The following is a 167,329-nucleotide window of genomic DNA, read 5'->3' as shown; positions in this document are numbered from 1 at the left end:
ACGGTGGATGCCTTGGCGGTCAGAGGCGATGAAGGACGTGGCAGCCTGCGAAAAGTGCGGGGGAGCTGGCAACAAGCATTGATCCCGCAATGTCCGAATGGGGAAACCCACTGCTTCGGCAGTATCCTGCAGTGAATACATAGCTGCTGGAAGCAAACCCGGTGAACTGAAATATCTAAGTAACCGGAGGAAAAGAAATCAACCGAGATTCCCTGAGTAGTGACGAGCGAACGGGGACCAGCCCTTAAGCTGGAAAGGTTTTAGAAGAACAGTCTGGAAAGACTGGCCATAGACGGTGATAGCCCGGTATTCGAAAAGGCCTTTTCAGTGAAGACGAGTAAGGCGGGGCACGAGAAACCCTGTCTGAACATGGGGGGACCATCCTCCAAGGCTAAATACTCCTGACCGACCGATAGTGAACCAGTACCGTGAGGGAAAGGCGAAAAGAACCCCGGAGAGGGGAGTGAAATAGACCCTGAAACCGTGTGCGTACAAGCAGTAGGAGCCCGCAAGGGTGACTGCGTACCTTTTGTATAATGGGTCAGCGACTTACTGTTCGTGGCAAGCTTAACCGTATAGGGGAGGCGAAGGGAAACCGAGTCTGATAAGGGCGCATAGTCGCGGGCAGTAGACCCGAAACCGGGTGATCTAGTCATGCCCAGGGTGAAGGTGCCGTAACAGGTACTGGAGGCCCGAACCCACTCCCGTTGCAAAGGTAGGGGATGAGGTGTGATTAGGAGTGAAAAGCTAATCGAACCCGGAGATAGCTGGTTCTCCTCGAAAGCTATTTAGGTAGCGCCTCATATGTATCCTCTTGGGGGTAGAGCACTGTTATGGCTAGCGGGACATCGCGTCTTAGCAAACCATGGCAAACTCCGAATACCAAGACGGACTGTATGGGAGACACACGGCGGGTGCTAACGTCCGTCGTGAAAAGGGAAACAACCCAGACCCACAGCTAAGGTCCCAAATTTAGTGCTAAGTGGAAAACGATGTGGAAAGGCACAGACAGCCAGGAGGTTGGCTTAGAAGCAGCCACCCTTTAAAGAAAGCGTAATAGCTCACTGGTCGAGTCGGTCTGCGCGGAAGATTTAACGGGGCTAAGCACTAAACCGAAGCTTGGGGTGCACACTTATGTGTGCGCGGTAGAGGAGCGTTCCGTAAGCCTGCGAAGGTGGCTTGAGAAGGCTGCTGGAGGTATCGGAAGTGCGAATGCTGACATGAGTAACGATAATGCGGGTGAAAAGCCCGCACGCCGAAAGCCCAAGGTTTCCTTGCGCAACGTTAATCGACGCAGGGTTAGTCGGTCCCTAAGGCGAGGGCGAAAGCCGTAGTCGATGGGAAGCAGGTTAATATTCCTGCACCTCGCGTGAGTGCGATGGAGGGACGGAGAAGGTTAGGTGTACCGGGCGTTGGTTGTCCCGGGGAAAGGCGGTAGGTGTGGAACTTTGGCAAATCCGGGTTCCTTTAACACCGAGCACCGAGACGAGCTCATTAGAGCGAAGTCACTGATACCACGCTTCCAGGAAAAGCTCCTAAGCTTCAGCTCACGAAGACCGTACCGTAAACCGACACAGGTGGGTAGGATGAGAATTCTCAGGCGCTTGAGAGAACTCGGGTGAAGGAACTAGGCAACATGGCACCGTAACTTCGGGAGAAGGTGCGCCCTTTTTGGTGGCTGCATGCGCAGCTGAGCTGAAGAGGGCCTCAGAAACCAGGCCGCTGCGACTGTTTATCAAAAACACAGCACTCTGCAAACACGAAAGTGGACGTATAGGGTGTGACGCCTGCCCGGTGCTGGAAGGTTAATTGATGGGGTCAGCCGCAAGGCGAAGCTCTTGATCGAAGCCCCAGTAAACGGCGGCCGTAACTATAACGGTCCTAAGGTAGCGAAATTCCTTGTCGGGTAAGTTCCGACCTGCACGAATGGCGTAACGACAGCGGCGCTGTCTCCACCCGAGACTCAGTGAAATTGAAATCGCTGTGAAGATGCAGCGTTCCCGTGGCAAGACGGAAAGACCCCGTGAACCTTTACTATAGCTTTACATTGAACGTTGAGTTCGTCTGTGTAGGATAGGTGGGAGGCTATGAAACCATGGCGCTAGCTGTGGTGGAGCCAACCTTGAAATACCACCCTGATGTGCTTGACGTTCTAACCTAGGCCCGTAATCCGGGTCGGGGACCATGTATGGTGGGTAGTTTGACTGGGGCGGTCTCCTCCCAAAGAGTAACGGAGGAGCTCGAAGGTACGCTCAGCGCGGTCGGACATCGCGCACTGTGTGCAAAGGCATAAGCGTGCTTGACTGCAAGAGCGACGGCTCAAGCAGGTACGAAAGTAGGACTTAGTGATCCGGTGGTTCTGTATGGAAGGGCCATCGCTCAACGGATAAAAGGTACTCCGGGGATAACAGGCTGATACCGCCCAAGAGTTCATATCGACGGCGGTGTTTGGCACCTCGATGTCGGCTCATCACATCCTGGGGCTGTAGTCGGTCCCAAGGGTATGGCTGTTCGCCATTTAAAGTGGTACGCGAGCTGGGTTCAGAACGTCGTGAGACAGTTCGGTCCCTATCTGCCATGGGCGTTGGAAGTTTGAGAGGGGCTGCTCCTAGTACGAGAGGACCGGAGTGGACGAACCTCTGGTGTTCCGGTTGTCACGCCAGTGGCATTGCCGGGTAGCTATGTTCGGAAGCGATAACCGCTGAAAGCATCTAAGCGGGAAGCGCGCCTCAAGATGAGACTTCCCGGGGCACAAGCCCCCTGAAGGAACCATGTAGACTACGTGGTTGATAGGTCAGGTGTGTAAGCGCTGCAAGGCGTTGAGCTAACTGATACTAATGATCCGTGCGGCTTGACCATATAACCTCAAGTGGCCTTGGACTCGACGGCAACGTCGATGAGAATCCAATGCCCGCTACGTCACAAGACCCTATGTGAGACAGGCGCCTCATCCCTTCGGATGGCGACGCTCCAACCGTCTCCCTGGTGAAATTAGCGCTGTGGTCCCACCCGTTCCCATCCCGAACACGGAAGTGAAACGCAGCTGCGCCGATGGTAGTGTGGCCTAAGCCATGCAAGAGTAGGTCATCGCCAGGGGCTTTACCCCTAAACCCCCAGCCAACTGGCTGGGGGTTTTTTCTTGCCCGCTGATCGCCAACAATCGGAGTTTCCTAACACTTCGGGGATCAGGGGAATGAAGCAACGTGTTCTGGCCATCGTCCTAGGCATGTCACTGGCGGCGCCCACATGGGCTGCCGACAAGGCGGGAGCCACTCCGGCGCAGGCGCGCCAGATCCATGAGTCCGCCCTTGTGCTGGATACCCACCTGGACACGCCGGCCAATTTCCAGCGCCCCGGCTGGAGTATCCGGGACCGGCATGACCACGAAGGCGATCAATCACAGGTGGATCTGCCGCGGATGAAGGAAGGCGGGCTGGATGGCGGTTTCTGGGTGATCTACACCGAGCAAGGCGCGCGCGACGAAGCCGGCAATCGGGAGGCACGCGATCACGGTTTGGTGCGCCTGACCGAAATCAGAGAGATGCTCGCGGCCAATGCGGCGGATTTCGAGCTGGCCTTGAGTGCCGCCGATGCAGAGCGCATCGCTGCATCCGGCAAACGAGTTTCCTTCGTCAGCATGGAGAACGCTTCGCCGCTGGCGAGCGATCCGAGCCTGCTGGAGCTCTACCAAAAGCTTGGCCTGCGGATGCTCGGGGTCACCCACGTGAAAAACAATGACTTCGGCGATTCATCCACCGACGCGGCTGGACCGCAGTGGAATGGCCTGAGTCCGAAGGGCAAGGCGTTGGTGGCTGATGCCAATCGACTGGGGCTGATCCTGGACGCGTCGCACGCCAGTGATCTGGTGTTTGACCAACTACTCGAACTCTCAAAGGCGCCTATTGTGCTGTCGCACACCAGCGCCGACGCCGTGTTCGATCACCCGCGCAACATCGATGATGCCCGCATTCGCAAGCTTGCCGCCAAGGGCGGCGTCATCCATGTCAATGCCTACGGTGGTTACCTGATTTCCATTCCGAAGAATCCCAAGCGCGAAGCCGCACTTGAGGCACTCTCTGAGAAATACGGTGATGAAAGCGGTCGGGACGATGCCAGGATTCAGGCCTATCTGAAGGAACGCGCGGAAATTGACCAGCGCTTCCCGGTACCCAAAGCCACATTCGAAGACTACATGCGGCATTTGCTGCATATCCTCAAGGTGGCGGGGCCGGAACATGTGGGAATCGGCGCGGACTGGGATGGCGGCGGTGGCGTGGAGGGATTGGAAGACGTATCGGCCCTGCCCAGGATCACGGAACGCCTCTTGAAGGAGGGCTATACCGAAGCAGACGTCCGTGCCATCTGGGGCGGCAATCTGCTACGGATCATGCGTGCGGTGGAGGCTGCCGCGCAGACAAAGCCCAAGCACTAGGCGCACATCCGGCCGCCACCGCGCTGGATGCCCCGGTGGCGGTCGATGTGTTCCAGCTTGCTGGCAGGAAATGGGAAGCCGGCCGCTCGCCATGATGGCGCGAGGCTCGGGGGGAACGGTCCACCTGATCCGCAGTGAGTCGACGCTCCAGATGAGCAAGCGCGCCCTCCCTGCAGAAGGGCGCGCGACGATTTCAGCGTGTCAACATGGAGCCGACAGATGTACGGCGGCCGACTCTTTCCGCTACCAGATTGGATGACGCGACTCGATGCAGGGCGTTGCAGCTTATTCATCAGCGGGAAAGGCAGCGATGCGTGATGAGCTGGCGTGATGTCTTGAGCGCTCATGGAGCCATCCGGTTGCACAGATAGCGGGCCGTACGGCTAGGTAGCCGTGAACGGTTGTCCTTCTGCGATCCTTTTCAGAAATGTCCGATTCCTGCACGGAATCACTTTGGGCGACATTACCGTCCGCGACATGAGTTCGCGATCGAATCTCTCACGTCCCCGGCCAGCGGCATACCTCCGGTGTGCACCATCGACGTGGGAGTCTCCGCACCAGTCAGGTGCGCGACACAAAGTGGTTCCCTTTCCCGAGTCATGCATGCCTTACGCGCCAAAGTCGAACCGACAGGCCGTCCTCCAGCGGGATGGTGGGGTGGGGTGCATGGCGGGCTCACGGTGGGCCAATGGTGTGCTCGCTGGCATTTCCGACGGCATGCATTCCATGCGGGACTGATCTTGCTGGCGGTCACGGTGCCGTGCTTGCTGGTGCTTCTCTGGTTCCGTGGGGACACCCTGCACGCCGACAACGAGGCACTTCAGGAGCGGCAGCGGGCGCTGATGCAACTGGAAACGATGCTCGATGGCGTTCACGCCGCAGCCGGTGAGGCAATGCCTTTGGCTGACGGTCGCTGCGCGGACGTGATCGATGCCCTGCGTCTCTGGGCGGCGGTGGTACCGCAGGTACGCTCCCTGTTGTTGGCACGCGAAGGAGTGGTGTATTGCAGCACGTTGTCCGGTGACGTGATCGCCAGCCCGGCATCGTTCTGGCCCGACCATGAAACGCTGGCACTGATCGACGGCAATGCGGTCGCCCCTGATCGCCCCCTACTGCTGTATCGGTTGACCCTGGGATCGCAGCAGGTCATCGCGGTCATGGATGCCCTGCATGTCTGGCAGGGCGGTGCATCCGAGGATGCCGCCGGCAGGATGACATGGCGCGTGGCTGACATGCAGATAGGGAGTGATGGACGCCTGCGGCCAGGGATAGCCGGGCAGGTGAACGATGCAAGCGTGACGGCGTCGTCGCGGTATCCAATGGCGCTTGCCTCGACCCCGTTTGCCGGGAAACCGGCGTTGCCCGGATCACTGTTCCGTGCTCCGGTTCTGTGGGCACTTCTCGCCGGCATTCCCGCAGGATATCTGGCTCATCTCTTTCTACGGCGCCGGCATGGCTTGCCCAGGGAATTCGAGCGGGCCATCCAGAAAGGCGAGTTCATTTCCTACTACCAGCCATTGGTGCGCGCGGCCGACATGGAATGGGCCGGCCTGGAAGTACTCGCGCGTTGGGCACACCCGTCCCGTGGATTGCTGACCCCGGACAGTTTCATGCCCAGCCTGGAACAGACCGACCTCATTTTGCCGATGACGGCGCAGTTGATGGAGCAGGCCGCGGGCGAACTCGCTGACATGCTCCCGCTGCTGCCGGCCAGCTTCCATATCTCTTTCAACATCACGCCCGCACACCTCACCGGGCGTTGGTTGCCCGAACAATGCCAGCGCTTCCTGGCAGCGTTTCCGCCGGGCAGAATCGGCCTGGTCCTGGAACTGACCGAGCGCGAAGGGGTGGATGCCGATGCCGCCGTGCACGCCGTGCTGGACGAAGTCCGGCGGATGGGCGTACGGATTGCACTGGATGATTTCGGCGTGGGGCATTCCAATCTTGGCCACCTGCAGGAACTGCGGGCAGACCGGCTGAAGATCGATCGCGGATTCGTCGCCCGGCTGGTGGCGCCTGGGCGGATGACGCCTATCCTGCGGACCATCCTGGATCTGGCCGAGCGCATGGACCTGGATGTGGTGGCCGAAGGGGTGGAAAACTGGACGCAGGCGGATGCGTTAGCCCGGCACGGCGTAACCCTGCTGCAGGGATACCTGTTCGCCCGGCCGTTGGCCGGCGCGGACCTGGCCTCTGTCCTGGCCCGATCGCCTGGTCCGCGCCGGGCACGAAGCAATGGCGTTCTCGCTGAAGTTCAAGTGACTGATTCGACAAGATAAATTCGTGCGTGAGATTACTTTTGGGGCATGTGCCGCACTGTTCCCGTTTGCCGTACGAAAGCTGAACGTCTTCCCTCCATCGTTCCATTGCCGGGATGATGGGGAACTCTTTTACCGGTTAGCAGTCGAACAACCCGACTGCTAAGATGACCCTCATGAGCCAGAACTCCTCCGCCACCGCCCTGGTGGCCAACAGCCTCCCCATCCCCAGCGCCCTCGGTTCGCTCGAGGCCTACATCGGCGCCGTGCACCAGATTCCGGTGCTGACGGTCGATGACGAGCAGACGCTCGCCCGTCGTTACCGCGATGACGAAGACCTGGACGCCGCCCGTGAACTGGTGCATTCGCACCTGCGGTTCGTGGTGCACGTGGCTCGTGGCTACAACGGCTACGGCCTGCCCCTGGGCGATCTGATCCAGGAGGGCAACATCGGCCTGATGAAGGCGGTGAAGCGCTTCGATCCGGACATGGGCGTCCGCCTGGTGAGCTTTGCGGTGCACTGGATCCGGGCGGAAATGCACGAGTTCATCCTGAAGAACTGGCGCATCGTGAAGGTCGCGACCACCAAGGCGCAGCGCAAGCTGTTCTTCAACCTGCGCAAGTCCAAGACCCGCCTGGGTTGGATGAACGCGGAGGAAGTCAGCGCCGTTGCCAAGGACCTCAATGTGTCCGAGCGCGAGGTGCTGGAAATGGAATCGCGCCTGTCCGGTCGTGATATCGGCTTCGACGCGCCGGGTGACGAAGACGACGAACACGCGCCGCCGTCACCGGTGAACTACCTGATGGCAGGAGACGAGGATCCGTCGCAGGCCTATGAGCGTGCCGACAGTGAAGACAACCAGTTGGAACTGCTGCGCGAAGGCCTGGCCGGTCTGGATCAGCGTTCGCGCGACATCGTCAAGCGCCGCTGGCTGGATGCGGACAGCAAGATCACGCTGCAGGAACTGGCGGACGAGTACGGTGTTTCCGCCGAACGCATCCGTCAGATCGAGGCCAATGCGCTCAAGAAGATGAAGGCATTGTTTGCCGCCTGAGCACGGCATTCCTGACGAGGTGTGCGTGACGCGATGAAGACGGCTCCGGAAACGGGGCCGTTTTCTTTTTCGCGCAAGAATCGGATGGCGGCGCCACGCTCTTCCGGAGACTCTGTCCACCCGTTCGCAGGAGTCCTCCATGTCATACCGCATAGCCGGTCTTTCCCCCGATTTGTTCGCCCACCTGTGGCCGTTGGATGACGCAAGCCTGGACATGCAGGCCATCCGGCGCGTGGTCGCGGACAACGATCGCGGTTTCCCGTGCCGTGTCTCGCTGGATAACGCGCGCGCGGGGGAAACCCTGTTGCTGCTGCCCTTCCAGCATCATGACGTGGCCGGGCCTTATCGGGCCGGTGGCCCGATCTTCGTGCGTGAACAAGCCACCCAGGCGGCGGTGTTCGTGGACCGGATTCCCGATACGTTCCTGCGCCGCCTGCTGTCCGTGCGTGCCTACGATGCCAGTGGCTGGATGCAGGGATCCGAAGTCGTGGAGGGTACCCAACTGATCCAGACCATCGAGGCTTTCCTCCAGCGCGAGGAAGTGGATTACCTGCATCTGCACAATGCGCGCCCCGGGTGTTTCGCGGCGCGCGTGGAGCGTCACTGATCCGGTGGGGTTTCTGCGGTGCCGAAGATGATGCGTGCGCCGCGCTGATAGCTCCAGTAGGCCCATGCCCAGTTCAGCAGCACGACCAGCCGGTTGCGGAAGCCGATCAGGAAAAACACGTGTGCGGCCAGCCAGAACCACCACGCGAGCAGGCCGGACAGCTTGAGTCTGCCCAGGTGCACCACCGCGGCCATGCGGCCGATGGTGGCGAGGTTGCCGAAATCCCGGTAGTGGAAAGCAGTCGTGGCCTTGCCGGCCAGGCGCGCGCGAATCATCGCCGCGATATGCCGTCCCATCTGCTTGGCGGCGGGAGCGACGCCGGGCACGGGCCTGCCATCGCTCTGTACGGAAGCCAGGTCGCCGCCGACGAAGATTTCGGGATGCCCGGGTACGCTCAGGTCGGGCTGGACGATCACGCGTCCGGCACGATCCAGCGGGACGTCGAGGGACCGCGCGAGTGGGGAGGCGGCGACGCCCGCCGCCCAGACCACCGTTCTCGCGGGCACGAAAGTATCGCCGAGCTGATAGCCCGCTTCGCTGATGGCGGTGACCGGCACATCCGTGCTGACTTCCACCCCCAGTTTCTCCAACTGGCGGCGGGCGCGCACGGACAGATCTTCCGGGAAGGAGGCCAGAACACGCGGACCGGCCTCGACGAGGCGCACGCGGGCTTCACCCGGATCGATGTTGCGGAACTCGTTCTTCAGCGTATGCCGCGCGATCTCGGCGAGCGTGCCGGCCAATTCCACTCCGGTGGGACCGCCACCGACGATAGCGAAATTGAGCCACGCCGCACGCCGGGCCGGATCCTGCTCGGCCTCGGCCCGTTCGAACGCCAAAAGCAGGTGGCGCCGCAGGTACAGCGCATCGTCCAGGGTCTTCAGCCCAGGCGCGTGTTTCGCCCACTCGTCGTGGCCGAAGTACGCGTGGGTGGCGCCGGTCGCCAGCAGGAGATAGTCGTAGTCCAGGGATCCGCCATCGCCCAGTTGAAGCCGACGTGTCTCCGGGTCCACCCGGGTCACCTCCGCGAGCCGCACTTCCACGTTGGCCTGGCGGCGCAGGATGTGGCGCAGCGGCGCGGCGATGTCGGGCGCGGACAGGCCGGCGGTCGCCACCTGGTAGAGCAGTGGCTGGAACAGGTGATGGTTGCGGCGATCGATCAAGGTGATCCGCACCGGGGCTCTGGCCAGGGCCCGGGCCGCCCATAAGCCGGCAAAGCCGCCGCCGATGATGACCACGTGGGCGCGGGAAGGGCTCATCGAAGCGCTCCGCGAATGAGCGGGACGCCTGATTGACACCCGTTGGGCGTCGACGGGAACGCCGACGTAGGGAGAGCGACGGTATCCATGGAGGGAATTCTGGCATGGACGCGCGCAGACGCAAGATGGAGGCGCTCTTCATTTGATTTGCGCGCGCGCGAGCCATCCATGTCACGTTAGACTTGGTTGCCGGAGCCGCCGAAGGTGCGACGGTGCAGGGGGAATGATGCAGCCACAGCCGATCACACTGGATGCAGTGCTGGTCATCGAAGACGATCCCGTCGTACGCCGTCGGATTGCACGGCTGGTGGCTGGAATCGCGGAACCGGGAGCGCATGTCGCCGACGTCGACTGTCTGGCGGCCGCGCGTTCACGCCTGCAGGAACGGCCCTTCGCGCTGGCGCTGGTGGATGTGCAACTGCCGGATGGCAGCGGCATCGATCTGATCGCCTGGATGCAGCGACACGCGCCAGGTACGCAGGCGGTCATCGTGTCCGCATGGGCGGAGGAGGAAATCATCCTGGCGGGCGTGCGCGCGGGTGCGGTCGGCTATCTGCTGAAGGAACGCGATGACACCGAAATCCTGATGTCATTGAAGAGCCTGCGGGAAGGCGGTGCGCCCATCGATCCCATGATCGCCCGCCGCATCCTGGCACTGCTGCCGGCCGCGATGGCGCCGCCAGCCATCGTTCCCCGGGAAACAGCGCAGGACGTCTATCTGTCGGATCGCGAGCGCGAGATCCTGGGACTGGTGGCGCAGGGGTTCAGCAATCGCGAGATGGCGGATCTGCTGTCGCTGTCCCGGCTCACCATCGAATGCCACACCAAGAACATCTATCGCAAGCTCGCGGTCGGGTCACGTACGGCGGCGGTGTTCGAAGCCCGGGCAATGGGCTTGTTGCCATGATGGTGCGCGGATGGATGCTGCTGTTGTGTCTGCTTTTCTGCCTGCCATGGTCCGGACCGGCGAGCGCGCAGGCTGTCCAGACCGTCACGATTGATCGTGCCGAAGCGGTGCGGTCGGACTGGGAGGCGACCGCGCCCCCGGACCAGGGTTGGGAACCCGTGCAACTGGTGGATTTCTGGGACGCGCGCTGGCCGGACCATGACGGTGTGGTCTGGTATCGCCTGCGATGGGAGCAGCCGGCGACCCGGCAGCCGGTCGGTCTGCTGGTGAACTACATCTGCCTGTCCGGAGCGATCTACGTCAACGGCAATCTGGTGGCACGCGCTCCGAGCCTGGTCGAACCGCTTTCACGCGCATGGGTGGCGCCGTACTACCAGCTGATCCCGGCGACCTTGCTGCGCCAGGGCGAGAACACCCTGCTGGTGCGGGTCTCGGGCCTCTCGGCCTACCAGCCAGGCTTCGGCACGGTGACGATCGGCGAGCCCGCCGCCATACAGGCGGTGTATCGGCAGGAGCGTTTCGCACGCCACGACATCAAGCTGATCAACGTCGCCATGAGCATGGTGATGGGCGGGCTGTTCCTGATGCTGTGGCTGTTCCGTCGCCGGGACTCGGTCTATGGCTGGTTCGCCCTGTCGGAACTGGCGGGATCGCTGTATGGCGCGAACTACATCGTTTCGAGCCCGTGGCCGTTCGGCACCACCGATGGCTGGCAGGCGTTCGTGGCGGCGATGTACCTGGTGACCGGCGCGAGCTACGCGATGTTCCTGTTCCGCTACGCGGAGCGGCGGTTTCCGCGCATCGAGAGACTGATGGCGCTGGCGAGCGTGGTCGCGGTGGCGACGGCCCTGCTGGCGCCGGGCTGGATGGGACCGGCGCGCACACCGTGGATCGTGCTGGGAGGCCTGTTCTTCTATTTCGGCATCGGCTATTTCCTGACGCAGGCGTGGCGGCGTCGCCGGGTCGACTTCCTGGTACTGGCGGCCTGCCTGCTGTTGCCGGTGCTGATCTCTTTCTATGACTTCGCCCTGTTCTTCGGTTGGGTGCACAGCGACACCTATCTGCTCAGCCTCACGTCGGTGTTGACGCTGATCGGCATCGGCTTCGTCCTGTCGCATCGCTTCGTCACCGCGATGCGGCGCATCGAGGGATTCAACGAGGAACTGCAACAGGAAGTAGCGGCGGCGACATCGCGCCTGTCGGACACGCTGTCACAGCAGCACGCGCTGGAACTGGCACATGGCCGGGCCGGGGAACGTCTGCAACTGGTACGCGATCTGCACGATGGTTTCGGCGGCACGCTGGTAGGCGCCATCGCCCAACTGGAGAATGCGCCGGAAGACACGACGAAGGCGCAGATCGTGGGTACGCTGAAGGACATGCGTGACGATCTGCGGCTGGTGATCGACAGCACGGCACGGGAGCATGCGGCACTGGCGGCACAACTGGCGCCGCTGCGACACCGGTTGGGCCGGTTGCTGGAAACCGCCGACATCGACAGCCGTTGGCAGCTGGAAGGCCTGGACGGTGTCGAACTCGGCCCCGCGCGCAGCCTGGATTTGCAGCGGCTATTGCAGGAGGCGCTGACCAACGTGTTCAAGCACAGCCGGGCCCGTCAGGTGAAAGTCCGCCTGGCGAGGGCGGGTGACCGCTTGCAGTTGCACATCGAGGATGACGGACAGGGATTGCCGGGTCAGAGCGAGGAACCGGCCCGCGGCGCCGGGCTGGGCAGCATGCGGGCGCGGGCCCAGCGCCTCGGCGGGCAGCTCCGCATCGACTCGGACACCGGGGGAACCCGGCTGAGGCTGGAGTTTCCGGTACTGGCCTGACGCCCGCTTCCGCCAACGCCCACATCGATGCCCACCACTCCGATACCCACCGGTTTGGCGGATGATTTCGAAGCCTTGTCTGACAGAGAAAAGCTTCGGGGAAGGCCGCCAGGCGGACGTGACCTCGGGGAACCGAGCGCGGACAGGTTCGTGACGACGCGGCCTGACGCGGACCGGCAAGGGTGCGGCCTGCCCCCGTCGCAGCCGGGCCGTACTGGCCGCCGCAATGGAAGAACCCCGTTGATCCCACCATGCAGTACGCCACGCCGAAGAACTTCGCTACCATGCGCGCGACCCCTTTGCCGGGTCGTGATGGAGGGGCGATGGGAGACAACATCACCCGCCTGCTGCAGGGCTGGCGCGCCGGCGATGCGATGGCGCGGGACCGTCTGTTGTCCGACGTCTACGACACCCTGCGCGACATGGCGCGGATGCGCTGGCATCGGCACGGCGCGAGCCACACGCTGCAGCCGACCGCCGTGGTGAATGAAGCCATGTTGCGCCTGCTCGGCAATGAGATCGACTGGCAGGACCGGGCGCATTTTTTCGCGATGGCGGCGCTGAAGATGCGCGCGGTGATGGTCGATCACGCGCGCGCGCAACTGGCCGAGAAGCGTGGTGGCGAGGTGGCAATGCTGACGTTGTCCCATGCCGAATCCGTTGCCGGGAACGAGGCGTTCGACGTGCTGGCGCTGGATCTGGCGCTGCAGCGCCTGGCCCGCCGGGATCCCAGGGCGGCCCAGGGTCTGGAAATGGCTTACTTCGGTGGCATGGAACGTGACGAAATCGCCTGCGTGCTGGGGGTCTCTCCCTCTACCATCGACCGCGACCTGAAGGTGGCCAAGGCCTGGCTGCGCAAGGAACTGGCCTGATCGGCCACGCGGCCCCACGGGGGAGACGATGGAATCCGTGCATTGGGAGTCGTTGCGGCACCTGTTCGAGTCCGTCTGCGATCTGCCGCCCTCGCGATGGCGGGAGGAACTGGAACGCGTCAGCGATGATCCGGCCCTGATCGAAGAGGCGATGGCGATGCTGCGGGCGCGCACCGCAAGTTTCGAACGTGCGCTGGAGCCGTTGCGTGATCTTCTGAACGCATCGCCGGAGCCCGAGCTCAACGTCGGGGATCGCATCGGTCCCTGGCGCTTGATGCGCCGGCTGGCCAGCGGCGGCATGGGTACGGTCTTCGTCGCCGAGCGGGACGATGAATCGTTCCGGCAATGCGTGGCGATCAAACTGCTGCGCAGCGCGGTGGCCGATCCCGCCCTGGTGCAGCGGCTCGTCGCGGAGCGGCAGATTCTGGCCGAGCTCCGGCACGCCAACATCGCGCGCCTGTATGACGGAGGCACCACGCCTGCGGGGCAGCCCTATCTGGTGATGGAGTACGTCGACGGCGTCGCGCTGGATGCGTATTGCGAGGTGCGCAAGCTGGATCTGGATGCGCGCATCACGCTGTTCCTGAAGGTCTGCGACGCGGTGCAGGCGGCGCACCGGCAACTGGTGATCCACTGCGACCTCAAGCCCGGCAATGTGCTGATCCGCGCGGATGGTGAGCCGGTGCTGCTGGACTTCGGTATCGCGCAATGGATGGGTTCGGCCGACGGTGACGATGCGGCGGGGTTCTGCACGCCGGCCTACGCCAGTCCGGAACTGCGCAGCGGCGGCGCATCCGTGAACACCGCCAGTGATGTCTTCAGCCTCGGCGTGTTGCTGGCGGAACTGCTGTCGGGCAGACGGATCGAGCGTGGACTCCATGATGCCTTCCAGCCCATCGCAATGCCCAGTGAAGTCGCAGCGCCGGATTGCGCCTGGCGCCATCGGTTGCGCGGCGATCTCGACGCCATCGTGGCACGCGCCTGCGCGATCGATCCGGCGCGGCGCTACCCGTCGGTGGAAGCATTGGCCGGCGACCTCCAGCGCCACCGCAGCCACCATCCGGTCTCCGCACGCGCCGCGACGTTTCCCTATCGCCTGCGCTGCTGGGGGCGGCGTCACTGGCGCGCGATCGCGCTGGCTGGTACGGCGTCGCTCGCCGCACTGCTGTTCGTCGCCCGCCTGGACGTGGAGCGTGATCGCGCGGAACGCGAAGCCGCCACCACCGAGCAGATCAGCGATTTCCTGGTGGATACGTTCAATGCCGCGGATCCGCGCATGCGTGGCGCGAAGGGCACCGAAGAGCCGACCGCCCGCGATGTGCTGGATGTGGGTGTCGCCAAGGTGGACGCCGAACTGGCGCAGAGCCCCGCGGTGCTGGCGCGCATGCGCCTGGTGCTGGGCCGCGCCTACGCAAACCTGGGCGAGCGCAAGCGCGCCGAAGCCATGCTCCGGCAAGCCGGCGATGCCTTGCAGCAGCCTTCGCTGGGCCGGCCCGACCTGGCGGCCCAGGCCTACAGCCACCTGTCCACGCTGATGAGCAACCAGATGCGCGCCGACGACGCGCTGCTGGCCGCCGAGCGCGCGCTGGCATTGCGGATGGCGCACGACCGCACGCCGGCGGCGCTCGCCGATTCCTACAACGTGCTGGGCCTGGCGAAGAAGACGGCGGTGGACTTCGCCGGCTCGCAGGCGGCCTATGCGCAGGCGTTGAAACTGCATCTGCAGGTGTATGGAGCGGATTCGCTGGAGACCGCGGGTGTGCTGCACAACATGGCGCTGCTGTACCGCACGGAAGGCGATGTCGAAGCCGCCGAATCCCACTATCGCCGCGCGCTGGCGATCAAGACGCGGCAGGCGCCGCGCAGCGTGACCCTGCACAACAGCCGGCAAGGGCTGGCGATGGTGCTCGCGTCACGGGGACGTTTCACCGAAGCGGCGCAGCTGCTGCGCGAGAACGTGGCGCTGGCCGAGGCGTTGATGGGCCGCGAGAGCGAACGCGCGGCCGATACCGAGATGAAACTGGCGATGGTGCTGCAGCAGTCCGGCGACTATCTGGCGGCCGGCAATCACTATCGCGAGGCGCTGGGCATCACCGAACGGGTCCTTGGCCGCGACAGCATCGACTATGCGGTGGTGGCCAGCCAGTTGGCCACGCTGGAAGAACAGCGTGGCGATCTGGCCGCCGCCGAGCCGCTGTACCGCATCGCCACCGAGATACGCCGAGCGCGCCGGCCACCCGGCGATCGCACGCGGGTCCGCAACGAGGTCTATTGGGCGCGCGTGCTGGCGCGGATGGGGCGAATGACGGAGGCCGGCGCATTGATGGAAAGCGCGCTGCCCGTCTGGCGTGGATTCTTCACCGGCGACGACGATTCGCCGGAACGAATCAATACGCAGCTGGTACAGGCCGAGTGGCTGCTCCGCAAGGGGCTGTGGGATGAAGCGCGTGCGTCATTGCCGGAAGTGCCGGCCGACAATCCGGGCGCCGCGCTGGAACGACAATCGCTGCTGGCGGAGATCGCCAGCCGTCGAGGCGCTCCGGGGGCCGTCGCGGAGTGGAAGCGCGCGGTGGCGATGTCGGCCGGCTTCACCGGCGCGGACAGCGCGGTGACCGCGCAATTGCGCGTGCCGTACGCGGAAGCATTGCTGGTTGCCGGTGACAGTGCCAATGCGCGACGCGAACTGGCCAGCGCCGAGGCGCCGCTGCGGCGCCAGCTCAGTCCGCACGCCCAGGAACTGCAACGGATGGAAGCGGCGCGGGCGCGATTGTGACGCGCCCGCATCCGCGATGGCTCCGGGTTGCCGTCCCGGAAACCATCGCGGGCGGCGCGATGCGTGGCACGCGCCGCCCGCATGGCGATCAGAGATCGACGCCGAAACCGATGCCGGCCGATTTCTCGCTGCCGCTGAAAGCACCGCCCAATGAGAACGACGCGCGCTGGCCGATGCGGCGGCCGTAACCAATCGAGAGGGCCTGCTCACCACCCTGGAAGCCGGCACCGACGGCGACGCGTCCGCGCGGACTCTGCGAACCGGCGGCATTGATCGCCATGTTGAGCATGGCGGAACTCATCGCGCCCTGGCGATCGATGCGGCGGTCCTGTTGTTGCAGCCTGCGGTCGAAGTTTTCGAAACGGTCGTTGATCGTGCCCGCATCGAAGCCCACCAATTGCGCGATCCGGCTGTCGGTATAGGCATTGGCGGCCGACAGCGTTTCGGTGTCGCCGGCTTCCATGTCGTCGCGGATGGCGGCTTCGCGGTTGTCGGTGTATGCGTTGGCGGCGGTGCCGCCGGTCGCGACCGCGGTGTCGGTATAGGCGTTCGCTGTCGCCAGGGTCGCCTGCAGCTGCGACAGATTGACGGCGTCGGTGGCGCCGGTGCCGGCGGCCACGTTGACGATACGCCGTTCACTGCCGGCGCTGCCGATCGACACGGTGTTGGCCTGGTCCGCGATCGAGCCGAAACCCAGCGCAACGGCATTGTCGCCCTGGGTGGTGACCATGCTGTGCGCGCCCAGCGCGGTGCCGTGGGTGGCATGGATCGCCGATGCGGCGCCGAAAGCGCTGGTCGATTCGGCATTCGCCTTGGCGCCCGCGCCGAACGCGCTGCTGTCGAGCGCGGCCGCCTCCGTGGATTCATCCGCCTGGCGGATGCCGTCGCCGTTGACGTCCCGCCACCCGCCCACGGCGGTGCCGTTCTCGCCTCCGGCATCGCTGTTCTGGCCGATTGCAATCGCGCCGCGGCCCGTGGCCGATGCGTCGTGGCCAAGGGCGGCGCTGCCAGCCCCTCCGGCCCGGCTGGAATAGCCCACCGCGGTGCTGTCGGCGCCATCGGCGTGACTATGTCCGCCCAGCGCGGTGCTGTCTTCGCCGGCCGATTCCGCATAGCGGCCCATGGCCGTGCTGCCGTTGCCGGAGGACAGGCTGGAATAGCCCACCGCGATGCTGTAGTCGCCGGTCGCCACGCCCATCACGCCGATGCCGGCCTCGCCCGAGGCGTCGCCGGCGATGGCGATGCTGGCCCAGCCGGAGGCGTTGGCGTTGCCACCCAGCGCGGTGGCGAAATCGCTGGTCGCCTGGGCGGCCGCACCCACGGCGGTGGTGCGCTGGGCACTGGCGATGGTGATTTCATCCAGCCCCACCAGGCCGTCATTGTTGAGGTCGCGCCAGCTGCCCATCGCGGTGCTGCCGTTGCCCGTGGCCAGGGCGCTCGTGCCCAGCGCGGTACTCTCGAACGTGGCCACGCTGCTGGCGCCGAGCGCGACGCCGCCCGCGGAAGCGCTGGCGTTGGTACCGCAGGCCAGCGAATTGCTGCCGAATGCGTTGGCGCCTGCGCCATCCTCGCCGGCGGTGGCCAGATCGCAGACGTCGCCAGCCCATGCCGGGGCCGCGATCAGCAAGGACAGGGCCAGCGCCAGGCGGCGAAGGCGCGGGCGGGTGGATGAAGCGGAAACAACTTGTCGGGTGTACATGAACGCATCTCCATGGAGGGGTGGGAAAGCCGCGCGCCCGGGGTTTTCCGGGCGTGTCTGGTTCCCAAACCGCGTTCCGCGGCAGGCGAGCGTCATTTTTTTTGCGAGATTGGCGACGGGCACCCCTGAACCGGCCGACCCGCGCCTCGCTGGGCAGATGGCGGTGGCGTGCGGAAAGACTGCTTCGGGGCCGGGCGCCGGCGACGCGGCCTGTCGGCTCAGTAGAGGTCCAGCGGATCCACGTCCAGCGACCAGCGCACCCGGCGCGCTTCCGGCAATGAGTACAGCTGTGGAATGGCGACATCGAGCAGGCGGTGCAGCGGACGCCGCTCGAGCGAGGACACCACCAGTTGCACGCGGTGATAGCCGGCGCGGCGCGGCATCGGCGCGGGCAAAGGGCCGTGCAGTTCCAGTGCCGGGTCCTGTTCGCGCAACACCTGCCGCGCCGCGAGCAGGAAAGACTGCGCCGCATCGACCTGCTGGGCCTCCGCGCGCAGCAGGGCGAGATGGGCGAACGGGGGGAAGCCGGCCGCCTCGCGCTGCGCCAGTTCGGCCTCGGCGAAGGCGTGGTAGCCGCCCTGGATCAGCGTGTTGAGCAACGGATGATCCGGGTGATGGGTCTGCAGCCAGACTTCGCCGGGCTTGTCGGCGCGACCGGCGCGGCCGGCGACCTGGATCAACTGCTGGGCCAGTCGTTCCCCCGCGCGGAAGTCGGCGGAGAACAGGCCTTCATCGATGCCCACCACCGCGACCAGGGTCAGGTGCGGCAGGTCGTGGCCCTTGGCGAGGATCTGGGTGCCGACCAGGATGCCCGGCTTCTCGCCGAGCGTGTCCAGGTGCCGGGCGAGGGCGTCGCGGCGCTGGGTGGTGCTGCGATCGATGCGCAGCACGGGTACATCGGCGAAGGCCGCGCTCAGATGTTCTTCCAGGCGCTCGGTGCCGATGCCCTGCGGCTGCAACGCCAGTCCGCCACAATCCGGACAGGCCAGCGGCGCCGGCTGGCGCGCGCCGCAGTGGTGGCATTGCAGGCGGCGGCCGCCGGCATGCACCGTCATCGGGGTGTCGCAACGCCTGCAGTGCGCGCTCCAGCCGCAGTCGTGGCACAGCAACACCGGCGCATAGCCGCGCCGGTTCTTGAACACCAGCACCTGTCCACCGGCATCCAGCGACTGGCGGATCGCCTGTTGGAGTTCGCGCGAAAGACCGGCGTCCAGCGGTCGCTTGCGGACATCCAGCACGCGCACGCGCGGCGGTTGCGCCACGCCGGCGCGGCGACGCAGGCGCAGATGGCCATAGCGACCGCTGCGCGCGTTGTGCAGGGTTTCCAGCGAGGGCGTGGCGCTACCGAGGATGATCGGCACGTCCAGCGCCTTGGCCCGCACCAGGGCGAAATCGCGGGCGTGGTAGCGGATGCCGTCCTGCTGCTTGTAGCTGCCGTCGTGCTCTTCATCGACGATGATCAGGCCGGCCTCGGGCAGCGGCGTGAACACCGCCGAACGGGTGCCCACGATCACCCGGGCTTCACCGCGCGCGCAGGCGCCCCAGGTGCGCGCGCGCTCGTTGTCATTGAGGCCGGAGTGCAGCGCGTGGGCGGGAACGCCCAGGCGGGCGCGGAAGCGCGCCAGCGTCTGCGGTGTCAGGCCGATTTCGGGAACCAGCACCAGCGCCTGCCGCCCGCGCGCCAGGCAATCGGCGATGGCGCCCAGATAGACCTCGGTCTTGCCGCTGCCGGTGACGCCATCGAGCAGGAACGGCGCGAAGCCGCGGGCACCGGCCAGCGCATCGGCGGCGTGCCGTTGTTCCTCGTTGAGTTCCGGCCCCGGACGCGGCGTGGCTTCCACGACCCCCGGCGGCGCCGGGATCCGTTCGGCCAGTTGCCGCGCCGCCAGCGCGCGCGCCGCTTCCCGCCAGCGCTCCATGCGGACCGCGAGCTGGTCTTCGGACTGGGGGCCGGCCGACAGGTACTCCGCCAGTTGCCGGGGCCGGCTGCCGGCGCGCAGCTGCGACAGGCCGGCGAGACCGGCTTCGGTCAGTTGCCATTGCCAAGCCTGTTCCGCATCGGGCACCGGTTCTCCCTGGCGCAACGGCGCGGGCAGCGCGGTGGCGAAGGTGTCGCCCAGGGGCGCGTGGGTGTAGCGGGCCAGCCAGCGCAGGGACTCCAGCAGTTCGCCGTGCAGCAGCGGGGAGGCGTCCAGCCATTCCCGGGCGGCCTTCAACTCGACCGCCTCCTCGCCGGCACCCGTTTCGGCCACCCAGCCCACCAGTTCGCGGCCCCCGAACGGCACGCGCACGCGCCGGCCCACGTCGCCGGCCGAGACCACCGAGCCCGCGGGAGGGTGGTAATCGAACAGGCGGAGCAGGGGTACGGGCAGGGCGACGCGAAGGACGGCAGGTGGCGACATCGGCTCCAGTTTAGCGAGCCGGTCAAGCCGTGCGGGCAGGTACCGGGGTTGCGGGATCAATCTGTCAAAAAAATGACGAAGATCACGCAAGTGCAGGTGAGCAAAAGAGATTCCGGTTTATCCACAAAAGTTGTGGATAAATCTGTGCATGTCGCCATTGCTCCACGCGCCGATGACCCATTTTCGGGCCTCGCGTGGTGGTTGGTGAAAAAAACGCCAAAACAATATTTTTATTTAAAATCAAATGGTTAATTGTGAAACCAAGCTGAAATGTGACGGCGGGCCACCCGGGCCGGAACGATCGTGACAGCCGCGTGACCGCTGTGCACAACGTAAATCGGCGAAAGCCTTGTGCCACTTGGGAGAGCAGGATTCCAAGCAGTGTCAAGCGCTGGGAATCACCTTTGCGACCGCTATGATTCGTGCCGATGAGCCCGCGCTTCCATGACTGATCCGTCGCCGTCCGCGCCCCCGGCGCCGCCTGCCCTGACCGCTTTCCTGCGCGGCGTCGAGCGCCGCGGCGCCCTGTTCGCGCAATTGCAGTGTGGCGATGCGGAACATGGCGATGTCGCCCTGGCGACCGCGATGCGGGCCTTCTCGGAGCAGGCGCCCGGCCTGCCGATGGCGGACTGGCCGCGGAGTTTCTGGCAGCGGCTGATGGCATCGCCGGCGCTGCACCGCTCCCCGGCCGCCGCGCGCTGGCCGGTATCGGTGGCCCATCTGGGAACGCTTGCACCGGATGACCGGCGGGCGCTCCTGAGCCGTTTGGCGGCCGGGCTGCCGGAGGATGAAGCGGTCGAGGTCCTGGGAATCGACCTGACGCACTATCGGGCGGCGCTGGCCGCGGCCTGTCCGCAGGATGCCGCGGGCCAGCCCGACGCCGTCGGCTGGCGGGCGCTGGCCGACGCGATCCAGCAGCAGATGCGGGACCTGCCACCGGATCGGATGGCGCGGCTGGCACGCCTGCGCGAGCGTGCGCTGCAGCCGGAACCAACACCCCCGCGCGCGGCGCGCGGCAAACCCGCGCCGGTATCGAGCGAACGCGCGCCGCGTCCTCGGGCCGTCCCGGGGCGCTGGCGGCGCTGGGGAGTGGTGGCCATCGTGCTGGTCTGCGCGGGTGGACTGGCGGCGACGTTCCTGGCCCCGCCCGGATGGCTCGGGCGGATGGGTGGTTCGCTGGAGCAGGTGGAAGAGGCAGGACTGAGCCTGGCCGAAGAGCCGGACATCCGCAGCGAAGCCCTGGGGCCTGCCGACCCGCCGGCGGTCGCGGTGGTGGCGGAGGACGCGCTGCCGCTGCATCCGGATCTGGATCTGCTGCTGGATCCGGAAAGCGAATCACTGTCGGGCGACGCGGCCTTCCTGGCCTGGTACCTGGCGGGTCGCAGCCAGCCGTCGCCGGCGGACCCGGCCACCGCCGCATCCGCCGACGCGGCGGCCACCGGGGAGGAAGGCCGTGACGCGACGTTCTGAATGCCTGGCGCTGGTCCTGGCCGTGTTCGCCGTCTGTGCGGCCTGGTGGGCCCGCGCCCTGCCGTCCGGGGTGGAAACCCTGCTGGCGGACAGTCGCGCGCGCTGGTCCGCGCTTTCCGAACCACAGCGTGCGCAGGTTGCCGCGCGTGCGCGTGCCTGGGATGCGTTGGCGTCGACGGAACGGATGCGCCAACGAAGCCTGTATCAGTCCTGGCGCGCGCTGGAAGAAAGCCAGCGCGTGCAACTGCGCGCCGCCGCGCAGGCGTTCGCCGCCCTGCCGCCGGAAGAGCAGGCACGCCTGCGCACGCTGTACGGCCAGCAGGATGTCTCGCAGCAGCATGGCTGGGAGTTGGGTCCCGAACTGGGAGCGGACTGGCCGCGCCTGCAGCCGTTGTTCGCCTATGTGCCCGCGGACGAACGCGCGATGCTGCTTGCCTTCTTGCGGCAATCGGATGCGAAACAGCGCGATGATCTCGCGGCGCTGGCGCAGCGCATTCCACCGCAGGAGCGCGCCGCGTTCCGGCAGGCCTTGCTGAAAGTGGAGCCTGCGCGCCGGGGCGATTGGCTGCACCAGCGGCGCAGCCAGTAGCCGGCGGAACGGCGTGGCTCAGTAGCGCGCCGCGCTCGCGAGAATCCGCCGGCTGGCGCGAACCTGATCACCGAAGCGGGCGATGCCTTCTGCGCGCATGTGCGGCGCGTGATCGCGCAGATAGGCATCGAGCGCGGCGCGATCGGCCAAGCGGTAGCGAACGCAGCGCGATACCCATCCGGGTTCGGCGGGTGGCTCCAGTCCGTCCAGGATTTCCGCTTCCAGGAACCCCGCGAAGCCCAGCATCTCGCGCACATGCGTGTCCAGCCAGCGCGCATGCGTTTCGGCGATATCCGGACCGATGGCGAGATCGACCTCGTAGATGATGGTCATGCGTTGATGAAGCTGGTGAAGAGGACGAACATCGCCGCGAAGCTCACCAGAAACAGATAGACCATGCCGACAGCCAGATACTTCAGCACGGTCAGCCACCACGCCTGGCCATAGACCCGCTTCTGCATCAGCAGCAGGTAGATCGGCATCCACCACCAGAGCACGAACTGCAGCAGCCCGGTGATGCTGGTGAACCATGCGGCGTGCGGCGTGATCCATTCGTCCAGCGCCATCAGCAGGAAGATGCCGAGCAGCGCCAGGCACAGCCATGCATGGCTGTACAGGGCGACGACCAGGTGCTCCAGGTACAGCCGACCCGAACCCAGGTAGGCAATCTTGAGGAACACCGCGAAGACGGGAACCATGAAGAACAGCGCGGTGGGAATGGCTTTGAGGCCGGCGTTCTTGAACAGCTCCGGATCCTTCTGGAAGCGCACCCAGTTTTCTTCCGCGCGCTGCGCCTTCTTCTTCAGCCAGCGGTTGAGGAATCCCTCGGGTTCGGCCTGCGCGTCCCCGGTCCTGTCCGCGGTTGCGGACGAGGCGGAGGACCCGGGTGTGAGCGTGCTGTCAGGCGGAAGGGGGGACGGCGCTTCGGCGGCCTCCGGCGCCGCCCCGGCGATCGGGCCGGTGGATTCCAGGGGCTGCTGCAGCGACGGGTGCTTCGGATCCAGTTGGGCGATGCGCTCCCGCGCCTGTTTGCGCAGCGCCTTGATGCTGCGATCGAAACCGACGCTGGCGCCCGGGATGTTGCCGACCGCCGCCTTGCCTTCGATCAGGCCGCGGATGGCATCGTCGCGCTGGCGCTCCACTTCGGCGACGGTCGTCGCCTCCTCGAAATTGCCCTTCACCACGGCTTCGGACGAGGGCTCGCCGATATGCACGGCGAACTGGGCGATGAAGAACGTCAGCACGCTGACGATGACGAACAGCCGCAGCGGCGCGACGTAGGGTGCGCGATGGCCGGCCAGGTAGGCGTTGGCCAGGCGGCCCGGCGAGCACAGCGTGCGCAGGGTGCGGAAGATGCGCCCGTCCAGGTGCCAGAACGACTCGAAGACTTCCTCGATCGCGTGTCCGGCATGGCGCAACGGATTGTGCGAGGACTGACCGCAGTGATGGCAGAACTCGCCCTGCAATGGCGTGGCGCAGTTCTCGCACCCGGCGGGCGCATGGTCGTGCGGCAGTACGTCGGTCTGGCTGCTCATCTGCGGTTGTGCTTCCCCTGGCGCGAGCGGGTAAGATACCGGCCTCCCGTGACCCGGTGCCAGCGCGCGACCGCGCGACCGTAGTCCGGCGGTCTCCCCATGTCTTCCATCGTCTCCCATTCGCCGCGTTTCGGCGATGAGGTCCGCGCTTCCGCGAAACTTGCCCTGCCGCTGGTGCTGGGCCATGTCTCCACCGGTCTCATCGGCTTCGTCGACAATGTCATCGCCGGACACCACAGCACCCAGACCCTGGCCTCGGTCACGGTCGGCACCGCCCTGCTGTGGCTGCCGATGATGGTGCCGATCGGCACGCTCATCTCGCTCACCGCTTCGGTCTCGCAGCTGGACGGCGCCAATCGCCGCGACGAGATCGGACCGCTGTTCCGCCAGGCGCTGTGGCTGTCGCTGGGTCTGGGCGTGCTGATGTTCGGCTTCCTGACCGTGGCGCCCTATGCGCTGGGCGCGTTCGGCATCGCCCCCGACATCATTCCCGGCGCGACCGGTTTCCTGCATGCGATCCGCTGGGGCGTGCCGGCGCTGACCTTCTATTTCTGCATGCGCTACCTGAGCGAGGGCATGCACTGGACCCTGCCGACGATGCTGCTGGGATTCGGCGGCCTGCTGGTGCTGGCACCGCTCGGTTACGTGCTGACCTTCGGCAAGTTCGGCCTGCCGGAGATGGGCGCGGCCGGCCTGGGCACGGCTTCGGCGATCACCATGTGGGTGCAGGCGACCTGCTTCGCGCTGTATCTGTGGCATTCGCGCCGCTTCGCTCACCTCAAGCTCTTCAGCCACTTCGAGCCGCCGCGCGGGGAGGCGATCGGACAACTGCTCCGCACCGGCCTGCCGATCGGCATCACGGTGCTGATGGAGGGCAGCCTGTTCATCGTGACCGCGCTGCTGATCGCGCGGCTGGGCGCGGTGTCGGCCGCCGCGCACCAGATCGCCATCAACGTCGCCGCGCTGTGCTTCATGGTGCCGATGGGCGTCGCCGAAGCCACCACCGTGCGCGTGGGCCATGCGCTGGGCTCCGGCGACCCGGCAGGTGTCCGTCGGGCGGCCCATGCGGGCTACGCCATCGTTCTGTGCACCCAGGCCATGTCGGCGCTGGTGCTGCTGTTCGGGCATGACGCGGTGGTGTCCCTGTACACCCAGGATATGGCGGTGGCGGCGCTGGCGGGCACCTTGCTGCTGTATGCCGCGGCGTTCCAGTTCCCCGACGGCATCCAGGTGCTGTCGGCCGGCGCGCTGCGCGGGCTGAAAGACACCCGGGCGCCGATGTGGCTGGCGATGGTCTCCTACTGGGGCCTGGGCATGCCGCTCGGGGCCGGTTTCGGGCTGGGCCTGGGCTGGGGACCGCAGGGCATGTGGCTGGGCCTGATCATGGGCCTCACCGCCGCCGCGGTCAGCCTGGGCTGGCGCTTCAACCGCAGCAGCCAGCGCCTGCTGGCCGCTGCTGCGCCCTGACTGACATTGGCGCACGGTGACTAAAGGGGCATGCCGCCCCCGGGGTCGAACCGTTAAGCTGGCCCCAGGAATACCGGAGTCTCCGTCCCCATGAACCAACCGCCTCCCATCCGCGGACCCGTCGCCACTTTCTTCGTGGGCGCCTGGAACGTGGTGAATTTCGCCCGCAAGCTGTTCCTGAACGTGCTGTTCTTCGGGTTCCTGCTGTTCCTGATCATGTTCATGATCCTGCTCGCCGGAATCAGTTCGAGCAGCGCGGTCAAGCCGGTCATCGATCGCACCACGCTGGTGATCGCGCCGGAAGGGCGCCTGGTGGAGCAATACAGCACCGATCCGGCGACCCGCGCGCTGGCCAAACTGCTCAATGACAAGGACGCCGAGGAAATCCAGCTGCGCGATCTCGTGCGCGCGATTGATGCGGCGCGCGAGGACAAGAAGATCGAGCGGATGATGCTGCGTGTCGATCGGCTGCAGCCGACCGGCTACGCCTCGCTGCGCGAAGTCGCCGCCGCGCTGGAGCGCTTCCGCGCCTCGGGCAAGCAGATCGTGGCATTCGGCGAGAACCTGGGCCAGCACCAGTACCTGCTGGCCGCGCAGGCCAACGAGGTCTATCTGGATCCGATGGGTGGCCTGCTGCTGGAAGGCCTGGGTCGCTATCGGCAGTACTTCCGCCAGGCCCTGCAGGAAAAGCTGGGCGTGGACGTGCACGTGTTCCGGGTGGGCGAATTCAAGTCCGCGGTCGAACCCTATGTGCTGGACGCCGCCTCGGCGGAAGCCAAGGAAGCCGATCTGTTCTGGATGAACGATGTGTGGCAGCGCTACCTGGGCGACGTCGCCAAAGCCCGCAAGCTGACCCCGCAGCAACTCGCCGCCGGCATCGACACGCTGCCGGAGGGCATCGCCGCCACCGGCGGCGATCTGGCCAAGTTCGCCCTGCAGCAGAAGCTGGTGGACGGCTTGAAGACCCGCGAGGACGTGGAGAACCTGTTGATCGAACGCGGCGTGGCCGACGAGGATTCGGACACCGGTTTCCGCCAGGTCACCCTCGACGGTTATCTGGCCCACCTGGACGCGCAGCGCGCGACCACGCTGGACAAGCGCGCGCAGATCGCGGTGGTGGTGGCCGAAGGTGAAATCACCGATGGCGAGCAGCCGGCCGGTCGCATTGGCGGCGAATCGACCTCGGCGTTGCTGCGCGAGGCGCGCGACGACGAGGACGTGAAGGCGGTGGTGCTGCGCGTGGATTCCCCGGGCGGCGGCGTGTTCGCGTCGGAGCAGATCCGCCGCGAAGTGGCCGCGCTGAAGGCTGCCGGCAAGCCGGTGGTCGTATCGATGGGCGATCTGGCCGCCTCCGGTGGCTACTGGATCTCGATGAACGCCGATCGCATCTACGCCGATCCGTCGACCATCACCGGTTCGATCGGGATCTTCGGCATGATTCCGACCGTGCCGCGCACGCTGGAGAAGATCGGCGTGCACACCGACGGCGTGGGCACCACGCGCTTCGCCGGCGCGTTCGATATCACCCGTCCGCTGGATCCGGCGGTCGGCCAGGTGATCCAGTCGATCATCAACAAGGGCTACGCGGACTTCACCGGCAAGGTCGCCGACGCGCGCAAGAAGCCGGTCGAAGCGGTGGACGAAGTCGCGCGCGGCCGCGTCTGGAGCGGCGCGCAGGCGAAGGAGCGCGGCCTGGTCGATGAACTCGGTGGCATGCAGGCGGCGACCGATCATGCCGCGCAGCTGGCCAAGCTGGGCGGCGCCGACAAGTACCGCGTGCGCTACATCGAGCAGAACGCTTCGCCGTTCGCCCAGTTCATGGGTCGGATGGCCGGATCGCGGATTGGCGCGCTGTGGCTCAAGGATTCCGACGTTGCCCGTGCGATGCTGGCGCAGCGTCTGCCGGAAGCCGATACCCAGCTGCGCTTCGTGGAAGAAGCCCTGCAGGATCGCCAGGGCACGCCGGTCAAGGCGCTGGCCTATTGCTTCTGCGGTTTCTGAGCCGGCGCTTCCGTCTCGGCCGGACAGAACGAAAAAGCCCTCCGCAAGGAGGGCTTTTTTTTGCCGGGTTGCCCGCCCCCGGGGCGGGACTACTGCCGTTCGGCCGCGTCGATGGCGGCGCGGGTGTCCTCGGCGGCCTTGCGGGTGGTTTCCTCGACCGACCGGGCCTTGTCCTGCGGTGCCCGGATGGCGTCGCGCAGCTCGGTGGCGCGCGCGGCCTGCGGCTCCGGCGGGCGTTCCGTCGGCGGTGGCGCGGGTCGGCACGCGTACAGCGGCAGCAACAGCAGCAGGCAGGTGATCGGACGCCTTTTCATGCGATGCCCCTCCGGAATGGCTGGCGGTATGCTAACCCCATTCTGACGGAGCGACGCATGGCATCCCATCGGTGGCGACTGGACGGGCAGACCGCATTGATCACCGGCGCGAGCGCCGGCATCGGCCTGGCGATCGCGCGCGAGCTGCTCGGGTTCGGTGCGGATGTGATGCTGGTGGCGCGTGACGAGGATCTGCTGGATGCCGCGCGCGAGGATCTGGGGGAGGAATTCCCCGAACGCGAAGTGGCGACGATGGCCGCCGACGTGGCCGATGACGAGGACCGGCGCGCGATCCTCGACTGGGTGGAAGATCATGCCGATGGCCTCAACCTGCTGATCAACAACGCCGGCGGCAATGTCACCAAGGCCGCGGTGGACTACACCGAGGATGAGTGGCGCGGGATTTTCGAGACCAACCTGTTCTCCGCGTTTGAACTGTCGCGCTACGCACACCCGCTGCTGACCCGGCACGCCAGTTCCGCCATCGTCAACGTAGGCAGCGTGTCCGGCATCACCGCGGTGCGCAGCGGCGCGCCTTACGGCATGACCAAGGCCGCACTGCACCAGATGACCCGCAACCTCGCCGCCGAGTGGGCCGAGGATGGCGTGCGGGTGAACGCGGTGGCGCCCTGGTACATCCGCACACGCCGGACATCCGGTCCGCTGTCGGATGCGGATTACTACGAGGAAGTGATCGCGCGCACGCCGATGCGCCGGATTGGCGAACCGGAGGAAGTGGCCGCGGCGGTGGGCTTCCTGTGCCTGCCGGCGGCGAGCTATGTCACCGGGGAATGCATCGCGGTGGACGGTGGATTCCTGCGCTATGGATTCTGATCCCGCTCCCGCACCGAAACGGCTGCCGCTGGTCAAGCTCGTGTTGGCGGCAGGCGTGGGCTGGGCGCTGTGGCACGCATTCCAGGTCGCGCCGCAGGGGCGCGGCATCTTCGGTGAAATCGCCCTGTTCGGCCTGTGGGGCGCGATGGTCGCGGTGGCACTGTTCCTGATCGCGGTGTTCTTCTACTGCCGTGATCTCGGGCGCACGCTGGCAGCGGTTTCGCCCGCGGCGCGAGCGGCGTCACCCGCTTCGGTGTGGTGGATGTTCGCGCTGCCGTACAACTTCATCGAGGATTTTTTCATCATCCGCAACGTGTCGGTCAGCCTGCGTGCGGAAGCGCGGCGCAATCGCGCGCTGGGCGGATGGCGCCACTTTGGCGAATGGTCCGGGTTGGGCTGGTGCGGCGCGCAAATCGTCTCGCTGGTGCCGAATCTGCTGGGTTCTGCGGCGGGCCTGGTCGCGCTGGTGTTGTGGTTGATCCACTGGCGATTGATCCGGCGCGCCTTGATGGCGCTGCGCAACGCGCCGGCCGTGGCGATCCGGCCCGCGGCATGATCCACGCCAGCGCCGCCGCCGCTGGCTTGGCGAAGCAGGGGTGACGGAGGCGGTTGAGTCCTTGCCACGAGTACCCGCGAGGGGAATTTCCAACCGCTTTCAGCCGCCGCAGGCGCTCTCGGCCAGGATGCGCTGCATGCGTTCGAATTCGGCCTTGTTCTTCTCGCTGGTGTCCGCGCGGGTGAAGCGCCAGGCCACTTCCGCCTCGTCGCGACACTTCTTCCACGCCTCGCAGAGCCCTTCATCGGGAACCCGCGCGCAGGTATCGCGCACCATTTCGCAGGCCTGGCCCGCGCCACCCTGCGGATTGCCATCCAGCCCGGTGGTCTGCAACGGTTCGCAGCGCGAAGCCGGCTCGCTGTCCTCGGTCAGGTAGCCGCCGCCATCGCGGGTGGTGCAGCGGAACAGATTGGGAGGTGGCAGGCGCTCGGCCGTCGCGGTCGACGCGGGTGCGGACGCAGGTGCCGACGTTTCTTCGGACGCCGCGGCCGGCGTCGCAGCGGGCGCCGCCGCGGGTGTGGACGTCGCCGGCGCCATCGGCACGGTCGCCAGTGCCTGCATCCGCTTGACCTGCTGCCGGCTGCCCTTGGGGCAGGGCATGTTCTGCACGGTGAGCGCGCCAGCGGCATCGGTGCAACGGTAGATCACCAGTTCGTCGGCGTGCGCGGCGGCGGGCGCCGCCAGCAGCATCAACCAGGCAAGGCGATAGGGCATCAGGGGTTCCTGCAATCGTTGGCCATGCGCGCATCGATGCCGCGCTGTTCCAGATCCAGCGCGCGGCGCTCGCTGGGCATCGCGCTGCCGTAGCGGCGCAGGATGTCATAGCGGCGATCGGACAGCCGCGCGCAGACTTCCGCCTGCGGAAGTTCATGGCATTCGTCGCGGATCCAGACGCCGCCCGCCGGGACGACGATGTTGCCGGACGGATGTCCGGGCGGACGTGGTGTCGGGGGATGCGGCGTGGGATTCCCGCTCTGGAACGAAATGCTGCCGCCATTGCCGAGATTGACGTGCCCGGAGACGCTGCCGCCGTAGTGACGTGGCCAGACCGGATAGGGATAGCCGCCTGCCCAGTAGGGGACGAAGCGCAGTCGACCCTCGCCGTTCTCGCTGGTGTAGCGCTCGCCCTCGGGAGTGACGCATTCGTACATCGGGCGCGGCGCGTTGCGATAGACCACCCGCTCGGCGGGCGCCGCCGGTGATGCCGGCGTGGCCGGGCGGCTGTCGACCGGCGCCGGCGGCGTGGGCGCAGGATCGCGCGGACGCTGCATGCTGCGGGTCTGCTGGGTTTCGCCGGGCGCGCAGGGCGAGTCGCGCAGGGTCAGCTGGCCCTGCTTGCCGATGCAGCGGTAGATCGTCACGGCCTGCGCGGCCGCGTGCGATGTCACGCAGAACAAACAAGACAGGCAGGCGACGAGGACGATACGCATGCCGGCATCTTGCGCGCGAAGCGGGGCGCCGACAACGCCGGCCGGTTCACGGTCGGAACGACTCGCCGGTGCGCGCATCGCGGATGGACGAAGGGCGTTCCAGGCCACCGGTTTCGCCCTCGCTGACACCGTCCAGGCGTTCCAGCAGCGCGGGATCCAGTCCGGCGCGGTCAAGCGGCGCGGGCTGCCCGCTCAGGTTGGCGCTGGTGGAAACCAGGGGGCCGCCAAACCCGCGGCACAGTGCGATGACCGTGGGATGGGCGGTGACCCGCACGGCGATGCCGTCATGTTCGCCGGTGAGCCAGCGCGGTACCCGAGGACTGGCCGGCATCACCCAAGTGTTCGGACCGGGCCAGCTCGCCAGCACGTCGGCGAGGCGTTCGACCGGCAATGCGTCCAGATCCAGGCAGGCGCGAAGCTGTTCGAGATCGGCGGCGATCAGGATCAGTCCCTTCTCGACCGGACGCTCCTTGATCGCCAGCAGGCGCCGCACGGCGGTTTCATCGAACGGGTCGCACCCCACGCCCCACACGGCTTCGGTCGGATAGGCGATCACGCCGCCGTGCTGGAGCCATTCGATGGCGGCGGACAGGGACAGGGGATCGTTCATGGCGCGATTCTGCCACGGTGCGCGCGCTTCCACCGCGCCCCGCCGGGGCGCGGCTTCCGGCGGGGATCAGAACGGCGCGTCGTCGCTCTGCTTCTTGGCGACGCGCTTCTTGCCCGGCTCCACCTTGGCCGGAGTGAGCAGCGACTTGGCCGGTTCGGTGACCGTCACCGCGGCCTTCTTCGCCGCGGCCTTCTTGGTGGCGGTTTTCCTGGTCGCGGTCTTTTTCGTCGCCGTCTTCTTGGTGGCGGTCTTCTTCGGTGCGGTTTCCTTCTTCACCGCGGCCTTCTTGGCGGTCGCCTTCTTGGCACCGAAACCACGACGGGCCGGCTTGCCGGTTTCCTCCAGCAGCTGCTGGACTTCGGCCAGGGTGAGCGAGGCGGGTTCGCGATCCTTGGGAATCTTGCCGTTGAGCTTGCCATCGCTGATGTACGGGCCGAAGCGTCCGTTCAGCACCTGGATGTCGCTGCCGTCGAACTCCTTGATGATGCGGTTGCGCGCGATTTCTTCCTTTTCGTTGATCAGGAAGACCGCGCGGGCCAGATCGATCGTGTACGGATCGTCTTCCTTCTTCAGCGAGGCATAGGTGCTGCCGCGCTTGGCGAACGGGCCGAAGCGGCCGATGCCGACGCTGACTTCCTCGCCATTGTCCTGGCCGAGCTTGCGCGGCAGCTTGAACAGCTCGATCGCCTCGTCCAGGGTGATGGTGTGCATCGACTGGCCCGGGCGGAGCGAGGCGAACTCGAGTTTCTCGTCGGTGTCCTTGTCGCCGATCTGGGCGTAGGGTCCGAACCGGCCCAGGCGCACGCTGACCGGTTTGCCGGACTTGGGATCGGTGCCGAGTTCGCGCGCGCCGGTGGCCTCGCTGCGATCGACCGATTCCTTCTTCTCTTCGATCAGTTCCTTGAACGGGCCCCAGAACTTCTCCATCAGCGGGACCCATTCCTCCTCGCCGCGCGAGACGGCGTCCAGCTCGTCCTCGAGCCGGGCGGTGAAGTCGTAATCCACGTACCGGGTGAAGTGGCCACTGAGGAACTTGGACACCGCGCGGCCCACGTCGGTGGGCTTGAAGGCGCGGCCTTCCATCTCGGTGTACTTGCGGAACAGCAGGGTCTGGATGATCGAGGCGTAGGTGGAGGGACGGCCGATGCCGTACTCCTCCAGCGCCTTGACCAGCGCCGCTTCGGTGAAGCGCGGCGGCGGCTGGGTGAAATGCTGGTCGGCATGGATGCGATCCAGCGGCACCCGGTCGCCCGGCTTCATTGGCGGCAGTTTGCGGCCTTCGTCGTCGTCTTCCGCGCCCTTCTGGTCCTTGCCTTCCTCGTATACGGCCAGGAAGCCGGGATCGATCACGGTGGTGCCGCTGGCGCGGAAACTGTGCTCGCTGCCGGCGGCCAGGTCGACACTGACGGTGTTGAGGGTGGCCGGCACCATCTGGCAGGCCACCGCGCGCTTCCAGATCAGCTCGTAGAGCTTGCGCTCGTCGTCGCTGAGGAAGCGGGCGACCTGGGCCGGGGTGCGCAGGGCCGAAGTCGGGCGCACGGCTTCGTGCGCTTCCTGGGCGTTCTTGGACTTGGTCTGGTAGGTGTTGGGCTTGTCGGGCAGCGCCTGGGTGCCGTAGTCGCGGGCGATGACGTCGCGGATCTCGTTCAGGGCTTCGATCGACAGGCTGACCGAGTCGGTACGCATGTAGCTGATCAGGCCGACGGTGCCTTCCTCGCCGATCGCCACGCCTTCATACAGCTTCTGCGCGACCTGCATGGTCTTGCGGGTGGTGAAGCCCAGCTTGCGCGCGGCTTCCTGCTGCAGGGTGGAGGTGGTGAAGGGCGGCGCGGGCCGGCGCTTGCGCTCCTTGCTGGTCACGTCGGTGACGTGCAGCGAACCCTGCGCGGCCTGCTGGATGCGCAGGCGCGCGGCTTCGGCGGTGTCACCGTCGGTGACCGTGAACTGCTCGAACTTCTGCCCGTCCAGGCGGGTGAGCTTGGCCGTGAAGGACTGGCGCGGGTGCGCGCACTCGGCCTCGATGGACCAGTATTCGCGTGCGATGAAGGCTTCGATCTCTTCCTCGCGCTCGACGATCATGCGCAGCGCGGGCGACTGCACGCGGCCGGCGGACAGGCCACGCTGGACTTTGCGCCACAGCACCGGCGACAGGTTGAAGCCGACCAGGTAGTCCAGCGCGCGGCGCGCCTGCTGGGCGTCGACCAGTTCGTTGGCGATCTGGCGCGGCTGGTTCATGGCCTCGCGGATGGCCCGCGGGGTGATTTCGGTGAACACCACCCGGTGCAGCGGCTTGTCCTTGAGCAGGCCGCGCTCCTTCAGGATTTCCGCGATGTGCCAGCTGATCGCCTCGCCCTCGCGATCAGGGTCGGTCGCCAGGTAGATGTCTTCGGCCACCTTGGCCGCCTTGGCGATGGCATCGACGTGCTTCTCGTTCTTGTCGATGAGGTCGTAGCGCATCGCGAAGCCGTTGTCCGGATCCACCGCCCCTTCCTTCGGCACCAGGTCGCGCACGTGACCATAGGACGCCAGGACGTGGAAGTCCTTGCCGAGGTATTTGTTGATCGTCTTGGCCTTGGCCGGTGATTCGACGATGAGGAGGTGCTTGGACATGTCCTTCCGATGGGCGGTGGGGGCGGCGCGTGGCCGGCAAGGGTGGCGTAAAAGCGGGCGGCAGAGAAGCCGACGCCCGGAGCCGTGGCCCCGGGCGTTCAGGTTTCGCTATTAATAGTGGAATCACGCCCGGGGGGCGGCTGTCAACCCTGAACGGATTCCGTGAAGGCCATCACCTTCCGAAACCACCGCCCAGCGCCGCGATCAGCGCGCCCGTCGCCAGCAGGCCGAGAAGGGCGAGCAGTCCCCCCAGAATCAGGACGACCCAGGTGACCGTACCCAGTTCGGGCCGTTGGCGTTCCGGGTAGTGGGTGTAGGCCCACTTGTCCACCACCAGCGTGCCGCAGATCAGGTCGTGCAGGGCCTGCTTGCGGCCCGTGAACGCCACCATCAGATAGCCGATCAAGATCAGCAGGGTACTGATGAAGGTGGCGAAGTAACGGCCGATTCCACGCCAGAAGCTGATCGTCGCGCCGTTCCGATCCACCACCTTGATGCCGATCGCCATCTTCCCGGGCGTGGCCTGGTGGGTGGACGCATGGAACCAGGCGAAATAGACCGCCGAGATTCCCAATTGCGCCAGGTAGGAGAGACCCTGCAGGACGAACATGAGCGGTGAGTCGACGTTGTTGCTGTTGCCCAGCACCAGCCCGATCATGGCCATCCCCAGGATCATGCCGACCACGGCATTGATGATGACCAGCAGGAAGTTGTCGATGATGAAGGCCGCCACGCGCTTCCAGAAACCGGCATAGACGATCTCGCCGCCCTGGATCACATGGGGCGCCACCTCGACCGCGGCCTGCGGCGCGGCATAGGGCGAAGTGCCGAAGGATGCCCCCGGAGCGAGTGCGGGAGCGATGATCGCATCGGCGGCCGATGACGGCGAAGTGGCATCGACGTCGCCCGCGGACACGTCCCATGATTCGGTGTGGACGGCCACGGGCGGTGGCGCGACTTCCAGTTCGAGTTCGCCGGCGAAATCGGCCGCGGCCTGCCATTGCGACAGGCCGTCGCGCCAGATCAGCGTGGCGTGCGAAATCCGGCCGCCGGCCAGCAGATCCCGCAGGGTCGCGGCGTCCACCGGTCCCTGGGGCTGCCGCGCTTCATCGGCGTAGTACCAGTGCTTCATCGAGCGCGTGCGATCACTGGCCGCTGCCGGCCATGGCCGCCATGCCGACCGCGAACACGAAGAAGCCGATGTAGGCGATCACGAACAGGCCCGCCAGCACGATGATCGTCCAGGTCACCGCGCCCAGCTCGCGGCGCTGCCGTTCCGGATGGGCGGTGAAGGCCCAGCGATCGACCACCAGCGTGTCGGCGATCATGTCGTGCAGGCTCTGCTTGCGTTCGGTCAGGCCGACGGTGAACGCCGACACCAGCGTGGTGACACCGCAGCTGACCAGGTTGAGGAAGAAGTACGCGCACCAGCGCCCGAAGCTGCGGCCCAGGGTGAGCGCCTGCCCATCGGTCCGTGCGACCTTGATGCCCACCGCCAGCTTGCCGAGCGTCGCCTGCGAGGCGGAGGCATGCATCCAGGTGAAGTAGCCGGCCTGGACGATGATGGGCACGACATAGATCGCCAGGATGAAGGTCAGGCCGAGCGTGCCGCGCATCATGTCGTTGGCGAACGCCTGCGGACTCAGCGCGGCCGCTCCGCCGGTGAGCATGACGCCGACCATGACCATCACCAGGGTCACCACCATCATCACCATGCCATCGATGAACGAGGCCGCGAAACGCTTCCATAAACCCGCCATCACCACGTTGCCACCGAACACCGGCGCGGCCTGCAGCGGGATGTTCGCGGCCGGCGCCGCATACGGCGACGCGGAATCGCTGACCACCGAGGTGGTCGCGGGCGCTGCCGGAATGGCGATATCCAGTTCCAACGCCATCTCGCGCAGTGCGCGCCAGTGCTCCATGCCTTCGCGCCAGATCAGCGTCTCCGGGAGGACCTCGCCACGCTGGAAACGCGCGCCGAGTTCTTCCGTGCTGATCGGGCCGTGGCGCTGCCCGCCGATGGCGAAGTACCAACTGCTCATTGTGTGTACCGCTCCTGTTGCTGTTTCAATTGTTTGCTCAGCCGAACCGTTGCGCGGTCGCGGCGAGGCCGATGACGAAGAAGATCAGGACCACACCGGCCACGAGAATCAGACCATACAGCGCGAGTACCACGATGGCGACCGCGCCGAGCTCGGTGCGCTGGCGCTCCGGTTCCGTGGTATAGGCCCATTTGTCCACCACCACGGTGTCGCATATCACGTCATGCAAGGACTGCTTGCGCGCGGTGAAGGCGGCCATCAGGTAGCCGATGCAGAAGGTCAGCGTACTCAGGATGGTGGCGAAGAACCGGGCCAACGCGCGCAGGAAGGAAATCGGCTCGCCGTGGCTGCGCACCACCTTGATGCCGATCGCCATCTTGCCCGGCGTGGCGTAGTTGAAGGTGGAGTGGAACCAGGCGAAGTACAGCGCGTTGAGGGCGATGGTGCAGAGCGAGGTCGTGATGGCCGTCGCCAGTTCGCCGCCGCCGGCGAGATCGCTGAGGATCATGCCGAACAATTCACCGCACAGGCCCACCACCAGCGACAGGATGAAGCCATCGATGATGGTCGCGGCCACACGCTTCCAGAACCCCGCATAGACGACGTCCTGACTGGCGACGAAGGATGGTTCCGCTTGCAGCGGCGCGCGTGCCGCCAAGTAGGGGTTGCGCGCCACCGTCGATTCGCTGGAAACCGTGGCCGCCATGCGCTGGATGATCTCGGGACGTTCGTATACCGGCGTGGGCGACGGATCGCTGCCCAGGTTGAAAACGGCGCGGCCGCCCGCGGGTGTTGGTGCCTCGTGCGCCGGTTCCGGAGCGGGGGGGAGGGCCGGGCGCGCGTCATCCGTTTCGGGAGGCGTGGCCGCGGGCGGTGACGGCGCGGATGCCGCCATCGGAGGCAGATCGGGACCGGACGCGATGGTCGGCGCGGCGTCGAAAGGCGCCGGACGCGGTACTTCCAGCAGGCCGAGCTGCTGGGCGAGATCCGCCAGTGGACGCCACTGCATCATGCCGTCACGCCAGACCAGCGTGTCCAGCGCGATCCGCTCACTGTGGAAATACTGTTTCAGTTCATCCGTGGACAACGGGCCGAGCGGCTGCCGCTCGACCCCGGCGTAATACCAAGTGGACATGCTGGTTTCCCCAAACCGTTGCGCTGCGAACGTTACCGCAAGCGCTTGTTACCGCCTAGATGATCCGTCGAAGGATGGACCGCGCGTCAGCCGCGGCACCGGACCGGCAGCAGCCGATCCTCGATGTCCGAGGTGCATCCCCAGCGCTGGCTCTGGCCATCGTAGAAAATCCAGATGGCGTGATCGTCCATCTTGGCGTTGCCCGTGCCGCGGACCCGCACTTCCACGCCACAGGTGCCGTCATCGAACTCGCCGACGAGGATGCCGGCGACGTGTTGCGATGCGTAGGCGGCTTCCGGCTGGAACCCCTCGGTTTCGTTGTCGGGGCACTGCCCCGCGGCGAGCTGGCGCTCGATCAGCGGCTTCAATGCATCGCCGGCGGCGATGGGTTCCATCAACTTCGCGCGCGAGGTGTAGTCGTGGTAGGCGGGCAGGGCGATGGCCGCCAGGATGCCGATGATCGCGATGACCGGAACGATCGCGGCGAGGCAGACGATCAGGATGATCATTCCGCGACTCATCTTGCGCGGAGCGGGGGCCGTCGCGAATGCGGCGCGTGGCGGTCCGGGCATCGGCCGGCCAGGCAGTGGCGGCGGCAACGAGGACGAAGCGGCGTTTTCCAGACCCAGCTCGGCCGCCATGCTGCGCAGCGGCTGCCATTGCGTCATGCCTTCGCGCCAGACCTGGGTATCCAGGAACACCTGGCCATGTCGGAACCGTGCGGCGAGTTCTTCCGTCGTGATTGGCCCGACGTTGCGTCCCGGGCCTTCCGCGTAATACCACTGAGCCATGCTTTCCCCCGAAAGCAGGTTGGAATCGGCTCAGTGTACCGGTTCAGGTTCGTCGACGAACATCTGCGTTTCCATCCACGCGTAGGCCGCTTCGGAACCGGGCTGATTGAACAGCACCATCAGCACGACCCATTTCAGGTCGTCCAGATCCAGCTCGTCCTGGTCCAGCGCCATGGCCCGATCCAGGACCAGTTCGCGCTGATCGGCGTCGAGGATGCCGTGTTGTTCCAGGAACATCAGGAATCCACGGCCTTCCACGTCCAGCTTTTCCAGCTCCGGGCCGTGGAAGATGCGGGTCGGCCCGCCCACGCGCGGTTGCGGCGCGCCCGGCCGTTGTTCGGCGAGCGCATCGAGCCAGTCGAAAGCCTTGTTGATTTCGGCGGGGCTGAAGCCGGCCTGGATCAGGCCGTTCTGGAGAGAGTCGCGGTCACGGACGGGGTCCGCGTCCTCGGTGAAGTAATGTTCGAACAGGTACAGCAGTACATCCAGAATGCTCTCTTTCATTGCCCCTCGGCCTGCGCACGGTGGCGCTGTGGAGGAAAGAAACTAGTCTTTGCGGCAGTAACGGCCGTGTTCGACCGATACGCGCCCATCCAGTTCCATGGCGAGCAGCATGGAGGACAGGGCGGCGGTCGTCAATCCGGTCCGTTCGGCCAACCGATCCATACCGGTTGGGTCGTGACCGAGGGCGTCCCACAACTTCTGGTAGTTGGCATGCTCGCCGGGCGTGCCGCGAACCGGTCGGTCGGGCGGGGTCTGTTCAGCTTCGCGGAGCTGCCCGCGCAGCGTCCGGACCAGGCCGGAAAGCTGGGGGGCGAGGGTGTCGAGCACCTCGGCCGCGTGTTCGACCAGGCCGGCGCCGTCGCGGATCAGACGATGGCAGCCGCGCGCCATGGGGTTGTGGATGGATCCGGGCACGGCGAATACGTCGCGGCCGCTGTCGATCGCCTGGCGGGCGGTGATCAGGGCACCGGAGCGCTCGGCGGCCTCGATCACCAGGGTGGCCAGCGACAGGCCGGCGATGATGCGGTTGCGGCGCGGAAAATGGCTGGGATGGGCGCCTGTGCCGGGAGGGTGTTCACTGACCACCGCGCCTTCGGTGGCGATACGTTCGCGCAAGCCGGCGTGCCGGCGGGGATAGGCCTGATCCGGACCGGTGCCGAGGACGGCGATGGTCGCGCCTTGCGGTTGATCGAGGGCCCCCTCGTGCGCGGCGGCGTCGATGCCGGCGGCCATGCCGCTGACCACCACGATGCCCGCCCGGCTCAGCGCGCGGGCGAACGCCGCCGCGTTGTCGCGTCCGCCCGCGCTGGGCGAGCGGCTGCCGACCACCGCCACCGACGGCCGCCACAGCAGCGCGGGGTCGCCATCGACGAACACCCCCACGGGCGGATTCGGACCCTCCCGCAGCAACGGCGGATAGTCCGGAGAGTTCCAGCCCAGCAGATGATGGCGCGTCGAGGCCGCCAACCAATCCCGGCCGGCGGCCAGCGGTACCGGCGCCGGGGTGGAGAGCGCATTGACCTGCTCCGCGTCCATCCCCGCCGCGCGCCACCCGCCGGGACCCGCCGCGAGCGCGGCCTCGGGCGTGCCATGGCGTTCCAGCAGGCGGCGACGCGCGGAGGTGGCGCCGCCGGCCAGGACCAGCCGCAGCAGCGCGTCGGGGACGTCATCACGGCGGGACATGAGGCCAGCCTAGTCCGGAGACGGCGACGGCGCCCTCGGGCGCCGTCGCGATGTTGCGTAGGGTTTGTCCGAACGATCAGTAGGTCGCGTCCGGGTGCTTCAGTTCGTAGCCCACCCGTGCCGCCTTCACCCCTTCCATCACCAGGCCGTAGCTGACCTTGTCGAAGGTGCGGAAAACCATCACGTGGGCGGCGTACTCGTCCGGCAGGCTGACGCGGCCGGCGCCATTGCGCGGGGAATCGTCCATGCGCGAGGAATTGGGCCAGCGCACCTTGTTGGTGACATGGTCGCCCTTGCGCCATACCGACAGCACGGTGCCGTTGTCGATGCCCTCGCGGCTGCCGCCGGAGATGGCGACCACGTCGCGCGGGCCGCCCGAGGTCAGCGCGTTGGCGACCGCGATGATCTGCAGCTTGCCCTCGGCGACGGCGGTCGCCGGGGGATGCGGGAAGAACTGGAGGTCATACGGCTTGGCTTCCACCGGCACCACGCGATCGCCGGCGCGCACTTCCTTGCCGCTGTCTTCCAGGGTCAGGGTGACGGTTTCGCTGCCGGGCACGCGGCCACGGGTGATGGTGCCGACGTTGACCTGCTCCAGTTCGTAGCCCAGCAGCTCGACCGGGCCGCCCTCGGACAGCGCGGAACTGGACCACTGGCGGTTCCAGTCGGCCGGCGCGCCCTTGATCCGGGCACCGCGGAAATCCAGGTCTTCCTTGTAGGTCAGGTACTCGCCGCTCGACTTCACCCGGGTCTGGGTATAGCGCAGGCCCGGGCGGACGACCGCGTAGCGCTGGCCCGGCTGGGCCTGATCCAGGCCGAGCACGTAGACGCTCTGGCCGGCGGTGGCGCGCAGCATGTTCTCTTCCAGGCCGGCGACATACGGCAGCTGCTTGAAGCCGTCCGTGATGCTCAGGTTCTTCAGGAACGGCTCGACGTCGGCCAGCGGGATCGCGTTCAACGGGGCGTCCTGGCGCGGACCGGCCTGGACCGCCACCCGATCCAGATACGCCAGGCTCAGCACGTCGCCAGGGTAGATGAGATGGGGATTCTTGATCTGCGGATTGGCCTGCCAGATCTCGGGCCACAGCCACGGCTTCTTCAGGAAGCGGGCGGAAATGTCCCACAGGGTGTCGCCCCGCTTGACCACATAGGTGTCCGGGTGGTCCCCCGCCATTTCTGCGGCGGCGGCATAGCTGCCCACGGTGATCGCCGCAACGGCGAGAACCGTACGAAAATGTTTAAACATGGCTGTATCTACCTGATTCCCCGACAGGTGGTCCGCACTATAGTCCAGAAAACCCGGCGCAACGCAAGCGCCCGAGTTAGAATCCGTGAGGCCTTGCCGGATTCCACTGGCGCCCCCATCTCGGACACACCATGGCATTGCTTCCCATCCTCGAATTCCCCGATCCCCGGCTCCGCACCAAGGCGGTGCCGGTCGACCCGGAGCGGGTGACCGAGCCGGCCTTCCAGCAGTTGCTGGACGACATGTTCGAGACCATGTACGAGGCCCCGGGCATCGGCCTGGCGGCCAGCCAGGTGGACGTGCACCAGCGCTTCATGGTCATCGACATCAGCGAAGAGAAGAACGAACCCAGGGTGTTCATCAACCCGGAGATCGTCGAACGCGCCGGCGACCAGGTCTACCAGGAAGGTTGCCTGTCGGTCCCGGGCATCTACGCCGACGTGACCCGCGCCAACGAAATCACCGTGCGTTTCGTCGATCGCCGGGGCCAGGCGCAGGAACTGCGCGCCGATGGCCTGCTCGCGGTCTGCGTCCAGCACGAAATGGACCATCTGGACGGCAAGCTGTTCGTCGATTACCTCTCGCCGCTCAAGCGCGAGATGGTGCGCAAGAAGCTGGCGAAACAGCGTCGCCAGGCTGCGGCCTGACCGTTGCGGGATTGGTGATTCGGGATTTGGGATTCGCAAAAGCCAGGTTGCGGGTCGCGCCGACCGCCATCCTCTTTCTTCCTCCCCGGACAACTCATCTCCCATGAGAATCGTTTTTGCCGGCACGCCGGCGTTCGCCGTTCCCAGTCTGCGCGCCGCGCATGCGCGCAATGAAGTGGTGGCGGTCTATACCCAGCCGGATCGTCCGGCCGGCCGTGGTCGCGGGCTGACGCCTTCGCCGGTCAAGCTGGAAGCGATCCAGCGCGGCATCCCGGTGCTGCAACCGGAATCGCTGAGGAAGAAATCCTCGCAGGAAGCACTGCGTGAACTCGCCCCGGACCTGATGATCGTCGTGGCCTATGGCCTGATCCTGCCGCAGGCGGTGCTGGATATCCCCCGCTTCGGCTGCTGGAACGTGCATGCCTCGCTCCTGCCGCGCTGGCGCGGCGCCGCGCCGATCCAGCGCGCGATCGAGGCCGGCGACACGGAAACCGGCATCTGCCTGATGCAGATGGAAGCCGGGCTGGACACTGGTCCGGTATTGCTGTCCCAGCGCACCCCCATCGGCGAGCAGGAGACCGGCGGGCAACTGCACGACCGCCTGTCCGAACTTGGTGCGCGCGTGCTGGCCGACGGTCTGGGCCTGCTGCGTGCGGGCATGCGCCCGATGGCGCAGCCGCAGCCCGAAGCCGGCGCCACCTACGCGCACAAACTGGAAAAGCATGAAGCACGGCTGGACTGGTCGCAGCCGGCGGATGCGCTGGCGCGCAAGGTACGCGCGTTCGAACCCTGGCCGGTGGCCGAGGCGACCGTGGCCGGCGAGCGCCTGCGCATCCATGGCGCGGTCGCGCTGGATTTGGCGCGCCGCGGCGAACCGGGCACGCTGCTCACGGCGGGTCGGCAGGGCCTGGACATCGCCTGTGGCGAAGGCGCGCTGCGTCTGCGGGTGGTCCAGCGTGAAGGCGGCAAGGCGATTACGGCGGCCGACTATCTGAACGCCCGCCGGGATCTGGTGAGCGCGTGAATCCGGGCACCGGCGCCGCCGTGCGTGCGCTGGCCGCGCAGATCCTCGACGCGGTCGCGCATCGCGGCCGTTCGTTGAAAGCGGAACTGGCGGCGGCGCTGCCTGGGCTGGACGATCCGCGCGACCGTGCCCTGACCGAAGCGATCTGTTTCTCCGCGTTGCGCCAGCGCGTGCGCTACGACGAAGCCCTGCGGCGCTGGATGCAGAAACCGCTGGGGCGCCGCGACGGCGAACTGCGCGCGCTGCTGTGGGTGGGCTTCGCCCAGATCGATGCATTGCAGTTGCCGGCGCACGCGGCGCTTTCGGCGACCGTGGAGGCGGCGCGCGTGCTGAAGCGCACGCACCAGGCCGGCATGGTCAACGCCCTCCTGCGCCGCGCGCAGCGCGAGGGCCTGCCCGCCGCCGTCCCCGAACTGGCCTGGCCCGAATGGCTGCGCGCGCGCGTGCGCGAGGACTGGGCCGGCCGGGCCGAAGACATCTTCGCCGCCAGCGCCGAGGCCGCGCCGCTGTGGCTGCGGGTCAACCGCGCGCGGACGCCGGTGTCCGAGTATCTGCAACGGCTGCATGAGGCGTTGCCCGGGCTGTCGGCGCTGGCGACGCCATTGGCCACCGACGCGATCCGCGTCGACACGCCGGTCGCGGTGGCGGCATTGCCCGGCTTCACCGCCGGCGAGGTTTCGATCCAGGACGGTGCCGCGCAACTGGTGGCGGATGCGCTGGCGCCCGCGCCGGGCGCGCGGGTGCTGGACGCGTGCGCCGCGCCGGGTGGCAAGGCCGCGCACCTGCTGGAGCGTGATGCCGGATTGCGCCTGCTCGCGCTGGACGTGGACGGACGGCGACTGCAACGCGTGCGCGACACGCTCGCCCGGGTCGGCGTGCGGGCGCAGTCGCAGGTCGCCGACGCGGCCGAACCATCGATCTGGTGGGACGGACAGCCGTTCGACGCGATCCTGCTGGACGCGCCCTGTTCGGCGACCGGCATCGTCCGTCGCCAGCCCGACGTGCTGCTGCATCGGCGGCCGGAAGACATCGTGGCGCTGCGGACGCTGCAGGCGCGCCTGCTGGATGCGGCCTGGACCCTCCTGCGCCCGGGCGGCGCGCTGTTGTACGCCACCTGCTCGATCCTCAAGGACGAGAACGAACGCCAGATCGACGCCTTCCTGGCGCGCACGCCCGATGCCCGCGCCGAGCCGCTGGACGCGCGTTTCGGCCATGCCTCCGGCGCCGGGCGCCAGCGCCTGCCGGGCGAGGACGGCATGGACGGCTTCTTCTACGCGCGCCTGATCCGCGACGGCGGGGCGTGAGCCAGGCAACATTGGCGCGGCCGCGCAGGCCGGTTCCGACAATTGCCTGACGGATCGCCGGTATCATCGCGCGCCATGATCAAGACCGACGACAAGACTGCGTTCTGGTGGTTCCTGCTGTTCGCGCTGGTGGTGATCGGCGCGGGGCTGGGCCTGCGCGCGCCGTGGCCGGCCGACGAGCCGCGCTTCGTGCTGGTGGCGAAGCAGATGTGGGAGTCCGGTCAGTGGCTGTTCCCGCACCGCGGCCAGGAACTCTATCCGGACAAGCCGCCGCTGTATTTCTGGATGATCGCGTCCACCTACGCGGTCGTGCGCAACTGGAATGTCGCCTTCCTGATTCCCTCGCTGCTGGCGGCGCTGGGCACGCTGGCGCTGACCTACGACTTCACGCGCCGCGCCTGGAACCGCCAGGCCGCGCTGTGGGCGGCCGGCGCGGTGTTGTGCGCGATGCAGTTCGTCTACCAGGGCAAGCGCGCGCAGATCGATCCGACCGTGGTGTTCTTCATCACGCTGGGCATGTACGGCCTCGGCCGGCACCTGTTGTTCGGGTCGAACTGGCGCTGGTACTGGCTGGGCTGTTTCTCCGCCGGCCTGGGGGTGATCAGCAAGGGCGTGGGCTTCCTGCCGTTGCTGGCGCTGATTCCATACGCGCTGATGCGCTGGCGCGGCTGGCGGGGCTTGAGCGAACCGGCGCCGAAGGGCGCGGGGCGCTGGTGGTTGGGCGCGGCCAGTTTCCTGCTGGCGATCGCGCTGTGGTTCGTGCCGATGGTGGTCACCGCGCTGACCAGCGGCGATCCCGAGCACCGTGCCTACCTCAACGAAATCCTGTTCCGGCAGACCGCGACCCGCTACGTCGCCGCGTGGCACCACCAGGCGCCGCCGTGGTACTTCCTGGAAGTCATCGCGTTGTTCTGGCTGCCGTTCTCGATCTTCATTCCGTGGCTGATCAAGCCGTGGCGCGAAGCCTGGCGCCAGCGCGACGCGCGGGTGTGGTGGCCGCTGGCGTGGATGCTGCTGGTGTTGCTGTTCTTCAGCGCCAGCCCCGGCAAGCGCGACATGTACATCCTGCCCGCGTTGCCGGCGTTGGCGTGGGCCGCCGCGCCCTTCCTGCCCGCGCTGGGCGAGCGCCGCGGCGTGCGCGCCGCATTGCTGGCGTTCGCGGTCGTGCTGGGCGGTTTGCTGCTGGTGGCCGGTGGCATGGCGTTGGCCGGCGATCCGCGTTTTGAACTGAAACTGGAAGCCGAACGCGGCCTGGTCGGCGATCCGCATGCGGATCGGCTGTGGCTGGCGCTGGCGATCATGGGAGGACTGATCGCCGCCGCCGCGCTGTGGTTGCGGCGTACGCGCGCCGTGGCGCTGACCCTGGTGACCGTGCTGGTGCTGTGGGTGGGATACGGCATGGTGCTGGCCCCGCTGCTGGACGGCGAGAATTCGGCGCGCGACGTCATGGCCGAAGCGCGCACCCGCGCCGGTCGGAACACGGTCATCGGCCTGGTCGACTGGAAGGAGCAGCAGCTGCTGCAGGCGCAGGGCGAGGTCACCGAATTCGGATTCCGCGCGCCGGTGGAACAGCAATGGCAGCGCGGCCTGGCGTGGTTGCACGAAGCGCCGGCCGGGCGCGTGCTGATGGCGCAGGACGCCACCCTGCCGGCCTGTGTCGATCGCGCGCGTGCGCGCTCATTGGGCGCGGCCAACCGGCGCAGTTGGTGGCTGGTGGACGAAGCGGCGGTCGCGGGCTGCCGCTGACCGTCGCGGGCGATCAGGGTTTCGCCAGCATGGCCTGGTAGATCGCCTCGGTGGCGCCGGCGAATCGTTCGATGCCGAATTCGGCGACCGCATGCGCGTGCGCGGCGGTCCCCATCCCGGCCAGCGCTTCGCGGTGCCGGAGCATTCCGCGCAGGACGCCCGCCATCGCCTCGTGGCCATGCACCGGCACCACCCAGCCATCCTCCCCGGCATGCAGGTTTTCCGGCAGGCCGGCGTAGTCGGTCACCATCACCGGCTTGCCCATCGCCATCATCTCGCGGCAGGCGAAGGAGATCGTCTCGATGTCGTGCGACAGCACGAAGCCGGCGTCGAGCGCGGCGATGATCGGGCGCACGTCTTCCAGCAGTCCGGGGAAATGGAACTGCGCCTCCAGTCCAGCATCGCGCACGATCGCGAGTTGGCGTCCGGAAGGGGGCTGGCCCGCGATCACCACGTGCACGCGACGGCGTTCGTCGGTGGGCAACAGGCCCAGCGCGGCGACCAGATCGGTCCAACCCTTGTACTCCGCGGTGCCGGCGCTGCTGCCGAGCAGGAGCGACCCGGTGTCCGGCGCGAAGCGTTCCCGCTGTGCCCGCGCCTCCGCCGCGGGCCACGGTGCGAAATGCAGGGTATCCACGCCGTTGTAGACGGTCTGCGGGTGACAGACCCGATACGGCGTGGCGTCCAACTGGCGGCGCACGTACTCGCACACCGCGATCGCCTTGTCGGTGTGGAAGCGGGCGCGCCAGACATGCTGCAGGCCGCCCATCGGCTTGGTGTTGTGCTTGGTCAGGACCACGCGCGGTCGCGGCGAGACGCCACGCAGCGCGGCGATGACGATGCGATGATCGGCCGAGCCGTTGACGTGCACGATGTCGAACCGGTGCGCGCGCAGATGGTCGCGCAACTGGCGGATGGCCTGTGTGCGCTCGCGCAACCGGCGCAGGCCATTGGGAAAGGGTTGCGCGAGCGTGCGCACGCCGGGCAGCGCCGCGGCTTCGGCCAGCAGGCGGCTACCGGCGGGCGCGGCGACGTGGACCTCGTGCCGCGGTCCGAGCGCGCGCGCCAGTTCGCGGATATAGGTGGTGTGGCCGCCGCCGCTGCCGCTGTGGAAATTGGTGTAGAGCAGCTTCATCGACGATGCGGGTGCCGTGTTGGGCCGGTCAGGGGACCGCGGGATCCTGCATCAACTCGGCGTGTCCGTCGATGCCGCGTTCGCAGCGGGTGACCTTCTGCGTGCGGGTGGCCTGGAACAGGCGGTTGTTGGGCAGGCTCATGTCGTCCACATCCGGCGGCGCGCGCGAGTTGTGCCACAGGTGCACCGCCAGCGCGGCCCACTTCAGCGCGCGTCGGCGCAGGCCGGTGTTTTCCAGGCGCGCCGCCAGCTCGCGATCCTCGGCGCCGTAGCCTTCCATGCGCTCGTCGAAGCCGTTGACCTTCAGCAGATCCGCGCGCCAGAAGCTCATGTTGCAGCTCATCACCCGGCCGCCGTTGCGTGAGCGCGCCTTCCAGCGCGCCAGCCCGGGTTGGCGGAACGCATACAAGCGGCGCGTGCCGTCGAATTCGGTGAAATCGGCCTTCGCCCAGGGGGCGAACACCGGCCGGCCACCGGCCAGCAGGCGTTTGCTTTCGGCGACGGTGGCCTTGAGCCGGCCGCCTTGCAGAAAGAACCCGGGCTCGGCCAGCGCTTCGTGATCGCCGATGAACTCCGGGTGCAGGATCATGTCGCCGTCGAGCAGGATCACGTAGTCGCCGCGGCTGGCGGCGATGGCGCGGTTGCGGCAACGTGCCGCGCGGAAACCGCGGTCTTCCTGCCACAGATGGCGGACGGGAACCGGCAGTGCCTGCTGCCAGCGCGCCACCACTTCGGCCGTATCGGGGCGCGAACCGTCATCGGCAATCAGTATTTCGTCCGGCATCCGGCGCTGGGTCGCGACGCTTTCCAGCACCCGTTCCAGGGCTTCGGGCCAGTTGTAAGTGAGGATCGCGAGGGAAATCTTCATCGAATGCGCGGTCGGTCGGTGGGGGCGGCCGGCAAGGTCAGACTGAGGGCCAGCGGCAGCCAGATGATCAGCCAACCCGGGCGTGGGCTGTCAATCAGGTGCGGCAGATCAAACTGGACCATCACGCTGGCGAACACCCACAGGCCCAGCACGATCCGTCCAATCACCTCGTCGCGGTGCCGCCAGGCGCGCCAGCCCAGCGCCAGCCAGATGCCCACCCACAGCAACAGGCCCGGCAGGCCGAGTTCGACGGCGATCTGGGTGAACAGGTTGTGGGTATGAACCTGATCCATGCCCATGCCGCCCTGGACCGGAATGGTGAAACGCGCGCCCTGGCCCATGCCCAGCCAGGGGTGCTGCTCGAACAGGGCCCAGGCGTGATGCATGATCTGCGGACGGAACGACCAGCCGCGCTCACTCAGTTCCGGATAGGCCGCGGCCGCCACGCCCAGCCCCACCACGCCGAGACCGAGCAGCCGCTGCCAGGCATGCTCCTTCGCGCGGATGGCGAGCAGCACGAACACCGCGGCGAACAATGCGGCCCACGCGCTGCGGGAATCGGCCAGCACCAGGCAGGCGATCAGCATGGCCATGGCCAGCCGCTTCAACAGGCGTCGTCCCGGTGTCGGGAAGCGCCACGGCCACAGCCACAGGAAGCCGGCGCCCATCGCCGCGGCGATCAGGTTGGCATTGGCCATCACGCCGAACCCGGTCACCCGGCCGTCCGGTGGCGGCTGCACCGCGAACCGGATCATCGCCGCCATGGCGGTCGCCGCCAGCACGCCGGCGCCACCCACCAACAGCCAACGCTGCCGGCGCGGATCCTCGCCGACGCCATGCATCCAGGCGAACAGGAACACCAACACGCTCAGGGTGCGCAGGATCTCGTCCAGCGGCCGCGCCGCATTGGTCCAGGCCAGGCTCAGCGTGGACCAGGCGAACAGCACCATCAGCCAGGGCATCAGCGGTCGCCGCGCCAGTTCGCGCCAGCGTTCGAACCGCGCGAAGCCCAGGATCAGCGCCGGCAGGTACAACGTCAGCACCAGCAGGTACTGGTAGGGCTTGCCGGGATTGAACGATGCGCCGGCCGGCAGCAGGCACATGCCCGCGATCAGCGCCATCAATCCCGTGCACAGCAGGTTGCGCCAGCCGGCGCCGGTTGCGACGCCGGCAGATCTTGCCGGCGTCGCGACGGATGCGGGCCGCTCCTCCGTCATGTCATGCGCGGGCAAAGACGCCTCGGCGGTCGTCTCCGCTGCGGGTGCGTGCGACAGGGAAGGACGGCGCGGTTGCACCGGTGGCATGTCAGGTGCGGGAGAAGAGGGAGAACTTCGGGAGGTCAAACACGGCGTCCGGCAGCGGCGAGGCCAATCCGCCAAGCGTAAGCCAAGCTACGTCACGGAACAAAACCACATTGCGCGGATTGTTTGCATGGCGTGAACGAGGCGATGAATCCATCCCGGCCGGGTGTCGCCTAGTCCGAGCGCTTGCGGCTGCGGACGATGCTCAGGATGCGTTCCAGGCGCTTCCACCATGGCAAACGCGCGCGCCAGCACAGACCGATGTAACGGCGCGCCTCGGCCCAGTCGGGATCCGGCTTGGTCCGGTATTCCAGCTTCGCCAGCTCCAGGCAGGAATCATCCATGCCCGCCGCACGCGCGTAGTGCGCGATCAGGCCGCGCGACTGCAACAGGCCCAGGAACGTGGTGGTCCGGTTCTGCTGCGCCCACCAGCCATTGTTGCCGTGGATGCGATAGCCCACCTGGCCGGTCGGCAGGAAGTACTTGCGCGCGCCGAAGATGCTGGCGCCGAACACCAGGCAATTGTCGGCTGAAATCCGCCAGGTCGCGCTCACCTGCGGCGGCAGATCCATGCACAGGCGCGCATAGCGCAGCCGCAGCGACAGCGCCGAGGTCGGCGCGCCGTACCAGTAGGTCAGCGCGTACGTGCTGATGGCGGTGTAGCCGAGGTCGAGTGCCTTCTTGGCGAAACCGATGCGGCCCTCCTCGTTGCCGAATAGCTCGATGTCCGAAAGCACGAAGCCGACATCCTTGCGCTGGTCGTAGATGGCGCCGATCTTTTCCAGATAATCCGGTTGCCAGCGATCGTCGGCGTCGAGGAAGCAGACCACGTCCACGTCGGCATCCACGGCGGCCACGCCGCGCTGGAAAGCCGCCAGCTGGCCGCCGTTCCCGCCGAACAGCAGGCGCACGCCCGGATGGTTGCCGTAGTGTCCGGTCAGCAGTTCCTGCGAACCGTCGGTGGATCCGTCGTCCACCACCAGGATCTGCGCCGCGCGCCGGCTCTGTGCCAGCACGCCGTCGACCGCCTCGATCACGAAACGGGCGTAGTTGTAGTTGGTGATGATGACCGCGAAGCGGGTCATGCCTGGCCCTCGGCCAGCAGCTTGCGGAAATAGGCGATGGTTTCCTTCAGGCCATCCTCCAGGCCCACCTTCGGCTCCCAGCCCAGCTTCTCGCGCGCGAGCGCGATGTCCGGCTGGCGCTGCTTCGGATCGTCGGAGGGCAGCGGCTGGAACACCAGGCGCGAGCTTCCGCCGACCAGACTGAGCGCCTTCTCGGCCAGTTCCAGCATGGTGAACTCGCCGGGGTTGCCGATGTTGACCGGACCGGTGAAGCCGCGTTCGGTCTCCATCATCCTCACCATCACCTCGATCAGATCGTCCACGTAGCAGAAGCTGCGGGTCTGGCTGCCGTCGCCATAGATGGTGATGTCCTCGCCGCGCAGCGCCTGCACGATGAAGTTGCTGACCACCCGGCCATCGTTGGGATGCATGCGCGGGCCGTAGGTGTTGAAGATGCGCACGACCTTGATGTCCAGCCCGTGCTGGCGGTGATAGTCGAAGAACAGGGTCTCGGCGCAGCGCTTGCCCTCGTCGTAGCAGCTGCGCAGGCCAATCGGATTGACCCGGCCCCAGTAACCTTCCTGCTGCGGATGCACTTCCGGATCGCCGTACACCTCGCTGGTGGACGCCTGCAGGATGCGCGCATCCAGGCGCTTGGCCAGGCCCAGCATGTTGATCGCGCCATGCACGCTGGTCTTGGTGGTCTGCACCGGATCGTGCTGGTAGTGGATCGGCGAGGCCGGGCAGGCGAGGTTGAAGATGCGGTCCACTTCCACGTACAGCGGGAAGGTCACGTCATGCCGCATCAGTTCGAAGTAGGGATGGTTGAGCAGGTGGGCGACGTTGCGCTTGCTGCCGGTGAAGAAGTTGTCCGCGCACAGGACATCGTGTCCGTCCCGGATCAGCCGATCGCACAGGTGGGAACCCAGGAAGCCGGCGCCGCCGGTGATCAGAATGCGCTGCATGAACCACTCTCGAGGAAGGAGGAACGCCACCGGCGGCCACGCGGTGACGCGCCGGGCAGGCGCATATTGTCACGGCTGGCCCGGTGCCGGGGAAGGGTGCGGGTGCGCACCGCCCGGTTCATGCCTGCAGTCGTTCGCGCCACGCCTGGAACATCAGCACGCCCCACAGGTGCGTGTGCCATTTGCGCTGGCCGGCCTGGAATTCGCGCCAGATCGCGCGGATCGGTGCCGGATCGAAATGTCCCTCCTCGCGCAGGCGCCGCTCGTCCAGTTGCGCCTCGGCCCAGTCGCGCAGCGGACCGCGCAGCCAATCGCCGACCGGCGCGCCGAAACCCGACTTCGGCCGATGTACCAGCGAGGCGGGCAGGTAGCGTTCCAGCAGGCGCTTGGGCAGGTGCTTGAGCTGGCCGTCGCGGTATTTCATCGCCTGCGGCAGTGACCAGGCGAACTCGACCACCCGCCAATCCAGTAACGGCGCGCGGGCCTCCAGCGCCACCGCCATGCTGGCGCGGTCGACCTTGGTCAGGATGTCCTCGGGCAGGTAGCAGGCGAAATCCAGCGCCATCAGCCGATCCGCGGGGCCGCCGTTGGTCGGCAGCGCGGCCGGATCGTCGTAGGCGGTGATCGCGCGGCGGGCGCCGCGCACGACCGATTCCGGCCGCCGCCAACGGCTGACCCGCTGCAGGGCGACACCCTGCAGGTCGCCGGTGGCCAGCTCCGCGCGCGCCGCGGCCAGTCCACCCAGCCGCGAACGCTCGCCGGGATTGCCGGCCAGGCGGGCCAGCAGGCGCCGGGGCAGGCGCGCCAGCCGGACGTCGTTGCGCAAGGCGCGCAGGTAGCGGCTGTAGCCGAAGAACAGTTCGTCGCCGCCGTCGCCCGACAGCGCCACCGTGACGTGTTGGCGAGCCAGCCGGCACAGCAACGCGGTCGGCAGTTGCGAGGAATCGGCGAAAGGTTCGTCGAACATCCGCGCCATGTCCGGCACCAGATCCAGCGCGGCGCGGCCGTCGGCGTGCAGTTCGGTGTGAGCGGTGCCCAGATGCCGCGCCACCGCGGTGGCGTACGCGCTCTCGTCATGGTCGGTATTGTCGAAACCGATCGAGAAGCTGCGCACCGGCCGCGTCGACTGCGCCTGCATCAGGGCGGTCACCAGCGAGGAATCGGTACCGCCGGACAGGAACGCGCCCAGCGGCACGTCCGCTTCCATGCGCAGGCCGACCGCGTCGCGGAGCAGGGCGTCCAGCGCGTCCAGCGCGGCGTCCTCGTCGCCGTCGAAGCCTCGCGCGATGGCGGCTTCCTGGCGTTGGCGCGCATTCCACCAGTGCAGCGGAGCGCGCACCGGATCGTGGCCGGCGTCGCCCGCCGCCAGCGCGGCCGGGTCCAGGCGCAGCAGAGTGCCCGCCGGCAGTTTGTGCACGCCAAGCAGGATCGCGTACGGCGCGGGAATGTAGTCCAGCCGCAACAGCAGCGCGAGCGCATCGGGGTTCACGTCCGTGCGCAGCTCCGGATACGTCCGCAGTGCCGACAGTTCGCTGCCGAACACCAGCGTGCCGTCGCCCGCCCAGCCGTAGTAGAGCGGCTTCTTGCCCACCCGGTCGCGCGCCAGCCACAGGGTCCGTTCCCGGCGATCCCAGGCCGCCAGCGCGAGCATGCCGTTGCCGCGCTCCAGCGCCGCCTGCACGCCCCACTGGGCGATGCCCGCCAGCAACACTTCGGTGTCGGAATGCCCGCGGAAATGGTGTCCCAGCGCTTCCAGTTCCGCGCGCAGGGCCGCGTGGTTGTAAATCTCGCCATTGAACGCGATCACCCAGCGGCCATCGGCCGAGACCATAGGCTGGTGGCCTTCCGGGCTCAGATCCAGGATCGACAGGCGCCGGTGTGAAAGCACCACGCCCACCTCCGCGTCCACCCAGGTGCCGCTGTCGTCCGGGCCACGGTGGGCGATGGCCTCGCCCATGCGTCGTCCGAGTGCGTGGAGTTCGTCCGCGCCCGTGCGCGGTTGGGGCGACCAGGCGCCAGCGATGCCGCACATGGTCAGGCCTTGTTCGAGGGATCGGGGGACGCGGGCGTGACCACCGGCTGCCCGGTCTGCAGCAGCCACAGCATGATGGTCTTCTGGCGCACGTAGTTGGCGCGCACATAGGCGTAGACCAGGCCGTGCCAGCCGTCGAGGAAGCCGCCGCGCAGCAGGTAGCCGCGCCAGAAGCGCCAGGCCGGCGACAGCACCAGTTTGGCCAGGGTGGCGCGCTTGCCGCGCGCGAAATCGTGCTCGGCCATCATCCGCGCGTAGCGCTGGGTCTTGAGCAACTGCTGTTCGAGCGAGCGATAGGGATAATGGATCAAGTCCCCGCGCAGGGTCTTCACCGCGCCGTCCACGCTGGCGGCTTCGTGCACCTCGCGCTTGCCGCGCCAGCCGCCGCGACGGCGGTCGAACAGGCGCAGCACCCGGTCCGGATAGGCATTGCCGTGGCGCAGGAAGCGGCCGAAGTAATCCGACAGGCGGGCGAAACGGTAACCGGCCGCGCCCTCGAAGCCCGTCGCGCGCGCCGATTCGATGGCGCCGCGCAGGGTGTCGTCGACGCGCTCGTCCGCGTCCAGGCACAGCACCCAGTCGTGGCTGGCCTGTTCGATCGCGAACTGCTTCTGGCTGCGGAAGCCGTCAAAGGCCCGCTGCAGCACCCGCGCGCCGGCCGCCTGCGCGATCGCCACGGTGGCGTCGCCGGAATACGAATCCACCACCACGATCTCGTCGCAGAACGCCAGCGAGGCCAGGCAGTCGCCGATGCGGTCCGCTTCGTTAAACGCGATAATGCAGGCCGAAATCGGGACCCGGTGGCTCGAGGAGGCGTTGATGGCGGATTACCTGTTGTTTGCGACGGAACGCTATGCGCTGCCCATCTTGCAGCCGCTGGCCGATGCGCTGCAAGCCGCGGGGCATGGCGTGCACGCCTGGTTCGTCGACGGTGCGGCGGGTGCGCGCCTGCCCGCGCCGGTGCGGATGAGCGACACCGCGCGCGAGGCCGTCGCCCTGCGTCCGCGCGCGGTGTTCAGCGCCGCCAACTGGGTGCCCACGTTCGTGTCCGGCGCCAAGGTGCAGCTGTTCCATGGTTTCAACGTGGAGAAGCGCGATGCCGCGCGCGGCCATTTCCGGGTGCGCGGCATGTTCGACCTGTATTGCACGCAGGGGCCGGCGACCACCGCGCCATTCGAGGCGCTGGCCCGTGAGGCCGGTCACTTCAAGGTGGTCGAGACCGGCTGGCCCAAGCTGGATCCGCTGTTCGGGCCGGAAGACGCCTTGTCGCGGCAATGGCGCACGCAGGCCGGCGGACGGCCGATGGTGATGTTCGCCTCGACCTTCACCGAACGCCTGAGCGCGGCACCGCACCTGTACGACGCCATCGCCGCGCAGGTGGCGACCGGTGAACGCTTCTGGCTGCTGACCCTGCACCCCAAGTGCGCGCCGGAACTGTTCGCGCGCTATCGCGCGCTGGCCGGCGCGAATGCCGTATTCGTCGAGACCGAGGATCTGATCAGCGCCGAACGCGCGGCCGACGTGCTGGTCGCCGACACCACCTCGGTGGTCAGCGAATTCGTGGTCCAGCGCAAACCGGTGGTGACCTTCCGCAACCGCGCGCCCAAGCCGCACATGATCGACTTCGACACTCCGGCACGTCTGCCGGACATGCTGGCACGCGCGTTCGCGCCGGACGACGCGCTGCGCACCGCGCTGGCCGACTACGCCACCGCGATCCATCCCTACCACGACGGCCATTCCTCAAAGCGGGTGATGATCGCGACCGAGCGTCTGCTGCGTGGCGAGCTGGGTCCGTTGGCGCGCAAGCCGTTCGGCAGCCTGCTGCGCGGGCTGCAGATCCGCAGGGATCTCGGTTACTGGGGACCCGCCGCGCGCTGAGCGCTCACCAGCGCAGTCGGCGGCGGGCGAGGGCGTCGGCCAGGCGCAGGTAGATGGCCTGCGCCTCCGCCTCGTGCAGGAAGCGCAGCCGCAGCGGCGGACTCAGGCCACGATCCCCGGCGGTATCCAGCCACAGCGTGGCGGTGCCCAGCCAGCGATCCACCGGCGTGCGGCTCAGCCGCAGCGCCTGCAACTTGTCGATCTCGGCGAACCGCCACCAGCGCCACCACCAGCCGCCACGCACCGCGATCAGTTCCTCGCCGGCCGCATAGCCGGAACGGCGCGCGTTCTGCCATGCGGCCCAGCCGGTCAGCGGCCAGAGCAACAGCGCCAGACAGGCCCATGCGCCGAACGGAAACCAGAGCGCGACCGCCAGCAGCGGGACGAGAATCAATCCCGGCAGCCAGAGCCGCCATGCCGCCTGCGCCGGCATCGGTTGCCACTGCGAGGGTGGCCATGCCGAATGCGGCAGCAGGTGGCGGACGAGGGCATCGCAGGCCTCCGGCGTGGCGATGGGCGCCAGCACCTTCAGGGCGCGGCCGTCGTCGTGATCGACGCGGCTGGCCACCGCGGTGTCGATATGCAGGCTGCGCCGCTTCAACCAGCGCTGGACCACGCCTTCGCGCAGCGTCCAGGCCTGGATGCGCCGGCGCGACACGCTGTTGCGCAACCGGGTCAGCAGGCCGCGCTCGACGGTCAGCCGGCGATCGGCCTCGCTCAGGCGGAAGCCGTGGAACTGCACCAGCGCCAGCAGCACCGACAACAGGCGGGTCAGCGCAAGCACCAGCGCAAGGATCGCCAGCGCGGCGAGCAGGCCGCTCTGCCAGGTCCATTCCAGATGGCTCGCATAGCCGAACGCTTCGCGCGAATAGCGCTGCACCAGCCGCGCCATCATCTTGTCGGGCAGGACCTGCCAGGCCAGACCAAACGCCGCCGCGACCACGACCATGCCGCGATTGGACGCCAACCCCAGCCGGATCACTTCCGCCGGCGGCAGCGCCAGCAACGTGTTCGAAGCGGGCATCACCGGGATATCGCCCGACGCTGCCGGCGCGGCCTGGCCGCGATGCCGGATCAGATTCTCCAGCGCGTTGGCCGCCGACAGGCTCAGCACCCGCATTTCCGCTTCGGGCTTCTGTCCGCCGGCCGACTCCAGCCGCACTTCCGCCACCTGGAACAGGCGATGCAGCAATGACTGATGGATGCCCACGTTGTGGATGCGCGCGAACGGGATCTCGCGCAGGCTGCGGTGCAGCCAGCCGCTGCGGATGGTCAGGCCGTCGCGGCCGATCCGGTAGCGATAGGTGAAGTACTGGACCACCGACAGCACCACCAGCACGCCGACCGCGATCACCGGCCCCAGGTTCGCCCACAGGTTGTCCGGATCGCCGCGTCCGCCGAACACCGCCAGCGCGATCAGCGGCAGGATGAACTGCTTGAGCTGCTGCACCAGCACGAACAGCCACGACCACGGATGCAGCCGCTGTTCCACCGCCATCGGCAGATCATCGGCGGAGGGAAGGGGAGGTGGTTCGGAAACGCTCACAGCGCGTCGTCGACGTCGAGCTGCCGGGCCAGTCGATCGCGCAGGCGTTCGGCGTCGGCGGCGTCCAGCGCCTGCACGCTGACCGTGGCCTGGCGGGTGCCGGCGGTGTGCACCACCAGGGTCGCCAGGCCCAGGCCGCGTTCCAGCGGTCCGCGCTTCAGGTCCAGGTGCTGCACGCGTGAAATCGGCACGTGGGTTTCGCTCTGCCACCAGTTGCCGCGCCGCACCGCGAAGCCGGAATCATCCAGCTTCCAGCGCGTGCGCAGATGCCGGCGCACGCTCACCCATGCGCCCAGCACCGCGCCGATCAACAGGGCGGCCGGCGCGATCAGCCACGGCGACATCCAGCCGGACGCCTGGCTGATGAAGGCGGTGCCCACCGCCAGCGGAATGCCCAGCATCACACCGCCCAGCGCGGCCAGCCACGCGCCGCGCGACGGCACCGGCTGCCAGCCGTGCGTGCCGTCCTGCGTCATGGTCGGCGCCGTGCCGGGCGTTTCGACGGGAAGTTCGCTCATCAGCGGCTCTCCGCTTTCGCCTGTTCGTACATGCTGTAGTCGAGCACGTAGTCGCGGCCCTTGCGGTAGTCGGCCAGTCGCCCCTTCATGCGTTTGACGGTGGCGGCCAGCGCCTTGCGATCGGTGTACTCTTCCGGCGCCTTGGCCACGGCTTCGGTCTGGTAGGCCACCGCCTGTTCGAACTTGCCGTTGGCGGCGAAGGCCGCGGCGACGGTGTCCAGTTCGCCCGACGACAGCTTGTCCTTGCGTTCGATCATGAACTGCGCCAATTCCAGCGCGCGTGCGGGATCGCGCTGTCCGGGCACCGGGCAGGTCGCCAGTGTCCACACCTGTTCGTTGCGCGCATGCTCCACGCCCGCTTCTTCCGCGCGCGCCTGCCAGTCGGCCGCCTGCCGGCAGTCCTGTGGCAGGCCGGCCAATCCCTCGGCGTAGAAGTGAGACAACTCCACCATCGCCATGCCGTTGGAGGCGTTGGCCGCGCGTTGCAGGTGCGGCAGCACGCGCCGGTAGAGGGCATCGCCGAACTGCGAAGGGTCCTGCATCAGCAGGCCCGCGGTATACATCGCCGCGCGCGCGTTGCCGTTGTTGCTGGCGCGTTCCAGCCACTCCAGCGCTTTCTTCGGATCGTGCTGCACGTATTGCGGATTCTCGTCCAGCATCATCGAACCCAGCGCCAGCTGGGCCAGGCCGTCGTCGGCCTCGGCCTTGCGCTCCAGCGCCTCCACCCGGAAGCGGAACACCGTGTCGTAATCCGGCCACTGTTCGTTGAGGCGGATGCGCGCGGCGGCATCGTCCACCGGCGCGCGATCCAGTACCGCCAGCCGCGGCGGCTCGGCCTGCAGGATACGGCCGAGCACGAACTCGGTCATCTGGGTGTTGTTGACGCCAGCGCTGGTGGCGGACTGATCGAAGGCCGCCGACGCCGCCAGCGCCGAGGATTCCAGCCGATACTTCCAGCCGTCCTTCTCGCGTACGAAATCCGGACCGAACTGGAAGTTGCTCTCGGTCGGCGGGCCCAGCTCGGACACCGCGTGATCGCCGGACACCGTCACATGGGTCAGCGAAATGGGCGCCTCATCTTCGTCGCTGCGCACCGAGATCCAGCCCTTGCTGGCGAACAGACGCGCCACCGCGACGCCGTCCAGCTTCTTCAGCGCGGCCTCGTCCTGGGTGGCGCGCAGCAGATAGATCTTGACGCGATCGTCGGAGGGCAGGCGCCGCAGCTGTTCGGCCGAGGCGTACAGCGCGGCGTCGCGCAGGAAAGTGAAATGGGTGAAGCTGGAGGCCGCCAGCAGATCCGCGCTCTCCGGCTTGTTCGCGTTCACCAGCTGCGCGTAGCGATCCCACGCGCGGCTGACCGCGTTGATTTCGGCCAGATCGTCGCCCGCCGCCAGCACGGGCGACGCCCACAGCGCCAGCCACAAACCCATTGCACGCATGTCTTCCCCTTGTCGCGTTGAATCGTCCTGCGGGCTCAGAGGTAAGGATTGTCCTCGCCGCTGCCCGGTGGCCGCAGGGTATAGCGTTTGTAGGTCCACTGGTACTGGGCCGGATCGCGACGCGCGATCCGCTCCACGCCGGCATTGAGCGCGGCGACCGCGACCACCGGATCCGGATCGGCGATGGCCGGTTCGGCCGGTTCGATGTGCAGGGCGAAGTCCGGACCGGAGCCGATCCGCTCGCACCACGCGAACAGCACCACCGCGCCGGTGCGCTCGGCCAGCCGCGACAACAGCGTCATGGTCAGCGCCTGCACGCCGAAGAACGGCGCGAACTCGCCGTCGCCGGCCTTGGGCTGCTGATCCGGCAGGATCGCCACCACGCCGCCGTCCTTCAATTGCTTCCACAACTGGCGCACCGCCGGGCCCTCGGCACGGACCTGGGTGATGTTGGCCGCGCCGCGCGCGCGCAGCAGGAAGGCGTCGCCCATCGGCGATTCCGGCACCCGGTACACGAACGCGTAGGGCCCGCGCGAGGCCAGCCACTGGTTCAGCAGTTCCCAGTTGCCGTAGTGGGGCGCGGCGATGATGACGCTGCGGCCGGCGGCGCGGGCCTGGTCGTACAGCTCGGCGCCGTGCAGTTCGCGCAGGCAGGCCAGGTTCCGCGCGTGTGGCTGCGTCCAGAAGCGCAGGGTTTCCATCAGCTGGCGGGTGGTGGCGCGCAGGATGTCCCGGTGCAGCGCCTCGCGCTCGCGGTCGTCCAGGCCGGGGAAGGCCAGCGCCAGATTGCGCCGGGCGACCCGGCACTCGCGGGCGTCGGTGCGCTGCCACAGCCACGCCAGCCGATCCCCCAGCCACCGCAGCAGCGGCCAGGGCAGGCGCATGAACAAGGCGATCGCGTTGTAGAGGAGGTGGGCGGTGGTCTGCGGCTTCATCGCCATCAGTCTAGCGGTTGACCGTGACCGCCCGCGCCGCGAGCATGGCCACATGCTTGCCTTGATACAGCGGGTCACCCGGGCGTCGGTGACCGTGGACGACGAGACCATCGGCGCCATCGGCGGCGGCCTGCTGGCGCTGGTGGCGGTCGAGCCGGGCGATGCGGAGCCGCAGTTCCAGCGCATGGCCGAGCGCCTGTTGGGCTATCGGGTGTTCGCCGACGCCGCCGGAAAGATGAACCGCTCCCTGGTCGATACCGGCGGCGGCCTGCTGCTGGTCAGCCAGTTCACCCTGGCTGCAGACACCCGTTCCGGGATGCGCCCCAGCTTCACCACCGCCGCGCCGCCCGACGAGGCTGAACGGGGATTCAACCGGCTGGTCGAAATCTGCCGGCAAAAACATGCTCAAGGGGTGGAAACCGGGCGTTTCGGTGCCCATATGGTCGTCAGCCTGGTCAATGACGGGCCCGTGACCTTCCTGCTCCGCCCCTGACGTTAAGGGAGGCGGACACAGCGTCCCCATCGTGGTTTTCAGGGACGAGGGGTAGTCCGGGCTGGTATAATACTAGGTTCCTTCCTCCATTCTTGCCGGTGGCGCAACCTCCATGGCCAACGAACGTCCTGCCCAACAATCTGAAATCAAGCTGCTGATCAGCAAGGGTCTTGAGCAGGGCTACCTGACCTATGCCGAAGTCAACGATCACCTGCCGGACGACCTGGTCGACCCGGAACAGATCGAAGACATCATCGGCATGATCAACGGCATGGGCATCGACGTCCATGAAGTCGCCCCCGATGCCGAAACCCTGCTGCTGTCCGACGGCAATACCGGCGGTCGCGAAGTCGACGAGACCGCGGCCGAGGAAGCCGCGGCCGCGCTGACCTCGCTCGACACCGAAGGTGGCCGCACCACCGACCCGGTGCGCATGTACATGCGCGAGATGGGCACCGTCGAGCTGCTGACCCGCGAAGGCGAAATCGCCATCGCCAAGCGCATCGAGGAAGGCCTGGGCCAGGTCCAGGCCTCGCTCGGCAACTTCCCGTGGTCGATCGAACTGCTGCTGGAAGAGTACGAACTGCACAAGACCGGCAAGAAGCGCCTGGCCGAAGTCGTGGTCGGCTTCAACGACGTCGAGGAACCGGCGGAAGAGGTGCCCGAGGCCGCGGAAGCGTCCGACGGCGACGCCGAAACCGAAGACGGGGACGACGACAGCGGCGACGACGCGGCCGAAGAGACCGGCCCCACCGGTCCGGATCCGGAAGAAGTCGCCCGCCGCATGCAGGCGCTGGCCGACGGCTACGCCAAGTTCAAGAAGGCGCACGCCAAGAACGGCCCGGACAACAAGGCCGTCACCAAGATCCGCACCGAGATGGCCGAGGTCTTCGTCACCCTCAAGCTGCCGCTGGCCCTGACCGACACCCTGGTCCGCAAGCTGCGCGACGTGGTCAACGAGATCAAGGACCACGAGCGCCGCGTGATGCACCTGTCGGCCAACATCGCCAAGATGCCGCGCAAGGACTTCCTGCGTGCCTGGGAAGGCAACCAGACCAACCTGGGCTGGGTCGACGAAGTCCTCAAGCGCAAGCAGAAGTGGTCCTCCGGCCTGCGCGAGGTCAAGGATCAGATCATCGCCGAGCAGGAAGCCACCATCGCGGTCGAACAGGCGATGCATCTGCCGCTGGCCGAGATCAAGGAAATCAGCCGCGCCATGGCCTATGGCGAAGCCAAGGCGCGCAAGGCCAAGAAGGAGATGGTCGAGGCCAACCTGCGCCTGGTGATCTCCATCGCCAAGAAGTACACCAACCGCGGCCTGCAGTTCCTCGACCTCATACAGGAAGGCAACATCGGCCTGATGAAGGCCGTGGACAAGTTCGAATACCGCCGCGGCTACAAGTTCTCGACCTACGCCACCTGGTGGATCCGCCAGGCGATCACCCGCTCGATCGCCGACCAGGCGCGCACCATCCGCATCCCGGTGCACATGATCGAGACGATCAACAAGTTGAACCGCATTTCCCGCCAGATGCTCCAGCAGTACGGCCGCGAGGCCACCCCGGAGGAGCTGGCCAAGGAAATGGACATGCCCGAGGACAAGATCCGCAAGGTCATGAAGATCGCCAAGGAGCCGATCTCCATGGAAACCCCGATCGGCGACGACGAGGATTCCCATCTGGGCGACTTCATCGAGGACACCAACGTGGAGTCCCCGATCGACAACACCACCAACATCAACCTGCAGGAAACCGTCCGCGATGTGCTGGCCGGCCTCACCCCGCGGGAAGCCAAGGTGCTGCGCATGCGCTTCGGCATCGACATGAACACCGATCACACCCTGGAAGAAGTAGGCAAGCAGTTCGACGTCACCCGCGAGCGCATCCGCCAGATAGAAGCCAAGGCCTTGCGCAAGCTCCGCCACCCCAGCCGCTCCGAGCAGCTGCGCAGCTTCCTGGATATCGACTGATTCCAGCCGGGCAAACCGAGCAAAGCAAAGAACCCGCCGCAAGGCGGGTTCTTCGTTTCCAGCCCCACCCCCCGCTACAATGGCGCCGCAGCGGGCCTATAGCTCAATGGTTAGAGCAGAGGACTCATAATCCTTTGGTTCCAGGTTCGAGTCCTGGTGGGCCCACCACGTAGCCGTCCACCGACGTCCATTGGGCGTTTCGACATAAGTTGCTCCAAAAGGTCAACTTATGTGAGATTTCCAGCATAAGTTGAAGACAAGACCAACATCGGGCCTTGGGAATCAACGGATTACCCTCTGAGGCGAATTGGGAAGGTCGGAGAGGTTTGAGGACATCCCGGGGATTCCTGATTTCCGGGTTTGCTGGCCAGCGTTCAGCCGAAACGGACTCTGGTTGGCCTCCTTCGAAGCCACTCTTTCACGGTGGCGACCGGGGTTCGAATCCCCGTGGGGCGCCAATTTGGTCAAGCACTTAGGGCTGCCGCGAGGCGGCCCTAAGTGTTCTTCCGGAGTCTTTCCGAAGTACCCGGCCTGCTCCTCCAGTCTGCACTTGGACATTGGTACCCGATTGCCCAAGACCCACATCTGAGCGAGGATGAGTCGAAATGGATAGGGAGTTGGGTCGACATGAAGTCTCTTACCCGCGTCAGCGTTCTTGCGGCCGCGCTATTGATCTCTGCATGCGCGTCCTATCAGCGGTCTTTCATGGAGCCGTGGCTCGGCGCTTCAGAGAGCGAATTGGTTCAAATGTGGGGATACGGGGATACCCATCGTCCTCCACCGACATCGTCCAGGCCAATCCTGACACCAAGATCTACACCTATCGCTACACCAACAGTGACCCAATGACCGGAGCACCGACACCTTGTCGCGTGTCTTTTACGCTCCGACAGGACCGTGTCTCTCGGTGGGACCACAGCGGTGGTGCGTGTCCTCGAAACGAGCGACAAATTGTTGCTTCACCAAGGTCAAGCCAATCGTCTGCTGTAGGCAGCCAGAACCTGTGCGCGCCATTAGCGCAACCGGCCTAGGCCTCGGTAGGTTCAAATAGGAGCTAGCATGCTTACTGATATCTTTGCGGCTAGGTATGCCGCGATTCCTATCTGGCGGCAATTCGGAGAGCCAGAGCGCCGCCTGCTCGTTCAAGCCTTCCAGATCGTCAAAGATCAACTGTTTCCATTCTGGACCAACGATGGCAAGGAAAGGAACGGCGCTAAAGAAGCATGGACATCCATACACGATCGACTGAAGGTCGAACTTGGACTAAGGGAGCTATCTGCTTTAGGTTACTTCGACAAAGTATTGCTTTACGGAACAGAGCGAGCCGTCTGGAAGCCACTAGCCATACCACATGTCTGCGAGACCTTTGTCTGCGCACAACCAAGCCCACAAGTCTCGCCTGATGTCTTTATAAAAGAGCGACTAAGTTTTATAGAAATCGCGTTCCGCGATAAGGAAATAGATATCGCAAAACTAAATGCAGCTCTACCAAGCCAAATCGCACGAGCCGAAGCTGAAGCAAAGCGCCCTCATCCTGGAGGTCATTTTGTGTTTCCAGGAAACCCGGCTGATGGATTGAGGGCATTAAATCGGCAACACAATGATGCGTTCGATAGAGCAACTCATGAACTAAACGAGCGTCTCCGCCAAGCTAATACGCATCTAAATTACCACAATGGTTTTATTCAGATCTCGGACGACCAACAAATCCTAACGCAGATCGAAACCCCATTCTGGAACCTTGTTAAGGACCAGAAGTGGATGAACGTTGATACCGACATGAAAGAAGCCGTCGACAGGCGTGACTCAGGCGGTCGAGATCCAGCGTTTTATGCTGCCAAGGCTCTTGAAAGCACGATTAAGATAATTTCAGAAGAGAAAGGATGGACCAGAGGAACGGAACGAGGAGCGCACAGCTACATTGATAATCTGGCTAGCTCACGCAATGGAGCTTTCATATCGAGGTGGGAGCAAACAGTCCTAAAGAACTTCTTTTCTGATATTAGGAATGAACTAGGACACGGCCCTGGTGGCGCCCCCATACCAATATTGACTGTCCAACAAACTGATTGGGCTCTAGAGTTCTGTATGTCGTGGATAAAATCGCTAATATTGAGGCTGTGACTCGGAACCAACGTTTGCGAACATAGGCAGGACCACCGCATTCAAGGGCTCGAGATGAACTGGCCTTTTACCATCGCTCTTGGGCTTTCCTCATCAATCATCATGAACGCACGACTGTTCGCGTCAAATACAAAAGCGCTATGCGCATGACCATTTGCCGAATTTAATAGCAATCTACCTGCGCTAACAGTCCAAGTGTTTTCATTGTCATTTCTCCCGGAGATTATTTCTCCAGAGGCGCCAAAAGAAATTTCCTTTCTTCCACCTGCCCTCGGGTTGAAGTGCAGCACCCATGGCCTATTGAAGATCAGCTTTTTGATGGCTTCGTCTCGAGCCAATACGCCTTGAGGAAGCGGGCTTCCAGACGCCTCAAACTCCAAGATTCGCCCTTCTAATTCGGAGATTCGTTTGCCGCTTGATGCAGCTGAATCTTCTAGAACTTGCGTCCGTTGTTGAGCTTCGTGGAGCCGCCTGTCTAGGCGCCCTATTTCATTGAAATGCCTTTCTCGAATTCTCTCAACTTCCTCAACAGTAAGCAGACGCTTCTTCTCAACTTCGTTTCTCTTGTCAAGGAGTTCGCCGCGCTGCTTCAGCTTCTTCTCATAGAACCAGAGAGCTGGCTTGTGGTACCACAACAAATAGGCGAATGCGGAAGCAAGGGGGAAGAGGAAGCCCGTCAACAAAACTTGTTCCCAGTGCGGATACAGCACTTCGTCAATATACCCAAACCTTTTTGGAATCGGCATGCTGGAGAATAATGCAACAAGGAGCCGATGATTCCAAGCAAGCCAGCTAAGTGCGAATGCTCCCGTTAAGGGGCTGACCGCCCTATCCTTTATATAGCCGGTTATTGATTGCCAAACTTCGCTTATCATGATGTTTCTATCCCGTTATCCCTTGCCTTCAGCAATCAGTCTCTAAAACCGACTCGAGAACTAGATCATCCATCAACCCATTAGCCACCTTGGCGCTTATCTTTAAGGTTCCAACAAGTCCATCGGATTGTCGGTAGGCAAGCGAAGTTTCAATCGGCATTCCATCTCTGCCATCTCTCCAGAACAGGAATTCTTTCGTCTCTCCATTTACCCAATCAGTTGCCTCCAGAGGCAGCCTGTCATCATCATGGTTAGATGAAACACTGGTGATCAGAACGCTTCCGCCGACGTTCTGAATCTTGAATTGACCAAACGCTGGCGCCGAACTGGCATAGACGTCTTTTTTCCTAAGTTGGAATACCGGCTGGCATCTCGCCTTTGCCTCTCTCTCAGCACGCTTAGCCTGACTCACCTGCATTTCCAGTTCGTCCGCCGCCAATTGCGCCATGCGGGTTTGCTGTTCAGCGGAACGACGCATTTCCTCTACCTGCAGCTCCAGAGCATCCGTACTCTTCTTTAGCTCTTCAGCCTGAAGCCTCAGCGCTTCCGTGTTCTGTCTCAACTCAATCCCTTGCTGAAAATAGCCGAGAATTAGCCATAGAATTGCTAAGGGCCCGAACACGCCGGCGAGCAAGTCGCCGATATTGTTCGGGGCCATCATGAGTATTTCAGTCAGTCGCTCATTAAAGATGAACCAAAGCAGCAGCCCATACAGTGCCGTAAGAACCAGCCCGATCCTAGAAAGAAACTTCCCCATAGCCTCTCCTTAAGCCAATCATCCCCAGGGCGTATCTTTCTCCTTACCGGCCATTAGTTCAAGCAGGCAACGCTCAGCGTTCGAGAGGGAATGCTGCGACAACCACCGATATGGCATCGCCAGCCCTGCCCCACCCGGCATGCTCTGGAAGTTGTCCAGGTTGTTCCCGAAGCTGTATACGCCGCCCTGGCTGTAGGCACCGGTGGGGCCTGGATTTGACTGTCCGTTGGCGGTCGCGGCACCGAACACTGCCGCGCCGGCGTTGTGCCAGCACAAGCGCATAGCGGTCTCGCGCCTTTACGGAGGACCTGCTTGTTGAAGGTTCGCATCAGGATACGTTCTGGATGCCAAGGCGGTCCAGCTCTCCCGCATGGCGAACGTTCAGGGCGGCCGCTCATTACAATCGAGCTAGTAGCGTGGCCGCTACGAGAGCAAAGATCACGCCGTCTGTGCCTGCCGACTGGACCGTCAGTTAGGACTCATCCACGCCAGGGTAGGGAGCTTTGTGAATGCACTCAAGAATCATGTCTTTTGCAGTGGCAAAAGAGATTTCACCTGCCGCGGCACGATCAAGAATGGCCCGCATTTCTTTGGGTACTACCAACCCGGCAAGTTGCACCGATGCAATAGCATCGGCCAATGCGTCCTGAGGAGAGAGCTTCATCATCTCAGTTCCCCTGCGGAGGTTTCGGAACGTAGAGCATGCCATTTCGGGTGCGGGGTCGATACTGGCCGCAGGATGCAAGATAGCGTTGCCTGACGAGCCATAAGGGCGAAGCCGTCTCCATCGCAATCCTCTCTAGACGACGTTTAATAAGGCCGTGCGTCTCCGAAACGGACAAACGCGAAAGCGACCTATCGATTTTCCGCGTTTTTGCTGCTCTCGCCGAAGAAAGCTGTAGCTTTCTTTTCGCCATAAGCTTCATCACAAGGTCCCTGCCACGTTGATTAACTGTGCTTTGGCAAAATCCATGGTCCTGACAGAACTGTCGGAGTGTAGGTGCCAGGTCTTTGCTGTTTAGACACTTCTTCAGAGCGGACTCGATCGCCGATTTGCGCGCTCCGCGAGGGAGATAGTTCCCCCGCAAGCGCCGAGGTAGCCGAGGCTTTCCCACATTAAGACTGGCTACATTGGCGGCCTGCTCGGGCGAGGAGAGTATCAGTGTCGTACTTACGTCGAAGTACTCAGAGATGTGAAGCAACGAGCACAAAGACGGTCGAGTATGTTCCGCTTTGCGAAGAATCCTACCTAGCCGTTCTACTGCATCACGCATATCAACATGTTTGCTGATGCCGAGGATGAATGCTCCGGCAGCCTCTTGTCGGAAGTTGGGAAAGGGAACGGAAGCCGTGTACTCCAAAAGCTCCACGATATGACGCTCACCCGGGTCTGGCGGCAACAGCCGCGCCGACCGGGGAAGGCTCACCAATGAGCGGCCGCAGTCGCCGCACGTGTCTGGTGTACTGCAGCGCTGCCAGTGCTGCTTCCCACCACATTGTCCGCAGCAAACCTCTAAGCGAGTTCGATGCACGCTACATCGGTGGGTACCCACCAATTGCCATATCAATCGCTCGTAAGGCGGCCGGCCAAGATCACGGTCCTCGCGAAGGCAGGCCGGGCACCACGCGCGGTAGGGCTTGATGCTGTCACTATTGTTCTTGGCGCACACCTGTTGAAGTGAAAGAAGTGTACAGGCTGAAAGGTCAATACGGTTTGTAGCGTTCTGCAGCGCCTGAACGAGGCGCTGGACATTAGGGCTATAGCCATTGACCCGGATGCTGAAGAACCGGGGAACAATTGAATTGTACGTCTGTCGGTACCATGCATCCAAGCAGCTCAGCAACTGATGGGGGCTCATCCCGTGTCGTTCCGAGAGGCGGACCAGATAGGATGCCAATGATTCGACCTCGAAAGACCCCAGTCCCTTGGGGTCGAGATCGAACAGGAAGGTTGTCGGGAGCGGTCGCTTCATGCGGGCGTTACCCCCACACTATCTCGTGTGAGCGAGCGCTGCCCCGGGCGCCGGCGCCCAGGAGCGGTGTTTCTCACAGCATCTTCCTCAGGAAGAGGAGAAGCTGACTCAAACATGTCAGTACGCATCTTCTTGAGCAGGTGCCGCCGTTGGTTGAGGTCATGGAACGACTCGGCTTGGGCGACTCGCCGGGATGACTCAAAATCAGCGATCGTCAAACGATGTCGCTCATGTGCCCCCATCTGGGCTAAGGCAAGCTTCGCCCACTTGATAATTGAGCCGACGCATCCGGCCGTACCCGCATACAACAGGTCCCGATAACTCATCAGGCACTGGCCTGATTTCCAAGGCAAGAGGCTGTCTATACTAGTTAGGATGCGATCGAAGTCAGCGCTGTCAGCCTTGCTGGTCGAGTAGCCCGGAAACTCAAGGACAACCATCCGGCCATTGAGGTGTGCCGACAAGAAACATCGGTCAAGCATCGTGTAGTCGCCGCAGATAACAATAGCTACATTGGTCTCGTTGCCTAGGCACTTAAGCGTGTCCAGTGCGGCCAGCGGACCACCGCGGCTGTGCGATGAGAAGATTGGCATGGCCTCGTCAACCGCTAGCAAGGCGGTGCGACGAGCTTGCAAGGTTCTCGCAATGATCGAGCGTAGGGCGGCTTCGGTGTGAGAATGACGTGGTAGATAGCTGCTGTCAGTGAAAGCCGGGTGCTTGAGCGCCGCCAGAAAGTCAGCCCACAATTGCTTCAATGAGATGGAGCCCTGATTGGTCTGAGAAGCATCAACGCAGGCGTAGGGGATATATCGTTCGTCATGATGGCCCTTGAACATGTCGTGGATGCACTCGGCCAACAGCGTGCTCTTGCCGACACGGGATGGGCCTACAAGGAAAATGACATCCCCGCCATTAGCAATCTGCAGGTTGGCATAGGCCAGCCGATACGTTTGCTCATACAGACGATGCCGGATACGGATGCGGGCCAGCTTGTTGGCCAAGTCAACGTAGCTCATGGTCACTCCTCCTCAATGTCATACGGCAGAGGGCGGATATCCGTGTCAGCAAGCCGAATGGAGCTAAGTCTGCTCTGCTGCTTTCGGGGGCGCGTTCGGTCCTTCGCAGCGCCAACGACAGACTGAACCGCCTGCGCCATATGCAGCGCCTTCTTGTCGGTCAAGCGGCGCTGAACGTCGGTGCACTCGATGCTTGGGATGGACTGAAAGGCCAGCTCCGCGGTTTCCTTTGCCGTAGGCTGGTAGGACCAATTGTGGTGGCAGGTCACCAGTTCAGAACCCACCAAAGCGTAAAGACGGTTGGTGTCCCAAGGTTCCTCAAAAGCCGTGACCGAGGCGCCATCTTGTAGTGTATTGAGTGCTGGATGCCGGTAGTAGCGGCCTTTGTGGCGAATACCACGTGCTTCATCTAGCTGGAGGCTGCGGCGGAGCCCAGGCGCGGTTAGCGACAAGAAAGCGTTGTCGAAACTAACTGCGTTTCCGCTCATCGGAAACCGGTCCATCCCCGCCTTGAACAGCTGGGCTGGTGACTGCAGACCTTTGATGGCATGTGTGTTGAAGATGTCGATGTAATCAGCCACCGCTTTGCATACGTGCTCAAAGTCCAGGCAGGCATGTGTCTTGCCTTTGTGCGAGGCACTGCTCGCGCGGCCCAACCCCTCGTTGCGCTTGTTGCCAGGAAAGGACTCTATGTGAGACTGCATGGAGCCGAAGGCGGACTCTATGCAGCTGCCATACCGCGGGGCGCCAGGTGGACGGCTTTGTTTGCTGATGGCCAAATAGGCCAAGGTGGTTTCAAAGTAGATCGAGCCAAACTCTGCACCATTGTCAACGATTATAGATTCGGGCAGACGTCCGTGTCGGTAGGCACAGTCCCTAATGACCATGCAGCAGGCCCGACGACTGGGAGCATAAAAGCTAAGAATGTAAGCCAAATATAGGCCGGAATATTCATCCCGCATGGCCGTCAGCCAGGGGGATTTGAACATCAGATCTTCTCCCTCGCCGGCAACCACGACGTTGATCGCAAGGTACTGATGGTCGATATGCGCGCGCCTGAACGGTCTGTCGGGCGGGATGTCACGCAGTGTCGGATCCACGGGCGAACGAACGGAATTTGCGCTGCGGCGACCATTGCGAGCCAAGGCGAGCTGATATGGGTCTAAGGCTTTGATCCAGTGATAGAACGTGCTTCTGGCGACTGGAACCTCCTGTTCATGCACTGGGATTCTGCTTAGGGCTTGGGCATGAGCCAAGAAGTACTGTCGATACGCTGCCGCCTTAGAAATCGACTGAGGGCTGACGAAGTGCTTCTGGATGATCTGATTGGCCAATTCGGAATGCCACGGTGCGTGTCGGGCCTGACGATTTCCCTTCAGGCGATGCTTTGGTATCAACGCCGAGATGCTGCTGTTGTTGCTGTATGCTTTTTGCCATCTGCATCTTGTGCTTTTGGAGATAGAAATATCTAGCTCGCCGCGCAAAAACTGAAGACGAGTAGCGGCAATCAGCCCATCTTTGGATTGTGGAGCAACGGCGTTTGGTTCAGTCGAAAGTTCGGTGTCGAGATAGATGGCGTCCCTTAGCTTCTGGGCATCCGCTGAAATCAGGAAAGTGTGCGGCCGGGTGATGAGGCGCCGTTCCATGTCCCCTACAATGACGCCGGCTCCAATGAGCTGAATCAGCGGGCTAAAGTCTATTAGGTCAAGGCACTGGGCTAGCTCAGCCAAGGGCATGGCGCCGCGCTGTTCTAGAATGCGGGCGACCTCGCTGCATACTCGTTGCCCGACGGACGTCGTCCCGATATCCAGCGTGCGAGCGACGAGGTCAAGGTTCTCGGTGAGAATCGGGCAAATGGTTCGTTCTGTCACCACGGCATAGCGCAGTCCCAGGGCCGCGAAGGCGTCCCTTGCGGGCACGAAATCCCAACACTCTTCGCCCGAGTACTGCCATTGGTCCGGACGCTCTTGGCCAAGCCTCTTGCACTCTCGCAGAAACTTAACCTCGGCAACCCAGGCGCCAGTGCGAGTAATGACCAGGAAGTCCGCATGGTAAGGGCGTTGGCGTTGTTTGCTCCCAACGCGGATGGTGATGGGTGGGGGCTGGTCCCAGTACTCCAGCACATCATCATTGAATTCGCAGCTCATCGCGAATCGCTGTTCTATTGCGCTCTCACACCCCACGGTATGTCCCATTTTCCGGCTCGCATATCGGACCGGCGTGTTTTGGGGCTTCTCCCCCGAGCGTACGCGTCGGCTAGGTGGCGAGTGGCGCGCGGCATGGATGTATTGCATGGCGGCGTTCTGCAGTTGGGCCGACGCCAGGACCTGGTCGATGAGATAGTCAGCGGCAGGCATAACCCCTCCCAACGATATGCCGTGGGAATGGAGCCCAGCACGACTGAGTTGCAGGCGGCTTGGAACCGGCATGGCACCGGTAAGTGCGGTCAAGTGAATTTCGATGAAGCGAGAAGGGGAGCCGCTCGGGGGGCTGGGGGCTATGCGTAGCCCGGTTTAATGGGCTTGGAGCAGGCAAACAGGCCTGCACGACGCGTTCGGTCGTGTTCATGGATGTCCTCACGAATAGGGCGCGCGAAAAAAGCGCGAACTGACGGCACACACCCCAAATTCGCGGGTGCGTGTACTTGACATTCAATGAGAACGCCTAGAGCATAGGCCGCAGCGAGGGTCACTACCCGCGTCGACCTCAGAAGCCCCGCACGGCAAATGCGGGGCTTTTGTTTGTTCCAAGCGTTCGATGAGCTACTTGGACATGGGGCGCTCCTCTTGCGATTAAGGGGTAGATGGGGCGTGGCACGGTCCCTGGTACCTGGCCAGCCCAGCAGAATGACGGCCCGTGCGTCAGAAAATTCCAATCATTTCAATTGCCTGCTGTCTGCCTGCGGCTCCTTCACTGGGGATGCCTAGAACCAGCTAGCGTGGGGGTGTTTCGGAGGCATTGACTTCCGGAGAGGATGCGCGCAAGAGGTAACGGACACCAAACCGTTATCGAGGGGCCGACCATTCGCATTGGCGGCCCTTCGTCCTTTGAGGTTCTGCGATTGGCTGCATATTGGGTCAGCTCATCGCGGTGTCCTCCTCATTCAAGAACGCTTCCACCCAAGCGCAAACCTGTTGCCGTGAGGCAAACCAGCCGCGGCGTCCGGGTAGTTTGAACATGCGAATCGGTAGGCGACCGGCGGCCCTAGCCTTTGAAAGCGCCTCTCTGGTTGGGAAGCCCATTAGGCGAGCCGTGTCTGCAGCCGACAGAAATGGACTGTCGGGTATGGAAGCAGTGACCACGCGCAGGGCGTCGGCGGACCTCATCGGTGTTCCTATCGTTGACCCTGCTGCGCCATAGGCACCTGCGGTTAGCCCTGTTCAGGCCGTTACCGCTCTGTCCCTATTTGGCTTGTAAGCAAACCTGCCACCACGGATGAGTCAATGCACGCTGCAGTGCAGCGTAAGACATTGATTTGTAAGATATATTTATATCAGACTAGAGCAATCTTGGGTGACGGGTCGGCTAAAATAGGCAATCCGGAAGAGGCAACGAAATGGGTGACGTGATCTCCGAATGCTCGCAGCCCAAGTTGAATGGGAGCGATCCGTATCTTGTTTCCCGGTGCCGTATTCTCTTGAGGTGGTAGAGCGCAAAGGGGTGATATGGGGAGTGCTGCGGTAATTCGGAAACTGACCGTGACGCGCTATCGAGGAATCGAAAAGCTCGAATGGCGGCCCGCGTCCAGCATGAACATCATCCTCGGTGGCGGGGATGTTGGAAAAACGACGATTCTCGAAGCCATCGCGCTGCTGCTCAGCCCGACGAATGCAACCACGGTAACCGAGATGCAAGGCAAGTACGTTTCGCGATTCCTAGCAACTGCCATCAGCGAGTCAGCCGTGCCGAGCACGAAGCAAGGCTCTGCCGGTTCCGCTGTTGCCTCAGGCGCCACTCGCTGACGCTGTACGCTGGAAGCGAATGCAGGATCTGTCAGCCGGTATCCCGAATTCTGGCTGCCTATCTGCAAGCGAAACGATCTCGTAACCTCAAGCTAGCGCAGGACACAGCTCATGTCACCACGGTCTCAATGAACGCACGGCCTTGGGTGATTGCTCGCATTCTGAGCAGAGCGTCCCCAGCGCTTCGACGAGGGCGTCCATTTGCGCCGGGGTGGTGAAAATTGACGGCGTTATCCGTACGCAGGCGCCGGAGGCCAGGCCTTCGCGCCAGGTGGTGAAGATGCCGAATTCCTGTTGCAGGCGCTTCTGCAGGCGCTGGTTCTCTTCCTTGCCGGATTGGCCGCGCAGGCGGAAGGATGCCAGCGCGCTGGACAACGCCGGGTCCGCCGAGGCCAGCACTTCGATATGCGGCATGTCGCGGGCGGCGCGGGTCCAGCGATCGCGCAGGAACAGCAACCGCGCGCGTTTGTTGGTGGCACCGATGCGTTCGTGCAGTGCGATGGCGTCGGGAACCGACAGGTAGGCAGCGAAGTTGGCCGTGCCGGTATGCGCGCGGCTGAATATCTTGCCGTCGTCGGCAATGGACAGATAGGGATCGATGTCCGCCACCCGTCCCCGCCGGATGTAGGCCGCGCCCACACCCACCGGCGCGCCGATCCACTTATGCAGGTTGATGCCGACGAAATCGGCCTTCAGGTCGGGAACGCGGTAATCGATCTGACCGAAGCCATGCGCCGCGTCCACGATCACGTCGATGCCGCGCGCGCGCGCCATGTCGCTGATTTCGGCGATGGGCAGCACCAGGCCGTGACGATGGCTGACCTGGGTCAGCAGGACAAGTTTGAGGCGCGGCAGCTTATCGATGGCGTCCGAATAGGCTTGCAGGATCTGATCATGGGTCGGGACGACGGGCAGCGCGATGCGTTCGACCTGGACACCGCGCCGTTTCTGCAGCCACTGCATGGCGCTGATCATGCTGTCGTAGTCCACGTCGGCATGCAGCACCTGATCGCCGGCGGACAGGCGGTTGTAGCCGCTAATCAGAGCCAGCAGCGCCTCGGTGGCGCCGCGGGTGAAGACCAGTTCGTCCGGCTCCACGCCGAGCATGCGCGCGGTTTGCGCATGCGCCGCCATGAACTCGCGTGGATAGGCGTCCCGGCCGTACCAGGCGTTGCCGCGGTTCACCTCGGCTGTGTGCCGCTGGTAGGCCAGCAGGGTGGATCGGCCCATCGAACCCCAGTAGCCGTTCTCCAGATGGTTGATCGCGGTGGTGATGTCGAACTGCCTGGCAACGTCGGCCCACCAGGTTTCATCCGAGGCCAGCGTCTCCGGTGCTAACGGTGCGACCGGCAGCGCGGGAATCGGCGGGTCTCCGCCGCCATCCGCGGCGGCGAGCAGGCCGCTGGCCGGGAGCAGTGCCCCGGTCAGCAGCAGGCGGCGGCGCGTGGTCTGCATCAGAAGCGCAGCCGGTACTCGGCGTAGAGGTTGGCGCCGTCGGTGTCGTAGGGTGCGTTGCGCGAGTAGATCAGGCCGCGGCTGGCCTGGAAAGTGGCCTCGTCCGGATACTTGTCCAGCACGTTGTCCGCGCCGATGCGCACGCTGTGGCGATCGTTGAAGGTGTAGCCGGCCGCCAGGTCCAGGAAGGTCATCGCGCCGAAGCGCTGGTAGATGTCGCCGGTGGCGTTGCCGCTGGAATCCGTCCAGGCGCCGTAGTAGCGCACGCGGCCCATCAGCGACCAGCCAGCGACCTCGTAGGTGGTGGTGAAGCTGCCCTTGTGTTCGGGCAGACGCTCCTCGAACAGCACGCGCTGGGTTTCGTTGGCGGCCACGCTAGTGCGGCCGTTGTCGACTTTGGTGCGGTTGTAGTTGTAGGCCAGGGTCATGCCCAGGCGGCCGGGACCGGCATCGCGCACATGGCTGCCCACCACGTCCACGCCGGTGGTGGTTGTGTCGAAATCGTTGGTGTAGTAGTTGACCGAGGTGTAGCCCATCGGGTTGGGGACGCCGGCCGGCACCGCGAAGCTGGCCGACTGGCTGAAGCGATCGGTCAGCTTGATGTCGTACACATCGATCGATCCGGAGAAGCCTTGATCGTTGCGCCAGGTCATGCCCAGCGAAGCGGTGCGCGACTGTTCGGGCGTGAGGTCCTTGGCGCCCAGCTGGCGGGCCAGCGGATCGGACGGCGAGAGGCGGCCGCTGGTGAAGATCTGGAGCGTGCGGGTATCCAGGCCCTGCACGGTGCTGGTGGTGTTGAGCTGACCGGGCGTGGGGGCGCGGAAGCCGGAAGAGACCGTACCACGCAGCGCGATGTCCGGCGTGATTTCAAAGCGCGCCGACAACTTGCCGTCCACGGTGCGGCCAAACGAGGAGAAGTGTTCGTAGCGGCCGGCGGCGCCCAGGCTGAAGCGCTCGCCCAGCGGCACCTCGACGTCCACGTAGGCGGCCTGGCTCTGCTGCGACCAGCTGCCGGCCTGGTTGCGGGAGAAACCGGGCGCGCCGTTGGCGTTGGCTTCCAGTCCGGCGGCGGCGCCGGGGCCGACCGCGTAGGAGGCCGGATCGCCGGCCTTCACTGCGTAGGTTTCCTGGCGAAACTCGGCACCGAAGGCGACGTTGACCGGTCGCGCCAGTCCGGCTTCCCAGCTGTAGTTGAAGTCGGCGTTGGCGTTCTTCTCGGTCTGCGACAGACGGCCCAGGTAGAACGCGGTGGGACTGTTGGGACCCAGCGACGCGTTGATCGAATTGCCTAGCCGGTAGTCGATGTCGTTGCGGCCGTAGGACGCGCTGACATCCCAGCGGAAGTCCGGGTTGAATTCGCCACGCACGCCGCCCACCAGTTGCAGGTCATGCTGCTGGTTGGAGTACTTGGGGCTGAAGCCGACCGGATAGAGGCTGCGCAGGTTCCAGCCGGGGAAGATCGACGTGGTGCGGTAGGCGCCCGTGGTGGTGTCCGGGTTGCGCCAGTTGAAGTCGCTGACCCCCTCGCTGTGTCCGTACAGGCCGAAGGCGTACAGCTCGGTGGTGTCGTTGACGAAGGCTTTCAGGTTGAAGCCGGCGCGTTGGCTTTCCAGGTCCGGCTGTCCCCAGCGCTGGACCGGATGGGGCACACGCAGCTCCGGGTGCGCAGTCTGGAACGCGATCGCATCCGGCCGCTGGCGGGTGCGCGAAGTGGCGTCGGTGTTGGCGAATTCGGCGAACAGGACCAAGCTGCCGTAATCGCCCAGCGACAGGCCGCTGCGCGCGCTCACCTCGCGGGAACCACCATCACCCTGTGCATAGCGCGAATAGCCAACGGTGATCTCGCTGCCGGCTCCGTCTTCCAGGATGATGTTGATGACGCCGGCAATCGCATCGGAACCGTACTGCGCCGATGCGCCATCGCGCAGCACTTCAATGCGCTTGACCGCGCTGGTCGGAATCTGCGCGAGGTCGGCGGCCTGCGAACCGCGGCTGCCCAGCAGCGCGCTGCGATGGAAGCGGCGGCCATTGACCAGTACCAGCGTCTGGTCCGGCGACAGGCCACGCAGCGTGGCGGGGCGCACAAACACTTGGCCGTCGGCCATCGGCAGGCGCTGGACCACGAACGATGGCACCAGCTGGGCCAGCACGTCCTTCAGGTCGTTCGACTCGACGGCCTGGATCTCTTCCTTGCTGAAAACGTCCACCGGCGCCAGCGTGTCGAACTGGGTCCGGTTGGAAGCGCGCGTGCCGGTGACCAGCATCGTGTCGAGCTGGGTGGTCCCGGTGGCCTGCGGTGTGGCGGTGGCGTCATCGTCCCTGACATCGTTGCTTGCGGCGGCTCCTGCCGCGCAGGTGGAAAGAATGAGGACGATGGCACGCGACAGCCGACTGCTTTGCACTGAAAGCTCCAGGGAAGACGGGGGGAAGGGCGATGGCGGACGCGACGATCCGCATGACCGCGCGCATTCTGGGGCGCTTTCGTGTCTTGCCTGTGACAGTGCACGGCTCTCGATTGCCGTGAATCCAACATCCAGATCAAGTTCGCACTCTGGACTTCTACTCGGCAGAAAGTGCTTGGAGGCTCCCATACGAAGATGGCGAAGCGCTCTGGTGAGACTCGAAAGCGTTCCTCCGCCGTGGCGATCTGCGATGGGGGGCGGCTTGGTTGGAGATGCGCACCGGGGAAGAGCTGGACGAGGACGATTTCCAGCATCTGGAATCTGGTCAGGATCTCTTGAGAACTATTTCAGCGCTGCTCCGGACGCCGTGGACTGCACTATGCGTTCCACAGGTCTACGAATTGCTGGAGCGCGCAAGGTGGCGAATTCCTTGTCTTCGGAAGGCCTACGAGGTTGATGGGAAGGTAATCGAAAAGCTGACCGCACGAGTCCAATTATCGGCTGGCCCAGCTGGACGCATCCATTGATGCGCAGGCTATACGGAACCGTAGCCTGTAGTCAGCCTCACTGATAGCTGAGGGGGCACTAACATTCGGACAGCTTGCGGAGAAGCCATGATCCGACGGCCGAAGTGACCAGCGACCATGAGCAGCGCGTCCAGCAGGGCCGTGGCGCCGGCGTGGGCGCGGATGCCCTCAGTAGCCTCCGTCTCCTGCGCCTCGAGCTGCAGGGCAACGGCTAGGGCGTTCCACTTATGCCAGCTATACCGAGCGAGGGGCAAGCCAAGAAGTGAATTTCAATCTTGGGCGGAAATGCTTTCGGCTGGCGTCATCCATCGAGCCTGAATCGATTCTTGGGGTCAGGATCTCAGATGGGAGTGGTGCTGCGCGATGGGATACACGGTTTGCCCCGATCCCATTCGCTGAATGCTAAGCCCTGGGCAGATAGATTACCATCCTCCAGATCTGAATGCGCAGATAAAGTACTCGATCACATGCACATGTTTGAGCTTTCACCGACCTCTTATGCGAAGGTCATTCCACTTTTGAATGGAATAGAGTTCAACTGTCTATTCGCCAGAAGCGTTCTTGATGGATTGGCCAACGGCGAAGTCTGGGCGGATTCCGAAATAGAACCAACACTGGTTCATATCATTCATTCGTATGGAATGACTCTGCTCTTGGTTCGCTCAGAAAATCCAGACTTGGATACGCTCCGGAATCACTTCAAGTTTTGCCGCGATAGGTGGGAAGCTCTATGGATGCAGGTGCATCCAACTAAGCGCACGATTTTTGTTGACGAATGTCTCGATATAGGAAGCGCGCCATCCAGAAGCTCTGTTTCATCTGCCTTATTGGTTGAACGGCACACGCGAAGTAACTTCACTTTCGTACGCGAGCGCTATGCAGAACTATGTTCCCAGTACAAAGTTCCGAGCGGATTCCGCGTACGGCCCATGTCCGCTGCTGACTTCGCACTTTCTGGCATTTCCGTCTCGCCGCATCGATTCTGGCCCGATGCTTCTGGTTTCTTGGCGAACGGTGGCGGGTACTGTGTTATTGGCGGCGAGCAAGTCGCGTCGTTGGCCTTTACATCGTTTCGGATACATGAACAATTAGAAATTGGGATCGAAACATATCCTGAGTTTCGCGGTATGGGTCTGGCTAAACTTGCCGCTGCGGCATTGATTGAGTACTGCCTATCGGAGGGCCTTGAGCCGGTCTGGTCTTGCAGGAAGCAAAATTTTGCATCGTTTGCGCTCGCTACTTCGCTTGGTTTTCTTCCAAGTGTCGAAGGCCCGTACTACGGTTTGCCAGGAACTCGTGAACGATCCGATGTGACATAAAATGGGCATTGGATGATCACATTGGAGCGCATGGCGATAGGATAGGACATCTTCGTATCGTCGCGAATGATCTATCGCTCAGTCCTACGGTTGAGCATCAGGAAATAGTTGGTGCAGTGCCGGCACGGCACTGAATCCGCCGACCAGAAATGCTTGGCGAATCGCACGGTACTTGGTTGGGTCACGCTGCAGGCGGTGCCCGTCGTCGAAGAACAATAAACGCGCATCCGGATAGGAACCGCGTAGCCGTTCGTTGATTGCATCGCCAAATACCACATCGTCGCGACCCTTGAGGATAAGCACCTCACGTGGAAAGCTGCGGTCGATGGAAAAGCGCTTGGGGACAATATTGTTGTGCCGATGCCAGTCCAGCACGTCGGATACTGCTACCTGCGATATGTCGTACAGCAGATTGGTGCCAGAACGTGGGTCGTAGTGCACCAAGTCCGCGCCGACCAGTTCAAACCATCGCACCCGCGCCATCAACGACTTTGGTGTCTTGATCATGTAGTTCAGAAGCCACAGGTTGTACATTGGCTTCAGTTGGTACTTGGTGAGGAAGGCGCCGTCGTTCAGGTCTTCCAAGGTGCGCAATTGAGCGGCTCTTGGGTCAGGGCTCGATCGCCCAAGCTGGTACAGCACATCGGCTAAAGCGGCGCGCCGCGATGGGTGCTCGGTCACGTAGGTGGTCAGGAGCGGGTCGGCCGGAGGATTGAACTCCCGAAAGCGGGGTGAGTATGGGAGTCCGGCCTCCCGTGCCAGGTCCGGGGCACCAGTCGACTCCAGCAGCATTCGGTTCACATGGCTCCCATGTGCCGACACGTACTGCTGTGCCAACACCCCGGCACCGGAAGCACCGAATACGTTGATCCGACCATCGGCAGGTAAGAGTCCTCTGCGCTGCATGTCACGACGGACAGTCTCGATGTCTTCTACCTGTTGATCCGAGCCGTACAGTTTCATTGCCAGCGCGTAGTCGGTGGCCCCGTTCGGGTAGACTTCAGGCAAGAACGTCGGCGCTTGGCCACGGACGCCAATCAGAACATAGGGAACATCACCAAACAATGCGTCGAAGAACCCGAAGTCTGTGTCCGTCCCGACCAACTCCATCTGTCCATCAGTCAGAACAAAGGTAACGTTGTTGCTCGGTTTGAAGTGAGGACTTAGGAGATAGAATCCTCGAAACGTCCCGAGTGTGGATTCGCCATGATCGACCGGCAGGTCAATATAATGGTGGCGATCATCGGCGGGCATTTCCGCATAGGTCGAGCCAATCGAGAGTCGTTCGTCGGGCGTTGCGTACATGTACGCGTCAGCCGCGGCCAACACACTACCCGTTAGCGCCAGGGTTACCAATGCGATCAGCGTTAGCTTTCTGGACCACGGACCCGGAAAAGGTAATATTTTCCTCAAGGGATGCCTCGAAAATGGGGTTTAACAACAATTGTTGTTCAACAAATGGGCCGCGCAACAGTGTCCAAATGGACGGGGTCGGTGGCGGAGGACGTAGCGCACCGATCGCGTCTTCGGGTTCCACGGGTATCCGTCTCCATCCCGAAAACACTCTAGGGAATCAGCCTCGGGAATGCTGATTCGAGGCGCCTATGGGCTGGGCGAAACTCGACTACCACGTCATCTGGGCGTGCCAAGCCATCCTGGCGAATCTTCGCTTCCAACTCGGATTCAAGGAAGCCGAAGCGCTCGACCAGTTGCTTGGCATGGCGGTTGTCGCGGTGGTAGGTACCGATAATCGCGGTTCCTGGCTGCTGGGCTCCCGCCCAGATCTGGGCGGAGCGCACGAGGCAACGCGAGACAGGGGTGCCTCGGAAACGAGGCTTCACATACAGCCCCCAAAGCCACAGATGGCGATGTTTAATATCGCAGTACACCGGAGACAGTGCTACAGCACCCATCAGCGACAATGTATTGAACACGCCCCAGACGTGCGTTCCGCGCGCCTCGTATGCGGCCAAAACGTTGGTGCGGCCTCGTCTTAACTGCTCCAATTCATGGCGCAGTTCGGCGCTCGAGTACGTCGAATCCACCGCCGCCTCCAGCCGTAGTCGGAGATAGTGTGGCTCGTCGCGCTCCTGCAAGACTCGTGCTTCCACGGTGCCAACCACGCAATTTGCAATGCTGAAGGCCAAGATGCTGCAAGGCGCGTCAACCCTACCATGGGCCTCAGTCTCATCTGTCCGCTCCCACGGAATTCAATACTCAGTGGTGCCACTACTGGGTACTGGCCCACATAAGCAAGGATGGCAAGGCGGGGCGGAAGCGTAGCGTTGCCAACCTCGCGTTGACGCCTCCCAATGGCGGCCAGGCAGTCTGCGCAATCCATTGCTGCGGCGCAGCGAGGTGGTCAGACCTTGGAACTTTCTTCTCCCAATTAGGGGTAGGGTCGGCGTGTACTCGTGCATCTATATCAAGATCACTCGCGACTACCCTTCCACACGTGGCTCTGGTCCCGCTGGCGGGCTTATCGCGTCTGCTGTCGAGCTGTATGTTCCAGGCGACGGATTTTGCCCCGGTTTTGCGGGGCTTTGGGGTACGCGCAGTGCTAAAGCGCCTGGTGAGGTACGGGTTGACAGGGACCAAACAGGCTTGGCCAGAAGACGGTGATTTTCGATACGGCACCGACTGTTTCTGCTTGCGGACACCCCATTCATCTGGATGTTTGCGCTACAAGAATTGTCGCGTTAAAAGAGCGTTGGAAGTTGGCCGTACAATCTCGAAATGACGCACGGATATCAGAGCTCGCTGGAACTGGAACGGGACTTGCCCGACGGCGAGGTCTGCCCGCAGTCGCAGCACTTTGAGGAGTTTTCACGCGAACAGTATGGTGGGTTGCTGCAGTTCGTGCGCCGGCGGACGCCGAGCGAAGAGGATGCCCGGGATGCTGCCCAAGAAAGCCTGGCCCGGCTTCTACGCTACCGCGAGACCGAGCCGGCCAGTGCGTGGAAGCCCCTGCTGTACCGCATCGCGGTCAATGTCGTTGGGGAACAGTTTCGCCGTGCCAGCACCCGTCATGCTGCCAAGCATGTCCCTCTTGAGGAACTGGAGATTGCTTCCGAGGCGCCTTTGCAGGAAGAACTGGTAGAGCAGGAACAGCGCGAAGCATTGCTCCGCGCAACAATCCTCGCATTACCACCACGGCCACGACAGGTCTATCTCCTCAGCCGGATGGACGGACTGAGCTACAAGGAAATTGCCCGGCACTGTGGCATTTCTGTGAAGACCGTCGAAAAGCATATGACGCAAGCCTTGGCGTTCCTGAGTGAAAAGGCAGGGTTGGGAGCCTGTGATGCATCGTAATGAGGGCCAGGGCCAAAATTTGGCGACGGAAGCTTCTGTTGCTCGACCCAGGCCGACACCGGTGCAAGAGCCACATGGGAGCGAACGGACGCGCATGATCCAAACCAATGTCAACCAAGAGGTTCGTGCCGCAGCGCAGCGATGGTTTGCGCGCCTGCTCGCTCCCGATTGCAGTGTCGAGGAACGCGCTGAATTCGAGCAATGGCGAACGGCCGACCCGCTGCATGCAGCGATCTATCAAGGCATCGAGGACATCTGGCGACGCAGTGTAGCCTTGCGCGACGATGTTGCGATCGCCGCCGCGCTGAGGGAAGCGCGCCGCCCTGTGTCGGTGCGCCGGGGGCCTGGCTGGGGCATCACCCTATCGATAGCGGCTTCACTGATGTTGGTTGTGGGCTTCCTGTTTCGTCAGCAACTCATTCCGGATAATGCCCCCGTAGTGCGTTACGCCACGGCCATGGGGGAGCAGCGCACGATGACGCTGGAAGATGGCTCTGTCGTAGTCATCGATACGGCCAGTGAGCTACTGGTCCGATATGGTCGCAGCGAGCGGACGCTTACCCTGCAGAAGGGGAGAGCTGACTTCCAGGTGCATCCGAATCCACAACGCCCATTCGTCGTCCATGCAGCCAATGGAACCGTGACGGCGACCGGTACGCAGTTTCAGGTTCAAGTGGAACGAGGTATCGGGATGGTGACGCTGCTGGAGGGCAAGGTACGCGTCGCCGCCAGTGAGGAAAGGGCCGCCCCCACGGTGACATTGACGCCTGGCCAGCATGTCGCCATGACACGAGGGACATTGGGCCCTCGCCAACAGCTATCTGATACCGACTTGGCGAGCACTCGCGGATGGACCGAGGGGAATCTTGTCGTCAAGGACACCCCATTGGCTCAGGTGGTGGAACAGATGAATCAGTATTCCCGGACGAAGCTGCGTCTGGAAGGAAAGGAGTTGGGTGAAATTCCCGTCAGTGGCGTGTTCAAGGTTGGCGACCAGCAATCCCTGGCCATGGCCCTGGAGTACGGCTGGTCAGTGCATGCGGAGCACACGAGCGACGAAATCGTACTGCGGAAAAAGTAACCGGAAGGTTCCTGACTAGAGGTGGGTGGACAAAGGCGACGGGGATCGCCTTATGAAATCTAGGTAGGGTTCCCCCCGGCTCCTGCATTACAGGAGAAAGACGGTCAGGTGTCCGCTGGAAGTCAGCGCATCGGCGACCGTGCCAACCGGGGAGCGCAATGAAAGTTTGTAATTCCAAGTACAAGGCGGCACCCAGTCCGCCTGCCAGAAACTGTCTATGCGTGGCATTGGCGACGGTTTTGATGGTCCTGGGTGCGCCGGCGGGCGCGCAACAGGCTGGTGCGGCACAGGAATACTCCATCCAAGCAGCCAGCCTGGATGATGCGCTGAAGCAACTCGCCAAACAGAGCAAGCTCCAGATCGTCTACTCCCCGGATCTGGTCAAAGGGAAGCAGGCTGGCGCACTGAGCGGACCATACACCTGGCAGACGGCGCTGCAGCGATTGCTTAGCGGCACCGGCTTGGAATGGAAACTCATCAACAACTCAACCGTCGTGCTGACCAAGGGTACGGCGCCCCAGCAACCGTCCGCTCCTCCCACCACCAGAGTGCCAGCGAAACCGTCGCCCGCGGAAGCGCCTGTAAACATGGCCGAGGTTCTGGTGCGCGGAAGTCAATCGTTGAACGCAGACATCCAGCGCAGCCCCGATGATGCGCAGCCCTATGTTGTCTTCAATCGCGTGGACCTGGAGCGCTCGGGTGCGGTCAATATCAACGACTTCCTGCTGAAGCGTGTCACCGCGAACACCACTACCGCCACTCCGAGCCAGCGGGCCGAGATCGGCGGCGATCACACCAGCATCAATCTGCGCGGCCTGGGCGAAGGCCAAACCCTCATTTTGGTTGACGGTCGCAGACTGGCTGCGCAGAGTTTCGGCACCCTCTCAGGGCAGCCAAACATCAACGGGATACCGCTGGGTGCGGTGGAGCGCATTGAAGTTCTCCCTTCAACCGCGTCGGCCATCTATGGCGGATCCGCAACCGGTGGCGTGATCAATATCGTGCTGCGTCGCGGCTATGAAGGCGGCGAAGTATCGCTTAGTCACGACAACAGTTTCGACACGGATTCGTCCATCAGTCGCGTGGACTTCACCTATGGAAAGTCACTGGCTAATGGAAAGACCAGCATCATGGTCAACGGCAGCTTGACCGAATCCAATCTATTGCTCAATCGGGACCGGGATTTCGTGAAGCGCGCGGTGGACCGCATTCGGGCCAACAGTCCGGGCTATCTGGGATCAATCGCCGTGTACGGCACCAGCCCTAATATCCGCAGCGCCAATGGCAGCAACCTAGTGTTGGATAACGGGACTCCACTTAACGCTCGAGTTACCTACGTGCCACAGGGCTACTTGGGCCCGTCTTCGGATGGTGCGGCGGCGTTGCTGGCAAACGCTGGGCAACTCAATACGGAGCCCACTCTGGCGGGAGGATATTCAGGTGGCGGTGGTCCCATCAGTACAGGGCCGAGAACCAAGAGCATTGCCGCGTCGGTCCGGCACAGCTTCACCGACAACCTGGACGGCTTCCTGGACGTATCCCACACCAACACATACGCACGGGAGATGGGCGGCGTGACAACCCAATTGACCTTGGGAGCCAATGACCCGAGAAATCCGTTCCAGCAACCGATCGCGGTGACTTTCGCGCCCTATCAATACAATGCTCTGTCCGAGCGGCGGAATCGCATGGACCGGGTCAGTACCGGCCTGATTGCAAGACTACCCAAGGACTGGGCCGGTTCTGTCGACTTCACCTGGTCCAGGGCCAGTGTTGAATATGTCACCCGCCCGGGACTCATCGATGCCGGTCCCCTGCTCGCTTCGGGCTTCAATCCCCTGATTGACCATGTTGGGCTGGGGACCCTGAATCTCGGTGCTCTTGCTCCTGTACCGGTGGCGTCCCGTTCGATTCCGGTGACATCCTACAGCTTCAATCCGACGGTTCGCCTGGGAGGACCACTTTGGGAACTGCCGGCGGGAGCGGTGACCGGGTCGTTCTTGTTGGAACAGCAGAAAATAAAGTTCACCGACGGCGCCTGGCGGCAGAACCAGGGAAGCCCCAGCGAGGTCGCACTACTCTTTCCGCCGCGTTCGCAGGACGTACGCAGTGTGTATGCCGAGTTCGGCATCCCGTTGTTCAGCGAGAAAAATGCCAGGACCGGCCTTCGAGCACTGGAGCTCCAACTGGCCCTCCGGCATGACGATTACCGGAGCGTCAGCGGCAGCTGGGTCACCTGGTTTCCAGGTCAGACGTCGGCGCCAGCGCCTTTTGCCATGGCCGAAAATTCGGCATCCGAAACGACCGGCTTGGTCGGTTTGAAGTACTCCCCTGTCAACGGTTTGATTTTCCGCGCCAGTCACGGCACGGGCTTCGTGCCACCGGATATGACCCAGTTGGGCGCGCCGAGCCGGACCGACACCTGGTTGTCAACGACTCCGGATCCCCGCCGTGGCAATACCACGGCAACCGTCCCCATGGTCCAGCTGTTCGGCTCCAACCCGAATCTGGAGCCGGAAGACTCCGAAACGACTTCGGTGGGCGTGATTTTCGAACCCACGTTCCTGGAAGGATTCCGGGCATCGCTGGACTACACGTTGCTCAAGAAGAGCAACATTATCACCATGCTGAGTGAAGCTCAGCTGTTGCAGTTCGAATCGATGTTTCCCGACCGGGTCCAGCGCGGCGCACCGTTGCCAACGGATCCGGCGGGTTGGGCTGGCCCCATCACTTTCATGGACACCAGCCGCGTGAATGCCGCTTCGGCGCGACAGGAAGCGCTCGACCTCCAAGTCAAGTATGGCCTGGACTTGGACAACGGTGCCCGACTCGAATTCTGGGGCAACGGTACCTGGAGGCTCACCTCCGAAACCCAGCTGCTGCCGGGTCTGCCGATCATTCCTTCCGATAACAATTTTCGCGGATTCTATGGCGTCGATTACGAGAAGGGCGGATGGGGATTGGGATGGACGGTCCGTCACTACGGTTCCTATCCAGTCGCAAATCGTGCGCTAGTCAGCAGCGCAACGGTTCTGGCCGCCCAAGGCAACAATGGCAGAGTGCCACGTCAGTTGCTGCATGACTTTTCGTTTCGCTGGCGGTCTGGGTCCTACTCGGACGAGAACGCATGGCGGCGCATCCTCAGCAATACGGAAATCAGTGGCGGAATCCGCAATGTGTTCAACAAAGAGCCCGAGGTGGACATCAACAGCCCTGGCCTCTACAGCACCGCTGGGGACGCGAGACTCCGCACGTACTACGTCCAGATGACGTATCGCTTCTAAGCGACAGAGCGATGCCGTGGCATCGCTCTGATCAAAATCAACTTCAATACACATAAACAGGACTCATCATGCGTGTGTCAGGTTTTCTGTTCTCTCTGCTTGTACTTATGAATGCCTCTTTGACCGCAAAAGGGATGGACGGTGGTCGGCCGTTCACGACAAAAGATGCTATCCGCGTCACCTCCGTCGAGGCGGGGCAAGGAGGGCAGGTAACGGCATCTCCGGATGGTCGGCGTTTCTTTGTTGTGGAGTCCTATGGGGATCTCGATGATGGAAGCCGTGTCTTCACCATTCGGGTGTTTGGAGTCAACGGTGACGAGACCCAGCGAGTTCCTGCGGAGCTTGCTTCTACCAGCCTCAGAACAAAGACCAATGAAAGCGGTGTCATCCGCCCTCGCTGGACTGCAGATGGGCACACCATCCTGTTTCTGGGGGTGGAAGGTGAGAACCACCCACAACCGTACCTGTTTGAGGTCGACAAGAATACGCGGAAGAAACTGCTTCCCGGCAACACGCACGACGTCGTTGACTTCGACTACCAGAGTGGGACATGTGCATTCATCGCCAGGACACAAGTCCCCCCTCAAAGAACTGCCGGGTGGTCGTTGAGCGATGAGTCACTCGTTCGCATGCTCTTTCCGGAACAAGCGGCAGAGTATAAGGAATACGCCCTATTTCTGAGCCGGAATGGTGAAATCCCCAAGCAGATAACGCCCGCCAAGCGGTCGATGGCCACTGCATCGGGCGTGGTCAGTGTTTCGCCGGATGGCCGTTGGGTCATTGCTTCCATGCCTCCCAAATCCGTGCCCAAGGAATGGGCTGCCTATGTCCCAAGCGATGCCAGAATTACCGTTGGACCCGCTGCGCTGGAAGCCGCGCTTCAGTATCAATTGGTGAATGCCGCAGACGGCTCCATTCGACCCTTGGTAGACGCCCCATTGGGCTTCCTGGTGGCGGATTTGTCGACTCCCAAGGTCGTCTGGGACGAGGACAGCAAGTCGGCCTATCTATCCAACACTATGGAGCCAATCAGGCCTGGGACTCCCGTTTCGCGTCGGCCTGCTGTATTGAAGGCCAATGTGGCCGACGCAGGGAAGACCCCTGAAGTGGTCCTCTCCTATAACTCTCTTGCCAGTGGTGAGCGCGTCACCTCGTTGCACCAAGATGAGGATGGAGAAGGCCTGGAAATTGCCACATTCGCCCGTGTGACCCAATCTCCAACAGACGGCCCCCGTCATGGACGAACTCGGCTCCTTAGTCTTACGAGCTCCAAGCAGGGCTGGGTCTCTGCAGAGAAAGCGAGTACAACTCCGACCACCGACAAGGTGGACGTGGCTGGTGGAAAGGTGTGGGTTCAGGAAGACGCGAACCATCCACCCGAGCTCATGTTCGGCCGATCCGCTGAGGACGTCGTACGCATCCATGACTTCAACCCTTGGCTCCGCGAGGTTCATCTTCAACCGATCAGCCAGGTCCAGTGGCAGGACCGTGAAGGACATACGTGGACCGGTGGACTCGTGCTCCCCAGTATTCAGGCGAGCAAGGGCAAATATCCGCTCATCCTCGCCCTGAAGTTTCATGACCCCAAGAGGTTCAGTCCAGACGGCCCATATACCACGACGTTCGCCACTCAGGCATTGGCGGCAAGGGGGTTCGCGGTCATTGAGCTGGATGCCGCTGATGCCGCCACTTATGAAACCGAACGCGAAGGGTCGATGCAGAGGCGGGGAATCGAGTCCGCGATTGACTTCGCGGTCAGGTCCCACAACGTGGATGAAGAACGGGTCGGATTAATCGGATTCAGTAGAACGAGCTACTACGTCGTAAACGCGCTGGTGTTCAGCGACAAGAAATTCGCAGCTGCGACCTTGTCGGATGGGCTGGACGGAGGATACGTCCAGTTCCAGAGCTACACGCTGAACCACTTTGGTGGGGTTCTAGGTAAGGCCTTCGCAAAGATGCAAGGTGGTGAGCCGTTCGGCAAGGGCCTGGATGCGTGGCAGAAGAATGCAGCCATGTTCAATCTGGAGCGTGTGAAGACACCCCTGCGGATAGAGATGATCGGTCGGTCGTCCGTCTTGCAGGAATGGGAGCTCTACTCATCTTTGAAGCTGCTGCACAAGCCAGTCGAGGCCTATTGGATTCCTGGCGGTACGCACGTCTTGGTCAAGCCAGAAGAGCGCTACGTTTCGGCGCAGTCGACGGTGGAATGGTTCGATTTTTGGATCAACGGCAGAAAGTCGGAAACTCCGCTGGAGGCCGGGCAGTACGAGCGCTGGACAGAGCTGAAGAATATGCAGATGCCTGACCGATCGGCTGCATCTACTCAGTAGAGCTCCGTATCCGTACTTTGTTGTGATTGTTGAGCGGGAAGCATCGGTGGAGGCTGCATAGATGCTTCCCGCTCTATACGGAACTTATTCGATAGATGGCGGATAAGCGATGAATTCGTCATGTGGCCAGCCACGAAACCATTATCGTCAATGGGTCGATGGAAGAACAATGGATTAAGAATGATTCCGGAATTAGGCAGCCACATGGAACCACGAAGCGCGGATGAGCGATCAGTCGGCGATTGAAAGGTTTGAAATGCGCATCGTGCAACTTGCTGATGCGCTGGATCAGGAATGCAAGAAATCGGGATATCCCCTTTCGGAATGGCGGATTCTTCTTCTGCTTCATCGTGAGGAAGGGCTGTCTGTGACTTGCTTGGCGGCGACGGCAGGACTGACAAAGAGCCGTGCCTCTCGAAAAATCCAAAAGCTTGAGGAGCTCGGTATCATTGAGCGCCGAGCCCCTGGTCGCAGGTCGCACTCTCTCTACCTCACTGAGTACGGAAGGCGAGAGGTGGCGGAAAAGAATGGCATCGTGCTTCGTGCGGCTAGGAGCGCCGTCAGTTCCATCTCCCACGGCGATTTGGAGACAGCCACTAGCGTGATAGAGAGGATGCTCAGACGCGTTGAATCAGGTTGACGGCATTGAATCCGAATCCTGCTCGTCCGGCAGGGTGGCCTCGGGCCAGCGACACGGACGCCAGGCCTCTCTTCAATCGTTCTTGCCCGCAGTCGCGTGTGCGGTCATTGGTCAAATTATGCAAGAATACTGTGTCAACTTATGCGCTAAGGACCATCCATGAACGTCTGGAAAGCCGCTGAAGTTACGTATCTAGCCTTGCCTTTTCGTCAGGCGGCGTCCACGCACGTCCACTTGCATCCGTGCAACAAGTGATCGAAATAGTGTTGTATGGGGCTGTTGCCAGCTTCAACCGAACTGTGCGGCCAGCGTTCGGCCGCGCGCATGCGCGGCGTCCACGGCCTCATCGACCAGCCTCGCCCAACCACCATTCTCCAGGGTCTGGATGGCCGCCTCGGTGGTTCCGCCGGGGGAGGTGACCCGTCCGCGTAACTGCGCAGGTGATGTTCCCGAGGCCTGCAGCATGCGCGCGGCGCCCAGCAGGGTCTGCACCACGAGGTGGCGTGCGATCGCGGGCGGCAGGTCGCGTGCGCAGGCGGCGCTCTCCATGGCTTCGGCCAACCGGTACAGATAAGCCGGGCCACCGCCGGAGATCGCAGTGACCATATCCATCTGTGTCTCGCGCTCGATCCAAACGGTCGTGCCGGCACCACGGAACACCGTTTCGACAACGGTCCGCAGCGTGACGTCCAGCGATGGATCCGCATACAGCGCGGTGATTCCCGCGCCGATGGCCGCAGGCTGATTCGGCATGCAGCGCGCGAGGGTGTCGATCCCCAGCCAGTGCCTCAGCTGGGCATGGGTGATGCCGGCCATGACCGAGATGATCAACGGTCGCATCCGCGCCGCTTGTCCGGCCAGCGCCTCGCAAACCCCGCGGGCCACCTGTGGTTTCACCGCCAGCACCCACACGGGCGCGGTGGCGACGGCGTCAATGCCCTGCTCGAACACGCTGACGTGCAACTGCATGGACAAGGCATCGCGGGTGGCAGCGACCGGATCGGCCACCGCGATCCGCGCCGGGTCCCGGCCTTGGCTCAGCAAGCCCTCCACCAGGCAGCGCGCCATGTGCCCGCCCCCGATGAAGGCGACCTCCATGCCATCGCTCATGGGGATTGCTCCGTTCCCAGTTGCAGATCCAGCCAGTCCAGAACACGTTGCTGCACATCGCGCCCGTGGGCGGTTTCGAAGAACCAATGCGGCCCTCGCGGATAGGTGACCATGGTCACCGGCGTACCGTTGAAGACGAGTGCGCGATGGAACATCTCGCCCTGCGACAGCGGCACGCGTTTGTCTTCTTCGCCATGCAGGATGAGCACCGGGACTTTCACCCGGTCGGCGTAACGAATCGGCGAGTGCGCGTCATAGCGCGTACGCTGCGCTACGGGATCCCCGAAGTAACCTGGAAGATAGTCGGGGGTGTCGGTGGTGAGCGCCATGGCGCCGATGTCGATGACACCCGCGCCGACGATCGCGGTCCGGAAGCGGTCGCTCTGCGTGACCGCCCAGGCCGCCATGTAGCCCCCGTAGCTCCAGCCCCCAATGGCCAGCCGCCGCGGGTCGACCACGCCTTCCTTTTCCAGCATGTCCAGGCCATCGAGGATGTCCTGGAAATCCCCGCCGCCCCAGTCGCCACGCGCCATTTCGGCGAAGGCATGGCCGCCGCCTTCCGAGCCGCGTGGATTGGGCAGGAACACCGCATAGCCGCGGGTCGCCAGCAACTGCGCCCAGTCATGCCAGGAGCCCAGCCAACCCGACCACCAGGCCCATGCCGGACCACCGTGACCCTGTACCAGCGTGGGCAGGGGCGTGCCCCGCTTCCAACCGGGCGGCGTCACCAGCAGGCCGGTGATGCTCAAACCATCGCGCGAGGAGGTCCAGGCCAGTTCCCGCACCTGACCGTGCGCCCATCCGGCGACCTGCGGGTGGGTGTCGGTGCGCGCGGTCAGCTTGCCGCCATCCAGTGTCCACACCTCGGCCGGCTGGTCGTCACGAATGCCCAGATAGGCGCCACGACCGGTGCCCGTCGTGGTGAATGAAGCAAACGGAATCCGGGGGCGTGCGATCTCGCGCCAATGACCGGTCGCCGCGTCCAGACGCAGGAAGGCGCCCCGGACACCGCGCTGACCCAGACCCAGCAGGGTGCGATCATCCTGCCAGCGCGCCAGCCACAACGTGCCATTCCAGCCAGACGCCAGCACCGTCTTCCGATCATTCCCGACCTCGTGGACAGTGATGTCGGCGACCATGCCGTGCTCGCCCAGATGGCCATAGAGCAATCGCGTCCCGTCGGGTGACCATTGCAGGGGATGCGCCGACGCGCGTGCTTCCAGTTCCCTGGCAAGCTCGCCGGTATCGGCGTCCAGCAGAACCACGCGCGAGCGATACCAGTAATCATTGAGGGTGGTGTCACGGGATACCCGCACGGCAAGACTTTGCCCATCCGGGGACCAGGCCAAATCGTGAACCTGCAGATCCGGCGCGGTCAGTGCCCGGGCTTCCCCTTGGCGCAGGTCACGCAGCCAAACGCGTGAGAACTGCGTGGGGTGATCCGCCAGCACCGCGTCATCCTTTGTCTCGCGCGCGGCGACGGTGGCCGCAGTGGGCGCATCCGCGGCCAGATAGGCGATGCGGGTTCCGTCGCGCGTTACTTCGAACGCACTGACATCACCTGGCGAATGCGTCAGGACGGTTGGATTCTCGCCCTTCGCGTCGACTCGCCATACCTGGGCATCGGCCACGTTCTTGGAGTCATCCGCAGCGGATGAAGATCGATTGGAGATGAAATACAGGTAGCGACCGTCCGCACTCCATCGCGGATGCTCCTCGTTGGTGCCTTCAGGAGCGGTGACTTCACGGGCGCCCCCTTTTCCCGTCGCCGGCACAAGCCAGATGCGGCTGAGCGGTCGCTTCCCGTGGCTCCGGGGCGTGCCCTCCGTGTAGGCGATCCAACGGCCCTCGCGATCGATCTGCGGATCGCCGACGATCTTGAGTGCCATGATCATTTCCGGCGTAGGAATCACCGGAGATGCCTGTGCCATGGCCAAGGTCGGTAGAGCCGTCATCATCAGGCCGATGACGATCAGGCGGTGAAGCATCGGCCTCATGCGGAGAGTCCTTGCGAGGAGAAAACCAGGGTGTGTTGGCGTATCCATTCTGCCCCGCGGGCAATGGCATCGCGTGCCTGATCGGAGACCGACATCGCCTCGATGAAGCTGTGCGGCGCGCCGGGATAGACGTGGGCGTGCACCTGCACACCCGCCTGTACCAGCCGTTGCGCCATCGCTCGGTTCTGTTCGGCCAAGACGTCGCGGTCTCCCCAGAGCAGCAGGGCGGGTGGAAGATCCCGCAGTTCCGCATGGAGCGGCGCCGACAACGGGGTGACAGTGTGCTCCGCTTCGGGTCCCAGATACGCGGTCCAGAACTCGTCCATCTCCGCGCCACTGAGCATATCCTCGGAGGTCCCCAGGGTCTGGCGCGCAACAGCGGATAGGACCGGTGTCCAGGCGCCGTAGTTGAGGACCAACGCGGATATGCGCTTCAGTTGTCCAGCCTGGCGAAGGCGCAGAGCGGCCGCCACGGCAAGATTGGCGCCGGCGGAATCACCGCCCAACGCAATATGCCGGGCATCGATACCCGCATCCGCGCCGTTCTCGTGCAGCCAATCCAGTGCGATGACGGCCTGGTCGAGCGCCGCCGGGTAGGGATGCTCGGGCGCCAGGCTGTAGTCGATCGCCACCACCACCCTACGCGATGCGTCGGCGTATTCCCGCAGAAGACGATCATGCGTATCGAGTCCGAACATGCACCATCCGCCGCCATGGAAGTACACCAGCGCGGGGGAAGGCTGCGCCTCCATGACCTGCGGATACAACACGCGGAGACCAAACTCACCGTGTGGAGAAGCCAGGCGGTAGTCCCGGGTGGCGAGCATGCGGGGGCCGCCTTCGCGCCATGGCGTGCGCGCCTGGGCCGCGATGAGCCGGCGCTCGGGCCAGTCAAGCGCGCGGCCACCGCGCAGCCGCGCGCCCTCCCGGCAGACATCTTCGATGAAACGGCGGATCTGCGGGTCCAGCGCCTCCAGGCTGCGGCTCATGCGCGCTCCTTCGCATCACCGGCGAAATCCCGCATCCAGCCGATCAGTGTGTGCTCGCCACCCGCTTCCAGCCCGGCCAGCAGTTGAGCGAAGTCTTGCCGCGCCTCGTCCTGGCCGAGCTTGAACGTGGCACGCGCCTCAAGCACCGAACCACGCAACGCAACAACGCCGGAAGCCAATCGCGCATAACGCTCGCCCATCTCATCCAGCGACCAGGCACGCGGACGACTGGACTCCATCTGGGCCGTGAGCGCCTCGAGTTCAGTCCGGATGTCGCCCTCATCCGAACTGACCGTGACCTCCAGGTCAAAAGCCACGGCGGCATAGTTCCAGCTGGGCGCCTGGGTACGGTCATCGAGCCAGCTGGGAGACACATAAGCCTGCGGTCCCATCACCAGCGCTTGCGCGTGGCCATCGCGCTGAAGGCGAGCGACGTGCGGATTGCGTTTTGCCAGATGGCCACGCAGCGCCACCAGCTTGCCGTTGGCGTCGCACTCCGTCCGCAGCGGGAGCGGCGTGAATGCGGCATCCTCGCCACCGCACGACACCAGCCAGGCGAGAGGTTGAGCGGCAAGCAGGCGCAGCACGTCGTCCTGCGTTCGCGCCGCGTAGCGGCTGTCGCGGGCATGTCCCATCAGCGTATCTCCTTCATTGCGGTGGCCGCGGAAACATCAGGCCAGCGGCCATTCCACGGCGCCGCCTGTTCGAGTTCGGTGGCCAGTTGCAGCAGCAACGGCTCCTGTCCACGGTCGGCGGCGAACTGCACGCCGATCGGCAATCGATCGCTTTGTCCCAACGGCAGCGATATCGCCGGCGTACCCGCCAGATTCTGTAGTGGGGTGTAACTCATCCAGTGGAACATCGCGGGAAGCAATTCCTCGAAGTCGCGGTCGGGAGTAAGTTCGCCCAACAGGGGAGGAAGGCTGCGAAGAGTAGGCGTCAGCAATACATCGACATGTCGATGGAGCGCGGCGAACGCGGCTGGCAGCGCGGCCACGATCGCATACGCCTGTTCCAGCTCTGCCAAGCCGCAACGCGTGCGATGGTAGTGGGCGAGCCCGTGCGTCCACGGCTCCAGCGACCGGGCGGCGAAATCGTCGCCGCCTTGCGCGGCCGCGATCTCCACGGCATCCAGGCCAAGCCGGGACCACAGGGTGTACAGCGCCTGCCATACCTCCGGACCGGGCAGCGGATATTGCGTGGTCTCAACCTCATGGCCGAGCGACGAACACAGCGCGACCACGTCCTCCAGCACGCGTGAAACCGCGGGATCGGGCGCCAACCCCGGCAAGGAGGCGTCAATCACGCCGATTCGCAAACGTCTGGGTGGACGGGTCAGCGCCTGCACGCTGAAGTCGGCATCCGGGTAGGCGGCCGCGAACGCCCAGGCCGTATCACGCACGGAGCGCGACATCAGGCTGTCGGCCACGATCAGATCCTCGATGGCATGGCGACCGCGCACCGCGACGGTGGCGCCGCGCCCGGGCTTCAGGCCGACCACGCCGCAGGCGGAGGCGGGAATGCGGATCGATCCGGCCCCATCGCTGCCATGGGCCAACGGCACGATGCCGGCAGCAAGTGCGGCACCCGCGCCACCGCTGGAACCGCCGGGCGAGTGATCCAGGCTCCAGGGATTGCGCGTGACCGGGCCGAGCAGGGGCTCGGTGGAGCCCATCAGACCAAACTCGGGCATGGCGCTCTTTCCAATCGCCACCAGCCCGGCCGCATCAAAACGCTGGACGAAGGGCGGCGCGTCGGTCGCGGGGATACTGCTGCGCGAACGCGAGCCGCCGCGCGTGGGCATGCCGGGATAGCGCACTGAATCCTTGGGCAGCCACGGCACGCCGGCCATCGGCGCGTCGGGGGAAACACGCGAGGCGCGATCCAGCGCGCCATCGAAGTCGGCATGGCTGAGCGCGCCCAGCGTGGCATCGAGATGGCGTGCGCGCGCGATGCCGGCGGCGGTCAGCTCGCGTGGCGAAAGCTCACCGCGGCGAACCAGAGCGTACTGATCGTGCGCATCCAGGCAGCCCAGCTGCAGCGCCTGGGCCAGGGGAAAAACTTCAGAGGTCATGCGTTGGAATCCTGCACTTGCCGGCGTGCCCGGCGCTGGCCATAGCCGAGATAGAGCGAGGCGCCCGCCAGTACGTAGACCAGCAGGATGGTGGCGGGCAGCACATCGCCGCGTCGCACCTGCGCAAGCATGTCGCCCAGGACCGGGGCCATCATCGCCAGGCACATCACGATGCCCAGCACGGGGACCACGCCAATCCACGTGCGGCCTATCCACACGCCGCCTAGCGGTACACGGAAGCCGCCGCGCAGGTCCGGGCGCCGGGAACGCAGCCACATCACCGCGATGCACACCACGATGAAGGCCGAGGCGATGCCCAGGCAGATCAGATCGCCAAGGATGCTGATGGGCAGCAGCGCCGCCAGCAGCGCGCTGGCCCCGCCAAAGGCCACGCTGGCCAGCCAGGGCGTACCCAGCTTCGGATGCACGCGGGTGAAGAAGGCCGGCAGCAGACCATCGCGGGCGATGCTCAGGCTGATACGGGAGGCGCCATAGGCATTGGCCAGCAGCACCGAGCCGAGCCCGGTCAGTGCCCCGATCTTGATCAGCACCGCGAAGCCGGGCCAACCGATGCGATCGACGGCCAGCGCCACCGGATCCGGCACGCCGAGTTCGCGGAAAGGCACCAGGCCGGTCAGCACGGCGCCCGCGGCGATGTAGAGAACCGTGCAGACCACCAGCGAACCGAGGATGCCCACGGGCACATCCCGACGCGGCTGGCGTGCTTCGGCGGCCGCCATCGAGACGGTCTCGAACCCGAGGTAGGCGAAGAACAGCATCGCCGCCGCACGCAGGACGCCGGGCCAGCCATAGGCGAAGCCGCCTTCGTTCGGCGGAAGGAACGGCCGCCAGTTGGCCGCATCGATGAACTGCGAACCCACCGCCACGAACGCCAGCAACACGGCGATCTTGATCAGTACCAGCACCAGATTCGCCCATGCGGAGCGCCCGACGCCGGCAATCTGCACGGCCGCCGCGGCCAGCACGGCCAACATGGCGACCAGATTGATTCCGCCGCTGAAAGCCAGTTCGGTGTGGCCGCCCTGCTGGCTGGCGGTGACGCTGGAGGTGGCCAACGCCAGTGGGACCGCGACGTGCCAGTCGCCCAGCAGACTGGTGAGATAGCCGGCAAACCCCGCCGCCACCGCCGCGGCCGCCAGCAGATACTCCAGGATCACCATCCACGCCAACGCCCACGCCGCACCCTCGCCCAGGGTCACCTGGCAGTACGAGTACGCCGATCCCGACACCGGGATGACCGAGGACAGCTCCGCATAGCACAGGCCGGTGAACCCGCAGGCCATCGCCGCCAGCACGAAGGCCAGCACCACGGCGGGACCGGCGAAGCTGGCCGCCGCCGTGCCGGTCACGACATAGATGCCGGCGCCAAGAATGTTGGCCACGCCCAGCACAAGCAGACTGCCGGCGCCCAGCCGCCGGTGCAGGCCGGCACGCTCGCCATCGGCCACCACCGCCTCCAGCGACTTGCGGCGGGTGGCCAGCTGCCAGCGCCCCATCGAACGCGCGTTCACGAAGCCTCTCCCTTCCATCGTGTCAGTAGCGCCAATGCACGGTCACGCCGTAGGTGCGCGGTCGCACCACGCCCTGGCCGATGCCGTTGGTCTCGGGCACGGTGCGGGTAATGCCCCGCTTGTCGGTCAGATTGCTGCCGAACAGGGTCACCTCGGTGTTGCCGAAGGTCATCCGATAGCGCAGATCGAACAGGTTGTAGTTGCCCTGGCGATTCGGAGTGACGCCCGGTACCGCGGAGTTGAGGTCGCTGATGCCGCTGCCGACATACTGGTGTGACAGCGAAATCGTCGGCGAGAAGCGCGTGTCGAAGTGGTAGGTCAGCAGATTGCTGACCGTCCAGTCGGCCGAACCCGGAAGCTGCGAGCCCGCCGGCGCGGTGCCGTAGTAGAGGATGAACAGATCCTCGTCCAGCCGCGCGCGCTGCCAGGTCGCCGAGCCCTGCCATTCGAAGGCATCGGTCGGACGCCAGGTGGCCGCCACCTCGATGCCGCGGCTGTAGGCCTTCCCGCCATTGCTCGCATAGTTGAACAGGTCCGGCGTCTGCAGGCGCAGCTGGATGTCCTTCCAGTCCACGTAGAACAGCGTCGCGTCCAGCAGAAGACGGCCATCGGCCCATGTGGTGCGCGTACCGAGTTCGTAGTTGATCAGGCTGTCGCTCTTGGAACCCGACGGCACCGGATAAGCGCTGAGGCCGGAGGTGTTCGGCTCACCGAAGCGAAAGCCCTCCGAGATCAGGCCATAGACCATCACATCGGCGCTGGGCTGCCAGGTCAGCGACACCTTCGGATTGAAACCGTCCTCCTCGGTCTGCTGCCGGGAAATGATCGGGTTGCCGGGATAGGTCGAGAAGCCGACCTGGGTGGTGGTCGTGTGCACCTTGTTGCGGAACAGACGGCCGCCGGCGGTGAGCTTCCATTGCGCGTTGAAATGGAAGCTGGCCTCGCCGAAAAGCGCGGCCTCGGAGCCGGCGAGATCGGTGAAGTAACTGTTGAATATCTGCCCGTCCGGCGCGATGACCGCGCCACTGCCGGGTCCGAACAGCGGCGACCGGTCGAACGCCCCCGCCGCGCCTTCGGCGCCGATGCGCTCGTACAGATCCTTGTCCGAATCGAAGTACATGCCGCCGATCAGCCAGTCTACGCGGCCTCCCGGCTTGGACGCCAGACGCAGTTCGATGCTCTTGCCCCGGCTTTCGCCGCCGGACACGATGTACAGCGGCGCGCTCAGATCCAGGCCCAGATCGGCGTTGTAGGCCGCGCGTATGGGCGTGTAGTCGAACCGCCAGTCCTGCTGCTTCTTCTGGTGCGCGAGCAGCGCCGTCAGATCCGCAAAGCCAAGATCCTGATCGAGGCGCAGGCTGTGCACGGCAATCTTGGTATTGGTGAACTCCGGCAGCGCGGTGTTGCGCTCCAGATCGCCGAGGCCGACGATCCGGTAGCTGTTGTCGTCGCTGTCGCTGTTCTGCAGCAGGCTCAGCCAGGTCAGGGTGGTCGCTTCGCTCGGGGTGAGCACGACCGACAGGCGGCCTCCTTCCAGCGTGCTGTCATTGGCGCCTTTCCGGCCCGTGCCGATGTTGTCCAGAAAGCCCGGCGCATCGCGGTACTGCGCCACCGCGCGCACGGCCAGCAGGTCCTCCTTGAGCGGCACGTTCACCATCGCCTTGGCGGCAAAGCCCACGTCGGCGTTCTTCGTCTGGCTGACCGTGAGCTCGGCGGAGGCGTCAAACCCGCTGGCATCGGCCACGTTGGCCACGTAGTTGACCGCGCCACCCATCGACGCCGATCCGAACAGCGTGCCCTGCGGCCCACGCAGCACCTCGACCCGATTGAGGTCGAAGGCATCGACATCGGGAATGGCGATGGTCCAACCCGGCTCGGTCAGCGGCACCTCGTTGAGGAAGTAGCCCGTGGTCGGTTGGCCCTGCACATTGCCCGCGCTGGTGGCGATGCCACGCATCACCACATGGGAAACGCCGGGCTGGTAGCTGTTGAACACTACGCCGGGGGTACGCTGGATGTAGTCGGCCAACGACTGCGCGCCCAGGTCCTGCAACTGCTGGTCGGTGACCGCCGAGACCGAACCCGCGATCTCGCGGACGGACTCGTTCAACTTGCCGGCGGTGACCACCACGGTTTCCAGGTTGGTGGCGGCGTCCTGATCGGCCTGCGGCGCCGCGTCCTGTCCCCAGGCAGGCGTACTGGCCATCAGGCCGAAACAGCAACCGAAACGGATGGCGCGGGTGAGCTTGCGAAGACGCGGATGCGATGACATGACACGGTTCCCCGGGATGGCGATGGAAAGGGCCGCCGGCGGTTTTCGCGCCTCGGCCAACATGGCTGACCCGAGTGAAAGTGAAAAAGGCTACCGCTGTCCAGCAGAATCAACGGACGTCAGGGTTGCGGTAACTGATTGATTCAAAGGATGCTGCTGTGCGGAAGGCCGAAGATGTGGTTGGTCTCCCGCAAAAAATATGCAGAATCTGCGGCGAGGACCGCCAAATGGTGAACAACCTGCGGCACCCCCCAACCGCCGGACACCCATGACCGCCAAAACGCCGGACCGCATCGACCTGAAGATCCTGGATGTGCTGCAGCAGGACGCGCGCATCACCAACCAGGCCCTGGCCGAGCGGGTCGCGCTCTCGCCCAGCGCCTGCCTGGCCCGCGTACGCACGCTGGAGGCCAAAGGCCTCATCCGCGGCTACCGGGCCCACGTGGCCGTGGACCGCATCCGCTCGGCGACCGTCGTGCTGGCCCAGGTCGCGTTCAAACAGCACGCGCTGGAAGAGTTCACCGAGTTCGACCGGCGCATCCTGGCCATGCCCGAGGTCGTGGAGGCCTGCCGGATTTCAGGTTCGTATGACTACCTGCTGCGGGTCATCGTCAACGACGTGCACCACTGGAAAGACATCGCCCGCCTGCTGCTCGGCGGCGACTACGGCGTGGAGAAGATCGTCTCGTACTTCCTGATGGACGAGGTCAAACCGTTCAGTGGGTACCCGCTGGTGGAGGCGACGACGACGCGGCGTGGGGGGCGGGGGTGATTTAAAGGGATCCGCTCGGAACAGTCGCTTGCGACAGTTGGTTATCCGATCCGGGCCGAGAAAAGGACGGACTCAGTTCTCATGGTCTCGTTCTCAATCCGGATTGGTCCACCTCACCTGAGCGAAGCCAGCGAGGACGGGTGCCAGGTTGCTTTTCGTGAACAGGTTTGCAAAATATAGACCAGCGCCGCCCGATGACTGGGGAGTTTCTGGCAGGCGAGCTAGACAATTGGATTGTCGTCCTGGAAACATTGCCGGGGCTTTACAACGGGGAGTGTTGATTGTGGCTCATTGGCAGTTTCGCCCGCTGAATCCGAACGAGACTTCGGGTACAAGCATCTCCGATGACAACTTCGCGGACGAGGAACGTACAAGCGTCGAGATCCTTGTACGTGAAACTCTTCAGAACCCACTGGACGCGCGCAGCAATGGCGAGACTGTACGTGTGGAGTACAAGCTGGTCACAGTTGATCTCGCTACCAGTGAGTTTGCTCGTTCCATATTCTCCGATGATTGGATCAAGCATTTCAAAGCTGGGGAGCTGATCGACAGCGAAACGCGCCCTGAAAAGATAACTTTTCTGCTCATCGAGGATTTCGGGACGACCGGGCTAGAAGGCTGTTACACCGACTCGTCCCTAGAAGGTTCGACCGAGAACTGGAATGCCTTCTGGTTCCGCGAGGGCGAGGGTGCGAAGACGACAAGATCTAATGGCGGCGCTGGTCAAGGTAAGATCACCTTGTATTTGGCAAGCCGATTCAGGAGCGTTTTTGCTTTGACGAGGCGTAGATCCGATGGAGCCGAACTTCTCTTCGGTTGCTGCCGTTTCAAGCGCAATTACAAGTTGCCTGGTGACGGAAAGCGCTGGGCAAAGGAGGCACGATGGGGCGCCATAAGCGATCCAAACCTGCTCGCGGTACCTATCGTGAAGACGCCAATGCTCAACGAGATGAAGAACGAACTCGGCTTGACCCGAGGGGAGGATGCTGGAACAACTTTCATCGTTCCACTACCAACAGACGATATAACAGAAATTTCATTACGGAATGCTGTCGTAAATGAATTTTTTTTCGCTATCAATCGTGGTCGCCTCGTGGTGAAGATAGGTAGTGTCACGCTCGATGATTCGACGGTCGCAGATGTAGCCAATAGCATGGGGCGGGAGTGTCGTCTTTTCCCGGGCTACCGTGACTTCCTCGCATCGACTTCTAAGCAGACAGATGCTCCTGCCACCGCCACTGCCAAGGAGTCTTGGACTCGAGAAGCGAAACTATCGAAGCTTGCGTTTGACGAGATTGAGTTGGATTTGCTGAAGAAGAAATTCGAGGCTTCTGAACTTGTCTCGATCGACTTTCCGGTCACTGTAAAGAAGAAGAAACCAAAGGAAACATCAGTATCGAAGTTTCGTGTCTTTCTCCAGCAGGATGAGAACGCAGAGCAAAGCCAGGAGCTTTTTGTTCGACAGGATCTTGGCATTGACGGCGAGAAGAGGTTGAGAGCGGCGCGCACCATCACCCCGGTGAAAGCTCTAACTTTCATTCAGGATCCGAGACTATCTGACTTGCTGGTAGCAGCTGAAGAACCAACCCATCGGAACTGGAACGCGCGGCGCCCCAAGGTTTTGGCTCAATACACGTCGCCAAATGATGCGCTCAATGCTGTGCGCAACGCGGCGTTGCGCCTTGTGCAGCTGATCTCCCCGGAGGGCAAGAAAGATGACACAGCCTTGGCACTGTACTTTGCTGATCCAAATTCAGAACCCGCGAAACGGGTGGGAGGTGGTGGGATCATGCCCGACACTCCTAGAGGTGAGCCGCAGCCATTAGGAGAGATCCCCAAACCAAAACCTAAGCCAGTCCTCCTCAAGATTCTCGATGATGGCTTCGAGGTCCGTGCAAAGCCATTGGAAGGCTTTACCTTGCCAATCGACTGTGAGATCGAATTGGCTTACGCAACTACCGTCGGTGACGCATTCAGACTATGGGACGCCGCAGACTTCTGGATCGGCGATGAGGCTTCATATACTCGTTCGCAATCAGGCGTTTCCGGGCTGACGACTGACTTGAACACCATGCGCTTCCGGCTAGACAATGAACGCTCTTGGCTGAAAGTTTCAGGCTTCGATAAAAATCGGCAACTTGAAGTGCGTGTGAAGTATCGGGAGGTGTTCGATGGGACAGATAACGAGGACAACTAATCCGACCGGGCTAAGGAAGATCGACAAGAAACACTTTGTGGTGCGAGTCAGGAACAATGGACTTGATGGCAGGATTTTCTGGTTGGACAGCTTCGATTACCTCGCTGCCAACTTGGATCCGTCGTTGAACTTGGGATGCGTTGCCCACGCAGGGAGCAGCGAAGAGTATTTTGACTTGGGCCTCGTGTCGGATTTCAAGAAGACGCCTGCAAGCATTCGGACACTTGCCACTGACAAGCCACTGAAGTTCAGATTCATAATTAACAAACTTGGCGCGTCGCTACTTACCGGCTACGCAGACGGCGTCAGAGCCTTAGATGAAGCTGGGAACCTCGGCTCCAGTTTGGTTGATATCGAGCCTGCCAATCTGAAGGGCATTGCGTGGAGACTGCAATTGCCAGAAGGTAACGGCGCAGGTGAAAAGCCAAATGTCTTGGTAGAAAGGTCGCTATTCCCGAACGCAGCTTCTGCCGTAAATCATCACTGGTTTGGTATTTTGGTTATGCCCGAGGTCATGCGCCAAATTGCCTTGGCTATCGCCAAAGAGCCATCGGCACTGGATGACTCAGAAACATGGATCGCTCCTTGGGCGGATTTTATCGCCGCGTTGGGCGTCGACCCTCCCATTGAGTACGACGAAGACGACACGACAGGTCCTCAGGCTTGGGCCGATGAAGTTGTAACCAAATTTTCCGCGAGGGGAGTGTTCAAGTACCACATGACGGCGGCCTCGGCAGAAATGGGAGGCGAGGAACAATGATCATGCAGGTCAGATCGCTCAATGAAGTGGGCATCGTCAAGTTCGGAGCATGGCTTGACGATCCAGTAGGAACCGCTCCTCAAGACCTCTTGATGGACGACCGTGCAACGGATGCAATTGATGGCGTGTATGAAATCGATCCGACCAAGCAGTTCTTGACTAGTTACGACCTAGGGAGCTACTTGACCGCCAAGGTGTTCGTGGAGGTGGTTGACCGGTTTTCCTTGCTTTCGGAGCATGGTATGTGGGCGTGGTTGTCCTTGGCCTTCATCGACAGTCTTGTGAAGAGAGGACGAGGTGGGGATGCAGGGAAGCCCCTCGCGAAGGCGCACTATATTTCGCAGTCGCCACGGCTGGGCTACCGACTAATTGTCCGGACCGCATGGGACTTGGTTAGTTTGCATGGAGAGGCGGCCAAGGTTGCTTTGGGGTCCTCGAAATCTCCGTGGGGCGAAATGGCTGAACAGATGACCGCTCGTCAGGAAATCTACGCCCATCGCAGCTTCTGGCCGGTAGCTAGTGCACTTTACGCAATGCCCGACGGCTCGGTAAAAAGAGGGGCGACGTCACAGCGCACGAAAGAAGCTCGTCGTGACCCGAAAAGCAAGGCGGGGTTGGGGGGAGTGCGCCGCCTGCCGTTCACCTTCAAGCAGTTCGAGCGCACGTACAACCTGCGTCAGATGACCGAGACCGAGATAGCAGGCCTATTGCCGACCGAGTACCAGAAGTGGCAAACCGCGGGTTGATCTCACCCGGAGAGACAGAAATCGGACATACTGTCCGCATTCCGTCCCCCCGCCGAGATCGCTAATGAAAGATGTCCTGGAACTCCTGACTATGCTCCGTGGCCGGTACAACCAGCGGGAGTTGGCCGAAGCGCTGGGAATCAATGCTCGTACCCTCCGCCGCTGGGTCATAGGTGAGACCGAGCCTCCGCCGTATGCCGCCGACGCCATTCGCCAGCGGTTGTTGCCATTGGCTAGCGCGGAAGAGCGAAGTGATCGCGACTTCCGCTTCATTGACCTCTTTGCAGGCATCGGCGGTATTCGAATGGCATTCGAAGCTCACGGCGGACACTGTGTGTTTACGAGCGAATGGAACCACTACGCCCAGAAGACCTATCTGGCCAATTTCCCCGAATCTGCACACTCTCTGGAGGGTGACATCACTCAAGTGGATGCGGCGAAGATTCCAGAACATGACGTTCTTCTCGCCGGCTTTCCTTGCCAGCCTTTCAGCATAGCCGGTGTGTCGAAAAAGAATGCGCTGGGTCGGGCCCATGGCTTTGCCGACGAAACGCAAGGTACCTTGTTCTTTGATGTAGCCCGAATCATAGCTGCCAAGCGTCCGGCAGCATTCCTGCTGGAGAACGTCAAGAACCTTGTCAGCCATGACAAAGGCAACACCTTTCGAGTCATCAAGAAGGTTCTGGAAGAAGAGCTCGATTACCGTATAACCTGCGAGGTTGTCGATGGCGCGCATTTCGTGCCGCAGCATCGCGAGCGCATCCTCATTGTTGGCTTCCGTGAGCAAACCGATTTCAGTTTTGCGGACATGGAACTACCGACTCACAAGCCGACGATGAGGGAGATATTGCATCCCCAAGACGGCAGTGAACCACCGGAAGGGCACTTTACCGTCGGTGCGAAGGCCAAAGTCAATGACCGCTACACCTTGACGCCAAATCTCTGGGCCTATCTTCAGGCGTACGCCGAGAAACATCGAGCTGCCGGCAATGGCTTCGGCTTCGGTCTGGTCGGACCGGATAGTGTCTCGCGCACGCTATCTGCTCGCTACTACAAGGATGGTTCGGAAATTCTTGTGTCCCAGGGCCCGCGAAAGCGTCCACGCCGACTCACGCCACGCGAATGTGCTCGGCTCATGGGCTTTCCAGATGATTTCGTCATCCCGGTCAGCGATACCCAAGCTTACAAGCAATTCGGTAATAGTGTCGTCATGCCCGTCATGCGCGAGGTTGCCCGGATAATGAAGCCCCGCATCTTGGACCTGATTCGTCCGGAGGTGGCGCAGAAGAAGTCGCTGTTGGCTGCTGCGTAGGCGTATGGACGTTGTGGATCGCGCAACACGAAGCCGGATGATGGCCGGCATCCGTGGCAAGAACACAAAGCCGGAAATCATTGTGCGTAGCTTCCTTCATCGTGCGGGGCTACGATTTCGCCTGCAAGTCAAGTTGGTGGGCAAACCTGACTTGGTATTCCCGAAGTATAGCGCCGTGGTATTCGTGCACGGTTGTTTCTGGCACCGACACGAGGGTTGTCGCTACGCCACGACCCCCGCCAGCAACGTCGCTTTCTGGAAGAAGAAATTTTCCGCCAATGTGGAAAGAGACTCGAGGGTCAAGCGGATGCTTGAAGAACTGGGCTGGCGGGTGCTGACTATCTGGGCTTGCGAGCTAAACACTCCAATGTTACAGAGATTGGAGCGACAAATCAGAAATGGCGAATGACTATGGGTTTTCATCCCGACTGGAACGAAATCTCCGTTTGGATAGCGCAGAGCGAGCGCATCTTCATCAAGAAGTTGTCCAAGAATGATACTTCGTGGGCCGACGGCGCAGAGAATGGGCATCAAAATGGTTTTTTCATTCCCAAGGCCATTGCGGAAACCTCCTTCTTTCCAAAGCTGAAGAATACTAATCCGGAAAAGCCGCACATCTTCGATGTCGAGTACCCAACGTTCTGGCCCGCTTCTGGCGAGACATCCGTGTCGAAGATCAAATACTACTCCAAGCGAAGTCCTGGTACTGCGAGGGAGAGGCCGCGATATGAGTGGCAGCACACGGGAGTACCCAAGGATCAGTTTCAGAAACTTTCACCGGCATCGCTACTTATTGTCGGAGAACTAAAGGAAGCGATATCAGGCGCGTATCACTGGATTGTAGTCGTTGACTCACTAAGCGAAGAGGCCGCGATCGTCGAAACCGTTTTCGAGTTGCAGGCCGACTTTCATTTCGGACTGTTTGACTCGGCTTTTCTCTCAGCCCAACCGACAGAGACCGAGCAGCTAGTTTCAGAACTCTCCAAGGCCATCAAGGATGGAACATTGGAACAGTTCATTCGAAACCAGGCACTTCCAGCTCCGAACGCTCTGGCGCGACAAGCGCAGACGAAATGGCTGGATGAGAGCGGGCTGGATAGCATGAGCCCGTTCTCGGTTTCCCGGCCGGGGGATGCGGTCATGCGTGTCAGCAGAGACATTGAATATTCCATCTATAAGCAGGCGGAACTTCGCTTCCGTGCCGCCCAAGTTGCGCGCATTCTGCTTTGCTCCGATGGCGATCCTGTCTCGAATCTCGTCCGAGGATTTCCCGAGCTCGACAAGATCTTCCTTGGCGCCGCACAAATGCGGAAGAGTCGTGCTGGACTCTCCTTCGAGTATCATGTGGAGCGACTTTTCAAGGATGGCCGCATCCGCTACGAGGCGCAGGCCGTCTTCGGTGGGCGCCGCCCTGACTTTGTTCTTCCAGACGTGAAAACGCTGAACGCAGATGGAGATGCAGTCATCGTTTCACTGAAAACGACGCTTCGAGAACGGTGGAAGCAGCTGGCACTAGAGAAGCCACTTGGCATGATCTTTCTTGCTACCGTCGATGACCGAGTATCGGGCGAGGCAATCGAAGAGATGCATCGAAACTCCATCTCTCTCGTGGTTCCAGAGTCTCTAAAGAAGAAGGCGAACGAATCGGGCTATGACAAATATGAAAGCGTGATCACTTTCAGGCAATTCTTCGACGTAGAAGTGAAGGAAAAGCGTTCTTGTTTGATTCTTCCTCTCTAGTTGCATGTAAGTATCGCTGGTTACGAAACTAACATTGAGCGTCTAAGCATTGAACGTGTTCGATGACGAAGGCAGACTCGTCGCCGGAGTCTAGAAACTCCTTCGTAGTGCGGAGTCACCATGAAGTTTCGGTGGCTCTCTTTGTACCAGCATCATCGGTACTTCCGGCGTGGCACCAGTTCGCGTCGGGAGGGCGGCTAATACAACACCTCGCAAGAGGAAATACGCCCGCCGACACTACGCGGTTTTCTAGCCTCCCGACATCCCCGTTTGCGCTTCAGCGAACGGGGTTCTTTCCCCACGGACTGGAGTACCGCCAATGAGGTCTGACGCCCCCGCAAGCCCGTTGCCACGCACGGGTTTTTTCTTTTCCGAAGCCGCGATCTACGAGTTGAAGCAGCTGCGCAATCAGCTCAGCCTGATGAGCTATCTCAGCGCCGCGTGTGGCGGTGATGAGGACAACGAGCCGACCATGGCGATTCACCGCTGGTACGCGAGCTTCGAGAGCATGGAGCGGCAGGTGGAGCGGATCATGGGCCAGTCGGAATGGATTTCGGTCATGCCGGCCGAATCGGGCGCCAAGCACAAGCGAAAGCTCCTGAAGCGCAAGCGCGCGATGCGCTAGCGCAGTCGGCGGTCATGCCAGGGCGAGGTGTGCCGCCTTGGCATGAACCGTCTGGATGTCGACTCCATTGCGGTCGCATGGCTTGTGCTCGAAACTGGTTGCGCTTCAAATGTGATATTAAATACTTTGAAATCAAATACTTGCATGTAGTTTGTCCTCTTCCTATGTTCGAGGCCCGAACCATTGGGGGTTCGGACGCAGAGCGGTTCGCGCTCTGCCATCGACCAAGGGGAAGTCATGCAAGTCCATCACGTATCAGGTCGTCGCCCTATCAGCGTGGCCGTCGCCTTTGCGGTCATGGCGCTTTCCTTCCATGGGCCGACGTTGGCGCAGGAAGACAGCGGGAAATCCGACCACAAACAATCCACCACCAGCCTGGACAAGGTCACCGTCACCGGCTCCCGCATCAAGCGGGTCGACATCGAAGGTCCTTCGCCGGTCACCGTCATCACCGCGGACGACATCCAGAAGGAAGGGTTTTCGACGGTCTATGAAGCCCTTTCCACGCTCAGCCAGTTCACCGGCAGCGTGCAGAACGAGCTCAATCAGAGCGGCTTCACGCCGAACGCGCAGTTCATCAACCTGCGCAGTCTCGGCCCCGGCTATCAGTTGGTCCTGCTCAACGGCAAGCGGATGGCCGACTATCCGATGCCCTACAACAGCCAGTCCAACGCTGTCAGTCTTAGCAGCATTCCGGCGGCGGCGGTGGATCGTGTCGAGATCATGACCGGCGGCGCATCCGCCATCTATGGCTCCGATGCCGTGGCGGGCGTGATCAACATCATCACCAAATCCAACTTCGAGGGTGACTCTCTGTATGTCCGGGGCGGTACGACCACGCGTGGGGGTGGCGATACCGGTCTGTTCCAATGGGTCGGCGGCAAGACCGGCGATCGCTGGAACCTGATCTACGCGCTGGAGTACATGAACCGGGAATCCATCCTCGCGTCGCAGCGCGATTTCATGGATTCCTACCTTGACAATCCCCGCTACCGGGACGATCCGCACAACGCGACCGCCGCCAGCGGCGTCTATCTGTACCAGAACGGTTCGGGTTATGTGTGGCCCGACGCGAACGGCCACCTGTCCGGTTCGGTGGATGCGCTGCGCTCGGCGTGTGCGGCGACGTCCCCGGACTTCCAGCCTTTCCGATCCGCGCGCAATGTCGCCAACGAGAACCGTTGTGGTTATTTCGGCTATCCGGCCACGCAATCCATCCAGAACAGCTTCGACAAGGCGTCGGCCTATCTGTCCGGGACGCTGGATTTCGGCCAGGACCTCCAGGCCTACGGTCAACTGCTGTACACCCGCTCGAAGAACACCGGCGCGAGTGCGACGCGATTCTGGCAGACCGCCGGTTGGGTGCATGACCCGGCTCTCGGATATCTTCAGGCGAAGCGCATCTTCACTCCAACCGAAACCGGGGGGCCGCAAAAGTCCGTCTTCAAGGAAGAATCGCTCAGTCTGAACCTGGGATTGCGGGGCACGTGGTGGGAGGGGCGTTTCGATTGGGATGCCGGCATCTCGCACTCGCGCTACGACATGACCCTCGAGATGCCGTATTTCACGACGGACCGCATCAATGACTACTTCTTTGGCGACCTGCTGGGGTATGTCGGGACGGCCAGATACCCGAGTTATCACGTCCGGGTGGACCGCCTGTTCAGTCCAATGTCGCCGGCGGACTACCGATCGCTGATCACGACCGTCCATTCGACGGCGGAATCCCAATCCACCCAAGGCCAGTTCGCCCTGACCGGCGACCTGTTCGATCTGCCGGCCGGGCCGGTTGGCATGGCATTCGTGCTGGAGGGCGCGCGCCAGAAGTACGCGCTCAACCCGGATCCGCGCAGCGCCACCGACTACACCGGCAAGGACAGCATCTACAACCTCACCAGCACCCGCGGTGGCGGAAGCCGGGATCGCTACGCGCTCGGCCTGGAGTTTGGTGTGCCCATCCTGCACAACCTGAAGGCCAACCTGGCCGGACGCTATGACCGCTACGACGACCAGACCGATGTGGACGGCGCCTTCACCTGGCAGGCGGGGCTGGAGTGGCGTCCCGTGAGTTCGCTGCTGTTGCGTGGCACCCATGCGACCAGCTTCCGGGCGCCCGACATGCACTATGTCTACGCGGGAAACTCGGGCGCCTACATCTACATCACCGACGCCTACCTCTGCCGGACGAAGGGCATCGACCCGACGTCTCCGGATTGCTCGGGCCCGGACTACAACTACCAGGTGTTCCGCACCTACGAGGGCAGGAAGGACCTGGTGGAGGAAGAGGGCCGCTCCAACACCGTGGGCGTCGTCTGGGACGTGATGAACCAGATGTCCGTCAGCCTGGACTACTACAGCATCAAGCTGGAAAACCAGGTGGGCGAAATCGATTCCGACTACCTGATGCGCACGTACGCCGACTGCCGCCTGGGCACGGACAGCCGGGGCAATCCGGTGGATACCGGTTCGCCTTCCTGCGCCCACTTTCTGGGCCTCATCAGTCGTGATGAATCCTCGCTGGGCAACGGCAAGGTGGACCGCTATTCCGCCTATCCCGTCAACCAGTCGATGATCCGTTCGGATGGATTCGACGCCACCTGGAAGTACGCACTGGACACGGACCGTCGGGGGAAATTCAACTTCCAGATCAACTACACCCACGTCACCAAACTGGACCTGCAGCGCTTCGCCGACGACGAAGTGGAGAACATCCGCGACGACCGCCGCTACTACAACTTCCGCAGCCGGGCCAACTGGACCGTGGGCTGGGAGAAGAACGACTGGCGCACCAACCTGTACGGCTATCGCTTCGGCTCACTGCCCAGCTGGGACGAATCCACACGCATCGCGCCGTACTTTCTCTGGAACCTGGACGTTCAGAAGAAGATCACGCCAAAGGCCACTGTCGGCTTCAGCGTGGTCAACGTCTTCAACAACATCCATCCCCGCGACGACAGTTACACCAGCTATCCCTACTTCTGGCGGGCCTACAGCCCGGTGGGGCGACAGGTGTTTGCCAACTATCGGTATACGTTCTGATTGCCGAAGCGTTCTTCGCGGTTTCCATGGACCCGGCGCAAGCCGGGTCTTCTTTTAACTCAAGGATCCCCTCTGCCGGACGGCTGAAGGGGCCAACTTCGAATCCTATGGCCTATATCTGGCGGACTAGCCAAGCATCACTGCGTGCCACGGATGCGGATGCGACAGGTAGGGGGGTGTTGCCTTCTGTCATCAGCAATTCCAGGGGCATCCCGCCGATGCCCAGGAGGGGGTATCTTGGGCCAGCAGAAGTGCCAACCGAAGTCCCGATGGCCGGCCATGCCCGCTTGCGCGAGAGGGGCGGACTGATGAATGCTGAGGTTGTCGTCCTGCTTCGCCCGCTGGATACCTTCCCCCGGGAGTCTTGCGGTCTGTTGTCCGGTGAGAAAGCCGAGCCGCGCATGTCCAGTCCTCTCCAATCGAACCCTTCCGAATCGAAGCCTGAGACAAGCGCCCTGAGCCCGCGTGAAGCATTCGATGCCGCATTGGGTGAACATCGTGATGAGTTGCTCCACTACCTGCGAAAGCGGCTCGGCGACCGCGAACTTGCGGCTGACCTTGCCCAGGAAACCCTTTCGCGGATGATGAAGTACCGCAATGCGGGCGACATCGAAGACCATCGGCAGATGCTGTTCCGCATTGCCAACAACCTGATCTTCGAACATCACCGTACGCGCCAGCGCCACCGTGCCGGCGACCACCATTCCCTCGACGACACCGACCCGTTGCGCTCGCCTGAGCCGCCGGTCGAAGTCATTGTCGACGCGCGGCAAGCCATCGACATTCTCCTCAAGCGCACGATTGGCGATCTTCCACCGAAATGCCGCCTGGCCTTCATGCTGAGTCGCTTCGACGGACTCAGCTATCCGCAGATCGCGGAACGGATGGGGGTCTCCGTGAAGATGGTCGAGAAACACATCACCAAGGCGCTATTGGCTTGCCGCGCCGCCGTAGGGGACAGGGACTTCTAGACATGATGAACGGTATGGACAAGCACCCAGACCCCATTGACGAACAGGCCGCCGAGCACTTTGCACGGCGCCGCAATGCCACGTTGCGCCAAAGCAGGGAGCGCGACGCCTGGTTGAACGAGGACCCCAGGCATGCAGAGGCGTACGAACGCTTTCAGCGGCTTTGGGAGCAAGCAGGCAGTCTGGTCGGAGACCCGGAACTGAAGGCGATCCAGGCCGCCGATATGGCCGCCTTGCGGCGCAGACGGTGGTTTCGCCCCCAGCGGTTCCTGGCGGTGGCGGCAACGCTGCTGATGCTGGTGGGTCTCGGTTACTTCGTCCTGCAATTCATGCAGGCACCGCCACCCGCCAGATACGCCACGGCGCTGGGTGAACGGCGCACGGAAACCCTGGCCGATGGGAGCCAGATTGTGCTCAACACCGACTCATCGCTGGAAGTCCGCTACTCCAGGGGCAGGCGTGAGATTGCATTGCTGCGCGGCGAGGCCCAGTTTGAAGTGGCACGCGACACGGCTCGGCCATTCGTGGTGAGCATCGGCGAAGATACCGTGACTGCGCTGGGTACGCGGTTCCAGGTACGGCGTGAACCGGACAGTGCCGTCATCACCTTGCTGAAAGGCAGTGTTGAGGTGGCGCGTGGCGATGAGCACCACGTGTTGAGACCCAATGAGCGTGCCATCCTGTCGGCAAGGACCGGCATGGCGATCGCCCCCATCAACCCGGAATCCGCCACCGGCTGGCTGGAGGGTTGGCTTCGCTTCCATGGCGCGCCCTTGGCCGAAGTCATCACGGAAGCAAACCGCTATTCCAGGGAGAAGCTCCGGCTGGGCGATCCCCGCCTGGCCGATGTGCGGATCAGCGGGAACTTCCATGCCGGCGACAACGCTTCCATCGCCGACGCCGCCAGCCTGATCCTGCCGGTACGCGTGGAGCGGCGTGGAAGCGAAATTGTCCTGATGCCGCAATGATCCGGTAATCGATGCAAGGTAGGGGGAATTCCTCGCACGCCATCAACCTTCTCAAGGGGAGAGGTCGGGCACGGTGCCCGCTGCCTACCGGGGAGAACGGTTGCATGCATCATCGCAAGACGCGGACCACCATGACGGCAATCGCTTCGTGCAAGGCCTTGGCCTTGACGGTTGCCATCGCAGTCTGCCTGCCCGCATATGCGGCAGGCGCGGCGCCGGACGCCGTGCAGGAAGCGGTCGTCAAGTTCGACATTCCCGCCGGGGACTTGTCGATGGCGCTGGAGAAGTTCAGTACGCAGAGCGGCTTCCAGGCGATGTATCGGCAGGATTTGGTGGCCGGAAAGCGCGCGCAGGCGGTCAGCGGGACGCTTTCGCCTGCCGCAGCGCTTGCCCGGCTTCTGATGGGGACGGGATTGGCCTCCGAGCGTGTCAATGCCAGGACGTATGTACTCAAACCTGCGGATCCGGCACCGACAAAGCCCTCTCCGAGCCGGAAGCCGGCATCGGAAAGCCCGGCGGATGCAGGCGCACGGAAGGAAGAGGTCAAGGAACTTGACGACGTGGTGGTCGTGGGTTCCCGTCTCGGTGGCTCGCCAGTGGAATCGGCCATGCCGATCAAGGTCATCTCGCGCCAGGACATCGACCGGTCCGGGGCAGGCAACATCGCCCAGGCCCTGATGTATCTCTCCGAGGTTTCGTTGAACAACTCGGGTGATCGCGAAATCGGCGGGACAGGGATATCCAGTACTTCCGGTGCCAACGCAAACTCCACGACGGTGCAGATGCGCGGGTTGCCGCGCGGCACCACGCTGGTGCTCATCAATGGTCGTCGTGCAGGCGATTCAGCGATGTTCAGTTCCACCGGGCAATTCGACTTGAGTACGATTCCTCTGGCGCTGGTGGAGCGCATCGAAGTGCTTCCTGCGGGCGCATCCGCCGTGTACGGCGGCGACGGCCTGGCCGGCGTGATCAACGTAGTACTGCGGCGCGACGCTCAGGGATGGGAAATACGCATGCGCAAGACCACGGCCGATGGTTACGACCGCGACATGCTCAGCGCGATGTGGGGCAAGGCCTGGGACCGGGGCAACCTGACGGTCGCGTTCAACTGGAATCGCAACAGCGGCTTGTTCAGTTCCGAGCGTAGCATCACCGCGAACCAGGATTTCCGTCGCTTCGGCGGAAAAGACGAACGTTCATCATATGGAAATCCTGCCACAGTCTACTCGTTGGCGGGGTGTCCTCCCACCGGCGGCTGCTGGAATGTCCCGCTGGAAAATCGTGCGCCCTTGCCGGGCCTGGATTCGCCCGTGGCCACCGTTCCCCTGGGAAACGATGGCCGTCACCTGACGCCATCCGACTTTCTGTCCACCCAGGGCCAGATCAACAAGACGTCATCCAAGCGACATCTGATCTCCGCTGAGCAGAACCGTGGCATAAGCGCGAGTATGCAAATGGAGGTAACGCCCAGGATCGAAGTGATCTCGGAGCTTGCCTATACCAAGCGAAGCGTGCCTGCTCGTGAACTTCAGTTCTTCATTTTGGACGGACCCACGTCCCTGCTCTCTCGCGTCGCAGCAGACAACCCTTACAACCCGTTCGGTGTACCGGTTGGGGTCGATTTTCTATACAGCGATACCGGTCTATACGCCAGCTTCGCCCAGGAAAACATGCGCGGAATGCTGGGGCTTCGGGGAAAGTTCGGGCGTTTCGACTGGGAGCTGACCGGCATGCAGTCGCGCGACAAGGCCGCGATGCGAGGAGCCTTGCAGTGGGACCGGGACAAAGTCGCGGCTGCGCTGGCAGCCACGGATCCGGCCATGGCGATCAATCCGTTTGTCGCCGATGGGAGTGCACCGGCATCGAGGGAACTCCTCGCCTCGCTGGTGGGTGAGGACTTGAACCATGCCACCACCAGCCGCAGCGATGTCTGGACCGGGTTCGTCCGAGGTCCCCTGTTCAAGCTGCCAGCAGGCGAAGTTCGGGCTTTGCTGGGGCTGGAGCGACAGCGGCAGGAAATCCGTCTCCATACCAATACGCCAACGCTAGTCACCAGATACATCAATGGCGTGACCACAAGCAGTGCAGCCTTCGCGGAACTGCGAGTGCCGATCCTCTCTGCCCGCCCAGGTTCGTCACGGGAACGTATCGCATTGACCGGCGCCATGCGTCGCGAATCGAGCGAACGCTTCAAAGACGATACACAGACGAGGACTTTCGGACTGGAAGCCTGGGCGACCGAGAAACTGCTGTTTCGAGCCACCTACAGCACCGCATTCCGGCCGCTGCTGTCCTATAGCGCGGTCCAGGATGTTGAGCCGACGGAGACCAGCTTCTACGACCCCAAGTTCGGTGGTCAACTCTTTTATCCGGTGCCCGCGCTTCGCGGAGGTGGTGTTCCCCCTGACCTGGGGCCGGAGAACAGCAAGACCATCACGGCGGGGCTGCTGTATCGCCCCTCCGCCGATTGGAACTTGTCGCTGACCCACTGGAGCATGAAGTTTCGCGACCGCATCACGGGCGTCAGTCCTCAAATGCTGCTCGACAACGAAGCCTATTTCCAGAGCCGGGTGACGCGCGATCCCGCGACGGGGATGGTCACTCTCCTCGATCTGCGCCAGATCAACATGAGCCGCTACGACAGTGCTGGCGTGGACATTGCCGCCGACGCCTACCTGCCCACCGGTATCGGCGAATTCAATGCAAGCCTGTCCGCGAGCTATACCTATGAGCATGAAACCCAACTAACCGACAAATCACCTTCGGAAAGCAACGTCGCCATACGACGCAACGATGGTTGGGCGCCACGCTGGAAAATCGTTCCCCGCCTGGGATGGACACCCCGCGACGGAATCCACACCATGGTGGCGGGGCGATATATCAGCCAATATCGCGACTCACAGGCATTCTCGACCGGCCCGAAGGCGGGTGAATATCCCATGCTGGGCAACTTCTGGCTGTTCGACTTCAATGCGGACATCGAACTGGGCAAGTGGCTGAAGACGATGGCCTGGCTTGGCGAGACGAACCTGACCTTCGGCATCACCAATGTGCTGGACAAGCAACCCAGGTTCTGCGCCGGGTGTGGCTACCAACGAGGTTACGACGCCAGCACCTACGACATCGTCGGTCGCACGTACTACGCCGAGTTGCGCCTGAGGTTCTGAGCGACCTAAGGCATTGCCGACTGTTCGAGAAAACAGGGCGATCAACACTCGCCTGTAGTGCAGTGACTTTCCATCCGAAGTGACGATGGCGGCTCGTGGCTGCGTGCCTCGTCCGCCGTCGCAACCCAACCGCAACACCCGGGCCGGAAATGTCCCGTCGCCCCAGCACAGGAAATCAGTTCCGATGAAGTACATGGCGATCACCGCGCTCTTTCTGCTGATGGGGCAGGCGGTGCCTGCTCCGGTCGATGCGAAAAATGCGTCGGTCGGCGCCCCGGCGGAACGCGCGGGGACGCGCGTTGAAACCCCCTCAAAGGAGATATGGGATGTCGAGCACCGTGGCCGCGATATCTACTTCTACCTGAGGCAGCAGGACCTTGGGCGCGACTTCGCCGTATTCAGGACGGGGGGCCGAGCAAAAGGGGAATGGCAACTGCTTCGATGGGTAATGAAGCATGAAAAGATCGTTCTGCTCACCGTTTCCGGGAGACAGGAAGAACTTCTGCCCGACTGGACGCAAGCCGCGACGAGCGCCGCGGAGTTCCCGGTGGTACCGGCAACCGAGGGTCGTTACCGAATCCGGGTGACGTCGTTGTTTGGTCGGGCCTTCCCGGCCGGGTGGGGCCGATCAGATGGACTCGCAGGCAGCGGCGCCGTCAGGCTCGGAGCGCCAAGGAGTTTTCCGAGGAATGTGGTGGTCCCCCTGATGGTCAAGGCTGGCAAGGAGGAAACCAGCGCGGCGCAGATTCGCTGGAATTTCGTCAAGCTCCCCGAACGGAGGATGGCTACCCGGCGCCTGGCGGGCCCGACGCCGTTCCAGCCGCGGGGGCACTGGCAATCCAACTATCCCTGGAAGCAGGCCCCCGACGAAGTGGCATTGCGATGGCGGCTTGAGGGCCCCGCACATGCGGACGCATCGGTCGAGCCCACAAGCCCGATTGTCATCCATGTCGACCCGGCGACGCCGGCAAGGTGGCGGCGTTGGGTCGCGGCGGGCATCGAGTCCTGGCAGCCTGCGTTCGAGGCCATCGGCTACCGGCGAGCGGTACGCGCCGTGACAACCACCGACGCCGACGCCATGGACTATGACGACGTGCGCAATTCGGTGCTGTGCTGGAAATCAAGGAAGCGCGGCTGCGAAGGGAACGTCTTCGACCCTCGGACGGGGGAGATCCTGCAGTACCACATGAGCGGGCAGGATCATGCGCTGGAAGGTTACCTGGCGCGATATGTCGTCGCGCTCGCGGCGGTCGATCCCCGTGCCTTGGACACGCCGTTGTCGGAGACGCTTCTCGGTGCCCTTGTCCAGAAAGTGGCGGCCCATGAAACGGGTCATCTGCTCGGCCTCAAGGATGGCACCTACGGCACGTTCACCTATACACCGGCGCAGGTCAGAGACCGGGCCTGGGTGATGGCCAATGGCTTCAGTCCCAGCATCATGAACTATGCCAGGTTCAACTTCCTCGCACAGCCGGAGGATGGCATGCCGGCGGACCTGCTCATACAGAAGCCTGGGCCCGCCGACCTGTTCTGGATCAGGTGGGGCTACGGACACGATGCGCAGGACGTCATCGAGCAGGCCTGGAACGGCAGCCCGCTGTACCGGTATGGAAAAGAAGACGGCACGCTGGACCCTTATAGCGGCGTCGAGACGCCGGGGGTATCCGATCCGATCGCCGGGGCGCGGCTGGGCATGCGGAACCTCGAAAGATCGATGGCGATGCTCGGAGGACATGTGTTCCGGGAGGAGGATCCCGAGATCGCGGGCCTGCTCGATGCGCGCAGCCTCTACGAAGCCGCCCTCACGCAGTGGTACGTGATGCATCGGCAGGTACTGTCCCTGGTAGGGGGGCGGCTGGTGGATGCCAGCGAAAACAGTTCGAGGATGGAAGACCGGACGATAGCGGCATCGCGCGGGCCCGGTCCGCGGCCGGTCGATGCGGACAGGCAAAAGGAAGCGGTGCAGTTCCTGTGCGATTCCTTCTTCTCGAACACGCCGGGATTTCTCCTGGAGGGTCCCATTGTCCACGCGGCCGGGCTGGACAGGCAGGCCGTGGAGTCGCTGATCGCAAAGAAGAGGGAAGCCATGTTTCTGCAAGAGCTTGCGAGCGGTGCGCGGATCAACCGGATGATTCGCCTCAGTGGTGAGACGAAGAGCCTGAAAGATCCCTATGGCGTCGTGAACCTGATACGGGACATGAAGGGCTGCATGGTGCGCTAGCGTCAAAATTCAACGCCACAAGTCTACGGAGATTTCCTTGCATCGACCTATCCTTGCCCTGCTCCTGTTGATGCTGGCGGGTTGCCGGAGCGTCGCCATGGAACCCTCGCGCGCGAGTCAATCGCAGACTTGCGCGGAGCGGTGCCGGATCAACTTCACCACGACCGAAGCGACGCATTCCCATGTGGACGTATCGCCGGATGGAAGGTTCCTGCTGTTCGATGTGTTGGGCGACATCTATCGGGTGTCCGTTGAGGGAGGCGACGCGGAGCCGTTGCTGACAGGCCCGGATTTTCAATGGATGCCGCGATACTCGCCGGATGGCAAGCGGATCGCCTTCATGAGCGATCATGGCGGCGGCCCCAATCTTTGGGTGGCCGCTGTGGACGGCTCCGGTGCGCGACAGATCACTCAAGGATGGAAAGCACAGATCACCGCACCCATCTGGACACCGGCGGGTGGGCTGCTGTTCCAGACCGTACGCGATGACGTGGTTCGCACCCATCTCATGGATAGTCACGGCAACAAGACCGAACTCGGGATGCGCCTGCTGCCGGCGCAGGCACAGTTTTCCGCCGATGGCCTGCGAGGTTACGGGGTAGGAACCCATGACGGATCTGGCAAGTACAGATCGCAGCTACCGTTGGGCGAGATTTCGAAATTCGATCTGGCCAGCAGCACGGCAGAGCCTCTGGGAATCCGCGGCACGCAGCCCAGGCTATCCCCGGATGGGACCCGCTTGGCCTATGTGCAGGAAGGCCGGCGCGGGCAATGGGACCTGCTGGTGCGCGATCTCGCCACCGGCGCCACGCGCGTCATTATGGAAGGCATGCCGTGGTCACGCATGTTTACGTATTCCGAAGATCCGGTGCCTTCGTTCTCCTTCATGCCCGATGGGGAATCCATCGTTGCCTGGCATGATTTGAAACTCAAGCGTGTATGGATAGGCTCCGGCAGGGTCGAGATCATTCCAGCGAGGATCCGGGTCGACATGCAGACAGATCCGCCGGTTCATGTGGCAGGCGGGCTTCGAATCCCGGATTCCGTCGTGTCGAAGGTGGTCAGGTGGCCCACGCTGGATCCGCGCAATGGACAGCTTTTTTCCAGTGTTCTCGGAAAGTTGTACGCCACGGACGTGGCGACGGGACTGTCCCGTCGGCTGACATCCGGCGCGGCTTTCGAGTTTGCCCCTGCCCTGTCCCCGGATGGCACGCGGGTCGCTTATGTCGCGGCAGGTGCCGCCGGGATGGGCGACCTGCGGGTGCGCGACTTGCGCACCGGTGCGGAGAAACCCATCACGCTGGTTCCAGGAAAGTACCTGAACCCCGCTTGGTCGCCCGATGGCGCATCCGTGGCCTACCTGCAACTACGCGACGATCCAAAGCCGGGAGGACAATTCGACCTGCGGATTTCATCCATGTCCGGCACGACGCGCGACAGGGGTCTTGCGAGCTTTTCGAGCACCTCATATCCCGGTGAAAGAATCAGTCCGGTCCTGTCATTCTCCAGGGATGGCCTGCACATCTACGTGTCTGGCAGCGGCGCGCTGGAGGGAAGTCCGGTGGAACCGAAGAACGTTCGGATTCCGACGGAATGGGTGCATCAGGTCGAGGTCGACGGAGATGGCGCCCGGACGTGCTTCGAGATTCCGGATTCCGACGAGGCTGTGGTATCTCCGGATGGTGCGCGGATCGCGATGACCCGGAACTGGCGGCTATACACCATCGATCTTCCGGGTTGCGCCGGCGCCCAGCCGGCGCGGTTGGACATGGCGAGAGCGGTTGAGATCGATGGCGCGAGGCTTCCGGTGCATGTGGCCTGGGTGGGGAATGACCGGCTGCTGTGGGCCGAAGGCAATGCGATCCAGCAGGCCCGGATCGGCGGCGGCGCGAAGCGGCGGCTCGCCGCGGTCCGGGTCGAACGCCCGCGCGATATCCCCAAAGGCACGCTGGCCATCGTCAATGCCGATATCGTGACCATGCGCGGCGATGAGGTGGTGCGCAATGGCGCGATGGTGATCGTGGATGGTCGGATCGTGAAAGTCGGTTCCATGCGCGATGTCGCCATCCCGGCCAAGGCAACGGTGATTCCGGCGAACGGAATGACGGTGATTCCCGGCCTGATGGACGTGCATGCCCATCAGATCCACCCGATGGAGTTGTGGCAGAAACAGTTCCAGGCCTATGTCGCATCGCTGGCCTACGGCGTGACGACGATATTCGATCCCGCAACCCGCACGTTGCTGGATCCGATAGGACAGGCGGAGATGATCGAGGTGGGCGACATCATGGGCCCCAGGATTCTGACGTCCGGTCCGGTCTTGATTGGGGATGAAGCGGCACCAGGGCGGTCGGGCGTTGTGTCATTGGCCTCCGAGGAGGACGCGGAGGATGCCATCACGCGCCGTGGCGGGATGCTGGACGGCCCTCTGAAAGAGTATGCCTATCCCCTGCGTGGCCAGCGGCAATGGTTGATCGCCGCAGCACGGAAACGGGGAGTGCCCGTCGTCTCGGAGGGGCGTGACCGGGTCATGAACCTGACACGCATGGTGGATGGCTATACGGCAGTGGAGCATGCGTTCTGGACCTATCCATTGGGTGATGACGTGGTGTCGCTGATGGCCCAGAGCGGTGTTGGCTACACACCCATCGTGGTCATCGAAAAAATGGGGATGCCCGACTACTTCACCCGGCGGCACGATCTGCTTGCCGACCGCAAGTTCCGGAGATTCACCCCCACCGAGGTCGCCGAGCGTGGCATGCGGGAGAGGCCGGACGATTGGGACCATGTCGAGCGGGAACGCCAGTTCCAGCGCGATGCGCGTCTGAATGCCAGGATTCTCGCCGGCGGTGGGCTGCTCAGTACAGGGACGCATGGTGTGTCCTGGCAAGGAACGCATTGGGAAATGGAAGCGCTGGTGCTGGGAGGCGCCCGACCGCACGACGCCTTGCGTGCGGCAACGCTTAACCCGGCCAGGAAACTGGACCTGGATCGTGAGCTGGGTTCCATCGAGCCTGGAAAGATCGCCGATCTGGTGATCGTGCGTGGCGATCCCTTGCGGGACATCCGCAACACGCAGGCCATCCAGTACGTCATCAAGGGAGGGAATGTTTTTGACGCGGAGTCCATGACCAAGGTGTGGCCAACGTTCGAGGCGTTGACGCCATGGCCCTGGCAGCCCGACGGAGACAGGCGCAAGTTCTCCGCTCCTGTTCCAGCTCCGCTGAATTCGGCGACGCAGTAGCAGGTGCTGCGCTGTCGGATGCGGATCATGCGCCGCCTGTCACCGGCGGATGCTTGTTCTGTTGTCGACGTTGGCTGGTATTCCGGGCGGGAACAGGAGCAAGTCGAGGGTAGGGGGAAAGCATGCCCGCGCATCAACGTCCTTGTCGTCACATCGGTACAACCCAGGGACTCTTCATGCGCAACCGGATTCGAGACTTCGGCGCTTTCGTGTTGGCGTTTTTGCTCTTTCAGCCAATGCCTGACGCCTTCGCTTCGGAGGCTCATGCCGGCAGTGGAGTTGACGCTTCCCGACTCGACATCGCGGCCCAGACCTTCAGGCTCGGCAATGGTCTCACCGTCGTGGTCCACGAGGATCATGCCGCACCGCTGGTGCATGTCAACCTCTGGTATCACGTCGGTTCGAAGAATGAGCCGGTGGGAAGATCAGGATTCGCGCATCTGTTCGAACATTTGATGTTCAACGGATCGGAGCACTTCAACGACGATTTCTTCAAAGCCACGCAACGCATTGGCGCCTCCAGCCAGAACGGCACGACCAGCGTCGACCGCACCAACTACTTCCAGACGGTGCCAAGGGCGGCACTGGACACGATCCTGTGGCTGGAGAGCGACCGCATGGGACACCTGCTGGGCGCGATTGACCAGGCCAAGCTCGATGAACAACGCGCGGTGGTCAAGAACGAGAAGCGGCAGGGCGACAACAAGCCCTATGCCATTGCCTCCAGCTTGATCATGCGGGCGATGATGCCGGTTAGGCATCCCTATGCGCACAGTGTCATTGGTTCGATGGAAGATCTGGATGCGGCTCGTCTGGAAGACGTGCGTGACTGGTTCCGTGCGTACTACGGACCTTCCAATGCAGTGCTGGTGCTTTCGGGCGACATAACCGCGGTGGAAGCCCGGGAGAAGGTGCAGAAGTATTTTGGTGATATCGCGCCGGGAACGCCCGTGTCGCAGCCGACCCGTTGGGTGGTGAAGAAGACTGGCACCGTGCGAGAGGTGGCGCACGCCCGTGTCGCCCAGTCCCGGATATATCGGGTCTGGAACATCGCCGACTATGCGTCTCCTGACATGGAATCGCTCCAATTGCTTGGCCAGGTGCTGACCGATGGCAGGAATTCCCGGCTTTACAAGCGCCTGGTGATAGACGAGCAACTGGCGACCGGCGTCGATGCCAGCATCTCGAACCGCGTGCTGGGCGGACAGTTCATGGTGGTGGCCGATGTAAAGCCAGGCGGTGATGTCGCCCGGGTGGAAGCCGTCATCGCCGAGGAGCTGGCTCGCCTGCTGGTGGAAGGGCCGACTGCGGCCGAACTGGCCCGGGTGCGCACCGCGACCATCGCATCCTTCATCCGCTCGATGGAAAGCCTGTCGTCCAAGGCCAGCCTGTTGGCCGAGAACCAGACCTACCTCGGCGATGCCAGCGCCTGGAAGGCCGGCCTGGCCCGCTATGAGTCCGCCACGCCGCTTCAGGTACGCGATGCCGGCCGCGCCTGGCTGACGGACGGCGACTACGTGTTGCACATTCTGCCATTTGGTGATATGGTGGCCAGCCCGGAAGGCGCCGATCGCAGCAAGATGCCGATGCCGGAGGCGGTGGCGCGGGCCACCTTTCCGGCGGTGGAGCGCGCAACGCTGGAAAATGGCATCAAGCTGGTCGTGGCGCGTCGCAGCGGTGTTCCGCTAGTCGAAATGACCATGGTATTGGACACGGGAGTGCCGGCGAATTTCGCCTCCGTCAAGCCGGGAACGGGCTCGCTTGCGATGGGATTGCTGGATGAGGGCACTCAACGCCTCAATGGTGAGCAACTTGTGGATGCGCTGGCCAACCTCGGTGCCACCCTGCAATCCGGAGGCGGCGGAGAGACCAGCCATATCTCGTTGTCCGCACTGAAGCCCAGGCTACGCGAGACGATGGAGCTGTATGCGGACGTGATCCTGAATCCCGCTTTCGCTCAGCCGGACATCAACCGCCTCAAGGGGCAGGTACGCGCTGATATCGCTTCCAGCAAAAAGGACCCGGGGAGGGTAGCGAGCCGGGTCTCCTCGACGCTGCTGTTCGGCGCGGATCATCCCTATGGGCGGTTGACGGGCGAAGCCGACGTCGATGCCCTGACCCGTGCCGATGTGAAGGCTTTCCATGCCCGCTGGTTCCATCCGAACAACGCCACGCTCGTCGTAACGGGAGATACCGATCTTGCCGGCATCCGCCCCTTGGTCGAAGCGGCTTTCGCCAAGTGGAAACCGGGAACACCAGAGACCGTCCTAGAGCCGGTCTCGACCGGCCCCGCCCGCCCGATGGTCTATCTGATCGACAAGCCGGGTACGCCGCAGACGACCATTCGAGCATCGCTGGTCGCACCACCACGCAAGGATGGTGACGCCATCGCCCGCGCGGCACTGAACAGGGTGCTCGGCGGAATGTTCACCTCTCGCCTGAACATGAAGCTGCGCGAAGAGAAGGGCTGGGCCTATGGTGCCGGCAGCAGCATCGGCGGCGGCCGCGGTTCGCAGGTGTTCACGGCCCGGGCATCGGTACAAGCGGACAAGACCGCCGATTCGATGACCGAGATCGCAAAGGTGCTGGCCGGAATCGCGGGTGCGCAGCCCATCGACGCCAATGAGCTTGACGCCGCCCGCGACGACATGAGTCTTGGTCTGGCCGGCGCATGGGCCACCAGCGGCGGGATCGCCAACTATCTGGTGGATCAGCGGGTCGGCGGGTTGCCGGAGGACTACTACGCCACCTATGCGGTCAAGGTCGCAGACATCACGCTTGATGCCGTTCAAGCGGAGGCGACGGCCCTGCTGGCCGATCGTCCGCTGACCTGGGTAGTCGTGGGCGACCGGTCGAAGATCGAGGCCGGTATCCGGGCACTCGATCTCGCTGAAGTGCGGCTTATCGATGCGGATGGCGAACCCGTTCAGTAGTCAGCGTAGCGCGGACCGGAGAGCAAGCCATCGGATGCTTTCAATCTCGGGCAAAACCAGGCCAGCCAGGCAAGTACCAGTGACTTGAAATAATCGGATTCCCTGCTTTCTCCCAGGGAGGAATGAGAAGGTCCGGCCATCGCCGGACCTTCTGCCAATGAGGGGTTAGTCGACCTCCTCGTCCTCATCCTCATCGACGACAGCTTCCTCCAGATCGTCTTCAATGTAGGTGGCATCGGTCACCGTCGGCGTATAGGCGCTCATCACGCCGTTCCGGCTCGTGACCTCGAACCGGACTTCGATGTCGACGCCATCGGCCTGGATATGGGCCACGTACAGGCGCTCGAGCTGGTAATCCCCATCGCCAAGATGGCGGCGCCCGCTTTCCGCGAGTTCAAAGTCGGATGCCTCCACGTCATAGAACTTTCCGTTGCCGGCGCGCACGCGCACGCCGCCACTGAGTGAATTGCTCATGGCACTTTCCTGATTCGTTGAAGTTGTATGGAAATGCTCGCCGGGCCATGACAGGGTCAAAGCCGGATAGCGGATTCATGTGTCGGTCTGGACCGGTACAGCGTGTGTAGCCAAGTAGATCCATCTCGCTGGCGAGCCGCGGACTCGGAGATGGAAGAGGAGCATGTTCGCCGTGGCGCAGGCCTGGAACATCTCATGGAGTGGCTGGCGCCTGGAGCCGGCCTTTACCTTTCGCTTATGAGCAACGCTCATTGAATCCAGGATTCCGAAGCGAAGCAGGCCATCTGCCTGCGCATCAATACGTCATGGTTGAGCAAGATTCTGGAAGTGCCGGGACGCTATCACGGCGCCCGATGCACCTGCAAGGGATGTGGCCCCGGGACAAGATGCAGGGGCGAAAACCATGTCCGCACACAAAGGGTAGTACCCGCCGGAGCACGGGGCGCCGTGAACCGAATTGCGGCCGGAAAAAGTGCGCAAAGTGCAGCTGAAAAACATAGGGGCGGAGTATCTTTTCATGACGGGTAGCCCAGGCAGGAAACAGTGCGCTGCCCTTTTTTCGTTGACGCGGTCGATTTCCAGTCCTCCGCTTCGTCGTCAAACACACCCCTCTCAAAGGAACGCCCATGAAGTACCTCGGCCTGGCCTATTTCACCCCGGAAAAGTTCGCCGCCATGAGTCCAGACGACGTCGAAGCACTGGAGAGCCAGTGTCCCGCCCTGGACGAGAAGATGCAGGCTACCGGCAAGATGCTCGTGTCGGCGTCACTGGGCGACATCGGCAACTGGCGGACGCTTCGTCCGCGCAATGGAAAGACGCATGTCACCGATGGGCCGTACGCCGAGTCGAAGGAGGTGGTGGGTGGCTTGTTCATCATCGAGGCGGACAGCCTGGACGAGGCGTTGCGTATCGCTTCCATGCATCCGGCGGCCCAGTTGGGAGAAGAGGGTGGATGGGCCGTCGAGCTCATCCCCATGGACTTCTACCTGGCCCCATGAGGGCTTGAGCAAATGCCTCGAAGGCTCAGAGGCCCAACGTTCTCAATCCACGTCTCCGTGTTTTCACGAGGCACGGGTCATGCCCGCTTGCGACGCAAATGGACACCGGTCTTCCTGCCCGATTTGCGGACGCTCGGCGAAGCCTCTCGGCTCGGCCGTACGCCGGCTTGTTAGCCGGACCCAGCCGCCCTGGGATCGAGCCGTACCAAGGGGATAGCGCACCATCCGGTGCGCTGTGGATCAATCGCTCGGCCGGACCCCGAAATCCTGCTATCAGGACGTTGGCCCTCATGAAGAGATTGCTACCGCTCTTGCTGGTTCTTTCCGCTGTTACCCAAGCCCTTGCGCAAGAGGAGCCTGAGCTGGGGCCTGACCATTGGCCGATCTCCGTCCAGGCTGCCGTCGCTGACATCGTGGAATCGCTGTCCGACGAAGACAAGGCCACTTTACGCAAGACCAGGAAGAGCGACCTGATCCAGTTCCATCATGGTTGGGGTACAGGCATTCGTAACCATTACGGGCTCTGGCGAGGCAACGACAAACTCATTGAGTCGGCTTGTGGCAAGGGTTGCCATCCGGATGACGCCTCGATGGTGATCATCGAGGCCGTGTGGTTGGCCCTGCAGCATGAAGGATAACCATCCACCCAAGGCGAACCCGCTTCGCGGGTCGGCTTGATTTATCGCGGAAGCGAACCGGGAACGAGCTTGGAGCTGGACGATAGCTCTCGACGAGCTTATGGAATTGTGTTCTTCATCCTTTCAATCATCATCTTCTACGCAGCCGCCAGCGGGCTTTACGAATACCATCTGACGGGGCATATCAGCTTCGGGCGAAGCAACCGGGAGATCGATGGTCCGTTGGCCGCGTTGGTGCACCTATGCGCCTTGGTCGCTGCGCCAATTGCGTGTCGAAACGCGCCAAGAATGATGTTTCCATCCAAGCAGAAGTCTGGATGAACTGGCAGGGAAGTCGTGCCGCAGGACCAGGGTTGGGCTGCAGGCCGTCAGGTCATCCATTCATGCATTGGCCGTTGCTGCCTCGGAGCCGCGTTTCGTTCTGAAAGTCTCCTGGCGGATCAAGCGATGACTCGGCACACGACGATGCAAGGCTACCGCGCATGCCCGTTCGAGAGCCCTCTGGCAGGGGACGCCAACCGCAGGGGAGGGGTTCTGGTGAGCAGGTGCCTGAAGCTTGCGCCCTTGCTGCTCTCCTGCCTTCTCGCGGGTTGCGCGACGACATCGCCAACGGGTGTCATCGACACGCATCTGCACGGCGAGCGGAATCCGGCGGCACAACTTGAGGCACTGCGCGCCGGCGGAATTACGACCATTGCGGTAAGCACGTCCTGGGAGGACCAACAGCGTTACGTCGAAGGGAACCAGATGAGCGTATTGCATGGACTCATGTTTCCCTGCCCCCGAGGCAAGGTGCCATACAGCCTGCAAGACTGCCATGCCGATGGTCGCGAGTGGCCGGGCGTGGAATGGGCCGAGGCGCAGATAAAATCAGGACGCATCGATTTCCTGGGCGAAGTTCTCACCCAGTACTACGGAATATCGCCATCGGATCCCCGTATGGATCCCTATTATTCCCTGGCTGTCCGCTATGACCTGCCCGTAGGCATCCACACGGGTTCGGCCGGCCCGGATCACGGTAGCCCGAACTTCCGTGAAGACCTGGGTAATCCCGCGTTGATGCGGGGACTTCTGGTGCGCCATCCCGGAATACGCCTCTGGATCATGCACGCGGGCGCACCGTTTTTCGACGAGACGCTCGCGCTCATGCGCGAGTACCCGGGCGTCCATGCCGATATTTCCGTCATCAACAATCCACGCATCGTGCCTCCCGAGGCCTTCGCAACCATGATGCGCGCGCTGATGGATGCCGGCCTCGGTGACCGGATCATGTTTGGAAGCGACAACGCGGACATCACCACGACGCGCGCCTCGCTCGACGCGCTCTCATTCCTGGATGCCGCGCAGAGGCAGGCCATTCTTCACGGCAATGCGGAGCGCTTCTTCCGCATTGAACGTAGTGATCGGAAAGTCGTTGCTCGCAATGCGAGGACGGAATAATGCGTGACCTGACGGTTCGCCCAGGCCGAGGCCGTTCGCTGCGGCAGAACCTGTGGGCGCCCTGCGGGCGTACGCTTCTGCCGGAAGCAGGCGTGGAACAAGTGGGCCCATCCGGTTCAAGTTCGCCATGGCGCTTCGCCCCTGCATCCCGACAAGTCGGGCGCAGCCGTCACGCCGTGGGTGATGCCAAGGGAAGCGTGAGTTGGACGAGGGTTCCGCCGGCGGGCGGGCATTCAATCCTGATTTCGCCGCCCGCATCCACCACGATGTCGCGCGCGACGGACAGCCCCAGTCCGGTGCCTTCGCCTTTCGGCTTGGTGGTGAAGAAAGGCGTGAACACATTGGCCCTTATCGACTCCGGAATTCCCGGGCCGTTGTCGCTGAGGGCCAGCGTGAGCAGGCGGGTCTTGTCGTCCCGCGAAGCGGCGAGGCGGAACGTGCCGCCCTCCGGGAGCGCGTCCCTGGCATTGCCGGCGATGTTGAGAATGGTCAGTTCGAAGTTGCCCTTGTCCATGTGGAGGGGGAGAGGGATCTCCGGTCGCTCCAGTGAGAAGCGCACCTCCGGGCCGAGCAGCTGACGGAGCATCGTCCGCAGTTCGTCCAGCGCGGCGCCGGCATCGAATGTCTCCGGATGGGAGATGTCCAGGCGGCTGAAATCCAGCAGCTTCCTGCTGACGGCCAGTGCACGATGGGCGGCCAGCTCCACGCGTTCCAGGGCCCCTACGAGCGCCGGCTCGCCACCTTCAGCGGCCAGCCGGTTCCGTCTCTGGGCGTATCCCAGGATGACCGTGAGGACGTTGCCGAAGTCGTGTGCGAGGCCGCTGGCCAGCTGTCCGGTCAGATCCATTTTTCGCGAATGGAACAGCTGCTCGCGCGTGCGATCACGCTCGGCGATCTCTTCCTCCAGGCGCGCATAGGCCTGTTCCAGCGCCCGGTTGCGCTGCTCGGATTCCTCCAGGCTGTTGCGCAGGGCGGCCACGGTGCGATCCAGTACCAGCGCAATGATCAGCCAGATTCCGGCGATGGAGATGGTCTTGCCAATCGTGGAGGCCAGCGGTGCCGCATCGGCACGGAACATCATGTCCAGGCCCATGCAGGCCAGCAGCATCAGGGTCAGCGCGCCCAGCATGGTCCACAGTGTTCGCCGGCCCATCACCAGGCCAGCCAGCGACAGCAGCACCAGGGGGATCGGATCAAGGCCGACGCGCACCAGTCCGACGCTGGCATAGGCGATGCCGACGCAGACGGCTGCAACGGAGAGGAACAGGGCGACGCCGTGGCGGAAACGGCCCCTGCGGATGAGCCACAGGGCGAACCACGCCGAACCAACGAGCAGGAGGTCGGTGACCAGGTCCGCGGACAACTTCAAGGTATCCGGCCTGGGAACCTGTCCCGAACTGACCGCGTAAAGGAAGAGGGCCTTGTTGATCGGGACGAAGATGCCGAAGAAAAGCAGCAGCATCTGGAGGAAAGGCGCGTTGCGCCGATCCACCGGGTTGGACAAGGGAGCGCTCCTCAACCAGCGAAGAAAACGATTCATCGCGCGTCCTTCGCTGCGTTGACAGGGGTATCGGCAAGCGCTGTCTCCAGCGTGCGTCCAGGAACGGGAAAAGCACGCGTGGGTTCCCGCATTTTCCACCGCAGTTTGAAAGGATGGGCGATTATAGGCGGCGCAAGGCGGAAGTGAACATCCGCGACCCCCGTGGCTGTTTCAACGGTCGTGGCCGCGCCGGCCGGGCGACTGGCCGGGCGACTGGCCGGGAAAAGGGCGACTGGCGAACCTTGGCCGTGACGGCGCATTCGACTATGGAGCTGTCGAATGCGTCGATGTCATTCAAGGGAAAGTTCGCGGCGCAGCGCCGCCACGTTGGCGCGGCCTGCCGGCAGCTCCGTGCCGTCGTTCAACACCAGCCAATAACGGCTGCCGGAGCCGGCATGCAGCGAGCGGACATGGCGCAGGTTGACCAGATAGGAGCGGTGGCAGCGCACGAAATCGGGCGGCAGTATTCCAGTCAGTCCAGCCAGGGATTTGTCGTGCAGTTCACTGCGGCCGTCGAGCATCCGCAGCTCGCTGTAGTCGCCGTCCGCACGAATCCATATCACGTCCTTCAGTTCGACGAGAGCCGTGCCTTGGGCACGCCAGATGCCGAGATAGCGGGCGTGGCCGGAGCGATAGCGGCCCACGTCGAGCAGGCGTTCCAGCGCCTGGCCGAGGCGCTCGCGTGAAAACGGTTTGGGGACAAAGTCCAGCACGCCATGTTCGAAGGCCTGCAACGCACGCTCACGATGGGCCGAGACCACGACGCAGTGATAGCGTCCGGAGACGGCACGGCGAAGCAGTTCAAAGCCGTCCTCGCCCGCGAGATTCAGATCCAGCAGCAGGCCGTCGTAGATGCTGCGCTGAAGCCGATCACCGGCCGATTCAAGATCGGCGACGGCATCGAAGCGCGCGCGTGCGCCGACCAGTTCCGCGCACAGGCGCAGCAGTCGCTGGCGCACCAGCGGTTCGTCCTCGACAATCAGGATGCGCATGTCAGTTCGATCCGGCTGCGCCAATCCACACCATCGACACCCTGGACAAAGCGCCAGCCATCGGGATAGACGGCTGCGAGGCTGGCCTCGATGTAACGTGTGCCGGTCCCTCGCCCTTGATGCGAGGACGTCCCGCGGGCGCTGCGCAGCTCCAGGGTCCAGCGATCCCCCTCGTGACGCACGCGCAGGAAAAACGGGTGGTGCGCGCAGGCGACGGCGCCGGCATGGGTCAGCGCGTTCTCGATCTGGGCGTGAAGAACGCCCGGCGGCACGGATAGTCCCGTGTCGTCGGCGTCGATCTGGAGCGTCATGGGGCGATCCAGCGCCAGGCCAACGATGTCCAGGTGGTTGCGACACAAGGCCAGTTCGTCCTCCAGTGGAACGCTTTGACGGGTGCTGCTGTCGCGCAGGCGATCGAACTGCTCGGCCAGTGATTCGACCAGGCGGCTGGCGCGCGGCGGCGCCTGCTCGATCAACTCCTGCAGACAGGTGAGTGTGTTCATGAGCCAGTGCGGCTGGATGCCTCGCTGCAACAGCTGCAATGAAAGCTGGGCGCGCTCTTCGCGCAGTTTCGCGTTGTGCCTGTCCAGCGCACGCAGCTGCGCCGCGTGACGCAGAAGAAGGAAACCCATCAGTACCGCCAGCAACAGGAAGTACGGACCGTCGAGGAAGACGCCGCGTGCAACCACCACCGCCAGCGCGCCGGCAAGCACCAGCGCCAGGATCGGCCAGCGCTCCTCCGGCTCGCCGCGAGCGCGCAGCAGCAACCATGCCGAGACGAGCAGGCTCAGCAGCAGTACGGCCGCCGAGCGGGTATCGAAGCCGGGCAGGAACAGCGCCATCGCCACGATCACGATGGGATAGGTGATGCGCGCGCCGGCGGGCACGGCGACGCCGAAGCGGCGCGCGAGGTAGGCCGGAAGCAGGGCCGCGGCCGTGGCATGCAGGGCCAGCAGCGCAAGCAGGCGAGGGCCATGCCATGGATAGGGATAGCCCAGCAGCGAGCGCCAGGCCTCGATGAGTGGCAATGCCAGGCCAACCGCGCCCAGTGCCAGCAAGAGGCGGGCACCGGGCACGTGCGACCGCCCCCACCGCACGGCGAGAAAAAACAGACATGCCGCCCCGAGCGCGCCGGTGGCAAGCGCGGCGATCAGCCAGGGCCGGATGCCATGGCCGTAGAGCATTTCGGCCGGTGCGGTCAGGGCGAGCGCGTCCGCACTATGCAGGTGGATTTGCTGGTGATGGCTGGAGGCGAGCACGATCAACTCATCCGTTCCGGCGCCAGAAGATGGCGGCAGCGCACGGACGATATCGATACGGCCGGCGCGCTCCTCCGCGGCGGTGCGTCCGACGACGCCGTTGCCCGCCAAGGGCTGCCCATTCCAGTAGAGCCGACTGGCGCCGCGCAGCGACAGGCGCAGTGCACGGTCGGCATCGTTCCCCGCCGTGGGTGCCGTTGACCGCCAGCGCAACCAATAAGGACCGTGCCAGTCCGCAAGGGTGCGCTGATCGAGCGGGCGCCAGTCCGTTTCCTCCGGCGGTCCCTTCGGCAAGTCACCGGAAGCGGTCGTCCTCGCCGGCGCCATTTCCCCGGTCATCAACCGGACCGCCGCCATGTCCGGTGTTGAAACAGCCAGCCACGCGGCAGTGGCCGCGAGCAGTACAACGAGTACGGCCAAGGTTCGTGGGATGTGCATGCGCCTATCGTATCGGCTGCACGGAGACATTGGAGGGCCGTTTGGAGCTGTTCGGCGGACTGAAGCAAGCGGACCTCCATATGGGAGGAGATGCTGGCTTCCATGGCGAAGGCGACTCCGCGTATTTCAAGAAAGGAGGCCGGGCCAGAACCACGTTCGTATCCCGTCCTGACCGGAGTCCACCATGTCCAGCAAGCCTGTTCCCGTTTTCTCCAATGACCGTTCATCCCCCGATTCCCTGTTGGCGGATTCAACGGGTCCGTATCGTGTTCCGCATCCTTGCGACAACACACGCGCCGGCTCATCGCGCAACAGCAAACTGACGCGGCTGCTCGCGGCTGCCTGCCTGCTGGCCTGCGCGGCGCCTGTACTGGCCAGGGACATGCCCGCGCCATTGGTGTTTTCACCCTATGCGATGGAGACCAAGGGACACGGCACGATTGCGGCGGAGGAGGCCTTCCTGGAAGTGCCCCGTCGACACAGTGAACCGGATGGGCCGCGTATCCGCCTGCGGGTCGTGCGCCTGCCCGCGACCGGTGGCGATGGCCGCGCCGCGCCGGTGGTCTATCTGGCGGGTGGTCCGGGTGGCTCGGGCTTCGGCACGGCGCTCGGCCCGCGTTGGCCGGTGTTCGATCGTGTCCGTCGCGAGACCGACGTCCTGCTGCTCGACCAGCGGGGCACGGATTTTTCGGAAATGCCTCCGGAGTGCTCGCATGCACATCGTTTCGATGATGCGCAGCCGCTGCAACGGGAGGCCGCGCTGGCCGCGCTGCGCGAGACCGCCATCAGCTGCATCGCCGAATGGCGGAAGGCGGGGGTCGATCTGGCCGCCTACACCACCGCCGAGAGCGCGGACGACATCGAGGATTTGAGGCGTGCGATGGGGTTGCCACGCGTCAGTCTATGGGGCATGAGCTACGGCACGCATCTGGCGCTGGCCACGGTCCGCCGTCATGGTCCGAGCCTCGAGCGCGTGGTGCTGATGGGTACGGAGGGGCCCGACGATACGATCAAGTTGCCACTGGCCGCTGATGCCCTGTTGGCGGATCTGGCCATCGTCGCCAGGAAAGACGGCTTCGACGATCTACAGGGATCGGCCCGGCGCGTGCTGGAGGCGTTGCGCCATCAGCCAGGCCAGGGCAGCAGCCCCATGCATGACGGCAGAAAGGTGACCATTGGCGAGTACGACGCCAAGCTGGCCATCGTGATCGCGCTTGGGCGGCGGTCCTTCCAGCGGATGCTGCCGCTGGCGTTGCGTGAAGCCGAGGGCGGCGACTACGGCCTGTTGGGAGGCATTGCGCTGATGGTCCGTGAGGAGCTTGGCCGGTTCCGCGCCATGCCGTTGGCGATGGATGTGGCGTCTGGTCAGAGCCCGCAGCGCCGGGCCCTGGCGGAAGCGCAGGCGCGCGCGAGCATGTTCGGCGACGCATTGAACTTCCCGTTCCCGGAACTTGCCGACGGCCTCGGGCTTGTCGACCTGGGGGAGACATTCCGTGGACCGCTGCGCAGCGATGTAGCGGTGCTCTTCATCAGCGGCACCCTCGATGGCCGCACACCGGCGGCCAACGCACAGGCGATGCTGCCCGGTTTCAGCAAGGGCAGGCAGCTGCTGGTGCGTGGCGCCAGCCATGACAACGAGCTGTGGCTTGGCAATGCGGGTATCGCCGGGAACATCGCCGACTTCCTCGCCGGTCGACCGGTCAAGGACGAAGCCCTGGATGTGGCGCTCCCGGTGTTCATCACAAGCAAGACGGACCTGTAGAAGCGGACACAAGCCAACGGTTGAGGGCAACTGGGCGCCAGGAACCTCGCGCCCGCCCACGGTCTAGTCCAGCTTCTTCCACACGGAGACCGGAATCGAACCATCCGGTCTCCGTGGTACCTGATAGCTCAGCACACCGTCGTCCAGGGCGTACGCGCGCTGCTGGGTGGTGCCTTCCCAGTTGGGGAACGAGGCGCCTTCGATGCGGAAGGTGAGGGTGTGCCGGGGCACGTCGACCGCAACCGTTCCGTAGTGGGTGCTGGAGCCCAGTGCGGCCGAGGCGTATTCGTCGGCGCTGCCGCTGGCCTTGTCGCCCGAGGCGAATTGCAGGCGTTCGGACTTGAAGATCTGCAGTGAATAGCGTCCCTGCGCATCGACGAGCAGACGGCCCGCGGGCGACCTGCCGTAGTCACGGATGCGTTCTCCGCCGGGCAGGATCTTGTCCGCCGCGACCAGTGCCCAGGTGCCGCGCAGGGGCGATTCCGGTGAAGCGGCCCGTGCGTCGCGCATGGCCAGGCCGGCGAGTATGGCGAAGGTCATTCCTAGGATGGGATTCATGGGGGAGGGGCCGTGCGTGGAGTGGGCAAAAACGGTACCCTGCGGCCAGCATTCTTGAAACGCATCCATGATGATATCTACGATTCATAAATCGAATCATAGAAAATGAAGCCCCTGGACATCACTGCGGTGCAGGCTTTCGTGATGGCGGCGGACTTGCAGAGCTTCACCCGCGCCGCCGACGCGTTGGAGACCACCCAGTCCGCCATCAGCCTCCGGCTGGGCAAGCTGGAAACGCAGCTCGGCAGGCGGCTGATGGAGCGCTCGCCCCGTCACGTCCGGCTTTCCGCCGAGGGACTGGCTTTCCTCGAGGTCGCGCGCGAACTGCTCTCGGCCCACGATCGCGCCGTCGCGGCGCTGGACGCCGAAGTGCGCCGGCTGGTGGTCGGCATCAGTCACGAACTGATCGGCAGTGAACTGCCTTCCCTCCTGCGCCGCATCAACACGCACGACCCCGGTTTGCGGGTGGAGATGCGGGTGGGAGGCAGCCGGGATCTCATGGCGCTGTATGACCAGGGCGAACTCGACGCGGCCTGGGTATTGCGGCCGGATGATCGCCGCAAGCGGGGCAAGGCCGTCTATTCCGAACCGATGTCCTGGGTGGCGGCGCCCGGGTGGCATCCGGTTCCCGGCCAGCCCCTGCCGCTGGCGACGCAGGGCAAGGCCTGTCGCATCCGCAACGCGGCCGCGCGCGTCCTCGACGCCGCCGGCATCGCGTGGGAAGAGGCATTCGTCGGAAGAGGCGCGGCCACGGTGGGCGCGGCGGCGGCGGCCGGCATGGCCATCGCCGTCCTGGCGAGCCGCGCCGCGCCTTCGGGGACGGTGGATGTCGGCGACGCGTTCTCTCTTCCGCCCATTCCCGCGCAGGATGTCATGCTCTACAGCAGCCTCAACGATCGGCGATCGCGGGAGGCCCTGCGCCTGATGGCGCTGGCCTTCCAGCAGACGCGTTGACGGGCGGGGCTTGTTCCGTCGTGATCACCGGAACATCTGATCAACCCGAATGCGATACGGAACAGGGAGAGGGTCCGATGAAGACTTGTTTGCTGTCTTGCGTTGTGCTTCTGGCGGCATGCTCGCAGCCTTCACAGGTTTCCTCTTCCGACGCATCGACACCGCGTGGCGCGGAGTGTTCGATGTTTGGAAAAGTCGATCTCGCGGAAGTGTCAGCGTCTGACCGTGTGGTGCTTGAGGCCGCATCCGCGGACCACTGCGCCATCCTGGCCGGCCGAGCTCCGGTACACGCCAGACCTGATGCTTCGTTCAGGCGCACCCAGAACGGATCCACGGTGCGCCATGCCGGTGATGGTTGCAGTCTGCTCGATGTGCGCGACGCGCGGTTCATTGGCGGCGTCCCGGTGGGTGTCTTCGGCCCGGTGCTGAAGTTTGACGGGCGCCTGTCGAAAGACGGCCTGGAAGTGTCGCAACTGCGCCTGGTCAGCACGCCGGTTCGACATTGATCGCCGCTTTCCGCGACGCGGCTTCAGCTTTCATCGCGGAGAAGCGTGTCGTCTTGTTCTGATGAGGGTCCTGCGTCGATCGACGGGAAAGCGCGCGATTTTCGGCGCGCTGCTGTTGTGCCATGCAGCATAAATTTTCGTGTCCGGAGTCTTGCATGAACACGCAGGGCTGCTTTATGGTGCAATCGATTGCATCAGGGCGAATCTTCAGGTTTCGTGCCGGTCGGGAGGCCGGGGATGGATGGATGTCTATTCGATCGGACCGGCGCGCCGCGTGGGCGACCGGTGTGCTTCCCGTGGCAGGGGCGATGCCTTGAAAGATTCGTTTGAGCAAGCTTTCCTTTGTGGTGTGAGGATGCCGGGATGACCCCCCTGGACCCGAAGTTCACAAGACGCAGCGCGTTGCGCGCGGCGGTGATGGGTGGCCTTGGCCTGGCGGTCGGCGGGGTGATGCCCGGGTTCGCCGCTGAAAAGCCACTCGCGCTCAAGGGCAGGCTGAAGCATTCCGTCGCCCGCTGGACGTTTCCGAAACAGTCGGTCGCCGAGCTGTGCCAGATTGTGAAGGGGATTGGTTTTGCCGCCATCGATCTGGTCGGACCGGAAGACTGGCCGACGCTGAAGGCGCATGGCGTGTACAGCTCGATGTGCAACGGCGCGGAGATCAACCTGGTGAAAGGCTTCGCCGGGGCCGAGTTCCATGACGAGCTGGTGGCGCGCTACACCCGCCAGATCGATCTGGTGGCGGACGCCGGCTACCGCAATCTCATCTGCTTTTCCGGCAATCGCAACGGCATGGATCCCGAGCAGGGAATGGCCAACGCCGAGGCGGGGTTGAAGCGCATCCTCGGGCATGCCGAAAAACGCGGCGTGATGCTGGTGATGGAGTTGCTGAACTCGAAAGTAGATCACCACGATTACCTGTGCGATCACTCCGAGTGGGGTGTCGCGCTGTGCAAGCGACTGGGATCGAGGAATTTCAGTCTGCTCTACGACATCTACCACATGCAGATCATGGAAGGCGACGTCATCGCCACCATCCGCAAGCACCACGAATTCTTCACGCATTACCACACCGCGGGCGTGCCGGGCCGGCACGAGATCGGCGACGATCAGGAGCTCAACTATCCGGCCATCTGCCGCGCGATCCGCGATACCGGATTCGACGGCTACCTGGCGCAGGAGTTCATGCCCGCCGCGCCGGATCCCGTCGCCTCGCTGCGTGAGGCGATACGCCTCTGCGACGTCTGAAACAGATATCCACCCAGGGAAAAAGAGTACCCATGGCAGACAATCACTACGACGCCATCGTCGTTGGCTCAGGAATCAGTGGCGGTTGGGCTGCCAAGGAACTGACCGAGAAGGGCCTGAAGGTCCTGATGCTGGAACGCGGACGCAACATCGAGCACGTCAAGGATTACGTCAACGCGATGAAGGAGTCGTGGGATTACCCGCATCGTGGCCGGCCGACCCAGGCGATGAAGGCGGAACATCCGGTCCTGATGCGCGACTACCCGCTTTCCGAGGAAACGATGGGGATGTGGGCCGACGAAAAGGATTGTCCCTACACGGAAACCAAGCGTTTTGATTGGTTTCGCGGCTATCACGTGGGTGGCCGTTCGCTGTTGTGGGGCCGGCAGAGCTATCGCCTGTCGGAAATGGATTTCGAGGCGAACCTCAAGGAAGGCATCGCCACCGACTGGCCGATCCGCTACGCCGACATCGCGCCCTGGTATGACTACGTCGAGAAGTTCGCCGGCATCGCCGGGACCCGCGAGGGACTGGACGTGCTGCCGGACGGCGAATTCCTGCCCCCCATTCCGCTGAACATCGTCGAGAAGGACGTGGCGGCGCGGATCAAGCACGCCTTCGGCGGTACCCGCCACATGATCCATTCGCGCACCGCCAACATCACCCAGCCCAAGCCCGAACAGGGCCGGGTCAACTGCCAGTACCGCAACAAGTGCATCCTGGGCTGCCCCTACGGTGCGTACTTCTCGACCCAGTCGGCCACGCTGCCGGCGGCGATGAAGACGGGCAACCTGACCCTGCGCCCGTTCTCGATCGTCAAGGAAGTGCTGTACGACAAGGACCGCAAGCGGGCGCGCGGCGTGGAAGTCATCGATGCCGAGACCGGCCAGACCTATGTGTATACGGCCAACGTCATCTTCCTCAACGCCTCCTCGTTCAACTCGACCTGGGTGCTGATGAACTCGGCGACCGACGTGTGGGAAGGCGGCCTGGGCTCCTCGTCCGGCGAGCTGGGCCACAACGTCATGGACCACCATTTCCGCGTCGGCGCGTCCGGCCGGGTCGACGGTTACGAGGACAAGTACTACTTCGGCCGCCGTCCCTGCGGTTTCTACATTCCGCGCTTCCGCAACGTCGGCAACGACAAGCGCGACTACCTGCGCGGCTTCGGCTACCAGGGCGGCGCCAGCCGCTCCGGCTGGTCGCGCGAGATCGCCGAACTCAACGTCGGCGCCGAACTGAAGGATGCGCTGACCGTGCCGGGTGACTGGTCCATCGGCATGACCGCCTTCGGCGAGATGCTGCCCTACCATCAGAACCGGATCAGCCTGGATCCGGAACGCAAGGACAAATGGGGGCTGCCGGTACTGGCGATGGACGTGTCCATGCGCGAGAACGAGCTGGCCATGCGCCATGACATGGGCGCGGATGCGGCCGAGATGCTGGAAGCCGCGGGCGTAAAGGACGTCAGGACGCACGACAGCGACTACGCGCCCGGCATGGGCATTCACGAAATGGGCACGGCGCGCATGGGCCGGGACCGCAAGAACTCGGTGCTCAACAAGCACAACCAGGTCTGGGACGCACCCAACGTCTACGTGACCGATGGCGCCTGCATGACCTCCAGCGCCTGCGTGAATCCGTCGCTGACCTACATGGCGATGACGGCGCGCGCGGCCGACCACGCGGTGCGCGAACTCAAGGCGGGGAACCTGTGATGGAACGTCGCGAACTTCTGAAGATGATCGCCGCCGCCACCGGCGCGGCCATGATTGGCGTGCCGGGCCTGGTGTTTTCCCAGACGCCGGGGGTGAGGAGTGCCTTCTCGGCCACCGACATCGCCCTGCTGGACGAGATCGCGGACACCATCCTGCCGCGGACCAGGACGCCCGGTGCGAAGGACGCCGGCGCGGGCCCCTTCATGGCGCTCTACGTCACCGACTGCTATACACCGGAGCAACAGGCGATTTTCCGCGCGGGACTGGCCGATATCGACAAGCGCGCCGGTGGCCGCTTCACTTCACTCGCGGCGCAGGCACGCACGGAATTGCTGCGCAGCCTGGATGCCGAAGCCCGGAAGCAAGTCAGCATGGCGACGGTGGCCGCCGGGGGAGCCCATCGGGGACCGGTCAAGCCGCACTACTTCACGATGCTCAAGCAGCTGACCATTTTCAGCTTCTTCACTTCGCAGGTGGGCGCGAACGAGGCGCTGCAGTACGTCGCCGTTCCGGGTCGTTATGACGGCGACATGCCCTACGTGCCGGGCACGCCCGCGTGGGCGACCGACTGATCGACTTCACCGATTTGCCTGGGCCGCGCTTGCGGGGGACATGATGAACAAACCGATTTTGATGGCTGCCTGCCTGCTGGCCGCGGGCCCGGTGTTCGCGCAGGCGCAGGTCGACCCGCAGCGCGATCCCGCCAGGACCGAAGTCTGGAAACCGATTCCGGCGACGGTGGCCACGCCGCACGATGCCGCGCCCTCCGACGCCGTGGTGCTGTTCGATGGCAAGGATCTCTCGGCCTGGGAGAGCGAGTCGGGTGGCAAGGCGCCCTGGACGGTCGCCAACGGCGCGGTCACGGTAGTGCCGGGCAGCAAGGGCATCCGCACGAAGCAGCGCTTCTGCGACATCCAGCTGCATGTGGAATGGCGCACGCCCACCGAGACGAAAGGCTTCGACGGCCAGCATCGCGGCAACAGTGGCATTTTCCTGCAGGAGGTCTATGAACTGCAGGTGCTCGACAGCTACAACAACGCGACTTATCCCAACGGACAGGCGGCCTCGATCTACAAGCAGGCCATCCCGCTGGTGAACGCGTCGCGCGCGCCGGGCGAATGGCAGGTGTACGACGTCATCTGGAAGGCGCCGCGCTTCTCCGAGGGCGGTGGTCTCGTCTCGCCCGCGCGCATCACCGTGCTGCACAACGGCGTGCTGGTGCAGAACGACACCGTCCTGTCAGGCAAGACCGAATACATCGGCGCGCCGTCCTACGCGCCGCATGGCTGCGCGCCGATCTACATCCAGGATCACGACGCCAAGGTCAGCTTCCGCAACCTGTGGGTGCGCGAGCTGTAAGCGTCCGGCGCGGAGCGGGGCTCCGCGCCGGGGTGTTACTGCTTGAGGAAGGCCGCGAGGTCTTCGACATCCTTGTCCGACAGATGGCCGAAGGGCGGCATCATGCCGCCGCCTTTCCGGATGCGTTCCTTGATCTGTTTCGGGTCCAGCCGCTTGCCCACATCGGTCAACGCGGGAAACGCGCCGGCCACGCCCGCACGATTGGCGCCGTGGCAGGCCGCGCAGTTGGCGGCCTAGACCCTGGCACCCGCCACGGTGTCTTCGGCGGAAGCGGCGGTCGCCGCTTCCGCCAGCGCCACGGCGAGCGCGGACAGGCCCGCCACGCCGATGAATTTGAGCATCCGCTGCCCGCGCATCAGTGGCCAGCGCCGACCGGCAGGTGCTTGCGCAGGTAGTCCGCTCCGATCTTGACGACGGCGGCGGGATCGCGCGGCTCATCGTGTTCGATGATGTACCACTGCACGCCGGCCTTCCGGGCGGCGGGAAGGATCACCTTCCAGTCCAGCACGCCCTGGCCCAACGCGGCGAAGCCGCCTTCGTCCGTGGCCTGGCCCTTCGGCGCGTTGTCCTTGGCATGCACCGCGAACACCCGCCCGCGGAACTTCGCCAGCATGGCGGCCGGGTCATGGCCGGCACGTGCCACCCAGGCCAGATCCAGCTCGGACTTGAGCGTGGGGCCGGCCGCTTCGAACAGCAGTTCCAGCCCGGTCTTGCCGTCGAAATCGACCAGCTCGAAGTCGTGATTGTGATAGGCCAGGGTCATGCCCCTTTCCTGGACCTGCCTGGAGATCCCGCCCAGTTCCTTGCCCAGCGCGGTCCAGCCGGCGGCATCGGTCGGGCGCTCCTGGTCGCCCAGGTACGGCACGACCAGATAGGTGTTGCCGAGCGCCTGGTTGAACGCCACCACGCCGTCGAGATCCTTGCGCAGATCCGCCAACTGCACGTGGGTGGAGACGGCCTTGATCGCATACTTGTCGAGCAGCTGCTTGAGTTCCCCGGCGGTGACGTTCTGCGTGCCGACGGTCTCCACCGCGTGGACGCCCGCGTCGTGGACGATCTTCAGCTGTTCATCGAGCGTGGCGACGTTGCGCAGCGTGTACATCTGCACCGCGATCGGTTGGGCCGGCGTCGTGGCGTCCCTGGCAAAGCCGGGCAGGGCGGCCAGGAGCAGCAGGGCGGTGGTCGCGATCTTGCGTGGGGTGGTGCGCATCAGGGTGTCCTCCGGGGATTCCGATGACTACAGGAAAAAAAGTGGGGTGGGGTGTGCGTCCATGCGATCAGACGATGGGGGTCCAGGCGCGCGAGCGGGCCGAAGCGATGACGCGATCGACGATCAGCGCCGAGCGCAGTCCGTCCTCGAATGTCGGCAGCCCTTCCGGCCGCTCGGCCAGGATGGCGTGATAAGTGTCCGCGACGAAGGCCTCGAAGCAGTTGCCGTAGCCCTGCGCGTGGCCGGCCGGCAGCACCGACAGCCGGCGCTGTTCCGCGCTTCCCGCACCCGGGCCACGCGTGAAGATCTCCTCGCGCTGGTCGGGCAGACCGATCCAGAGCCGTTCGCTGTCTTCCTGATCGAACGCCACGCTGGCCTGGGCGCCGTCGATTTCGAACCACAGGCGGTTCCGGCGTCCCGCCGAGACCTGGCTGACGGTCAGCGAGGCCAGCGTGCCGTTGCCGGTCTTGAACAGCGCCGCGGCGACATCCTCGCTCGACACCGTCTGCATCGCACCCCCCGCCGCCGGGGTGGCGAAACTCTGGCCGGTGGCGGCGGCGCGCTCGGCGATCACGGTTTCGAACGCGGCGCTGACGTCGACGAAACGCTCGCCGCTGACCCATTCCACCAGATCGCACCAGTGCGAACCGATGTCGGCGAACACGCGCGAGGCGCCGCCCAGCGCCGGATCCACGCGCCAGTTGTTGCTGGCGGGATCCAGCAGCCAGTCCTGCAGGTAGCTGCCGTGGATGAGACGCAGCGGCCCCAGCTCACCGTGGGCGATGCGCGCGCGGGCCTCGCGCACGACCGGGTGGTAGCGGTAGACGAACGGCACCGTGGCCACCAGGCCGGTGGAGGCGGCCAGCGCGGCCAGCGCCTTGGCGTCCTCCAGCGTCGTGGCCAGCGGTTTTTCGCAGATCACGTGCTTGCCGGCTTCCAGCGCGGCCTGCGCCATCGCCCGATGCAGGTGGTTGGGCGTGCAGACGTGCACGACCTGCACCTGCGGATCGGCAAGCGCCTCCTCGATGTCACGGTAGGCGCGCGGTGCGTCCCAGGCCTGCGCCACGTCCTTCGCGCGTTCCGGTGACGAGCCGGCCACGCCGCGGATGGCCGCGCCGGCCAGCAATGCCGCGCGGCGATGCACCGCGCCAATCATTCCGGTGCCGACGATGGCGACTCCCAGCTTGCTCATCTACGCAATCCTCAATGTGCGGAAGACGCGGCGGCGGCCGGCCGGTCGCGGAACAGGAACAGGAAGGCGATCAGCACCACCAGCGCGACGCCCGCCGGGAACAGCCAGATCTGGCGCCAGTCCGGACCCGCCGCCGTGGTGTAGTGCTCGACGACCGCGCCGGACAGGAAGGTGCCGATCAACATGCCGACGCCGTAGGTGGCCAGGGTGATGAAGCCCTGCGCGCTGCTGCGGGTGTCGGGACCGGCGTGGGCGTCGGTGTAGATCTGGCCGGTGACGAAGAAGAAGTCGTAGCAGATGCCGTGCAGCACGATGCCGATCACCAGCAGCGAGAAACCCGAGCCCGCATCGCCATAGGCGAACATGCCGTAGCGCAGCACCCAGGCCGCCATGCCCACCGCCAGCATGGTCTTGACGCCCAGCCGCACGAACAGGAACGGCATGGCCAGCATCAGCAGCACTTCGGACACCTGGCCCAGCGATTGCAGGCCGGCGGCGCCGCGCACGCCGAGATCGTTGAGATAGGGATTGGTGAAGTTGTAGTAGAACGACAGCGGGACGCAGATCGCGATCGAAGCCAGGAAGAACACCAGGTACGAACGCGACTTCAGCAGGCGCAGCGCGTCCAGTCCCAGGATCTGCCCCACGCCCGCGTTGCGCTGCTGCGCCAGCGGCGGCGTGTGCGGCAAGGTGAGCGCATACAGGCCGAGGGCCAGCGAGGCCGCCGCCGCCATCCGGAAGGTGAGCTCGAGGCGATGGGCCTGTTCCCAGCCCAGCCAGCCGATCAGCACGCCGGCGACGATCCAGCCGATGGTGCCGGAGACGCGGACGAGCGGGAACTGTTTTTCCGGCGACTGCATGTGCCGCATGGCGATGCTGTTGACCAGTGCCAGCGTCGGCATGAACAGCAGCATGTAGATCATGACGCAGGTCGCGAACGTGCTGAAGCTGGTGGCCGTGGAGGCGACCCACATCAACACCGCGCCGGCCAGATGCAACGCCGCCAGGATGCGCTGCGCGGCGAAGTAGCGATCGGCGATCAATCCGACCAGGAACGGCGCGACGATGGCGCCGATGGACTGGCTGAGGAACGCGGTCGCCACCTGGCTGGCGCTGGCCTGCAAGGGGCCCTGCACCAGATAGGTGCCCAGGGTCACGAACCACGCGCCCCAGATGAAGAACTGAAGAAACATCATCGCGCTCAGGCGCGACATGGTGAACGTCATGACTTCCCCTCCCAGGTCGGTATTTGGCTCAAATCCCCAGCATGCCGCGCAGCGCTTCCGGGCTGGTGCCGCTGTCGGCAAAATCGTCGAAGGCGCGTTCGGTCACGCGGATGATGTGGTCGCGGATGAAGGGCGCGCCTTCGCGTGCGCCGTCTTCCGGATGCTTCAGGCAGCACTCCCATTCCAGCACGGCCCAGCCGGGGAAATCGTACTGGGCGAACTTGGAGAAAATCGCCTTGAAATCGATCTGGCCGTCGCCCAGCGAGCGGAAACGGCCGGGACGATCGATCCAGTTCTCGTAGCCGCCATAGACGCCGCTGCGCGCGCTGGCGCGGTATTCGGCGTCCTTGACGTGGAAGACGCCGATGCGGTCGTGGTAGCGATCGATGAAGCCGAGATAGTCCATCTGCTGCAGCAGCAGGTGGCTCGGGTCGTACAGGATCTTCGCGCGCGGATGGTGATCGACGACCTCGAGGAATCGCTCGAAGGTCGCGCCGTCGTGCAGGTCCTCGCCCGGATGGATCTCGTAGCACAGGTCCACGCCGCAGGCGTCGAAAGTGTCGAGGATGGGGCGCCAGCGGCGGCCGAGTTCGGCGAAGGCTTCCTCCACCAGTCCGGCCGGCCGTTGTGGCCAGGGATAGAAGTAGGGCCAGGCCAGCGCGCCGGAAAACGTCGCGTGCGCCGTCAGCCCCAGGCGCTGGCTGGCCTTGGCCGCCAGCTTCACCTGTTCGACGGCCCAGGCCTGCCGGGCGGCGGGTCTGCCGCGCAGTTCCGGCGGGGCGAAACCGTCGAACAGGGCGTCGTAGGCGGGATGGACGGCGACCAGCTGTCCCTGCAGGTGGGTGGACAGCTCGGTGATCCGGATGCCGTGCCGGGCCAGCGTGCCGGCGACCTCGTCGCAATAGGCCTGGCTCTGCGCGGCCTGGGCGAGATCGAAGATATGGGGCGCGCTGGTCGGCACTTGTACGCCAGAATAGCCGAGCCCGGCGGCCCATTCGGCCAACGTGTCCAACCGATTGAAAGGAGCCTCGTCACCGATGAACTGCGCCAGGAACAGCGCGGGACCCTTGAGTGTTTTCACGGCAATCCGCCTCGATGCAATCGATTGCATTATCCTAGCATGGGCCAACCGGGACACGCGTTGTGCACCGCATCGGGGAACCTTGGGCTGATATGGCGACCATCTACGACATCGCGAAACACGTCGGCGTCTCGGCCGGCACCGTGTCGCGCGCGCTGTCGCGGCCGGAGAAGGTCCTGCCGGCCACGCGCAAGCGCATCGAACAGGCCGCCGCCGCGCTGGGCTATGTCCCCAACACGGTGGCCCGGACGCTCAAGACCCAGCGCAGCAGCAAGATCCTGGTCACGGTCCCGGACATCGCCAACCCGTTCTTCGCCCAGATCCTGCAGGGCGCGGAGGAAGCCGCGCAGGCCGCCGACTACGCCGTCCTGCTGGGCGATACCCAGCACCAGCCGGATCGGGAGGAGCGCTATGCGCAGATGCTTCCGCGCAACGAGGCGGACGGGCTGATCGTCCTGGGGCACCGGCTTCCGCCGACGGCGCAGGAGATCGTCCGGCAGCTGGGGGCCACCGCGCCGGTGGTCAACGGAAGCGAGTTCGATCCGGCGCTGGGCATTCCCAGCGTCCATATCGACAACGCCGCTGCGTCGCGCACCGCGATGGAGCACCTTTACGGACTGGGGCACGCGCGGATCGCCGTGGTGGGCGGCCCGACCGACAATCCCCTGCATCAACAGCGGCTGGAAGGGGCGAGGATCGCGGCCAGGGCGCGCGGCCGCCTGCGTCTGTTGTCGATCGTCCCTGGCGATTTTTCGGTGGAATCCGGCTACGCCGCCGCGAAGAAACTGTTCGGCCAGGCGCCCGCGCCGACCGCCGCGTTCTGTTTCAGCGATCAGATGGCGCTGGGCATGCTCGCGGCATGCCGGGACCTGGGCATCCGCGTGCCGGAGGATTTCTCGATCGTCGGCTTCGACGATCTGGCCTCGTCCCGCTATCTCAACCCGCCGTTGACGACCATCAGCCAGCCCATGCGGGAGATCGGCGTCCGCGCGGTCAAGCTCCTGCTCGCCATCATCGAAGGCGTGGACGTGCCGCACCAGCAGATGCTGGACTTCAGTCTGATGCTGCGCGGATCGACGGCCGCGCCCGCGGGATAGCGGATTCCGGATGCCATCCCCGGGGTGGCCGGGGCCTCGCATTCCATGACGCCCGCGTACCCGACCGTACCGGACGCGGGCCAGGGACGCTGTTCTTCCTGGCATCGTCCACGTCGCCACGCATCTGGCCCGTGACGGCGGACTAGTCCTGCTTCTGCGCGCTGATCATCAGCATGCGCTCGCCGGAGAGCGAATCATGGTTGGCGTGGCGGCCCTCCAGGCCGATCGACCAGCCCCCGCGTGGCGCGTACCACCACGCACCCACGCCCACGAGCACGCTGCCGCGTTCGCGTTCCGGCAGGACGAGGCGATACCGGATCGCCGCCACATCCACGTAGGCCAGCTCCGCTTCGGTATCGCCGTCGAGCGCGCGCGCGTATTCCAGCCGCGCCTGCGGCACCAACCGGCCTCCCATCAGGCTGAAGTCGCGTTGCACGCGCAGGCCCAGCCGGACATTGCGGGTATCCACGTCCATCGCGGCGAATGCCAGCCCGAGCGCGCCGGCCTCGCGATAGGCATCCAGACCGGCGCGCGCGAAGTCCAGCCGCAGGTAGGAGGTCCACTGCAGGCCGGCGCGTTCGAAGGTGGCGCCGGTGGAAAGCGACGCGAACCACTGATCGCCATCGCGTGATGCGGCGTACCGCTGTCCGTCGAGGGAGGAGTACCGGTACAGATCGAAGGACAGCTGCTGGTAGCCCAGCAGCGCGTCGGCGAACCAGCGCTCGCCGGGATGGAAACTGGCGTACACCGCGGCCGTGTAGGCGCGCGCCTGGCTGCGCGAATCATGCGGGCCGATCTCGGTGCGGTCGCGTCCCCAGCCCAGCCCGGCGCCCAGCGCCCAGCGGGTTCCGAACGGCATGTCCGCGCCCACGCTCAGTCCGTCGCTGCGCACGTCCAGTCCCGCCTGCTGGCCGCTCCCGCCACCACCCGCCCGCAGCGTGCCGGCCGACCACAGGCCGAAGCCGCGGGCCGCGTCTCCACGGTCGTCGGCATCGCCGTCGCCGTCGTCGTCGTCGTTGTCTTGCATGGCGTGGCGGCAATCCGCCGGATCGTCCCGCGTCTGCGCGCAGGCGGGGCGCGTCGAGTTGGCCTGCAGGCGAATGCCGTGATGATCGCGGACGCGACCGTCGTGCAGTTGTTCCAGACGCTGGCCGAAGTTGTCCTGCTGCGCGCGGGCGAAGCGCCGGGTGGCGTCCACCTGGGCGACGACCAGCCCACGGACATCGGCGTCGGCGGTGGGGTCGGGGCGACTGACACGCAGGGTCAGCGTGGCGCGATTGCTGGAGAAAAACCGCGACCGCAGCCTGAAGGTGATGCGCGTGGTGCCGCTGAAGCTCAGCCGCGGAGTGAACGTCAGCACGAAGCGGGTGACGCCATCGCGGGTCTCCCGGCTCAGTTCACCGGTGCCGACCGAGCTCTCGGGCAGGTTCAATTCCACGTCGGTGAAGGGACCGCCGGTGGCGCCTTCGGTCAGATCGATCCGGAACGGCGCGCCGGCCATCAGATCGAAGCTGCGCGAAGGCACGTTGGCCGTGCCGTCGACCACGCGCAGGCGCAGCGTGGCGATGTTCGATTGCCCGCCGTTCCGGCCCTCGAGCCGATAGCGCAACGCCACCTCGCCGGTGTAGCCGGACTGTATCGACAGCATCATCGCGCCGGGATTCGAGGAGGGGGCCGGTATCAGCCACAGTTCCGGCGGCGGCATGTCCAGCAGGCTGATGTGGGAGAACGAGCCGCCGTCGTTGGCGCCCAGATCCAGTTCCACCGCGGATTGGTTGCTGAGCAGTTCGAAGGCATCGTCGCGCGCCACCAGCGCGGCGTCGTGGACGATCAGCCGGTCCTGCCAGCGGCCGGTATGGCCGGCGCTGTCGGTGGCGAGGATCGTCACCGGAAACTCGCCCGCCCCGGTCGGCGTGCCGGTCAGGGCGCCGTCCGGCGACAGTGACAGGCCGGGTGGAAGCGCGCCTTCGGCCAGCGAGTAGGTGAAACGGACGCTGTCGTTCAACAGGAAGAAGAACCGGGCGTGTTCGCCGACCACCAGTCGTCCCTCCGCGACGATGCTGGCGCCGATGCGATGTTCGACCACGCGGATGCGGCCCGGGACGGTGGCCTGCTGCCCGTCGGGATCGCGCGCGGTGAGCGTGAAGTCGTGCGTGCCGATGCCCGCGGCGGGCACGTCGCCGACCAGGTGCCAGATCAGCGGAATGCCGGGATCGGCTTCGACCCGCAGCCACGACGGCGAGGTGGCGGGATCCAGGGTGACCGCGAAAGGGCCGGGCGAGGTGCTGCTGATGAACACCGTGCCGTCGAACCCGTGGCCGGCATAGGCGGTGACCTGGGGGACGACGATGACGGGCGGGTCGGCGCTCCATGCGGGCACCGGCCAGAACAGGCATGCCGCCAGCAACCAGCTTGCCAGCCCGCCGGCACGCGCGACGGCGGACAGCCACGACGACGCACGGCTTGGCGGTCCGCGCCTGGGCGATGACGACATGGAGTTTTCCCCTGGACAACGGCGGCGGCCGGACGCCGCGATGGCGGCATCTTCGGGAACCCGGCCGCGCGGGTGTTAGGCCCAGCGTCCGGGCGGCTTGTTCCAGGGTCCGGTCGTGCCAGAATCGTCATCGTTCGCGGGCGTGCCGTCGTCCGCCATTCCGGGGGATTCCATGGGCGAAACCAGAGCATCGACGCGGCCGGTCCGCGCGGAGACCCGCGCTTTGCCCGCCGCGCAGCAGTTCGCGGCCTGGCATGCGCTGATGTGGCGGATCGATCTGGCGCGCGGCGCCGGTGCGCCGGTGGGCTTCGACGCGTCGCTGGGCATCGAGCGGGCGCGCAGTGGGGTGGAGTTGTGGAACCACATGTCCGACGCCGTGGACGTGCGTCGCGATGCGCGCCGCTGCCGCCGTGATGGCGGGGACGAGATCTACGTGGCGCTGGCGCTGGAGGGCGATACCCGCACGGAGCAGGACGCGCATCGCCTGCGATCGCCGGCGGGCAGCCTGTACGTGGCCGATTTCGCACGACCGTTGTCGGCGTGCTGGTCACGCCACCGTGAGCTCGCGCTGGTCATTCCGCGCGAACGCGCCGAGCGGGCGCTGGCGGGGCGGGGACCGGGCGCGCGTCTGCGCAACCTGGCGCAGACCGGCGCGGCCGCGTTGCTGGCCGCGCAGATGCGCGCGCTCGCGCGCGAGGCGCATGCATTGCCGCCCGCGCTGCTGGACGCCACCCTGGATCATTGCGCCGACCTGGCCCTGTACGCGCTTGCCGAATCGCCGCAGGCCGAGCGGCTGGAGGCGCGCGACGCGGACGTCCTGCACCATCAGGCGTTGCGATTGATCGAACGCCATTGCGCGGATCCGGAATTCGGCCCGGCGCGCCTGGCCGAACTGCTGTGTGTTTCGCGCAGCCGGCTGTTCGAGGCCTTCAGGGCGCGCGAGCATGGTCTGGAGGCCAGCCTCTGGCGGGCCCGGCTGGAACGCGCGCATGCCCTGCTGGGCCTGTACGGCGCGACCCGTCCCATCGCCGAGGTCGCGCTGGCGTGCGGTTTCCTGGATCCGGCCGGCTTCAGCCGCATGTACCGGCGCCGATATGGCATGCGTCCGCAGGAGCGTCGCGCACAGGGAAAATGATGGCCCGCGATGCGCGGGCCGGGATCCGTCGCCGCCAGCGTCATCGCATGGCGGCATGGGCAGCGCCCCGTGGATCGATGTTCAGGCCACGCGGACGTCCAGTCCCAGCGCTTCGGCGATGACGAGGGTCTGATCCACCGTGATGATGGCGCCCTTGAGCCGGGTGTTCCCGGGTTCGATGGCGCTGAGGTCCGAGCCGCGGAGATCGCAGCCGGAGAAGTCGGCGCTGTGGAGCCAGGCGCCGGACAGATCGGCATCGCGGAGGGAACCGCCCTGGCAACGGGCGCCGGTCAGATCCGCCTCGCGCAGGCGGGTGCCGCTGAAAGCGGCGCGACGGAGATCCGCGCCGGGCAGGCCGACGAACGACCAGTCGCCTTCCGCGACCTGCATGCAGGCGAACTCGCAGCCATCGAACATGCTGCCGACGAACTTGCAATCGGTGAACCGGGCATCGAAGAAGTTGCACGATACGAACGTGCAGTTGGTGAAGGCGCCGCTGCGATGCGCGGAAGCGTTGAAGCGCGCCCGCCGGAAGGTGCATTCGTTGAAGCTGCTGCCGGTGTTCAGCGCCTCGGTCAGGTCGAGGTCCACGAACAAGGTGCCGTCGAACCGCTCGCGCTGGAGTTCCCTGCCATACCAGTCCGCGCCCGCGATGGTGTGGGACGTCTTCGGCGCGGGCTCGCCATGTATGCGTTCTGCCATCGTTGGGGAGTCCGGGTGCGCTGCCCTCGCCATGCGGCGAGGGCGCCATCATCCCACGGGGTCGGTCCCGATGGACCGTTCGATGGCCGCGCATGCGAATCCGCGGTCCATGGCCCACCGTGGTGGGCCATGCCATGCCTACCAGCTGAAACCCGCACCGGCCGAGATGCTGGTTTCGCTGTCCGAGAATGCGCCGGTCAGCGATATGCTGGCGTTGGATCTGACCAGGCGCTGATAGCCCACCGCGAGTGCCGCGCGCCCATTCTGCGCGCCCACGCCCACGCCCAGCCGGTTCCGTCCGGACAGGCCAGCGGTGTTGATCGCCGCCGCGCCCATCGCGCTCGTCATCGCGCCCATGCGATCGATGCGGGCATCCATGCGGGCGAAACGCATCTCCGTTTTGTGCTGGAACTGGGTGAAGTCGTTGTTCCACGCGGCGAACTTGCTGTCGGTGTAGGCATTGGCGGAGTTCAGGGTCTGGGTCGCGCGGGCATCGGTATAGCTTTGCGATGCGCTTAGCGTGCTCGCGTCGCCCGCGTCCATCTGGCCCTTGTTCACGGCGTCCCTGGCGTCCACGCCGTCGGCGACGTTCTTGATCTGGGTGCCTTGGGCGCCCTGCAGCGTCATCGTGGCCCGGCTGTCGTCGTCATACTCCACCGCCAGCGGGCTGCCGGCGCCGGCGGGGCCGGGCTCACCCTGCGGTCCCTGCGGCCCGGCCGGCCCCTGCGGTCCCTGCGCGCCGCCGTTGCCCACCTGGCCATATAGATAGGCCAGTGCATCGCCCACATTGCCGAACGTACTGCCGCCGAGCACGTAGTTCGGGCCAGTGAAGGTATTGCCCACCGAACTCCACGATGCGCCTCCGCCCAGTGCGCTGGCCACGGGCGTGAAGTCGGCCGCCACGCCGCTACCGCCCGACACGCCCGCGATCGCCGTGTTCAACTGACGCAGGTTCACCGCATCGGTGTCCTGCGTGCCATCGGCCAGATGGATGATCTGGTGCTCGCCGCCCACCCGGCCCACGGCGATGGCGTAGTCGCGATCGGCCACGGACTGATAGCCGATGGCGACGCTGCCGGTGTTGCTGGCGAGGCTGCCGATACCGAACGCCATCGCATTCACGCCTGTGCTCTGGTTGCCGCGGCCCACGGTGACGCTGCCCATTCCAAAGGCGCTGTTTCCATGGCCGAACGCGGTGCTGTTGGAACCGTTCGCGATGTTGTCGATGCCGAACGCGCTGCTGCCGCCGTTGGCGGCGAGGTTGTTCGTGCCGAAGGCCGCATCGCCCGTTCCGGAAGCGGTATTGAGATGGCCGGCTGCGCTGCTTCTCTCGCCCGTCGCCGTGTTGGCCGAGCCAAGCGCATTGGCGTGCAGCGCGTTGGCGCTGTTGCCGTATCCGACCGCACTGGCGTTGTCAGCCATGGCATCGTTGTCGTAGCCGAATGCCACACTGCGCACGCCTTCGGAGGTGTTGAATCGGCCAAAGGCGCTGCTGGCTTCGCCGCTCGCGGTGTTGAGGGTGCCGAATGCCATCGCGCTGACCGCGTCGGCGACATTGCCGTAGCCGAACGCGCCGCTGTAGATCCCGCCGGCGGTGTTGTCGTAGCCGAAAGCGCTGGCATTGTCCTGCGCCTCGTTCGAATAGCCGAACGCGCTGCTGCGGATGCCCGCGGCATCGTTGGATCGGCCCACCGCGCTGGAGGCCGCGGCGCGGGCGTTGTTTTCGGCGCCGATCGCGGTGGCGACGTCCGCCCATGCCACGTTGTTGAAACCGATCGCCGTGCTGTTCAAGCCACTCGCGGCGTTGAAGTAACCGAAGGCCGAGGCCTGCGCCGCCGAGGCCTGGTTGCGATAGCCCACGGCGGAGGCATTGATGGCGTTGACGTAGTTGCGGACCCCGAGCGCGACCGAACCGGTACTGAGCGCCTGGTTGGCGAGCCCTACGGCCACGGATTCGTTTCCCTCCGCCCGGTTGCTGATGCCGCATGCAAAGGAGAGGGTGCCGGTCGAGGTGGAAGCGGAGTAACTGAGTTCTTCCGTCAGTGTGCTGTAGAGCGTTCCGCAGGCGTCGCCCGCGAAGGCCGGCGATGCCATCACCGCCAGCAGGGACAGGCTCAGGGCGGACTGGACCCGCGCATGCGGGCGGTGGGGCTTGCGGGTGATACGGGTATTCATGGATGTCTCCGTCGTCTGGGATTCGGGGGGCCGGCATCGGCCTTGCCCATCCCCTCGCAAAGCGACGGCGGAACAGGACATGGGCGGTGCAAGAGGACCGGTGGCGGCACGGCCCCCGCCCGGTACATGCCGGGGCGGCGGCTGCGGCGCAGCCCATGCCGCCACCGATCCGACCATCTGCCTCGGAAAGGCGCGCGCGAAGCGGACATTGGCTTGCCCGCCCGCCCGCGGCTGGGCCAATCTAGGCGCCAGGGCACTCACGGGACGGGGAATGGAAACCGAGTCGGTCACGTACTTGCTTGCGCTGGCGCGCGCCGGTGACGCCGCCGCGGGCGATCGCGTCTATGCCCTGATCTACGACCGTCTGCGGGTGGCCGCACGCCAGCAACTGCGCCGCCATCGCGGCCAGCAGACGCTGCACACCACGGCGCTGGTCAACGAGGCCTGGCTGAAGCTGGCGGGCGCGAACGTGGACGTGCGCGAACGCGAGCACTATTTCGCGCTGGCCGCGCTGGCGATGCGCCGCATCGTGGTGGATCAAGCGCGGCGCACGCTGGCGGAGAAACGCGGCGGCCACGAGATCCGGGTGACCCTCAATGAAGGCGTGGTCCAGGCCGAGGTGAACGACACCGAGCTGCTGGCGCTGGACACCGCGCTCGACCGCCTGGCGCAGGTGGAGCCACGCCTGGCACAGGTGGTGGAGTGGCGCTATTTCGGTGGCATGAGCGAGTTGGAGATCGCCGCCGCGATGGGCGTGACCGAGCGCACCGTGCGCCGCGATTGGCGCAAGGCGCGCGCGTTTCTGTACAGCGAAATGGCCGAGGCCGGAGCATGAGGTCGACGGAACGCGCCGCAGAGGCGCTGGCGCTGTTTGACCAATGGGTGGAACTGGAATTGCGGGAGCGGCAAGAGCATCTCCACGCATTGGCGGCCCGCGACGCCGCCTTGCACGCCGAAGTGGCGGCGCTGTTAGCCGCGGACGCCGGTACCGGTCCCCTGGAGCACGCGGACGCCGTGCTGCTGCACGCCGCCGCCGCGACCGCGGATAGGGACAAGGATACGGACGATTCCGTACTCGCTGACCGCCGCATCGGGCCATGGCGGATCACCGGTGTCCTGGGTCGTGGGGGCATGGGCGCGGTGTATCGTGGCGAGCGCGTGGAAGGCGGCTTCCAGCAGGCGGCTGCGATCAAATTGATCCGTCTGGGCATGGACCAGCCCGAACTGCGCCAGCGCTTCCTGCGCGAGCGCCAGATCCTGGCGCGGCTGCGCCATCCGAACATCGCCACGCTGCTGGACGGCGGCGTGACCGATGAGGGCGCGCCCTACTTCGCGATGGAACGGGTGCAGGGTGAACGCATCACCCGCTGGTGCGACACCCGTCATCTGCCGATACGCGATCGCGTCCGCCTGTTCCTGCAGGTGCTGGACGCGGTCGCCTTCGCGCATGGCCAACTGATCGTCCATCGCGATCTCAAGCCCTCCAACATCCTGGTCGATGGCGACGGCCATGTGTACCTGCTGGATTTCGGCATCGCGAAGATGCTGGAAGAAAGGGATGCCGAACAGACCGGCACCGCCGGTCGGGCATTCACGCCCGAGTACGCGTCGCCGGAGCAACTGCATGGCGAGCCGATATCCACCGCCACCGATCTTTATCAGCTTGGTGTGCTGCTCTACGCGTTGCTGGGGCAAACACATCCCTACGGACTGACGGGGGAGACACCCATGCGAGCGCGGCTGCAACGCATGGACGACGATCCGCAACCGCTGTGGGAGGCTGCGAATCGCTCATCCGTGGAGGACGCCGCGCGATGCGGCGCGACACCCTCCGCGCTGGCGCGGCAACTGCGCGGCGACCTGAGCGCCGTCGCGAATCGCTGTCTCATGCGTGACGCGGAACAACGCTACCGTAGCGTCGATGCGCTGCGTGACGATCTGCGCGCATGGCTGGACGGGCGGCCGGTGGCCGCGCGCGAACCGACTTGGGGTTACCGCGCCAACCGCTTCATCCGCCGCAACAGGCTGGCGGTGTCCGCCGGCGTCGCGGTGATGGTCGCATTGAGCGCGGGGCTGGGGGTTTCGCTATGGCAGGCCGGTATTGCCGGGCGCGAAGCGCAACACGCGCTGGAGCAGCAACGGATCGCGCGACGCCAGGCCGAGTTGGCGCGCATGCAGGCCGACAGCTCCCTGGCCGTGCAGGAACTGCTGACAGGCATGTTCGCGCGTTCGCTGGCGATGGACGGGGGCCACGGTACCACCGTGCACGATCTGATCGAGGCGACCCGTGCCATGGGCGCGCGGGGCGATGCCCTGGATGCGCCGGCGCGCGCGCAGTTGTTCCTGCGCCTGGGGCGCATCAGCGCGGTCGCCGGCGATGAGGCCGGCGCGCGCAACATGCTGGTCCAGGCATCGCCGCTGCTGGCATCCGCCGGCGCGGTACGTCCGCGATTGCTGGCGCAGCAACTGGATGTGCAGCTCAGCCTGGCTGAAAGCCTGAGCGATCTGCCGTCCATGACGCGACTGGCTCCGCCGCTGCTGCGACTGCTGGACAGCCTGCCGCAACCGCTGGACGAAGAGATGCTGCAACTGCGCCTGCGCACGCTGCGTTCCCACGGCTGGGCGCTGGATCAGTCGGGCCGCATGGAGGAAGGCATCGCCGCCCGAGGCCGGGAACTGCAGGCGATCGTGGCCCGTTACAAACCGGCGCACCGGCGCAGCCTGACCTCCCGGGTCTCCTATGGACGGATGCTGGCCCTGTTGGGCCGCTTCACTGAAGGCATCGCGCAGTTGCGGACCGCGCTGGAGGGCATGCGCGCGGCCAATGGGCCGATGTCGCTCGATCAATTGCACGCCACCCTGCACCTGGCGGAGTTCCTGCGCCAGACCGATGCCGGGCCGGTGGAAGCGCTGCGCCTGTTGCGGGCGGCCGAAGCACGGGTGAGACAGCAGCAGGACCGGCTGCTGCCTTTCTACCTCCCCTGGCTGCAGGCGTTGCAGGCTGATGTCCTGCGCGAACAGGGCGACCTGGCCGCCGCCAGCGATCTGCTGTCGCAGGCCGCGCGATTCCGGCCCGATGCCGCCGACCGGACATCGCGCGCCGTCGGCGCGGTCATCCTGACGACGCAATCCGACCTGGCCTGGGCCAGGCGAGATGCGGAGCGATCTGCGGATTTTGCCCGGAGCGCGCTGACGTTGGCGGGCACGCCAGCCCATGGCGACAACGGCGACCTGCGCCGCGCGCTGGGTCTGCGCCTGAGGTTGTTGCGCGCGCGCGCATCCTCGTTGCCCGGAGACCAACTGCGTGCGCAGGTCGCCGGATTGTTGCGCGAGTGGGAGGCGGTGCCGACGCCGTTGCGCTCGCCTTATCTGACCATGGCGGCCGAAACCCTGCGCATGGGCGGATCACCGGACGCGGCGCTGGCCCGACGTGCCCTGGCGGCCGCGAATGCGGAGCCGGAACCCAGCCACCGGCGCCAGGCGATGGCGCGCGAGGAACTGCGACGGGCCGATTCCGGCGAGGCGGCGTCCGATTCGCCGTCGATCTAGGAACGCGGGATTCCATTCACCCGTCCAGACGCGAGCCGCGCGCAGGTCGGTTCGATGGCCCGCGATGCGGAACGCGGTGTCGTCCCGCGGACGAGGCGGGGTTCAGGTCCGGACCTCGTTCTTCTGCCCGATCCACAGCCGATTGCCATCCGGATCCTCGATCCGGAACTCGCTCATCCCGTAGAACGGATGCGTGATGGAGGGGACGTCGAGCCCACGCCGGCGCACGTCGCGGTGGTAGCCGAAGATGTCATCGGGGTAGAGGTAGATCACCGAGGTGCGCGGGGCGTCCAGAGGCTGGTTGATCGATTCGTCCACCATCAGCCGGCATTCGTCGAAGGCGAGCATCGCCCAGCGCCACTCGTCGTTGCGGTTCTCCACGCGGAAACCCAGCTTTGCGTAGAAGGCCACGCTGGCGGGCATGTCGCGGACCGGCAGCATGGGAATCAGGCGTTGCATCTTCATGGGGATTCTCGGTTTTCTAGTGGGCCGGCGGGGCCGTCCGCAGCGCGTGCGCGGCGGCGGCGGTGGTCAGTTGCAGGGCCTGCGCCAGATCGGCCGCGCTGCATTTCGCTTCGCCGGAGAGCCAGGCGATGACGGGCGAGAGCATGCCGTCGGCCAGCGCGTGCGCGGCAAGCCGCGCGGGAACCCGCAGGCGACTGCGTTGTCCGCGATCCAGCGCCGCCTCGACATGGACGACCAGGGTACGTCGGACGATGCGCAGCGCGGCGCCCTGGAACAGGCTGTGGGCGAGCGCGCGGTTCTGCCAGAAGTGTTCGAGGATCGCGCGCGCGCGGCCGGTCCCGGCATCGGCGCGGACCAGGTCGGCGAGGATACGGAACGGACCCTCCAGGCTGGCCGACAGCAGCTCGTCCTTGTTGCGGAAGTGTTCGTAAAAGGTCGAACGGCTTACTCCGGCGCGTTCCAGCACGTCGGCGACCCGGATCTCGTGGTAGCGGCGGCTGAGCACCAGCGAGAAGAATGCAGCCAGCAGATCCTGGTGCGCGCGGCGCCAGCGCGGGTCGTCGCTCGGGTCGGTCGGATTCATGCCCGGAATCTTCCCATGAAGGGTGCCGGACATTGGGCCTCGAATGTCCGGAAAGCGCCAGGGCGGGACTGCTAGCGTGGCTGCGCATCCAGGGAGATCGCGATGGCCACCACTTCATGCCGCTCGACAATGGTCCGATGGCCGGCCCGCCTCCTGATCGGCGCGGGCACGGCCAGCATCGCGGGAATGCTGTTCCACCCCGCCGCGCAGGGAGACAATGCCGAGGCGCGCCTGCACAGTCTGGCCGCGATCTCGCCACTGGCCATGCACGTCCATCTGCTGATGGTCACGGCGGTGATCGCGCTCTGGCTGGCCATGGCGCGTGTCGCCCGGCAGTGGCCGGAAAGCGACGGGATCTGGGTGGGCACGCGCCTGTATTCGCTCGGTGCGGGCGCCATGCTGGGCGCGGCGTTGATCAGCGGATTCCTGATCGATGGCTACCTGGCGCGGATGCGGCCGGTGTCCGTACCCATGGAGAACCTGCTTCCATCGCTCGCGCTCGCGTTCGCGGCCAATCAGGCTTTGGCGGGTTTTGGCATGGTGCTGATGTCGCTGGCGATCAGCGCGTGGTCGCTGGCCATCCTCCGTCAGCGCAATCTTTGGGCCGTTGTCTGCGGAATCCATGGCCTCGGCGTCGGGGGTGTGTGCGTGGCGGCCTACGCGGGTCGTTGGCTGTCACTGGATGTGGCGGGCATGACCGCCGTGGTCGTGGCGCAAGGGCTCTGGTACTGCCTGCTGGGCACGTGGCTGTTGCAGGCCGGAAAGAAACCGGCGGACTGAGCAGGCATGTCACGCGCGGGTGACGTTGCCTGAAGGCGCAAGGAGTGATGTCACTCCTTGCGGGTGATTGGACAGTGCGCCGATCCGATCATCTGCTCGCCCACGCAGCCCCGATCGTTCACGGCCGGCATGCGGGCCACGGCGTCATGCAGATCCCGCGGGTGCCGGAGCGGCCGTGCACGCCGACGAGGGTGCGCACGTCGAGCCGGGCGATGTCGATCAGCGCGATCAGTTCACGGCCCGTCGTGAATGCGACCGGCACGGCGCCGCGCTCCGGGATGTAGAACAGGTCGCCCTGGAACAGGGCGCCGGAGGCGGGATCGAAACCGACCAGCATGGTGGCCGCGTGATGGCTGGCCAGCGGCAACACCCGGATCCGGCGGTCGCCGAGATCGATCGTTTCGGCCCGTGTCACTTCGCGCACGCGCGCCGGCAGGCGATCGCCCAGTTGCCGGCGCAGCGCGTCGGCGCCGCCGGCGCCGGTGAGCACTTCGGCGTCGCGGTAGGCGGGCAGGCCGGCGACATGATCGCCATGCACGTGCGAAACGACGACATGGCGGATGGGGCGTCCCGGCGCGGTGCGTTCGATCACCGCGCGGACGGTTTCCGCTTCCTCCACGGCGACCGGCGCATCGAACAGCACGATGCCTTTTTCGCCCACGACGAATCCGGTGTGGTAGCCCGACGGCGCGCCATCGATGCGATAGGCGCCCTCGCCCAGCGGCGTGGCCCTCAACGGCGACGGCGGATCGGCGGGTCGGTAGCCATCGGGCAGGGACAGCAGCGCGGCGTCGCGATCCTGCGCGGGACGCGCGCGGACCTGTGTCCAGCGTTCCCGTTCGCGGTCGTCGCGGGCATGGACGATGCGGGCGGGAAGCCGAACACTCTGCCGCGTGCTCCATGCTTCGTAGCGATAGATCTCGGCTCCCTGTCGCGCGCTGGCGAGATCGCCGGAGGCGTCGAACGCCAGGATCACCTCGCGTCCGGCGCCATCCTTGAAGGCGAGGGTGTCGTCGGTCGTGGCGGCGCCACCGGCCTGCGCGAGGGCATCGCAGGCGAGCAGTCCCGGCGCGAGCATGCGCAGGTCCGCGAGATCGCGCGCGGTGGTGGCCGCGTCGTCCTGCTGCAGCACATCGCCATCGCGCCAGCCAAGTTCATCGATCGTGCGTTCGCCATCGCGGTCGCCCAGCGTGCGGTAGCGGAACTCGATGTCGCCCGGGTACAGATTGGACGTGCGCAGCAGGAAACGTCCGTCCGGCAACAGCAGCATGGACTGGCGCGCATCGACGACGGCGAGGGCTTCGCCCGGCGCGTGCGCCTGCTCGGGTCGGTAGCTGATGCCGGCCAGATCGATCGCCGCGCCCTGGCGCAACGGCGCACACAGGGTGTCGAGCCGGTCCGCATGCGGAGTGGTGGATGCGGCCAGCGCCGCGAGCAGGAACGCGTTCACCATCTGTCACTCTCCTGCGCCGGCCAGCGGGACGGCGATGTCTCAAGGAACGGTGGGAGGAGGAGCGGCGGGCCCGGGAGCGACCTCGGTGGCAGACGCTACCGGCTGCCGATGAGCGCTGGCAATGGCGCGGCGCCTGATCGGAACAGGCGGTTCAGTTGCCGGCAGGCCAGCGGCGGGGCCGGCGTTGGCCGGGCGTTCGGACAGGCGTTCGGACAGGCGAAAAAAATCCGATGGTGGGCCGGGGCCCGTCCCGCGAGAGAGGGCGGGGCAGGCTTCAGCCCACCATCGCGGTGGAGGCCGGCGGCTCCCGCCGGGGCCTCACCGACAGGGGAAACGGATCAACGCAGGTGGACGGGGCAGGGCTGGCGTTCTTCCAGCGATGGCAGCAGGCCGCGTTCGAACACTTCCTCCACCGTCGGCGTGCGTGGCAGCTTGCGCGCCTCGGCGGTGAGTTTGAGCGCCGCCAGCACGCGGGGACGTTCGACGTCGCCGACGCCGCGGTTGATCATGTCGACGCCACCCATGTCCTCGATCATGGTGTCGCGCAGGCGGCCGCGTTCGACCACAGGATTCTGCCTGGGATCGCGCTTGACCAGCGCCTGGATGGCCGCGTCCGGATCGCACAGGGTGTCGATCACGCCCTGGTTGATGGCGCTCACCAGGCCGCGCGCGATGGCGGGCTCCTCGCGCAGCAGCTTCGGCGAGACCATCACCACGCTGCCGTAGAAATCCGGCAGCATTTCGCTGTAGCGCAGGAAGCGCAGCCGCGCGCCCACGTCCTGTCCGGCGGTGCGCACCGCGGCCGAACTGGTGGACAGGTAGCCGAACAGCGCGTCGGTCTTGCCGCTGTCCATCAACGCGAGCAGTTCCTTCCAGTTGCCTTCATTCGTGCCGATGCGGACGGACGCGGGATCCGCGCCGGCGACCCTGGCGTACTGGGCGAACGTATTGAGCGCCACGTCGGTGGCATGGCCGGTGATCGTCCGTCCCTCGAGCTGATCGGCCGACCGCACCGGCGAGCGCGCGGGCAGGATGATCACCGAGGGTGATCGGTCCATCATCATGTAGACGCCGACCGGCGACTTGCCCGGCACGATCGCGGCCTGTTCGTAAACCGCCTGGATGTCGCCATAACCGACATCGAAACCTTCGCCGACCATCCGGCCGGCGGCGGTGAACGCGCCACGCCCGGGCGTGAACTCGATCTCGATGCCCTCGCGGCGGAAGTAGCCGCGCTCGTCGGCCAGCAGGAACCACGCGTTCGCCCCGGAAAAACCCGAGTTGAGCAGGAACCGCACCTTGCGCAGCGGCTTGGCGGCGGTATCCGCCGCGGACTCCTGCGTTTCCGGAGTGGCCGGCGTCTGGCCACAGGCGGCCAATACGGTCAGCAAGGCCGCGATCAGGAGTGCGCGCCGGCTCATGCCACCGCTCCCGTCGTTGCGTGCGCATGCCGCGCGAGCGGCTTCGCGCGTTCGGCGAGCGGCGGCAGGAATTCACGGGTGAACACGCTCCCCGGCGCCGGCACGCGCGGCAGGCGACAGGCCTTGGACAGACGTTCGATGGAAAGGGACAGGCGCGCGTCGTCGATGTCGCCGATGCCGATGCGGCGCGCTTCCGGATGCGCCATTTCGACCTGCAGCGTCCCCATCATGCGGGGCCCGTCGACCTGCTGGGCGAACTTGGGCGCAAGCGCCTGCACGGCGCGCAGCGCGGCGTCGGGATCGGCCAGGGTTTCGACGATGCCGCGGTTGACCGCCGCCACCAGGGCGCGGGCCGCGTCGGGGTGGCGCTGCAGGAACGCGGGCGTCAGCATCAATGCGTTGCCATACAGCTCGGGAACGACATCGCGGTACTCGAGGAAGCGCAATCCGGCGCGTCCATCGATGCCCTTGCCGGCGAGCGCCGCGATGATGGTGTGGACGAACCCGAACACGCCGTCGCTGTGGCCGTTGAGCACGTCCTCGGCCAGGGTCGCCATGCTGGTGGTCGAGCGCAGGATCGACACCCGCGACTCATCCACCCCAGCCTGCATCGCGTAGGCGGGGAACGCCTCGATGGCCGCGTCGATGGGATGCCCGCCGAGCACCTTGCCTTCGAGATCCTTCGGCGTACGGATGGGGCCATCCTTGCGCACGCCGATGGTCAGCGGCGTGGTGTTGAAAGCCACGTGCACCGCCACCGGGCATTGGTCCGGCCGCAGCGCAGCCAGCTTGATCAGCGCGCAGAGGTCGCCGTACCCGCCGTCGAAGCCTTCCTGTGGAATCCGCGGCACCACCGAGGCGGCACCGTCGCCACCGACGAATTCCACGTCCAGCCCGGCGTCGCTGAAATAGCCGCGCTGCTGCGCCAGGCAGAAGAACGCATGCGGGCCGGACAGCGGCGAATTGAGCAGCAGCCGGATCCGGGTCCGAGCGCCGGGATCGCCGGAGGGCTGGCCGTCCACCGTTGCCGCGGTGGACGGCCGCGCTGAAAGCGCCGGCAGGAAACCGGCGGTCGAAGCCAGCAGTGCCGCCTTGCCCAAGGAGGTGAAGATGCCGCGTCGTGTGTGATCCACCCTGTACTCCGTCGTGTCTGTGTCGATGTCGCGGGACTGCAAAAAAGAAACCGCGGGCAGGCTCGTGTCGCCTGCCCGCGGTCGGGCTCAGAACTTCTGCTGGTACTGCAGATAGATGAAGCGTCCGAAATCGAAACCGCCGTAGTAGGCGAAGTCGCTGTTGGGACGGGAATACAGGATGGGACCTTCCTTGCCGAACACGTTGTTCGCGCCCAGCATCACCGTCGCGGTGTCCGCCAGGGTCACCCGGAACTGGACATCGTTGAAGCTGGTCGAACCGACCGTGCGCAGCGGCTGGCGGCCGGTGTAGGGCGAGACGAAGTTGGGCTGGTCGCACTCCGGTCCGCCGGTGAGGTCGAACGCGCAGGGTTCCTTGATCTTGGAGAAGTAGCGCACCCGCCAGGTCAGCGCGTAGATGCCCTTGGACCAGTTCAGGTTGAGGTTGGAACGCACCCGGAAGTTGGCGCCGAAGCTGGTGGTGTGGTTGACCGGGGTTTCCGCCAGATCGTTGGCCTTGATGTCGCGGTAGTCGATATAGCTGGTGGTGGACTCGATCCGGATGTCGCCCAGCGGCAGGGTCGGCAGGCGGTAGTTGATGCCCAGATCGTAGCCGGCGGTTTTCAGCCAGCCCGCGTTGGTGAAGGCGTAGTTGAGCGAGGTGATCTCACCGGTCGTCGCGTCACGGGTGAATGCCGAGCATGCCGAGGCGATGCCGCGCACGTAGCAGTCGTTGAGGATATCGGTCGGGGTGTTCTGGACGATCGCGTTCTGGATGTCGATCTTCCACCAGTCCAGGGTGACGCCCAGGCCATCGATCCAGTTCGGGCTGTAGACGAAGCCGAGCGTGGTCGTGGTCGAGGTTTCCGGCTGCGTGTCCGGGTTGGAGCCGGAAATGAAGGGCAGGTTGGACTGGATGTTCGGACCCGAGGTCGGCACGCCGCCGGAGGCGATCTGGCGATAGCCGACCGGCACGTCCGCCTGGCAGGCGGCGGTGGTGCGGGCGACGCCGTAACGGCTGTCGCAGGGGTCGGTATAGACCGGGAAGAAATCCTGTTCGCCGCCGAACAGATCATTGATGGTGGGCGCGCGGAAGCCCTCGCCCCAGTTGGCGCGCACCAGCAACTGATCGCTCGGACGCCATTCCAGGCCGATCTTGGAGTTGGTGGTGCTGCCGAACACGTCATAGTCGGAGTAGCGGCTGGCCAGATCCAGCGACAGGCTCTTGGCGAACGGCAGATCGGACAGCAGCGGGATGTTCAGTTCGGCGTAGACCTCGTTGGCCTTGTAGTCGCCGCGGGTCGGCAGCTTGCGGGTGTTGGTGGTCTCGCCGCGCTGTTTCTGCAGGCTGGGGGTGAAGGTGCCGCTCTCGCTGCGCGATTCCAGGCCGACCGCGAACGACAGTTCGCCGCCGGGCAGATCGAACAGGCCGCCGGTCAGGTTGGCGGTGAAGCTGCGGGTCTCGGTTTCGCCGCGATCCAGGTTGTCCGGCACCAGGAACGCACGCAGGGTCGGATCATCGAGCGTGCCGCTGTAGCCGCTGCCGTAGGCGGCCAGCGGGTTCCACGGCACGCACTGGCCGGCGCCGCTGCCATAGGCGATCGGCGCGGCGGCCGAACCGCACTCCACCCGACCGGTGGCGCCGTTGAAATAGGACGGACCGGACGCCAGCTGCACATTGCGCAGGTTGAGATCGCCGGTGCCGGTCTTGTCGGTGCGCAGGCGGTTGAACAGGTAGCCGGCGTCCCAGAACAGGGTGCGATCGCCCCAGTCGAAGTTGCCTTCCAACTGCACGCTGGCGCGGACGGTGGTCACCTTGTTGTTGCCGGCGCGCGGCACTTCCCAGGTGCGGCGCTGGTAGTGTGCGGCGCGCGGATTGGCGACGCCGCTCTGGTTGCCGACCGGGTTGTAGTAGCTGTCGATAGACAGCGGCGCGTTCAGGCTGCCCCAGGTCGAGGAGCGGTAGGGGTAGCCGGGAATGTTGCGGAAGGTGTCGCGGATGCTGTAAAGCGCGTTGCCGCGCAGCAGCAGGCGATCGTTGATGTCGAAGCCGCCATCGACGAACACCGACTTGCGTTCCATGCCCGTCTTCAGCGTCTGCTGCTCGGTGACGTTGCTGTAGTCGGGCACGCCGGTGCGGTGGAAGTTGGCGATGTCGCGCGGATCCTGGCCCGGGTTGACGGTCAGCTGGCCGAGGACGGGATCCAGCAGGGTGCCGTTCTGGTTGATCGCCGAGAGCCCGGCGGTCGGATGGCGCACGGAGTTGGGAAACGCGCTGTACGGACGATCCGAGGCCCATACCGGATTCTCGTCGGTGTACTGCACGGTGCCGCTCAGCCAGCCGCGCTCGCCCTTCATGCCCCAGGAGGCGTCGAACGAGGACTGGCGGCCATCGCCTTCCGAGTATTCGCCCAGGTACAGATTGAACAGGCCGCCGTCGAAACCGCGACGGGTGATGATGTTGACCACGCCGGCGATCGCGTCCGAGCCGTAGATGGCGGAGGCGCCGTCCTTCAGGATCTCGATCCGCTCCACGCTGGCCGACGGAATCAGCGAGACGTCCGCGTAACCGCCGGTGGTGGTGCCCAGGCGCTGGCCGTTGACCAGGATCAGCGTGCGCTGCGCGCCGATGTTGCGCAGATCGATGTAGGTGCCGCCGGCTTCCTCGCTGTCGGACTGCACGCGGCTGCGGCTGGCGGCGGGCGCGCCCGAGGTGGGGGAGGATTGCAGCAGGTCGCCGACCGAACGCATGCCGGACTGTTCGATGTCCTGGCGGGTGAGGGTCTGGATCGGCTGCGCGGTTTCGCTGTCGACGGTGCGCATGATGCGCGAACCGGTCACCTGCACGGCGTCCAGGGTACGCGCGCCGCCGGTTTCCGGCGTCGCTTCCATGCCGACCGGATCCGGCGCGGGCGGCGGCGGCGCGGAGGAGCCTTCGCCGGCGTCGTCACCCCCTTTCGGATCGCGGCTCAGGGTGATGACGGTGCCGTCGTCGCGGGTGACCTTCAGCCCGGTGCCCACCAGCAGCGCCTTGAGCGCCGCGCGCGCATCCTGCTTGCCCTTCAGCGGCGCGGTCTTGACGCCCTCCAGGCCATCGGCCGGCGCGACGATCTGCACGTTCGCCTGGCGCGCGTATTCCGGGAGCGAATCGGCCGCGGCCTTGGCCGGGATGTCGAAGTCCACTTCCTGCGCGGCGGCGCCGAAGATGGAGAGGGAGACGCCGGCCACCAGCGAGAAGGAGATGGCCTTGCACAGAACGCTTTTCCGATGATTCATTTTTCACCTGATGAGCGGCCTTGCATCCCGTGGGGTGGACGATCGGCGCGGATGTAAGGGGTGCAGCACGGGAAGGGTGTGGCTGCCCATGCACCGTCTCCGGGAGAGAACGGTGCGTGGGTCTGTAGCTAGGATGCGGAGGCGGGAGAGTTCCGCCATTGCTTCGCGATTATTTTTTCTCGTCGCGCTTGCGAATCAGGATTTCGCTTTCGGACTGCGACACTTCCAGCCCCATGCTCTGCGCGGCCGCGCGCGAGAAACCGATCGGATCGGTGGCGGAGAACAGGCCGATCACGCGCAACCGCGCCACCTGCGGGTCGTCGATGCGGATGCGGATCGGGCTGTAGCGCGCGAACTCGCGGGAGACGTCTTCCATCGACTGGCCGTTGAACGCGATCATGCCGTCGCGCCAGGCGAGCGCGCGGTTGACCTCGGCGCTGTCCACGCGGCTCACCAGCGGCCGCGAACGTTCCGGCATCCAGGCCTTGTCGTTGGCCAGCAGCTGCAGCGTGCGGGCGTCGCCCTCGCTGACCTTCACGATGCCTTCCCGCACCAGCACGCTGACCGCGTGCGGCGATCGCCGGACCTGGAAACTGGTGCCGACCGCCACCACCCGCGCGTCGCCGGCCTTGACCGTGAACGGACGTTGCTTGTCCTTGGCGACGTCGAACATGGCCTCGCCGCGCAGCAGTTCGATGTTGCGGCCCTGCGCGTCGAAAGTCACCCGCACCCGGGTCTCGGTGTTCATGGTGATGATCGAGCCATCTTCCAGCGGCACGCGCAGCACTTCGCCCAGGCGGGTGCTGTGGGTGCCGACGGCGCGATCGAGATAGGTCCAGGTGCCCAGGGTCAGCGCCACCGCCGCCAGCGCGGCGGCGATGCGCAGCGGCCAGGGACCGGGGCGCCACGCGGGCCGCGCGGTGACGCGGCGATCGGTGGCCTGTTCGCCGCGATACAGCCGTTCGCAGCGCAGCATGATCGCGCGCATGCGCGCATACGCGCCCAGGTGGCGGGTGTCGGCGGAAAGCCAGGCGTCCCGCTCGGCGGTTTCCTCCGGCGAGAGGGCGCCGCGATCCTCGCGCGCCACCCACTCGGCGGCCTTGGCGTCAATTCCATTCTTCATGTTGGATCTCCTTTTTCGCGGGGCGGCGCCTGCCGGCAAGCTCGCCTCCGTTCCATGCCAGTGCCTGGCTCAGGTGCCTGAGCGCCTTGACGATGTGTTTCTCCACGGTGTTCTCGCTCACGCCCAGGCGCTGCGCGATCTCGCGCTGGGCCAGGCCGTGCACCCGGCGCATCAGGAACGCCTGCTTGCACTTGGCAGGCAGCTGCGCGATGCAGCGGTCCAGATGGCGCAGTTCCTGCACGCCGGCCGCGTGCGATTCGGGGGAGGGCGTGTCGAGCGCGATTTCCAGGCGTTCGATTTCGCCGATGCTCTCGATCGGCACCACCTTGGCGCGACGCAGCCCCTGCAGGACCACCGACTTGGCGCTCGTGAACAGATAGCTGCGCACGTTCTGGATGTGGCTGACCTGCTCCAGCGACATCAACTGGGCATAGCTCTCCTGGATGACGTCGTCCACGTCGGCGAGATCGCCGACATGGCGGACCAGCCACGCGCGCAGCACCGGTTCGTGCGGCAGGACATGCTGTGACAGCCACAGCGCCCGCGCCTCCGAAAATGGTGTCCTCATGGCCTGCCCCCTCCAGCGTGGACCGGATCACGATCCACGGCTGCCGCCTCTACGGGCTGTCTGCACATTGCCCCTCCAGCATGTCCTTCCTGGAGGAGGATGCACAGCAAGGCGGTTTCCGCCATCCCGTTTGATGAACAGGGGCGGCCCGGCTCAGGTGTCGGCCGGCGCGCCGGCCAGATCGGCGCCGAAGTCCTCGACCAGGCGCTTGCGGCTGCTGCGCGGGTACTCCAGCGGCGAGAACGGCATGGCGGCGGCGGCGTAGCGGGCGATCAGTCCGGGCAGGTCGGCCCGGCTTTCCGGCGAGGCGCCGGCCTCGGCCAGGGCCTGCCGCCGGGCGCCCAGCGTTTCCTGCAGGATTTCCTTGGTCGCGATGGCGTGCTCGGACCCGGGGTCCGCCACGCACAGGCCGAAGATGCCCTGCCGGAAAGCATCCCAGGCCTCGGCGGTGCGCGCGTCCAGGCCGGCGGTGAGCGGGGCGCCCTGTTCGTCGAAACTGTCGGGCAGGCGGGCCAGGCCGCGATCCAGATCCGCCAGTGCGACGGCGAAGTTGTGCCGGAACCGCTGTTCCAGCGCGGCCCGCGCGGTGTCGGCGTCGCCCCGCGCGGCGGCTTCCCGCGCACGCGCGACCCAGGCCACGGTGCCGGGATGGAAGTAGCGGCCCGGGGTGGCGCCGGCCTCCGGGAATTCGCCGAAGGCGGCCGACCACAGGCCGCCATCGGTGGCGACCGTGTAGGACGGCGCCGGCACCAGCCCGTCGTCGAGCAGCGCGTCCAGCTGGCCGGGTTCCAGACCGCAGGCGCCGGCCAGTCGTTCGGCGGTCCAGTAATGGCGATGCAGGTAGGCGTCGGTCTCGTTCATGGCGATGTCGGGTGGCGCGTGGTGGTTCGGGATCGGATCAAAGCATGATCCGGCCGCCGGCGACATCCAGCACCACGCCGGTGATCCAGGACGACGCGTCGCTGAGCAGGAACAGCGATGCCGCCGCGATGTCCTCCGGCGTGCCGAGGCGGCCCAGCGGGAATCCCGGCAGCATTTGCGCCAGCCGTTCCGGCGGCAGATGCGCGCGGGTGCGTTCGGTCAGCACTGCCGAAGGCGAGATGCAGTTGACCCGCACGCCACCGGGCCCGGCTTCCTGGGCCAGATGCCGGGTCAGCATGATCACGCCGGCCTTGGCCGCGCCGTAACCCGCCGGCGCGCCCGCGGCGACCCGCCCGCCGGCCGAGGCCATGGTCAGAATCGCGCCGCGGCCGCGCGCCAGCAGATCCGGCAGGAAGGTCTTGAGGGTGAAGAAGGTCGAAGTCAGGTTGTTGTCCAGGCTGGAGCGCCAGTCCTGTTCGCTGATGTCCTGGAACGCCACCGGTCGGCCGGTGCCGCCGCCGGCGAAGGCCAGCACCAGATCCACCGCGCCCCAGTGTTCGCCGATGTGCTGGCGCATGCGTTCGACCTGGGCCAGATCGGCGCAGTCGGCCGGCACCGCGATGGCCTCGCCTCCGGCCGCGCGCACGGCCGCCACGCTGGCCGCGAGCGCGTCGGGATCGCGGCCGTTGATCGCCACCCGCGCGCCGCTGCGCGCAAGTGCCAGGCAGGTCGCCGCGCCGATGCCGCGCGAACCGCCGGTCACCACCGCGACGCGGCCGGCCAGGTCGTCGAAACGCGGCATCGCGTGGTTGCCGGAGGCGCCGGCGGTGTCAGCGTTCGTCATCGGTTCTTATCTCCAGGTTGTGATGGTCCGGATCGTGGAAGTACAGCGCGTCGGCCCAGCCGCCCGCGC

At 64.6% G+C, this 167,329-nt stretch carries 127 protein-coding genes, 1 tRNA gene, 2 rRNA genes and 3 pseudogenes (2 of these 133 only partly in view); 63 read left to right on the top strand and 70 right to left on the bottom strand.

Annotation, left to right across the window (positions count from 1 at the left end):
* From AC3DEZ_RS14535 to AC3DEZ_RS14510, 6 genes are all read left to right on the top strand, one after another.
* Positions 1-2,859: ribosomal RNA gene (locus tag AC3DEZ_RS14535) — 23S ribosomal RNA — on the top strand (it extends 20 nt beyond the left edge of the window).
* A 122-nt stretch (positions 2,860-2,981) separates the two neighbouring features.
* Positions 2,982-3,096: ribosomal RNA gene (gene rrf, locus AC3DEZ_RS14530) — 5S ribosomal RNA — on the top strand.
* Positions 3,097-3,193: 97 nt separating this feature from the next.
* Entirely contained in the window at positions 3,194-4,432 is a 1,239-nt protein-coding gene (locus tag AC3DEZ_RS14525) for a dipeptidase (protein WP_488388851.1), read from the top strand.
* A 770-nt stretch (positions 4,433-5,202) separates the two neighbouring features.
* Positions 5,203-6,711 (top strand): EAL domain-containing protein, encoded by a 1,509-nt coding sequence (locus AC3DEZ_RS14520; protein ID WP_488388860.1) that lies wholly within the window; start codon positions 5,203-5,205, stop codon positions 6,709-6,711.
* Between the two features lie 155 nt (positions 6,712-6,866).
* Positions 6,867-7,745, top strand: a complete 879-nt coding sequence (gene rpoH / locus AC3DEZ_RS14515; RefSeq protein WP_488388850.1) for an RNA polymerase sigma factor RpoH — start codon at positions 6,867-6,869, stop codon at positions 7,743-7,745.
* Positions 7,746-7,884: 139 nt separating this feature from the next.
* Positions 7,885-8,352, top strand: a complete 468-nt coding sequence (locus AC3DEZ_RS14510; protein ID WP_488388849.1) for a DUF1203 domain-containing protein — start codon at positions 7,885-7,887, stop codon at positions 8,350-8,352.
* Here AC3DEZ_RS14510 and AC3DEZ_RS14505 read toward each other — a convergent pair.
* On the bottom strand, positions 8,346-9,611 hold the full coding sequence (locus tag AC3DEZ_RS14505) for an NAD(P)/FAD-dependent oxidoreductase (protein ID WP_488388848.1): 1,266 nt from the start codon (positions 9,609-9,611) through the stop codon (positions 8,346-8,348). The genes AC3DEZ_RS14510 and AC3DEZ_RS14505 overlap by 7 nt on opposite strands.
* 223 nt (positions 9,612-9,834) lie before the next feature.
* On the opposite strand from AC3DEZ_RS14505, the gene AC3DEZ_RS14500 reads away from it, so the two are divergent.
* The 4 genes from AC3DEZ_RS14500 (at position 9,835) to AC3DEZ_RS14485 (ending at position 15,992) form a co-directional block, all read left to right on the top strand.
* Positions 9,835-10,518, top strand: a complete 684-nt coding sequence (locus AC3DEZ_RS14500) for a response regulator transcription factor (RefSeq protein WP_488388847.1) — start codon at positions 9,835-9,837, stop codon at positions 10,516-10,518.
* Positions 10,515-12,347 (top strand): sensor histidine kinase, encoded by a 1,833-nt coding sequence (locus AC3DEZ_RS14495; protein ID WP_488388846.1) that lies wholly within the window; start codon positions 10,515-10,517, stop codon positions 12,345-12,347. Before AC3DEZ_RS14500 ends, AC3DEZ_RS14495 begins: the two co-directional genes overlap by 4 nt.
* 323 nt (positions 12,348-12,670) lie before the next feature.
* On the top strand, positions 12,671-13,219 hold the full coding sequence (locus tag AC3DEZ_RS14490; protein ID WP_488388845.1) for an ECF-type sigma factor: 549 nt from the start codon (positions 12,671-12,673) through the stop codon (positions 13,217-13,219).
* 28 nt (positions 13,220-13,247) lie between these two features.
* The gene (locus AC3DEZ_RS14485) at positions 13,248-15,992 is read left to right on the top strand and encodes a protein kinase domain-containing protein (RefSeq protein WP_488388844.1); all 2,745 of its coding nucleotides are present in this window, start codon (positions 13,248-13,250) and stop codon (positions 15,990-15,992) included.
* Between the two features lie 88 nt (positions 15,993-16,080).
* Here the strand turns inward: AC3DEZ_RS14485 and AC3DEZ_RS14480 are convergent.
* The 3 genes and pseudogenes from AC3DEZ_RS14480 to AC3DEZ_RS14470 form a co-directional block, all read right to left on the bottom strand.
* Positions 16,081-16,503: pseudogene (locus AC3DEZ_RS14480) on the bottom strand (YadA C-terminal domain-containing protein); the annotation flags it as partial.
* A 57-nt stretch (positions 16,504-16,560) separates the two neighbouring features.
* A pseudogene (locus AC3DEZ_RS14475) lies at positions 16,561-17,691 on the bottom strand (hypothetical protein); the annotation flags it as partial.
* A gap of 218 nt (positions 17,692-17,909) precedes the next feature.
* The gene (locus tag AC3DEZ_RS14470; RefSeq protein WP_488388843.1) at positions 17,910-20,093 is read right to left on the bottom strand and encodes a primosomal protein N'; all 2,184 of its coding nucleotides are present in this window, start codon (positions 20,091-20,093) and stop codon (positions 17,910-17,912) included.
* A 72-nt stretch (positions 20,094-20,165) separates the two neighbouring features.
* Between AC3DEZ_RS14470 and AC3DEZ_RS14465 the strand changes: the two genes are divergently transcribed.
* The 3 genes from AC3DEZ_RS14465 to AC3DEZ_RS14455 all read left to right on the top strand — a co-directional run bounded on the left by AC3DEZ_RS14465 (position 20,166) and on the right by AC3DEZ_RS14455 (position 22,152).
* On the top strand, positions 20,166-20,345 hold the full coding sequence (locus AC3DEZ_RS14465; RefSeq protein WP_488388842.1) for a hypothetical protein: 180 nt from the start codon (positions 20,166-20,168) through the stop codon (positions 20,343-20,345).
* Between the two features lie 192 nt (positions 20,346-20,537).
* A complete protein-coding gene (locus AC3DEZ_RS14460; RefSeq protein ID WP_488388841.1) occupies positions 20,538-21,563 on the top strand; it encodes a hypothetical protein in 1,026 nt (341 codons plus the stop codon).
* Positions 21,547-22,152, top strand: a complete 606-nt coding sequence (locus AC3DEZ_RS14455) for a DUF3106 domain-containing protein (RefSeq protein ID WP_488388840.1) — start codon at positions 21,547-21,549, stop codon at positions 22,150-22,152. The genes AC3DEZ_RS14460 and AC3DEZ_RS14455 overlap by 17 nt, the downstream gene beginning before the upstream one ends.
* Before the next feature lie 18 nt (positions 22,153-22,170).
* Here AC3DEZ_RS14455 and AC3DEZ_RS14450 read toward each other — a convergent pair whose 3' ends face one another.
* Positions 22,171-22,485 (bottom strand): DUF4286 family protein, encoded by a 315-nt coding sequence (locus AC3DEZ_RS14450; RefSeq protein ID WP_488388839.1) that lies wholly within the window; start codon positions 22,483-22,485, stop codon positions 22,171-22,173.
* Entirely contained in the window at positions 22,482-23,687 is a 1,206-nt protein-coding gene (locus AC3DEZ_RS14445) for a DUF3667 domain-containing protein (protein ID WP_488388838.1), read from the bottom strand. The genes AC3DEZ_RS14450 and AC3DEZ_RS14445 overlap by 4 nt, the downstream gene beginning before the upstream one ends.
* Before the next feature lie 99 nt (positions 23,688-23,786).
* Here AC3DEZ_RS14445 and AC3DEZ_RS14440 point away from each other — a divergent pair, with 99 nt between their 5' ends.
* Together AC3DEZ_RS14440 and sppA are read left to right on the top strand one after the other, a co-directional pair.
* Positions 23,787-25,154 (top strand): MATE family efflux transporter, encoded by a 1,368-nt coding sequence (locus AC3DEZ_RS14440; RefSeq protein ID WP_488388837.1) that lies wholly within the window; start codon positions 23,787-23,789, stop codon positions 25,152-25,154.
* Positions 25,155-25,244: 90 nt separating this feature from the next.
* On the top strand, positions 25,245-27,155 hold the full coding sequence (gene sppA, locus AC3DEZ_RS14435; RefSeq protein WP_488388836.1) for a signal peptide peptidase SppA: 1,911 nt from the start codon (positions 25,245-25,247) through the stop codon (positions 27,153-27,155).
* Positions 27,156-27,244: 89 nt separating this feature from the next.
* On the opposite strand, the gene AC3DEZ_RS14430 is transcribed toward sppA, so the two are convergent.
* Positions 27,245-27,469, bottom strand: a complete 225-nt coding sequence (locus AC3DEZ_RS14430) for a hypothetical protein (protein WP_447103778.1) — start codon at positions 27,467-27,469, stop codon at positions 27,245-27,247.
* 57 nt (positions 27,470-27,526) lie between these two features.
* Here AC3DEZ_RS14430 and AC3DEZ_RS14425 point away from each other — a divergent pair, with 57 nt between their 5' ends.
* Positions 27,527-28,303, top strand: a complete 777-nt coding sequence (locus AC3DEZ_RS14425; RefSeq protein WP_488388835.1) for an SDR family oxidoreductase — start codon at positions 27,527-27,529, stop codon at positions 28,301-28,303.
* Positions 28,293-28,859: a hypothetical protein gene (locus AC3DEZ_RS14420; protein ID WP_488388834.1), complete on the top strand. Its 567-nt coding sequence runs from the start codon at positions 28,293-28,295 to the stop codon at positions 28,857-28,859. Before AC3DEZ_RS14425 ends, AC3DEZ_RS14420 begins: the two co-directional genes overlap by 11 nt.
* A 99-nt stretch (positions 28,860-28,958) precedes the next feature.
* Here the strand turns inward: AC3DEZ_RS14420 and AC3DEZ_RS14415 are convergent, their stop codons facing one another.
* The 11 genes from AC3DEZ_RS14415 to AC3DEZ_RS14365 all read right to left on the bottom strand — a co-directional run bounded on the left by AC3DEZ_RS14415 (position 28,959) and on the right by AC3DEZ_RS14365 (position 40,412).
* Positions 28,959-29,573, bottom strand: coding sequence for a DUF4124 domain-containing protein (locus tag AC3DEZ_RS14415; protein WP_488388833.1), 615 nt, complete (start codon positions 29,571-29,573; stop codon positions 28,959-28,961).
* Positions 29,573-30,289 (bottom strand): DUF4124 domain-containing protein, encoded by a 717-nt coding sequence (locus tag AC3DEZ_RS14410; RefSeq protein WP_488388832.1) that lies wholly within the window; start codon positions 30,287-30,289, stop codon positions 29,573-29,575. The genes AC3DEZ_RS14415 and AC3DEZ_RS14410 overlap by 1 nt, the downstream gene beginning before the upstream one ends.
* 46 nt (positions 30,290-30,335) lie before the next feature.
* A complete protein-coding gene (gene tsaC / locus AC3DEZ_RS14405; RefSeq protein WP_488388831.1) occupies positions 30,336-30,899 on the bottom strand; it encodes an L-threonylcarbamoyladenylate synthase type 1 TsaC in 564 nt (187 codons plus the stop codon).
* A 66-nt stretch (positions 30,900-30,965) separates the two neighbouring features.
* A complete protein-coding gene (locus AC3DEZ_RS14400) occupies positions 30,966-33,509 on the bottom strand; it encodes a DNA topoisomerase I (RefSeq protein ID WP_488388830.1) in 2,544 nt (847 codons plus the stop codon).
* A 172-nt stretch (positions 33,510-33,681) separates the two neighbouring features.
* Positions 33,682-34,641: an RDD family protein gene (locus AC3DEZ_RS14395; RefSeq protein ID WP_488388829.1), complete on the bottom strand. Its 960-nt coding sequence runs from the start codon at positions 34,639-34,641 to the stop codon at positions 33,682-33,684.
* A 13-nt stretch (positions 34,642-34,654) separates the two neighbouring features.
* Entirely contained in the window at positions 34,655-35,554 is a 900-nt protein-coding gene (locus tag AC3DEZ_RS14390) for an RDD family protein (protein ID WP_488388828.1), read from the bottom strand.
* 37 nt (positions 35,555-35,591) lie between these two features.
* The gene (locus AC3DEZ_RS14385) at positions 35,592-36,689 is read right to left on the bottom strand and encodes an RDD family protein (RefSeq protein WP_488388827.1); all 1,098 of its coding nucleotides are present in this window, start codon (positions 36,687-36,689) and stop codon (positions 35,592-35,594) included.
* An 86-nt stretch (positions 36,690-36,775) separates the two neighbouring features.
* Positions 36,776-37,480 carry a GYF domain-containing protein gene (locus tag AC3DEZ_RS14380; protein WP_488388826.1) on the bottom strand — a complete coding sequence of 235 codons (705 nt, stop codon included), beginning with the start codon at positions 37,478-37,480 and terminating at the stop codon, positions 36,776-36,778.
* A gap of 30 nt (positions 37,481-37,510) precedes the next feature.
* A complete protein-coding gene (locus AC3DEZ_RS14375; protein WP_447103767.1) occupies positions 37,511-37,984 on the bottom strand; it encodes a DUF494 family protein in 474 nt (157 codons plus the stop codon).
* Positions 37,985-38,026: 42 nt separating this feature from the next.
* Positions 38,027-39,166 (bottom strand): DNA-processing protein DprA, encoded by a 1,140-nt coding sequence (gene dprA, locus AC3DEZ_RS14370; RefSeq protein WP_488388825.1) that lies wholly within the window; start codon positions 39,164-39,166, stop codon positions 38,027-38,029.
* 76 nt (positions 39,167-39,242) lie between these two features.
* On the bottom strand, positions 39,243-40,412 hold the full coding sequence (locus tag AC3DEZ_RS14365) for a LysM peptidoglycan-binding domain-containing protein (RefSeq protein WP_488388824.1): 1,170 nt from the start codon (positions 40,410-40,412) through the stop codon (positions 39,243-39,245).
* A 131-nt stretch (positions 40,413-40,543) separates the two neighbouring features.
* Between AC3DEZ_RS14365 and def the strand changes: the two genes are divergently transcribed.
* The 4 genes from def (at position 40,544) to AC3DEZ_RS14345 (ending at position 45,133) form a co-directional block, all read left to right on the top strand.
* Positions 40,544-41,059: a peptide deformylase gene (def, locus tag AC3DEZ_RS14360; RefSeq protein WP_488388823.1), complete on the top strand. Its 516-nt coding sequence runs from the start codon at positions 40,544-40,546 to the stop codon at positions 41,057-41,059.
* 103 nt (positions 41,060-41,162) lie between these two features.
* Positions 41,163-42,083: a methionyl-tRNA formyltransferase gene (gene fmt, locus AC3DEZ_RS14355; protein WP_488388822.1), complete on the top strand. Its 921-nt coding sequence runs from the start codon at positions 41,163-41,165 to the stop codon at positions 42,081-42,083.
* Complete coding sequence (gene rsmB, locus AC3DEZ_RS14350) at positions 42,080-43,387, top strand: 16S rRNA (cytosine(967)-C(5))-methyltransferase RsmB (protein ID WP_488388821.1); 1,308 nt, start codon at positions 42,080-42,082, stop codon at positions 43,385-43,387. The genes fmt and rsmB overlap by 4 nt, the downstream gene beginning before the upstream one ends.
* A 75-nt stretch (positions 43,388-43,462) precedes the next feature.
* On the top strand, positions 43,463-45,133 hold the full coding sequence (locus tag AC3DEZ_RS14345; RefSeq protein ID WP_488388820.1) for an ArnT family glycosyltransferase: 1,671 nt from the start codon (positions 43,463-43,465) through the stop codon (positions 45,131-45,133).
* Between the two features lie 13 nt (positions 45,134-45,146).
* Here AC3DEZ_RS14345 and AC3DEZ_RS14340 read toward each other — a convergent pair whose 3' ends face one another.
* From AC3DEZ_RS14340 to AC3DEZ_RS14310, 7 genes are all read right to left on the bottom strand, one after another.
* Complete coding sequence (locus AC3DEZ_RS14340) at positions 45,147-46,268, bottom strand: glycosyltransferase family 4 protein (RefSeq protein ID WP_488388819.1); 1,122 nt, start codon at positions 46,266-46,268, stop codon at positions 45,147-45,149.
* Between the two features lie 28 nt (positions 46,269-46,296).
* Positions 46,297-47,136, bottom strand: coding sequence for a glycosyltransferase family 2 protein (locus AC3DEZ_RS14335; protein WP_488388818.1), 840 nt, complete (start codon positions 47,134-47,136; stop codon positions 46,297-46,299).
* Positions 47,133-48,353, bottom strand: coding sequence for an O-antigen ligase family protein (locus tag AC3DEZ_RS14330; protein ID WP_488388817.1), 1,221 nt, complete (start codon positions 48,351-48,353; stop codon positions 47,133-47,135). Before AC3DEZ_RS14330 ends, AC3DEZ_RS14335 begins: the two co-directional genes overlap by 4 nt.
* Positions 48,354-48,610: 257 nt before the next feature.
* On the bottom strand, positions 48,611-49,522 hold the full coding sequence (locus tag AC3DEZ_RS14325; RefSeq protein ID WP_488388816.1) for a glycosyltransferase family 2 protein: 912 nt from the start codon (positions 49,520-49,522) through the stop codon (positions 48,611-48,613).
* Positions 49,519-50,466 carry a UDP-glucuronic acid decarboxylase family protein gene (locus tag AC3DEZ_RS14320; protein ID WP_488388815.1) on the bottom strand — a complete coding sequence of 316 codons (948 nt, stop codon included), beginning with the start codon at positions 50,464-50,466 and terminating at the stop codon, positions 49,519-49,521. Before AC3DEZ_RS14320 ends, AC3DEZ_RS14325 begins: the two co-directional genes overlap by 4 nt.
* Positions 50,467-50,584: 118 nt before the next feature.
* The gene (gene asnB / locus AC3DEZ_RS14315; RefSeq protein WP_488388814.1) at positions 50,585-52,498 is read right to left on the bottom strand and encodes an asparagine synthase (glutamine-hydrolyzing); all 1,914 of its coding nucleotides are present in this window, start codon (positions 52,496-52,498) and stop codon (positions 50,585-50,587) included.
* A gap of 2 nt (positions 52,499-52,500) precedes the next feature.
* Entirely contained in the window at positions 52,501-53,319 is an 819-nt protein-coding gene (locus AC3DEZ_RS14310; RefSeq protein WP_488388859.1) for a glycosyltransferase family 2 protein, read from the bottom strand.
* On the opposite strand from AC3DEZ_RS14310, the gene AC3DEZ_RS14305 reads away from it, so the two are divergent.
* On the top strand, positions 53,315-54,379 hold the full coding sequence (locus AC3DEZ_RS14305; protein ID WP_488388858.1) for a CDP-glycerol glycerophosphotransferase family protein: 1,065 nt from the start codon (positions 53,315-53,317) through the stop codon (positions 54,377-54,379). The two genes, AC3DEZ_RS14310 and AC3DEZ_RS14305, sit on opposite strands and share 5 nt — an antisense overlap.
* Positions 54,380-54,383: 4 nt before the next feature.
* Here the strand turns inward: AC3DEZ_RS14305 and AC3DEZ_RS14300 are convergent, their stop codons facing one another.
* The 4 genes from AC3DEZ_RS14300 to AC3DEZ_RS14285 are packed head-to-tail and all read right to left on the bottom strand — an operon-like array spanning position 54,384 to position 58,817.
* Entirely contained in the window at positions 54,384-55,877 is a 1,494-nt protein-coding gene (locus AC3DEZ_RS14300; protein WP_488388857.1) for a PH domain-containing protein, read from the bottom strand.
* A gap of 44 nt (positions 55,878-55,921) precedes the next feature.
* Positions 55,922-56,443: a PH domain-containing protein gene (locus AC3DEZ_RS14295; RefSeq protein WP_488388813.1), complete on the bottom strand. Its 522-nt coding sequence runs from the start codon at positions 56,441-56,443 to the stop codon at positions 55,922-55,924.
* Positions 56,443-57,882: a tetratricopeptide repeat protein gene (locus AC3DEZ_RS14290; protein ID WP_488388812.1), complete on the bottom strand. Its 1,440-nt coding sequence runs from the start codon at positions 57,880-57,882 to the stop codon at positions 56,443-56,445. Before AC3DEZ_RS14290 ends, AC3DEZ_RS14295 begins: the two co-directional genes overlap by 1 nt.
* Before the next feature lie 35 nt (positions 57,883-57,917).
* Positions 57,918-58,817, bottom strand: coding sequence for a lauroyl acyltransferase (locus tag AC3DEZ_RS14285; protein ID WP_488388856.1), 900 nt, complete (start codon positions 58,815-58,817; stop codon positions 57,918-57,920).
* Positions 58,818-58,869: 52 nt separating this feature from the next.
* Here AC3DEZ_RS14285 and dtd point away from each other — a divergent pair, with 52 nt between their 5' ends.
* From dtd to AC3DEZ_RS14265, 4 genes are all read left to right on the top strand, one after another.
* Complete coding sequence (gene dtd, locus AC3DEZ_RS14280; protein WP_488388811.1) at positions 58,870-59,310, top strand: D-aminoacyl-tRNA deacylase; 441 nt, start codon at positions 58,870-58,872, stop codon at positions 59,308-59,310.
* Positions 59,311-59,422: 112 nt separating this feature from the next.
* Complete coding sequence (rpoD, locus tag AC3DEZ_RS14275) at positions 59,423-61,279, top strand: RNA polymerase sigma factor RpoD (protein WP_488388810.1); 1,857 nt, start codon at positions 59,423-59,425, stop codon at positions 61,277-61,279.
* Positions 61,280-61,371: 92 nt separating this feature from the next.
* Positions 61,372-61,447 (top strand) — tRNA-Ile (locus AC3DEZ_RS14270).
* An 891-nt stretch (positions 61,448-62,338) separates the two neighbouring features.
* Positions 62,339-63,403 (top strand): AbiJ-NTD4 domain-containing protein, encoded by a 1,065-nt coding sequence (locus AC3DEZ_RS14265; protein ID WP_488388809.1) that lies wholly within the window; start codon positions 62,339-62,341, stop codon positions 63,401-63,403.
* Between the two features lie 41 nt (positions 63,404-63,444).
* Here the strand turns inward: AC3DEZ_RS14265 and AC3DEZ_RS14260 are convergent, their stop codons facing one another.
* The 6 genes from AC3DEZ_RS14260 to AC3DEZ_RS14235 form a co-directional block, all read right to left on the bottom strand.
* Positions 63,445-64,278 carry a hypothetical protein gene (locus tag AC3DEZ_RS14260; RefSeq protein WP_488388808.1) on the bottom strand — a complete coding sequence of 278 codons (834 nt, stop codon included), beginning with the start codon at positions 64,276-64,278 and terminating at the stop codon, positions 63,445-63,447.
* A 28-nt stretch (positions 64,279-64,306) separates the two neighbouring features.
* Positions 64,307-65,035, bottom strand: coding sequence for a hypothetical protein (locus AC3DEZ_RS14255; protein WP_488388807.1), 729 nt, complete (start codon positions 65,033-65,035; stop codon positions 64,307-64,309).
* Positions 65,036-65,507: 472 nt separating this feature from the next.
* Positions 65,508-65,702: an antitoxin VbhA family protein gene (locus AC3DEZ_RS14250; RefSeq protein WP_488388806.1), complete on the bottom strand. Its 195-nt coding sequence runs from the start codon at positions 65,700-65,702 to the stop codon at positions 65,508-65,510.
* A 1-nt stretch (position 65,703) separates the two neighbouring features.
* Positions 65,704-67,008 (bottom strand): TniQ family protein, encoded by a 1,305-nt coding sequence (locus AC3DEZ_RS14245; RefSeq protein ID WP_488388805.1) that lies wholly within the window; start codon positions 67,006-67,008, stop codon positions 65,704-65,706.
* Positions 67,005-68,024, bottom strand: a complete 1,020-nt coding sequence (locus tag AC3DEZ_RS14240) for an ATP-binding protein (protein ID WP_488388804.1) — start codon at positions 68,022-68,024, stop codon at positions 67,005-67,007. Before AC3DEZ_RS14240 ends, AC3DEZ_RS14245 begins: the two co-directional genes overlap by 4 nt.
* Before the next feature lie 2 nt (positions 68,025-68,026).
* Positions 68,027-70,474, bottom strand: coding sequence for a hypothetical protein (locus AC3DEZ_RS14235; protein WP_488388803.1), 2,448 nt, complete (start codon positions 70,472-70,474; stop codon positions 68,027-68,029).
* Positions 70,475-71,722: 1,248 nt separating this feature from the next.
* Here AC3DEZ_RS14235 and AC3DEZ_RS14230 point away from each other — a divergent pair.
* Entirely contained in the window at positions 71,723-71,986 is a 264-nt protein-coding gene (locus AC3DEZ_RS14230; protein WP_488388802.1) for a hypothetical protein, read from the top strand.
* A 114-nt stretch (positions 71,987-72,100) separates the two neighbouring features.
* Here AC3DEZ_RS14230 and AC3DEZ_RS14225 read toward each other — a convergent pair whose 3' ends face one another.
* Positions 72,101-73,441, bottom strand: a complete 1,341-nt coding sequence (locus AC3DEZ_RS14225) for an aminotransferase class V-fold PLP-dependent enzyme (protein ID WP_488388801.1) — start codon at positions 73,439-73,441, stop codon at positions 72,101-72,103.
* The gene (locus tag AC3DEZ_RS14220; protein ID WP_488388800.1) at positions 73,441-75,843 is read right to left on the bottom strand and encodes a TonB-dependent receptor plug domain-containing protein; all 2,403 of its coding nucleotides are present in this window, start codon (positions 75,841-75,843) and stop codon (positions 73,441-73,443) included. Before AC3DEZ_RS14220 ends, AC3DEZ_RS14225 begins: the two co-directional genes overlap by 1 nt.
* Positions 75,844-76,714: 871 nt before the next feature.
* Between AC3DEZ_RS14220 and AC3DEZ_RS14215 the strand changes: the two genes are divergently transcribed.
* The gene (locus AC3DEZ_RS14215) at positions 76,715-77,689 is read left to right on the top strand and encodes a GNAT family N-acetyltransferase (RefSeq protein WP_488388799.1); all 975 of its coding nucleotides are present in this window, start codon (positions 76,715-76,717) and stop codon (positions 77,687-77,689) included.
* Between the two features lie 84 nt (positions 77,690-77,773).
* Here AC3DEZ_RS14215 and AC3DEZ_RS14210 read toward each other — a convergent pair whose 3' ends face one another.
* Both AC3DEZ_RS14210 and AC3DEZ_RS14205 read right to left on the bottom strand, forming a co-directional pair.
* The gene (locus tag AC3DEZ_RS14210; protein ID WP_488388798.1) at positions 77,774-78,994 is read right to left on the bottom strand and encodes a hypothetical protein; all 1,221 of its coding nucleotides are present in this window, start codon (positions 78,992-78,994) and stop codon (positions 77,774-77,776) included.
* A gap of 260 nt (positions 78,995-79,254) precedes the next feature.
* A complete protein-coding gene (locus AC3DEZ_RS14205) occupies positions 79,255-79,734 on the bottom strand; it encodes a GNAT family N-acetyltransferase (protein WP_488388797.1) in 480 nt (159 codons plus the stop codon).
* Positions 79,735-80,425: 691 nt separating this feature from the next.
* On the opposite strand from AC3DEZ_RS14205, the gene AC3DEZ_RS14200 reads away from it, so the two are divergent.
* The 5 genes from AC3DEZ_RS14200 to AC3DEZ_RS14180 all read left to right on the top strand — a co-directional run bounded on the left by AC3DEZ_RS14200 (position 80,426) and on the right by AC3DEZ_RS14180 (position 88,342).
* Positions 80,426-81,004, top strand: coding sequence for an RNA polymerase sigma factor (locus AC3DEZ_RS14200; protein ID WP_488388796.1), 579 nt, complete (start codon positions 80,426-80,428; stop codon positions 81,002-81,004).
* Between the two features lie 94 nt (positions 81,005-81,098).
* The gene (locus AC3DEZ_RS14195) at positions 81,099-82,085 is read left to right on the top strand and encodes a FecR family protein (protein ID WP_488388795.1); all 987 of its coding nucleotides are present in this window, start codon (positions 81,099-81,101) and stop codon (positions 82,083-82,085) included.
* A 221-nt stretch (positions 82,086-82,306) separates the two neighbouring features.
* Positions 82,307-85,369, top strand: a complete 3,063-nt coding sequence (locus AC3DEZ_RS14190; RefSeq protein WP_488388794.1) for a TonB-dependent receptor — start codon at positions 82,307-82,309, stop codon at positions 85,367-85,369.
* Between the two features lie 68 nt (positions 85,370-85,437).
* Complete coding sequence (locus AC3DEZ_RS14185) at positions 85,438-87,702, top strand: alpha/beta hydrolase family protein (RefSeq protein ID WP_488388793.1); 2,265 nt, start codon at positions 85,438-85,440, stop codon at positions 87,700-87,702.
* 223 nt (positions 87,703-87,925) lie between these two features.
* Entirely contained in the window at positions 87,926-88,342 is a 417-nt protein-coding gene (locus AC3DEZ_RS14180; protein ID WP_488388792.1) for a MarR family winged helix-turn-helix transcriptional regulator, read from the top strand.
* Between the two features lie 288 nt (positions 88,343-88,630).
* On the opposite strand, the gene proC is transcribed toward AC3DEZ_RS14180, so the two are convergent.
* Genes proC through AC3DEZ_RS14145 form a run of 7 tightly spaced genes read right to left on the bottom strand, consistent with a single transcriptional unit; the run spans position 88,631 to position 98,316 of the window.
* A complete protein-coding gene (gene proC, locus AC3DEZ_RS14175; protein WP_488388791.1) occupies positions 88,631-89,452 on the bottom strand; it encodes a pyrroline-5-carboxylate reductase in 822 nt (273 codons plus the stop codon).
* Complete coding sequence (locus tag AC3DEZ_RS14170; RefSeq protein WP_488388790.1) at positions 89,449-91,449, bottom strand: S9 family peptidase; 2,001 nt, start codon at positions 91,447-91,449, stop codon at positions 89,449-89,451. Before AC3DEZ_RS14170 ends, proC begins: the two co-directional genes overlap by 4 nt.
* Positions 91,446-92,438: an alpha/beta hydrolase gene (locus AC3DEZ_RS14165; protein ID WP_488388789.1), complete on the bottom strand. Its 993-nt coding sequence runs from the start codon at positions 92,436-92,438 to the stop codon at positions 91,446-91,448. Before AC3DEZ_RS14165 ends, AC3DEZ_RS14170 begins: the two co-directional genes overlap by 4 nt.
* Positions 92,435-93,073, bottom strand: coding sequence for an FMN-binding negative transcriptional regulator (locus AC3DEZ_RS14160; protein ID WP_488388788.1), 639 nt, complete (start codon positions 93,071-93,073; stop codon positions 92,435-92,437). Before AC3DEZ_RS14160 ends, AC3DEZ_RS14165 begins: the two co-directional genes overlap by 4 nt.
* Positions 93,073-94,512 carry an amidase family protein gene (locus AC3DEZ_RS14155; RefSeq protein ID WP_488388787.1) on the bottom strand — a complete coding sequence of 480 codons (1,440 nt, stop codon included), beginning with the start codon at positions 94,510-94,512 and terminating at the stop codon, positions 93,073-93,075. Before AC3DEZ_RS14155 ends, AC3DEZ_RS14160 begins: the two co-directional genes overlap by 1 nt.
* A complete protein-coding gene (locus tag AC3DEZ_RS14150; protein WP_488388786.1) occupies positions 94,509-96,044 on the bottom strand; it encodes an amino acid permease in 1,536 nt (511 codons plus the stop codon). Before AC3DEZ_RS14150 ends, AC3DEZ_RS14155 begins: the two co-directional genes overlap by 4 nt.
* A gap of 22 nt (positions 96,045-96,066) precedes the next feature.
* Positions 96,067-98,316 carry a TonB-dependent receptor gene (locus AC3DEZ_RS14145; protein ID WP_488388785.1) on the bottom strand — a complete coding sequence of 750 codons (2,250 nt, stop codon included), beginning with the start codon at positions 98,314-98,316 and terminating at the stop codon, positions 96,067-96,069.
* A 268-nt stretch (positions 98,317-98,584) separates the two neighbouring features.
* Between AC3DEZ_RS14145 and AC3DEZ_RS14140 the strand changes: the two genes are divergently transcribed.
* The 15 genes from AC3DEZ_RS14140 (at position 98,585) to AC3DEZ_RS14070 (ending at position 123,011) form a co-directional block, all read left to right on the top strand.
* The gene (locus AC3DEZ_RS14140; protein ID WP_488388784.1) at positions 98,585-99,088 is read left to right on the top strand and encodes an Lrp/AsnC family transcriptional regulator; all 504 of its coding nucleotides are present in this window, start codon (positions 98,585-98,587) and stop codon (positions 99,086-99,088) included.
* A gap of 283 nt (positions 99,089-99,371) precedes the next feature.
* Positions 99,372-101,285 (top strand): hypothetical protein, encoded by a 1,914-nt coding sequence (locus AC3DEZ_RS14135; protein WP_488388783.1) that lies wholly within the window; start codon positions 99,372-99,374, stop codon positions 101,283-101,285.
* A gap of 82 nt (positions 101,286-101,367) precedes the next feature.
* Positions 101,368-102,045: a hypothetical protein gene (locus tag AC3DEZ_RS14130; RefSeq protein WP_488388782.1), complete on the top strand. Its 678-nt coding sequence runs from the start codon at positions 101,368-101,370 to the stop codon at positions 102,043-102,045.
* Positions 102,042-102,791 carry a hypothetical protein gene (locus AC3DEZ_RS14125; RefSeq protein WP_488388781.1) on the top strand — a complete coding sequence of 250 codons (750 nt, stop codon included), beginning with the start codon at positions 102,042-102,044 and terminating at the stop codon, positions 102,789-102,791. Before AC3DEZ_RS14130 ends, AC3DEZ_RS14125 begins: the two co-directional genes overlap by 4 nt.
* Before the next feature lie 64 nt (positions 102,792-102,855).
* Positions 102,856-104,103 (top strand): DNA (cytosine-5-)-methyltransferase, encoded by a 1,248-nt coding sequence (gene dcm / locus AC3DEZ_RS14120; RefSeq protein WP_488388780.1) that lies wholly within the window; start codon positions 102,856-102,858, stop codon positions 104,101-104,103.
* A gap of 4 nt (positions 104,104-104,107) precedes the next feature.
* A complete protein-coding gene (locus AC3DEZ_RS14115) occupies positions 104,108-104,512 on the top strand; it encodes a very short patch repair endonuclease (protein ID WP_488388779.1) in 405 nt (134 codons plus the stop codon).
* Positions 104,509-105,843 (top strand): type II restriction endonuclease, encoded by a 1,335-nt coding sequence (locus AC3DEZ_RS14110; protein ID WP_488388778.1) that lies wholly within the window; start codon positions 104,509-104,511, stop codon positions 105,841-105,843. The genes AC3DEZ_RS14115 and AC3DEZ_RS14110 overlap by 4 nt, the downstream gene beginning before the upstream one ends.
* Positions 105,844-106,162: 319 nt before the next feature.
* Positions 106,163-106,468, top strand: a complete 306-nt coding sequence (locus AC3DEZ_RS14105; protein ID WP_488388777.1) for an XAC0095 family protein — start codon at positions 106,163-106,165, stop codon at positions 106,466-106,468.
* 237 nt (positions 106,469-106,705) lie between these two features.
* Positions 106,706-109,507: a TonB-dependent receptor plug domain-containing protein gene (locus AC3DEZ_RS14100; protein ID WP_488388776.1), complete on the top strand. Its 2,802-nt coding sequence runs from the start codon at positions 106,706-106,708 to the stop codon at positions 109,505-109,507.
* 269 nt (positions 109,508-109,776) lie between these two features.
* On the top strand, positions 109,777-110,478 hold the full coding sequence (locus AC3DEZ_RS14095) for an RNA polymerase sigma factor (RefSeq protein ID WP_488388775.1): 702 nt from the start codon (positions 109,777-109,779) through the stop codon (positions 110,476-110,478).
* 2 nt (positions 110,479-110,480) lie between these two features.
* Positions 110,481-111,446, top strand: a complete 966-nt coding sequence (locus AC3DEZ_RS14090; RefSeq protein WP_488388774.1) for a FecR family protein — start codon at positions 110,481-110,483, stop codon at positions 111,444-111,446.
* Positions 111,447-111,550: 104 nt separating this feature from the next.
* A complete protein-coding gene (locus AC3DEZ_RS14085; RefSeq protein ID WP_488388773.1) occupies positions 111,551-114,613 on the top strand; it encodes a TonB-dependent receptor plug domain-containing protein in 3,063 nt (1,020 codons plus the stop codon).
* A 184-nt stretch (positions 114,614-114,797) separates the two neighbouring features.
* Positions 114,798-116,834, top strand: a complete 2,037-nt coding sequence (locus AC3DEZ_RS14080; protein WP_488388772.1) for a zinc-dependent metalloprotease — start codon at positions 114,798-114,800, stop codon at positions 116,832-116,834.
* A 97-nt stretch (positions 116,835-116,931) separates the two neighbouring features.
* Positions 116,932-120,078, top strand: coding sequence for an amidohydrolase family protein (locus AC3DEZ_RS14075; RefSeq protein WP_488388771.1), 3,147 nt, complete (start codon positions 116,932-116,934; stop codon positions 120,076-120,078).
* A 176-nt stretch (positions 120,079-120,254) separates the two neighbouring features.
* Positions 120,255-123,011, top strand: a complete 2,757-nt coding sequence (locus AC3DEZ_RS14070; RefSeq protein WP_488388770.1) for a M16 family metallopeptidase — start codon at positions 120,255-120,257, stop codon at positions 123,009-123,011.
* Positions 123,012-123,176: 165 nt separating this feature from the next.
* Here AC3DEZ_RS14070 and AC3DEZ_RS14065 read toward each other — a convergent pair whose 3' ends face one another.
* Positions 123,177-123,485, bottom strand: coding sequence for a hypothetical protein (locus tag AC3DEZ_RS14065; protein ID WP_488388769.1), 309 nt, complete (start codon positions 123,483-123,485; stop codon positions 123,177-123,179).
* 626 nt (positions 123,486-124,111) lie between these two features.
* Between AC3DEZ_RS14065 and AC3DEZ_RS14060 the strand changes: the two genes are divergently transcribed.
* From AC3DEZ_RS14060 to AC3DEZ_RS14050, 3 genes are all read left to right on the top strand, one after another.
* Entirely contained in the window at positions 124,112-124,483 is a 372-nt protein-coding gene (locus AC3DEZ_RS14060; protein WP_488388768.1) for a YciI family protein, read from the top strand.
* A gap of 290 nt (positions 124,484-124,773) precedes the next feature.
* Complete coding sequence (locus tag AC3DEZ_RS14055) at positions 124,774-125,121, top strand: DUF6794 domain-containing protein (RefSeq protein ID WP_488388767.1); 348 nt, start codon at positions 124,774-124,776, stop codon at positions 125,119-125,121.
* A 537-nt stretch (positions 125,122-125,658) separates the two neighbouring features.
* Positions 125,659-126,561, top strand: coding sequence for an amidohydrolase family protein (locus tag AC3DEZ_RS14050; protein WP_488388766.1), 903 nt, complete (start codon positions 125,659-125,661; stop codon positions 126,559-126,561).
* A gap of 169 nt (positions 126,562-126,730) precedes the next feature.
* Here AC3DEZ_RS14050 and AC3DEZ_RS14045 read toward each other — a convergent pair whose 3' ends face one another.
* The 3 genes from AC3DEZ_RS14045 to AC3DEZ_RS14035 all read right to left on the bottom strand — a co-directional run bounded on the left by AC3DEZ_RS14045 (position 126,731) and on the right by AC3DEZ_RS14035 (position 130,709).
* Positions 126,731-128,101, bottom strand: a complete 1,371-nt coding sequence (locus tag AC3DEZ_RS14045; RefSeq protein ID WP_488388765.1) for a sensor histidine kinase — start codon at positions 128,099-128,101, stop codon at positions 126,731-126,733.
* A gap of 290 nt (positions 128,102-128,391) precedes the next feature.
* A complete protein-coding gene (locus AC3DEZ_RS14040; protein ID WP_488388764.1) occupies positions 128,392-129,093 on the bottom strand; it encodes a LytR/AlgR family response regulator transcription factor in 702 nt (233 codons plus the stop codon).
* The gene (locus AC3DEZ_RS14035) at positions 129,081-130,709 is read right to left on the bottom strand and encodes a histidine kinase (protein WP_488388763.1); all 1,629 of its coding nucleotides are present in this window, start codon (positions 130,707-130,709) and stop codon (positions 129,081-129,083) included. The genes AC3DEZ_RS14040 and AC3DEZ_RS14035 overlap by 13 nt, the downstream gene beginning before the upstream one ends.
* Before the next feature lie 265 nt (positions 130,710-130,974).
* On the opposite strand from AC3DEZ_RS14035, the gene AC3DEZ_RS14030 reads away from it, so the two are divergent.
* Positions 130,975-132,552, top strand: a complete 1,578-nt coding sequence (locus AC3DEZ_RS14030) for an alpha/beta fold hydrolase (RefSeq protein WP_488388762.1) — start codon at positions 130,975-130,977, stop codon at positions 132,550-132,552.
* Positions 132,553-132,615: 63 nt separating this feature from the next.
* On the opposite strand, the gene AC3DEZ_RS14025 is transcribed toward AC3DEZ_RS14030, so the two are convergent.
* Positions 132,616-133,110 (bottom strand): lipocalin-like domain-containing protein, encoded by a 495-nt coding sequence (locus AC3DEZ_RS14025; protein ID WP_488388761.1) that lies wholly within the window; start codon positions 133,108-133,110, stop codon positions 132,616-132,618.
* Positions 133,111-133,215: 105 nt separating this feature from the next.
* Between AC3DEZ_RS14025 and AC3DEZ_RS14020 the strand changes: the two genes are divergently transcribed.
* From AC3DEZ_RS14020 to AC3DEZ_RS13995, 6 genes are all read left to right on the top strand, one after another.
* Entirely contained in the window at positions 133,216-134,064 is an 849-nt protein-coding gene (locus AC3DEZ_RS14020) for a LysR family transcriptional regulator (protein ID WP_488388760.1), read from the top strand.
* A gap of 182 nt (positions 134,065-134,246) precedes the next feature.
* Positions 134,247-134,570, top strand: a complete 324-nt coding sequence (locus AC3DEZ_RS14015; protein ID WP_488388759.1) for a hypothetical protein — start codon at positions 134,247-134,249, stop codon at positions 134,568-134,570.
* Positions 134,571-134,987: 417 nt separating this feature from the next.
* A complete protein-coding gene (locus AC3DEZ_RS14010; RefSeq protein WP_488388855.1) occupies positions 134,988-135,818 on the top strand; it encodes a hydroxypyruvate isomerase family protein in 831 nt (276 codons plus the stop codon).
* Between the two features lie 32 nt (positions 135,819-135,850).
* Positions 135,851-137,536 (top strand): GMC oxidoreductase, encoded by a 1,686-nt coding sequence (locus AC3DEZ_RS14005; RefSeq protein ID WP_488388758.1) that lies wholly within the window; start codon positions 135,851-135,853, stop codon positions 137,534-137,536.
* On the top strand, positions 137,536-138,108 hold the full coding sequence (locus AC3DEZ_RS14000) for a gluconate 2-dehydrogenase subunit 3 family protein (RefSeq protein WP_488388757.1): 573 nt from the start codon (positions 137,536-137,538) through the stop codon (positions 138,106-138,108). Before AC3DEZ_RS14005 ends, AC3DEZ_RS14000 begins: the two co-directional genes overlap by 1 nt.
* Positions 138,109-138,151: 43 nt before the next feature.
* The gene (locus AC3DEZ_RS13995; protein WP_488388756.1) at positions 138,152-138,895 is read left to right on the top strand and encodes a 3-keto-disaccharide hydrolase; all 744 of its coding nucleotides are present in this window, start codon (positions 138,152-138,154) and stop codon (positions 138,893-138,895) included.
* Between the two features lie 35 nt (positions 138,896-138,930).
* Here AC3DEZ_RS13995 and AC3DEZ_RS13990 read toward each other — a convergent pair.
* From AC3DEZ_RS13990 to AC3DEZ_RS13970, 5 genes and pseudogenes are all read right to left on the bottom strand, one after another.
* Positions 138,931-139,116: pseudogene (locus AC3DEZ_RS13990) on the bottom strand (c-type cytochrome); the annotation flags it as partial.
* A gap of 134 nt (positions 139,117-139,250) precedes the next feature.
* Complete coding sequence (locus AC3DEZ_RS13985; protein WP_488388755.1) at positions 139,251-140,105, bottom strand: sugar phosphate isomerase/epimerase family protein; 855 nt, start codon at positions 140,103-140,105, stop codon at positions 139,251-139,253.
* A gap of 67 nt (positions 140,106-140,172) precedes the next feature.
* Positions 140,173-141,297, bottom strand: a complete 1,125-nt coding sequence (locus AC3DEZ_RS13980; RefSeq protein WP_488388754.1) for a Gfo/Idh/MocA family protein — start codon at positions 141,295-141,297, stop codon at positions 140,173-140,175.
* A gap of 11 nt (positions 141,298-141,308) precedes the next feature.
* On the bottom strand, positions 141,309-142,523 hold the full coding sequence (locus AC3DEZ_RS13975; protein WP_488388753.1) for a nucleoside permease: 1,215 nt from the start codon (positions 142,521-142,523) through the stop codon (positions 141,309-141,311).
* 28 nt (positions 142,524-142,551) lie between these two features.
* A complete protein-coding gene (locus AC3DEZ_RS13970) occupies positions 142,552-143,604 on the bottom strand; it encodes a sugar phosphate isomerase/epimerase family protein (protein WP_488388752.1) in 1,053 nt (350 codons plus the stop codon).
* Between the two features lie 92 nt (positions 143,605-143,696).
* Here AC3DEZ_RS13970 and AC3DEZ_RS13965 point away from each other — a divergent pair, with 92 nt between their 5' ends.
* The gene (locus AC3DEZ_RS13965; protein ID WP_488388751.1) at positions 143,697-144,701 is read left to right on the top strand and encodes a LacI family DNA-binding transcriptional regulator; all 1,005 of its coding nucleotides are present in this window, start codon (positions 143,697-143,699) and stop codon (positions 144,699-144,701) included.
* Positions 144,702-144,843: 142 nt separating this feature from the next.
* Here the strand turns inward: AC3DEZ_RS13965 and AC3DEZ_RS13960 are convergent, their stop codons facing one another.
* Complete coding sequence (locus AC3DEZ_RS13960; RefSeq protein WP_488388750.1) at positions 144,844-147,195, bottom strand: autotransporter domain-containing protein; 2,352 nt, start codon at positions 147,193-147,195, stop codon at positions 144,844-144,846.
* A 172-nt stretch (positions 147,196-147,367) separates the two neighbouring features.
* On the opposite strand from AC3DEZ_RS13960, the gene AC3DEZ_RS13955 reads away from it, so the two are divergent.
* Complete coding sequence (locus tag AC3DEZ_RS13955) at positions 147,368-148,330, top strand: helix-turn-helix domain-containing protein (RefSeq protein WP_488388749.1); 963 nt, start codon at positions 147,368-147,370, stop codon at positions 148,328-148,330.
* Between the two features lie 81 nt (positions 148,331-148,411).
* On the opposite strand, the gene AC3DEZ_RS13950 is transcribed toward AC3DEZ_RS13955, so the two are convergent.
* Together AC3DEZ_RS13950 and AC3DEZ_RS13945 are read right to left on the bottom strand one after the other, a co-directional pair.
* The gene (locus AC3DEZ_RS13950) at positions 148,412-149,032 is read right to left on the bottom strand and encodes a pentapeptide repeat-containing protein (protein ID WP_488388748.1); all 621 of its coding nucleotides are present in this window, start codon (positions 149,030-149,032) and stop codon (positions 148,412-148,414) included.
* Between the two features lie 138 nt (positions 149,033-149,170).
* The gene (locus AC3DEZ_RS13945) at positions 149,171-151,207 is read right to left on the bottom strand and encodes a YadA-like family protein (RefSeq protein ID WP_488388747.1); all 2,037 of its coding nucleotides are present in this window, start codon (positions 151,205-151,207) and stop codon (positions 149,171-149,173) included.
* 271 nt (positions 151,208-151,478) lie between these two features.
* Here AC3DEZ_RS13945 and AC3DEZ_RS13940 point away from each other — a divergent pair, with 271 nt between their 5' ends.
* Both AC3DEZ_RS13940 and AC3DEZ_RS13935 read left to right on the top strand, forming a co-directional pair.
* The gene (locus tag AC3DEZ_RS13940) at positions 151,479-152,042 is read left to right on the top strand and encodes an ECF-type sigma factor (protein WP_488388746.1); all 564 of its coding nucleotides are present in this window, start codon (positions 151,479-151,481) and stop codon (positions 152,040-152,042) included.
* Positions 152,039-154,756: a protein kinase domain-containing protein gene (locus AC3DEZ_RS13935; RefSeq protein WP_488388745.1), complete on the top strand. Its 2,718-nt coding sequence runs from the start codon at positions 152,039-152,041 to the stop codon at positions 154,754-154,756. Before AC3DEZ_RS13940 ends, AC3DEZ_RS13935 begins: the two co-directional genes overlap by 4 nt.
* Before the next feature lie 102 nt (positions 154,757-154,858).
* Here the strand turns inward: AC3DEZ_RS13935 and AC3DEZ_RS13930 are convergent, their stop codons facing one another.
* Positions 154,859-155,221: a VOC family protein gene (locus AC3DEZ_RS13930; RefSeq protein WP_488388744.1), complete on the bottom strand. Its 363-nt coding sequence runs from the start codon at positions 155,219-155,221 to the stop codon at positions 154,859-154,861.
* A 16-nt stretch (positions 155,222-155,237) separates the two neighbouring features.
* Positions 155,238-155,804: a TetR/AcrR family transcriptional regulator gene (locus AC3DEZ_RS13925; protein WP_488388743.1), complete on the bottom strand. Its 567-nt coding sequence runs from the start codon at positions 155,802-155,804 to the stop codon at positions 155,238-155,240.
* A gap of 102 nt (positions 155,805-155,906) precedes the next feature.
* On the opposite strand from AC3DEZ_RS13925, the gene AC3DEZ_RS13920 reads away from it, so the two are divergent.
* Entirely contained in the window at positions 155,907-156,584 is a 678-nt protein-coding gene (locus tag AC3DEZ_RS13920) for a hypothetical protein (RefSeq protein ID WP_488388742.1), read from the top strand.
* A 118-nt stretch (positions 156,585-156,702) separates the two neighbouring features.
* On the opposite strand, the gene AC3DEZ_RS13915 is transcribed toward AC3DEZ_RS13920, so the two are convergent.
* The 9 genes from AC3DEZ_RS13915 to AC3DEZ_RS13875 all read right to left on the bottom strand — a co-directional run.
* The gene (locus tag AC3DEZ_RS13915; protein ID WP_488388741.1) at positions 156,703-158,037 is read right to left on the bottom strand and encodes an MBL fold metallo-hydrolase; all 1,335 of its coding nucleotides are present in this window, start codon (positions 158,035-158,037) and stop codon (positions 156,703-156,705) included.
* A 338-nt stretch (positions 158,038-158,375) separates the two neighbouring features.
* Entirely contained in the window at positions 158,376-159,458 is a 1,083-nt protein-coding gene (locus AC3DEZ_RS13910; RefSeq protein ID WP_488388740.1) for an ABC transporter substrate-binding protein, read from the bottom strand.
* A complete protein-coding gene (locus AC3DEZ_RS13905; protein WP_488388739.1) occupies positions 159,455-160,591 on the bottom strand; it encodes an ABC transporter substrate-binding protein in 1,137 nt (378 codons plus the stop codon). Before AC3DEZ_RS13905 ends, AC3DEZ_RS13910 begins: the two co-directional genes overlap by 4 nt.
* 87 nt (positions 160,592-160,678) lie before the next feature.
* Positions 160,679-163,864 (bottom strand): TonB-dependent receptor domain-containing protein, encoded by a 3,186-nt coding sequence (locus AC3DEZ_RS13900; RefSeq protein ID WP_488388738.1) that lies wholly within the window; start codon positions 163,862-163,864, stop codon positions 160,679-160,681.
* Positions 163,865-164,033: 169 nt separating this feature from the next.
* A complete protein-coding gene (locus AC3DEZ_RS13895; RefSeq protein WP_488388737.1) occupies positions 164,034-164,987 on the bottom strand; it encodes a FecR family protein in 954 nt (317 codons plus the stop codon).
* Entirely contained in the window at positions 164,971-165,555 is a 585-nt protein-coding gene (locus AC3DEZ_RS13890; RefSeq protein ID WP_488388736.1) for an RNA polymerase sigma factor, read from the bottom strand. Before AC3DEZ_RS13890 ends, AC3DEZ_RS13895 begins: the two co-directional genes overlap by 17 nt.
* A 153-nt stretch (positions 165,556-165,708) precedes the next feature.
* On the bottom strand, positions 165,709-166,416 hold the full coding sequence (locus tag AC3DEZ_RS13885) for a DUF6058 family natural product biosynthesis protein (RefSeq protein WP_488388735.1): 708 nt from the start codon (positions 166,414-166,416) through the stop codon (positions 165,709-165,711).
* A gap of 37 nt (positions 166,417-166,453) precedes the next feature.
* A complete protein-coding gene (locus tag AC3DEZ_RS13880; RefSeq protein WP_488388734.1) occupies positions 166,454-167,260 on the bottom strand; it encodes an SDR family NAD(P)-dependent oxidoreductase in 807 nt (268 codons plus the stop codon).
* Positions 167,247-167,329, bottom strand: the 3' portion of a protein-coding gene (locus AC3DEZ_RS13875; protein WP_488388861.1) for a VOC family protein. The gene runs 106 nt beyond the window's last position; 83 of the gene's 189 nt are visible here — the last part of the coding sequence; the start codon falls outside the window, past its right edge — the gene reads right to left on this strand; it ends in the stop codon at positions 167,247-167,249. The genes AC3DEZ_RS13880 and AC3DEZ_RS13875 overlap by 14 nt, the downstream gene beginning before the upstream one ends.

The organism is Pseudoxanthomonas sp. 134C1, assembly GCF_057773065.1.
This window is presented reverse-complemented; position numbering and strand designations above follow the sequence as displayed.

Bases quoted from the DNA above. Each gene is read 5' to 3' on its own strand.
- AC3DEZ_RS13950 (WP_488388748.1), bottom strand. From the start codon at position 149,032: ATGGCAGAACGCATACATGGCGAGCCCGCGCCGAAGACGTCCCACACC.
- AC3DEZ_RS14500 (WP_488388847.1), top strand. From the start codon at position 9,835: ATGATGCAGCCACAGCCGATCACACTGGATGCAGTGCTGGTCATCGAA.
- AC3DEZ_RS14265 (WP_488388809.1), top strand. From the start codon at position 62,339: ATGCTTACTGATATCTTTGCGGCTAGGTATGCCGCGATTCCTATCTGG.
- AC3DEZ_RS13960 (WP_488388750.1), bottom strand. From the start codon at position 147,195: ATGTCGTCATCGCCCAGGCGCGGACCGCCAAGCCGTGCGTCGTCGTGG.
- AC3DEZ_RS13965 (WP_488388751.1), top strand. From the start codon at position 143,697: ATGGCGACCATCTACGACATCGCGAAACACGTCGGCGTCTCGGCCGGC.
- AC3DEZ_RS14385 (WP_488388827.1), bottom strand. From the start codon at position 36,689: ATGTCCACTTGGTATTACGCCGGGGTCGAGCGGCAGCCGCTCGGCCCG.
- AC3DEZ_RS14425 (WP_488388835.1), top strand. From the start codon at position 27,527: ATGGCATCCCATCGGTGGCGACTGGACGGGCAGACCGCATTGATCACC.
- AC3DEZ_RS14465 (WP_488388842.1), top strand. From the start codon at position 20,166: ATGACGAAGATCACGCAAGTGCAGGTGAGCAAAAGAGATTCCGGTTTA.
- dcm (WP_488388780.1), top strand. From the start codon at position 102,856: ATGAAAGATGTCCTGGAACTCCTGACTATGCTCCGTGGCCGGTACAAC.
- AC3DEZ_RS13935 (WP_488388745.1), top strand. From the start codon at position 152,039: ATGAGGTCGACGGAACGCGCCGCAGAGGCGCTGGCGCTGTTTGACCAA.
- AC3DEZ_RS14180 (WP_488388792.1), top strand. From the start codon at position 87,926: ATGAGCGATCAGTCGGCGATTGAAAGGTTTGAAATGCGCATCGTGCAA.
- AC3DEZ_RS14010 (WP_488388855.1), top strand. From the start codon at position 134,988: ATGGGTGGCCTTGGCCTGGCGGTCGGCGGGGTGATGCCCGGGTTCGCC.
- AC3DEZ_RS14325 (WP_488388816.1), bottom strand. From the start codon at position 49,522: ATGACCCGCTTCGCGGTCATCATCACCAACTACAACTACGCCCGTTTC.
- AC3DEZ_RS14225 (WP_488388801.1), bottom strand. From the start codon at position 73,441: ATGCAGACCACGCGCCGCCGCCTGCTGCTGACCGGGGCACTGCTCCCG.
- AC3DEZ_RS14210 (WP_488388798.1), bottom strand. From the start codon at position 78,994: ATGTACGCAACGCCCGACGAACGACTCTCGATTGGCTCGACCTATGCG.
- AC3DEZ_RS13910 (WP_488388740.1), bottom strand. From the start codon at position 159,458: ATGAGCCGGCGCGCACTCCTGATCGCGGCCTTGCTGACCGTATTGGCC.
- sppA (WP_488388836.1), top strand. From the start codon at position 25,245: ATGAACCAACCGCCTCCCATCCGCGGACCCGTCGCCACTTTCTTCGTG.
- AC3DEZ_RS14185 (WP_488388793.1), top strand. From the start codon at position 85,438: ATGCGTGTGTCAGGTTTTCTGTTCTCTCTGCTTGTACTTATGAATGCC.
- AC3DEZ_RS14440 (WP_488388837.1), top strand. From the start codon at position 23,787: ATGTCTTCCATCGTCTCCCATTCGCCGCGTTTCGGCGATGAGGTCCGC.
- AC3DEZ_RS14115 (WP_488388779.1), top strand. From the start codon at position 104,108: ATGGACGTTGTGGATCGCGCAACACGAAGCCGGATGATGGCCGGCATC.
- AC3DEZ_RS13895 (WP_488388737.1), bottom strand. From the start codon at position 164,987: ATGAAGAATGGAATTGACGCCAAGGCCGCCGAGTGGGTGGCGCGCGAG.
- AC3DEZ_RS14495 (WP_488388846.1), top strand. From the start codon at position 10,515: ATGATGGTGCGCGGATGGATGCTGCTGTTGTGTCTGCTTTTCTGCCTG.
- AC3DEZ_RS14365 (WP_488388824.1), bottom strand. From the start codon at position 40,412: ATGTTTAAACATTTTCGTACGGTTCTCGCCGTTGCGGCGATCACCGTG.
- rpoH (WP_488388850.1), top strand. From the start codon at position 6,867: ATGAGCCAGAACTCCTCCGCCACCGCCCTGGTGGCCAACAGCCTCCCC.
- AC3DEZ_RS14295 (WP_488388813.1), bottom strand. From the start codon at position 56,443: ATGAGCGAACTTCCCGTCGAAACGCCCGGCACGGCGCCGACCATGACG.
- AC3DEZ_RS14160 (WP_488388788.1), bottom strand. From the start codon at position 93,073: ATGGGACATGCCCGCGACAGCCGCTACGCGGCGCGAACGCAGGACGAC.
- AC3DEZ_RS14335 (WP_488388818.1), bottom strand. From the start codon at position 47,136: ATGAAGATTTCCCTCGCGATCCTCACTTACAACTGGCCCGAAGCCCTG.
- fmt (WP_488388822.1), top strand. From the start codon at position 41,163: ATGAGAATCGTTTTTGCCGGCACGCCGGCGTTCGCCGTTCCCAGTCTG.
- AC3DEZ_RS14450 (WP_488388839.1), bottom strand. From the start codon at position 22,485: ATGACCATCATCTACGAGGTCGATCTCGCCATCGGTCCGGATATCGCC.
- AC3DEZ_RS14290 (WP_488388812.1), bottom strand. From the start codon at position 57,882: ATGCGTGCAATGGGTTTGTGGCTGGCGCTGTGGGCGTCGCCCGTGCTG.
- AC3DEZ_RS13940 (WP_488388746.1), top strand. From the start codon at position 151,479: ATGGAAACCGAGTCGGTCACGTACTTGCTTGCGCTGGCGCGCGCCGGT.
- proC (WP_488388791.1), bottom strand. From the start codon at position 89,452: ATGAGCGATGGCATGGAGGTCGCCTTCATCGGGGGCGGGCACATGGCG.
- AC3DEZ_RS14390 (WP_488388828.1), bottom strand. From the start codon at position 35,554: ATGAGCAGTTGGTACTTCGCCATCGGCGGGCAGCGCCACGGCCCGATC.
- AC3DEZ_RS13945 (WP_488388747.1), bottom strand. From the start codon at position 151,207: ATGAATACCCGTATCACCCGCAAGCCCCACCGCCCGCATGCGCGGGTC.
- AC3DEZ_RS14240 (WP_488388804.1), bottom strand. From the start codon at position 68,024: ATGAGCTACGTTGACTTGGCCAACAAGCTGGCCCGCATCCGTATCCGG.
- AC3DEZ_RS13890 (WP_488388736.1), bottom strand. From the start codon at position 165,555: ATGAGGACACCATTTTCGGAGGCGCGGGCGCTGTGGCTGTCACAGCAT.
- AC3DEZ_RS14470 (WP_488388843.1), bottom strand. From the start codon at position 20,093: ATGTCGCCACCTGCCGTCCTTCGCGTCGCCCTGCCCGTACCCCTGCTC.
- AC3DEZ_RS14300 (WP_488388857.1), bottom strand. From the start codon at position 55,877: ATGGCGGTGGAACAGCGGCTGCATCCGTGGTCGTGGCTGTTCGTGCTG.
- AC3DEZ_RS13980 (WP_488388754.1), bottom strand. From the start codon at position 141,297: ATGAGCAAGCTGGGAGTCGCCATCGTCGGCACCGGAATGATTGGCGCG.
- AC3DEZ_RS14005 (WP_488388758.1), top strand. From the start codon at position 135,851: ATGGCAGACAATCACTACGACGCCATCGTCGTTGGCTCAGGAATCAGT.
- AC3DEZ_RS14195 (WP_488388795.1), top strand. From the start codon at position 81,099: ATGATCCAAACCAATGTCAACCAAGAGGTTCGTGCCGCAGCGCAGCGA.
- AC3DEZ_RS14060 (WP_488388768.1), top strand. From the start codon at position 124,112: ATGAAGTACCTCGGCCTGGCCTATTTCACCCCGGAAAAGTTCGCCGCC.
- AC3DEZ_RS14085 (WP_488388773.1), top strand. From the start codon at position 111,551: ATGCATCATCGCAAGACGCGGACCACCATGACGGCAATCGCTTCGTGC.
- AC3DEZ_RS14140 (WP_488388784.1), top strand. From the start codon at position 98,585: ATGACCGCCAAAACGCCGGACCGCATCGACCTGAAGATCCTGGATGTG.
- AC3DEZ_RS14000 (WP_488388757.1), top strand. From the start codon at position 137,536: ATGGAACGTCGCGAACTTCTGAAGATGATCGCCGCCGCCACCGGCGCG.
- AC3DEZ_RS14215 (WP_488388799.1), top strand. From the start codon at position 76,715: ATGGGAGTGGTGCTGCGCGATGGGATACACGGTTTGCCCCGATCCCAT.
- AC3DEZ_RS14490 (WP_488388845.1), top strand. From the start codon at position 12,671: ATGGGAGACAACATCACCCGCCTGCTGCAGGGCTGGCGCGCCGGCGAT.
- AC3DEZ_RS14090 (WP_488388774.1), top strand. From the start codon at position 110,481: ATGATGAACGGTATGGACAAGCACCCAGACCCCATTGACGAACAGGCC.
- AC3DEZ_RS14095 (WP_488388775.1), top strand. From the start codon at position 109,777: ATGGCCGGCCATGCCCGCTTGCGCGAGAGGGGCGGACTGATGAATGCT.
- AC3DEZ_RS14340 (WP_488388819.1), bottom strand. From the start codon at position 46,268: ATGAAGCTGCTCTACACCAATTTCCACAGCGGCAGCGGCGGCGGCCAC.
- AC3DEZ_RS13975 (WP_488388753.1), bottom strand. From the start codon at position 142,523: ATGACGTTCACCATGTCGCGCCTGAGCGCGATGATGTTTCTTCAGTTC.
- AC3DEZ_RS14030 (WP_488388762.1), top strand. From the start codon at position 130,975: ATGTCCAGCAAGCCTGTTCCCGTTTTCTCCAATGACCGTTCATCCCCC.
- AC3DEZ_RS14260 (WP_488388808.1), bottom strand. From the start codon at position 64,278: ATGATAAGCGAAGTTTGGCAATCAATAACCGGCTATATAAAGGATAGG.
- AC3DEZ_RS14075 (WP_488388771.1), top strand. From the start codon at position 116,932: ATGGAACCCTCGCGCGCGAGTCAATCGCAGACTTGCGCGGAGCGGTGC.
- AC3DEZ_RS14285 (WP_488388856.1), bottom strand. From the start codon at position 58,817: ATGAAGCCGCAGACCACCGCCCACCTCCTCTACAACGCGATCGCCTTG.
- AC3DEZ_RS14250 (WP_488388806.1), bottom strand. From the start codon at position 65,702: ATGATGAAGCTCTCTCCTCAGGACGCATTGGCCGATGCTATTGCATCG.
- AC3DEZ_RS14255 (WP_488388807.1), bottom strand. From the start codon at position 65,035: ATGGGGAAGTTTCTTTCTAGGATCGGGCTGGTTCTTACGGCACTGTAT.
- AC3DEZ_RS14345 (WP_488388820.1), top strand. From the start codon at position 43,463: ATGATCAAGACCGACGACAAGACTGCGTTCTGGTGGTTCCTGCTGTTC.
- AC3DEZ_RS13930 (WP_488388744.1), bottom strand. From the start codon at position 155,221: ATGAAGATGCAACGCCTGATTCCCATGCTGCCGGTCCGCGACATGCCC.
- AC3DEZ_RS13915 (WP_488388741.1), bottom strand. From the start codon at position 158,037: ATGGTGAACGCGTTCCTGCTCGCGGCGCTGGCCGCATCCACCACTCCG.
- AC3DEZ_RS14165 (WP_488388789.1), bottom strand. From the start codon at position 92,438: ATGAGCCGCAGCCTGGAGGCGCTGGACCCGCAGATCCGCCGTTTCATC.
- AC3DEZ_RS14025 (WP_488388761.1), bottom strand. From the start codon at position 133,110: ATGAATCCCATCCTAGGAATGACCTTCGCCATACTCGCCGGCCTGGCC.
- dtd (WP_488388811.1), top strand. From the start codon at position 58,870: ATGCTTGCCTTGATACAGCGGGTCACCCGGGCGTCGGTGACCGTGGAC.
- AC3DEZ_RS14320 (WP_488388815.1), bottom strand. From the start codon at position 50,466: ATGCAGCGCATTCTGATCACCGGCGGCGCCGGCTTCCTGGGTTCCCAC.
- AC3DEZ_RS14505 (WP_488388848.1), bottom strand. From the start codon at position 9,611: ATGAGCCCTTCCCGCGCCCACGTGGTCATCATCGGCGGCGGCTTTGCC.
- AC3DEZ_RS14080 (WP_488388772.1), top strand. From the start codon at position 114,798: ATGAAGTACATGGCGATCACCGCGCTCTTTCTGCTGATGGGGCAGGCG.
- AC3DEZ_RS13925 (WP_488388743.1), bottom strand. From the start codon at position 155,804: ATGAATCCGACCGACCCGAGCGACGACCCGCGCTGGCGCCGCGCGCAC.
- AC3DEZ_RS14430 (WP_447103778.1), bottom strand. From the start codon at position 27,469: ATGAAAAGGCGTCCGATCACCTGCCTGCTGCTGTTGCTGCCGCTGTAC.
- AC3DEZ_RS14015 (WP_488388759.1), top strand. From the start codon at position 134,247: ATGTTTGGAAAAGTCGATCTCGCGGAAGTGTCAGCGTCTGACCGTGTG.
- AC3DEZ_RS14020 (WP_488388760.1), top strand. From the start codon at position 133,216: ATGAAGCCCCTGGACATCACTGCGGTGCAGGCTTTCGTGATGGCGGCG.
- AC3DEZ_RS14415 (WP_488388833.1), bottom strand. From the start codon at position 29,573: ATGCCCTATCGCCTTGCCTGGTTGATGCTGCTGGCGGCGCCCGCCGCC.
- AC3DEZ_RS14070 (WP_488388770.1), top strand. From the start codon at position 120,255: ATGCGCAACCGGATTCGAGACTTCGGCGCTTTCGTGTTGGCGTTTTTG.
- AC3DEZ_RS14200 (WP_488388796.1), top strand. From the start codon at position 80,426: ATGACGCACGGATATCAGAGCTCGCTGGAACTGGAACGGGACTTGCCC.
- AC3DEZ_RS14065 (WP_488388769.1), bottom strand. From the start codon at position 123,485: ATGAGCAATTCACTCAGTGGCGGCGTGCGCGTGCGCGCCGGCAACGGA.
- AC3DEZ_RS14035 (WP_488388763.1), bottom strand. From the start codon at position 130,709: ATGGCGGCGGTCCGGTTGATGACCGGGGAAATGGCGCCGGCGAGGACG.
- AC3DEZ_RS14110 (WP_488388778.1), top strand. From the start codon at position 104,509: ATGACTATGGGTTTTCATCCCGACTGGAACGAAATCTCCGTTTGGATA.
- AC3DEZ_RS13900 (WP_488388738.1), bottom strand. From the start codon at position 163,864: ATGAATCATCGGAAAAGCGTTCTGTGCAAGGCCATCTCCTTCTCGCTG.
- AC3DEZ_RS14330 (WP_488388817.1), bottom strand. From the start codon at position 48,353: ATGACGGAGGAGCGGCCCGCATCCGTCGCGACGCCGGCAAGATCTGCC.
- AC3DEZ_RS13995 (WP_488388756.1), top strand. From the start codon at position 138,152: ATGAACAAACCGATTTTGATGGCTGCCTGCCTGCTGGCCGCGGGCCCG.
- AC3DEZ_RS13885 (WP_488388735.1), bottom strand. From the start codon at position 166,416: ATGAACGAGACCGACGCCTACCTGCATCGCCATTACTGGACCGCCGAA.
- AC3DEZ_RS14045 (WP_488388765.1), bottom strand. From the start codon at position 128,101: ATGAATCGTTTTCTTCGCTGGTTGAGGAGCGCTCCCTTGTCCAACCCG.
- rpoD (WP_488388810.1), top strand. From the start codon at position 59,423: ATGGCCAACGAACGTCCTGCCCAACAATCTGAAATCAAGCTGCTGATC.
- AC3DEZ_RS13955 (WP_488388749.1), top strand. From the start codon at position 147,368: ATGGGCGAAACCAGAGCATCGACGCGGCCGGTCCGCGCGGAGACCCGC.
- AC3DEZ_RS14100 (WP_488388776.1), top strand. From the start codon at position 106,706: ATGCAAGTCCATCACGTATCAGGTCGTCGCCCTATCAGCGTGGCCGTC.
- AC3DEZ_RS14400 (WP_488388830.1), bottom strand. From the start codon at position 33,509: ATGTCCAAGCACCTCCTCATCGTCGAATCACCGGCCAAGGCCAAGACG.
- AC3DEZ_RS14245 (WP_488388805.1), bottom strand. From the start codon at position 67,008: ATGAAGCGACCGCTCCCGACAACCTTCCTGTTCGATCTCGACCCCAAG.
- AC3DEZ_RS14125 (WP_488388781.1), top strand. From the start codon at position 102,042: ATGATCATGCAGGTCAGATCGCTCAATGAAGTGGGCATCGTCAAGTTC.
- AC3DEZ_RS14445 (WP_488388838.1), bottom strand. From the start codon at position 23,687: ATGAGCAGCCAGACCGACGTACTGCCGCACGACCATGCGCCCGCCGGG.
- AC3DEZ_RS14380 (WP_488388826.1), bottom strand. From the start codon at position 37,480: ATGGCTCAGTGGTATTACGCGGAAGGCCCGGGACGCAACGTCGGGCCA.
- AC3DEZ_RS14170 (WP_488388790.1), bottom strand. From the start codon at position 91,449: ATGAGGCCGATGCTTCACCGCCTGATCGTCATCGGCCTGATGATGACG.
- AC3DEZ_RS14420 (WP_488388834.1), top strand. From the start codon at position 28,293: ATGGATTCTGATCCCGCTCCCGCACCGAAACGGCTGCCGCTGGTCAAG.
- AC3DEZ_RS14040 (WP_488388764.1), bottom strand. From the start codon at position 129,093: ATGCGCATCCTGATTGTCGAGGACGAACCGCTGGTGCGCCAGCGACTG.
- AC3DEZ_RS14510 (WP_488388849.1), top strand. From the start codon at position 7,885: ATGTCATACCGCATAGCCGGTCTTTCCCCCGATTTGTTCGCCCACCTG.
- tsaC (WP_488388831.1), bottom strand. From the start codon at position 30,899: ATGAACGATCCCCTGTCCCTGTCCGCCGCCATCGAATGGCTCCAGCAC.
- AC3DEZ_RS14525 (WP_488388851.1), top strand. From the start codon at position 3,194: ATGAAGCAACGTGTTCTGGCCATCGTCCTAGGCATGTCACTGGCGGCG.
- AC3DEZ_RS13985 (WP_488388755.1), bottom strand. From the start codon at position 140,105: ATGCGCACCACCCCACGCAAGATCGCGACCACCGCCCTGCTGCTCCTG.
- AC3DEZ_RS14485 (WP_488388844.1), top strand. From the start codon at position 13,248: ATGGAATCCGTGCATTGGGAGTCGTTGCGGCACCTGTTCGAGTCCGTC.
- AC3DEZ_RS13920 (WP_488388742.1), top strand. From the start codon at position 155,907: ATGGCCACCACTTCATGCCGCTCGACAATGGTCCGATGGCCGGCCCGC.
- AC3DEZ_RS14395 (WP_488388829.1), bottom strand. From the start codon at position 34,641: ATGAAGCACTGGTACTACGCCGATGAAGCGCGGCAGCCCCAGGGACCG.
- AC3DEZ_RS14145 (WP_488388785.1), bottom strand. From the start codon at position 98,316: ATGTCATCGCATCCGCGTCTTCGCAAGCTCACCCGCGCCATCCGTTTC.
- AC3DEZ_RS14155 (WP_488388787.1), bottom strand. From the start codon at position 94,512: ATGACCTCTGAAGTTTTTCCCCTGGCCCAGGCGCTGCAGCTGGGCTGC.
- asnB (WP_488388814.1), bottom strand. From the start codon at position 52,498: ATGTGCGGCATCGCTGGCGCCTGGTCGCCCCAACCGCGCACGGGCGCG.
- dprA (WP_488388825.1), bottom strand. From the start codon at position 39,166: ATGTCCCGCCGTGATGACGTCCCCGACGCGCTGCTGCGGCTGGTCCTG.
- AC3DEZ_RS14460 (WP_488388841.1), top strand. From the start codon at position 20,538: ATGACTGATCCGTCGCCGTCCGCGCCCCCGGCGCCGCCTGCCCTGACC.
- def (WP_488388823.1), top strand. From the start codon at position 40,544: ATGGCATTGCTTCCCATCCTCGAATTCCCCGATCCCCGGCTCCGCACC.
- AC3DEZ_RS14105 (WP_488388777.1), top strand. From the start codon at position 106,163: ATGAGGTCTGACGCCCCCGCAAGCCCGTTGCCACGCACGGGTTTTTTC.
- AC3DEZ_RS14055 (WP_488388767.1), top strand. From the start codon at position 124,774: ATGAAGAGATTGCTACCGCTCTTGCTGGTTCTTTCCGCTGTTACCCAA.
- AC3DEZ_RS14410 (WP_488388832.1), bottom strand. From the start codon at position 30,289: ATGCGTATCGTCCTCGTCGCCTGCCTGTCTTGTTTGTTCTGCGTGACA.
- AC3DEZ_RS13880 (WP_488388734.1), bottom strand. From the start codon at position 167,260: ATGACGAACGCTGACACCGCCGGCGCCTCCGGCAACCACGCGATGCCG.
- AC3DEZ_RS14375 (WP_447103767.1), bottom strand. From the start codon at position 37,984: ATGAAAGAGAGCATTCTGGATGTACTGCTGTACCTGTTCGAACATTAC.